This is a genomic window from Arthrobacter sp. 4R501 (assembly GCF_002929755.1).
GTDB lineage: Bacteria > Actinomycetota > Actinomycetes > Actinomycetales > Micrococcaceae > Arthrobacter.
The window spans coordinates 1-162319 of sequence record NZ_PJIW01000013.1; the positions used below are offsets into that span (position 1 = coordinate 1).

Genomic DNA, 162319 nt, shown 5'->3' on the forward strand with positions numbered 1-162319 from the left:
TTGACCGGTGGCTGATATCAGGAGGCGTGTCCAGATGCAGGACGGGTGATGATGGTGGGACAAGGCAACCGCATCAGCACTTTTTCGGCGATGGATCCGATGGGTTTCCGAAGTCCGCCCCGTCCCCAGCAGCCAATCACCAATAGGCTTGCCTTTTCTGCGGCACGAATGAGCACGTCGGCGGGAGCGCCGTCCGATTCCAGCGCCTCGTAAACAAGGCTAGTCCCACGCGGCAGCCCATATCTCCCCTGTCTCAATATGCCTTCACAAGCGGCAGCTTTCCCAGGTGTGTCCGTCACCATCGGTTGCACGCGTATGGCCGCATTCGCCGCCACCGGTAGCTTCGAATGCCTCCCTCAATTCAGCGACACCAGCCCAGTAAGCGGACTTGTCGAGGGCTTCCTGTGCGCTATTCGAAGGAGGAGCGCCGGGAATCGTTCAGGCGCGTGTTCCACAGGTCGGGCTTGTTCACCTTGAAGCGGCGTCCGGTCAGTGCCCGCGGCGTCAACCGGATTTAGTTGTCTTTCGCTCCGTAGTCAAGGGGACAGCCAGGGTCCTTGAGCACAGCACGGATATTGCCGCCGCCGAGGCGCTGAACCTCAAGACGTGGGTCCCGACGCTCGAAGACTTCTAAGTGGAAATCAAACCGTCGCGTGTCAGCGGGAGGCACTTCAACCTGGGCGAACAGCCGGAGCGCTTCTGACGCGGCAGGAGTTCCTGCTCCGTGTTCGAGGGTTCTGACCGGCTGTCTGAGGGTGCTGTTCAGCTTCACCCCGACCTCTGTCCCGATGTGGCCACCTTCAGAGTTGAGCGCACGGACGAACGTGACGTCAAGCCTTCACTGCCAGGCCAGTACGTGACCATCAAGATGAAGATGCCCGACGGCGTCCACCAGCCCCGCCAGTACAGCCTCACGAAAGCCGACGACGGCCGCCACCGGCAGTTCGCCGTCAAGCGGGTCCGGACGCCCGGCCCGACGGAGAGATGTCCAAACCTCCTCCACGACTCCGTGAATGTCGGAGACGAGGTGGTTCTCTCCGCACCGTTTGGCGACGTGGTCATGGAGTACACCGACCGTCCCGTGGTGCTCGCCAGCGCCGGAATCGGCATTACGCCGATGGCAGGCATGCTGTCCCACCTGGCGAAAGCGGGTGCGCAGCGAAAAGTCCTGTTCCTCCATGGCCGCCTGACTCCTCACCGCGCCCGGTCCGATCGAAACGGAAGCCAGCCACCGCGACGTATTCTCGCGTTTCGTGGACGTCCGTGAAGTCGACCTGAAAGGGTCCGGCCGGCGGGGCTAGGCGAGAGTCAGGCGCTGGGCTGGCGTTTACGACAGGGGGCGGCTGAGCCGCGGGCCTAATGTCCCAAGCCTGCCCCCGGCACAATCAACACGGACAGGCGGATAGAACCCAGTAGAGTTGCTCACCAGAAACGTGCTGCCGTTAACTGCGGAATGATAAGGCTTAGACGCCGAAGGGTGAGGGCCGAGCCCACCCGACCCAGGTTCACCGACCGCAAGCCCACCGTGAACGATCTATTCGAGGCGCAACTTTAGTTCGAACCGCCTAAGCTATTCAGGTTCAGCTGCCCCTGGCGCTCTCCGTATTACTCAAGTCCCGCGCGGGTGGCCTCGTCCACGGATGTGCGCCACAACATGGACGTGGTGACGCTGAAGCGCCTGCCTGTTACCGACTGGGGAACGATCCGGATCAGATGGTCTTGTCCAACCCCCTGCCAGGGGAAAAGTGCGCGGCGGATTTCGTCCATGTCCGGACCAGTGGGCGTTGTCTCCTCAGCCCGACCTTTGACCACAACGCTCCAGGCCAAACCGAATTCGGCGCTCACCGCGTCCGCCTCCAAAGCAACGACGGCATCGGCTTCAATCGCCTGCTGCTTTGTTCCGCTGCCCGTGCGGAAGACGAGTGTCCGGTTGTCGATCGTGAAGTTCACCGGGAAGACGTCGGGATGGCCATCGACGATGACCGCGAGCCGTCCCACGGGCGTTTCTCCCAGCAGCCTCCAACAATCGTCCGGATCGAGAATCTCTGGCTCAGGCACTAACTTCTTGTCGGTCATGTGGAGATCCTACGGGGGGTTGCTCTGCCCAAACAAGGCCCAAAGACCCAAGAGCCGCCCGTAAGAAAACCGTCGCAGAATGAGTCCGCTCAGGCACTGATGTGGGCCGAAAGCGACCGTGAAGCTGCTCAACGAACTTCGATGACGCCCATCATTCCCTGGTCTTCGTGGTCGAGGATGTGGCAGTGGTATACGGAACGGCCCCTGAAGTCCTCGAAAGCCACTCTGACCTTCACCTGCCCGTTCGACGGGACGTTGACAACGTCCCGTCGAACAACGGAATCCAGGAGCTGACCGTTTTCCTCGATGAGCTGCATCGGCCACACATGGAGGTGGAACGGGTGATCCATGGGACTGGTGTTGACCAGCGTCCATTCCTCTACGCTGCCGGCCGCAACGGTTGTGTCTGTTCTGGCCTCGTTGAACTCCCCTCCGTTGATGGTGAAGCGCATCATGCCCATTCCCGTGCCGAGAGTCAGCTGCCTGTGGGCTGCCGCGGGGGAGGATCTCAGGTCATCCGGTTCCGCCCGGGCGGCCACGGCATTCAAGGGTTCAATGGGTTCGCCGGCTACGTGCAGTGTCGCCAAGGCGGCTCGGTTAGGATCCTCCGGGCGCGGCCCGCCGGGTCGGCCATTACCCATCATCCCCGGCATGGTACCGCGGTCGTAGTAAGTCGCGCGCAGGACAGAGTCACCGGCGGCCGTGGTGACCAGTAGGTCTGCCCGGTTTCCCGGTGTCAGCAGCAGCTCTTCCACGTCTACCGGCTTCTGGAAGCGGCCGGAGTCGATGCCCAGGAGCTGCAACTGCTGACCATCGAGCCGCAGCCGGAGGTAGCGGGATACGCACGCATTGACGATCCGCCACCTTTCGCGCTCTCCTGGGCGGACGCTGACCTGCGGGTTGCTTTGACCGTTGACGAGGATGAATTCGCCCTGGCGGCCCATCATCCGTTCCATCTCTGAGACCGGCGGGATGTTGCCCAGTCCGTCCAAGGTGATATCGGACACCAGCAGCACCCGTTCCCGGCTTGCCGCAACGGGCTGGGGGTCCTCCACGATGATCGCTCCGAAGAGTCCGGCGAAAATCTGATCGGCGACCAAGCCGTGACGGTGCGGGTGGTACCAGTACACGCCCGGCGGGTGCTCGGCAGGAAGCCTGTGCTCGTAGTCGAAGGTGCTGCCGGGATCCACGGTCACGAAGACATTGTCGCCGTTGTCCTGCGGGGAAACATGAAGCCCGTGCATATGCAGGTTTGTTGGCCGATCCAGGTTGTTGACAAGCCGGACGTTCAGGACATCTCCCGGCCGCAAACGAAGAGTTGGGCCCGGGATCCCCCCCGTTATAGGCAAGGGCCAAGGCCTGCAGCCCTGCGAGCGGTATGCGCCCCGGCCCCGCGTCGAGACGGACGTCCAGCCGGCCGCCTTCGCTGCGCAGATCCGGTGGCTGGGTCAGTTCACCTCCCGTGACGGGAGCGGGCAGGGATGTCAGTGTCCAGAACAGGCCTGCCCCGCCCACGACGGTGCCCGCTACGCCAAGTCCGCCCAGCAGCAGAGCGTTGCGCCGGCTGATGGGCTGCACTACGGCCCCTCACCCAGCACCCGGAGCTGGGCGCGGTACTGCTCCGCGGTCAGCTCTCCCTTCGCGAAGCGTTCATCCAGGATTTGGCGCGCCCTGCTCCTTCCCGGTGGGGGCCCGCCCGGCCCCTGCCGGCCGCTCTGGCCATATCCGTTACCGCTGCCAAACATCCGGACGGCAAGCAGAACCAATACCGCGGTCCCCGCGAGCATGAGAAAACCCCAGAGCCATATCCAGCCCATGTTCCCGTAACCCCACATCATGACCGGCACCTTTCGGACTGAGCCAGTTACTATTCCGATTCTGAACCCGTTGCCGGCCCGCCGCCAGAGCCCGAAGGCCCGGACCGCCCGTTACTGGTTCCTCATCGCGGTCGCTGCCGTCGACGGCCGGACCAATAGCGCCATTACACGGAGATAGGCCAGGAGATCCAGAAGACGGAGGGCCTTGTTGGCGGATCTCTTTTTCCGTCCTCTCCTCGGAGATGTTCAGGCGGCCGAGCATACACAGTACGGATAAGGCAGTTGACCCAGGTCCTCCGCCCGCCAGGGAGGAGAACCCAGGCTCTGTGCATTGGAAGCACTTGTGCCTAGGATCGGCATATGGAGAACAAGCCGAGTGAAACTACGACCGAGCGGTTGGCTGTCCACGAGTGCTGGAGTCTACTGCGGCTGGTATCTGTGGGCCGCCTGGCGGTATGGGTCGGAGACGGCCCCGATATTTTTCCCATTAACTACACGACCGACCACGGCACGATAGTCTTCCGGACAGGCTCGGGGAAGAAGCTTGAAGGCGCCTTGGGTGATTATCCCGTAGCTATGGAAGCCGATGGGGTTAATCCGGAAACAGGAGTGGCTTGGAGCGTTGTGATCCGCGGCAAGGCAGAACTTCTGACAAAAACAACGGATGTTCTCGCCGCGTTCTCCCTGCCCCTGTTTCCCTGGCAAGCAGGGAAGAAAGACCACTTCGTACGGGTAATGCCCGATTCAATCTCCGGGCGCCGGTTTAGCGTCGCGGCCCCCAACACGTGGTGGACGCCCATTCAAGGGACCAAACCCACGGCCAGTGAATAACGAACCAGTAATCCCAGGCCCGGAAGAACGCAAACCCCGGCGGGCACGTCATGGATGAGCGGCGACAGCCCAGCGCTTCGGCCAATACTTGGCATGATGAATCGGGTCACTCATGGCGTGGTCTTTATCTTTCCGCCGGGGTTCCTTGCCGGCCACCGTCACTTACGCACAGCAACTCGCCTCTGAAGCCCAAGCCAGTGAAAACAAGGAACTCCGATTTGCCGGACGGATGCTGGATGCAGACCTGGAAGATCTCGCCGCAGTACTTCGCGGCAGATCCGGTCATCCGGGACGACGTCCTCGGCCGTGTTTGACAGCTACGCACTGCACCACCGGCACCGTCAGCCCCGCGAACCGAACACAAAATGGCCTCCGGCGTTGCCCAGACTGACGTCGCATGTGCTCGGGTCCGAAATATTGGCTAGCGCTGGGGCTCCGGCCGTTGTCGTCTACTTCTCCATGATCTTGGCCGGCACCTGCGAAGGTGTGCTGATCGAGCTTGGCCAGTGGATCGGGTTCGGCGGGTTGGTTGTTCCCCGGGCGGCTAGGGTTGGCCCGACGGCAACGGGAGCTGTCATCACCTGGTCCATCGGAATGCTGCCCCGCAGTACGGGCGGCATGGACCTTAATGACCGCTTATGCTGCCGTTGGTCATCGTCCTCGGAAGCGTTCTTTTGCTCTCAATCCCCGCGCTGCAATGGATGGTCCTGCGACGTTTCGGTCGCCAGGGATCACCCACCTATTCGAAGGCGGACCTACGCCGATCAACCTCGGAAATCTTCCAGATGTCAGGCTTTACGGTATGGAACAGGCGTCCTGTTATGGATTCGGGAACCACGCGCATGTATATGTTCTTTTCCCCTGGCTCCCACGGCTGCCGACCCAGAGTGTCTGCAGCCTTCTTTTCGAGAGGGTCAAGAACGATCCGGATTTGTCCTTGGGCCACCACGCTCCAAGCCATCTGCGTCAGCGGTTTATACCCGTCAACTTCTAACGCGGATTCAACGTCTAGACCCGCCCAAAACTTGCTGCCGACCGCTGACCTGAAGACCAAAGTCTCCCCGTCGACAACGTAATTAATCGGGAAGATGTCCGGACGGCGCTGGACGACAACTGCGAGCCGACCAACAGTGTCCGACCGCAAGAGATCCCAGCAGGCTTCTGGGCCGAGACGCTCAACCGCATTCTTGCCAGCCTTTTCCATAGCGAGATGCTACCCCTGATGGCAGACCCCGGTTAGGGGCTTACGTCCTAGTGCGGTGCGGCAAGCCCTCGTACGAACGGCGCTTTACCAAGGGCTGTCCGTTCGACGTGATCGGCCAGCTGCACGTCCACCCGGGTTTCCACCACGCCGGCCGCGTTGAGCGCGCCGATGACAGCGGCGCGGACTCCCTCGATGGATGCCCCGGGCGCGAGGCCCGCCAGGAGGACCCGCAGTCCGGGGGGCTCCTGGATGACCTGCCACCCCGCGCTGCCGGCTTCATCGAGTACGTGGTGGAACACGATCGGGTGGATGCTGACCGGTCCTTGCCTGCCTGGCAGGTTCAGAATGTCTTCGAGCCGCCCTTCGATGTCTCCCAGCAAAGTGAAAGCGCGCCCGCACGGGCAGCCTCGTCCGCCCAGTCTGACGGAGTCGGACATTTCGTACCGGATTAGCGGCAGGGTGCGGGAGAACAGGACGGTCACTAGGAGCCTCGCCCCAGTAGTGCCGGGCGGCACGGGGTTCCCGTCCTGGTCCACCGGTTCGATGATCAGCAGGTCTTCGTAGACGTGGCGGTTCCGGTAAGTGCAGGGGGAGGCCATGCCGGCCGTTTCGGTCGCAGCGTAAACGTCGAAGGGCCCGCTTCCCCACGCCGCTTCGAGTTCCGCTGCGGTGTGCGGGGTGAGCACTTCGGAGGCGGACATCACGCCCTGTGGGGAGATGTGAAGCCGCCCGGCATGCTGCTCCGCGGCGAGGGGTTTCAGGGCTGAGGCGTATCCGACCAGGATCCTGGGTTGGAACCGGTTTAGCGCGGCGACCGTGTCCTCCATGGGTGCGGTGACGTCCAGCCGGAGGGTGGGGACAAGCCGGGAGCGCAGGGACGCCCCGACGACGGCGGACTGGTGGGTAGGGACGCGGGAGCTGACCAGTGCCATTTTCAGTGGCCGGGTCGGCCCTGCGGAGATGCCGGCCCAGTCGTTCGCCCGGGCATAGGAGGCCAGGACGGTGCCCCATTCGGAGCGGTTCCAGACGAAGGTCCCGCGCCGGCCCGTGGTCCCTGACGTCGCCGCAGCCCACCACCGGCCCTGCCATGGCACTCCCGGGTCTCCCCTGCTTTCGGTCAGTGACCGCAGGTGCGCCTCCAGATCCGCCAGCCGCAGGTCCGGCGTGGTGACTGCCTCGTCGAAGTGCTCCATCAGGTCAGCCTTCGTCACAGGAGGCAACTGATCCAAGGGCGCGTCGTGCAGTCCTGTGTGGTGGCGCCTGTAGAACTCCGACCCGGCGTAGGCTGCCCGGCGCAGCTCCTGCAGGGCATGGTCCTGGTGCTCGGCGATCCGGGCGGCGTCCCACCGGTCGCGTTTGCGCCACGCCGCCCGCAGGAACACCACCCGGGAGATGAGGCGGAGGTCCACGGCCGGGACGCCTAGCGGTTACCGGCCGGGGCCAGCGGCCGGACCGGGCGGGCCGTGCTTGCCTCCGGTGTTTCGGGCCGGGGCAGCCGCAGCCTCTTGAGCAGCAGGGCGTTGACGGCGACCAGGAAACTGGAGCCTGACATCGACAGGGCCGCGATCTCCGGGCTGAGGACAATCCCGGCGAACGCGAACACCCCTGCAGCGATGGGCAGCGCTATCGCGTTGTATCCGACGGCCCAGCCAAGGTTCTGGCGCATCTTCCGCAAAGTCCCTTTGCCGATCCGCAGGGCGATCGGCACATCCAGCGGGTCCGAGCGCATCAGCACGACGTCGGCCGTTTCGATGGCCACATCGGTGCCGGCGCCGATCGCGATACCGAGGTCGGCCTGCGCCAGGGCCGGGGCGTCGTTGACGCCGTCCCCGACCATAGCGACCCTTCCGCGCTTCTGCAGCTCGGCGATCTTCGCCGATTTGTCTCCGGGGAGCACTTCGGCGATGACGGTGTCAATGCCCAGCTGGCCGGCGATCCTCCGGGCGGTCGCTTCGTTGTCTCCGGTGAGCATGACGACTTCGATCCCGGCCTCGTGCAGGGCAGCTATTGCGGCGGCGGCTGTTTCCCTCGCGGCGTCCGCCAAGGCGATCACGGCCGCGGCCCTTCCGTCCACGGCGACGAGCACGGCCGTCCGGCCGGCGGCGGCAAGTCTGTCTCGCACTGCGGCCAGCGGTCCTAGGTCGATTCCTTCGTCGGCCATGAGCTTGCGGTTGCCCACCAGCACCCGGTGTCCGTCCACCGTAGCGCCGGCACCGTGGCCGGGAACGTTCAGGAAATCCGAAGCCGCCAGGACGGGTGCGCCGTGCTCACGGGCGTGCCGGACCACCGCTGCAGCGAGGGGGTGTTCGGATTCCTGCTCCACCGCGGCGACCAACGCCAGAAGTTCGCTTTCGCTAATTCCTTCGACGACGACGTCGGTGACTTCCGGTTCGCCCTTGGTCAGGGTGCCGGTCTTGTCCATGACGACGGTGTCGATCCGGGCGGAGACCTCCAGCGCGGTGGCATTCTTGAACAGGACACCGCGCTTAGCACCGAGTCCGGTGCCCACCATGATGGCCGTCGGCGTGGCAAGCCCCAACGCGTCGGGGCAGGTGATCACAACAACGGTAATGGCGAACAGCAGGGCCGTCTGGACCCCGGCGCCGAGGGCGAGCCAGGCGCCGAACGTCACGGTTCCGCCGATCAGGGCGACCAGGACCAGCCAGAACGCGGCCCTATCGGCCAGCCGCTGGCCCGGTGCCTTGGAGTTCTGGGCTTCCTGGACGAGGGCCACGATCTGCGCCAGGGCAGTGTCTGCTCCGACCTTGGTGGCCCGGACCCGCAACGTGCCGGTGGTGTTGATGGACGCGCCGATCACCTCCGAACCGATGGTCTTGGTCACCGGAAGGCTCTCGCCCGTGACCATGGACTCATCGACCTCCGACTGGCCGTCCTCGACCTCCCCGTCAACGGGGATTTTCGACCCCGGCCGGATCAGCAGCAGGTCCCCGGTCTGGACGTCGGAGGTGGGGATCTCAACCGTGTCGCCGTCGCGGATCACCACCGCGACCGGCGGAGCAAGCTCGAGCAGCGTACGGATGGCCTCGTTCGCGCCGCCCCGTGCGCGCATCTCGAACCAGTGGCCCAGCAGCACGAAGGAGGCAAGGACGGTAGCGGCTTCATAGAACACTTCACCGCCGCCGGTGAAGGTGACCCAGACACTGTAAAGCCATCCGGTGCCCACGGCGATCGCGACCAGGACCATCATGTCCAGGGTGCGGGCCTTCAGCGCCCGGTAGGCGCCATCGAAGAAGATCCAGGCCGAGTAGAAGATGACCGGCAGCGACAGGATCAAGGCCATCACGTCGTCGCGGAGACCGAACGGCGTCGGGGCGGTGAAGCCGAGCATATCCCGGCCCATCGGGGACCACAGCGTCACGCCCACTGACAGGATCGCGGCGACCAGGAACCGGTTGCGCATGTCTTTGACCATGTCATCCATGGACATTCCGGCATTGTGTCCTCCGTGGCCCATCATGTCCTGCGGAGTCCGGGCCATCGCACCGTGTCCGGCGTGGCCAGCGTCCGGGTGAGTGTGCCCGGTGCCCTGTGCCACCGGTACCGGGGTGTGGCCGGTAGGCATGGCGTGGTGATCGTGCCCCATCGGATGCGTATGCACGGTGTGCGGCGCTGGACTGGGGGCATGTCCGGTGTGCGGGTGGGCCGTGCCCGTCTTCGTGGCGGTGTCATGCTTCATCCCGGCGGTGTGTGTTTCCTCCATGGGGTAGCAGATGTGGTCGGGGACGGACTCGCCACGGCAGTGGTATCCGCAGTCCCGGACCCACCCGGAAATCTGCTCCACCGAGGTCATTGAGGGGTCAAAGCTGACGGTTGCGGTTTGGGCAACGGGGTTCGCGTCGACGCCGGCAACGCCAGGCCGTTGCGACAGGACTCGTTCAATCACTGCTTTGGAGGTGGCCCAGTGCAGGCCGCGGACTTCCACGACAGTGCGTTGCAGAGGCGTGGCCACTGCGTCGGCGCCGGGCTTCGGGTCAGCAGACATGGTGTCGTCGTCCTTAGGTCATGAGGGATCCGGGGAGGACAGCGGGGGTGGTTGACCCCGCTGCCGGACCTTCACTGCGTGGGGCTTTCGCCCGGGACGTCGGTTTCCGGTTAGGCCGAACATATACCCCCTAGGGGTATAGGTCAAGGTTTGAGGCGGCATCGACGGGGCACCCTGGCTGCCTAGGTGCCGCGGCCGCGCCGGAGCACCGTGAGGCGGGCGGTGTACTCGCTCTCGTCGATCTCTCCGCGGGCGAACCGTTCGGCGAGCAGATGTTCAGCGACGCCGCCACCCGGGGTGCCGCCGTCGTACCGGCGGTTGCCTGCGCCCAGGGAGCGGGCAAGGAGGACGAGTCCGGTGATGATGGCTCCCCAGAACAGGACAAGGCTCACCCCCATCAGAATGTAGCCCCAGACACCCATGTTCCCGTCCCAATACATCATCGATGTTCTTCCTCCCTGTCCGCGGGCGCGCCAGGCTGCCCTTGCAGTTCACTATCGTCCGTCCCCGGTGCGGGGCGTCAGAGGCTTTGGTCCCGCTTGGCGGAGGCGGTCCGGGGGCGGGGCCGGCGGAGCACGAGCCAGAGTGAACCGAGGACCAGGACGATACCGGCTGCCGCCGGTGGTGGGGGCCGTTCCCCGGGGAGGAACAGGGAGACGCCGATGCCAATGACGGGCATGAGCAGCGTCCAGGCAGTCAGGAGGTCCAAGCGGGGTGCACGGCTTCTGTGAACCAGGCCAAAAACGCTGCCGCCGTCCCGACGAGGGAGAGGAAGAGCAGGAATGTGATGAACTGAGGGGTCCAGTTGATCGCCCGTACCGGCGGCGAGCAGGACCAGCCAGGCACCTGAACCGGCGCCGCTGCTGAGTCCGACCACTAGCAGGCCGACGAATCCGGCGATGATCCCGAGCAGCGTCCGTGCCAACAAACATTGCACGAAAGCAACCGCGGTATAGGCTGGAAGTTCTGTACGATGTTCACGGCGGCGGCAAGGCGTGGCTCCAGGCTCCTGCGCAAGTATCGCGCCTCAAACTGTCGAAGGATGTCCGATGACGGTTCTCGACCCTGCCAGGTCCGGTCAGTTCCGCACAGCGGCCCAGCACGCTTCGCGCCGGGTGCCTATCGCGCAACGCGACGAACTGGCCAGCCACGTCCTGGACGCCATGCGTGGCCAACACTACGAAAGTGCTGCAGCGGTCGCGGTCCTCGATGGTGACCAGCTGCTCGGCCTGGTCACCATCGAGCGGCTGCTCGCCGCCCAACCCACCGCTCCGATTAGCCTGCTGATGGACGCCAACCCTCCCGTTGTCGCGTCCTCAACCGTTCAGGAGCAGGCGGCTTGGAAAGCCGTCCACCACAACGAGCCCACCCTCGCCGTCATTGATGAGGGTCGGTTCGTCGGTCTCGTACCCGCCACCGCCCTTCTTGAGGTGCTGTTGACAGAACATGACGAGGACTTGGTCCGTCTTGGCGGATTCCTGCGATCTGCATCACCTGCTCAGATGACCACGGTGGAGCCGGTGCTGCGTCGCCTTTGGCATCGCCTCCCATGGCTGGGTGTTGGGCTCGTCGGCGCGTTGCTGGCGGCCGGGATCGTGGGCAACTTTGAAGCCGATCTGGCTGAGCATGTCCTCATCGCTTTCTTCGTCCCCGGCGTGGTCTATCTCGCCGACGCGATCGGAACGCAGACGGAAGCGCTTGTCATTCGCGGCCTTTCGCTTGGGATAGGCGTGCGGCGGATCGTCGGGCGCGAGATCGCCACCGGTGTGCTTCTGGGTCTGATCCTCGGAGGGGTGTCACTGCTCCTTGTGGGATCAATCTGGCGGGACTGGCATGTCGCGTTGGCCGTCGCGCTCTCACTACTGGCTGCCGCTTCGATCGCTACCGTCATTGCCCTGGTTTTGCCCTGGGGGATCAGCAAACTGGGCAAGGACCCGGCCTTCGGCTCCGGGCCCCTCGCCACGGTGACACAGGACCTTCTGACCGTGATGATCTACCTCACTACCGCCTCAGCCCTCGTGGTGTGACGTCCCGCCGCTGCCATCATCTCGTGCCATGGCGCCTCTGCCGGGCGGTCTGTCCGCACAGGACTCATGCTGTTCCCGCCCCGTTGCTCGCCTCTTTGGATGCCCGGAAGCGTGCTGTCGTCGGTTATCCGAGCAGGAAGGGTCCACCGCGCAGATCGCGGATCGGATAGCCGAAATCTTGCGGCGTTCGGGAAACGACGTGGACGTAAGCCCGGCGCAGGAGATAGATCGTCCCGTGGACTTTGAGGTGCCGTGCTGGGCAGCGCCATCCACAGCCAGGCGTGGCTGCCGGAAGCTGTCGCGTTCCTGCACGCCCATGCCCCTGTGCCCGCCGGCAAACCGTGTGGCTGTTCAGCGTGGGCATGTCGGCCGCCCTGCCCAGGCCGGTCCGCCGAATGGCCGGGTCCGGGCAGGAAAAGCGCATCGCGCAGTCGGTGACTGCCCAGGGCTCCGCCGTTAAGCGAGCTGGAAAGCGTTCAGGTGCGCGTTTCTTCGCGGTTCCCGACCAGGAAATCTTCGTCGGCATCGCCGAGGCCTCCGCGGTCTTGGCATACCTTGACGGGTGGCACATGCTTTGGTGGGAGCTTCTCCGGGTCTACGGACGTGGAACATACCGTCGGCCCCTTTTTCGGGGCAGGAGGCGAACCGGAGCAGTCGGCAGGGGGCCGGGTTCCGCCAGCGCCGGGATGGCAGGATTGCTGGGCCCGCTCCTAACCGGGGACGGGACCTCAAGAAATCACCTGGGATCTGCGACCGGGACGCTGGAGGCTGGTGGTCATGAACGCCGATGCCAGCCGCCCGGTATGGGTAGCCCTGAAGGCCGGGGCCAGGTCGCAGCTACTGGTCCCGGTCGTCCAAGGATTACGGACCGGCGATCATCGCGCTCATTCTTGGAGTTCCGCTGCTGCTGTTCGGCGCTGCCGCGGAGGAACAGGGTTCGAATTCTTGCCTCACTCAGTCGCTTCCTGGGCTCGGGCTGGCTCTGGGAGCGGGAGCCGGAATGACCAGCGGAGTGGCGATGCCGGTAAACCGGGCATCGCGATCGGCGCCGCCGTTGGCGCAGGGCTCGGTCTGGTCGTCGTCGCGATCGCCCACAGCCTCTCCAAACCTCGCTGATCGCGGACACGAAGACGCGCTTCAGCGATTACCACGAGATCGCCGACTCGCTCGTTGTAGGTGACCGGGAGTTCCCCGGTGTCCTGCAGGCTGCGATCCGCACCCACATATTCCCCTCGCGGTGCCGGTCGACGCTCTGGTGTTGCGCGGGTTCGGTCCCTCGTCGGTTCCCATCCTATTGAAGTGTTGCGGTCGGTCGAGGAAGTCCAGTAGTTCGGCGCGGGTAGGCGAGGCAGCTGCGAGGCTGGCGCCGACAACAACGGCGACCATCGCCATCGGAACCAAGCCGCTCGTGTCCCCGCTCACGACGATCAGCACCATCGCGGCGATGATGCTCGATCCCATCAGCAATGGAGAAGACCAGTGCCGGTAGGGTCAAGAACAACCCCTTCTGGTTCCCGCGCAGGGCGAGCACCCCGATGATAATCATGCCCGGCAGGACCACGGACAGGTCGATGACATGGATGGGGTTCATTGTCAGCCCAGCTACTTCCAGGCTCGCCGGTGCCTGCCCCGAAAGGGTAGCTGGAACTAGTTCACTCAACCACAACAGGGCGAAGAGCCCGCCGGTGACGATCAGGACCCACCCGGCGAAAACGCGAGCCCAGAGCTGCATCGCTCTAAGGGAGCCAGCGCGCATCCTGATCGCACTCACGGTGAGAACGACGACCGCGAGAAGGTTGCCGAGATCCTGCCCTCCCGCCTGCAAGACCCAGTTCTCGGTTCCCCTGGTACAGCCAAGAGGCGAGCAGATGGAGCAGGCTTGCGAGGACCACGGACAGCAATGCCGAAGGACGCGACGACAAACGGCGTTCCGCGTGGCTGCACGACCGCCCGGAAGCGGGACTGGACGGCGTTCTTATATCGAGCCTACCGAGCACGCCCAGCTAGTCCCTGCAGAGGGTTCCCTGTGATCGCGCGCGCGAGCGAGTGGATGCCGCGCCCGGTGCCTCTCGTTGAGGTTCGCCGGTGCTAGTCTCTTGCCATGCGCGCAAAATTCACGCTTCGGTGGATCGTCGCGGTGACGATCGGCGAGGCGACGGGGTTCGCCGTCACTGCGGGCGCGGGGATCCTCACGATCGTCATGGGGATCGGGGCCCCGTGGAGCCTGATCCTCGTGGTAGCAGCCGGTGCGATCGAGGGTGCGGCCCTGGCGACCGGACAGTATCTCGCGATGGAACAGCACCGACCGCGAAGGGGCTTGTGGATCGGCGCGACGGCAGTCGCGGCATCCGTTGCCTGGCTGCTCGGCATGCTGCCGAACACGATCGGGCTTCGCATCGATTCCTTCGGTACCATCGCGTTGCTGGTTGTCGGGGCGCTCGTGCTGCTCGGCAGCATCCCGTTCGCGCAGTGGCTGGCCATGCGACGGCCGGGCACGTTCCGCTGGGTGCCGATCAACATGGGCGCCTGGCTCGTGGCGATCCTGTGGACGGCTGCGCCGTCGCCCTTCATCGACGAGGGGAGCCCGATCCCGCTCGTCGCAGCACTCTACGTCCTCGCTGGCTTCCTCATGGCTGTCACGATCGCTGCGCTGACGGCCCCCATGGCCAGGTCGTTTTTCGGCCGATAGCCGCGCTCGTGTGCCCGCGGTCGAAGAGCCCCCATCGCGAAGCCCGCAACCGCGGTCCAGAACGCCGCCGAAGCGCGCCGGAGGAGCAGGAGAACAAAAGCGAGCAGCCGGGTTCCCCCGACCACGACGAGGAGGATGATGCCGGGGCTGAGGTAGCTGTCGAAGGGGGTGTCCTCAAGCAAGTCCCTCGACCAGCCCTGCGCGCCCCCTGGAACGAGGTAGACGAATCCAGCAATCGTCGACACGATGCAGAACGCAGTGAGGATCAGGAGGAGCACACGCCACACAGTTCATCACCCCCTCGTGGTGCAGCCCAATGTACAGCGATTCCCGTAGCGACAGAGTGCTGCGGCGTCCGGACTGTCGCTCGTGGCATGTCAGGCCGGGGATCTCACGGCTATTGTCGTAACATGCACGCCGTGACGCAAAGGCTTGCCCCGGTCGACGAAGCGAACCTGTTGCTCGATCACGTCGGCCAGGTCAACGTGTTCCTCGTCGCCGGTCTGCTCGCGCCGGGCGGTTTCCTGGCTCCGGATGGCACCACGGATATGGCCGAGCTGCGGGCGGCTCTCCGCGAGCGGATCGCGGCGCTGCCGGCGCTGTGCAGAAGAGCTGTCCTGATGGGCCGTCGACACCACTGGATCAACACCGCGCCCGACCTCGAGCACCACATCCGCCTCGTGGAGCCCGTCGATGGTCTTGCGGGTCTCGAGCACAAATGCGCCGAGCTCATGAGTCAGCCGCTCGGGTTGGATCGTCCGCTGTGGGAGATCCTGGTGGTGCCGAGTGCGACGGCGGGAGAGCTCGGAGTCGTGCTGCGCATCCATCATGCGGTCGCCGACGGGATGGCGGCGGTGGCGATCGTGCAGCAGCTCTTCGATGCGGGGGAGCCGCGTGAGGCACCGGCGATGGCACGCCGTGTGCGGGTGCTGACGGAGGCGCCGAGTCGTACGCTGTGGCAGACCGTGCGTCGGTTGCGTGTCGGTCTGCACCGCATCCGCCAGACATTGCGGGGTCGTGACATCGGCGCCACGGTGCTGCTGGGTGAGCGCAGCGCTCACCGCGGGGTCGTCTTTCTGCGTACCGACATCGAGGCGCTCGAGACAGCGGTGCGCACGCAGGGTGCCACGGTGAACGATGCCCTGCTCGCTGCAGCGGCGTCCGGCTTCCGAGCCGCCCTGACGGCAGCCGGTGAGCCGATTCCCGCGCGGCTGATGGTATCGGTGCCGGTGGCGCTGCGGCGACGCGGGACCGCGGGGAACCAAGTGGGGGTCATGCTCGTGGGGCTGCCGCTCCGCGAGCCCGACCCCGGTGAGCGCTTGCGGCTCATCGCCGCGCAGACCCGCGAGGAGAAGGCCCGGGCGAGGGACCAGGGCACGCTCGAGTTCATGCGCGGCCCGATCGGCGCGCGCATCCTGGACCGCGTCGCTCGGCGGCAGCATCTCGTCGCCGGGTTCGTCACCAACGTGCCGGGCCCCGAAGGCGCTTTCCGCCTCGCGGGGGCTCCGGTCGTCTCGCTCTGGCCGGTTGGCGTGCTCGCCGGCAACGTACGGTTCGGTGTCGCGGCTGTCTCGTACACCGGCAACCTGTTCTGCGGCATCCACTTCGACGCGACGAATGTGCCGGGCGCCGCGTTCGCGCGCGCCATGGGCGAGGAGATGGCGCGCCTCGGCGCGTGAGCCTCAGTGGTGGGATAGGAGTCTCGCGAGCTCCGCTCCCCAGCGTCGCGCGCGTTCCAGTTCGCCGTCGGCGACCGGGCCTGCATAACCGTGCACGCCGAACGTCTCGGGCTTCGCGACCGGCCGGAATCCAAGCCCGACAAGCCGTTTCATCGCCTTCTTCGCCGCCGACCCCGGGAGCCGAGGACTGACGACCCGCGTATCGAACGTCGCCACGGGAACTGCGCGACCCGGCGAGGTGTGCGCTTCGATCCACTCGCGGATGCCTCGTGCCGGGACGTGCTCGGCACCCTCTTGCTTCGCCGACTCGCGTGTCGACCCGGTCGACATGGAGAACGCGTGGGTTGGTCCGCCGACCACGAGAAGATCAACGTCGGAGTCCAGCGCGCTCGGCGCCCACGCCGCGTCCACTACGTCAGTGCGTTCGCCACCGATTCCGGCGGCGATCTCACGCGCGAGCTGCTCCGTGTTTCCCCAGAGCGATTCGAAGACTACTACTGCACGCATGATGCTCCTCCCTCTCCTTTGCCGACAGCGTAGTGCCGCCCACGCCACGGCGCACCCCGAAAGGCGCGATCCACAGAGTCCGGTATGGTCACGACCAGACAATGTCCCATCGCGAAACGGAGAGATCGGAAGAGATGCCGGGTCTGATGTCGAGATCGGGGGCAATGGTCCGGACTTCGTCGTTACGGGCCGGCATGCGGAGTCCCCGAACCTGGCCCGGGTCCGCCACTGGCTAGAGGACGCCCCCCGGAGCTGCGGGCCCTTGGCCCGCAGGCCCTGCTGTACGCGATCCTGGACGTGGTCCTGGACCAGTGCCAGCCCGTCGTCGCCGGTCTGGAAAACGACATCGACGAGATCGAGGACGAGCTGTTCGGCGCCGGCCCGGACGTGGCCCGCGCATCAGGACATCGATCTTCGAGCAGAACCGGCAACTATCACCATTCCCGGAAGTGTAGTCATGGAAAAGGGCTGCGGCGCCTACCGGCAAGACCGTCCGAAGACCAGAGCCGGCTTCCGCACCATGAAGGTGCCTCCATGTCTTCGGTAAATCCGTTGCCACTCTCATCGGCTAGGAATACAGTTCCACACAAGCTGCCGCCCAGTGGGGTCATTCCGGAACCGCAGTCACGGAGAAGCATTAGATCGCAACGGCAACCGAATCGCCGGATCTCACTGAGGCACTCCAAGAGTCTGGCAAAGAGCCACCGTCTCATCCGGAACGAAAGTCCGTGTGAACGCGGGAACTCTTCCCAAAGCGTGTGGTTGGCCCAAAAATTGGCAAGATAAAAGCCCTCCAACCCAACGTTTCCGCAGGTCAGAAGGCTTTTGCAGTGGAGCTAAGGAGATTCGAACTCCTGACCTCTTCGATGCGAACGAAGCGCTCTACCAACTGAGCTATAGCCCCGGAACAGTCCGTGTCCCCGGGAAGGAACGGCGGTACCGGTGACCTTAGGCTACAAATTTTCGTCCCGCATTGCGAATTGACACTCCGCGCCCGGACTGAAGAGCGGTTGGGTCTGCTTCGGGCGAACCCGGTGGGGTATCAGGCGCGGCGGCGCTGCAGGACGTCGTCGAGGTTGCTTAGGGCGCTCTGCGCCTTGGTGAGGGGCTTGGCGGCGGGCGCGCCGGGCGTGGTTGCGGGAACGCCCTGCTTCAGGGACGGTTTACCGACGGCTTTGGGTGCGTCGGGAAGGTCAAGCGGCTGGGGCGCCGGACGCTCGGCCTTGGCGGCCTCAACGTACACCGGCTTTGGCACGTCCACCGGTTCCCAGGTGGTGATGGCCGGCGCCAGCGAAGCGGCGGCGGCGCTGGCATCTCCGGCGGCTACCGCAACAGCCAGTGCGGCTTCCCGGAGCTCCATCGCGGTAAGGGGCTTCGGCTTCGGCTTGGCCTGGTGGGCCTCGGCATCAAAGAGACGGCTTTCCGGCCGGGCGGCGGGACGCACTGCGGTGTCTGCGGCCGCCGCTCCCTGACGCCGGGCGGGGGCGCTCATCGCTGAGCGGAAAGCTGCGTTCACTTTGGCTGTGCGGTCACGCACAGCCAGGAAACGCAGCAGGAAGACGGCTGCAATGGTGGTGGCAAGGCCCGTGACCGGCAACAGCGCGCTGCCGATTCCGAACGGCAGGAGAACACCCGAAACAAACGCGGTCAGCAACGCTAGGACACCAACGAGGGCGATCCCTGTCCTGCCATAGCGGATCCGGAACGCGCCGCGCGTCGTCGCGTTGCCGGACGTTTCCGTGGCGGTTTCGGGGCTCTTCCTGATCTCCATGGCTTTCTCCTGCTGGGCGGCGATGTTCAATACCGTCCCGGCTCTCGGGTCCGATGATTCAATGGCTGGTACTTCCGCCAGGAAGTCACCAGCAGCCTGGGCTTGGTGCCGGCGGTTCCGCAGAACGTAGGGCGCAACCCATACGATCCAGAGCACAACGGCAACCACAAGGATCACTGAGCTGCTTAGGGGGAAGTCCACAATCAAAACCGTATGAGCATTAGGGCAGCCGCCCCCGCATTAGCAACGGTGTGTCGCCGGCAACGTGGCAATTCATTGGATTTATGACCTTGGAATTGCCATGCCGGGTTCAGGTCCCGCGGGTCAGGACCGGGACGCGAGCCACGGGGCCAGCAGCCCCTCCGGGACCTCGTCAGAGGTCAGCGCGAAGGACCTGTGGTCCGCCCACTCCCCGTTGATGTGAAGGAAGCGTGGACGGTAGCCTTCGTCGCGGAATCCCAGCTTCTCAACCACGCGCAGGCTGGGGCCATTCTCGGGCCGGATGTTGATCTCCATCCGGTGCAGGCCCAGGGCTTGGAAACAATGGTCAGTGGCCATGGCCACCGCCGTGGGTGCGATGCCGTGACCCGCACGCGCCTGGTCAACCCAGTACCCCAGCGTGGCCATCATGGCCGACCCCCACACAATCGAGGACACAGTCAGCTGGCCAACAATGACCGGGGCAGCAAACCTGGGTGTGCGCTCAGTGATCAGGAACGGCAGGGCCGTCCCCTGGGCGGCCTGGATTTTCAAGGACCGCACCATCTGCCGGTAGTCAGGCAGTGCACCGCCTGGTGCCGGGTTGGATGCTTCCCAGGGCGCCAGCCACTCGCTGTTGCGCCCACGGACCTCGGTCCATTCCTTCTTGTCCCGGTACCGAATGGGGCGCAGGATCAGGTCGCCGCATTCGAGTGTCACGGGCCAGATGGATCCGGGGCGCACGGCAGTTATTTAGCGAGGCCGGCCGCGAAGCCTGGCAGCCACTCCCGCAGTCCGGGGCCAAGGTCGTCGCTGTCGATGGCGAGCTGGACGCAGGCCTTGAGGTAGCTGAGCTTGTCACCGGTGTCGTAGCGGCGGCCGCGGAAGACCACGCCGTAAACTCCGTAGCCATCACCATCGCCGGCTGCCAGCTCCTGCAGGGCATCGGTCAGCTGGATTTCCCCGCCCCGGCCCGGGCCGGTGTGCTCGAGCACGTCAAAAACTGCCGGGTGGAGCACGTAGCGGCCGATGACTGCCAGGTTTGAGGGCGCCTCATCCACGCTGGGCTTTTCGACGAGCTTGTTGATCCTGACGTAGCCTTCACCGTCGATCTCCTGCACATCGGCGCAACCGTAGGCACTGATCTGGGAGGGTTCCACCTCGATGAGGGCCACCACGGATCCGCCGGTCTTGGACTGGACTTCGATCATGGTGCTGAGGAGTTCGTCCCGGGCATCGATCAGGTCATCGCCGAGGAGGACGGCAAACGGTTCGTTGCCGACGTGCTGCTTTGCACGCAGTACCGCGTGGCCCAGGCCGTTGGGGTCACCCTGGCGGACGTAGTGGATGTCACCGAGGTTGCTGGCTGCCTGGATGGACTCAAGTTTGGCCAGGTCGCCCTTGGCTTCCAGCGTGTCCTCCAACGAAGGAACCCTGTCGAAGTGGTCCTCCAGGGCACGCTTGTTGCGTCCCGTGATCATCAGGATGTCGTTAAGGCCAACGTTGACAGCCTCTTCAACCACGTACTGGATGGCAGGCTTGTCCACCACCGGGAGCATTTCCTTGGGCATGGCTTTTGTGGCCGGCAGGAACCTGGTGCCGAGGCCGGCAGCTGGAATAACGGCCTTGCGTACTGTCTGCTGAGTGGTAGTCACTGGACTAATCTAACGGAGGGGCTGACCATTCAGTAATTGGTGGTGGCTCCTGAGCCAGCGCAGCGCAGACGCTGCAACGGCCACCCGAACGGCAACGAAGGAGCGGCATGCCCCAAGGCAGCAGTGAAGCCAAGGCGGACATCCGCGCACAGCATCGTGCGCGCCGCGCCGCGACGGACCCCACGCAACGCGACGCGGCAGGCGCCGCCCTGGCGGTCCACGGCGTTGCTTGGGCTGAACAGCTCACCGGTGGGACGCCGTCGACCTTTTGCGCCTATCTGGGCGTGGCCCCGGAGCCGCCCACGCTGCCCCTGATCATCGAACTCCACCGGCATGGCCACAGGGTCCTGCTCCCTGTCTGCGAGCCCGGCCGCCGGCTGAGCTGGACCTACTGGACTCCCGGCGTCGAGTTTGTCCGCAGCCGCTACGCCCCCGTGCTGGAACCGGCTGGACCGCGCCATGGCCTCGGCATCATGGCCTCCGTTGCTGCACTCTTCGTCCCCGCTACGGCCGTGGACAAGGACGGCAACCGCATAGGCCAGGGCGGCGGCTACTACGACGTCCTGCTGGGCTCCCTCGCCGGAGACGGCCTTGAGATCCCGTTTGCGGCCATCGTCTTCGATTCCGAACTGCTCCCGGCCGGAAGCATTCCCGCCGAAGACTTTGACCGGAGGGTTCCGGCCGCGCTCACGCCCTCAGGTTTGATCCGGCTGCCGGACCCGGCCTGACGGACCCGGCCTGACGGAAGGCTGCTTTCCGGGGGTGATAGAATTGGCACTCAGGCCCTGCGACTGCTAATGGACGGTTTCCGCTCAGCGCAGCACAGGACCTCTCGTTTGCCCCCGAGGAGGATCACCAGTGCCCACTTATGCTTACGCCTGCAAGGATTGCGGCCACGCCTTCGACGTTTTCCAGTCGTTTACCGACAGCACCCTGACTTCATGCCCGGAGTGCCAGGGCGCCTTGCGCAAGAAGTTCAACAGCGTGGGCGTGGTCTTCAAGGGCTCCGGTTTCTACCGGACCGACTCCCGGGATGCCAAGGGAAGCACCGTTTCGGCTGCCCCCTCCGCCCCCGCGGCCGCACCGGCACCTGCCACGGTTGCCGCTGCCGCCAGCTGACCTCACGCCAAAAAAGACGTACGACGTCGGCAGCACGGTTTTCCACATAGCCACCTTGGCTTCTGTCGGGCTCGGTTGCCGGAACGTAGCGTGGTTCCCATGCCCGCTACCCTCTTTCGTTCCAGCCGTGGATCCGCCCCGCCGGGGCGCCCGGCCCGCCGTCCGCTCCCGTCAGCACGACCCCGGGGCGCGGGTGGCCACAGGCTGTTGTCCTGGCTGGGCCGGAACCGGCGCCTCGTAATAGCGCTCCTGCTCTGCCTTGCTGCCGGGATCGCGGTCCATCAGCTCACTCCCCCGCCCGCCGATACGGTCTCGGTGTTGGCGGCGGCACGGGATCTCCCCGCAGGCACGGCCTTGACAGCCACGGACCTGACGGCCACGAAAATCCCGCCGGGGATGCTCACTGCCGGGTCCATGTCCGACACCGGTGACGCCGCGGGTAAGCAACTGGCAGCCCCATTGCGGAAGGGCCAACTGGTGACAGACTCCCTGCTGCTGGGTCCCGGCCTCCTGACCGGAACGCCACCGGGCTCCGCAGCCGTGCCCTTGAGGATGGCCGATCCCTCCTCCATCCAGCTCGTGTCGCCCGGGCAACTGGTCAACGTGGTGCTGACCGGGGCGAACGGCTACGACCAGCAGTCCCCCTCGGAGGTGCTCGCTTCATCCGTTCCCGTCCTGTGGACGTCAGGACAAGGAGGCAAGACGGGTCAGTGGTTGGGCACCGGCGAGACCGACGGGCTGATCGTCGTGGCAGCAGCCCCGGAGCAGGCTGCCCGGCTGGCGGGAGCCTCCACTCAGGGCAAGCTGTTTTTCGTACTGGTGGGACCCGAGGGCGGGGCCGGGTGACGCCGCTGCAGCCTGGAGGTCAGCCCCAGTGCGGCGGCTTGTTTTCCTTCAGCCATGCGTCGTGATCGTTGTCGGGGCCATCGCCCCAGCGCTTTGGGTCATCCTCCGCAGCCTTGTTGGGCAGGATGCCAGCTGTCCCAGGCAGCTGGCGCTCCGGCACAGCCGCGTTCCCGTTTCGTGCGTCGTCCGCCTGGTCGTTACCGTGTGTATCTGCCTGGTCGGCGTTCCGTGGGGTCACAACAACCGCCTCCTCACTGGCCAGGCGTCCGGCCTGGTCGTCGTTCCTGTCGTTTCCTTCGCTAGCAAGCGCGAGCGGGTCCATGTCCTCGTCAAAGAATCCGCCCGAAGCCGCGCCCCGTCCGGGCGGCAGAACATTCTCAAGGCCCAGGTAACCCGCGATCCGGTCCGCGCAGGCGGACGGGTCCGTGAAGACTTCGATGGTCCACAGCGGCATGTACCGCCAGCCCATCCGCTCCAGCAGCTGCGGACGGAGCCGGCTCCGCTCACGGACACTCATGATGCGGTATTGCTCCGTGCCATCCGATTCGATGGCCACCGGCCGCGGAATCTCGGCGTCGTCCTGCCCCATGGTGCTGAGCGGGTCTGCTGCGGCCACCACGTCAATCACGCCGTCGTACTGGTGCCAGACGCGGGCACCGCGGGCACGCAGCCGGTCACCAAGATCGGCGACGAGGGGATCGGCCCCAAGCGCCTGCTCACTGGCGGCGGCACGCGAGGCCGGAGTTCCGAGATCGGTCTTTCCCGCAATCTCACGGTTCAGGAGCTCGTAGAAGTCCACCGCGCCGTAGGACAGCCGCGTGTGATCGAGGTCTTCGGGCTGGAAACACGTCAGGACGTGGAGTGAACGCCGTGCACGTGTCATCGCCAAAGCGAATTTTTCCCGCCCGCCCTCAGCGGATAGGGGTCCGAAATTGTGCAGCGCCCGGCCGTGCGGAGTGCGGCCGAAACCGGGTGAGAAGATCACGTGGTCACGGACCAGGCCCTGCGCCCGCTCAAGGTCAACCACGCGGAACGACTCGGATCCTGCGCTGAAGAAGCTGGCCAGGCCCGGGTGGTTCGGGAGCTGAAGACGGATGGACTCACCGATCCGGGCAGCATGTCGAAGGCTGGCGGTGACCACTGCCAGCGATGTGCGCGGCCGTGTCCGGGCGTGCTCAAAGACCAGCTGCACCACCCGGTTAACTTCGGCCACTACGGATTCGACGCCTTCGTGGTCGGCACTGGGCAGTCCGGTGCCGTCGGGAAGGTACTCCACCAGCAGCGCCCTGTCCAAGCCCGTGGCGGACTGTCCCTCGGGGAGCCTGCGGAGGGCGCCGTCATAAGAGTTCTTGCTCAGCTGCAGGACCAGGTCCTCGTCAACCGCGCGGTAGACAAAATTCAGCCGCCAGACAGGCAGGATGGCAGACAGCGCCGAGAACGCGCTTTCGACGCGCTGGTGGGCCGCTTCCCCGGCGGCCAGCCGCTCAACACCCACAGTGAACGTCCGGGGGCTGGCAATCTTGGCATCACCGAAAGCAATGACCTGCCTGGCGCGGGCGATGGCGGGCAAGACGGCCTGCAGCGACGTCGCTTCGGCGTCCAGGATGACCACGGCGTCGAAGCGCTGTTCCGCCGGCAGGAGCCCGGTCATGAGGTACGGGCTGACCGACCAGACCGGCACCAGCATGGGGACCAGCTCGGCTGCCTGGGCCGTCAGCGCGGCGAGGGTAACCCGGCCGTCCTTGAGCAGGCTCCTGAGGAGTTGGGCCTGGCGCGGATGTTCCGCAAGCGCGGCACGCCACCGTTCGGACAGTTCCCAGCGCAGGCGCGCCGCGCCGCTGGCAATATGGGCGTTGTCCGCGAGCCGGTATTCGGCCTCAAGCTGCCGGAGTGCGTCCCCGTCAGACATGGCCAGGTAATCGTCCCCGCTGATCATCGCTTCCAGCGCGGACTGCCACCAGGCCAGTTCAAGCTCGGCTGCGACGGACTCTGCGGGAACCTCCCGCTCCGCAAGATCGGCGAGGAGCTCCCCCAGGCCGTGCTCGCGCATGTTTTCTACAAGCAGAGTGCGCTCGGGCAGCGTTTTCAGCGTGTGGGTGTCGGCCACGAGCCGCTCCAGCCGCTCCATGAGTTCCTCATAGCGGGCCGTGGCCAGCGAACCGCCGGCCTGCGTGTACCGGAGGGCTTCCCCCAACTGGGTCAGCTCCCGGTCCAGGGATCGGTACATCACGTTCATCTCGGCAAGGCCCGAGGGGACGGCCGGATGGCGCTGCGAGGTGGCGTAGCCTGACCAGAGGGCACGCTGGTCCTGCACCAGCACCAGCGAGCTGTGGAGATCGGTGATGTGGACGCCCGGACGGACGTACTCCTTCGCGACGCGGCGCAGGCGGGAACGTTGCATGGAGGCCATGTCGACATTCCGCTCCCGGCGCCAGGCGGAGGACGCCGTGGCGGAGATGAGATCGTTGACCGGCCTGTCGAAGATGTCCGGTGTGAACTTGTCGAGGCTTTCGCGGACAGCCATGAGGAGCTCGAGCTGCTCCCCCCACTCCGAGAAGGACGTGCCAAGCCGGATTTCGGCATGTTCGGCCACGCTGTTCATCCGGTCGCGCAGGACAGGCAGGTTCCTGGCCACTGACCGGGCGAGTTCCTGGGCCTCCTCGGTCTCCTTGCGGGTGAGCAGCCGGGCGCCGTGCCACGGGCTGGTAGTGGAGGCGCGGCTGAAGCTGCCAAGCTCGGCAGCGCGGCGAAGCCTGCCGGCCAGCTCGTTGCGGTCGCGGATGCTGTCCAGCACACTGCGCTTGAGCCGCACGGTGGTGGCGGGGGCGGGGTGGATGGAGGTCAGCTCGGCCAGTGACTGCATGGCCTGATACGGCGAGCAGCCCCAGCGCTGGCGCACGTTATGCAGGGACGCCACGTGGTCCATCAGGGCGTGCCGGTGCTCGGTGAGGGTCCGGTGGAGGTTCCCCAGCTGCGGTTCAAGTGACTTTTCGTTCCGTACGATGGCCCGCACCAGCTGGGCCTTGAGCTGCTGTGGTGTGGCTGTGCCGGAGAGCTGGAACAGGATGGATTCAAGTCCCAGCGATTCCAGTTGTGCCGATACTTCATTCAGGCTGGCCCGGCGGTCACCCACCACCAGGACCGACCGCCCAGCGTCCACCAGTGCACCGATGGTGTTGATCGCCGTCTGGGTCTGTCCCGTGCCCGGCGGGCTGCTGACCACCAGCGAGTCTCCTGCGCGGGCGGCATCAATGACGTACTGCTGGTCCGGATCGGCGTCGAGGAGGAGGAGTTCGTCGTCCGGGTGGCGCGCGTCCACGCTCGGGAAGCGGGAGGGGTCCGGCGCGGGCACATCAATGACTTCACCGCTGGCCGCCTTGGCCAGGGCGGCGACCAGCGGGTTGCCCTCGTTGATCCAGGGATCGTCCAGGTTGCCGGAGAGGTCCGCAAACGTGGACACCAGCAGATTGTGCTGGGCTTCGGCGCCATGGATGGGCCGGATGAGGGTTGCGAGCTTATCCAGGACAGGCTGGGGATCGAAGCGTGCGGTGCTGTACGCGAGGCGTGTCACGGCGTTGACGTCAAAAACAATGCCATGGATGGTCTTCAGGTGCCGGACCAGGGCCGGGTTGATGTTGGCCTGCTCGGTGAGCTGCAGTTCGTAGTCGTCCTCACCCGGGCGGACCGTGAGCGAGATTGCGGTGAGCATCACCGGCGCGGAAACCCGCTGGGGTTTGCCGCCAACAGCGGACGTCCACACAACGGTGCCTGCGGAAAGGTAACCGGCATCTATGCCACGGTCATTACCGAGTTCGAAGATTTTTGAGCGGATGTTCCGCGATGCCCGGGCCGCGACGACGTACTGCTGGTGGTCGCGGATGAGTGTGGACAACCGTGTGCGGCGGCCGGCCATGAGCTGGGCCAGACCTGACGGGTGCGCATGGGTCAGGTCAATGGAACCTTCGGGGGTCTTGGTGAAACGCAGCATGGTGTCTGCCCCGGTGACGGGTTTAAGCCCGGACAGCCATTTTCCGAGCTCCTCAGAACCCTCCGCGTGGCCTTGACCAACTGACACTACTGCCTTCTTTTCTGCGTTTGCACGTGACGCCCTGGACCATACCGGCATACTTTCGAGCGTAGCCGCAAAGGAGCCGGGATGAGAGACCGCAACACTGGATCAGGCCAAATTGCGGCGGATTTCAACGGATGACAGCAATGGCCGGCCTCCGCTGACGGAGACCGGCCACTCACACTGTTATTCCCACTCGATGGTTCCCGGCGGCTTGCTGGTCACGTCCAGCACCACCCGGTTGACGCCTTCCACCTCGTTGGTGATCCGGTTCGAAATCCGGGCCAGGAGATCGTACGGCAGGCGGGACCAGTCCGCCGTCATGGCGTCCTCGGACGAAACGGGGCGGAGCACAATCGGGTGGCCGTAGGTGCGGCCGTCACCCATGACGCCCACACTGCGGACGTCGGCCAGCAGGACCACAGGCATCTGCCACACCTCGTTGTCCAGCCCGGCCGCGGTCAGCTCGGCACGCGCGATGGCGTCCGCCTTGCGGAGCAGATCCAGCCGCTCCTGCGTGATGTCGCCGACGATGCGGATTCCCAGGCCGGGGCCGGGGAACGGCTGGCGGCCCACGATTTCCTGCGGCAGGCCCAGCTGGGCACCGACGGCGCGGACCTCGTCCTTGAACAGTGCCCGGAGCGGTTCTACCAGTTCGAACTGCAGGTCCTCAGGAAGGCCACCGACATTGTGGTGGCTCTTGATGTTCGCAGCACCTTCGCCGCCGCCGGATTCGACGACGTCCGGGTACAGCGTGCCCTGGACCAGGAACTTGATCTTCTCGCCATGGGCCGCGGCCTCGGCGATGATGGCCAGCTCGGCCTCTTCGAACGCGCGGATGAACTCGCGGCCGATGATCTTGCGCTTGGTTTCCGGATCGCTGACGCCGGCCAGGGCGGACAGGAAGCGCTCCTGCTCATTGGCTACATACAGCTTGACGCCCGTGGCAGCAACGAAGTCGCGTTCCACCTGCTCGGCTTCGCCTTCGCGCAGCAGGCCGTGGTCCACGAACACACAGGTCAGCTGGTCGCCGACGGCCCGCTGGACGAGCGCCGCTGCAACGGCGGAGTCAACGCCGCCGGAGAGCCCGCAGATAACCCGGGCGTCGCCGATCTGCTTACGGATCCGGTCCACCTGCTCCTCGAGGATGTTCCCCGTGGTCCAGTTGGGCTCCAGCTTTGCGCCCCTGAACAGGAAGTTTTCCAGCACCTGCTGGCCATAGGCCGAGTGCTTGACCTCGGGGTGCCACTGCACGCCGTAGAGGGCCTTCTCTTCGTTGGCGAAGGCAGCCACTTCCGCGCCCGCCGTCGTCGCCAGCACTTCGAAGCCTTCGGGCGCCTCGTGCACGGAGTCGCCGTGGCTCATCCAGGTGTTCTGGTGCTGCGGCATCCCCTCAAGGACAGAGCGGCCCTCTCCGAGGATGGTGGTCTGGGTGGAGCCGTACTCGCGCAGGCCGGTCTTGTCGACCTTTCCGCCCAGGGCGTTGGCCATGGCCTGGAAGCCGTAGCAGATGCCGAAGACCGGGATTCCGGCCTCAAAGAGGTCGGCGCCGACGGAGGGTGCCCCGTCCGCGTAAACACTGGAGGGGCCACCGGAAAGGATGATGGCGGCGGGGTCCTTGGCCAGGAGCTGCTCGGTGGTGAAGGTATGCGGAACCACTTCCGAATACACATTCGCTTCCCGGACGCGGCGGGCAATCAGCTGCGCGTACTGGGCACCGTAGTCAACAACCAGCACCGGCTTCTGGGAAGTCTGGGATGCAGTGGGAGTAGTCACCGTACTAGCCTACTTTGCGCGGTTGCCCCGCCGCACGTTCAGGACCGTGGGTGTGACGCAGTGAACGTCCGACGGCGGGACTCCCCCACCGCTGCAACGTTCAGTACCGCTGTGCGGCCTGCGGGTTCGCGGCCAGTTCGGCGTCCACCTCGGCGTGCAACTTCTTCTCCACCACGAAGGACAGGAACGGCACCACGCCGCCCAGGGCCAGGAGGATGAGCTTCATGAACGGCCACCGCATCAGCGTCCAGAGGCGGAAGTTGGAGATCAGGTACACCACGTACATCCAGCCGTGGACGATCAGCACGGCGACGGAGATGTTCGCGCCGCCCACCACGCCCTTGGGTTCGGCGTCGGCGAATCCCAGGCCGAACGGTTGGCCCGTGACGGCGTTGGTGCCGCCGGCAAACAGGTACTGGCCAAAGGCGTAACGTGCGATGAGTTCGGCGCAGAGCAGCAGCAGCATGGCGCCTGTGAGGTACGCCAGCACCTTGTAGAACTTCAGGGCGGAACGGATCTGCCGCTCTGTACCGCCGAAGCGGCGCTTCTTGCCCTTGCCCTGCGCAGAATCCTGCTGGACGGCCGGTTTCGGTTCGATCATGGCTTTGCCTTTTGTTGGAGCTGTGCAGAAGTTGCCGGGGTGGGCAGTGCGGGCGGAGCATCCTGGTCGTCGTCGTGTTCCTCTTCGACGTCCCGCCGGTAGTCGTCCTTGACCAGGCGCCACCAGATAAACAGGGCGAAGCCGGCGAACACCACCCATTCGAGCGAGTAGAAGAGATTGAGCCAGTTGACCTGCTGCGCGGGCGGCTGGGGGCCGATTTCCAGGGGTTTCAGGGCACCGTCAACTGCCGCGGCGGACAGGTCGGACCCGGCCGTCAGTTCGGAGGCTGCGGCCACGAATCCCGGGTACATGCTGACGTCCCAGTAGTTGATGAGTTCGGCAACCGACACGGCGGAAGCGCGTCCGCGTTCCGGTGCGGTGGACGGCAGCGGCGATTCTGACGGCAGCAGCCGTCCGGTCAGGTTCACAACGCCCGACGGCGGTGCGCCGGCGTCGTCGGGCTCCGCCACCCAGCCGCGGGCTACTGGAATCCAGGTCTGGGGTGAAGTTGCGGCGCCGGTGAGCGCGGGCGCTCCGGTCACGGCGAAGGCGGAAACCACCCAGTAGCCGTTCGCACCATTCTTCAGGCGGCCTGGCACCAGGACCTGTTTTGCGGGGTCGTAGGTTCCCTCGGCGGAGACCATCTGGTCTGACACTGAACCGGGGAAGAAGGCTCCGGGCTCAAGCGTCTCCGTCAGCATCCTGACGTCCTCGGTGGCGGGACTGACCACAACTTCGGGCTGCGTGGACCGACCGAACTGCCACTGACTGAGCAGGACAAACACCCCGGAGACGGCGATCGCGAAGACCAGGCCTGCGATCCATCGGGGCTTAAGGGCTGTTTTCCACACGTGTTAACCGTACTTCGTTCCTCTGTAGAACAACTAAACGACCAGGTGCGCGGAGGCTCCTAATGGTCGAAGAACACCAGGCTGGAGTTGATGAGCTCGGCGATGACTTCGGCATCATAGGCCCGCCGCAGCGACTCCCGGAAGGACTCCTTGGACAGGGACCGAGCCAGGGTGGCCAGAACTTCCAGGTGATCGGAAAACGAGCTTGCCGGGGTGGCGATCAGCAGAATAACCGTGGCCGGACCGTCGGCGGCACCGAAGTCCAGGGCATGGCCGTACTTGGTGATGCCCACGGCGATGGACGTCCGCGAGACGAACTCGCTGCGGGCGTGCGGGAGCCCGATCCCGCCGGGCAGGCCGGTGGCGAGCTGGTGTTCGCGGGCGTTGACGTGCTCCAGGAACCGCGGGAGGTCTGTGACCCGCCCGGCGGCGAAGAGGCGTTCTGCCAGTTGCGCCGCGGCGTCCGACTTGCCCGTTGCCTCCAACTCCAGAATCACCAAATCGGAGGTGGTGAGATCGGCATCGTACCGGTCAAGTGGTTCCGCCAAGGCGTGTCCCTTCAGTCAGGAGAATTGCTGGTGTGCGGTGCCGCCTCAGCGCAAAGGGACGATGTCCTCCACGCCCAGCCGTGCGGCGTCGGCGGATTCGTCGTCCGGCTGCTGCTGGCTCAGCCGTTCAGCTTCAACGCGTGCTATGTAGTGCTTTATTTCGCTTTCACGCTGTACATCGCTCCAGCCAAGGACTTCGCCCATCAGTTTAGCGACAACCGGCACCGCCGACACGCCACGGTCCCAGGCCTCGATGGAGATGCGGGTCCGCCGGGTCAGGACGTCGTGGACATGCCGGGCGCCCTCGTGGGTTGCGGCGTAGACGGCCTCGGCCTGCAGGTAGTCGTCAGCACCGGGCAACGGCTCCGCCAATTCAGGATTCCGGGCGATGATGTCCAGCACCTCCGGAGTCATCGACCCGTAACGGTTGAGCAGGTGCTCTACCCGGGCCACGTGCACGCCGGACTCTTCAGCGGTCCGGCTTCGGCGGTTCCAGGCCGCCTTGAAGCCGCTGGCGCCCAGCAGCGGAATGGTTTCGGTGCAGCTCGCCGGGACCCGCTCATCCATGGTGCGGGTGGCCTCGTCCACGGCGTCCTTGGCCATAACCCGGTAGGTGGTCCATTTGCCGCCGGCCACCACCACCAGGCCCGGTACGGGGTGGGCCACGATGTGTTCACGGGACAGTTTCGCCGTGGAATCGTTCTCCCCTGCCAGGAGCGGGCGCAGTCCGGCGTAGACGCCTTCAACATCCTCCCTGGTCAGCGGGCGTTTCAGGACCCGATTGACGTGCTCGAGGATGTAGTCGATGTCCTTGCTGGAGGCCGCCGGATGGGCCTTGTCGAGGTTCCAGTCGGTGTCTGTGGTGCCGATGATCCAGTGCCGGCCCCACGGAATGACGAAGAGCACGGACTTTTCCGTACGCAGGATCAGACCCACCGTGGACTGGAACCGGTCGCGGGGCACCACCAAGTGGATCCCTTTGGACGCCCGGACCTTCAGCTGCCCGCGGTCGGTGACCATGGCCTGGGTTTCATCGGTCCACACGCCGGTGGCGTTGATGACCTGCTTGGCTTTGATGTTGAATTTCGAACCGTCTTCGTGGTTGACCACTTTGGCCCCCACCACGCGCTCACCTTCACGCAGGAAGTCCACCACCGCCATCTGGTTCACCGCATGGGCGCCGTAGTGCACCGCCGTCCGGACGAGGTTTGCCACGTACTTGGCGTCATCCACCTGGCCGTCGTAGTAGCGGATGGAGCCCACAAAGGCGTCTTTTTTCAGGCTGGGGGCGGCCCTGAGGGTGCCCCGCCTGGTGAGGTGTTTGTGGAACGGCACACCGCGGCTGTGCCCGCCCGTAATGGACATGGCGTCATACAGGGCGATCCCGGCCCCCACATAGGGCCGTTCGAAGAACGGTTTGGTCAGCGGATACAGGAACGGCACCGGCCGGGCCAGGTGCGGGGCCAGGACCGAAAGAATCAGGCCACGTTCGTGCAGCGCTTCCTTAACCAGCCCAAAATCCAGCATCTCCAGATAGCGCAGGCCTCCATGGATCAGCTTGGATGACCGTGACGACGTGCCGGCCGCCCAGTCGCTGGCCTCCACGATCCCCACGGTGAGGCCGCGGGTCACGGCATCCAGCGCCGCACCGGCGCCCACGATGCCGCCGCCGACGATCAGGATGTCCAGTTCGTTGCCGGGTTCCGAGGTGGCCCTGAGCCTGGCGATCGATGCTTCCCTGGCCGCAGGCCCCAGGACCCCGCCTTCGTTTGGAACTGTGTTCACGGAACGCCTCCCTTGCCGCTGCTGCCGGTGGTAAAACCACAGTACTTCCTTGCCGCACAGTTGGGCAGGGCGGGTTCCGCGGGGAGGGATCCCGTCAGGGGTCGTCGGCCGCCCGTTAGTAAGAGGCTGTCAGTTGCCCGTGTACGGAGAAACTACGACGTCGACGCGCTGGAATTCCTTCAGGTCCGAATAGCCCGTGGTCGCCATCGAACGGCGGAGTGCGCCGATCAGGTTGGATGTGCCGTTGGTGTGGTGGCCGGGCCCGAAGAGCACCTCTTCGAGCGGTCCGACGGTGCCGACGTTGGCGCGGTCTCCGCGGGGCAGTTCGAGGTGGTGGGCCTCCTGGCCCCAGTGCCAGCCCTTGCCGGGTGCCTCTTCGGCGCGGGCGAGGGCGCTGCCCAGCATCACGGCGTCGGCGCCCATGGCAATTGCCTTGACGATGTCACCCGAGGTGCCCATGCCGCCGTCGGCAATTACATGGACGTACCGTCCGCCGGATTCATCCATGTAGTCACGGCGGGCGGCCGCGACGTCGGAGATGGCGGAGGCCATGGGCGAGTGGATCCCCAGGGCGCGCCGCGTGGTGGCGGTGGCTCCGCCGCCGAAGCCGACCAGGACGCCGGCGGCTCCGGTGCGCATCAGGTGCAGGGCGGGCGTGTAGCCGGCCGCGCCGCCCACAATCACGGGGACGTCCAGTTCGTAGATGAACTGCTTGAGGTTCAGGGGTTCGTGGTCTTTCGAGACGTGCTCGGCTGACACTGTGGTCCCGCGGATCACAAAAATGTCGACGCCGGCAGCCACCACGGTCTTGTAGTGTTCCTGGGTGCGCTGCGGGGTCAGCGAGCCGGCCACCGTCACGCCGGCGGCGCGGATCTCCGCCAGGCGGGACGTGATCAGTTCCGGCTGGATGGGGGCGCGGTAGAGCTCCTGCATCCGGCCGGTCACCGCGGGGCTGTTGACCTCGTCTTCGAGTGCGCCGATTTCGTCGAGGATGGGCTGCGGGTCCTCGTAGCGGGTCCAGAGGCCCTCAAGGTCCAGCACGCCGAGCCCGCCCAGCCGGCCCAAGGCGATGGCCGTCTCCGGGGACATGGCCGAATCCATCGGGGCTGCAATCACGGGCATGTCGAACTTGTAGGCATCGATCTGCCAGGAGACCGACACGTCCTTGGGGTCGCGGGTACGACGGTTAGGGACAATCGCAATGTCATCCAGGGAGTAGGCACGACGCCCACGCTTGCCACGGCCAATCTCGATCTCGTAAGTCACGTGACCACTTTACTTGACCACGCGGGATGGGTGGGGCGCCTCCTCTTGGGTTCATCCTGAAACTGATAGTCCACACTTTATTGACATGTTTTGTCAACCATTTACAAGTTTTGAAAATACCTTTATGTTTACTCTCGGTTACCACCTGATCCACCACGTGACCACCCATCGCTCCCCTTCATACGGGCCACACCTGTGCCCGTTCCGAGAAAGAAGCCCCCTATGGGACGTTCATCAATCAGGCGCCACCGCATCCTGGCCCTGTCGCTCGCCGCAGCAGTCGGCACCCTGGCCTTCGCCGGTTCGCCGGTCTTCGCCACCCCCGAAGACGGTGACGGCACTGCAGCACCGGCCGCTGTCCAAGGCACTGCGGTGCACGACGTTGCCGCCGGAGAGGCCTACACGAAGTTCATCGTCGAATTCAAGGAGACCACCGCGAACGCCACCCCGAACGGCCGCGCCAATGCCTGGGGCAAAGCAGCCAAGTCACAGGGCGTGAAGGTGCATGAACTCCGCACCCTGGCCACCGGCGGAACGCTGATCGAGGCGGACAGGGCCCTGTCCGGGCAGGCTGCCGAAGACTTCATGGCCGAGATTGCGGCGTCCGGATCGGTCGACTACGTGGAACCTGACGCCCGCATGACGGTGGCTCTCACGCCCAACGACCCACGCTATGGCGAGCAGTGGGATTTCACTGGCACCAACGGCATGCGGGTCCCCGGGGCTTGGGACGTTGCCACCGGCACCGGCGTGACAGTGGCCGTGATCGACACCGGAATCACGGCCCATCCGGACCTCGACGCGAATGTGCTGCCGGGCTACGACTTCGTCTCCGACGCCACGGCAGCGCGTGACGGCAACGGACGGGACGCGAATGCGCAGGACCAGGGCGACTGGTACGCCGCCGGCGAGTGCGGCCAGGCGACAGCCGGCAACAGCTCGTGGCACGGCACGCACGTTGCCGGCACCGTTGCAGCCGTGACCGGCAATGCCACCGGCGTGGCGGGCGTCGCACCCAACGCCAAAGTGGTTCCGGTACGCGTCCTGGCCAAATGCGGCGGGTCACTTTCCGACATTGCAGATGCGATTATCTGGTCGGCCGGCGGCACCGTCTCGGGCATCCCGGCCAACGCCAATCCAGCCACTGTCATCAACATGAGCCTGGGCGGGTCCGGTGCCTGCGGCAGCACGTACCAGGCAGCCATCAACTCCGCAGTTTCGCGGGGGGCCACCGTGGTGGTGGCGGCCGGCAACAGCAACCAGGATGCTTCCGGATTCCGCCCGGCCAACTGCAGCAGCGTTGTGAGCGTGGCTGCCAGCAACCCGAGCGGCAGCCTCTCCTACTACTCCAACTACGGCTCCACGGTTGACCTGACCGCACCCGGCGGCGACGTCCGCGTAGCGGGCGGCGGAATCCTCTCCACTATCAACACCGGTACCTCCACACCGGGATCCGCTGGCTACGCCAGCTACCAGGGAACGTCCATGGCAGCTCCGCACGTGGCCGGGCTGGCCGCACTCATGAAGTCCAAATCGTCCACGCTTACGCCGGCCCAGGTGGAGTCCACGCTCAAGCAGGGAACCCGGGCAATGCCGGGCGGCTGCACCACGGGCTGCGGCACAGGGCTCTCGGACGCCACCAAGACCATGGGCCTGCTGGGCGGGGCCACTCCCCCGCCGTCCGGCAACCTGCTGCTGAACCCGGGCTTCGAATCGGGCGCAGCCTCCTGGACCTCTGACCACGCCGACACGTTCGAGACCGGAACGAACGCCAGGACCGGTTCCGGCTTCGCCGGCCTCAACGGCTGGGGCCAGGCAACGTCCTACATACTCGACCAGGCGTTTGCAGTCCCGTCCACGGTGGCCACCGCGTCGCTGTCCTTCTACCTGAAAGTGCAGTCGGACGAGACCACATCCAGCGCGGCCTATGACACCCTGAGGGTTCAGGCGGTCAGCAACGGTGTGACCACCACGCTGGCCACTTACTCCAATCTCAACGAGTCCGCCGGCTATCTGCAGAAGGAGCTGGACCTCTCCGCCTACAAGGGCAAGAGCGTGACCCTGCGCTTCCTGGGTGTTGAGGACTCGTCGCTGGGGACGTACTTCTACCTCGACGACACAGCGGTGACCACCTCTTAGGCTCGGGGCCGCACGAATCCGGGACCGCCGGCCACGCCTTGCAGGCGGCCGGCGGTTCCTGCGTGGAGTGCGTGACACTAGGCCCTGCCGCCGTCAGACGCCCTCGGCCTCCTCCACCGTCAGCTGGGATTCGAACATCCTGAAGTAGCGGCCCCGCAGCGCCACCAGTTCCTTGTGGGTGCCCTGTTCCACAATCCGCCCGTCCTCGAGCATGTAGACAATGTCGGCCTTCTCAATGGTGGCAAGCCGGTGGCTGATGGCAATGATGGTGCTGCTGCGGTCCGCGAAAAGCCGGGTGAAGATCCGGTGCTCGGCCAGTGCGTCGATAGCGGACGTCGGCTCGTCCATGACCATGAAGGTGGCGTTGCGGTAGAAATTCCGGGCCATCGCGAGCCGCTGCCACTGGCCGCCGGAGAGCCCGCTCCCCTTCCGGCCGCGCGGATCCTCCATCCAGTTGCTGACGTAGTTGTCCAGGCCGTTGGGCAGCTTGTTGATGAACTCCAGCGCTTCGGCGTCGCTGGCTGCCTGGCGGATCCGTTCGTCGTCACGGGGCGGGTCCACGTCGCCAAAGCGGATGTTGTCGGCAGCTGTGGCGAATTCGTACTTGAGGAATTCCTGGCTCAGGACGGCCAGGTGGCGGTGCCAGGACTTAACGTCGACGGCGGCGAGGTCGACGCCGTCGAGCATTACCTGCCCCGAATCCGGGCGGTAGAGGCCTGCGAGGATCCGGATCAGCGTGGATTTCCCCGCCCCGTTCTCACCTACGACGGCGATGTGCTGGCCTTCGCGGATGGTCATGCTGATGCCGCGGATCACCTCGGTGTCGCCGCCCGTGTAGGTGAAGCGGATGTCCCGCAGTTCCACGGTTTTGGGAGCCTGGAGCAGCGGCGGTGAATGGTCTGCATGCACCGGCATTGCCATGAACAGCTCGTAGTCCTTGAGGTTGGCGAGATCCTCGTCGATCGAGCTGAGGGAGGACACCAGGCTGTTGGCTGTGGAAAGTGCGCGGCTGACGATCTGCTGGACATAGAGGAACTGGCCAACGGGCTGGGCGCGGGCGATGATCTGGCCCACCACCCAGATCAGGGAGATCACCTCGGCGCCGTACTGCAGGGCGTCGGCGGCGAGCTGCTTGGGGATGTAGCGCTTCTGGAAGTCCAGGCGGCGCCGCTCATCAGCATCCCGCAGCCGGGAGCGGAGGTCCATCAGGTAGCCCACGATCCCGTAGAGCCGCATTTCGGCGATGTGCTGGGGGCGGAGCAGGTTGGTTTCGATCATCCGCCGTTGCCGGCGGGAGTCCACCTGGGTGTTCCAGTGGGCGATCTGTTCGCGCGAGAGCTTGAACTGGAGGTAGACGCTGGGCACAATCGCCACCAGGACAATCACGGCGATCCACCAGCTGACCAGCAGCAGGGCCCCCACGGCCAGGATCACGGAGACCAACTGGGTGAAGATGGCCGCGATCCTGTCCAGCACGCGGGCATAGGAATCGGAAAACCGTTTGGCCCGGTCGTAGAGGTCCACGGTTTGCTTATCGTCATAGCGCCAGAACTCCAGCGCCAGGAAGCGCTCGTACATCTGGTCGCCCACGATGGCACCCACCTTGAAGCTCATGAGCTGCTGGATGTAGCGGTCCACGCTGCTGAAGCCGCCCCAGAATAGCCCGAGGGCAGCCGTGATGATGACGTACACAATGGCCTGTTGGCCTGCTGCTGAATCACCGGCGTAGGCGGCCGCCAGCGCCGTGGTGGTCAGCGCTGCGAAGTACGTGGTCACCAAAGGCAGCGTCGCGGAAATGAGCGAACCGACAACTTTCATGACGACGGCGGCCGGCGAAGCCCGGAAGCTGACCCGCAGCACCTGCGCCACGGCCCGGGCGTAGGGCCGCAGCGCCAACCGCCGCTGAGGGTCCCTTTTTGGGTTCAGTTCGGCGGGATGGCGTGGTTGGGACATTGCTCCAACCACCGAGGTTTTAGCGCGAACCGTAGTTCGGGGCCTCCACGGTCATCTGGATGTCGTGCGGGTGTGATTCCTTGAGGCCGGCCGGGGTGATGCGAACGAACTTGCCGCGGACCTTGAGCTCCGGAATGGTGGGTGCACCGGTGTAGAACATGGTCTGGCGGAGGCCGCCCACCAGCTGGTACGCCACCGAGGCGAGAGGGCCGCGGTAGGCGACGCGGCCTTCGATGCCCTCGGGGATGAGCTTGTCATCACCGGAAACATCCGCCTGGAAGTAACGGTCTTTGGAGTAGGACGTGTTCTTGCCGCGGGACTGCATGGCGCCCAGCGAGCCCATGCCGCGGTAGCTCTTGAACTGCTTGCCGTTGACGAAGATCAGCTCGCCCGGGGACTCATCGCAACCGGCCAGGAGGGAACCCAGCATGACGGTGTCGGCGCCCGCGACCAGCGCCTTGCCGATGTCGCCCGAGTACTGCAGGCCGCCGTCGGCGATCAACGGCACTCCGGCCGGGATGGCTGCCTTGGCGGACTCGTAAATGGCGGTGATCTGCGGGACGCCCACGCCGGCCACCACGCGGGTGGTGCAGATGGAGCCGGGGCCGACGCCCACCTTGATGCCGTCGGCACCGGCGTCGATCAGTGCCTGGGCGCCTTCGCGGGTGGCGGCCTGGCCGCCGATGATGTCCACGTGCGCTGCTACGGGATCGGACTTCAGGCGGCGGATCATGTCCAGCACACCCTGGGAGTGGCCGTTGGCCGTGTCAACGAACAGTGCGTCGACGCCGGCGTCCACCAGTGCCATGGCGCGCTCCCAGCCGTCACCGAAGAAGCCGATGGCGGCGCCGACGCGGAGCCGGCCCTCATCGTCCTTGGTGGCCAGTGGGTACTGTTCGGCCTTGGTGAAGTCCTTGGTGGTGATGAGGCCCTTGAGCCGGCCCTGCTCGTCAACGAGCGGAAGCTTTTCGATCTTGTTCGTGGCCAGCTTGTGGGAGGCTTCCTCACGGCTGATGCCAACATGCCCGGTGATCAGCGGCATCTTGGTCATTACGTCGCTGACCAGCCGCAGCGGGAAGTCGGCTTCGGGCACAAAGCGGGTGTCGCGGTTGGTGACAATACCGAGGAGCCGCATGCCCTCGTCCACAACGGGGAGCCCGGAGACCCGGTACTGCGAGCAGATCTCATCGAGTTCCGCGAGCGTGGCCTCAGGGCCGATGGTCAGCGGGTTGGTGATCATCCCGGATTCGCTGCGCTTTACGCGGTCCACCTGGTCCGCCTGGTCCTGGATGGACAGGTTTCGGTGGATGACACCCAGGCCGCCCTGGCGTGCCATGGCAATCGCCATCCGGGATTCGGTGACCGTGTCCATGGCGGCGGACAGCAGCGGTGTGTGAACGGTGATCCGCTTGGAAATCCGCGAAGACGTGTCAGCCTCGGACGGGATGACGTCCGTGTGGCCCGGAAGGAGCAGGACGTCGTCGTAGGTCAGGCCGATGAAGCCGAAAGGATTGTGCTCGGGCTGGGTCATGAGTGCGCCTCTTACCTTGGTTACGGGTTCACGGGTAGGGGTTGCAGCTAATGACCAGCCCGTCATTACGGGACTGGTCCGTGCAGGGCCTTAGTACATTCGCGTGCCTCATGCGCGGTCACCGCGCAGAAAGCTTTGAGTAAATATTAGAACCTCCGCGCCGATCCCCCTATTCCGCGAGCACATTGTGAGCAACGGCACCCAATAACCGAAAGCCGCATGTCAGTTCCAGTCGGTCGCCGACAGCAGCCGCTCCTCAAACATGGGAATCATGCTTTCCACATACGTCCGGCTCAGGTGGTTGTCGTCCTTGTACACGTAGACGTTGCCTACCACGGCCGGGCAGATGCCGCCGGCGCAGATGAAGTCGCTCAGGTCCATCAGGTGCAGCCCGTCCACCTTCCCGCGGTAACTCTCCAGCGGTGACGGCTCCACCAGGGATTCGTTCAGCGGCGGGTTGCAAGCCCGGGCGTCCGCCCTGTGGCGCTGGACGCACTCGGGCATGTTGATGGTGAAGCGCGGGTTGTCCCGGATGCCGACGATCTCGATGCCGGCATCCGCGATGGGCTGGATGCCTTCGAGGTACGCCGGCACCTCGGTCTCGAACGGGGCTTCCTCATGGGTAAGGGTGGCCACAGTGAAGACGGCATCCGGCCGGTGCTCCAGCACGTACGCTGCGCTGGCCCCGTTGTATGCGTTGCATTCGGCAGTCCGGGTCTCGGATTCGGCCCCGAACCGGCAGGCCGGCATCAGCAGGGTGACCAGCTCCCAGCCGCGGGCTTCCGCGATGGGTGCCAAGGCGGCCAGATACTGCTGGGCATGGGAATCGCCCAGCACAACGATCCGTTTGGTGGGTTCGCCTTCGGGGAGCGCCTGCCGGCAGCCTTCAAGGACAGGGTCCCCGGTGGCATTCGCTCCCGTACAGGCCTGGTGGATTCCGGCCCAGTCGTTGTCCAGGGCGGTGGGACCAGGAATGATCCTGCCCTGCGGTGCCGGTGCTCCGGCGTTACCCGGGGTCAGCAGGGCTGCTCCCGGCGCCAGCTCGCGGGGCTGGGCGGCGGTGGCGGCTTCCTCCGCGGTGAGGCTCGTCTGCAAGACCGCCACGGGTCCGGCCAGCAGGGCGCAGCAGGCAACCACGACGACGGCGGTGCGCCAGGTGCGCACCTGCGGCCAGCGCCATTCCCGGAGGGGCTTTTCCACAAAGCGGGTGGTAAGGACGGCCAGGACCACCGAGGCGGCGATGATCGCGGCGCCCTGGATGAGGGTGGGGGCCTCAACGCCGGTAGCGGCCAGCGCCAGCACCAGGACGGGCCAGTGCCACAAATAGAGGGCGTAGGAGTTGTCCCCTAGGGAAACCAGCGGCTTCCAGCCCAGGAGGCGGTCCACACCAAACCGGCTCCCGCTCTGCCCGGCCACAATGATCGCGGCGGCAGCCAGCGTGGGCCACAGTGCCACGAATCCGGGGAACGCCCGGTCCACGGTCAGCAGCAGACCACAGGAGACCATGGCCACCAGGCCGGCCCAGCCGAGCACCACACGCAGGAGTTTTCCGGGTTTCAGGTACGGCAGGGCAAGGGCCACCAGCGAGCCCAGCGCAAATTCCCAGAGCCGCGTCCGGGTGTCGAAGTAGGCGTAGGCCTGGTTTGTGGCCGTCTGGTCAATCGAGAACGCGAGCGAGGCAACGAGGACGCAGACGAACGCGGCTGCCACCACGGCGCGGTAGCTGGCGTTGTAACGGTGCCGGAGGAGCCGCCACACAACAGCGGAAGCGGCGAAGACGAGAGGCCACAGGATAAAGACCTGTCCTTGGATGGACAAGGACCAGAAGTGCTGCAGGGGGCTCGCCGCGGCATGCTGCTGCGCGTAGTAATCCACGGCGGTATCCGCCAGCAGCCAGTTCTGCCGGTACAGCAATGCCGCCCAGGCCTGGTCCAGGATGACGGGCCAGCGGCCTTGCGGGAGGACCAGCCAGGTGCCTGCCAGGACCCCGAGGATGACAACGACGGCGGCTGGCAACAGCCGCTTGAAGAGGTGCAGCCAGTGGCGGAGGAGATTCAGGGACGCGCCGGCCTCCACCTTCCGGACGAAGGACAGCGTCAGCAGGAAGGCCGAGATCAGGAGAAAGATGTCCACCCCGCCGGACACCCGGCCAAGCCACACATGGTAGGTCACCACCATCAGGACGGCGAGCGCGCGGAGGCCTTGGACTTCGGGACGGAAGGTCGGTTTCCGGGCAGGCTTCCGCTCGCCGGTCTTTGCGTCCAGCGCAGTGCGCGGAGCAGCCTCGGCTGGTGCACTGGACACAGAGGACCTCTCCAAGCGGGTAAGCAAAGCATCAACCCTACTGAGCCGCACGGCCGATGGCCAATCAACGGCGGCCTTCGAGCCCCGTCGGAGCGTGCCACAAACTATGCTGGCCACAGGCCACCGAAGGGAGAGCATGTGATTGTCCAGCTGCGGATCTGTGTGCCCAGTGAACTATCGGCAGTGACGCTGGACGCTTGCAAGGAGCACAGGGGAACCGCCGAGGTGGCGCTCTTTCCAGGAGCATCCGTGTCGCCGCGGGGCGATGTCATTGACGTCCAGGTTGCCAGGGAAGCGGTGGAGGAACTGCTGGAGAAACTCCACGTCCTGAAGGCGCAGGAGGTGGGATCCATTGCCATCTCCATGCCGGAACTCGTCCTGTCCCGGCGCGCGGACAAAGCGGAGGCGTCTGCCCCCGGAGACGGCGCAGACGCCTTGATCTGGGACGAGGTCACCCGCCAGATGGGCGAGGACTCCCGGCTCACGTGGAGCTACCTTGCCTTCCTGATACTGGCCACGCAGCTCGCCGCCATCGGCATCGTGACGAACTCCACCATTGCCATCGTGGGGGCGATGGCCGTGGGGCCGGAATTCGGCCCCCTGGCGGCGCTGGCAGTGGCCTTGGCCCGGCGCCAGTGGGCAATCGGGCGGCGTGCTGCCCTGGCGCTTGGTGTGGGATTCCCGCTGGCCATGCTGCTGGCGGCCTTGACCACGTGGGTCTCCGCGGCACTGGGCCTCTTCGCGGACAACACCCTGGACACAGGGTCTGCGGTGGAGTTCATTTACCACCCGGGACCCTATTCCCTGATCGTGGCCGTTCTGGCCGGCACGGCGGGCATGCTGTCCGTCATCAGCCGGCGGTCGGCGGCACTCATTGGTGTTTTCATCTCCGTGACCACAGTTCCTGCTGCCGGGTTTGTGGCCGTGGCCCTCGTGCTGGGCGAGTTTGAGAAAGCAGCGGGGTCGGCCCTGCAGCTGGCGCTCAACCTGATGGGCATCGTGGCGTCGGCAGTTCTGGTGCTGGTCTTCTACCGGCTGATCACGAGGCGGCTCCCGCCGGAGACTGCCTTAAGGCTCCGGCGGAAGGCGTTGCGCGCACGCTAGCAGCACCCCCACGGCTGCCGCCCGAAGTAGCGGGCTACCCGGCGGGAGTAATCAGCCCACTCAGCCGGGAACAATCCTTCCAGCGTTCGTTCCTCGGACGTGACGCCGGGATGCTCGGCGAGGACGGCGGCAGGCACCGTCAGCAGAACCCAGGCCGACCCCCGTGCCACGCCGCTCCCCAAGTGGATGAGCCACCAGCCAACGTACATCGGATTGCGGCTCACGGCGTACGGGCCGGTTGTCACCAGGGTTGTTGGCCGTTCCAGTTCAAAGGCTCCGGCCTCGCTGCGGCGGCGCTCGGCCAGCGCCCAAATATTGACTGCACTGCCAACGGCCATCAATCCGAAACCCGTCACACGCTGGAGGCGTCGCGGCCCCGGCAGCGGCACCTCCAACCAACGGCTGGCGAGAATGCCGGCTATGGCTCCTGCCAGCTGACCGGGCGGCAGCGGCAAGTTTTCCAGCGGACCTTGATTTTCAGTCATCGTCTTCCTTCCCCGACATGTGCGGTTTCGGTAGCGTGGGCCGAGGCCACCGGGATCCGGCCCGCCAGATAGCGGGCATCACGGCATGCCCCGGGCAGCGTTGCCGACGCCGCCGCGTACATGAATTCCTGGCCCAGGAAGAACAGCCCAGGGGTATCAAGTGCCACACCGCGCCGCTGCCTGGGCAACGCGCCGCCGTCGAGCATTACCGGATCCATCCAGCCGAAGTCATCCCGGAACCCGGTGCACCAGATCACGTTTGAAACTTCCAGCCGGGTCCCGTCCGCGAGCACCGGCAGCCCGTTCTTCACCCCGGCAATCCGCGGCACGCGCCTGACGCCAGCGGCGGCCAGGTCTTTGGACTTTGTCCTGATCAGGGGCGCCGCGTGGGCTGTGAAGGCCGGTGCAGCTTTGCGGCCGATCGGGTTGCTGAGGGTAAGGACGTGGAGTCCGACGAACCGCACCACGGGCAGGAAGTACCGTGCCGCCGTCGGGCCGTGCTTGACGGGAATCTCACCGCCGGGCTTGCCGGCCACGATGGTGGGATGGGTCCGGGACACGTCAAGGCCAATCTCCGCTCCCGAGTTCCCCAGCCCTACTACCAGGACTGGGCCCTCCTTCAGCTGCCCGAGGTTGCGGTATTCACTGGAATGGAACTGGACGACGGCGGGGTCCAGTTCCGCAGCGAAGTCCGGTATCTTCGGCGCTTGGCTGGAGCCGGTGGCCACCACCACGTTGTGCGCCTCCCAGCGCCGGCCATTGGAAGCGGCGACGAAGCGGTCCCCCTCCAGCCACAGGCGATCTACCCGCACACCATTAAGGACGGGCAGGTGGAGCCGTGCGGCGTAGCCCTCAAGGTATCCGGCAACGTCATCCTTGGTGGGGAAGGACAGCGGGTCCGCCGGGAACGGCATTCCCGGCAGTCCGTCGTATTTTGCGGGCGTAAAGACGCGGAGCGAATCCCAACGCCGGCGCCAGGCGTCGCCGGTTCTTGGATGTGCGTCCAGGATGAGGAACGTCCGGTTCTGCTCTTTCAGGTAGTGGCCCAGGGCCAGGCCTGCTTGCCCGCCACCGATGATCAGCGTGTCCAGCGTTCCGGTCACACCATTGTTGTTCATGGCTGTTCTCCTTTGATATCCGAGGGGATGGTGATGGCTGAGCCTTCCGGGGGCTGGTCCGCCCGGCTGTCCTGTCCGTCGTCCCGGTACCGGAGCCACCATGCCAGCATCAGCGCGGATGCCAGGAGGTAGGCCAGGTGCAGGGCCCAGATGGGTCCGGCGGGGAGGTTGAAAACGTACACGGAGTGGACCGCGTTGGCCACGTTGGTCAGCATCAGGTTGCTGAGGCTGTAGGAAGCCAGGTCCTTGGTCCGTGCCGCTTTGACCAGCATCGGCAGCATTCCCACAGCGAACAGCACGGTGGAAAGTGTGCCGGCAAGTACTGGAAGGTTCATGCTTTGAGGCTATGGCCGTGCCCTTGCCGGCCGCGTCGGCCAAAATATGCAACTTTCATGCACGATGGGGCTGGGTATTTCTATGTAGTCAGTCCGTGTTCATAGGCATAGCTGGTGGCGGCTGCCCGTGAAGACAGGCCCAGTTTCAGGAAGATGTTGCTGACATGCCGGGCCACGGTCTTTTCGCTCAGGTACAGCTCGCCGGCGATGGCCCGGTTACCCTTTCCGGTTGCCACCAGCTGAAGGACTTCAAGCTCTCGGCGAGTGAGGAGACCCACCGTGCCTGGCGTGGCCCCGCTATTCAACATGCCTTCGTGCAGCAGCGATGCCGCCCACGTTGCCGCCGGCGCCGCGCCCAGGTCCAGGAGCGAAGCGTGGGCCGCCTCCAGGTGCATCAGCGCCGAGGACTCATCGCCCAGTGCGCGGCAGGCACTGCCGGCCAACGCCTGGCAGCGCGCCGCTTCGTACGGAACACCGAGCTCCTGCCAAAGCCTCCACGCCTCCCGGAGCGGTTTCAGGGCAGCAGAGGGGTCGCCGCCGGCCAGCCGGACCGCGCCGTCCGCCTGGCCGGCAACGGCCCGGATCATGGGCATAGGGCATTCACTGGCCAGGGCTTGCAGCTCCTGAACACCTCGCCGCGCGGCTTCCAGGTCGGAGGCGGCCAGCTCGATCTCCACCAGTGCCGGCAACATGTTCCGGCGGGTAGCGGCGTCTGCCGCGCCAGCTGCCCTCCGGATCATCGCTTGTGCCTGCTGCGCATCACCGCGGGCCAGCCAGACCAGAGCGAGGCCAGGCTGTGGCTCATAGCCGGACCGGGCAGCCTGCCGATAGGAAGCTTCGGCGTCGTCCAGTTTGCCACTCAGCCGTTTCACCTCCCCCTGCTGGTAGTAGCCTCCGTAAAGCGCCTTGGGATCACCCCTTACGGCAAGTCCTTGGGCAGCTGCAGCCGCCATCTGCGCCTCGGCCCAGGCCCCATGGAGCATGAAGAGTTCGGCGCGGTGCGACTGGCACTGGCCGCTGAACGACACCATGTCAGGGCGCGCACTGCACCAGCGGTCCAGGGCAGCCGTCCATTCCAGGGCCCTCTCCAGATCGAAGACCAGGTGGCAGTTGCCGATGACTGCGCAGTAGATAATCCCTGACGGGATCGGGGAGAGTTCACCCGCCGTGACGGCCACCATGACCTCGTCGAACATCTTGAGTCCCTTGTCAGGGTGACCAAGCATCAGCGTGGCCTGGCCTGTGCCGAGGAGGCCAAGCGCGGACAGGTCTTTGTCGTGGAACCGCTGGCCGAATTCGGCAACGCGGGAGAAAACCTGCAAGGCGCCCGCCGGATCACCGCCGTAAAGTTTGCCCAGGCCCATCGGCACAAGCAGCAGGCCCTGGACTGCGCTGGGCTCGGCCAGTTCATCCACGAGCCGCTGGCCGCGGGCAAACCACCCTCCGGCCCGGGCAGGCTCCCCCAGGAACATCAGTTGCATGCCCATCCAGCCCGCGCACCGCGCGGCACTCTCGGCGTCGCCAATCACAAGGTACTCCTCGTGAGAACGGGTGAGGGTCTCCAGTCCTGTGGTGCTTTCCCCGGTCAGGATCTCGGCCGTAGCCAGCCGTTCGAGGTCGGCAGCTGGCAACCCGCCGCGCTTATCGGCTTCACGGAAGGTCTGGTAGGCCTCGGTCCAGCGATGTTCCTGGAAGGCTGACCTGCCCTGGTCAATGCCTGTTTCAGCTGACATCTGGCCCCTTTCAGACACCAACCGCCCAACCTGCTGGCCCGCGCACGCTGGGCGCGGCGGTACTTAAGCGCCACGGTACGCCCGGTGGAGAAGCGGCACAAGCTACGGATGCAGCAGCGCGCGCAGCGTCTGAATGGTGTCGGACTCCGCCGCCGTCTTGTCGTCGCGGTAGCGCTTGACGCGTGCGAACCGCAGCGCGATTCCGCCCGGATAGCGCGGGGAACGCTGTACGCCGTCGATCGCGATCTCCACCACGGTGACGGGCTCGACCCAGACGGTGCCCGCCGTTCTCCGCACCTCCAGCTCCTGGAACCTCTCGGTCTGCCAGCGCAGCAGCACATCGGTAATGCCTTTGAAAGTCTTGCCCACCATCACGTAGCCGCCGGGTTCGCCGAACTCGCCGGCCGGGTCGAGGGCTCCCAGGTGCAGGTTCGACAGGAACCCGGTCCGCCGTCCTGACCCCCACTCGCACGCGAGCACCACCAGGTCGTAGGTGAGCACCGGCTTTACCTTGATCCAGTTGGAACCACGCCGGCCGGCCGCGTAGGCCGATCCGACCGCCTTCACCACCACACCCTCATGGCCCGCGGCCAGCGCATCGCGCGAGACCCGCTCAGCAACGGCCGCATCCGCCGTGATCTCCCCCGGTATCCGGTACTCGGGGGCGATCCGCTCGAGCACGCCGATGCGCGTCGCCAGCGGTTCGTCGAGCAGGTCGCGCCCGTCGATGTGCAGCACGTCGAAGAACCAGGGATGCAGCACGGTAGCGCGCGCCGCATCCGCCCCGAACCGCGACATGGTCTCCTGGAACGGTCTCGGCCCGCCGTCCTCGTCGAGGGCGAGGGTCTCGCCGTCGAGGATCACATCGCGCACCGGCAGCCCTCGCACAACTTCCACCACCTTGGGCAACCGGTGGGTCACCTCGGCCAGGGTGCGGGTGTAGATGCGCACATCGTTGCCGACGCGGTGCACCTGGATGCGCGCGCCGTCGAGCTTGTATTCCACGGATGCCTCCCCCGTGGCCTCCAGCGCCGCGCTGGCACTGGCCGCGGTCGCGGCGAGCATGGGCTGCACGGGACGGCCGACGACGAGGCCGACAGCGTCAAGCTCGGCCGCCGTTCCCGTGATCGCAAGCAGGGCGGTCCCGCCGAGATCGCCGGAGAGCATCGCCGCGCGGCGTACGGCGTCGACGGGCCGATCTGCGGCGCGGGCAACGGCATCCGTCAGCACCCCCTCAAGCGCACCGGTACGCAGTTCACCGAGCAGCACGCCGGCGATGAAAGCCTGCTCGCGCTCGGTGGCTGCCGCCGTGAGCAACCGGAGGGTCGCGGCGCGCTCCGCGGCTGATCCTGCGCCTGCGGTGACGAGCAGCCGATCCAGCGCAGCGTCGAGGTCGGCGACAGTCAGGCTCGGTTCGGCGGCCGGCTCCCCGATGGCTGCTGTCATACCGCGCCAGCCGATCCCAACACGGCCCTGTCGCGGCCTGGCGATGAGCAAGCCGACGGCGGCCGCGATGTCCACGGGCTCGAGCCGGCGCAGCAGATCGGCCAGTGCGTCGATCTTCGCGAGTCGGGAGCGGGTCGACGCGACGGCATCCGTGGTCTTCACGAGCTCGTCTAGCAGCATGGCATCAGTCTGCCACGCCGCCGACGCCGGACGCGTAGGCGGGAAAACCTGGCCACGAATGGTTTGTGGCACAAAAAACCGGCCCAGCCGAAGCTGGACCGGTTCCTTGCGGCTGGGCCCACGCCGGCGAGGGACCCAAGTCGAGCGAAGCGAGACTTGGGAGCCGGTGGGGACTAGTGGCTGTGGCCTGCGTGCTCGTCGTCGTGTGCGGGCTTCTCCACTACGAGGGTCTCGGTGGTGAGAACCAGCGCAGCGATGGATGCCGCGTTGCGCAGGGCTGCACGGGTGACCTTGACCGGGTCGATGACACCGGCGGCGATCAGGTCCTCGTACTCGCCCGTCTTGGCGTTGAAGCCGTTGTTGGTTTCGAGCTCGGCAACCTTGGCGGTGACAACGTAGCCGTCGAATCCGGCGTTCTGGGCGATCCAGCGAAGCGGCTGGACCAGCGCGCGGCGGACGATGCCCACAGCAGCGGCGGCGTCGCCTTCGAGTGCCTTGACTGCAGGGTCCTCGTCGAGGGCCTTCAGTGCGTGGATCAGCGCGGAACCGCCACCGGCCACGATGCCCTCTTCGAGGGCGGCGCGGGTGGAGGACACCGCATCTTCGATGCGGTGCTTCTTTTCCTTCAGCTCAACTTCGGTGGCTGCGCCAACCTTGATGACACCGATGCCGCCGGCCAGCTTGGCCAGGCGCTCCTGGAGCTTTTCGCGGTCCCAGTCGGAGTCGGTGCGGGTCAGCTCGGCGCGCAGCTGGGAAACCCGGGCTGCGACGTCTTCTGCGGAACCGGCGCCGTCAACGATGGTGGTGTTGTCCTTGGTGACCGTGATGCGGCGGGCGGTACCCAGCACCTCAAGGCCAACCGAATCCAGGCTGAGGCCCAGTTCCGCGGAGATGACCTGCGCACCGGTGAGGGTGGCGATGTCCTGCAGCATGGCTTTGCGGCGGTCGCCGAAGCCCGGAGCCTTGACGGCAACAACGTTCAGCGTGCCGCGGATGCGGTTGACGATCAGCGTGGACAGGGCCTCGCCCTCAACGTCTTCGGCAATGATGAAGAGCGGCTTGGAGCTCTGCAGCGCCTTCTCCAGCAGCGGCAGGAAGTCCTGTACGGAGGAGATCTTGCCCTGGTTGATCAGGATAAGGGCGTCTTCGAGGACGGCTTCCTGGCGTTCGGAGTCGGTCACGAAGTACGGGGACAGGTAGCCCTTGTCGAACTGCATGCCTTCGGTGAGGACCAGCTCGGTCTGCGTGGTGGAGGACTCCTCGATGGTGATCACACCATCCTTGCCGACCTTGCCGAATGCCTCGGCGAGGAGCTCGCCGATTTCGTCGCTCTGGGCCGAGATTGCTGCCACGCTGGCAACCTGCGTGCCTTCAACCGGGCGTGCGTTCTCGAGCAGGCGGGCTGCAATGGCTTCTACGGAAACCTCGATGCCGCGCTTGATCTGGCCCGGAGCGGCGCCAGCCGCAACGTTGCGCAGGCCTTCCTTGACCAGGGCCTGGGCGAGCACCGTGGCCGTGGTGGTGCCGTCGCCGGCAACATCGTTGGTCTTCGTGGCGACTTCCTTGGCCAGCTGCGCGCCAAGGTTCTCGTAGGGGTCATCAAGCTCAATTTCGCGGGCGATGGTGACGCCGTCATTGGTGATGGTGGGTGCCCCCCACTTTTTGTCGAGGACGACGTTGCGGCCGCGGGGGCCGAGCGTCACCTTGACAGTGTTGGCGAGCTTATCGATGCCGGCTTCAAGCGACCGGCGTGCAGCGTCGTTAAACGCAAGCTGCTTTGCCATGGTTGTGTCCTTTCAAAGACAGAACCCCGCACTGTTGTTCAGTCAGGGACGGAACAGCAGCACGGGGATCCAAAGAGTTACTTTACGACGATCGCCAGAACGTCGCGGGCGGAGAGCACGAGGTACTCGGTGCCACCGGTCTTGACTTCAGTTCCGCCGTACTTGGAGTAGATAACAACGTCGCCAACGGCAACATCGATCGGAACGCGGTTGCCGTTGTCGTCAAAGCGGCCGGGGCCTACTGCAACAACTTCGCCTTCCTGCGGCTTCTCCTGTGCGGAGTCCGGGATAACCAGGCCGGAAGCCGTGGTCTGCTCGGCTTCGAGCGGGCGGACAACAATACGATCCTCAAGAGGCTTAATAGAGACCGACACTCGGACCTCTCCTTCTACGTCAGCAAATTCATGGACAGTTGAGCTGCTTCGCCGTGGCTGGCAAACCGTCGTCGCGGTGCCGGCAGCAGCCTGGCTGGCAGCTCTTCATGTGTTAGCACCCTCCTAGGGAGAGTGCTAATGATGACTCTATGTATTGGTTAGCACTCGGTCAAGGCGAGTGCCAGAATTATGTCGCCGGCGAACAGCTGTCACCGGCCGGTGAGGTCCTCGAGATCGACGTCCTCGTCGCCGTCGTCCCCTTCCTCAACGGTGCCCCGCCGCAGGTACAGCACCACGGCGCCGCCCACGGCAGCCAGCAGCGAGACCACCAGCAGGATGATGCCGCCTATGCGCGCCCCGGCGTAGAGGCTGCGGATCTCTTGGGCCTCGTCCGTGGCGTCCTGGATGTTCTTGCCGCCCACGGAGTAGACGGTGGCGTTGAACGTGTCCAGGAAGAGGATGATTACCAGCAGCGCGATGCAGACCACGGCCACTGCGGATCCTGCAATCAGCGCGGGGCGGGCAAACTTCACCAGGTCCGGCTTTCTTGCTTGGGGTAGTCCGGACGGCTGGGTGCCTGCGCTGTCTTCCATGCCTTCAACCCTAGCGGGAACTGGCCGCCGGGCTACCTCCACTAGGCTTGAACCCATGGCTCAAGCACCGCAGGACCAGATCGCCCCACTGCTCACGAGTGAAGGCTGGGAGCTCCTGGCGTCCCTGGGCCCGTACCGCGAGGACAAGTCCTTCGAGCTCAACGCGGCTCTCCGCAAGGCCGGGCACTCCCCCGCACTGGTCTCCGCCGTCCTCACCCAGTCCCGGCTGCGCACTAAAGCCGAGCTGAAGTTCGGCGAGTTCGCCCGGAGCATGCTCTTCACGCAGGCCGGGCTGGAACAGGCCACGCGTCTCATGGTTGCCGCCAGGCATGCCGAGCGCTTTGCGCAGGCCGGTATCCGCCACGTGGCCGACCTCGGCTGCGGCCTTGCCGCGGACTCCCTGGCCCTGGCTTCGATGGACATCACGGTCACGGCCGTGGAAATGGACGAAACCACGGCCGCCTGCGCTACGGTCAACCTGATCCCCTTCCCCAACGCCACCGTAGTGCACTCGGACGCCACCACCGTCCCGTTGGACGGGGTCGACGGCGTCTGGCTGGATCCCGCACGCCGTGTCACTTCCACCTCGGGTACCAAACGGATCTGGGATCCTGAGGCGTTTTCGCCGCCGCTGTCCTTTGTGGAATCGCTCGCCGCCACCGGGCGCGCCGTTGGCGTCAAAATGGGCCCCGGCATGCCGCACGAGTCAGTTCCCGCCGGCTGCGAGGCGCAGTGGGTATCGGTGGGCGGCGACGTCACCGAGGTGGCCCTGTGGTTCAACTCCGTGCGCCGGCCCGGAATCCGCCGCGCGGCGCTGCTGCTCGGCCCGCAGGGTGCCGCCGAGCTGACCAGCGCTGAAGATTTCGACGGCGGTCCCGCCGCGCCGGTGGGTCCGGCAGCGGGCTACCTGTATGAGCCCGATGGCGCGGTGATCCGCGCCGGCCTGGTGGCCGACGTCGCGCTTCAACTGGGCGGGCACCTGCTGGACGAGCACATCGCCTACATCTGCGCCCCGGAGCTGGTGGACACGCCGTTCGCCCGCGCCTACAAGGTCCTGGAAGTGATGCCGTACAACGTCAAGGCGCTCAAGGCCTGGGTTAAGGAAAACGGCATCACGGTGCTGGACATCAAGAAGCGCGGCACCTCGGTAACCCCGGAGGAACTGCGCAAGCAGCTGTTCGCCGGAAGCAAGGTGGCCGGGAAGAAGGCAGGACAAAAAACAGCCACCCTGGTCCTGACCCGCATTGGGGAGGACCGGGTGGCCATCTCGGTGGAGCCTGCCTAAGGCAGCGAACCGTCCTGAGACCCGGCCTTACTGGGCGCGCATGAAGTCCTCGGCGGCCCGGACCTGCTCGTCGGTGGGCCGGACACCGGTGTAGAGCACAAACTGCTCGAGCGCCTGGATGGTGGCCACCTCGGCGCCCGTGATCACCTGTTTCCCGGCGGCGCGGGCCGCCTTGATCAGCGGCGTCTCCGCGGGCAGCGCCACGACGTCGAACACAACTTTGGCTGCCGCGATGGCATCTTCAGGGAAAGACAGCGAGGCCACTTCCGGGCCGCCTGCCATACCGATGGGGGTGACGTTGATGATCAGGTCCGCCGTGCCGCCGTCGAGCGTTGCCCGCCACTGGAACCCGTAATGCTCTGCGAGCGCCCGGCCGGTGTCTTCGTTCCGGGCGATGACGGTGACGTCCGTGAAGCCGGCGTCCCGCAGGGCCGCGACGGTGGCCTTGGCCATGCCGCCGGCGCCCTGGACCAGCACCGAGTAGTCCGTGGGCACGGCGTTGCTTTTGAGCAGCTGTTCGATCGCGGTGTAGTCCGTGTTGTAGGCCTTGAGATGCCCGTCGGTGTTCACGATCGTGTTGACCGAATCGATGGCCTTGGCGGAAGGATCCAGCTCATCCACGAGGGCCATCACGTCCTCCTTGTACGGCATGGACACAGCGCAGCCGCGGATTCCAAGGCCCCTGACGCCGGCGATCGCCTGGGCCAGGTCGGTGGGGGCGAAGGCCTTGTAGATCCAGTTCAGGTCCAGCTGGTCGTAGAGGTGGTTGTGGAACCGCGTCCCGTTGTTGCTGGGCCGGGCCGACAGCGAAATACACAGGGTCATGTCTTTATTCAGAATGGGCACCTGTCCATTAAACGCGTTCACCCCAACTGGGTCGCAGTAGATGTCGTTATGGGCGCTCAAAACGACATCTACTGCGACCCAGTTGGGGTGGGTGCGTTCGGTTACGGGCAGCCCGTCCCGGCTGGATAGCTTCCGACGGCGGCGGGTAGCTTCCCCGGGGCTGTCGCCTTGCCTGCCAGCACGGCAACGAGGGCGTCAAAAGCGCCAGGCGTGCGGCCGTAGAGCGCAATCTTCACCGGGGCAGTGGAATCCTGCAGCGGCCACGGCGCATCCAGTGCCACGGCGATGTCGCCCCCAACCGGCCGACCGGCGTAACCGATGAGGCTGACTAGGGGGCCCGTCCCGGTGCCGAGCCCTGCCTTCGCTGCGGCAGCCTCAAACCGCGCCCGGTCCTGCGCTGATCCGCCCGCAATCCGGATGCTTCCCTCAACGATTGGCGCGCCGCAGTGTCCGGACAGCACCGTGACGGCGGCCGCGGAGACCCGCGCCGAGATGTCGGCGCCGCTGCCGGGGGCTGCGCTGGCGGGGGCCGACCCGGCAGGCGGCGACGTGACGCGGCCGCGCCAGGTCATCATGGTGGCCACGCGGACAGCTGCTTCGTCCAGGCGGGCCGCCGGCAGTGTTCCGGCCGCGACAGCGCTAACGATGGCTGCGTGGGCCTGCCCCACGTCCGTGGGCATCAGGAGCAGGTCCGCGCCCGCGGCGAGCGCCGCCGTTGCTGCGGAGCCGCCCGGGTATTGCTGCTGGACTGCGCCCATGTTGAGGGCATCGGTCACCGCCACACCCTTGAAGCCCATGCCGCGCAGCGCAGCATAGGTGGGGCCGGACAACGACGCCGGGACGCCGGGTTCCAGGGCCGGTACGGCGATGTGCCCGGTCATGACCATGGGCATACCCGTGGCGATGGCCGCCCGGAACGGCTTCCAGTCCCGGGCTTCGAGTTCCGCGATGCCCGCGGGCTGCACCGGGAGGTCCTGGTGCGAATCAACGGTGACGGAGCCGTGGCCGGGGAAATGCTTGACGGCGGGCAGGACGCCGGCCTCCTGCATGCCCTGGGAAAACGCCACCGCCAGTGCTCCCGCTGCGTCCGGGTTGCCGGACATTGACCGGGCACCGATGGTGGGATCTGCTGGGCCGATGGTCACGTCCGCATCGGGGGCGAAGTCCACGGTGAAGCCCAGCGACGCGATCTCCGCGGCCAGGGCGCGGCCGGCGTCCTTGGCGAGTGGCGCATTGCCGGCGGCCCCGTAGCTCAGGGCCGTTGGCCATTCGGTCAGGGGCGCACCCAGCCGCGCCACGATCCCGCCCTCCTGGTCCACGCCGATGAGCCCGGGCCAGGGCCTGCCGTCGGCCTTGGCGGCCTGGGCCAGCCGGGCGTTGACAGCAGTCATGGCAGCCGGATCCGCCTGACCACGCGCGTCGAGCGGAATGTTGTCGCCCATAATGATGGACCCGGCCAGATGGAGGCGCTCAATGGTGGAGGCCTGGGCTTCGGCGTCCGTGCCGGCATACACGGGCATCAGCACCTGGCCGGCCTTCTCCTCGACCGACATCGCGGCCACGGCGGCCGCGGCGACATCCTGGTCGCGCTGCTCGGGGCCCCAGCCCAGCGGCAGCAGCCCGGGGTCAGGTGAGGGAGAAGCGGACGGAGGTGCCGTCGTCGGCCGCTCTGATTCCGGGGTTGAGGCGGGCGCAGGGCCGGGGGTCGCCGGGGCGGTGGCGGGAACCGCCGTGCAGGCAGTCAGGGCGGCCACGGCAGCGGCCGCAATAAGGAGGGTGGTTTTGTGAATACTGTCACGGGTCCAAAGGAACAAGGCCATCAAGACGATGCTACCCCTGCATTAGACTTGAACGCGGCGCGTGCCCAGGGATATCTGAACAGTTAGGGGAACGCATGAAGATTGATTTCGCTTCATCGAAGCAATCAACTCTTGGTGTGGAATGGGAGCTGGCCCTGGTGGACGGCCAGACCGGCGAACTGGCATCAGTGGCCAACGAAGTACTCAGCGGCGTGGTCGCCAAGCACCCCGAACTCAACGAAGACGACGAACACCCGCACATCAAGCAGGAACTCCTGCTCAACACCGTGGAGCTGGTCACCGGCATCTGCGAGACCGCAGCCGAAGCCAAGGAAGACCTCAGCCGGTCCCTGGCCGCGGTGCGCGAAATCACCGACCCCATGGGCGTGGAGGTTTTCTGCGCCGGCAGCCACCCGTTCAGCCCGCCGCAGCTGCAACCCGTGACGGACAAGGCCCGGTATGCCAAGCTGATCGACCGCACCCAGTGGTGGGGCCGGCAGATGGTCATCTACGGCGTGCACGTCCACGTGGGCCTGGACCGGCGCGAAAAGGCACTCCCCGTGCTGGACGGCCTGGTCAACTACTTCCCGCACTTCCAGGCGCTCTCCGCGTCGAGCCCGTTCTGGGGCGGCGAGGACACCGGCTACGCATCGCACCGGGCCCTGATGTTCCAGCAGCTGCCGACGGCAGGCCTGCCCTTCCAGTTCCGGTCCTGGGACGAATACGAGTCCTACGTCCAGGACATGTTCACCACCGGTGTGATCGACACCCTCTCCGAGATCCGCTGGGACATCCGGCCCGTTCCCAACCTCGGCACCATCGAAATGCGCATCTGCGACGGCCTGGCCACCCTGGAGGAAGTGGGCGCGATTGCCGCGCTCACCCAGTGCCTGGTGGATGAATTCTCCACCACCCTGGACAACGGCGGCACCATCCCCACCATGCCGCCGTGGCACATCCAGGAGAACAAGTGGCGTGCCGCCCGCTACGGCATGGAGGCCATCATCATCCTCGACGCGGCCGGCAACGAACGGCTGGTCACCGACCACCTCCTGGAGACCCTGAACCGGCTTGAGCCGGTGGCCGCGAAGCTCGGCTGCCCCGACGAACTGGCCGACGTCGAGAAGATCATCCGCCGCGGCGCCGGGTACCAGCGGCAGCGCCGCGTCGCTGCCGAACACGGCGGCGACCTGCAGGCCGTGGTGCTGGACCTGGTCAAGCAGATGCGGAACGGGCCGACGGGGTAAATCCCACCCGTTGCTCTATCAGTTGTGGTCCCTAAACCGGCGGTTTGGGGACCACAACTGATAGAGCAAGTTGGGTTTTCGGCAGGCTTCAACCACCGGCGGGGAGTGAAACCGCTGTGACCGGCATCGAGGAATCCGGGGCGAAGCGGATGCCGCTGGGCCCGATCCCGGCCATCACCAGCTGCGCACCGAGGGCTGCCACCATGGCGCCGTTGTCCGTGCACAGGTCCAGCGGTGGCACGTGGAGTTTGATTCCGGCGGACGCGCAGCGCTGGCCGGTGAGTTCCCGCAGCCGGGAGTTGGCCGCCACGCCCCCGCCCAGCAACACGTCCTTGATGCCATGCTCCCGGCAGGCCAGGACGGCCTTGGACGTGATCACATCCACCACTGCTTCCTGGAAAGCTGCGGCGATGTCGGCCACCGGCACGTCATCGCCGCGGGCATCGAACTGCTCGACGCACCGCGCCACTGCCGTCTTCAGGCCGCTGAAGGACCAGTCGTAGCGGTGCTTTCCAGGCTCCTCGGCGGTACCCATGTACTTGGGCTGGCTGAGGCCGCGCGGGAAGCGGATGGCTTTGGCGTTGCCGGTGCGGGCCAGCCTGTCGATGGCCGGGCCGCCCGGGTAGCCAAGGCCCAGGATGCGGGCCACCTTGTCGTAGGCCTCGCCCGCAGCGTCGTCGATGGTGGAGCCGAGGAGCTGGACGTCGCTGGTGATGCTGTTGATCTTCAGGATTTCGGTATGCCCACCAGAGACCAGCAGGGCGCCCAGGTTCTCCGGGAGACGACTGCCGTGGCCGAGCCCACCCGCGAGGCTGGCGGAACGGCCGGCGGTGCCGCTGGCACCAGGGCCGGCGGCAGCTCCGCCGTCGGACTTCCCATCCAGCAGCCCGACGCCGACGTGCGCCACCAGGTGGTTGATGGCATATAGCGGTTTTCCGGTGGCCACGGCGAGGGCCTTCGCGGCGCAGACCCCCACCATCAGTGCTCCTGCGAGCCCCGGCCCGGACGTGACGGCGATGGCGTCCACGTCCTCCAGCGTCACATCGGCGTCGGCCAAGGCCTGGCGCAGGGTGGGCACAAAAGCGTCTAGGTGCGCCCGCGAGGCGATCTCGGGGATCACGCCGCCGAAGCGGACGTGCTCGTCCATCGAGGAGGACACCGTGTTGGTGAGCAGCGTGGTGCCGCGGACGATGCCGACGCCGGTTTCGTCGCAGGAGGATTCGATGCCCAGCACCAGGGGCTGCGAGCGGTTCATGGCTGGCCTGCTTCTGTTGTGGGATCGGGGGCTGGTGCGTGAGCTAGTGCGGGGTCGGCTGGTGCGCCTTCGGGGGCCAGCTGCAGCCGCATGATGAGGGCGTCAACACCGTCGCGGTAATACCCGCGGCGGACGTGGATCTGTTCGAAACCGAACCGCACGTACAGCTGCTGCGCCCTGGGATTGTCCGCACGGACCTCCAGGAGGACGTCCGCGGCACCGTGGTGCCGGGCTTCCTCGATCAGCAGGGTCAGGAGCGTTGAGCCGATGCCCCGGCCTTCGAATTCAGGCACGACGGCGATGGTCTGGACATCCGCGATCGGCTCGATGCACATCAGGCCGGCGTAGCCCACAATGTCCCCGCCGCTTTCCGCCACCAGATACCGGCGCGTTTCGTGCTGGGAAAGTTCGGACAGGAACATGTGCAACGGCCAAGCGTCGGCCGGGAACAGCCGCTGTTCGAGGGCGTCCACGGCAGGCACGTCCTCCAGGGTCATGTCCCGGAAGACCACTCCGTCAGCGCTGGTGGGCATGCTCACAGGGCCCGCTTCCGTGGGCCAGGGACCTGGGCGTCTGATTCCCGGAGGTACAGGGGCGTGGAGTCGAGCAGCTGCCCGCCGGCTGCGAGCCGGGCCAAGGCGAACTGTCCGAGGTAGAGGGCGTCGGGCTGCTCGTTGCTGAAGTCAGGGTCTGCGCGCAGCACATCGCTGTAGAGTCCGGCGCCGGCGCCGTAGGCCGGGAGGTCCGGCAAGTCGGCCGCGAAGCTGACGTGCGGGCCGTCCTCGAGCTGCGGCAACTGGCCGTCGGCGAGGCTGTACCGCGCCCAGTAGACCTCTTTGCGCCGGGCGTCCGTGACCACCAGGAATTCGGCCGCGGCATCGGTGGACTCAGCCACTTCCAGTGCCACGGCGTCCAGGCTCATCAGCCCGTACAGCGGTTTGTCCCAGACGAACGCGAGCGTCCGGGCGGTTGCGATCCCCGAGCGCAGGCCGGTGAACGGGCCGGGGCCCACACCTGTCACGATCGCGTCGATGTCCTGGCCGGTGACGCCCGCGGAGGCCAGCAGGTCCTCGATGCCGGGTGCAAGCACTTCGGCGTGGCTGCGCGTGTCCTCCGTGGAGAAACTGGCCACCACGCCTTCGAGGGCGTCATCCGAGACGAGTGCCGCACTAGCCACGGCGGAGGTGTCGATGGCGAGAATAAGCATCAGGGTGTTCCTTCGAAGGCGCCGCCGAGGACAGGCTGGGTGCTCCAACGGGGACCAAACCCGCGCAGCACGATGGTACGGGGTTCGTCGAGGTCCTCAGTGTCGAAGTCGAGGATTTCGGTGTGGCCGGGCATTGGTTCCGCGGCGCCTATGGCGTCCAGCCCGATCGCCCGGTGCAGGTCCACTTCCAGCCGGCTCTCGCTCAGGTGCTCCACCCGGCCGCGCCCCCACTCGACCACGGTCACGGACGAGTCCAGCGTGTTTTCCAGGTCAATATCGTCAATTTCCGACGCCGATCCCAGCCGGTACGCGTCCACGTGCACCAGGTCCGGGCCACCGGGCCGCGGGCCGTCGGGCAGGTTGGGATGGATGCGGACCAGAACAAACGTGGGCGAGATGATTCCCGCGCGCACGCCCAGGCCTTCGCCGAGCCCCTGCGTGAAGGTGGTTTTGCCGGCACCCAGCTCGCCGGTCAGCACCAACAGATCCCCGGCCTGCAGCGCCGCCCCTAAAGCGGCACCGAGCGCGTGCGTCTCATCCGCCGTCGTGACTCTCAGCGTCTGTTCCCACGTGGGCATCTCTGCCGGGAGCACGCTCACGGCGCTGCCTGCCCGGCGTCGGGATTGCCGGCGCCGGGAGCGGCGCCGGCGGGACTGTCGTTAATGAACCGGCGCGGCACCCGCGGGCTGATCCGGGTCACGATCTCGTAGTTGTTGGTGCCGGCGGCGACCGCCCAGTCGTCCGCCGTGGGCCCGCCGTCGTCCCCGTTGCCGAACAGCACCGCCTCGGCGCCGACGAGGTCTGCGCCGGCGGGGCCGATGTTGCCGAGGTCGATGACCATCTGGTCCATGGCGATCCGGCCCACCACGGGGTAGGTCCGGCCGGCCACCCGGACGGGACCGCCGGTGGCAATGCGCGGCACACCGTCGGCGTATCCCAGCGGGATCAGCGCCAGGGTGCTGGGGCCGCTGGTCCGGTAGCGCAGGCCGTACGAGACGCCCTGCCCGTCGGGGACCTGCTTGCACTGGGACACCAGAGTCCGCAGTGTCATTGCGGGCCGGAGGCCCAGTTCGGCGGACGTCTGGCCTTCAAAGGGCGAGAGGCCGTAGATGCCCAGGCCCACGCGGACCAGGTCAAAGTGAGTATCGGGGCGGGACAGCGTGGCCGGGGTGTTGGCCAGGTGGCGGACCTCGGGGTCCACACCGGCGTCCTCGGCCACAGCCAGCACCTCGCGGAAGGCCGCCAGCTGTTCATCGGTTTCCGGCCGTTCGGGTTCATCCGCCACGGACAGATGGGAGAAGATGCCCACCACCCGCAGGAGACCCTGGTCCTGGTACTCCATGGCTTCGCCCAGCAGCTGGTCCCAGGCATCGAGCGCTACGCCGTTCCGGCCCAGGCCCGTGTCCACTTTCAGGTGGATCCGTGCGGGACGTTCCTGGTCACGCGCGGCGGCCACAATCCGGTCCAGTTCCCAGCCGGAGCAGCCGATGTCGACGCCGGCAGCCACCGCTGCGGCGAAGTTGCTTTCCGCCGTGTGCAGCCAGGCCAGCAGGGGGGCGTCGATGCCCGCGGCCCGCAGTGCCAGCGCCTCGGAGATATGTGCGACCCCCAGCCACGATGCGCCGGCTTCGAGGGCGGCCCGGGCCACCGGAACCGCGCCGTGTCCGTACGCGTCGGCCTTGACCACGGCCATGACCTTCGCGGGTGAGGCCGCGTCCGCCAGCCGCCGCACGTTGTGGCGGATGGCGTCCAGGTCAATGACGGCGGACCGCTCGTACCGAGGATCAGGTCCTGAGGCCGCACGGAAGTCACCGGTTGTTACGGGATAAGTCACCTTAGTGATTCTAGTGCGGGCGCTCGGGGCGGGATAATCGCGCCGCCCGGGCACACTGTCCGGGCGCTCCGGCATCAGGCGTCGGACAGGTGCGCGATGGTAGCGGAGGCCCGGCGCTGCGCTGCCAGCGGGACGTCGCTGACAATGTCCGCCAGGAAACCGAATCGGCGAAGCCACTGGCTGCTCTGGCGTTCCGGCCGGGAGTTGGCCCGCTTCCACCAGTCGGCGATGTCTCCCCAGCCGGGCGCCGCCAGCGATCCGCCCACCTCCTGCACGGCCAGGGAGGCGCAGAGGTTGGCAAAGCGGAGCCGGTTGCCCAGCGGCCAGCCGGCCAGGCTGCCCACGATGAAGGCCGCGTCAAAGCAATCGCCGGCCCCGGTGGGATCGTAGGCGGCCACCGGCAACGACGGCACCCACTCTTCCTCCCCGGTTTCCGAGTCCACGGCCATGGCACCTTGCGCACCGAGCGTCACCACGGCCACGGGCACGCGGTCCGCCAGCGCATACAGCGCGGACCACGGATTGTCCTTCCCCGTGAACGCCATGGCCTCACGCTGGTTGGGCAGGAAAGCATGGAAATACTGCAGGTTCTCCAGCCGCACCGGAGCCCACTCCCCGCTGGGATCCCAGCCCACATCCCCGAACAGCTTCACCCCCGCCTGGTGCGCGGCCACCGCCCACGGCTCGATCTCAGCGTCCAACGCGGCAATGCCGGCGAGCGCCTGCGGCGGCGAACCGATCAGTTCCGACGACGTCACGGGGGCCGGGTGGCCATGCGTCACCAGGGAACGGTCGTTGTGGACGCTGAGCGAGACGGTGACCGGGGAATGCCACCCAGGAATGCGGCGCGACAGGCTCAGGTCCACGTGTTCCTGCCCGGCCAGGATTTTCCAGTTGTAGTCGCCGTAGCCGTCGTCGCCGAAGGCGGCTGCGAGTCCCGTGCGCAGTCCCAGCCTCGCCGCCGCAATGGCCTGGTTCGCGACGCCGCCGGGGCAGCTGCCCATGCCTTCGCTCCAGATTTCCGTGCCGGGCTCGGGCGCGTGCGGCAGGCCCGTGAAGATGATGTCCTGGAAAACCGTGCCGGCCAGCAGCAGGTCGAACCCGCCGTCGGACGGTGTGCGGACGGTTGAGAGCGGATCGAAGCGGCGGTCCGGGATGGCGTCCATGTCCGGCAGACTACGCCCTGCCGCGGCCCCACGGTAGGGGCGTGCCCGGCGGCGCCCTAGACTGCTGCCTATGCGGCTTATGATTGCCGGCGGCGGCGGATTCCGCGTGCCGCTTGTGTACCGGGCTCTGGCGTCCGGCGCGTTTGCGGGGCTGGTCAGCGAACTCGTGCTGTTCGACGTCGACCCCGCCCGCCTCAGCGCCATCCGCGCGGTGCTGCGCGCCATGCCCGAGTCCGACGTCGGCGCTGCCGGCGGCCCCACCTCCGGCCCGTACGCACGTGCCGAGGCCCCCGCCGTGCGCACCACCACGTCCCTGCCGGAGGCCCTGGCGGGTACGGACCTGGTGTTCGCGGCCATCCGTCCCGGCGGCACGGCCGGCCGGATCAAGGACGAACGCGTGGCCCAGGACCTTGGCCTGCTCGGCCAGGAAACCACCGGCGCGGGCGGCATCTCCTACGCGCTGCGCACCATCCCCGAGATGCTGCATCTGGCGCGGAAGATGAAGGAGTTCTGCCCGGACGCCTGGCTGATCAACTTCACCAACCCGGCCGGCATGGTCACCGAAGCCCTGCTGCCGGTCCTTGGCCGGCGGGTCATCGGGATCTGCGATTCCGCGGGCGGGCTGGTGCACCGGGCGGCCCGCGCGGCCGGGCTGCCGCTGCCGGACGGAACGCTCGACGGCGTGGGCTACTACGGGCTGAACCACCTGGGCTGGCTCTACCGGCTGGAGGCCGGCGGCCAGGATCTGCTGCCCGCACTGCTGTCGGACGCCGCTGCCCTCAGTACCTTCGAGGAAGGCCGGCTCTTCCCGCAGCCGTTCCTCAAGGACCTTGGCGCCCTGCCCAACGAATACCTCTATTACTACTACCAGCGGGACGGCGCCGCCGCGGCCATGCGCGCCATGGCCGTCACCCGCGGGGAATCAATCCACCACCAGCAGGCGGAGCTGTACCCGCGGCTCGCCTCAGCCGGAGCGGACGCCTACGCACTGTGGGACGCGGCCCGGCGCTCACGGGAGGAGGGCTACCTCGCCGAGGCCCGGACCCACGGCGAGCAGCGCGACGAGGACGACCTCGCCGGCGGCGGCTATGAACGCGTCGCCCTGGCCGTGATGCGCGCGTTGGCGGGTGTAGGAGACTCCCAGCTCATCCTCAACACGCCCAACACGCTTCCGTCCGGTCCTGTCGGGGCGACCGCCCCCGGAAGCACCACCCCGGAACCGGCCATTCCGGGACTGCCGGCGGACGCCGTCGTCGAGGTCCCCTGCACGGTAACGCCCGACGGCGCGGCGCCGCTTCCGCAGTCAGCCCCGGGACCGGAGCAACTCACCCTCCTCCAGCGCGTCAAGGAGGTGGAGCGGCTCACCGTCCGGGCAGCCACGCACGGAGACCGGGCCGCGGCCCTCGACGCTTTCGGCCGGCATCCCCTGGTGGACTCTCCTGCCCTGGGGGCACAGCTCATGGCCGGCTACGAGCACGCCTTCCCTAGGCTGCGCGGGCTTTGGCGCGGCTAGAGCTTCAGGTACATCACGTGCAGACCCACGTATCCGAGGGTCGGGTGATTGAACGCTTCGGGGATGGTTGCGAGGATTTCGAAGCCCATGCCCTGCCAGGCGGCCACCGCACGGACATTGCTTTCCACCACGGCGTTGAACTGCATGGCCCGGAAGCCCGCGTCCCTCGCCGCATCCAGGGAGTAGGCGCACAAAGCCCGTGCCACGCCTTTGCCGCCCTGGCCGCTGTGGACCATGTAGCCGGCGTTGGCCACGTGGCTCCCGGCGCCGCCCTGGTTGGGGTGCAGCTCGCCGGTGCCGACCACGCTGCCGTCGGCCGTCACGGCCACAAACGCCTGGCCGGGGGCATCCTTGAACCAGCGGGCCCGGGCGTCGGCCTCTGTGGTGTCCCGGTCCCAGGTGAACGTCTCGCCGGACCGGATGACGGGCTCCAGTACGGCCCACATGCCGGGCCAGTCGGCGTCCGTGGCGGGGCGGATCGAGTATTCAGCGGAACTGGGCGGAGTAGTGGCTGCATTCACACGCGCCACGTTAGCAGCCGGGCAGGGGCCGGGAGGCCGCCCGGGAGCGGGCAGGAGTAGTGTTTTACCGAGTGGGCAACAGCGGGCCCACGCCGCGTGGGCGGTGGGAAGGGGAAGCCATGACATTGATCCGCAGGGTCGCGTTACTCTCCCTCCACACCTCCCCGATGGAGCAGCCAGGCTCCGGCGACGCCGGCGGGATGAACGTCTACATCCGGGAACTGGCCTCCGCGCTGGCCGAGACCGGCGTGGAGGTGGAGATCTTCACGCGCTCCACGTCAGCCAAGCAGGCCGCCGTCGAACATCCGGACCCCGGCGTGTGCGTCCACAACGTGCTGGCCGGGCCGCCGCGGAAGATCCCCAAGGAAGAACTGCCGGGGCTGCTGCACCACATGGTGGCCGAGATCGAGCAGATCCGCCAGCGCCAGCCGCACGGCCGCTACGATGTCATCCATTCTCACTACTGGGTGTCCGGGATCGCCGGCCTGGAGCTCTCGGAGCTCTGGGGCGTGCCGCTCGTCCACACCATGCACACCATGGCCAAGGTCAAGAACCTCCTGCTGGAGTCCGGCGAACAGCCCGAGCCGCGGCGGCGCGAAGAGGGCGAGCACCGGATCGTCGACGGCGCCGCCCGCCTGATCGCCAACACCACCGCCGAAGCCGAAGAACTGGTGTCCCACTATGGTGCCGAATTCGACCGGATCGACGTCGCACCGCCGGGCGTGGACCTCAGCACCTTCACTCCCGCCTTCCGCGCGCGTTCCCGGGCCGAACGGGGTGTTTCGCCGGAGACGTTCCACCTGGTCTTCGCCGGCCGCATCCAGCGGCTGAAGGGCCCGCAGGTCCTGCTCAAGGCTGCGGCCCTGCTGCGCTCCCGGCGGCCCGAGATCGATCTCCGGCTCACCATCCTTGGTGCCCTCAGCGGCAACAAGGACTTCAACCTCCGGCACCTGATCGCTGAGTCTGGAATGGACGACGTCGTCACGCACCTTCCCCCGGTCAGCGCGGCTGACCTGGCGTCCTGGTTCCGGGCGGCCGACGTTGTGGTGATGCCTTCCTACAGCGAATCGTTCGGGCTGGTGGCCATCGAAGCGCAGGCCTGCGGGACGCCCGTGGTGGGCACCCGGGTGGGCGGGCTGTCCCGCGCCATCTGCCATGGCCGGACCGGGCTGCTGGTGGACGGGCACCACGCTTCAGACTGGGCGGACGCGCTCGAAGCCATGTACGACGATCCGGACACCCGCGCCGACATGGGGCGGGCCGCGGCCATCCGCGCGGAGAACCTGGGGTGGAACCGCACTGCCGCCATCACGCTTGAGACCTACCACGCCGCCGTTGAACAGCAGCTGGCCAGCCGGCTGATCCCGACTTCCCCAACCCTCTCTCACCTTTGAGCCGTTTTCCCCCAACCCTCTCTCTCACCTTGGAATCGTCGGCTGATAGATTGTCGCGCACAGTGTTCCGCACAGAGCCAAAGGACATCGATGTCTGAAAACAAGGTCCTGACCGATCTTGAGATCGCGCAAAAGGCCGTCATCCTGCCCATCGGGGAGATCGCGGAGCGGGCCGGTATCAATGCCGATGCCGTGGAGCCGTATGGGCGGTACAAGGCGAAAATCGACCCCGCCCGGCTGCGGCTCCCCGCGGATAAGACCGCAGGGAAAGTGGTCCTCGTCTCGGCCATGTCCCCCACCCCGGCCGGCGAGGGAAAGTCCACCACCACGGTGGGTCTCGCCGATTCGCTGGCACGGGCGGGCCACAAGGTCATGATCGCGCTGCGCGAACCGTCCTTGGGCCCCATCCTGGGCATGAAGGGCGGGGCGGCGGGCGGCGGCTATTCCCAGGTCCTGCCCATGGACGAGATCAACCTGCATTTCACCGGTGACTTCCACGCGATCACTTCGGCCAACAACGCGCTCATGGCCCTTGTGGACAACCACATTTTTCAGGGGAATGAGCTGAACATCGATCCGCGGCGCATGACGTTCAAGCGCGTCCTGGACATGAACGACCGCTCGCTGCGCGAGGTGATCATCGGCCTCGGCGGACCGGCGCAGGGCGTGCCCCGCCAGGACAGTTTCGACATCACAGCGGCCTCCGAGATCATGGCCGTCTTCTGCCTGGCCACGGACCTGGACGATCTGCGCGACCGCGTGGGCCGCATCACTGTGGGCTACAGCTACGACCGCCGGCCGGTCACGGTGGCGGATCTGGGTGTCCAGGGCGCGCTGACCATGCTGCTCAAGGATGCCCTCAAGCCCAACCTTGTCCAGTCCATCGCCGGCACGCCCGCCGTGGTCCACGGCGGCCCGTTCGCGAACATCGCGCACGGCTGCAACTCCCTCATCGCCACCCGGACAGCGCAGCAGCTGGCCGACATCGTGGTCACGGAAGCCGGCTTCGGCGCGGACCTCGGCGCTGAGAAGTACATGGACATCAAGGCGCGCATCGCAGACGTGGCACCGTCCGCCGTCGTGGTGGTGGCGACGGTCCGGGCGCTCAAGATGCACGGCGGCGTCCCGAAGGACCAGCTCAAGGAGCCGAACGTCGAGGCGCTGGCCGCCGGCGTCGGGAACCTGAAACGGCATGTGCACAACGTCGAGAAGTTCGGTATCGCGCCGGTGGTGGCCATCAACAAGTTCGCCACAGATACGCCCGAAGAGCTGGAGTGGCTGCTCGCCTGGTGCGTCCGGGAAGGCGTACAGGCCGCGGTCGCCGACGTCTGGGGCCGGGGCGGAGGGGGCGACGGCGGCGATGAACTCGCGGCGAAGGTCGCCGCCGCGGTGGCGGCGCCGTCGGACTTCCGGCACCTGTATCCGCTGACCCTGTCTGTGGAGGACAAGATCCGGACGATCGTGCAGGAGATCTACGGGGCCGACGGCGTGGAGTTCTCGGTGCCGGCACTCAAAAGGCTGGCCGACATTGAGAAGAACGGCTGGGGCGGAATGCCCGTGTGCATGGCGAAGACGCAGTATTCGTTCACCGACGACGCCTCGCAACTGGGCGCACCCAAGGGCTTCACCATCCACGTACGCGACCTCATTCCCAAGACCGGCGCCGGCTTCATCGTGGCCCTGACCGGTGCCGTCATGACCATGCCCGGCCTACCCAAGGAGCCCGCCGCGATGCGCATGGACGTCGACGCGCACGGCAACCCGGTCGGCCTCTTCTGACCCACATTGCTCTATCACTTTGAGCTCTTATTCCGGGGGCAAAGCGACCAAAAGAGATAGAGCAACGGGAACTGTGGATAACTTCTGCGGGAGAGATTGGCTTCGGGCGACAATGGTGTGCATGCGACCCTCCGCACCTCTGCCGTTCAGCTTTTCGTCCGTTCCGTTCACTGTCCATGAGGCGCGGGCTGCCAGCCTGAGCAACGGAAGACTTCGTTCCTCCGACCTCACGTCCGCCGGACGGTTGCTGTATCTGCCCACGGGCTGGGACTTTGAAATCCGGGGCCTTGCCAGGGCGCTCTGCGCTGCCACTCCGGGCGCCTGGATCTCGCATCTAACGGCCGCCGTCGTGCTTGGGCTCTGGCTTCCTACCTGGTTCCGCGACTGCCGGGAACTCCATCTGAGCAAGCCCAGGAACCTGCCCCCGGTGCGGCGCGAAGGCGTGGTCGGCCATACCGTCCTGGCCTTTGATGGGGAGATCATGATGCGGGACGGGATGCGGATCTCCACGCCGGCCCGCACTTGGCTTGACCTTGCCAGCCTCGTGCCGCTGGAGGACCTCGTGGCTGTGGGTGACCAGCTGATCCGGCTGCCTCGGCCCGGCCTTGAAGACCGCGCGGAGCCGTGGTCAACGCTTCCGGAGCTGCAAGAAATGCTGAGGAGGCACCCGAAGCTCAAGGGCATCGTGAAAGCAAGGGCAGCGGTCGAGCTCATCCGTCCCGGTGCGGATTCCGCCCCTGAGACTTTCCTGCGCCTCGCCCTGACTGCCGCGGGCCTGCCGGAGCCAGAACTGCAACTGCGGATTGTGAAGGACGACCCGTACTCGCCGGCGGCAGACCTGGGCTACCGCGCCCATCGGATCGCCATCCAGTACGACGGCGGCCATCACCTGACCCGCGAGCAGCAGTCGCGCGACAATCGCCGCGACGAAACGTTCAATGCCGCTGGCTGGAGGTACTTCAAATTCAACGCGGACGATCTGGCTCACGACTTCCGCTGCGCGGTCAATCAGGTCCGGCTTGCACTCAAGTCCCCTTAAACGCCAGTTGCTCTATCAGTTGTGGTCCCCAAACCATACGTTTGGGGACCACAACTGATAGAGCAACGAGGGGGGTGGAGCGGGTTTAGCGCTCGAGGTCGCCGCGGATGAAGGCCTCGACCTTTTCACGGGCGAGGTCGTCGTTGAACTGCTCCGGCGGGGACTTCATGAAGTAGCTCGAGGCCGAGAGCAGCGGGCCGCCGATGCCGCGGTCCAGGCCGATCTTGGCGGCGCGGATGGCGTCGATGATCACGCCGGCGGAGTTGGGTGAGTCCCAGACTTCCAGCTTGTATTCGAGCGATACGGGGGCGTCACCGAAGTTGCGGCCTTCGAGGCGGACGAAGGCCCATTTGCGGTCGTCGAGCCACTGGACGTAGTCGGACGGGCCGATGTGGACGTTGCGCGGTGCAATGTCGGCTTCAACGTTGGAAGTCACGGCCTGGGTCTTGGAGATCTTCTTGGACTCGAGGCGGTCGCGCTCCAGCATGTTCTTGAAGTCCATGTTGCCGCCGACGTTCAGCTGGTACGTGCGGTCCAGGGTGACGCCGCGGTCTTCGAAGAGCTTGGCCATAACGCGGTGCGTGATGGTGGCACCGATCTGGCTCTTGATGTCGTCGCCCACGATCGGCACGCCGGCAGCGGTGAACTTGTCGGCCCATTCCTTGGTGCCGGCGATGAACACGGGGAGGGCGTTGACGAACGCCACGCCGGCGTCGATGGCAGCCTGCGCGTAGAAGTGCGCTGCATCCTCGGAACCAACCGGGAGGTAGCAGACCATAACGTCGGCCTTGGATTCGCGGAGCGCGGCGACGATGTCCACGGGCTCTTCGGCGGACTGTTCGATGGTCTCGAGGTAGTACTTGCCGAGCCCGTCGAGGGTGTGGCCGCGCTGGACGGTCACACCTGTCGGGGGCACTTCGGCGATCTTGATGGTGTTGTTCTCGCTGGCCAGGATGGCGTCGGCGAGGTCCACGCCCACCTTCTTGCCGTCAACATCAAAAGCGGCAACGAACTGGACATCGTTGACGTGGTACTTGCCGAACTCCACGTGCATCAGACCCGGGATCGTGGCCTGGGGATCGGCGTCACGGTAATACTGCACGCCCTGGACGAGCGAGGCGGCGCAGTTACCCACACCAACGATGGCAACACGAATCGGATTTGCAGACACGGAGCTCCTTTGAAGACAACTTCAGCCGCCAGAACGGTCGGTACCGGAAAGTACGACGGCGGCACGCTGGCAGTGCGCCATTCGGCGCCTTTTCATCTTACCCAACCAAGCGGGGGCCGGGATTGTTCCCGGCCCCCGTCAGTTGAAGCGTTACGTTGTTACTTCTGCTTCCATAGGTTGATGTCCGACTCGACGGCGAACTCGTCGATGGCATTGACCTCGTCTGCGGTGAAGTCCAGGTTGTTGATGGCGGACAGGGTGTCTTCCAGTTGCCGGACGCTGGAAGCGCCGACGAGTGCAGATGTCACGGAGGAGCCCTTGCCCTGCTCGCGGAGGATCCAGGCGATCGCCATTTGCGCGAGGGTCTGGCCCCGGCCCTCGGCGATCCGGTGGAGCCCGCGGACGCGGTCCAGGTTCTCGGGAGTGATCATGGCTTCGTCGAGTGACTTGTGCTGCGCTGCCCGGGAATCGGCGGGCACGCCGTTGAGGTAGCGGCCTGTGAGCATTCCCTGGGCCAGCGGCGAGAAGGCGATGCAGCCGGCGCCCACCTGCTCCAGGGCCTCGTACAGGTTGGGGCTGCCGTTCTCGGTCCATCGGTTCAGCATGGAGTAGCTCGGCTGGTGGATCAGCAGCGGCGTACCGAGTTCCTTCAGGATCCGCGCGGCCTCGAGGGTCTGCTCCGGGGTGTAGGACGAGATGCCCGCGTACAGCGCCTTGCCCGAGCGGACGGCCTGGTCCAGCGCGCCCATGGTCTCTTCCATCGGCGTTTCCGGGTCCGGGCGGTGGCTGTAGAAGATGTCCACGTAATCTAGGCCCATGCGCTCCAGGGACTGGTCCAGGCTGGCCAGCAGGTACTTGCGGGAGCCGAAGTTGCCGTACGGGCCCGGCCACATGTCGTAGCCGGCCTTGCTGGAGATGATGAGTTCGTCGCGGTACGGCTTGAAGTCGTCCTTGAAGTGGCGGCCGAAGTTGGTCTCGGCGGCGCCGTAAGGGGGACCGTAGTTGTTCGCGAGGTCGAAGTGGGTGACGCCCAGATCGAAGGCGCGGCGCAGGATGGCGCGCTGCACCTCGAAGGGCTTGTCGTCGCCGAAGTTGTGCCACAGGCCCAGGGAAATGGCCGGCAGTTTCAGTCCGCTGCGTCCGACGCGGCGGTAGGGCATGGATTCATAGCGGTCTTCCGCGGCTGAATAAGTCATACATACCATCCTGCCATCTGTGACGCGCGCAACAGACCGCAAGGCCCCGGGTTACGTCTCCGGAGCCGGCAGGGAATTGACGACGGCGGCAATCGCCTCGTCGTATTGGGGCGCCTGCAGGTAGTCGCTGTGGCTTACGACGAGGAACTGGTACGTGAAGGGATCCATCTCCTGCGCGTAGGGGTCTGTCCCGACGTTCTCGGCACCTCCCGGACCTTTATAGAGAACCGGGAAGCCGAGGTAATCGGTCTTGCGGTACAGATTCACCCATCGATTCGGACCGGCCCCGAGGACGTGGCTGAGGTTCACGTCGAACTGAACGGTCGGTTCGCCGGTCACCATGCGCTCATCGTCCGGGCTTCCGGCCGCGGTGAGCTTTGTCCGGCCCACCGGGGCGGTGGCGAGCACGGCCGGCCCCAGGAGTTCCGGGAAGAACCGGCCAAAATAGGACCTCAGCTGCGTGCCGTAGGTCAGCAGGCCGATCCGGTTGAAAGGCAAATCCGGCCGCGTTGACTTCAGATGGAACAGGGCGCTGACGGCGATCACCGCGCCAAGGCTGTGCGCCGAGATCGCCACCATGCCGGTTTTGGCAGGGGGCGCGCCGTCCGTGCCATCCAGCCACGCCGCAATCCTGGCGGCAAATTCGGGGACCGCCCGCTCGCCGTAGCTGGGGGGACCGAACGGGTGGGCGGTCTTGGGCATAAAGCACATCAGATCCCAGAGCAGTGCCAGTGGCCGGGAGTTCGGTTTGGCCGACATCACGGCAAGCGCAACAATGGTGGCGCCAGCCGCAGCGAGACCCAGGACGCCCATGCTTTCGATCAGCCTGTAAAGCCCTGCCACCGGGCCGGAATTCCACCAGTCCTTGAAGGTGCCCAGAATCAAGGCTGACAGCAACCCCAGGAAAATGAGGACGGCCAGCAGCGACACCACGGCCTCCGCCCGGTGGGCGAGGGACGCGGTCCGCCGGGCGGCCACCAGTTTGCGGCCGGCCGCTTCCTGCTGCGGCAGGGGCGGATCGGCAGAGTAGGCCGAGAGCAGCTCCGAGACGGCGGCTTCCTGCGTGTTCCAGGTCATCGATCGCACGGCCCGCCACGTGCACCATCCCCAGGCGACGGCGCCCGCGACGATCACTCCCAGCAGCAGCCCGCTGAAGAGCGAAAAGACCGACGGCGGCATCAGGACGTCACCGGCCATGGACCCGTACCGCCACATCCCGTCAGCCGTGGCAGCCCGCCGCTCGAGGTTGCGCTGGAGTACGGTGGCGGCAGCCCCCACGATTGCGCAGCTCAGAATGGTTGCCGCTCCCAGGGAAAGGGTGGAGAAGACCGCCGAGCCCTTGCCCCGCCAGCCGAGAGTCCGTTTGTCGTAGCCCTCCCTTCGGAGCCGGCTCATGGTGAGGATCAGCACCAGCATCACGAACATGAGCCCGGCCGGAGCGGTGCCCAGGCCCAGCATTCGCGTTGCGCCCGGGACGCCGCCGACAGGAGCACCTGAGAAAACGGCTGCCAGACCGGCCGCGACGACGCTGATGATGGCTCCGCCGGAAATCCAGCCCATCAATGATGATCCGTCCCGGGACGGCATGTCCGGATTATCCGGGGACTTCCGGACCGTCTCAATCCCCGCAAGCACCACCGCGCCGGCCGCGACCAGCCACGCCAAGACCATCGCCATGCCAGTCAGGCCGATTCGCCCGGGCGCCATACGAAGGGCGCACTCCGTGAAGAATGTGCCCAGGCTTCCGCAGGCAATGCCGTCGATCCGTGTCCAGAGCCCGTCCCAGGCGATGATGGCGCCAACCGCGGCAAGCGCCGCCCACACGTGCAGCCACCCGTTGTAGCGGATCTCCTTACGCGCTTCCCACAGATTCCGGATCATCAGCGTAGGGAGCGCTGCTATTTCCTCGACACTGCTGCCGGCCACTACCTGGGTGCCATTGCCGAGGTCCGGCCGGGGATGGAACCGGGTCCGCGCCAGGTAGGCGATGGCTGCCAGGGCGGCCACCGACACGATGGGTATCAGGGCAAACATGACGACGCGTTGTCCGCGGGTCCAGCCGGCCAGGCCGTCCAGGAAGGCCGGCAGCGCGGAGCAGACGCGGCGTTCCTGGTCCGGGACGTCGGCGGGAAAACACTGGACCGCGATCAGGTCCATCGAAACCACGGCCGCCGTCACCACAAAGTACAGGGTCAGACCCAGCGCGAAGAGCCTGATCCGTCCCGCTCCGTCGTGCCCGCGAGGCTTGTTGTCCGCGTAGTCGATGCGCGGTTCCGCCTGCCTGGTCACTGGATCGGTAACCGCCTGCTGCTGAACGGCGGGCAACGGCCGGCTCCAGTAGGCGGCGTTGGTCAGCCCGAAGGGCATCAGCAGGAACCAGGCCGTCCGGACCGCGGCGTCGGCGACCTTCCCGGCCATTCCTACCCCGGTGAAGCGTGCCAGCCGTCCCCACGAATACGCCTCCACCACCCGGGGGCTGTCACCGTTTGCCGCGGCACCGGCTCCTGCGCTTGCACCAACACCTGCACTTGCACCGGCGTCCACAACGGTGCCTTCGGCTCCGGCGCCCGCCCCGACTTTGGCCCGGTAAAAGCCCGCGAGCTCGTCACCCCAGGAGAGCTCCACGTCGTCGGGCTTGAGTGACCGCTTCCCCGATCGGAGGAGCTCGTGGGGCGGGGTGTTGCGGATGCCATGGATCCGCAATTCAAGCATGGGCGGAACCTTGGATGCGTTGTTCACTGGGTCACCCATGACGGCCTCCATCGCCCGCACACCACCGAGCCGCCCATCACGGCTGGTCAGTACGCGAATAGTACGCCTGGGTCACTCCAGTGTCTACGTTAACTCGAGGTTACTTCTGCCCCAGTAGTCAGAACCGCCCCACTGTGTGCCGAAAGCAGGAACGCATTCCCGTCCAGCGAAGAGTCCTGGTCCGTTGAAAGCAGCACCGCCCCCCGCACACCGTCCAGGCGCACCGGCGAGGCTGAGAAGTTCAGCAGCACCTCCGTGGACCCACGCCGGAAGCGCAGCCAGCCGGCGTCGTCGTCGAACGTCACGTCCGTTTCCGCGAACCCCAGGCCGGCCAGTTCGGGGTAAGCGCGCCGCAGCGCGGTCAACGAGCGGTAGAGCGAGAGGAGGCGCGCATGGTCACCGTCAGCAGCCTCCGCCCAGTTGAGCTTGGAGCGCCGGAACGTTTCGGGATCCTGCGGATCGGGGACGACGGCGGGATCCCACCCCATGCGCTCGAACTCGCGGATCCTGCCCTCCGCCGTCGCCTTTCCCAGCTCCGGCTCGGGGTGCGACGTGAAAAACTGCCAGGGCGTGGAGGCACCGAATTCCTCGCCCATAAACAGCATGGGCGTAAAGGGCGAGGTCAGCGTCAGCACTGCGGCCACGGCCAGCGGGCCGTACGGCAGGGACTGGGACAGTCTGTCCCCGATGGCCCGGTTGCCGATCTGGTCGTGGTTCTGGCTGCACACCACCAGGGCAGCGGGGTGGACCAGCGAGGTGTTGATGGGCCGGCCGTGATGGCGTCCGCGGAAGCTGGAGTAGCTGCCGTCGTGTAGGAAGCCGTCCTTCAGGACCTTGGCCAGCACGCCGAGCGACGCGAAATCGCCGTAATACCCCGCGGTCTCGCCGCTGACATTGACGTGCACCGCATGGTGGAAGTCGTCGCTCCACTGCCCGGCGAGGCCGTAGCCGTTGGCGTCGCGGGGGTAGATAAGCCGCGGATTGTTGAGGTCCGATTCGGCGATCAGGGTCTTGGGAAGCCCCGTCTCCGCGGAGACGGCATCGCCCAGCGCGCCGAGCTCCTCCAGGAGGTGCACGGCCCGCTCGTCGCGCAGCGCGTGGACGGCATCCAGGCGCAGCCCGTCCACGTGGTAGTCGCGCAGCCACAGGGCGGCGTTGTCCAGGATGTATTCACGCACGACGTCGGACCCCGGGCCGTCGAGGTTGACTGCATCGCCCCACGTGTTGGCGTCGCCCTGCTTGAGGTAGGGGCCGAAACGCGCCAGGTAGTTGCCGCTGGGTCCCAGGTGGTTGTAAACCACATCCTGGATAACCCCCAGCCCTGCAGCGTGGGCGGCGTCAACAAAACGCTGGTAGGCCGCAGGACCGCCGTAGCCTTCGTGGACCGCGAACCACTGCACACCGTCGTAGCCCCAGTTGTGGGTGCCGTTGAACCCGTTGACCGGGAGCATCTCCACAAAATCGATGCCGAGGTCCGCGAGGTAGCCGAGCTTGTCCGCCGCGGCGTCCAGGGTTCCGTCGGGGGTGAAGGTTCCCACGTGGAGTTCGTAGATGACCGAGCCGCGCAGTCCCTTCCCCTGCCAGCCGGCGTCCTGCCAGGCGTACGAGCCGGGATCGTACGTGCGGGACAGGGCATGGACGCCGTCCGGGAGGCGGCGGGACCGGGGGTCGGGCAACGGGTTCGTATCGCCGTCGAGCAGGTAGCCGTAATCCACGTCGGCGTCCGCCGGCGCGTCCGGCGCGGACCACCAGCCATCCGCGCCGGGGGCTCCCGCCACCTGCTTCATGGGGTATTGGTGCCCGTTGGCGAGCAGCGAGACGGCTAAGGCGTCCGGGGCCCAGACATCGAACCGGCCGGAACCGTGGTGCGTCAGGCTCATGTGTTGTCTCCGATCACGGGCGCGAGAAGCGCCACAGGGTATTGCTGGAGGATGCTGGCCACCGGAACCGGGCCGGGGCCGTGCGTCCGTCCCGTGAGTTCGTCCCGCATGGCGGTGGAAAGTTCGACGGCGGTATCCCGCCACCCGCCGGCGCGTTCCAGTCCGACGGGAAGCCGGGTCGCAAGAGTCAACGCACCGGGCGCGCCGCCAGTGCCGCTGCTGTCCGCCCCGCGGTCGAAGGCCACCAGGTGGTCCGCCGCAGCGTGGGAAGCAGGAACGGGCCGGTAGCCCTGGAAGAGGTCCGGCCGGTCCCGGCGGAGCCGGAGCGCCCGGCAGGTCACCAGCAGTTTGGTGGCCTCATCTTGGTAGTCCGCCGGAATCGTGCCGGCATCCAGTGCGGCAAGGGCGCTTTCGCGGCGCTTGAAGTCAACTGCCCGCCTATTGTCCGGATCCGCCAGCGAGCGGTCCCAGAATTCGGTGCCCTGATAGACGTCCGGTACCCCCGGCATGGTCAGCTGGAGCAGTTTCAGGGACAGCGAGTTGGTTGCGGCAAAGGAATCCGTCCGGGCGACGAAGTCCTCGATCACGCTGGTGACCCGGGCGTCGTCGAACACTGCATCCACCGCTGCCTTAACCCGTGCTTCGAACTTTTCGTCCGGATCCGTCCAGGTGGTGGAATTGGCTGCCTCCCGGGCCGCCTTCTCCGCATAGGCCTGCAGCCGCTCCCGCGACGCCGGCCACGCACCGATGACCGCCTGCCACAGCAGGTTCTCGAACGGGCCGTCGGGCACCGGGGCGAGCCCGCGAAGCGTGTCCAGGGTTGCGGCCCACTCGTCCGGCAGCTCGGCGATCACGGAAATCCGTGCCCGGGTGTCCTCGCTGCGCTTGGTGTCGTGCGTGGTCAACGTGGTCATGGACAGCGGCAGGGACTCCTGGCGCTCGGCCATCCGCCGGTGGAATTCTTCCGGGGCAAGGGAGAAGTGGGACGGGTCCGCTCCCACTTCGGTCAGTGTCCCCAGCCGGGTGTAGCGGTAGAAGGCCGTGTCTTCCACGCCCTTGGCCATCACCATGCCGGACGTCTGCTGGAACCGCCGGCCCAGTTCAGTCTCGGGCTTCAGCAGCAGGGGCAGCAGCACGTCCAGCACGTCGGCCAGGTCAGGGCGCTGGCGAGCGGCGGCCGCGCAGGCCTCGCGCAGCACGTCCTCACCCGTGGGAAGGTAAGTGCGGTACACGGGGAACGCCGCGATGACCTGCGCCAGGGCATCGGCCGCGACGTCCTCGGACAGACTCGCGGAAGCGGGAACAAGGCGTGCCAGCCGCAGGATCTCGGACCGCAGCATGCCATCCGCCACGGCACGCTTGGTCCCCAGGATCATGGCCGCATAGTCCGCAGGCTCGCCAGAGCGCAGCTGTGCATCCAACGCGTTCAGTGCAGCCTCGCCGGCCGGGTCCACCAGCAGGCGGTCCAGGTCGGCCAGGGCGTCGTAGCCGGTGGTCCCCTCGCAGGCGAATTCCGCCGGCAGCTCCTCGCCCGGCTCCAGGATCTTCTCCACCAGGACGAAGGCTCCGCCGCTGAGGTCCTTGAGCCAGCGAAGATACCCGGCAGGATCCGCCAAGCCGTCCGGGTGGTCCACACGCAGCCCGTCAACCAGGCCGTCGTCGAACCAGCGCTTCACCTCGGCATGGGCCTGGCCGAAGACCCAGGGGTCCTCCACCCGGATGCCCGCCAGGGTGTTGACCGCGAAGAACCGCCGGTAGTTCAGCTCGCTGTCCGCCCGGCGCCAGGAGACGAGCTCGTAGTGCTGCCGGTCATGCACAGCCCGCGGAGAGTCGCCGTCGGAGTATGAACCTGCGGCCAATGGAAAGCGGTGGCCGTAATAGTGGAGCTCGCCATCTGCAACCTCCAGAAGTCCGAGGTCGTCATCGCTGCCCAGGACGGGGATCCGGATCCGGCCTGCACCAAAGTCCCAGTCGACGTCGAACGCTTCCGCGTAAGGCGAGCCACGCCCTTCCTGCAGCAGCGACCACCACCACGGGTTCTGTGCCGGCGAGGCCACGCCCACATGGTTGGGGACGATGTCCACCAGCACGCCCATGCCGTGCTCCCGCGCGGCCCTCGAAAGGGAAAGCAGCCCTTCCGGACCGCCCCGCTCCGGGTCCACCGACGACGGGTCCGTCACGTCATAGCCGTGATCGGAACCGTGTTCCGCCGTCAGAATCGGCGAGAGGTAGACCCAATCAACGCCGAGTGATTTCAGGTAAGGAACGGTCGCGGCAGCATCAAAGAGCGTGAAGCCGCTGCGGATCTGGAGCCGGTAGGTGGACGCCGGAACCTTCACTTTTCCTGGTCTTTCGGCTTGCTGACCTTTTTCGTTTTCTTGGGCTCGGGCACGGTGGGCGTACTGAGGGCCTCAGTTTCGCTGGTGCTGGTCTGCGTCAGGGCAGCCAGCGATGCAGCTACTGAGTGGTCCGGCTCCGATTCCTCCACCATGTGCGCTCTTAGGACCACCAGTGACTTGGCGTCCACAGGAAGGGTCTGGCCAGCTTTCACCGGAGCAGTGTCCGCGTTATGCCCGGCGGTGTCGATGATGATGTCCCACGCCGGTGCGTACTCGTCGTTTGGAAGGGTGAAGTCCACCATGTCGTCGTGCGCGTTGAAGTACAGCACGAAGTTCACGTCGGTAATCCGGCGGCCTCGGGCGTCCTTGCCCTGGATGCCGTCACCGTTGAGGAATACACCGACCGAACGGCCGAAACCGCTGTCCCAGTCCTCCGGCTTCATGGTGTCGCCGTCGAGGTCCAGCCATACGATGTCCGGCAGCCGCTCGCCTTCGCCTCTGCGGACAGGGCGGCCGTCGAAGAACCTGCTCCGGCGGAAGGTGGGGTGCTTGGCGCGGAGGGCGTTGACCGCGGCGGTGAATTCGACGAGGGGCTGGTCGATGTTCTCCCAGTTGATCCAGGTCAGTTCCGAGTCCTGGCAGTAGCCGTTGTTGTTGCCCTGCTGCGTGCGGCCCAGTTCGTCACCGTGCAGCAGCATGGGCACACCCTGGGACAGCAGCAGCGAGGCGATGAAGTTCCGCTGCTGGCGGGCGCGCAGCCCCAGGACGGCGGGATCGTCCGTGGGACCTTCGGCGCCGCAGTTCCAGGAACGGTTGTGGGATTCGCCGTCGTTGTTGTCCTCGCCGTTGGCGTCGTTGTGCTTCTCGTTGTAGGACACCAGGTCAGCCAGCGTGAAGCCGTCATGGGCTGTGACAAAGTTGATTGATGCCACTGGCCGGCGGCCCGAGTGCTCGTACAGGTCAGCGGACCCGGTGATGCGGGAGGCGAATTCGCCTAGTGTGGCCGGTTCGCCGCGCCAGAAGTCGCGGACGGTGTCGCGGTACTGGCCGTTCCACTCCGTCCACTGCGGCGGGAAGTTGCCCACCTGGTAGCCGCCGGGACCCACGTCCCAGGGCTCGGCGATGAGCTTGACCTGGGAAACCACGGGGTCCTGCTGAATGAGTTCGAAGAAGGTGGAGAGTTTGTCCACGTCGTAGAACTCGCGGGCCAGGGTGGACGCTAGGTCGAAGCGGAAGCCGTCGACATGCATTTCGGTGACCCAGTACCGCAGGGAATCCATGAGTAGTTGCAGCGAGTGCGGCTGGCGGACATTGAGCGAGTTGCCCGTGCCCGTGTAGTCCATGTAGTGCTTCTCGTCGCCCTCCATAAGCCGGTAATAGGAGGCGTTGTCGATGCCCTTGAAGGAGAGCGTGGGGCCCAGGTGGTTGCCCTCGGCGGTGTGGTTGTAGACCACGTCCAGAATTACCTCGATGCCCGCCCGGTGCAGGGTGCGGACCATCGCCTTGAAGTCCTGGACCTGCTGGCCGGTGTCGCCGGTGGAACTGTAGGTGTTCTGCGGCGCGAAGAAGCCGATGGTGTTGTAGCCCCAATAGTTGCTCAGGCCCTGGTCCCGGAGGGTTCCCTCGTTGACGAACTGGTGCACCGGCATCAGTTCGATGGCAGTGATGCCCAGCTTCTGCAGGTGCGAGATAACCGACGGGTGCGCAACGCCGGCATAGGTGCCCCGCTGCTCCTCGGGGATCTCGGGGTGGAGCTGGGTCAGACCCTTGACGTGGGCCTCGTAAATGACCGACTTGTGGTACGGAATGCGCAGGTTATGGTCGCCGTCCCAGTCGAAGAACGGGTTAATCACCACGCCCATCATCATGTGCGGTGCGGAGTCCTCGTTGTTGACGGAGTCCGGGTCGCCCAGGTTGTAGGAGAAGAGGGCCGGTTCCCAGTCCATCTGCCCGTGTACGGCTTTGGCGTAGGGGTCCAGGAGCAATTTGTTGGCGTTGAAGCGGTTGCCGGAGTCAGGGTCGTAGGGCCCGTGGACGCGGTAGCCGTATTTCTGGCCGGGCTGGACCTGCGGGATGTAGCCGTGCCACACGTAGCCGTCCACTTCATCGAGCGTGAACCGCGTTTCGACACCGTCGTCGTCGAAGAGGCACAGCTCGATTTTTTCGGCGTGTTCGCTGAACAAGGCGAAGTTCGTGCCGGTCCCGTCAAAAGTGGCGCCAAGCGGATATGCCGATCCAGGCCAGATTTCCATGCGTGCTCCTCATCGTTGTTCGACAGTGGGTACGTGGACACAAAAACCGCCCCTGCCGGTACAAAACCTATGCCTACGGTAGCGGGTGGGTGTGACTATTACGTTTCCGGTCCGCCTGTTTACTAAGCAGGCTGACTTTATACCAAGCGTCTGGTACGGCGTCCGCAATCCGGCCCGCAGTCAGCGGTCCGCCGCCGGAGGCGGCCGCTCCCGCGAGGCCGTGGAGGCTGGCCCCGAGGGCGGCAATAGCTGCCCAGCGCTCGTCGGGATCGATGCCCGCATCACGGAAGCGCCCGACGTCGGGCCCCAGTTGGGCGAGCAGCGCACCGATGATCCCGGCCAGGACGTCGCCGCTTCCGGCGGTGGCGAGCCACGCCGTGCCGTCCGCCTGGCTGTAGAAATCCTGGAAGGGCGACGCGACCAGGGTGGTGGCACCCTTCAGCAGCACGGTGGCCTCGGTCAGCACGGCGGCATGCCGGGCCGCGTCAAGGGTGGAGGACTCGACGGCGGTACGGTCCGGGGCAGGATCAAAGTCCGGGCTTTCCGGGGACGAGGCGAGCCGTTGGAGGAGGGCCGCCAGCTCGCCGGCGTGCGGCGTGAGAATCACCTGCGGCGCCAGGACTGCAGGCAGGGCAGGCAGCGCCCCGGCGTCGGCGATCACGGGCAGGCCGGATTCCACGGCGTCACGGGCGTGCCGGAGCTGTTCAGTATCGCCCGGCCCCATGCCCGAACCCACCAGCCACGCCTGGACGTGCGTCTCACCGACAGAGCCCGTGCTGCACACAACCTCCGGGCACGACTGCCGCACCAGGTCGGCCACCTCGGGCGGGCCCAGGTAGCGGACCATCCCCGCGCCGGCAGCCAGCGCACCCCGGCAGGCCAGCACGGCGGCGCCCGGATAGTCGGCGGATCCGGCCACGACGCCCAGCACGCCGCGGGAATACTTATGTGAGCGCCTCCCGGGCTGGGGCAGGAGCCGGGCCAGGTCCACCGGCTCAAACCTGCGCAGCGCCGGCCAGGGCAGTTCGTCTTCGATGCCGATAGCCACCATGTGGATGCGGCCGGCGTGATCGGCGCCCGGGTCCGCCAGCAGCCCCACCTTGGCTGCGCCGAAAGTTACGGTCACATCCGCGGACAGCACCGGCGCATGGGCTTCCCCGGTGTCGGCATCAACGCCGCTGGGGATATCGCAGGCAACCACAATCCCCGGATCCCCGACCGACAGCCGCAGATCCGAAAGGCCGCTCACCAGGCCGGCTGCAGCTCCGCGAAGGCCGCCGCGGGCGCCCGTCCCCAGGATTGCGTCAATCACGACGTCGGCACCCGCCACGTGTGCGGCCAGCTGGCTGGCGTTGGATTCGGTGAGGAGGTGTATGCGCCCCCCGGCGCGCTCAAAGGCAGCCACCGCCTCGGCATGGGCCGTTCCGGCGGTGAGCACCGCCGTCGTACGCATCCCCCTGGCGGCCAGGAACGAGGCGGCGAAGAGGCCGTCTCCCCCGTTGTTGCCCTTGCCTGCGAGGACGGCCACGCTGGCGCCGTAAAGCCGCCGGCTGCGTGCCTGAAGCTCCTGGACCACGGCGTTGGCGAGCCCGTGGGAGGCCCGCTGCATCAGTACATCGCCCATCCCGGCAGCCAGGAACGGCTGTTCTGCCGCCCTGATCTGGGTTCCGGTATAGGCGCTGATCATAGTGTCAGGTCCGTCGTTGGGCGGAGCAGTAAGTGACTCAGCCTTCGGCCAGGACCGTGGCGGTGGCGATGCCGCCGTCGTGGCTCATGGAGACGTGCCAGCGTTTGACGCCCTTGGACTCGGCCACGGCCAGCACAGTTCCTTTGACCTGGATGGTGGGGCCGTGCTGGTCCAGGCCGATCCAGCAGTCCTGCCAGTTCATGCCTGCCGGCGCGCCGAGGACCTTGGCCACGGCTTCCTTGGCGGCGAACCGCGCGGCCAGGGAGCGGGTGTTCAGCTCGCGTTCCGCGGGCACGAACAGCCGGTCCCGGAGCCCCGGGGTCCGCTCAAGCTGGCGGCCGAACCGCTCGATGTCTACAACGTCTACGCCAATGCCAACGATCATGGCGCTATTCTACGGGGACGCTCACCGCCTGCCGTGCACACAGGGCCCCGCCATTACGTTTTCGTAATCACGCTGGTATGATTACGAAAACGTAATCACCACGAACCTACTACGAGTAACTCATCAAGGAGGCCGCGTGCACGGCGTCATGAAGTCAGTGGCCGACCTGGGCCTGATGGTCTACGGCGTCCGCCAGCGCAGCGGGCTCTCCCAGCGCGAGCTGGCCAGCCGGCTCGGAGTCAGCCAGCGGTACCTCTCCGAACTGGAGACAGGTAAGCCCAAGGTGCTCAACGACCAGTTCTTCGCCGTTATGGAAAAACTCGGAATCGAACTGACGTTCCGGGAAGGCGCCGACCGTGGCTGAAGTGCAGGATGTCCACCTTTACGGCACCGTCATCGGCCATATGGTCCGCAACGGCGCGACAACAGTGACGTTCGAATCCTCCGACGACGGGATGGCCCGGTTCGGGATCGGCTCACGGATCCTGTCCGCCAATCTGCCTCTCGGGCCCCGCCCTTCGACGCCGGAGGCGGCCACCGCATTCTTTGGTGGACTACTGCCGGAAGGCTCCGGCAGGTCGAACCTCGCCAAACAGGCGCAGGCCAGCCGCGATGATGCCTTCGCCCTGGTGTCGTATGCCGGCCGCGATGTCGCCGGCGCGATCCGCGTCGGTGGGGATCCCGGGGAACCGGCCGAATCCTATGAGGCACTGACCGATGAGCAGGTTGCGGAACGGTTAACACTTATCAACGACTACGCGCTTGGCGCCGTGGGCGGCGGCGGCTCCCTGGCCGGATACCAGCCCAAGACCACGCTTGCCCTGCTGGACGGGGTGTGGCACGCGGGGGTCGACGGCGCCGCCTCCACCCACATCCTCAAGCCGGTGGCGGGCGGAAACGAAGGCGCCCTGCACGCCGAGGCGTTCTGCCTGGAGCTTTCGCAGCGGATCGGGCTGACCACGTTCGGCAGTGACGTTCGCTCCTTCGCCGGCCGGACCGTCCTCGTTCTGGAACGCTACGATCGCCGCGTCGCTGGCCGGAGCGTGGAGCGTATCCACCAAGAGGACGGCGCACAGGCTCTCGGTCTGCCTTGGGACACGGACAGCAAGTTCGAAGGCGTCACTGCCGCCGCAAACCTGAGGAACCTTGCCGGATTGCTGCGACGGCGCCGGGACATCCTCGGGGCCGGGCCCGACGACCGCGAGACGCTGCTCGCGCACACGGCCTTCAACACCGCCATCGGCAACACCGACGCCCACGCCAAGAACTTTTCCACCCTCCGACGCCCCGACGGTGCCGTCAGGCTGGCGCCGCTCTACGACGTGTCAACGCACGCCCTGGCGCCCAACGGCCAGCTGAAGATGTCCCTCCGGATCAACTCCCGCGCCTATCAGCCGTCGTTGACAGTAGAAGACCTGGTCACCGAGGGCGTCTCCTGGGGACTCCATGAACGGCATGCATGGCGCGCAGTCACCGGAACGCTCGAAGAGCTCGCGCAGGCCCTCGAAAAGGCCGACGCATCCGCCGTCGGGGAAAAAGTGGCACGGTACATCGGCCACGGGACGAGGAATCTCCTGGACGGCAAGGCCGTCGGGATCGGTAGCGCGCACCCGTCCCTAGCCGCACTGGGTCCAGTTCCGGGCGCGCCCCCGCGCAGCTGAAACTCGAGCCTGCGCACCAAGAACAAAAGCCCCGAGCCTAAGGCTCGGGGCTTCCGTTTCGCAGGGCACCAACCGACTCTTGGCCGGTGAGTCTGCGGTTACTCTACGGTGACGCTCTTGGCAAGGTTGCGCGGCTGGTCCACGTCGTAGCCCTTGGCCGAAGCGAGGGCCAGGGCGAAGATCTGCAGCGGGACGGTGCTGAGCAGCGGGGCCAGCAGGGTGGGGGTTTCCGGGATGTAGAAGACGTGCTCGGCGTACGCCTTGACTGCTTCGTCGCCCTCTTCGGCGATCACAATGGTCTTGGCGCCGCGCGCCCGGACTTCCTGGATGTTGGAGACCACCTTGGCGTGCAGCGAGTCGCGGCCGCGCGGGGACGGGACCACCACAAAAACGGGCTGGCCCTCCTCGATCAGCGCGATCGGACCATGCTTAAGTTCACCGGCGGCGAAGCCCTCGGCGTGGATGTAGGCGAGCTCCTTGAGCTTCAGCGCACCTTCCATGGCAACCGGGAAGCCGACGTGGCGGCCCAGGAACAGCACAGACTTCGCATCCGCCATGGACACGCCGAGTTCCTTGATCTGCGCCTCGTTGTCCAGGATCCGCTGGATCTTGGCCGGGATCTTGTTCAGGTCCGCCAGGATGTCCTTGATCTCGCCCTGGAACTTGTTCCCGCGCAGCTGCGCCAGGTACAGGCCCAGCAGGTACGCGGCCGTGATCTGGGCCAGGAACGCCTTCGTGGAAGCCACGGCGATTTCCGGGCCGGCGTGCGTGTACAGCACGGCGTCGGATTCGCGCGGGATGGTGGAGCCGTTGGTGTTACAGATCGAGACCGTCTTGGCGCCCTGTTCCTTGGCGTAACGGACAGCCATCAGGGTATCCATGGTCTCCCCGGACTGGGAGATGGAGACGATCAGGGTGTTCTCGTCCACGATCGGGTCCCGGTAGCGGAACTCGTGGGAGAGCTCCACCTCGGTGGCGATCCGGCACCAGTGCTCGATGGCGTACTTGGCCACCTGCCCGGCATACGCCGACGTCCCGCAGGCCAGCACAATGATCTTGTCGACATTCTTGAGCAGCTGCGGGTCGATGCGGAGCTCATCCAGGGTCAGCCTGCCGTTGACGTCCGAGCGGCCCAGCAGGGTCTGCAGCACGGCGTCGGGCTGGTCGTGGATTTCCTTCTCCATGAAGGACGGGAACCCGCCCTTTTCCGCCGATTCCGGGTCCCAGTCAACGTGGTATTCCTTGCCCTCGGCCGGGGCGCCATAGAAGTCGGTGATCTCCACCGTGTCAGCGGTGATGGTGACAATCTGGTCCTGGCCCAGCTCCACCGCACGTCGGGTGTAATCGATGAACCCGGAAACATCAGAGCCCAGGAAGTTCTCGCCCTCGCCCAAGCCAACCACCAACGGTGAGTTACGGCGGGCGGCAACCACGACATCGGGCTGGTCCGCGTGGACCGCCAGCAGCGTGAAAGCACCCTCAAGGCGCTGGCAGGCGTACTGCATCGCCAGCGTCAGACCGCCGTCGGACGCCACACCACCGAGCTTGTTGCGGAAAATATCGCCCAGCAGCACCGCGGCGACCTCGGTGTCCGTCTCGGACTCGAACGCGTAGCCCTTGGCCACCAGCTCACGTTTGAGCTCGGCGAAGTTCTCGATGATGCCATTGTGAATCAGGGCCAGCTTGCCGCCGTCGGACAGGTGCGGGTGCGCGTTCCGGTCCGTGGGGCCGCCGTGCGTGGCCCAGCGGGTATGCCCGATACCGGTGAACGTCTCCGGCAGCGGGTGAGCTTCCAGCTCGGCAAGGAGGTTGCTCAGCTTGCCGGACTTCTTCCGGGACTCGATGGCACCTTGCGAGACCACCGCCACCCCCGCCGAGTCATAACCCCGGTACTCCAGACGGCGCAAACCCTCAAGGACTACATCCAACGCACTGTGACCGGCATTCACACGGCCAGCAGAATGGCCCACATATCCAACGATTCCACACATGGGCTCCAGCTTATCGGCAGCCGGGTTGAGATCTAAACCGGATGACGAGGCTCACCTCCATGCCTGCTGATGTAATCCGCCATCCCGGGAACGGTAAAGGCGAGGTAGCCGCGGCGTGGGGCGTAGACACAATTATTGCGAAATCACGATAATGATGGATTATTTGGCATAGGACCGCACCGTCCGCGCGTGCACAAATACCTGAGGCCAGCACAACACTTTTGCGAGCATCCTGACTGTAAGTCGTTACAACCTGGTGCTCCATTTCGCTCTCAGCCGCGCGAGGGGCAGAATCTCTATGGTGACTTTGCAACGCAATGAAGCGAACGGTGAGGGTGTCTCCCCGTTCGTTGAGCTGGACCGCCAGACCTGGTCCCGGCTCGCCGCCCAGATGGAGCAGCCCCTTAACGAAGAGGACATTGTCCGTCTGCGTGGCCTCGGCGATCCCCTGGACATGAAGGAGATCCGCGAGGTCTACCTGCCCCTGTCGCGGCTCCTGCACCTTTATGTGGAGGCCGCGGGCCAGCTTCACGCCGCCACCACCACCTTCCTGGGTGAGCAGACCCAGCGCACTCCGTTTGTCATTGGCGTGGCCGGCTCGGTGGCCGTGGGCAAGTCCACCATCGCCCGCGTGCTCCGGGAGATGCTGCGGCGCTGGCCCGGCACCCCCAACGTTGAGCTGATCACCACGGACGGCTTCCTCTATCCGCTGGCCGAGCTCAAGCGGCGCCAGCTGCTGGAGCGCAAGGGCTTTCCCGAGTCCTACGACCGCCGCGCGCTGCTGCGCTTTGTGAGCGAGATCAAGGGCGGCGCGGAGGAGGTCCGGGCACCCTGGTACTCCCACGTCACCTATGACATCGTGCCGGACAAGGAAGTGGTGGTCCGCCGCCCGGACGTGCTGATTGTGGAGGGCCTGAACGTGCTGGCCCCGGCCCGTCCGCGCCACGACGGCAAGCAGGGGCTGGCGCTGAGCGACTTCTTCGACTTTTCCATCTATGTGGACGCCAAGACCTCCTACATCGAGGAGTGGTACGTGGAACGGTTCCGCAGGCTCCAGAGCACCGCGTTCGCGCAGCCGGAGTCCTACTTCCACCGCTACGCAACGCTCTCCCCCACCGAGGCCGAGAGCACGGCCCGGGACATCTGGAAGCGCATCAACGAGCCCAACCTGGAGGAAAACGTCCTCCCCACCCGTGGCCGCGCCCAGCTGGTGCTGACCAAGGACGCGGACCACACCATCCGCCGCATGCTTTTGCGGAAGGTTTAGCACACGTGTGCCACGACTGCGCGGCAGGCGGCCCCGCGGGGGCCAGCCGCCGCTCCTTCGCCCGCTTCCTCGCCGCCGGAGCCGGGCTGACGGTCCTGGCAGCGTGCACGCCGGAGGCACCCGCCGCGGTGACGCCGTCGTCCTCCTCCCCTGCACCTGGAGTGACTTCCACATCCCCGTCCGCCGTCGCGGTCCCTTCAGAGGAAGGCACGACGGCGGCAGCTGAGCCGCCGCCGCAGGCTCCCGTACCGCCGTCGGCAGCGCTGCCCCACCAGTTCTCGCTGACGGATCCGGCGAGCCCGTGGCTGGTGGTCAACAAACGCCGTCCGCTGGCGCCGGCGGACTACGTTCCGGCGGATCTGGTCCAGCCCAACGTCACGCTGGCCGTTTCGGGCGAGGCGGCCCTGCTGAACAGCACGACGGCGGCTGCCGCGGAAGCGATGTTCGCCGCGGCCGCGCTGGACGGCGTTGTCATGACGCTGGCGAGCGGTTACCGCTCCTACGGCACACAGGTTGCCACGTACAACGGCTATGTGGCGGCCCGCGGCCAGGCCGATGCCGACACCGCAAGCGCCCGCCCCGGCTACTCGGAACACCAGACCGGCTGGTCGTTCGACATCGGCGACGGCGGCGGCGCATGCGGCTTCCAGCCGTGCTTCGCCGACCAGCCCGCGGCGGTGTGGGCGAAGGCGAACGGCCACCGCTTCGGATTTGTGGTGCGGTATCCGTGGATGCTCCACCCGATCACCGGCTACTACTACGAGCCGTGGCACCTGCGGTACATCGGCGTGGAAGCTGCCACCGACATGGCGACCAGGGGCATCAGCACCGTGGAGGAGTACTTCGGGTTGGACGCCGCTCCCGGTTACCCCTGAACACCGTGCTGATGTGTTGCACGGGCGTCATCCCCTATTAACGGCGATGCGCTAGCTTGGTACTCATGCTGACAGGATTCAAGAATTTCATTATGAAGGGCAATGTCGTTGACCTTGCCGTAGCCGTTGTGATGGGTGCCGCATTCAGCTCCGTCGTGACCTCTATCGTCCAGGGCCTGCTGACGCCCCTGATCGGACGTCTGTTCAGTGCCAAGGGCGTTGAAGAGATGCAGTGGGAGGGATTCATGTATGGGTCCGTCATCTCCTCCATCATTTCTTTCGTGCTGGTGGCCGCCTCCATCTACTTCGTGGTGGTCCTTCCCATGAACCACATGATCGAGCTCCGTAACCGCAAGTTGGGAATCAACAAGGACGTCAAGGAAGAGGCTGCGGAAGACCCGCAGATCGCCCTGCTGACCGAAATCCGGGATGCGCTGAAGGTCAGCGACCGCTGACAAAGGAGAATGGCCAGTCTCCCTGCGGAGGCCGGCCATTCTTTTTGGTGCTTTCCGGGTCAGTCCGCCACGAGCTCGAGGGCAAGTTCGGTCCTGACCACCTGGGCAAGGCGCTCGGCGACGGACTGGGCCGTGGCTTCGTCGCCGGCCTCCACCATGACCCGGACAACGGGCTCGGTGCCTGAGGGGCGGAGCAGGACACGTCCGTTATCGCCCAGCTCGGCTTCGGCCAGGACCACGGCCTGCGCCAGCGCGTCGGAACTACCCACGCGGGTGCGGTCAACGCCCTTGACGTTGATGAGTACCTGCGGGAGCTTGGTCATCACAGTGGCGAGCTGCTTGAGCGTCCGGCCCGTCAGGGCGACCTGCGCGGCCAGCTGGAGCCCGGTGAGGACGCCGTCGCCTGTGGTGGCGTAGTCGGCGAAGATCACGTGGCCGGACTGCTCGCCGCCGAGGTTGTATCCGCCGTCGCGCATCTCCTCAAGGACGTAGCGGTCCCCGACACCTGTTTCGCGGATACTGATGCCGGCCTCGCGGAGAGCGATCTTGAGACCGAGGTTGCTCATGACGGTAGCCACCAGGACGTCGTCGATGAGCTTGCCTGAGGCTTTGAGGGCGACGGCCAGGATCGCCATGATCTGGTCACCGTCCACCACTGTGCCTTCGTGGTCCACGGCGAGGCAGCGGTCGGCGTCGCCGTCATGGGCGATGCCGAGGTCGGCTCCGTGTTTCAGCACGGCTGCTTTGAGCGGACCGAGATGGGTGGAGCCCACGCCGTCGTTGATGTTGTGGCCGTCCGGCTCCGCGCCAATGACGATGACGTCGGCGCCGGCGTCCTTGAAGACCTGGGGTGAGCAGCCGCTGGCGGCCCCGTGCGCGCAGTCCAGCACAACCTTCAGGCCGTCGAGTCGGTGCGGGAGCGTCTGCAGGAGGTGGACGATGTAGCGGTCCTCAGCATCGGAGAAGCGCTGGATCCGTCCAACATCGCTGCCGACGGGCCGCTGCGGCTCCTTACCCATCTGCTCCTCGATGGCGTTCTCCACGTCATCAGGAAGCTTCTGGCCACCGCGGGCGAAGAACTTGATCCCGTTATCAGGGGCAGGATTGTGGGAGGCCGAGATCATGACGCCGAAGTCGGCGTCGAGGTCTGCCACGAGGTAGGCCGCGGCCGGCGTCGGGAGGACACCGGCGTCATAGACGTCAATACCGGAGCTGGAGAGCCCTGCCTCAACGGCGGCGGCAATGAATTCCCCGCTGGCGCGGGGGTCACGTGCCACCACGGCGCGCGGCCGGGTGCCGCTGGTACTGCGGTCATGACCAAGCACGACGGCGGCCGCCTGGGCCAGGTTCATCGCCAGCTCGGCAGTCAACAGGCCGTTAGCCAGGCCCCGGACACCATCTGTTCCAAATAATCTAGACATCGGGTCAAGTCTAGAGGATGACGCGAAACGCACCGCTTTGCCGGGGGTCGCCCTCAAAATTTCTCAGGCATCCGTCTGCCCGTGATCCCTCGGGGTTCCGCACTATGCAGGTTATGCTCACAGCAGCAATCTGGACCGACGGCAGGGGACGTAGGCGTGCCAGCACCTCGCACTCAACTGAATAGCCTCACGGGCCTTCGTTTCTTCGCAGCAATGGCTGTTGTTTTATACCACGTCCATCTCTATTTCCCCGCGGTATCCGACAGCCTTGCCATATTTGGTTACGGCTACACGGGTGTCAGCTTCTTCTTCATCCTGTCCGGATTCGTCCTGGCTTGGTCGCACCGTCCGAACTTCCGGCCCGGGCGGTTCTATTGGAATCGGGTCGCCCGGATCTGGCCCCTTCATTTGTTGACCATGCTCGTTGCTATCTGGATTCCCGCGTTGAGTGTCGCATCCAACCCCGGTGGGTCGCCGCGCCGTTTGTCTTCACGCTCACCCAGACCTGGATCCCGGGGAGTCCTTTCCTAACGTCGTTCAACGGAGTTTCGTGGTCGTTATCATGCGAGGCTTTCTTTCTACTTACTCTTTCCGTCCCTTTTCAGAAAATTGGGGAGCCTAGAGGGAGTCGCCCGGATATCGGGACTTGTTTTTGCCGGTGTGGTCACAGCGGGCATCTGCCTGTCCACCGTCGCTTCAAGTCCGACAGCCGATTACCTATTGGGAACCATGCCGCTGTACCGATTAGGAGAATTCGTACTTCGGTCTCGGGTTACTCGCAAGAAAGCGTCCGCTGGAGTCCTCCAAGACCAGCCGCCCTCCGGAGAATAGGCAGTCCGGCGATTCCCTGAGACCAACCGGCGCAATACCAGCCCTGGCTGGCGCCACTTACACGCCGTTGGCCGGGGGTGTTTCTGGTGGCTGAGGCTCTTCCGGCTCAAGAGGGAGACCTGCCTGGATACGCCTACGGTCTTGCCTCCCAGATTCCAGCAGTCTGAACAATCGTCTTCCTCCGCCTCCGATGATGAAGACAGCTGCCGTGATCATGAGCAAAACCACTAGGCCAATGGCCCCATAGGTTCCGGGATCGTCTGCGTTGGGCCTGAAGATCACAAGGACAAGGATCGATAGGAGCATGAGGATATTGCCGAAGTGAAACGGCCCGAACATAGCGAAGAATGCATCCCACGTGGCACGGCTTGACCGGCGTCTCATATAGCCTCCCTCCTGTTCCTGAGCCTCCTTGCGCACCTGGCAACGTAGAACTACGGATGTTCCTTGGCGAGCCATTCCCCGAAGTTCTTTGACACCACCGAGACCTCCTGCTCCCCTGCGAAATCATCGCGTCCACAGCGTGAGTCTACATTTCACCGACACGGCCTGGATGGAAGTGCCCGCCCGGGAACACATCAACGTCTGTTCGAAAAACAACCGGGCCGTTCCCGAAGTCCCATACATTGAACCCCAAACTCGTTTTCATCAGCTCGCAGCTGGTCCCGGGGAATCCCGTTTGAGGAACTGTAAACGGGAAACTCCCTCGCTTTCGCTGGCATCGAACCTACAAGTCCATGACCTTGGACTCACGACGGCGCTCTCCCTAGATTCAGGCAGGTCACTTACACAAGATCCAATCCACGGGGTAGTCGAGATGCTCGAGATGAGCTACCTGTCGAGCATCTCGAGTCCGTCACGATTTTCGATCTGTTCCTCAGAGACGGAGGCCGGTCTGAGAACGTCGTGGACACTTTCCACATCTGATGCGGCACGCCATCAGGGCGCGGACGGAGACGGACTAAAGATATTGGTCGAGTCGGGCCACAGCGGCACAGCGGCACAGCGGCACAGCGGCACAGCGGCACAGCGGCACAGCGGCACAGCGGCACAGCGGCACAGGCAAGTTTTGGTATCGCTCCGACGGTTGGCCGTGACTTTGATCCATTTAATTCGCATGGATGAATAAGACCTGTATTGGCGAAACTCCCGGCTGCCCTACGTGTTCGCACTCCGTCACTACCTGCCCTCCGGCCAGAGCGTTCACGTCGACTACTTGGAATAGCTGGGCAGTACCTGTCTTTGCCGAAAAGCCTCGCCCCCGGCCTTTCGGCACGCCTACGATTCCATGCATGACACCTAGCTATGGGGGCTTGGCGCTCGAAATTGTAGTACCGGTTTTCAACGAGGAAGCGGTACTCGAAAACAGCATCTCAAGGCTCGCCGAATATCTGACGCACGAAATGCCTTCGACGTGGAAAATAACCATCGCCGACAACGCAAGCACCGATCGGACTCCCGTGATTGCGGCTCGACTCAGCGAGCAATTGCCGAATGTCGAATATCGCCGTCTGGAAGTTAAGGGACGCGGGTTTGCGCTCCGGGATGCATGGGGCGCCTCCGAGGCAAGAGTCCTGGCCTACCTTGACGTAGACCTCTCCACCGACTTGGCCGCGCTCCCGCCGTTGGTCTCCCCCCTTTTGTCAGGGCATTCCGATATTTCCATCGGCACGCGTCTTGGCCAGAGTTCACGGGTGAGCCGAGGACCGAAGCGGGAATTCATTTCTCGTTCCTACAATTTCCTGCTTCGGCGGACAATGCAGGTACGTTTTTCCGATGCCCAATGTGGATTCAAAGCAATACGGGCAGATGTCGCTCAGCTTTTGCTTCCGCATGTGGAAGACAACGGATGGTTCTTCGACACTGAATTGCTGATCATCGCCGAACGTTCCGGGCTGCGTATTCACGAGATCCCTGTTGATTGGGTGGATGATCCCGACAGCCGCGTTGACATCAAGCAGACCGCGTACGATGACCTCCGCGGGATGGTCCGCGTAGCCAGTTCGCTGGTCAAGGGGTCAATTCCTGTCCAGGCGATTTATGCTGAGCTCGGCCGGCGGCCAATCGTGCCGCCTGGCCGTCCCAGCTTCTTCGGCCAGGTGGTCCGGTTTGGCCTCGTGGGCGTTGTGTCAACGCTCGCATTCGCTCTGCTCTATCTTGTGCTAGTAGGTCCCTTCGGCGCCCAACAAGCCAACTTCCTGGCCCTGCTCATGACCGCTATAGGCAACACTGCGGCCAACCGACGGTTCACGTTTGGCATCAGCGGACCGACAAAACTGTTTACACAGCAGTTCCAGGGGTTGATCGTGTTCTTGTTGGCTTGGGGAATCACGTCGTCGTCGCTCCTAGTACTTCATTCGGTCAGCCTGGACGCTTCGCCTAGCTCGGAGCTGCTCACCCTGACGGCGGCCAACGTTTTTGCAACTCTGATGCGGTTCGTGCTTCTCCGTATCTGGGTCTTCAGGGTCCGTCGCGGTGACCAACGCTCCGCGGTACTCACGCTGCGACCAATCAGCGACTCAGCGCTGTGAGGAGTCCCGCCATTCAGGCCTCTACTGGGACGACAGCTCAGAAAAAGACACGCCTCTCCCGCCAACAATCCTCTGTTTGGCGCCGGCTGCTGCTATCCCCCAGGCCGTTCCTGTGGTGGGAGCGGCCTGCGGTCCTCGGCCTACTCCTAGCGACCGCGGTCCTGTATACGTGGGGATTGGACATCAACGGCTGGGGGAATTCTTACTATTCGGCAGCCGCAATGGCCGGCGCCCAAGATTGGACTGCTTTCTTTTACGGGTCCTCTGATCCCGGAAACGCCATCACGGTGGATAAGCCGCCTCTAAGTCTCTGGGTCATGTCCATTTCGGTCCGGCTCTTCGGCCTCAACAGCTGGAGTTTGTTGGTCCCTCAAGCGTTCATGGGCATACTGACCGTGTTGATTTTCTACAAGACTGTCCGTAACCGATTCGGCGCCCCGACCGGGCTGCTCGCCGCCACGTTTATGGCGGTGACCCCGGTCAGCACTGTCATGTTTCGTTACAACAATCCGGATGCCCTACTGATCCTGCTCATGGTGGCCATTGCATTCTCCGCGCTTCGAGCCATTGACCACCATCAGCCGAAGTGGCTGGTTCTCGCCGGGGCCTTGGTCGGTGCGGGATTCCTGACCAAGCAACTTCAGATCGGCCTGATCCTACCGGCGCTGGTCCTGACCTACCTCGTTTTTGCCCCCTCGGCCTGGCCTAAACGGCTTCTTCACTTGACGGCGGCTGGCATCGCGGCGGTTGTCGTCAGCGGCTCGTGGCTCCTTGCTGTCCAATTGGTGAACCCGTCCGAACGTCCCTTCATCGGGGGGTCACGAAATAACAGCACAATTGAACTGGCGTTGGGTTACAACGGCTTGGGTCGACTAACGGGAGAAGACGCTTCTCGGACTCTTTCGGGTCCGACCGCCACGTTAGCCCAAAACCCTGACCCTGGCTTCCTCCGCTTCCTACAACCCCAATTCTCCGGACAGATGGGTTGGTTCATTCCGTTTGCTGTGGTGGGCATCGCCCTCACGCTGTGGTATCTAAGGAGACGCCCCCGTTTGGCGGCCAAGAACGCACTCCTCCTCTTCACGTCAGTTTGGTTTGTGTCTGCCACCACGGTTGTTGCCCACATGTCAGGCATTCTGCATCCGTACTATTCCTTGACCTCGGTGCCGCCAATGTGTTGTTTGGCGTCGATCGGCCTCGTGTATCTCGTGCGGCGCAGGGGGCGCATATCGATTCGGGCCGCCTTGTCTGGGACGCTGGCTGTGTCCCTGGTTGTCGCCTTTGTAACAACTGTCCGCTCCACATCAGAATTTCCTTTTCTCCCGTTCGTGATTGCAGGAGTTGGAGGGATCACGCTCGCTGCTCAGTTACTGCCTCCCCCTTCTCTCCTCGTGTCCCGGGCCGCCTCTTGGTCGTTGGTGGGAACCCTCCTTCTGGGGCCAACGCTGTGGTCGATCACCACTGCGGCAACGCCGCATGTAGGGGCCGGTGTAATCGCTGGCCCAAGCATTCTTGGCGTCCGGACCGACCACCCCGATAGGTACCAGCTATCCCCAGACCTCCCAGCGAGCGTAGCCGTGGTCATGTTTGGCGACAGTCCGTCGCCCAGCGTTGTGGAGCGAGTCAAGGAGGCTCACGAACCCGTCACCTGGGTCGCTGCGACAGTGGGGGCAGAAACCGCGGCCAACCTCCAACTAGCCAGCGGACGCGCTGTACTCCCTATCGGAGGCTTCGACGGCACCGATCCATACCCCACTCTGGATGACTTTCAGGGATGGGTCGAAGATGGTCGCGTAGGCGCATTGGTATTTAGGACCCTGCCTCCGCTCACGCTCGAAGGCCGAGGTGAGTCGGCCCGGATAGTCGCGTGGGTCAAGAGCCACTTTGTGGTCGAGACGGTCGAAGGTCATGAATACTATGACTTGACGCAGTGAAGTCATAGAAAAGCCTCGGAACCGAAGCAACTGCTGCCATGTAGGTGCTGGTCCGGCGGACATTGGGTGGAGTGTGCAGCGAGGAAGCGCGACTTCGGACAACGTCCGCGGGAGTTGCTGCAAGCGTTCTCGCTGGTAGGCCTGCCGCGTCGAATGCGAGCATGGGGTTGAGCGCTGGCCAGAGCGACGCCGACATTATGGCTGTGCCCGAAAACACAAAGGAGCCCGCCCCGCCAATGGCGGGACGGGCTTCTGTGTAAGCGGGTTTAGCGCTTGGAGTACTGCTGAGCCTTACGGGCCTTCTTGAGACCGGCCTTCTTACGCTCGATGACGCGTGCGTCACGGCGCAGGTAACCGGCCTTCTTCAGGGTGGCGCGGTTGTTCTCGGTGTCGATCTCATTCAGTGAACGGGCGATGCCGAGGCGCAGGGCACCGGCCTGGCCGGAGATGCCGCCGCCGTGGATGCGGGCGATGACATCGTAGGCGCCGTCAAGATCAAGAATCTTGAAGGGCTCGTTGACGTCCTGCTGGTGCAGCTTGTTCGGGAAGTAGTTGTCCAGCGCACGGCCGTTGATGGTCCACTTGCCGGTGCCGGGGACGATGCGCACGCGGGCAACAGCTTCCTTGCGGCGGCCAACTGCTGCGCCGGCAACGGTCAGTGCCGGGCGTTCCTTCTTCGGCGCTTCTGCTTCCGCAGGACCGCTCTCCGAGGTGTAGCTGGTCGGGTTTTCCTCAGCCACAACGGCCTCGGTGGTCTCTTCGTTCTGAGCCACGATTCTCCTTGTATAGATAAGTTGTTTGGTGGCCAGGACTACTGGGCGACCTGGGAAATTTCGAACGTCTTGGGCTGCTGGGCGGCGTGCGGGTGCTCTGCACCGCGGTACACCTTCAGCTTGCCCAGCTGCTGTGCAGCGAGGGAGTTCTTGGGGAGCATGCCCTTGATGGCCTTCTCAACGGCGCGGACCGGGTTGGACTCCAGGAGTTCCGCGTAGTTGACGGAGGTCAGGCCGCCCGGGTAACCGGAGTGGCGGTATGCGCGCTTCTGCTCCAGCTTGGCGCCGGTCAGGGCTACCTTCTCGGCGTTGATGATGATGACGAAATCGCCCATGTCCATGTGGGACGCAAAGGTGGCCTTGTGCTTGCCGCGCAGCAGGATTGCGGTCTGGCTCGCGAGACGACCAAGGACAACGTCTGTGGCGTCAATGACGTGCCACTGGCGGTTGATATCGCCGGGCTTCGGGGTGTACGTACGCACGGTTTTTGCCTCGTTCTTGTTCTGGCGTTCTTGTTTAGGCGTCACTCAAGCGTGTGCACCTACTATCTATGCGCTACCGGAACAGAGGTGAGGGCTCCATGTAACCAGTCATCCTGAAGTCCCGAATGTGCTCGTTGAGTAGTTATCCTGCAACCGGATTCTCAAGCGGGCACGCATCATCGAGAAAGGACACGCACAACGACTACCAATGTTAGCTTGAATCGGGCCTCAGGGTCAAAATGGGGTAGCCGGCCGCTCATCCATCAATCTGCCGGCCCGACGTAAGCAGGGGATGCAGTGACTTCTTGGGGTGAGGCTGGCTCGGCAGGACCGCTGTTCGTGGCCGTCATCGGTCTCCTAGGACTCATTCTGTCACCTCTGGCCGAGCTGGTCGTTGCCAGGCTCCTCCCCCGTCTTGGCGGATTGCCTAGTACGCGCTCCAGAATCGCGACGGCGATCCTCTCCTGTGTGGTGTGCGCCGCCTTTGCGTTTCGCTTTGGGCCGGATACCGCACTGGCGGCCTTTGTTCTTCTTGCCGTTTTAGGTGTGCAGCTGGCAAGAATTGATTTCTCGCTTCATTTGCTGCCGAACCCCGTGGTCGTCTTCTTGTTCTTGGGTGGCCTTTCCTTGTTCCTCGTATCGGTTCTTGCAGAATCGCAATGGGCTAGCCTCTTCCGAGCCTTGGCCGGAGCAGCAATCATGTTTGTCATCTACCTAATTTTGGGGTTAATTTCCCCCGGAGCGATCGGAATGGGCGACGTCAAGCTCGCGGGACCGGTCGGTCTCTACTTGGGGTACCTAGGTTGGACCCAACTGCTGTACGGCGGCCTGTTGGGGTTCGTACTGAACGGCGTTGTCACCTTGTTTGTAGTGCGCAGGAACCGTACTGAACGGGCCTCGGAAGTCGCCCACGGGCCCTCCATGCTGGCTGCAGCCGCGGGTGTGGCGCTCTTCATGCTCTAGCCCAAAAGCCCGTGCCATGAGTCAACCCTCCATGTTGCACCTGAGGGCAATCCAAGTAGTGGTCTCCTAAGGACACCTGTCGTGTGAGTACTCGTCCACGGTGGTTCGAGTACGCCTGCAAAACGTGCCTCAGAAAGTCGAGTACCACTACGCATTGTTGCCCCGGAACGCCGGTGCCAATCTCTTCTTAGCGAAGTCCAGCCGCTAAGAAATTATGGGGGCAGCTGGAAATTCGTTGAAAAAATATCCCAATCAATTTCATCGAATTAAGGAACTCAAAATGACTTCTCTCATGGTCTCAATGACTGCTTTCATCGCCGGCGTCAAGGATCGCTTCACTCGTGAGGAAAAGGGCGCCACCATGGTTGAGTACGGCATCATGGTCGCTTTTATCGCAGTCGTCGTGATGGCTGCAGTGATCGTGCTCGGCCCGCAGATCGCAGCCCTGTTCACTCGGGTATCCACGGCCCTCTAGGTGCCTTCGCCGGCGGTGGGCGACTCTCAATTGACGAACCGTCCGCCAGCCGGCCTAGGACCCTCCAGCGGTCCATATCCGATTCCTGTCTTAGTTACATGAAAGGAACACGACATGAACGCGTTCATCGCCACTATTAGCTCCATTTTTCACACCGCCAAAGCCCGGCTCACGTCCGACGAAAAGGGCGCAACCATGGTTGAGTACGGCATCATGGTTGCCTTCATTGCCGTCCTGGTCATGGCTGCAGTCCTTATTCTGGGCCCTCAGATCGCCGGTCTTTTCACTTCTGTTTCCAACGCCATATAGCACTTCGTCGGCTCTGGCGGTAGCCCACTACCGCCAGAGCCCCTCAAATTTAGCAATCGAAATCAACTGGACACCCTGGGGAGACCGTAATGAAGTCACGTAGGAAGGAAAGAGGCGCTGTAGCGGTTGAGATGGCGATTGTCCTCCCACTACTGCTGCTGATCCTCTTAGGAATCATAGAGTTCGGCCGCGTCTACAACGTCCAGGTCTCCCTCACCCAAGCGGCCCGTGAAGGAGCAAGGCATGCAGCCATTCACTACAACGACGCAAGCCTGGATGTAGAGGGAACGGCACTCGGAGCAGCGCCCACCCTCGCAGGCTTGGGCGTAACGGTCGCGGACAACGCAAGCGGCTGCCCCTCAAGTTCCGACGTGCAGGTATCTACCAACGTGACCTTGCCGTCACTCACCGGCTTTCTTGATGCCGGCTTCTTTGGTGCCCCTGGCATCTTCCCATTGACATTGACTGGAGTAGGGGTGATGAGATGCGGCGGCTGACCTGGCGATCTCACAGGAGTTCTTCAAGCAAGCTTCAAGACCCCCAGAAGGGCGCGGCAACCGTGATGGTCGCCGTGCTCATGGTGGCGCTCTTGGGCATGGCGGCCCTTGCTGTGGACGTGGGGGCAATGTACTCAGAAAGAGCGCAGCTGCAAAACGGTGCCGACTTTTCTGCCCTGGCGGTCGCCGAAGACTGTGCGAACGGGGACTGCGGCGATTTCATGGCAACAGGCAACGACTTGGCCAACGGTAACGCCAACGACAGTTCCAGCGGAATCGCAGCCATAACCTTCCCGGACGCCAACACGGTCCGCGTCGAAACGAACGCCCGTGAGGCAGGCTCCGGAGATGATCACTTTTCACTCTTCTTTGCCCGTGTCATGGGCATCGACACTGCGGATATCACCGCCGCCGCTGAAGCTTCCTGGGGCCCACCGAACGCTGGTTCCACGTTGCCATGGACAGTCAGTGAGTGCGTCTTTAGAAAGCAGCTCTCAGCGAGCCAGCTCGCAGAATTGGACTCCACGGGGGATTTCACTGGAGATCCCTCCGCAACTCACATTCTGCTGCGGTACGACGAAAACGCGCCAGTGGTCCCCGGGTGTGCCGCAGAAAACGGATACCGACCTGGCGGCTTCGGATGGTTGGAGGTTTCCCAAGGCTGTTCGGCGGACATTGACCTTGATTCCGATGTTAACGGTCAACCCGGAAATCACTTTCCCACGGAGCACGAGTGCGACGCCATCCTGGCCAACATCATGGAGCAGCCTGCGTTGATTCCACTCTTCGATTCCAATTCTGGCAACGGCAACAACACCGTCTATTCGCTGATAGGCTTCGCCGCTTTTCAAGTAACGGGTTACAAGTTTGGCGGCCCGTCAGTCACTCACGTCGACCCGGCCGCACCGAGCTGCACAGGTAACTGCCGAGGACTTCAGGGCTTTTTTGCCCGCTTCGTTTCGCTTGGGGAGTACTCCCTTTCGACCGGTGGCGGTCCCAACTATGGAGGCACCGTGGTGGCTCTCACGGAATAGCGGAATGTAGTTTCTCTCATCCATCACATCTATGAAGGAGTTACTGAAGTGAAATCACGCCTACTGGGAGGCTTAGCTGCATTGCTGTTGGCAGTCGTTGGAGCCATTCTCCTCTTTGTTTACGTACAAGGCGCGGCCGCCCGCGCCCAAGAAGGTCTTGAACCTGTAAACGTCCTCGTCGTTACGGAACGCGTTCCTCTTGGAACGAAAATCTCGGACCTCGCTGGCAAGGTCAAGACCGAGGCCCTGCCGAAATCGGCCGTGCCGGAAGGCGCTCTCGTAACGTTGGACGGCCAGGACGGGAAGGTCACCTCCGCTGGCCTTGAGCCAGGTGAGCAATTGCTGGCCGCGCGCCTCGTCGATCCCCGCGACCTGGTGCCGGGTACAGTGCCGGTGCCGGAAGGAATGGAAGAAGTTACTTTCCTGCTCGCTCCGGAACGTATCCTTGGCGGCAGAGTGGATGCTGGCGACACGGTCACTGTCTATTCATCGTTCGATAGCGGAGACCAGCCGTCCACAGGACTTCTTTTCCACGACGTCCTTGTCACAGCTGTACAAAAAGCGGCAACCGAGACGAAGAACAGCACCGGTTCAAGCTCCACGGAGAAGACCGTAGAGATGCCTAACGGTTCGGCCTTCATCACCGTCGCCAGGAGTGACGCAGATGCAGCAAAACTGGTCTTCGGAGCTGAATTCGGAACCCTCTGGCTCGCCAAGCAGACCGACACGACGGCGAAAACCGATCCTCCAGTCACCACCTTCGGAGGGCTGTACTGATGAGCCGCTTTGTGGCCATCACGGCTGTCCGCGATTTCGAGGGACGTGTCCGCCAGGCCATTACGGGGGCGCTCCACGGGGAGTTGCAGACCCTCTCTCCTGAAGTGTTGGCAGGCGGCCCTGACGATGTCTTCAAGCAACTCAACGGGGCACCCCCGGAGGTACTCATTCTGGGCCCGGGTGTAAGCCCTGACGATGCCCTGAAGCTGGCAACCGTCTTCGACCTCCAGTATCCCGAGATCAGCCTGCTACTCGTCGCAGAACCCAACCCCGAGCTCGTACTTAAGGCGATGCACTCGGGAATCCGAGACGTTGTCACCTCGGAGATCGGCGTAAACGAGCTTCGAGTCCTCCTGGAACGGGCCTGTCTTGCATCTGCCAGTCGGCGCCGTGGAATGGGTCCGGCGGCTGAAGGAGGCCATGATCGAGGAAGGGTCATCGCAGTGATGTCGCCAAAAGGAGGCGTCGGCAAGACCACCATCGCGACGAATCTGGCGATCGGTCTGGGCAAAGTTGCTCCCATGAGCGTGGTCATAGTCGATTTGGACCTGCAGTTCGGTGATGTAGCGTCGGGCCTGCTCCTTGAGCCCGAACACTCGATCACGGAGGCGGTTCACGGGGCAGCGTCACAGGACTCCATGGTCTTGAAGGCGTTCCTGACCGTCCATCCTGCCGGGATCTATGCATTGTGCGGACCGAGGACGCCAGCGGAATCGGACTACATTACGGCAGACCACGTCAGCCGGCTCTTAAATCAGCTTGCCAGCGAGTTCAAGTACGTAGTGGTTGACACGGCCCCGGGACTTGGCGAGCACTGCCTGGCCACTCTTGAACTGGCGACGGACGGGGTCTGGGTCTGCGGGATGGACGTGCCCAGTATCCGCGGCCTCCATAAGTGCTTTGCAGTCCTGAGAGAACTTCAGCTACTCCCCCAGGGCCGGCACACCGTCCTGAATTTTGCCGACCGCAAGAGTGGAATAACTGTGCAGGATGTTGAAGCAACAATTGGCGTGCCAATTGATGCAGTGATTCCCCGCTCCCGGTCGCTTCCGTTCTCAACCAATCGCGGCGTACCAATACTCCAGAGCTACTCCAGGGATTCAGCCTCCAAGGGCCTCAGGAAACTGGTAGATCGGTTTGATCCGGCCTGGGTTTCTTCCACGCATAACAAACTTCACCGACGGGTGGTTGTCTCGTGAAACTGTCAGATCGCCTTTCCAAGATAAGCAACAACAACGTTGAGGTGTCCACGCCGTCCGGACTCGAAACTGAGCCACCCGTAGCAGCTCCAGTCCCGTACTCGCCCCCGGCACCATCCTCGCCATCCCCGGTACTCGGAATGTTGTCGACGCCGACATCCTCCGGTGGGGGGAACCCAGCACCTGTTGTAGATGCCCTCGCTGGCCTCAAGCAACGGGCCGCACAGGCCCTGTTTGAGCGCATGGGCACCCGCTTCGGTGATGCGACGTCATCCGAGGATGGACTCCGAGCCAAGGCGGTGGAGGAACTTTCAACAGTCATCGACCAGGAACAAGTTCCGCTGTCTCCTGAAGAGCGGCGGCGGCTGATCCGTGAGATTGCGGACGAGGTGATGGGCTACGGCCCCCTGCAGCGGATGCTGGAAGATCCGTCCATCACCGAAATCATGGTCAACCGATTCGACCAGATCTATGTCGAACGTCAAGGGCACCTCACATTGACTGGCTCGCGGTTCAGTTCCGATGACCACCTCAGGACCGTCATCGAACGGATAGTGTCGCGGGTCGGGCGTCGAATCGACGAAAGTTCGCCCCTGGTTGATGCCCGGCTTGAGGATGGGTCCCGCGTCAACGCAATAATCCCGCCACTCGCAGTCAACGGGCCGTCCCTCACCATCCGGAAGTTCAGTCACGTGCCGTTGACGGTCCAGAACCTGATCGATTGGGGATCCATTACACCGGATATGGCAGAGTTGCTCAGCGCGTGCGTACGGGCGCGTCTGAATATCATCGTCTCGGGCGGAACAGGCACGGGAAAAACTACGCTGCTCAATGTGCTGTCCTCGTTCATCCCTGAGGATGACCGCATCGTGACCATAGAAGATGCTGTCGAGTTGCAGCTGCAGCAGGAGCACGTGGTCCGTCTGGAAAGCCGTCCGCCGAACATTGAGGGCAAGGGCGCAGTCGGCATCCGCGATCTAGTGCGTAACTCTCTTCGTATGCGCCCGGACCGCATTATCGTCGGTGAAGTTCGTGGCGGTGAATCGCTGGACATGCTTCAGGCTATGAACACCGGTCACGACGGCTCATTGTCGACCGTCCATGCTAACTCTCCCCGGGATGCGATCGCCCGCTTGGAGACCCTGGTGCTGATGGCGGGGATGGACCTGCCCCTGCGAGCCATTCGGGAACAAGTGTCATCGGCTGTGGACCTGATTGTTCAAGTCACCCGCCTGCGGGATGGGTCCAGGCGCGTCACTCATGTGACCGAGGTCCAGGGGATGGAAGGCGAGATCGTCACCTTGCAGGATGCCTTCCTCTTCGACTATTCCGCTGGAATGGACGCACAAGGGCGCTTCCTCGGGAAACCAGTTCCCACCGGCATACGCCCGCGATTCCTGGACCGATTCTCTGAGCTTGGGATTGGGGTTTCTCCTGCGGTATTTGGAGCTGCAGTGGCACCTATAGGGAGGCGATAGGCGTGGATAGGCCCATCGTTTTCGTCGTAGCTGTTGCGCTTTGCCTCATCGCCCTGGTTCTGGTGATCTTCGTCGTATTCAAGCCCCGGTACGGATCAATCCCCGCGGACCGCAGGCGCCCGAGTAAGCAGCCAGACCAGTCCACCGTGTCAAGGATGTCCCAGTCTGCTGTTACGGCAGTGGAAGGTGTGATCGGTGATTCAGGAGGTCCGTACAACCGGGAAGTACTCTACAACGCGGGCGTGAAGATGGCGCCCGCTGACTTCACCGTGGTCGTGGCCGTGGCCTCGATCCTGGTGGCAGCCTTCGGAGCGTTGGTAACACATCCCATTCTCGGCGTCTTGCTGGGCGTCGCGACGCCATTCCTGGCAAAGGTCGGACTCACGGTCCTCAGGGACAAACGACGGGCCAAGTTTGAAACTCAGCTCACCGACACGATCCAAATGCTCATTGGTGGTTTGCGTGTTGGACATAGCGTCCTGCGCTCCGTCGAGGCCGCTGCCCAAGAAGCTGACGCACCCACTTCGGAGGAATTCCTACGTATTGTCAACGAAACCCGGATCGGCAAGGACGCCCGTCAGGCGTTCGACGATGTGGCTGATCGCATGGATAGCGAGGATTTCCGGTGGATCGCACAGGCGATTCAGATCAACCGCGAAGTCGGCGGCGATCTGGCAGAAGTACTCGAGCAGGTTGCCGGAACCATACGGGAACGCACTGAGATCAAGGGCCAGATTCGCTCCTTGAGCGCAGAAGGAAAGATGTCCGCTTATGTCCTGATGGCCATGCCAGTTGGAGTGGCCGTCATACTCGCCTTCATCAACCCCGGATACCTGAATGTATTCGTTGAGCATCCTATCGGCCTGGTGATGCTTGTGGGGGGCCTGCTGATGTTCGCGGTTGGCGGCTTCTGGATGAGCCGCGTCGTCAAGATCAAGTTCTAGGGGGACCAAATGACACCGATAGCCTGGCTTCTTATTTCACTCGTCGTATTGCCTTCGTCTTATCTCATATGGGCGCTCGTCAGTTCGGACCGGAAAGCAATGCTTGCCGTTCAAGGCAACCTGTCACAGGGTTTTAGCCAGGAAGGCAGCGTGTCCGCGCAGCGCGCCCCGGTTCTGTTGGATCTTTCCAAAAGACTGACGCCGGCGGGCTACGAGGCCAAGCTCGACCGCTGGCTGTCGCTGGCAGGGCGACCTACCTCCATGCCGCTGGACAGGTTAGTGATTGCAAAACCTTTGCTAGCGCTGACGGGAGCAGCCTTCGGACTGCTGCTGTACTCAAAGGCCCCCACGCCGCAGAACATCGGTTTGGGGCTCTTCCTGACGGCGTTCTTCTACTTCGTGCCGGACTTGTTAATCTACAACAAAGGCATAAAGCGCCAAAGGGATATTGAACAGGAACTTCCTAACACCCTCGACCAGATGCTCATTTCGGTAGAGGCCGGGCTGGGCTTCGAAGCTGCCATGGCAAGGGCAGGCGGCTACGGGGGTGGGGCTCTGGCGCAGGAACTCATGCGCACGCTGCAGGACATTCAGGTAGGACGCCCACGCCAGGAGTCTTACGAGGCGATGGCGGCTCGTTCTTCCGTTCAGGATCTCCGAAGCTTCGTGAGAGCAGTGGTACAGGCGGACAAGTACGGGATCGGCATAGCCAGAGTTCTGCGGACTCAGGCCAAGCAGGCGAGGGTTAAGCGCCGTCAGCGAGCTGAAGAGAAGGCGATGAAATTGCCAGTCAAGGTACTCTTTCCACTCCTCCTCTGCATCTTCCCGGTCCTGTTCATCGTTCTCTTGGGACCGGCAGCGATAAAGATCATCGAAGCCTTCAGCTAAGACGCTCCGCGCCATCCGGCGCCCAAATACCGGACCCTCTCGGAACCCAGAACCGAGGGGGTCCGTTTTGTGTGCCTGGGCAATCACTGTTTCGCAGCGCCAACACAGGATTTCCGAAGGCAAAGCGCAGGAAGCGCGCAGCGAAGGAAGTCTTGGCACAGGATGTTGCAAGTTCTCATCAACGTCGCATCAAGAGTTGCTAGTTTCGTGCTTGAGCTGGTGCAGGACCAGCCACCCAAAACTCGCTCAGGAGTCCTCATGCTTTCTCTCTACACGAACCTTGCAGTCCGCCTCCAGCGCAACGAAAAGGGCGCCACCGCCGTCGAATACGGCATCATGGTCGGCCTCATCGCTGTTGTCATCATCGTCGCCGTGACCCTTCTCGGAACCACGCTGCAAGACATGTTTGTCCAGGTCCAGTGCTCGATCAGCAGCGGCACATACACCGCCGGTGCAGCCGGCGCCGCGGGCACCTGCGCACCGTAAGGCAAGCGCCTTAACTTCCTCCTTGATGTGCCCGACACATCAACCAGCAGCAGAGTGGCGGCGGCGATCAGGCCGCCGCCACTCTGCGGTCACGCACCATTGGCCTGAGCGAAAGGCAGCACATGTCCAGGGCCTCCGAGCGCGGCGCCGTTGCCGTCGAGTTCGCCATCCTGGCACCCGTCCTTGTCATGATCCTGCTGGGCACCATGGAATTTGGCCGTGCCTACAACGCTCAAATCTCCCTGACCAATGCCGCCCGAGAGGGCGTGCGGGTCATGGCAGTCTCCAACAACCAGACCTCAGCCCGCACAGCGGCCAAGAACGCTGCCGTTTCTCTCAGCCCAGGCCTTGCTGACTCAAACATCATATTCAGCACAGCCAGCTGCACCCCCACCGCGCAGATGACTGTGACCGTCAATTACACGCTCAGCACATTGACCGGAATCGCCGGTCCGTTCACCATGAAGGGCAAGGGGGTCATGCTGTGCGGCGGCTGAACGTGGAGCAGGAAAAGGAACGCGGCGGCATCAGCGTTATTGTGGCGCTTCTCATGGTGGTGCTCTTGGGATTCACGGCCATTGCCGTGGACGTCGGGATGCTCTATTCCGAGAAGGCACAGCTCCAGAATGGCGCCGACGCCGCGGCCCTGCTCGTGGCCCAGAAATGCGCTACTAGCAATGCCGACCCAAACTGCGCCGCTACTTCCACCCTCGCTGCCGCAGTTCTGAGTAGCAACGCCCTGGATGGCCGAAGTAATGTGAAGTCCCTCGCCCTGGACTTACCGAACCGCAAGGTGACTGTGACGGCTGGAGCCCAGGAACAGGGCGGGGAATTAAACAAGGTAACGCTGCTCTTCGCAAACGCCTTGGGCATTTCCAGTGCGGAAGTCAACGCGAGCGCCAGCGTCCGCTGGGGCAGTCCGCTGGAAGGAACCACCCCGTTCCCCTTGGCTTTTTCGGTGTGCCAGGTTGCGGGGATGGTCGGCGGCGCAAGCCAACTGCTCCAAAACCACAGCTCAAACGAAAACACGGATTGTGGTCCGCTAGGGACCTCAGGCAGCATCGTGCCCGGCGGCTTCGGGTGGATAGTTCAAGATCCGGGCAGCTGCGGCGGCAGCGTCAACCTGGCGCTCCTTGAAAGCGGGAGCGACACAGGAAATGACGGTCCCTCGAACTGCGACACCATCCTCAACACATGGGCCGCTGAACTCACTGCAGGACGCGACATCACAGTTCTCCTTCCGGTGTACGCAGCGGTGACGGGCACCGGCTCCGGCGCCTCGTACGTCCTCGCTTCGTTCGCGGCCTTCAATGTCAAGGGCTGGAAGTTCAGTGGCGGATCTAGCCTCCCCCTTGTCTTCCACAACGAGGCAGCCCACGTAGGAAGCACCAAGGCCTGCACAGGAAACTGCCGAGGAATTATCGGAAGCTTCGTCAAATACGTGTCACTGTCTGACGGTTACGTGCTCGGTCCCGTGAGTCCCTACGGCGCCACCGTCGTCGAATTCACCAGTTAGCCACATGAATAACCTTGATCCGGAATACCACAGGAGCAGTCAGTGAAGTCACGCTTGTTGGCAGGAGTCGCGGCAGTGGTGCTGGCCATCATCGGCGCTGTGCTGATGTTCACCTACGCCCAAGGGGCCGACCAGCGCGCGGTGCAGAAGTTGGAGCCCGTAAGCGTGCTGGTGGTAAAAAAGGCAATCCCTGCCGGCACTCCGGTGGAAACCATTAAGGCGTCAGTCGCCACCGAGCAGCTTCCCGGAGCATCGGTTGCAAAGACTTCCCTTACTTCGCTCGATAGTGAAGCCGGAAAAGTGGCTGCCGTGGACCTTGTGCCCGGTGAACAGTTGGTCGCCGAGCGCCTTGTCGCACAGGAAGACCTTAAAACGTCCGGATCGGTCAAAGTGCCCGCCGGCCTCCAAGAGGTGTCCTTTCAGCTGGAACCCCAACGCGTCGTCGGCGGGCGGCTCGCTCCGGGGGACCACGTGGGTGTTTTTATCTCCATGAAGCAAGGTGGCCTGGACGCGAAGACCGATAAGGAAACTACCCAGCTTTCCGTCCACAAGGCACTCGTCACGGCTGTCCAGCGGGCACCCGAGGCAGCAGCTGCCGCAGAACCTGCACCCGCTGAGAGTGCGGCTCCAGCAACAGATCCCCGTGAAACAACTCTCCCCTCAGGATCGCTGATGCTCACGGTGGCAGTGAACGATGTCGACGCTGCCAAGATCATTTTCGCCTCAGAGTTTGCCACCATCTGGCTAACCCGTGAGCCGCTCGATGCCCAGGACAACGGTCCGCGGGTCATGCAGCGGCCGGAGGTATACAAGTGAGCCGCTTCGTCCTGGTGACTCCCGACGTCAATTTTGATGGCCGCCTTCGCCAAGCTGTGGCTGGGGGCCTCCAGGGAGGCGTCCAGACCTTCTTCACCAGTGTCCTGCCTGCGGATCCGCACGAACTGTTTGCCCAATTGGACCAGGAATTTCCGCAAGTGCTGATTCTAGGTCCGGGGGTTCCCGTTGAAGATGCGCTCCGCCTGTCGACGGTATTGGCCGTCGGATTTCCCGAACTGAGCATCGTCCTCGTCAGTGAACCCGATCCGGCGTTCATCCTGCAGGCCATGCGCGCCGGTATCCGGGACATTCTTAGCCCCGCTTCGGACCCGGCCCAGATCCGTGTGCTCCTGGAGCGCGCCTGCCAGTCCTTCGCCAGCCGCCACAGGTCCCAGGAGCCACAACAGCCCGGTTCCCCCGGCACTCCCAAGGGCCTGGTAATCGGCGTCTTTTCGCCCAAAGGCGGGGTCGGCAAAACGACCATCGCTACCAACATCGCCATTGGCCTGGGCAAGATCGCGCCCATGAGCGTGGTGATTGTGGACCTTGACCTGCAGTTTGGCGACGTCGCCTCAGGGCTCTATCTCAATCCTCAGCACACCGTGACAGATGCCGTCTCTCCGGCCGCAGCCCAGGATTCCCTTGTCCTCAAAGCGTTCCTGACTGTCCATCCCGGGAGCATCTATGCCCTATGTGCTCCCGGTGGCCCTGTCGAAGCTGACGAAATCGCCCCGGAACAGATCAGCCGCCTGCTTGAACAGTTGGCTGAGGAGTTCCAATACGTCGTGGTGGACACAGCGCCGGGCCTCCCGGAGATCGGGCTGGCCGCCATGGAACGGTGCACCGACGTGGTGTGGGTCAGTGGCATGGACATCCCGAGTGTCCGTGGACTGCGATCCGGACTTGACGTCCTGCGCCAGCTCAATATTCTTCCCGAGACCCGCCATGTGGTCCTCAATATGGCGGACGCGAAAGCAGGACTGACAGTGCAGGACGTGGAGTCCACCATAGGGGCGCCTGTGGACGTGAATATCCCCCGTTCACGAGCTATCGCGCTTTCCACCAATCGGGGCATCCCTGTCCTTCAGGAGCCGGTGAAAGATCCGGCCACCAAAGGGCTGCGGCAACTGGTGGACAGATTCAATCCGATCTGGCGGGCCCAGGCCCAACGGAAGCTGCACCGAAGGGTGGTCGTCCAATGAAACTTTCAGAGCGTATCCAAGCCGCGCAGCTCAAGGGTCAGCCCCAGCAGTCCGCCGTCGTCCTGGCCCCTGCCCGGCAGCCCAAGGCCGGTCCGGAGGCTGCCTCGGCGCGCATCCGAGCTGGCGAATCAAAGCGGGCGGAAGTCAAGCGGCCTGAAGCCAAAACAGTGCCTGCCGGCGTGCCCACCATCCGTCCGACGCCCGCGAGCGACACTGGCAGCTTCTCGGACCAACTTGAGCCGCCCAAAGCGAAAACCCAGCAACCCGTTGACGTCTTTGCCGCGCTCAAGGAACGCGCCGCCACGGCCCTGTTCGAGCGCATGGGAACCCGGTTCAATGATTCGGCAGTCACCGAACATGAGCTCAGGACCACTGCCCGCGAAGAGCTGACGCGGATCATCGACACGGAACAGGTCCCGTTGTCAGCCGACGAGCGAACACGGCTCGTTCGCGACGTCGCCGACGACGTCCTGGGGTACGGTCCGCTTCAACGGCTGCTTGACGATCCCGAAGTCACCGAGATCATGGTGAACCGCATGGACCAGATCTATGTGGAACGTAAGGGCCAATTGACGCTGACCGAATCCCGTTTCAGCTCAGAAGCCCATCTCAGGAAAGTAATTGAACGCATCGTTTCCAAAGTCGGGCGGCGCATCGACGAGTCTTCTCCTCTGGTTGATGCCCGCCTCGAAGACGGCTCACGCGTCAACGCGGTGATCCCGCCGCTGGCCGTCGGCGGGTCCTCCCTCACCATCCGTAAGTTCAGCAAAGTGCCCCTGACGGTCCGGAATCTTATCGACTATGGAACGCTCACTCCGGAAATGGCGGAGCTGCTCAACGCCTGTGTGAAGGCGAAGCTGAACATCATCGTCTCTGGCGGAACGGGCACGGGAAAGACCACCCTGCTGAATGTGCTGTCATCCTTCCTGCCGGCGAACGAACGGATCGTCACTATCGAGGACGCCGTCGAACTCCAGATCCAGCAGGACCACGTGGTGCGCCTGGAAAGCCGCCCACCTAACACCGAGGGCAAGGGCGAAGTGACTATCCGCGAGCTGCTCCGAAACTCGCTCCGTATGCGCCCCGACCGCATTGTTGTGGGTGAGGTCCGTGGCGGCGAATCGCTGGACATGCTCCAGGCCATGAACACAGGCCACGACGGCTCCCTGTCCACCGTGCACTCCAACTCCCCCCGCGACGCCGTGGCCCGTCTGGAGACGCTTGTCCTGATGGCCGGCATGGACCTGCCACTGCGCGCCATCAGGGAGCAAATTGCATCAGCCGTGAACCTGATCGTCCAAATCTCGCGGCTCCGCGACGGCACCCGGCGAATTACCCATGTCACAGAAGTGCAGGGCATGGAGGGCGACATCGTCACGCTTCAGGACGCTTTTGTTTTTGACTACTCAGCGGGCATGGACGCACACGGCCGCTTCCTTGGCAGGCCGGTGGCCACTGGTATCCGCCCGCGTTTCATCGACAGGTTTGAGGACCTTGGAATCCACGTGTCGCCGGGAGTCTTCGCCACCCCGGCGGCTCCTGCAGTTCCCGCTGTGAACCGGCCATGATGCTGACAGCCGGAGCGGTCCTCTTCCTGGCTGCTGCAGTCCTGCTGGGTGTTGCGTTCATCCTCCGGCCCGCTCCTGAGGTCCCCCTCGACAGACGGCGTCCCTATGAATCCGAGCCGGCTTCCCAGCTGACCCGCATCACTGGTTCGACAGTACGGATTTTTGACAAAGCCCTTGACGGCGGAAGCCTGCGCCTCTTCAGCCGGGACGCGTTGGAGAATGCCGGAGTCCGCATGACGCAGGCTGAGTTCCTCGTTCTGGTGGCAGCCGGGGCCGTGGTGGGAGCCCTGGTGGGGCTGATCGTGCTCGGCCCCATCCTCGCGATCCTCCTGTTCGCCGCGGCACCCTTCGTGGGGCAAGTTGTCCTGAATTTCCTGGCAGGCAAGAGACGCACCAGGTTCGATCAGCAGCTTGGTGACACGCTTCAACTGCTGGCCGGCGGCCTCCGTGCAGGCCACAGCATCCTCCGTGCCGTGGATGCTGCTGCCGCAGAATCGCTGGCGCCAACGTCGGAAGAAATGCGCCGGGTCATCACGGAGACCAGCTTGGGCCGCGATCTCCTCTCTTCCCTGACAGATACAGCCGAGCGGATGAAGAATGAAGACTTCGTCTGGGTGGCACAGGCCATCCAGATCAACCGGGAGGTGGGCGGCAACCTCGCGGAGGTCCTCGACCAGGTGAATGAAACCATCCGGGAGCGGTCTGAAATCAAGGGCCATATCAAGGCCTTGGCCGCCGAGGGAAAATTCTCAGCCTACATTCTCATCGCGATGCCGATAGGAATCGTGGTCATGCTCATGGGCGTAAACCCCGGATATATGAATTCAATGTTCACGCATCCCCTGGGCTGGGGAATGATCGGGCTCTCAGTCGTCCTCATGACGATCGGCAGCTTGTGGATGCGCAAAATCATCGACCTGAAGTTCTAAGCTGAATCATGAACCCATTGGTACTTTCCTCGCTCCTCCTGGTGTCCATGCCAATTGGCTACCTCACGTGGTCCCTGCTCGCTGTGGACCGCAAGGGGCGCACCGCCACGGTGGAGATCCTCACGCGAGGCCGGCAAGATGCCGAAGCCCCGGAAAAAAACAGCAGCGGGTTCCTTTCCGCCATCGGCCACCGTCTGACGCCGGCAGCCTATGTCCGCAAACTTGACCACCTGCTATCACTCGCAGGCAGGCCCGTCGCCTGGCCGCTGGGCCGCATCCTTGCAGCGAAACCCGTCCTCGGGCTGGTTGGTGCCGGACTGGGTCTGTTGATCAGTACCAGCAGCCCGGCACCGCTCATCAAGCTGACAGGTCTGTTTGTACTGTTCCTGGGGTACTTCATCCCCGATCTGATGCTCTACAGCAAGGGCCTGGAACGCCAGAAGGTCATGCAGCTGGAACTGGCGAACACCCTGGACCAGATGCTCATCTCTGTGGAAGCCGGGCTTGGATTCGAGGGAGCAATGGCACGCGCGGGGGCAAACGGCAAGGGACCGCTGGCAGAGGAATTAGTCCGGACTCTGCAGGACATGCAAGTGGGGCGTAGCCGCCGGGAATCCTATCTGGCCCTCGCCGAACGGACCAGCCTCCCGGAGCTCCGCAGCTTCGTTCAGGCCATTGTCCAGGCCGACACCTACGGCATTGCCATCAGCCGGGTCCTGCGGATCCAGGCCAAAGTGATGCGCGTAAAACGCCGCCAACGTGCCGAGGAAAAGGCCATGAAACTCCCCGTGATGATCCTTTTTCCCCTTCTGTTCTTTATTTTTCCCGTGCTCTTTATTGCCATTCTGGGGCCAGCGGTTATCAACACGGTGATTACGTTTAGCGGCCAATGACGGCGGATACCCAAAGTCAAGGATCACTCAAGGTTTCCACAGGATAGACCGAAAACGGACTGCGAAGTAACTACAGGAAGTAGCCTTGAAGCATGGATAGTCCACCACTCACCTCCAGCAGCGGGGGTGTCCCTGCCGAAGCGTCAGCTGCAGGGGCTGCTGCGGGCGTGGGCGCTGGCGTGCACCAGGCGGGCAATGACGCCATGCGCTGGGTCGAACCGGACATCCTGGCGGAGCTGGAAGAAGAACTGGACGGCCCGGAACTTGCCCTTGGATTCGCGCGCGACTACGCGTCTTTGTGGGACCAGCGCTTCAGCCGCTTGGCTGCCGCGGTCCAGACCGAGGACCGCCCGGAGGCCCTGGACGCAGTCATCAGCCTGCGGATCGCGTCCGCCATGGTGGGCGGGATCCGGTTGTCTGATCTGGCCCAAGGTCTGGAGGACGCCATCCGCCGCAGCGACTTCGTCCAGGGCCAGGCCCTGCTGGCAATCGTGGCCGAGCACGGCGTGCGTACAGTCTCAGAGCTCCAGGCGAGCTACATCCTCGTCAAGAACGACTAGTGATCAGCCCCAGGCCAGCCCTGCAGGTCGGTCCTCTTCGGTGCGAGCCGGTAGCCCACTCCGCGCACCGTCTGAAGCCAGCGCGGTGACATCGGATCCTCCCGAAGCTTGCGGCGCAGGTTCCCGACGTGGACTTCCACGGCCCGCTCGTCAGCCTCACTGATATACGCATCCGGCTCATAAAGGTCACCCCGGACAGCTCGCACCAGGTCCGTCCGCGTGCATACTGCCCCTTCGCCGCGGAGCAAAGTGTGCAAGAGGTCGAACTCACTGCGTGTGAGACCGAGGTTGACGTCACCAATCACCACCGTGCGGGTCCGGTAGTTCAGAATGAGCCCGTTGTGCTGGAGAACTCCCGTGTGGGTGAAGGTCGCCGGCGCGGCCGGAGGTTCGGCCCATGTAGCCGCCTGGGGTGGACTGGCGACCTCATGGCGCGGCCTGCGCATCATGGCCGCCACCCTGGCCCGAAGTTCACGCGGTCTGAAGGGCTTCGCAATGTAGTCGTCCGCACCGGCGTTCAGGGCCGAGAGCAGATCGGGTTCCTCGGTCCGGCCGGTCAGCATTACTACATAGGCATCACTGAAATTCCGGATGCGCCGCAGGACCTCAAACCCGTCAATGTCCGGAAGGCCGATGTCCAGCGTGACCACCTGGGCCTTGTTATGTCGCACCACCTCAACGCCCTCCCGCCCCTCGGCGGCGGTATGGACCTCAAACCCGGCCTGACGGAGGATTCCCTCAAGGAGGTTCCGCACATCGGCGTCGTCCTCGATTACTACTGCTACCCCAAGATCTTCCATGTCTATCCCCGATGCCAGGTGGAAGAGGCCCCCATCAGCCCAGCGCCAATCCCCTCAACCACTCCAACTCTCTATACGGTACAAGTATGAACGGCAGATAACACGCCTTCTAGAGATTAGTTTTGGAAAGTCAATTACCATGACAACACATGCATATCCGGATTCTGAAGATAGACCGCGTCAGCCTTCAGATATTCGGCTGCATCAATTCATTGGGACGGAATGGGGGCCGTCACGAAAGTTGGAGATCCCCTATGCCCATACGTCCCTCGCCCCGGGCGGTGGCGCTCTATTTCAAAAAACTTGGCCCCCGGACGCAGGTTGCGTTGTGCCAGCTTCCGCTGTCGCTGATTGTCACAGTCCTCGGCGTGATGACACCCATTACCTGGCCATCCTTACTGGTCAGTCCCCTCTACATGGCAGCAATCGCCCTTCATCTCATTCTTTTTGTGGCCTGTTTCCTCACTCCTTGGGAACGACTGCCCCATAGCTCGTACTTGGTAATTCCGGTTCTGGACCTGCTCGCGATCGCACTGCTGCGAAATGGTGCCGCGCCCCTTCTCCCGGGCCTGGCAATTCTGGTCGTATTTCCGGTCATTTGGCTGGCCGCTTCCGGGATCATGGTCCGCACAAGCCTCGTACTGAGCGCTCTGGGACCGTTCCTGATCATTCTCCCCACAACGGCCGGAAAATTCCCCAACCTCACGGCGTCGGACATTACCGCACTCTTTCTTTTCCCGCTTGTCATGCTGGCCGTTTCGCTCGCAATCCGATTCGCCAGCGTCAATATGCGGGTTCAGCAGCGGCAGCTGCAGGCCATGGGCGAGGAACTGCGGGAACTGCTGGCCGCGAGCCGGGAACGCGAGGAACTCCTGATGACCATCTTGGACGCCACCGACGTCGGCATTGTTGCCGTCGATTCGAACGGTGACCAGCTGCTGGCCAACAACATGATGCGGCGTTGGCAGCAGCCCGCCGCACCGGCCGGCGTCGCGCCAGCCGACCACGGCGAACAGCGGGTCTTCGCCCAGGACAAGGTGACTCCCCTCCCGCCGGACAAACATCCCCTCCGGCGCGCCGTCGAGGGTGAATCGTTCGCGGACTATCTCGTCTGGATTGGCGATGTCCCACAGCAGCGCGCGGTGTCCACCGCCGCCAGGCCGTTAACGGACGACGACGGCCGCCTCACCGGAGCAGTGGTCGTCTACAGCGACGTGACGGGGCTGGTTGAAGCCATTGCCGCGAACGAGGAACTGGTCTCGAACGTGTCCCATGAATTCCGTTCGCCGCTGAATTCCATCCTGGGCAACATTGACCTGGTGCTTGAGGACAGCGACGGGCTCTCCGCCCTCACGGTCCAACGCCTGGACGTGGTGCAGCGCAACTCCGAACGGCTGCTTGCCTTGGTCTCCGACCTGACACTCGAGGCCTCCGCCGCCCTGAACGTCCACCCGAAACGGACCGATATCTCCGGCCTGGTGGAGACCAGCATCGGCTCAGCCCAGGCACACGCGGAGCGGTCAGCCGTGTCGCTGGTGGCCGACGTGCCCTCACCGCTCTGGGCCTTCGCCGACCCGCTGCGGATCGGGCAGGCACTGGACAATCTGGTCTCGAACGCCATCAAGTACTCCCCCGACGGCGGCACCGTGACCATCAGCGCAGCCGGCACCGAGGACTGGGTCAAGCTTGTTGTCCGCGACACCGGCATGGGCATGGCACCGGAGGATGCGGCCAAGGTTTTCAGCCGCTTCTTCCGCGCCGAGTCGGCCCGGGATGCAGCCATCCCCGGCGCCGGGCTGGGCCTGTCCATCACCAAGACCATCCTGGAACGCCACGGCGGTGCCATCGCCTGCGCCAGTGCCCTGGGCGGCGGCAGCACATTCACCATGACCCTGCCCACCGAATCCGTTGGTTGAGCCCGTCGGAATCCCGGAACCCTCATCGATTGCTCCATAGGAGCCCTTTTCAAGGCCCAAAAGGGCGCTGACGGAGCAATCGATGGGGTCAGGGGTCAGTGCTTCCGGACTGCCCGGGTCAGTTCGGCGCGGGCCAGCATCTCGTCGTCGGACGGGTAGGCCACTTCTTCAAGGACCAGCGGGTGTGGGGCGGCCAGAACGGATTTGGCGTCGCGCTTCTTCGCCAGCAGGCGATCATGCAGCCACCCCGGCTCCTCGATGCCTTCCCCTACGAACAGGGCCGAACCAACCAGTGAGCGCACCATGTTGTGGCAGAAGGCGTCGGCCTGGACGGTGGCCACAATAACGCCGTCCTCTCCGCGGTGGAACTCGAAGCGCTGCAGCTCGCGGACGGTGGTGGCACCCTCCCGCGGCTTGCAGTAGGACAGGAAGTTCTGCAGCCCCAGCAGCTGCACGGCACCGGCGTTCAGCAGGTCCACGTCCAGCGGGCTCTGGTGCCAGAGCGTGAAGTACCGTTCGAGCGGATCCCAAAGGGCAGGACCGTCAGCGATGCGGTAGCTGTAGCGCCGCCAGAGAGCCGAGAACCTGGCATCGAACCCCACGGGTGCCAAGGACACCAGGTGAACTTCGATGGACCCGGTCAGGTCGCCCAGTCCCCGGCTGAGGGCGCCACGAATCCGCCGCAAGAGCGCGACGGCGGGATCCAGTTCGTGCCCGCGCGGCAGTTTCAGCCACTCGGCCTCGGTCAGGTCCAGGTGGACCACCTGGCCGCGGGCGTGCACGCCGGCGTCGGTACGTCCCGCCACGGTGACCCGGATGGGCCGGCGGATCAACAGCGCCAGCGCCTCTTCCAGGATGCCCTGGACGGTCCGCAATCCCGGCTGCACTGCCCACCCGTTGAAGGGGCCGCCGTCGTACGATAAATCAAGCCGGACACGCAAAAACCCGCCGCCCCCCAAAACGGGGGCAGCGGGTTTTTGGTCGTTCATAGACATAAGTCTACTGGAGCGTCAGAGCCTGATTACTCAGCTTCGACGGCCTGTGCAGCGTCGCCACCGGCAGGCACGAAGCCTGCGGCTGCGGCGGACTCGGCAGAGTCGAACCAGACTTCAGCAACCGTGGCGTCGTACCAGCGTGAGCCGGGAACGTGGTACTTCATGGAGTCCTCGTTGCCCTTGACCTCGAAGCCCTCAGGGGCAACGTTGTCAGCCGTAGCAGGCTTGGAGCCGGCGTACTTGGCTTCAGCAGCTTCGGTCTCGGCGGCTTCGGTTTCAACAACCGGAGCCTCTTCAGCGACCGGAGCAGCCTTGGCGGCAGCCTTGGTAGCCTCGGCCACGACGGCCTGCTTGGCGGAAACTGGCTCGAGAACCAGTTCGATGACAGCCATGGGAGCGTTGTCGCCCTTGCGGTTGCCGATCTTGGTGATGCGGGTGTAGCCGCCGTCGCGGTTCTCCACTGCCTGTGCAATGTCGGTGAACAGCTCGTGGACGATGCCCTTGTTGCTGATCAGGCCGAGTACACGGCGGCGGGAAGCCAGGTCGCCACGCTTGGCGAAAGTCACCAGACGCTCGGCGTACGGCTTCAGTCGCTTGGCCTTGGTCACCGTGGTGGTGATCCGCTTGTGCTCGAACAGTGCGGCGGACAGGTTCGCGAGCATAAGACGCTCGTGAGCCGCTCCGCCTCCGAGGCGCGGACCCTTAGCGGGGGTAGGCATAATAGTTTCTCCTCATATGGAAGCCAGTGGGCTGCGCACACCGTGGTGCATCCAGCCAGCCGGCCAAGATCTGTTTGTTAGAGTTCGTCGTCGCCGAAAGCGGCGTCGTCCTCTTCAATTGCTGCGGCGCGTGCTGCGAGGTCAAAACCGGGAGGCGAGTCCTTGAGGGACAGGCCCAGTTCAACCAGCTTTGCCTTGACCTCGTCAATGGACTTCGCACCGAAGTTACGGATGTCCATGAGGTCAGCCTCGGAGCGTGCAACGAGTTCACCCACGGTGTGGATGCCCTCACGCTTGAGGCAGTTGTAGGAACGGACGGTGAGGTCCAGATCCTCGATCGGCAGTGCCATGTCCGCTGCCAGGGCAGCATCCGTCGGCGACGGGCCAATCTCGATACCTTCAGCTGCGGTGTTCAGCTCGCGGGCCAGACCGAAGAGTTCCACCAGGGTGGTACCTGCGGAAGCAACAGCATCGCGCGGGGCGATGGCCTGTTTGGTCTCGACGTCGACAATGAGCTTGTCGAAGTCGGTGCGCTGCTCAACACGGGTTGCTTCCACGCGGAAAGTAACCTTCAGTACCGGCGAGTAGATCGAGTCGACCGGGATACGGCCGATCTCGGAGTCGCCGGACTTGTTCTGAGCTGCCGAAACGTAGCCGCGGCCGCGCTCGATGGTCAGTTCGAGTTCGAACTTGCCCTTCGAGTTCAGCGTGGCAATGTGCAGATCCGGGTTGTGGAATTCGACGCCGGCCGGCGGAGCGATGTCCGCGGCGGTGACGACTCCGGGGCCCTGCTTGCGCAGGTAAGCCACAACCGGCTCGTCGTGCTCGGAGGAAACCGACAGGCTCTTGATGTTCAGGATGATCTCAGTGACATCTTCCTTGACACCCGGAACCGTGGTGAACTCGTGCAGCACGCCATCGATCCGGATGCTGGTTACAGCGGCACCGGGGATGGAGGAAAGCAGGGTACGACGGAGGGAGTTTCCGAGGGTGTAGCCGAAGCCCGGTTCCAGCGGTTCAATGATGAAACGCGAGCGGTTATCGGAGACTACCTCTTCGGAGAGGGTGGGGCGCTGTGCAATGAGCACTTAGGTTTCCTTTCGGCGAGCATCCGCTATATGACGCAACACAGGTGGTGGAAATTCGGTCTGAAGACTTAACGCGGCTGGGCTTGCCCGGACCATTGACGGTCCGGGCAAGCTCAAGCTGCTGGAAAAGCCTTAGACGCGGCGGCGCTTCGGCGGACGGCAGCCGTTGTGCGCTGCGGGGGTGACGTCCTGGATGGAGCCAACCTCCAGGCCAGCGGCCTGCAGCGAGCGGATTGCGGTTTCGCGTCCTGAACCCGGTCCCTTGACGAAAACGTCAACCTTGCGCATGCCGTGCTCCTGCGCACGCTTGGCAGCAGCTTCGGCAGCCATCTGGGCTGCGAACGGGGTGGACTTGCGTGAGCCCTTGAAGCCAACCTCACCTGAGGAAGCCCAAGAGATAACAGCGCCGTTCGGGTCCGTGATGGACACGATCGTGTTGTTAAAAGTGCTCTTGATGTGCGCCTGGCCCAGCGCGATATTTTTTTTGTCCTTCTTACGCGGCTTGCGAACCGCGCCACGAGTCTTCGGGGGCATTTTTTCTCCTACAGAAAGTTATTGGGGGAAGACGAGTCAATCCCGAGGGATTTAACGAGCCTTCTTCTTGCCTGCAACGGTGCGCTTCGGACCCTTACGGGTACGTGCGTTCGTCTTCGTACGCTGTCCGCGCACTGGCAGGCCCTTGCGGTGGCGAATACCTTCGTAGCTGCCGATTTCAACCTTGCGGCGGATATCAGCTGCTACTTCGCGGCGAAGGTCACCCTCAACCTTGTAGTTGCCTTCAATGTAGTCACGAAGTTCTACCAGCTGGGAATCGGTGAGGTCCTTAACGCGGACGTCAGCGCTGATGCCAGTGGCAGCCAGGGTTTCGTGTGCACGGGTCTTGCCCACGCCGTAGATGTAAGTAAGCGCAATTTCCAACCGCTTTTCGCGGGGAATGTCTACGCCAGCGAGACGAGCCATAGTGGCAGTGCTCCTTGAATAAACCGGAGGTCGTAGGCAGTACACCCGCACGTTCTGTGCGGCCCCAGCCTCCGACCGGGGGTTAGCTGTCCGGGCTCATACGTCCCAGTTCAGCTTGTGCTGCCTTTTATTTACTTGCGTGGGTTAGCAACCCAGGATTTCCCTCGGGAGGGAAATTAGCCCTGGCGCTGCTTGTGGCGCGGGTTCTCGCAGATCACCATGACCCGGCCATTACGGCGGATCACTTTGCACTTTTCGCAGATCTGCTTGACGCTCGGCTTGACCTTCATGGCGTTCCTTTGCGTGTGGCAGTTGGTCAACTGGTGCAGCCGTCAGCTCACGCTGATGCCGCCCAGAATTTACTTGTAGCGGTAGACGATACGACCCCGAGTGAGGTCATAAGGGCTCAGTTCCACCACTACCCGGTCCTCAGGGAGAATCCTGATGTAGTGCTGGCGCATCTTGCCTGAGATGTGCGCGAGTACGATGTGCTTGTTGGTCAGCTCAACGCGAAACATCGCGTTAGGCAGCGCCTCAGTCACAACGCCTTCGATCTCAATGACCCCGTCCTTCTTGGCCATACCCTCCGCTAACTGTTGTTGCCGCAGCCCTGCCGGATTGCACCGGACATGACCACGAACGTTTTTGTTGGATCGGTCATCACCTCCGGCCCCAAACAGGGCACAGCTGGGCAGACAACCAACAAACCACTTTACTGTAAGTGGGTAGAAAGTCCAAACTAAATATGAAAGTAGACACCCTACCCGGAAATTGAGCTTGCCGAAATCCCGTCGAGGATCGCCAAGCGTACGACGTCGGCTGCCGCACTCTGCAGGGTAATGAGACTCACCTGCCGGGCAGTTTCAGTACTCCGGTCCAAAGCCACCTCACCAGTGGCAAGGCAAAAGACTGTATCCCCGTCCGCCAACGTGTGCGACGGATTGAGCGCCCGGGCCAGCCCAGCATGCGCAGCAGAAGCAGTCCGATAGCACTCGGCGGGGTCCAAGACAGCATTCGTAGCAACAACAACGAGAGTCGTATTGAGCGGCGGTGGGCCGCCATCACGGTCGGCAGGTTCCGGAGCCCGGAAGCGCGCGTCTAAGGGAGGAACGACCGAGCGCGCGGAGGGCTGCGGCTCCTGCCGCCCGTCGACGATCGGAAACCCAAGAGCGTTCACCACGGCCAGCGCCCCCACAACCACGCCATTCTCGAGCGTGACCGAAGCCGTCCCCACCCCACCTTTGAACTGTCCGCGTCCGATCATCGCTCCGGTGCCGGCGCCCACGCTGCCACGTCCGACGTCGTGCCCGTCCGTTTCGGCAGCGGCGGCAACGGTGGCCGCATAGCCCATGTCCGCCGTCGGGCGCGCTGAGAAGTCGCCTCCCCGGCCCAGGTCGAAGATCGCGGCAGCGGGAACGATGGGAACCACTCCCCCGGTGACGGCGAATCCCCGGCCGTTCTCTTCGCACCAGCGCTGTGCACCGTGCGCCGAGACGAGTCCGTAGGCGCTGCCGCCGGTGAGGACCACGGCATCCACCGTGGACACCAGCGTGGTGGGATCCAGCGCGTCAGTCTCATGCGTGCCCGGGCCACCGCCACGGACGTCCGCCGACCCGACAGTGCCCCGCGGCGGCAGCACCACGGTGACTCCCGTCAGCCAGCCGTCGCCGGTTTTCTGCTCATGGCCAACCCTGATTCCAGGCACATCCGTGATTGCTCCCATGGCTTCATTCTGCCCTGCGCCCGGTGGTTGAGCTTGTCGAAACCCGGGCTGTGGGCTCGCTCACCGGGGAAACCAAACCTTCCGTGAACGGGTTCCGAAGCCTGGGACAACAATTCGCTGGGCGGCCGCATCTGGTCCGGTCCGGCTTCCACGATGTGATGGAGTGATCTCAAATCCGTTCCACAGCCCTGCTGCGGCAGGCTTTCCGATTGAGATCCATGACACCACAGCTCACCGCCAAGCCGGGCAGTTCCCTGGCGCAGACGGCCACCGGCAGGGCAAAGGACCAGGCCGGCGCCCTGCCCCGGAAGCGCAATCGCTGGTCGCGCCGGAAACGCCAGGACTTCTTCGTCTTCCTCGCGCTGGCCCTGCCGAACCTGCTGCTCATCGCGGTCTTCACCTACGTCCCGCTGTTCAACAACCTCTACTACTCCACGCTGAACTGGACGCTCGGCTCCGCGTCGGCCACCGTCGTCGGGCTGGAAAACTACGTCACCTTCTTCACCAGCGCGGACGCCGGCCGGGTCCTTGGCACCACCGCCGTATTCACTGCCGCAACCGTGGGCGGCTCCATGGCGCTGGGCATGCTAGTGGCGCTGGCCCTGAACTCGAAGGTCCGCGGCACCACCTTTGCCCGGTCGGCCGTCTTCGCACCGTATGTGCTGTCCGGGGTTGGTGTTGGCCTGGTGTGGCTGTTCATCTTTGATCCCGGCTACGGCGTGCTGGCCTGGATCCTGCGGGGCCTCGGGCAGCAGAGCCCGCAATGGATCAACGATCCGGAGCTCTCACTGGTGATGGTCATCATCGTGTACGTCTGGAAGAACCTGGGCTACTGCGCCGTGGTGTTCCTCGCCGGGCTGCAGTCCCTGCCGCAGGACGTGATGGAGGCGGCGTCGCTGGACGGTGCCAGCAGTTTCCGGCGCTTCGTCAGCATGTCGCTGCCGCTGCTCTCCCCCACCACATTCTTTCTGCTGATCACCACCATGCTCAGCTCGCTCCAGGCCTTCGACCTCATCCGGATCATGACGCCCCTGGGCAGCGGCACCAGCACCCTCATCTACGAGGCGTACCTCCAAGCCTTCGGCGCCTACAACCGCGCCGGCTATTCCGCCGCCATCTCGGTGGTCCTGTTTGTCATCCTGCTGGTCATCACAGTGCTGCAGCTGCGGTTCGTCGAAAAGAAGGTGCACTACTCGTGAGCGCTCCCGCCGCCGTCCTTCCGGACCCTTCAACGCCCGACGCCGTCCCGCCCCTTGAGCGGCCGTTCTCCCGCGCCAACCTGGCCAGGACAGTCGCTGCCGGGTATGCGCCGCTGGCCGTCGCCGTCCTGGTGGTGTTCCTGCCGCTGCTGTGGATGGTGCTGAGCTCGTTCAAGCAGCCCGGCGAAATCGTCACCCTGGATCTGCAGGTGCTCCCGGCAGCCCTTGACCCGGAGAACTATCGGGTGGCCATGACCACGGTTCCGTTCGGTCAGTTCTTCCTGAACAGCACCATCGTCACCGTGGTGGGCGGCGGCATCAAAGTGATCCTTGCCCTGCTGACCGCCTATGCCCTGGTGTTTGTGCGCTTTCCGTTCAAGAACCTGATCTTCGTCCTGATCCTCGTGGCCCTGATGGTTCCCGCGCAGGTGTCCATCCTGCCGAACTACATCCTGATCGCCGGAATGGGTGGGAAGAACACCCTGTGGGGCATCATCCTGCCCGGCCTGGGCACTGCCTTCGGCACGTTCCTGCTGCGCCAGCACTTCCTCACCCTGCCCGGTTCCATCCTGGAATCCGCAGAGATCGACGGCGCCGGCCACTGGCGGCGGCTCTGGCAGATCGTGGTTCCGGTGTCCGTCCCGTCCATCGCAACCGTTGCCCTGGTCACCGTAGTGAGCGAGTGGAATGAGTACATCTGGCCGCTCATCATCACGGACAAACCGGAAAGCATGACGCTTCCGGTGGGCCTGACCCTCTTGCAGAACTCCGAGAGCAACGGCGCAGGCTGGGGAATCATGATGGCCGGCGCCGTCCTCGTGATCGTCCCCATCCTGGTCATCTTCGCCATGCTTCAGCGCTACATCGTCGCGGGCCTGACCCAGGGCAGCGTGACGGGCTAGCCTCCGGCGAGCACCGCCGATGGGCCTTGGCGTAGGGCCTTGCCGTAGGGCATCAAAACCATCCACCCACCGCATCCAGCACCACCGAGGCACACAACGAAAGGCAGCACCATGTCCTTTACCCTTGATCGACGGTTCTTCCTCACCCTGGCCGGCGCCGGGGCCGGCGCGGCAGCTCTCTCCGCCTGCGGCGGCCCGTCAACAACACCCGGAGCCGCGGCGACACCCGCTGCCGACATCGACTTCAGTGGCGTCAAGCCGGCCGCCTCCATCGACTTCTGGTCCAACCACCCGGGCAAGTCCCAGGACGTGGAAAAGAGCATCATCGAGAAGTTCCACGCCAAGTACCCGGACATCAAGGTGAACCTGGTGACGGCCGGCGCCAACTACGAGGAAATCGCCCAGAAGTTCCAGACCGCCCAGGCCGCCAAGTCAGGCCTGCCGTCCCTGGTGGTCCTCTCCGACGTCTGGTGGTTCCGCTACTACCTGAACGAGAGCATCATCCCGCTCGACTCCCTGGTCAAGCAGCTGGACGTCAAGCTGGACGACTTCCGCACCTCGCTGGTGGACGACTACAAGTACGACGGCAAGCAGTGGGCACTCCCCTACGGCCGGTCCACACCCCTGTTCTACTACAACAAGGACCACTTCGCCGCAGCCGGTTTGCCGGACCGGGCACCCACCACCTGGCAGGAATTCGCCGGCTGGGCCCCCAAGCTCAAGGCGGCTTCCGGCGCCCAGTACGCCTTTATGCACCCCGCCCTGGCCGGCTACGCGGGCTGGACGCTGCAGAACAACCTGTGGGGCGAAGGCGGCGGCTGGTCCAAGGAATGGGACATCACATGTGACTCAGCCGAGTCCGTGGCGGCACTGCAGGCGGCCCAGGATTCCGTCTACAAGGACGCCTGGGCCGGCGTTTCCTCCAAGGAATCCGCCGACGACTTTGCCGCCGGCCTTGCTTCGGCCACGTTGTCTTCGACGGGGTCGCTGATCGGCATCCTGAAGTCCGCCAAGTTCAACGTGGGCGTCGGCTTCATGCCGGGCGGCTCAAAGGTCACCACGGGCGTGTGCCCCACCGGCGGCGCCGGCCTGGGCATCCCCAGCGGTGTCACCAAGGAAGAGCAGCTGTCAGCAGCAATGTTCCTGCAGTTCATGACCGAGCCGGAGAACACTGCCGCGTTCTCGGCCGCGACCGGCTACATGCCCACGCGCACGTCCGCCGACATGACCGCTGTGCTCGCCAAGACCCCGCAGATCAAAATCGCCATGGACCAGCTGGCCGTGACCAAGGTCCAGGACAACGCCCGGGCGTTCCTGCCGGGAGCGGACCAGGAGATGGCCAAGGCCGCCGCCAAGATCCTGACGCAGCAGGGCGACGTGAAGGCCACCATGACCGAGCTGAAGGCGACCCTCGAGGGAATCTACAGCAAGGACGTCAAGCCGAAGCTCAAGGCCTGACCCTCCCCCGGTGGTTGAGCTTGTCGAAACCGACAGGCTCAATCACCGGTCCGCCCGGTGGTTGAGCTTGTCGAAACCCCGGCGTTTTTGCGCGGCGGACCTACGGGATCGGGACGGGTACGACGCCGAGCGGCACCAGGTGCTCCGCGCCGCCGTCGGGCGCTGAGAGTACCCAGATCCCCTTCTCGTGGACGGCAACCGAGTGCTCCCATTGGCACGAGCGCTTGCCGTCGGTGGTCACCACTGTCCAGTCGTCCTCCAGCACGGCGGTGTCGATGCTGCCGCGGACCAGCATGGGCTCGATGGCCAAGCACAGTCCGGGCTTGATCTTGGGGCCGCGGTGGCTGGTGCGGTAGTTCAGGACATCTGGGGCCATGTGCATTTCGGAGCCAATGCCGTGGCCCACGTAGTCCTCCAGGATGCCCAGCGGCTTGCCCGGCACGGACGACACGTAGTCGTCGATGGCTGCGCCGACGTCGCCCACGTGGCTTCCTGTGGCCAGTGCGGCGATGCCGCGCCACATGGCTGCCTGGGTGACGTCGGAAAGCCGCTGGTCCTCGGGGTCGGCCTGGCCCACGATGACGGTGCGTGCAGAGTCGGAATGCCAGCCGTCAACAATCGCGCCCCCGTCGATCGAGATGATGTCGCCGTCGTTGAGGACCTTGCCGCCGGGGATGCCGTGCACCACTTCCTCGTTCACGGAGGTGCAGATGGTGGCGGGGAAGCCGTGGTAGCCGAGGAAGTTCGATTTGGCGCCGGCCTCGTTCAGCACTGCGGCGAAGACGTCGTCCAGCTGCTTGGTGGTAACGCCTGGAGCGGCTGCTGCCACCGCTGCGTCCAGCGCACGGTTCAGCACCAGCCCGGCGTCGCGCATGATGCGCATCTGGGCGTTGGTCTTGTATTCGATACGGGGCTGGCCGAAGGCCATGGTGTGTCCTCTCAATGGCTGAGGCTCCTCCCGGATGCCGGGAGGAGCCTCGAAAAGCTGGTGTGCCTGGCTTAGGCGGCCTGGGCTGCCTTGATAGCCTGCATCACGCGGTCGGTGACCTCGTCGATGCCGCCGATGCCGTCAACCTGTGTCAGGATGCCGCGTTCGGCGTACTTGGCCACAACGGCTTCGGTCTGCTCGTGGTACAGGTCCAGACGGTGGCGGATAACGGCTTCGTTGTCGTCGCTCCGGCCGGTTTCCTTGGCACGGCCCAGCAGGCGGGAGACGAGTTCCTCGTCGTCGGCCGTGAGCTGCAGGACGACGTCGAGCTTTTCTTCGCTGTTCGCGAGGATACCGTCCAGGTAGTCCACCTGCGCCGTGGTGCGCGGGTAGCCGTCCAGGAGGAAGCCGTTTTCGACGTCGGACTCGCTGAGGCGGTCGCGGACCATCTTGTTGGTGACGCTGTCCGGAACGAAGTCCCCGGCGTCCATGTACTTCTTGGCTTCGATGCCAAGAGGAGTTTCGCCCTTCACGTTGGCGCGGAAGATATCACCGGTCGAAATCGCCACGACGCCGAGGCGCTCGGAAATGCGTTCCGCTTGCGTTCCTTTTCCGGAACCGGGGGGTCCAATAATCAACATTTTCGTCATCGCAAAAGCCCTTCGTAGTGACGTTGCTGTAGCTGCGCATCTATTTGCTTGACGGTTTCAAGGCCAACGCCCACCATGATCAGGATCGAGGTGCCACCGAACGGGAAGTTCTGGTTCGCGTTGATCAGTACCAGTGCCACCAGCGGAATCAGCGCCACGAAGCCCAGGTAAAGGGCGCCGGGCAGCGTGATCCGGGAGAGCACGTACTGCAGGTAATCCGCGGTCGGTTTTCCGGCACGGATACCCGGGATGAAACCGCCGTACTTCTTCATGTTGTCGGAGACCTCTTCAGGGTTGAAGGTGATCGCGACGTAGAAGTATGTGAAGAACACGATCATGGCGAAGTACAGCGCCATGTAGATCGGGTGATCTCCTCGGGTCAGGTTGTTGTTGATCCACTCAACCCACGGCGCGAGTGCCTCGCCGGCTTTGGGCTGGTTGAACTGTGAGATCAGTCCCGGCAGGTAAAGCATGGACGATGCGAAGATCACGGGGATCACGCCTGCCATGTTCACCTTGATGGGGATGTAGGTGCTGGTACCGCCGACGGTCCGGCGGCCGATCATCCGCTTGGCGTACTGCACCGGGACACGGCGCTGGGACTGCTCCACGAAGACCACCAGGGCGACCGTCACCAGGCCGATCACCAGGACCATAAAGAACGTACCGGGGCCTTGTGAGCTCCAGATGGCGCCCAGGGATGTGGGGAACGTTGCCGCGATGGAGGTGAAGATGAGCAGCGACATGCCGTTGCCCACACCCTTTTCGGTGACGAGTTCGCCCATCCACATGATGAGCCCGGTACCCGCGGTCAGCGTGATGATCAGCAGGATGGTGGTGATTATGCTGTCGTCAGGAATGATCGGCAGGGCACAGCCCGGAAGCAACTGGCCTGAACGTGCCAGCGACACCAGCGTCGTGGCGTTCAGCAGGCCCAGGGCAATGGTGAGGTACCGCGTGTACTGGGTGAGTTTGGACTGCCCGGAGGCGCCCTCCTCGTACAGCTCCTGGAACCGGGGAATGACCACCCGGAGCAGCTGGACAATGATACTGGCCGTGATGTACGGCATGATGCCCAGCGCGAAGATGGACACCTGAAGCAAGGCACCGCCGCTGAACAGGTTGACGAGCTGATAGAGCCCGCCAGCGGTCTGACCGTTCTGCAAGCATTGCTGGACATTCTGGTAGTTCACACCAGGCGAGGGGATGAATGCACCCAAGCGGAAGATTGTGATGATTGCCAGCGTGAACAACAACTTGCGTCGCAGATCAGGCGTGCGAAAGGCCCGGCCAAATGCGCTAAGCAAGCGTCCTCCTGTGTTGTTTATGAGCATGGTGTGATGGGGGACAATAATCCCAACAACCGAGTCTAACGGGTGGATCGGCCATGCGAATAATCCGCGAACCCGCGATTGCGGCGAACGTGCGGAAATAGTCGGCGGGCGGATGCGAAAAAACTCCCGGCGTGCAGGGCCCTTGGGCCTTGCACACCGGGAGTTCACAACGGGCGTTCGCCCACCGTCTACTAGAGAGCGGTGGTGCTTCCGCCTGCTGCTGCAATCTTTTCTGCGGCGCTGGCCGAGAATGCGTGGACGGTGACGTCAACCTTGACGGTGATGTCGCCGGTGCCAAGCACCTTGACGGGCTGGTTCTTGCGAACGGCACCCTTTTCGACCAGGTTCTCCACGGTGACTGTGCCACCTTCCGGGAACAGCTCGTTGAGCTTGTCCAGGTTTACAACCTGGAACTCAACCCGGAACGGGTTCTTGAAGCCGCGCAGCTTCGGCAGGCGCATATGCAGCGGCAACTGGCCGCCGGCAAAGCCAGCCTTGATCTGGTAGCGGGCCTTCGTACCCTTGGTACCGCGACCAGCGGTCTTACCCTTGGAACCTTCACCACGACCAACGCGGGTCTTGGCGGTCTTGGCACCCGGGGCGGGACGCAGGTGGTGAACCTTCAGTGTGTTCTGCTTCTCAGCAGTCTCTGCGGCGATCTTTTTCTCTGCCATTTACTTCGCCTCCTCTACCTTTACCAGGTGCGGAACCGTGTTGAGCATTCCAACAGTCACGGCGTCGGCGGTGCGGACAACGGTGTGTCCGATCCGCTTCAGGCCGAGTGACCGAAGGGTGTCGCGCTGGTTCTGCTTGCCGCCAATGGCGGACTTGATCTGAGTGATCTCCAACTGAAGGTCGGAGGGAATCAGGTTCTTAGCCATGGCTTAGACACCCGCCTTCTGGTTCAGGATTGCCTTCACCATTGCCGGCGGAGCAACCTCGTCCAGCGGCAGGCCGCGGCGTGCTGCCACTGCTGCCGGCTCTTCGAGCTGCTTCAGCGCAGCAACAGTCGCGTGAACGATGTTGATGGCGTTGGAGGAACCCAGCGACTTGGAGAGGATGTCGTGGATGCCCACGCACTCCAAGATGGCGCGGACCGGACCACCGGCAATAACACCGGTACCGGCGGAAGCCGGACGCAGCATTACGACGCCGGCAGCGGCCTCACCCTGAACGCGGTGCGGGATGGTGTTGCCAATGCGGGGAACGCGGAAGAAGGACTTCTTGGCCTCTTCAACGCCCTTCGCGATTGCGGCAGGAACTTCCTTAGCCTTGCCGTAGCCCACGCCGACCATGCCGTTACCGTCACCAACGACGACCAGAGCGGTGAAGCTGAAGCGACGACCACCCTTGACCACCTTGGAAACGCGGTTGATGGTGACAACGCGTTCAATGAACTGGCTCTTCTCGGCTTCGCGGCCGCCGTCACGGCCACCGCGGCCACCGCGGCCGCCATCGCGACCGCCCTGGCCCTTGTCGCCACGCTCGCCACGACGAGCGCCACCACGGCGGTCATCGGCAGCAGCTGCGGGCGCAGTGGTCTCAGTGGCCGGAGCAGCTACGGCTTCAGTAGCCTTCTGATCTGCAGACACAGTGTCCTTTTCCTTGTTTGCTTCCGTCACAGTGACAGCCCACCTTCACGTGCGCCGTCAGCGACAGCAGCAATTCGGCCGTGGTACTTGTTACCACCGCGGTCGAAGACAACTGCTTCGACACCGGCAGCCTTGGCACGAGCGGCAACGAGCTCGCCAACGCGCTTGGCCTTGGCGGTCTTGTCGCCTTCGAATGCACGAAGGTCGGCTTCCAGTGTGGAGGCGCTTGCAACGGTCAGGCCCTTGGTGTCATCGACAACCTGGACGAATACGTGGCGTGCGGAGCGGTTGACGACCAGACGAGGACGTACAGCCGTGCCGGAGATGCGCTTGCGGATACGAAGCTGGCGGCGGCTGCGCGAAGCAGACTTGCTCTTGTTCGTACGCTTCTTGTTAATTGAGATGGCCATGGTTACTTACCAGCCTTTCCGACCTTGCGGCGGATGACTTCGCCTGCGTAGCGGATGCCCTTGCCCTTGTAGGGGTCCGGCTTCCGCAGCTTGCGAATGTTGGCAGCAACCTCGCCGACCTGCTGCTTGTTGATACCTGAAACAGAGAGCTTGGTCGGGGTCTCAACTGCAAAGGTGATGCCGTCCGGTGCGGTGACATTTACCGGGTGGCTGTAGCCGAGAGCGAACTCAAGGTCAGATCCCTTAGCCTGAACGCGGTAACCAGTACCAACGATTTCAAGCTTCTTCTCGTAGCCCTTGGTAACGCCCTCGATCATGTTAGAGATCAGGGTGCGGGTCAGGCCGTGGAGTGAACGGGAGGCGCGCTCGTCGTTCGGGCGGGCGACAGTCAGGGTCTCTGCTTCCAGGGAAACCTCGATCGGGCTGGCCACAGTGTGGTTCAGCTCGCCTTTGGCACCCTTGACGCTGACGACAGAGCCGTCAACCTTGACCTCAACGCCGGCAGGAACGGTGATGGGGAGACGTCCAATACGTGACATTATTCTCTTCCTTTCCCGTTACCAGACGTAGGCGAGGACTTCGCCGCCCACGCCCTTCTTGCCGGCTTGCTTATCAGTCAAGAGGCCGGAAGAGGTGGACAGGATTGCGACACCCAGGCCACCGAGCACGTGCGGGAGGTTGGTGGACTTTGCGTAAACACGCAGGCCCGGCTTGGAAATACGGCGAACGCCAGCGATTGAACGCTCGCGGTTCGGTCCGAACTTAAGGTCGAGGGTCAGCTTCTTGCCAACCTCTGCGTCTTCTTCTTTCCAGGAGGCGATGTAACCTTCAGCCTTCAGGATGTCGGCAACGCGTGCCTTGAGCTTGCTGTACGGCATGGACACGGAATCGTGGTACGCCGAGTTTGCATTGCGCAGACGCGTAAGCATGTCTGCGACCGGATCAGTCATTGTCATTTGGGCTCTTGCCCTTCCTCATAACGGTTTCCTCGCTGCTGCATGAAGCATCAGCGAAGGACCTGTTACGTAGTTAGATTAGTCTTCGGCCTTGAACGGGAAACCAAGCGCCTTGAGCAGCGCGCGGCCTTCGTCATCGGTCTTGGCGGTGGTTACAACCGTGATGTCCATACCGCGTACGCGGTCAATGGAATCCTGGTCGATTTCGTGGAACATAACCTGTTCGGTCAGACCGAAGGTGTAGTTGCCGTTGCCGTCGAACTGCTTGCCACTGAGGCCGCGGAAGTCGCGGATACGGGGCAGAGCCAGCGTGACCAGACGATCCAGGAATTCCCACATGCGGTCTCCACGCAGAGTTGCGTGTGCGCCGATGGGCATGCCTTCGCGCAGCTTGAACTGTGCGATCGACTTGCGGGCCTTGGTTACCTGCGGCTTCTGGCCGGTGATCAGGGTCAGATCGCGGACAGCGCCGTCGATCAGCTTGGAGTCCTTAGCGGCATCTCCAACACCCATGTTCACAACGACCTTCACCAGGCGGGGAACCTGGTTAACGTTGCTGTACTTGAATTCCTCAACGAGCGTGCTCTTGATGGAATCGGCGTACTTGGTCTTCAGACGAGGAACGATCTTCGCTGCCGGAGTCTCGAGAGTCTCAGTCATTAGATGTCCTTCCCGGAGCTCTTGGCCACGCGGACACGCACGTCGCGCTTCACGCCATTGCGCTCCACGGTCTCGGTGCGGAAACCAACGCGGGTGGGCTTCTTGGTGGACGGGTCAACCAGAGCCACGTTGGAGATGTGGACCGAAGCTTCTACGACCTCGATGCCACCAGTCTTGGTGCCGCGCTGCGACTGACCGGCCTTCGTGTGCTTGGTTACGCGGTTAATGCCTTCGACCAACACGCGGTTGGTCTCCGGGAATACGCGCAGAACCTTGCCCTGCTTGCCTTTGTCGCCGCCGCGCTCAGCCTTGGCGCCAGTGATGACCTGAACGAGGTCACCCTTTTTGATCTTAGCCATGGACTAGAGCACCTCCGGAGCCAGAGAAACGATCTTCATGAACTTCTTGTCACGAAGTTCACGACCAACCGGTCCGAAGATACGGGTACCGCGGGGGTCACCGTCAGCCTTCAGGATCACAGCTGCGTTCTCGTCAAACTTGATGTAGGAACCATCCGCACGGCGGCGTTCCTTCTTGGTACGGACGATGACTGCCTTAACAACATCGCCCTTCTTTACGTTGCCGCCCGGAATTGCATCCTTGACGGTAGCGACGATGACGTCGCCAATGCCTGCGTAGCGACGGCCAGATCCACCGAGAACGCGAATGGTAAGGATTTCCTTAGCACCCGTGTTGTCGGCGACCTTGAGTCGCGACTCCTGCTGAATCACTATTTACTCCTTGCGTCGCGCCGGTTCTCAGACCGAAAATCTTCCTACGGAATGAGCCTTGCGGAACGGTTGATCGGGGTGTCTCTTGACCTGCCTGGATTTTGCCAGACCAGGCCTAAACGCCCGTGCCAAAAACATTTGCTTCCCAGGCGGATCCGGACAGGTCCGAAGCACGAGGGGGCACTATGCCGTGGCACGATTGTTTACGAGGTTGATGACGGCGCACAGAGGGCGCCATACAAACTCAATATCCTAGCACAATAAAGGCAATCTCCCATATCACACGGCGGCAGCCGCAGCACAACCGCCGCCCTCCAGAACCGGCAACGCACGACGGCGTCACGCACGGCTCGCTTTCGGCCCACCGGCGGTGCCGTTCCCCGGAAACCCGGCCCCCCGCCGTCGGCCGTCCCCCAAAGACCTGCTCCGCGTGCCACTGCCCGCAAACCGAACCACCACCAAATGCGGAAAACCCCCGCTCCCAAATGGGAACGGGGGTTTCCGGTGCAGTACCTGCAAGCAGGCTGCGGGGTGTTACTTGGCCTTTTCGAGGATCTCGACCAGACGCCACCGCTTGGTAGCGGACAGCGGGCGGGTCTCGGCGAGGAGAACGAGGTCGCCGATGCCGGCGCTGTTCTCTTCGTCGTGAGCCTTGATCTTCGTGTTGCGGCGGATGACTTTGCCGTACAAAGCGTGCTTTACGCGGTCTTCTACCTGGACAACGATGGTCTTTTCCATCTTGTCCGAGACTACGTAGCCACGCTTCGTCTTACGGTCACCGCGTTCGCCAGCCGTAGCTGCTGCGGAAACAGTTTCCGTCACGTTCTCGTCCTTTTCACTCACTTGGCATCCTCCTCGGCCTCAACCGTTTCAGCCGTTTCGGCCTTCTTGGTTGCAGCCTTCTTGGACTTCTTCTCTTCCTTGGCTTCCACAACCGGTGCGGCAACCTCGGCACGAATGCCCAGCTCGCGCTCACGGAGAACGGTGTAGATGCGTGCGATGTCCTTCTTTACCGCGCGCAGACGACCGTGGTTCTCCAGCTGACCGGTGGCGGACTGGAAACGCAGGTTGAACAGCTCTTCCTTAGCCTTCCGGAGTTCTTCAACGAGGCGCTCGTTGTCGAACGTGTCCAGCTGTGCAGATGCAAGTTCCTTGGATCCTACTGCCATTTCTATTCACCACCTTCGCGACGCAAAATGCGTGCCTTCAACGGGAGCTTGTGGATTGCCAGGCGCAGGGCCTCGCGAGCTACCGATTCCTCGACGCCGGAGATCTCAAAGAGAACCCGGCCCGGCTTGACGTTTGAGACCCACCATTCCGGCGAACCCTTACCGGAACCCATGCGGGTTTCGGCCGGCTTCTTGGTGATCGGACGGTCCGGGTAAATGTTGATCCAGACCTTACCGCCACGCTTGATGTGGCGGGTCATCGCGATACGGGCAGACTCGATCTGACGGTTGGTGACGTATGCCGGGCTCAGAGCCTGGATACCCCACTCACCGAAGGAGACCTTGGTGCCGCCCGTAGCAGCGCCGGAACGACCCGGGTGGTGCTGCTTACGGTGCTTGACTCGACGTGGGATAAGCATTTAAGCCTGTCCTCCTTCTACTGCAGCAGGTGCAGCCTCAACTGCCGGAGCCTCGGCAGCCGGAGCTGCCTCTGCTGCCGGACGGTCGGTACGACGGCGGCGGTCACCACGGTCAGCGCCGCCGGCGCCACCCGGGCGGCCCGGACGGTCGCTGGGACCGCGGCCGCGGGACGGAGCAGCAGCTGCCTGCTGAGCCAGTTCCTTCGCGGTGACGTCACCCTTGTAGATCCAGACCTTCACGCCGATGCGGCCGAAGGTGGTCTTGGCCTCGTAGAAGCCATAGTCGATGTTCGCACGGAGGGTGTGCAGGGGCACGCGGCCTTCGCGGTAGAACTCCGAGCGGGACATTTCTGCGCCACCCAGTCGACCGGAGCAGGCGATACGGATGCCCTTGGCACCTGCACGCTGAGCGGACTGCATGGCCTTCTTCATCGCACGGCGGAAAGCCACGCGGGAAGTCAGCTGCTCAGCAACGCCCTGGGCAACAAGCTGTGCTTCCATCTCGGGGTTCTTGACCTCGAGGATGTTCAGCTGGACCTGCTTGCCCGTCAGCTTCTCAAGCTCACCGCGGATGCGGTCTGCTTCAGCGCCGCGGCGGCCGATAACGATACCGGGACGTGCCGTGTGGATATCCACGCGGACACGGTCACGGGTGCGCTCGATCTCAACCTTGGCGATACCGGCGCGCTCCATGCCAACTGACATGAGCTGGCGGATACGGATGTCTTCGCGAACGAAGTCCTTGTACCGCTGTCCGGGCTTGGTGCTGTCAGCGAACCAGTGCGATACGTGATCGGTGGTGATGCCGAGTCGGAACCCGTGCGGGTTAACTTTCTGTCCCACTTAGCGAGCCTCCTCTTTCTCAGGTGTAGCGACTACCACAGTGATGTGGCTGGTGCGCTTCTTGATCTGAAATGCACGACCCTGAGCACGCGGCTGGAACCGCTTCATGGTCGGGCCTTCATCAACGAACATTTCGCTGATGATGAGGTCGCTTTCGTCAAACGAAACACCGTCGCGGTCCGCGAGGGACCGGGCGTTTGCGATTGCCGACTGTACTACCTTGAATACCGGCTCCGAAGCTGCCTGGGGGGCAAACTTCAGAATTGCCAGAGCCTCATTCGCTTGCTTACCACGAACAAGGTTGACGACGCGCCGGGCCTTCATAGGCGTTACGCGGATGTGACGCGCAATTGCCTTGGCTTCCATTGCTTTCCTTCTCTCGTCTTTGACGTAAGTGCAGGCGCCTAGCGGCGCTTGCCCTTACGGTCGTCCTTGACATGGCCGCGGAATGTCCGCGTGGGAGCGAATTCGCCGAGCTTGTGCCCGACCATCGACTCAGTGACAAACACCGGAATGTGCTTGCGTCCGTCGTGTACGGCGATCGTGTGCCCAAGCATGTTGGGGATGATCATCGAACGGCGGGACCAGGTCTTGATGACGTTCTTGGTGCCCTTTTCGTTTTCCCTGTCCACCTTTACAAAGAGGTGCTGGTCAACGAAAGGACCTTTTTTCAGGCTGCGTGGCATGTGTCCAGGCTCCTATCGCTTGTTCTTGCCAGTACGACGGCGACGAACAATAAGCTTGTCGCTCTCTTTGTTGGGACGCCGGGTGCGGCCTTCCCGCTTACCGTTCGGGTTGACGGGGTGACGTCCACCGGACGTCTTACCCTCGCCACCACCGTGCGGGTGGTCAACCGGGTTCATCGCGACACCACGGACGGTCGGGCGAACGCCCTTCCAGCGCATGCGGCCGGCCTTACCCCAGTTGATGTTCGACTGCTCGGCGTTGCCGACCTCGCCGACCGTTGCGCGGCAGCGCACGTCAACGTTGCGGATTTCGCCGGAAGGCAGACGCAGCTGGGCGAAGCGGCCTTCCTTTGCTACAAGCTGGATCGATGCGCCGGCGGAGCGGCCCATCTTGGCGCCGCCACCCGGACGCAGTTCAACTGCGTGGATTACGGTACCAACCGGGATGTTGAGCAGCGGCAGGTTGTTACCGGGCTTGATGTCAGCACCGGAACCTGCCTCAACGACGTCACCCTGGGAGAGCTTGTTCGGGGCGATGATGTAACGCTTGGTGCCATCAACGTAGTGCAGGAGGGCGATGCGAGCCGTGCGGTTCGGATCGTACTCGATTTCGGCAACGCGGGCGTTGACGCCGTCTTTGTCGTGGCGACGGAAGTCGATCAGACGGTACTGGCGCTTGTGGCCACCACCCTTGTGACGGGTCGTGATCTTACCGGAGTTGTTACGGCCGCCCTTTTTGGGCAGCGGACGTACCAACGACTTTTCCGGCGTCGACCGCGTGATTTCGGTGAAGTCCGCTACGCTCGAGCCACGACGGCCCGGGGTAGTCGGCTTGTATTTACGGATTCCCATAATTTATTTCCTCGTTAAAGTGGTCTCCGCTACGAGAGCGGACCGCCGAAGATGTCGATGGTGCCTTCTTTGAGGCTCACAATTGCACGCTTGGTGTTCTTGCGGGTACCCCATCCGAATTTGGTGCGCTTGCGCTTACCGGCACGGTTGATGGTGTTGATCGATTCGACCTTGACGGAGAAAATCTTCTCCACGGCCAGCTTGATCTCGGTCTTGTTCGAGCGGGGGTCCACCAGGAAGGTGTACTTGCCCTCATCGATCAGGCCGTAGCTTTTTTCCGATACGACGGGTGCAAGCACGACGTCGCGCGGGTCTTTGATGGTGGCTGCACTCACTTGGCATCCTCCTCGTTCTTTGCTACTGCCCGGTCAGCAACGAATGCTTCGTAGGCAGCCTTGGTGAAGACAACGTCGTCAGAGACGAGTACGTCGTAGGTGTTCAGCTGGTCTGCGTACAGAACGTGAACACCCGCGAGGTTGCGCACGGAAAGTGCTGCAACATCGTTGGCGCGCTCGATGACAACCAGCAGGTTCTTGCGCTCGGAAACTCCGCGCAGCGTTGCCAGTGCGTTCTTGACGGACGGCTTGGTGCCCTCCACCAGTTCAGCAACAACGTGGATGCGTCCGTTGCGTGCCCGGTCAGAGAGTGCGCCGCGCAGTGCAGCAGCAATCATCTTCTTGGGGGTGCGCTGGCTGTAGTCACGCGGTGTGGGACCGTGGACTACGCCACCACCGGTCATGTGAGGAGCACGGATTGAACCCTGACGGGCGCGGCCGGTGCCCTTCTGCTTGAACGGCTTGCGACCTGCACCGGAAACTTCGGCGCGGGTCTTGGTTTTGTGGGTACCCTGGCGAGCAGCAGCGAGCTGGGCTACGACGACCTGGTGCAGCAGCGGCACGTTGGTCTGAACGTCGAAGATCTCTGCAGGCAGGTCAACCTTGACAGTGCTAGTCATTGAACTAGGCTCCCTTCACGGCGGTGCGTACGAGTACGACCTGGCCGCGGGCGCCGGGGACGGCACCCTTGATCAGGAGCAGCGACTTCTCGACGTCAACTGCGTGAACCGTAAGGTTCAGCGTGGTGTGACGAACGGCGCCCATGCGGCCGGCCATTTTCATGCCCTTGAAGACGCGGCTCGGGGTGGATGCGCCACCGATTGAACCGGGCTTACGGTGGTTCTTGTGAGCACCGTGTGAGGCGGGAGCGCCGTGGAAGCCGTGACGCTTCATAACACCGGCGAAGCCCTTACCCTTGGTGGTGCCGATAACGTCGATCTTCTGGCCGGCTTCGAAGAGCTCAACAGAAAGCTCCTGGCCCAGCTCGTAAGTGTCAGCATCTGCAGTGCGCAGTTCGACGACGTGGCGGCGAGGCGTGACGCCTGCCTTTTCAAAGTGACCAGCCAGCGGCTTGGTGACCTTGCGGGGATCGATCTGGCCGTAGCCGATCTGAACAGCTACGTAGCCATCAGTGTCTGCGTTGCGCAGCTGCGTGATGACGTTCGAATCTGCCTGGACCACAGTGACGGGGATGAGCTTGTTGTTCTCGTCCCAGACCTGGGTCATGCCGAGCTTCGTGCCCAGCAGGCCCTTTACGTTACGGGTTGCGGTCATAGTCTCTCAGCACCTCCCTACAGCTTGATTTCGATGTTCACGTCGGCCGGCAGGTCGAGACGCATAAGCGAATCAACAGCCTTCGGCGTGGGATCGATGATGTCGATAAGACGCTTGTGCGTGCGCATTTCAAAGTGCTCGCGGCTGTCCTTGTACTTGTGCGGAGAGCGGATAACACAGTAAATGTTCTTCTCCGTCGGCAGCGGCACGGGGCCAACTACCGTTGCGCCTGCGCGCGTGACCGTCTCAACGATCTTCCGTGCTGAAACGTCAATGACCTCGTGGTCATATGACTTCAGCCGGATGCGGATTTTTTGTCCCGCCATGTCGCCTGACTCTCTTTCAGTTAGTGCTGCTCCCGGTGAGGGCTGCTCTGTTCACTTTCTTGTTGCATGTGGCTGCCGAAGCATTTGAAGTCTGAACTACCACCCGCCGCACAAGCTGAATCCGGATGAATCCGGGTTCCTCAACCTGCCGACGTAACCGACCCCCGCGGTCGGGCGTGTCGCGCTTAGCACGCATACAAATCCGCAGTTCCATGGGGAGTGGGTTATGTTTGGGCTTCCACTTGGACCCTGACACCCGGCATTATCCGGATCGGGACACGAAGAAGCGCTTGAACAACTCATCTAGTATGCCGGATATTATGCCCAGAAGCGAATCTGCAGGCTGACGCCTCCCCTTGCAGCAGATGTGCCAGCACACTGCGCATTCGGGCCCTGCGCGACCTGGGGTCATTGCCTTCGGCAACATCCGAATGGATGATGGGGGAATGACCGTCGAAAATGACGTTTCCGTCCACGATCTGGCCGACCGACTGCCCAGCTCGTTCACCCTCGGTGTTGCCGCGGCCGCCTTCCAGATCGAAGGTTCCCTCTCCGCTGACGGACGGGGTCCCTCCGGCTGGGACGCCTTCGCGGAGAAACCCGGCGCCATCATCGATGGACACTCCCCAGCAGTGGCCTGCGACCACTACAACCGCTCGCCCGAAGATGTGGCTCTGATGCGGGACCTCGGCGTGGATTCCTACCGCTTTTCCATCTCCTGGCCGCGGATCCAGCCGGACGGCCGCGGCGCGTTCAACAAACAGGGCCTGGACTTCTACGACCGCCTGATCGACCAGCTGCTCGAAGCCGGCATCTCCCCCATGGCCACCCTCTACCACTGGGATACGCCACTGCCCTTGGAGCACCGTGGCGGCTGGATGAACAGGGCCACCGCCGAACGCTTCGCTGAGTACGCAGGCGAGGCCGGCCGGCGATTTGGTGATCGCGTAGACCAGTGGGTAACCCTCAACGAACCAGCCTCGGTAGTCCTCAACGGCTATGCGCTGGGCGTCCATGCCCCCGGACGGGATCTCCTCTTTGATGCCTTTCCTGCTGTCCACAACCAGCTGCTGGCCCATGGCATGGCCGTCCAGGCGCTTCGCGCAGCAGGGGTCCGCGGCGGAATCGGCGTGACCAACCTCCACTCCCCCGTCCGGCCGGCCACGCGAAAAATCACGGACAAATACATCGCGCTGGTTTTCGACCTGATGCTCAACCGCATCTATGCCGATCCGGTCCTCCTGGGCCGATACCCCCGCCCGCCGCTCATCGCCAAGCCCTGGTTCCGGTCGTTCGGAAGAATCCCCGACGCCGACCTCCGCACAATCCACCAGCCTCTGGACTTCTACGGCGTGAACTATTACTACCCCACGAAGGTGGCAGCCGGACGGGGTCCGGCCGAAAGCCCCACGGGTCCTGCCGAGGCGATGGTGCGGGTGCCGTTCCATCAGGAGCCGTTCCCCGAATACGGCACCACGGGTTTCGGCTGGCCGGTAGCGCCGGAGCACCTTGGCATCCTGCTGCGCGAACTAAAGGACCGCTATAAAGGGGAGCTGCCCCCGCTGTACATCACCGAAAGCGGCGCCAGCTTCCCGGAGCCCGACCACGTCAGCGGTCCCATTCAGGACCTGGGGCGGATCAATTACATCGCGGACCACCTGCGGCACGCGCTGGAGGCGACGGCACCGGGCGGAATCGCCCACGACGTGGACCTCCGCGGCTACTACGTCTGGACGCTGATGGACAACTTCGAATGGGCCGCGGGGTACTCCCAGCGCTTCGGCCTGGTGCACGTGGATTTCGACACCCTGGAGCGCACACCCAAGGAATCGTTCTACTGGTACCGGGCGCTCAGCCAGGCCCGGAAATCACTCGCCGGCGAAGGCCAGCCCGGCTGAACACCGGCGAACACCCCGGCTGGCTGAGGCCCGGCGGCCTTGCTACTTGTCCTTGTTTGCCCGGTTGATGCGCTTGGCGCGGTCAATCTCGGTGCGGAAATGCTTCTTGGCCCAGAAAACTCCGGCGACCACGGCGACCACGATGATCAGAAAAATCAGCCATTCCATGATGTACTCCTCTCGCTGTCAGCAACAGTATCAGTGCCGGCGGGACGGTTCCCTGCCCTCGCGGGACGGTGAGCTGGACTCAGGACCCGGGGTCACCGCTGGTCCCGCCTCCGGCGCCTGACCGGCTGTTCCGCGGTTCAGCCGCCAGACGGCAAAGACGATCAGCCCCACAGCGATGGATGCCAACAGCAGGAACGTGTATTGCCGCATGGCCCACAGAATGCAGGCGGCCACCCCTGCCGCACCCCACCAGACGAAGAGCCGTTCCCCTAGGCCAAGGCCTGCCATGAGCAGCAGGGCGAGGAGCACCAGGACCCACAGCTGCTGCCCAGCGTTCCCGCCGAACACTATGCCCAGGCCGCTCAGCGAGAGCAACGCAGAGGCCGCGCCCACCAGTAACCGGCCGGCAGCTTGGTTGCCGGCGAAGTAGCGCAAGCCACCGAGGACAGCGGCCAGGACCACGTACCACTGGACCACCCAGAAGGGGCTGGGAAGGTCGGTCAATAGCCGGCCTGTGCGATCTTCAGTCGCGTCCAGTTCGAAGATGGCAGCGCGCTGGATGGCTACTGTGAGGACCAACGCACCCACTTCGAGGGCGATCCGTCGCGCCCTTGCGGGCGCCTCCCTGTGGGACACCCCGACGGCGGCGGCCAGCACGGCGGCCGCCGTCCAGGACGTTGCATCGTTCCGGATTCCGACGAAGACCACCAGCACGAGGCCGAGGAACGCCGCACCGGCAAGCGACCAACGACGCACCGGCTCGGCCTGCAAGGGGCCGCTGCGCATGAGCCGCACGGCATAGAGGGCGGCCGAAGCCACACCCGCGCCGGTCAGCCATGGCAGGAATCCGTCCCAGACGCCGGGGACATCCTGATACGCCTCCGCCGCCAGGGCGACGGACCCGCCGAGCGCGGCCACGGCTGCCGGCGGATACAGCACCGGCAGATCCTCGACGTGCGATGCGGTAAAGCACACGGCTGACAGTGCCAGGACAGCCGCACCCGTTACCCAGCCGGCCGCCAACGGCGAGATCAGCAGCCCCACACCGGCAAACGAGCTGGCGGTAACCAGCCAGAGCCAGTGCTCGACGTCAGTGTCGCCAGCGGTCTGTTGGTGACCATTCTGCTCGTGCCCTCTCTGAGTGAGCCCGTTCTGCCGGCCCGCGTTCTGCCGGTGCCGCAGGATGCCGGCAGCGGTCGCAAGCAGCGCACCACCCAGCAGAGTCACGGCAGTGCCGGTGTGGCTCAGGACCGCGGTCACAAGGAACGTCCCGCCGAACGTGAACAGCGGGCCCAGTGCGAGCACGCCGAACAGCGCAGCATACACAGCGAAGTAGCGGGCTCCGTAGGCACTGAAGAGTCTCCTGGCTACCACAGCAGAGACCAGCAGCAACAGCAGTTCCAACAACACCACCCAGCGGCCGCCGTCGTCGTGCTGCGCCAGCAGCCCGACGTCGCCCGGCCTGGTCACGTAGACCAGCGGCAGCAATGCCTGCCCGACCAGGGTGATCCAGACTGCAGCCTGCTGGAAGGGGATGTCAGCCAGCCGTGAGCGCATCACCCAGCGGATGGCATGCTGGGCCGCGAGCACCAGGGCAAACGTCACCGAAACCACAGTGGGCGAGGCGGTGATGTCGTAACTGAGAACCACTGCGAGGGCTGCCGTCAGCACGCGGGCCGCCACAAAGTACCAGCCCTTCCTGGCCCGCCGTTGCTCGGCCACCACCATCAGCGTGGAGTAGACCGCGAAGATACCCAGGATCAGTTCCACCCGAAGTAGATCGCCATCGCTGACGACCAGCAGCACAACAAATGCAAACGGGGCCAACCAGGCTGCACCCGCCACTCTGCGAAGGAAGTACCCCGAGGCCGCCCCGCCTAGGGCCACGAGTCCTGCAGCGTACGTTTCCTGCCAGTCTGCGGAACCTGACTGCAAGAGGCTGGCAATGCCGGCCAACTGGAGAAGGAGCACTGCGCCCGCGTCGGCAAGAATCCCGCGGGGAGCACGACGGCGCCCCGCAGCAACCAGCGGAAAGCACAGCTGGAGTGCCAGCACGGTCACCAGGACCGTTGCCGGGTGGACCACTTCGTCCGCGATGACCACCGGGCCGCCGTCCCGCTGCAGCTGGTGAAAAGCTGTCAGGGCAAGTACGGTGGCTGCCGCCCTGGCGAACCACCAGTAGGCCCAGCGGTGTTGGCGCAGGGGCAGACGAGCCGCAGTGATGAGCAGATATGCAACCACCAACAACAACGCCGCATTCCCGGCGCCTTGTGAAACGGCTTGGAACGCGACCGTCGCGGCGACCACGGACATACCCAGCGGCAAGGCCTCCCACACCGTTGCAACCCAGTCCGGTTCCGTAGCCGGCCGTGGAACCTCCAGGGCTCCGATGACAAAAGCGGCAGCAAGCTGGATGATCACGCAGACGGCTGTCAGGCCGTGGTCCGGCGAGGTCTCAATGAACGGCATCCCGACCAGAACCAGTGCACCCCCGGTACCGAAGACGCCCAAGGTTGCCTCCGGCGCCAACGTCCGCACGCCCGCGCGTTCCAGGAGTGCCGTCAGGAGTTGCTGGCACACGAGTGCCAGCAACAGCGCGAACATGGACGCCTCGGCCCGCCCAGGGCCGTCATCCATCACTGCCGCGACAGTCACAGGGACCGCACAGGTAAGGGCCAACCGGGACCCCAGAACCAGCCGGCCGCGGAAATCACCTGCCGCGAAAACCCCACGGATCGCCCAGAAGCCGGCCGCAGCGAGCAGCATTCCGGCTAGCGGCCACGCGCCCATCGAAGGCGAAACTATGCCGGCCAACACCAGTGCGGCCACGGGCGCCCATTCGGCCCGGCCGGCCCACTTGGCTGCCAGCACCATGCCCGTGGCCAAAGATAATGCCACCGGCACCCACAGCGGCACCGCAGTACCCGTTGCGACTGAACCGTAGCCATCCATAGCGCGGAAAAAGCCGACAGCGGTCTCCTGAACGCTGAACGCCGTGGTGGCAGCGAGTTGCAGAGCAAACGTCGCCCGGGCATCAACCTGCCAGCGTTCTCCAGCGGCGTTTGGGCTGTTGCCGGCGCCGGACGAGCCTGCCTGCTGCTGGGGAAACCAGCCCGTCAGCCTGGCCGACAGGAACGCCAGCCCCACTGCCTGGGCGGCGAACAGTACGCCGGCGGCGAGCAGGGCATCGGTCCCCCGGCCGGTCAGGTGCCAGATCTCGACGACGGCAGCTACAGTCAGGGCGGCCCGTGCCGCATAGAAGTTGATCAGCCTGAACCGCCCCGGAACAGCGGCCATGAGGGCAAAATAGACTCCGCACATCCCGATGACCAGCGCGTACTCAGCTTTGTCCAAGTGCAACGGCACGCAGGTCGCGGCGACGGCAACGGCCGGAACCACCAACGGGTGCAGGACCATCAGCGGCCTGACATACACCGGCGGCAGCCAACGCGGCCGGGCCAGGGCAATGCCCGTTAGCAGCACGGCGACGGCTATGAGCGCAGCGAAATACCAGACGAGCGCGCCACCCAGGATTGAAACGCCGGAGAACGCTGTGGAAGCCACAAACGTGAAGGAAAGATACACGAGAACCCTGCTCTCCAGCCGGACCGCCGCCGCAACATAAGCCGCGGTACCAATCAGCGACGTGATCAGCCAGGCAGACGGGCCGTGATGCAATGCGAAGTTGTACAGTGCCAGCCCGGTCACAGGAACCAGGGCAAGCCCGGTGCCGGTGAACGCCACGGCAGCAGGCTTCAGCCGCGGGACCCGGGCGTGCAGAACAAATCCCGCGCCATAGAAAAGCGCCGTGACTGCGCAGACGCCGGCAAAGCGCAACATGGGCGGAAGGCTGGTGCCGATGAAGAGTGCTGCGGCAGCCACCAGCAGCAGGCTGGCCACGTACAGCGTGATGTTGATGTTCTGCCGGTCCCGCTTTTCACGGCGGGCCTGGCGCTCGGCCGGTGTCTCCGGATATGTCTGGAACGAGGCGGCCGGAGACTGCGGCGGAATCCTCGGTGGCACCGACGCGGTGGGCGACGGCGACGATAAGGGCGCCGAAGGCGACGCCGGCACCGGCACCGGCACCGTCACCAGGGAGATGCTGACGTCGGCGGGCACTGGCGTGGCCGGCGTGGGCACACTGGTGACCGCCGCCGTCGTGCGCTGCCCCAGGGGCGGGCCCTCCCCCCGCCGTGAGTCGGCGTCGGCAGAACTTGGCGATTGCGTGGCCCCCGGACTGGGCTGGCCGGACGCCTGAAGCTTGACCACGGCGTCACGCCACCCCTGAAGGTGACCGGCGCGGTACCCCGCTTCATATGATTCGTCCCTCACGGCGATCCCTTTCCAGAGGGCAGGCCTTCCTGCACGATTAATCCATTGATTGGATTAATCGTAGCAAAGAACAGCCCCGCTGCACTAGCAGCGGGGCTGTTCCAAACTTCGCGTCAGGCCGTCAGACGGCGATCAGCTCCGTAATCAACAAGTAAATTACTTGATGATCTTGGTAACGCGTCCTGAACCAACGGTGCGGCCGCCTTCGCGGATAGCGAAGCCGAGGCCCTCTTCCATGGCGATGGGCTGGATGAGCGCAACGGTCATCTCAGTGTTGTCGCCAGGCATAACCATTTCCGTGCCTTCCGGCAGGGTGATAACGCCGGTTACGTCCGTGGTGCGGAAGTAGAACTGCGGGCGGTAGTTCGAGTAGAACGGGTTGTGACGTCCGCCTTCGTCCTTGGAGAGGATGTAGACGTTGGCCTCGAAGTCGGTGTGCGGGGTGATGGAACCCGGCTTGACGACAACCTGGCCACGCTCTACGTCATCGCGCTTCAGACCGCGGAGCAGGAGGCCACAGTTCTCGCCGGCCCATGCTTCGTCGAGCTGCTTGTGGAACATCTCGATACCGGTCACCGTGGTCTTCTGGACCGGGCGGATGCCGACGATCTCGACCTCGGAGTTGATGGCGAGGGTTCCACGCTCGGCGCGGCCCGTTACAACGGTGCCACGGCCGGTGATCGTGAAGACATCTTCGATCGGCATCAGGAACGGCTTGTCACGGTCGCGTACGGGGTCCGGAACGGACTCGTCAACGGCGGCCATGAGGTCCTCAACGGACTTGACCCAGATGGGGTCGCCTTCGAGAGCCTTCAGACCGGAAACGCGAACAACCGGAGCTTCATCGCCATCGAAGCCCTGAGCCGAAAGCAGCTCACGAACTTCCATTTCAACGAGGTCCAGCAGTTCTTCGTCATCAACCATGTCCGACTTGTTCAGCGCAACCAGCAGGTAGGGAACGCCAACCTGGCGGGCAAGCAGAACGTGCTCGCGGGTCTGAGCCATCGGGCCGTCAGTGGCGGCAACCACGAGGATTGCACCGTCCATCTGTGCAGCACCGGTGATCATGTTCTTGATGTAGTCAGCGTGACCCGGAGCGTCTACGTGTGCGTAGTGGCGCTTCTCGGTCTGGTACTCAACGTGGGAAATGTTGATCGTAATGCCACGCTGGCGCTCTTCCGGAGCAGAGTCAATCGACGCGAAGTCGCGCTGCTCGTTGAGAGTCGGGTACTTGTCGTACAGCACCTTGGAAATGGCGGCAGTCAGCGTCGTCTTACCGTGGTCAACGTGACCAATGGTGCCGATGTTGACGTGCGGCTTAGTCCGCTCGAACTTTGCCTTTGCCACAGGTTCCTCCTAGAACGTTTTCAAATGACTTACCCTTCGACCGCGCTTATCGCGGCAGAAACTCAGGCAAGTCTACTTGGGGGGCTTTGGATTGGTGAAATTGCAGATTCAGGAACTAATACTAGTCCCTCGAGCCTGTTCGTGCAGATGGCCGGGGCCCGGCTAGACCGGACCCGGCCACCTGCACCAGGTGAGCTTCCGTGAACCGGAAACGCACCCGAGTTTTTGCTGCGAAAGTCGGAAGACTACTCGCCGCGGTTCTTCTGGATGATCTCGTCGGCAAATGCCTTCGGGACCTCCGCGTAGCTGTGGAACGTCATGGAGTACACAGCGCGGCCCTGGGTCTTCGAACGCAGGTCACCGATGTAGCCGAACATGCCGGACAGCGGGACGTGCGCACGGATGACCTTGACGCCCTGTGCATCTTCCATGGACTGCATCTGGCCACGGCGGGAGTTGAGGTCACCGATTACTTCACCCATGTATTCCTCAGGGGTGCGGACCTCTACATCCATCAGCGGTTCGAGCAGGATGGGGTTTGCCTTGCGTGCGGCTTCCTTGAAAGCCATACGGCCGGCGATCTTGAACGCCATTTCCGAAGAGTCAACATCGTGGTAAGCGCCGTCAATCAGCGTCGCCTTGATGCCAACAACCGGGTAACCGGCCAGGACGCCGTCATTCAGTGCATCCTGGATACCGGCGTCAACCGACGGGATGTATTCGCGCGGAATACGCCCACCGGTGACCTTGTTCTCGAACTCGTAGAGTTCGCCTTCGGAAGTGTCCAGCGGCCCAATGGCAATCTGGATCTTTGCGAACTGACCCGAACCACCGGTCTGCTTCTTGTGCGTGTAGTCGTGACGCGCAACAACATTCTTGATGGTTTCGCGGTAAGCGACCTGCGGCTTGCCGACGTTGGCCTCGACCTTGAATTCGCGGCGCATGCGGTCCACCAGGATATCCAGGTGGAGCTCGCCCATACCGGCGATGATGGTCTGACCGGTGTCCTCGTTGAGGGAGACCTGGAAGGTCGGGTCCTCAGCGGAGAGCTTCTGGATAGCCAGTGAGAGCTTCTCCTGGTCACCCTTGGTGTTCGGTTCGATGGCAACCGAGATCACGGGCTCCGGGAAGCTCATGGACTCGAGGACGATCTGGTTGCTGGAGTCACACAGGGTGTCGCCCGTGGTGGTGTCCTTCAGCCCGATCGCTGCGTAGATGTGGCCGGCGGTAGCGCCCTCAACAGGCATTTCCTTGTTGGCGTGCATCTGGAACAGCTTGCCGATGCGCTCCTTCTTGCCCTTGGTGGAGTTGACCACCTGAGCACCCGCTTCGACGTGACCGGAGTACACGCGGATGAAGGTGAGCTGGCCGAAGAAGGGGTGCGCAGCAATCTTGAACGCCAGAGCCGAGAACGGCTCCTCAGAGGAAGGCGCGCGCGTGAGTTCCTTCTCTTCGTCGCGAGGATCGTGACCGATCATCGGCGGAACGTCGAGCGGGTTGGGCAGGTAGTCAACCACGGCGTCAAGCATCGGCTGAACGCCGCGGTTCTTGAACGCGGAGCCACAGAAGACCGGGTAGAGCTCGGAGTTGATCGTCATCTTGCGGATGCCGGCCTTGAGCTCCTCGACGGAGAGTTCTTCACCCTCGAGGTACTTCTCCATGAGCTCTTCGGTAGCGTCAGCCACCGTCTCAACGAGGGCAGCCCGGTATTCCTTGGCCTTCTCCAGCAGATCCGCGGGGATCTCCTGGACCTCGTACTTGGCACCCATGGTGACGTCACCCTTGGAGTCGCCCGGCCAGACCAGCGCGCGCATTTCCAGGATGTCGACAACGCCGACGAAGTCGTTCTCGGCACCGATCGGCAGCTGCATAACGAGCGGCTTGGCACCGAGGCGGCTGATGATGGTGTCTACCGTGTAGTAGAAATCAGCACCGAGCTTGTCCATCTTGTTGACGAAGCAGATACGCGGAACGTTGTACTTGTCAGCCTGGCGCCAAACGGTCTCAGACTGGGGCTCGACGCCTTCTTTACCGTCGAACACGGCAACGGCGCCGTCGAGGACGCGCAGTGAGCGCTCAACCTCGACGGTGAAGTCAACGTGGCCGGGGGTGTCAATGATGTTGATCTGGTTGTTGTCCCAGAAGCAGGTCACGGCGGCAGACGTGATGGTGATGCCGCGTTCCTTCTCCTGTTCCATCCAGTCAGTCGTCGAAGCGCCGTCGTGCGTTTCGCCGATCTTGTGGTTCACACCTGTGTAGAACAGAATGCGCTCGGTGGTGGTGGTCTTGCCAGCATCGATGTGAGCCATGATGCCGATGTTGCGGACCTTACTAAGGTCTGTAAGCACGTCCTGTGCCACGGTGTCTCCCTTTCGGATGGACTACGCGTTCGCCGCCGGCTCAGTCGAGCCGGCGGCGTCCGGGAAGTATTACCAGCGGTAGTGTGCGAAGGCCTTGTTGGACTCGGCCATCTTGTGGGTGTCTTCGCGACGCTTCACAGCGGCACCGAGACCGTTGGAGGCATCCAGGATTTCGTTCTGGAGGCGCTCGGTCATGGTCTTTTCACGGCGGGCCTTGGAGTAGCCAACCAGCCAACGCAGGGCGAGGGCGGTGGAGCGGCCCGGCTTGACCTCAACCGGAACCTGGTAGGTAGCGCCACCAACGCGGCGTGAGCGGACCTCGAGGGAAGGCTTGACGTTCTCCATGGCCTTCTTGAGGGCTGCTACGGGGTCGCCGCCGGACTTGGCGCGGGCGCCTTCGAGGGCACCGTAAACAATGCGCTCTGCGGTGGACTTCTTACCGTCAACCAGCACCTTGTTGATCAGCTGGGTAACCAGCGGGGAGCCGTAAACGGGATCTAGTACGAGCGGCCGCTTGGGGGCCGGACCCTTGCGAGGCATATTACTTCTTCTCCATCTTTGCGCCGTAACGGCTGCGTGCCTGCTTACGGTTCTTCACACCCTGGGTATCGAGGGCGCCACGGACGATCTTGTAGCGAACGCCGGGGAGGTCCTTCACGCGACCGCCGCGAACGAGCACAATGGAGTGCTCCTGCAGGTTGTGGCCTACACCGGGGATGTAAGCGGTAACTTCAACGCCACCGTTGAGGCGCACACGTGCAACCTTACGAAGAGCCGAGTTCGGCTTCTTGGGGGTGGTGGTGTAAACGCGGGTGCAAACACCGCGGCGCATCGGGCTGCCGTTAAGCGCGGGAGCCTTGGTCTTTTTGACCTTAGGCGTGCGGCCCTTGCGGACCAGCTGGTTAATCGTAGGCACTCTCGTGTTCTCCGTTGGTTTGATCTCTAACCTTCACGCTCAGGCGCCAGCCTGAACACGATGGTTTTGGCGTTGCTCCTTGCAGCCGCGGCCTCTGGAAACTTGCGTAGGCGTGCAAAAGTGTGGCATTCGTTGCGCACCTTACCCGCAACCCGGAAACAAGCTCCACCCAGCATCATGAGAACAAAACCAAAATGATGCTGCGGCGGCCTTCATCCACTGCCACACAGAACAATTACAGAAAGTTTAGCACGGCTGGATCCCGCGCCTTAATCGGGTGTATAGCGAACGACGGCGGACCCCGGGTGCCGCCGTCGTCCTCCACTCAAAGTCGTTCAGCACTTAAACAGCAACGCGGGGTCACTTTGAGCCCAATCCGAGGTGCGGATTGGGCGGTAAGTGACCCCGCCTTGCTTTAGGCGTTAGCGGAAATCGTTGCCGAGATCGTAGTCATCCAGCGGGATGGCGTGGAACTCAGGAGCTCCGTCGCCGCCCAGGGAGTCGTACGAGAAGTCACTGAATGCGCTGGGGCCGGTGAACAGGTTGGCCTTCGCTTCCTCAGTGGGCTCCACGGTGACCTCGGTGTAGCGCGGGAGACCCGTGCCGGCCGGGATCAGCTTACCGATGATGACGTTCTCCTTGAGGCCGAGCAGCGGGTCGCTCTTGCCTTCCATGGCCGCCTGCGTCAGGACGCGGGTGGTCTCCTGGAAGGAAGCTGCCGACAGCCAGGACTCGGTGGCCAGGGACGCCTTCGTGATGCCCATGAGCTCAGGACGTCCGGAAGCCGGAGTCTTGCCCTCGGACACAACGCGGCGGTTGGCCTCCTCGAAGCGGCTGCGCTCGGCGAGCTCGCCGGGGAGCAGATCCGATTCGCCGGACTCGATGACCGTGACCCGGCGCAGCATCTGGCGAACGATAACCTCGACGTGCTTGTCGTGGATACCGATGCCCTGGCTGCGGTACACGCCCTGGACCTCGTCCACCAGGAACTTCTGCGCGGCACGGGGACCCATGATGCGCAGAACCTGCTTGGGATCCACCGGACCGTTGATGAGCTTCTGGCCCACCGTGACGTGCTCGCCGTCCTCAATGAGGAGGCGTGAACGGCGCAGTACCGGGTAGGCGATCTCTTCAGAGCCGTCATCCGGAGTGATGACCAGGCGCATCTGACGCTCGGACTCTTCGATGGCGATGCGGCCGGCTGCTTCAGCAATCGGTGCGACACCCTTCGGAGTACGGGCTTCGAAGAGCTCCTGGATACGGGGCAGACCCTGGGTGATGTCGTCGCCACCGCTGGCGGAAACAGCACCACCGGTGTGGAACGTACGCATGGTCAGCTGGGTACCGGGCTCACCGATCGACTGTGCGGCGATGATGCCGACAGCCTCGCCGATGTCCACGGTCTTGCCGGTGGCCAGTGAACGGCCGTAGCACAGGGCGCAGGTGCCGACGCTGGACTCACAGGTGAGTACGGAGCGGACCTTGACCTCGGTGATGCCGGCTGCGAACAGCTCAGCGATAACGACGTCGCCGCAGTCGGTGCCGCCGGCCGCAAGGACATTGCCCTTGGAGTCCACAACATCAACAGCGAGCGTACGGGCGTAGGCGCTGTTCTCGACGTTCTCGTCCAGGACCAGCTCGCCGTTGGCGTCCGGCACGGCGATTGCCGTGACCAGGCCGCGCTCGGTGCCGCAGTCCTCTTCGCGGACGATGACGTCCTGCGACACGTCCACCAGACGACGGGTCAGGTAACCCGAGTTGGCGGTACGCAGCGCGGTGTCAGCCAGACCCTTACGGGCACCGTGCGTAGCGATGAAGTATTCCAGCACCGACAGGCCCTCGCGGTAGGAGGACTTGATGGGACGCGGGATGATTTCACCCTTAGGGTTGGCCACCAGGCCACGGATACCCGCGATCTGTCGGACCTGCATCCAGTTACCACGTGCACCGGAGGACACCATGCGGTTGATGGTGTTCATCGGCGACAGGTTGTCACGCATGACCTGGGCGATCTCGTTGGTTGCCTTGTTCCAGATCTCGATCAGTTCCTGGCGACGCTCGTCGTCGTCGATCAGGCCCTTGTCGTACTGGCCCTGAATCTTGGCAGCCATGGTTTCGTAGCCGGCGAGGATCCGCGGCTTGTCCTTGGGTACCTCGATGTCCGAGATGGCGACTGTAACGCCTGAGCGGGTGGCCCAGTAGAAACCGGCGTCCTTCAGGTTGTCCAGCGTTGCCGCCGTGACCACCTTCGGGTAGCGCTCGGCGAGATCGTTGACGATCGTGGATAGTTCGCCCTTGTCCGCAACGTTCTCAACCCACGGGTAATCCGCCGGCAGCGTCTGGTTGAAGATGACCTGTCCCAGGGAGGTCTGGACGATCACCGGCTGGCCGGCTTCCCAGCCTTCCGGAGCTTCCCAGCCCGCGTACGGAACGAAGCCTTCGAGACGGATCCTGACCTGCGAGTTCAGGTGCAGCTCGCGGAGGTCGTAGGCCATGATGGCTTCGGCAACCGAAGAGAAGACGCGTCCTTCGCCAGCTGAACCGACACGCTTGGTGGTCAGGTGGTAAAGACCGATGATCATATCCTGCGAAGGCAGGGTGACCGGACGGCCGTCGGACGGCTTCAGGATGTTGTTCGAGGACAGCATCAGGATGCGTGCCTCAGCCTGGGCCTCAGGGCTCAGCGGCAGGTGGACTGCCATCTGGTCGCCGTCGAAGTCAGCGTTGAAGGCGCCACAAACCAGCGGGTGGAGCTGGATTGCCTTACCTTCAACAAGCTGCGGTTCGAACGCCTGGATGCCGAGGCGGTGCAGGGTGGGTGCACGGTTGAGCAGCACCGGGTGTTCGGTGATGATCTCTTCCAGCACGTCCCAAACCTGCGGACGGTAACGCTCAACCATGCGCTTGGCCGACTTGATGTTCTGGGCGTGGTTGAGGTCAACCAGGCGCTTCATCACGAACGGCTTGAAGAGCTCCAGTGCCATCTGCTTGGGCAGACCACACTGGTGCAGCTTCAGCTGCGGGCCGACGACGATGACCGAACGGCCGGAGTAGTCAACGCGCTTGCCGAGGAGGTTCTGGCGGAAACGGCCCTGCTTGCCCTTGAGCATGTCGCTCAGGGACTTCAGCGGACGGTTGCCCGGACCGGTGACCGGACGGCCGCGACGGCCGTTGTCGAAGAGGCTGTCAACAGCTTCCTGAAGCATGCGCTTCTCGTTGTTGACGATGATCTCCGGGGCACCGAGGTCAAGCAGGCGCTTGAGGCGGTTGTTGCGGTTGATCACACGACGGTAGAGGTCGTTGAGGTCGGAGGTCGCGAAGCGGCCACCGTCCAGCTGGACCATCGGGCGCAGTTCCGGCGGGATCACCGGGACGGCGTCGAGAACCATGCCGAGCGGGCTGTTGTTGGTGGTCAGGAACGCGTTGACCACCTTCAGGCGCTTCAGGGCGCGGGTCTTGCGCTGGCCCTTGCCGTTGGCGATGATGTCGCGCAGCAGGTCAGACTCGGCCTGCATGTCGAAGTTCTCAAGACGCTTCTTGATGGCTTCGGCACCCATGGAGCCTTCGAAGTACATGCCGTAGCGGTCGCGCAGCTCGCGGTAGAGGCCTTCGTCGCCTTCGAGGTCTGCGACCTTCAGGTTCTTGAAACGGTCCCAGACCTGCTCGAGGCGCTCGATCTCGGCGTCGGCACGCTTACGCACGTTGGCCATCTGACGGTCCGCGGAGTCGCGGGCCTTCTTCTTGTCGGCAGCCTTGGCACCTTCACCTTCGAGGCGCGCGATCTCGTTTTCGAGGTCACGGGCGATCGTGGCGATGTCGGAGTCGCGGTTGTCGATCAGCTGCTTCTTCTCGATGTCGTGCTCAACCTGCAGGTTGGGCAGTTCCTCGTGGCGGCTGTCGGCGTCGACGCTGGTGATCATGTAGGCAGCGAAGTAGATGACCTTTTCGAGGTCCTTCGGTGCCAGGTCAAGGAGGTAGCCCAGGCGGGACGGAACACCCTTGAAGTACCAGATGTGCGTGACCGGGGCGGCCAACTCGATGTGGCCCATGCGCTCACGGCGGACCTTCGCACGGGTGACTTCAACGCCACAACGCTCGCAGATGATGCCCTTGAAGCGCACGCGCTTGTACTTACCGCAGTAGCATTCCCAGTCGCGGGAAGGGCCGAAGATCTTCTCGCAGAAGAGGCCGTCCTTCTCGGGCTTGAGCGTGCGGTAGTTGATGGTTTCCGGCTTCTTAACCTCGCCGTAAGACCAGCCACGGATGTCATCCGCGGTGGCGAGGCCGATCTGCATGAGGCCGAAGGAGGATTCGCTGGACATATGGTCCCTGTTCTCTCTTGTTCTCTAAATTCTGAAGTCTTGAGGGCACGTGGGTCTCGACAAGCTCGACCACCGGTTGCCCCGGTTACGGGAAGAGGGAGGTGATGCCGGGGAAAAGGCAGCGCGGCGGGGCCGCTTGCTTTTCCCCGGACATCAACCTGCTAAACCTCTTCTACGGAACTGGGCTCTGCACGAGACAGATCGATGCCCAGTTCTTCCGCAGCCGTGAAGACTGCGTCATCAGAGTCACGCATTTCAATTGTGGTTCCGTCCGTGGAGAGTACTTCCACGTTCAGGCACAGCGACTGCATTTCCTTGATCAAGACCTTGAAGGACTCAGGAACGCCCGGCTCGGGGATGTTCTCGCCCTTGACGATTGCTTCGTAGACCTTGACACGACCGTGGATATCATCCGACTTGATGGTGAGGAGTTCCTGGAGCGTGTACGCGGCGCCATAAGCTTCCAGCGCCCACACTTCCATCTCACCGAAGCGCTGGCCACCGAACTGTGCCTTACCACCCAGCGGCTGCTGCGTGATCATGGAGTACGGGCCAGTGGAACGGGCGTGGATCTTGTCGTCCACCAGGTGGTGGAGCTTCAGGATGTACATGTAGCCGACCGAGATCGGATCCGGGAACGGCTCGCCGGAGCGGCCGTCGAAGAGGCGGGTCTTGCCTGAGGAGTTGATCAGGCGGTCGCCGTCGCGGGTGACATTGGTGGAGTCCAGCAGACCCGTGATTTCCTCTTCACGGGCGCCATCGAACACCGGCGTTGCAACAGTGGTTGAGCCACTCTCGCGCGGCAGGTTCGGCAGCTGCTTCATCCACTCGGGCTCGCCTTCGATCTTCCAACCGGTCTTGGCAACCCAGCCGAGGTGCGTTTCCAGCACCTGGCCGACGTTCATACGGCCCGGGACACCCAGCGGGTTCAGGACAATATCAACGGGGGTACCGTCGGCAAGGAAGGGCATGTCCTCGATCGGGAGGATCTTGGAGATAACGCCCTTGTTGCCGTGACGGCCGGCGAGCTTGTCGCCGTCGGTGATCTTGCGCTTGGCGGCCACGTAGACGCGCACCAGCTGGTTCACGCCCGGGGGCAGTTCGTCGTCGTTGTCGCGGTCGAAGACGCGGACGCCGATGACGGTGCCGGACTCGCCGTGCGGAACCTTCAGGGAGGTGTCGCGTACTTCGCGGGACTTCTCACCGAAGATGGCGCGCAGCAGGCGCTCTTCCGGGGTCAGTTCGGTTTCACCCTTCGGGGTGACCTTTCCGACCAGGATGTCGCCGGCTTCAACTTCGGCACCGATGTGGATGATGCCGCGCTCGTCCAGGCCTGCCAGGACTTCCTCGGACACGTTGGGGATGTCACGGGTGATTTCCTCGGCACCAAGCTTGGTGTCGCGGGCATCGATCTCGTGCTCCTCGATGTGGATGGAGGAAAGAACGTCCTCGGCAACGATGCGCTGCGAGAGGATGATGGCGTCCTCGAAGTTGTGGCCTTCCCATGACATGAATGCCACGAGCAGGTTCTTCCCAAGGGCGAGTTCGCCCTGGTCCGTTGCCGGACCGTCGGCGATGATGCCGCCGACCTCGAGGCGCTGGCCTTCGTTCACCAGGACACGGTTGTTGTAGCAGTTGCCCTGGTTGGAGCGTGCGAACTTGTTGATGCGGTAGTTGGTTTCCGTACCGTCGTCGTTGAGCATGATGACGAGCTCAGCGGAGACCTCGGTAACCACACCGGCCTTCTTCGCAATGGTGACATCACCGGCGTCGACGGCTGCGGCGCGCTCCATGCCGGTACCCACGAACGGGGCCTCGGAACGGACCAGCGGCACGGCCTGGCGCTGCATGTTGGCACCCATGAGTGCGCGGTTAGCATCGTCATGCTCGAGGAACGGGATCAGGGCCGTAGCCACGGACACCATCTGGCGCGGGGAAACGTCCATGAACTCGACCTCGCCGGCGGGAACGAGCACAGGCTCGCCTCCACCACCACGGGCGCGGACCAGGACGGTCTCTTCGGCGAACTTCTTGTTCTCATCCAGCGGAGCGTTGGCCTGTGCAATCAGGACCTCTGCTTCGTCGTCGGCCGTGAGGTACTGGACCTCATCGGAGACAACGCCTTCAGCGACGAGACGGTAAGGAGTCTCGATGAAGCCGAACGGGTTGATACGGCCGTAGGATGCCAGCGAACCGATCAGACCAATGTTCGGGCCTTCAGGGGTTTCGATGGGGCACATACGTCCGTAGTGGGACGGGTGAACGTCTCGAACTTCCATGCCTGCGCGGTCACGGGACAGACCACCCGGGCCAAGCGCGGACAGACGGCGCTTGTGGGTCAGACCCGACAGCGGGTTGTTCTGGTCCATAAACTGCGACAGCTGGGAAGTTCCGAAGAACTCCTTGATGGCTGCAACAACAGGGCGGATGTTGATCAGTGTCTGCGGCGTGATGGCCTCGACGTCCTGGGTGGTCATCCGCTCGCGGACAACACGCTCCATACGGGACAGGCCGGTGCGGACCTGGTTCTCGATGAGCTCGCCGACGGCGCGGATACGACGGTTGCCGAAGTGGTCGATGTCATCGATCTCAACGCGCAGCTCGTGGTCCTGGCCGTCGCGCTTGCCCGTGAGGGTCTTCTCGCCGGCGTGCAGGGCAACAAGGAACTTGATCATGGCCACGATGTCTTCAACGTGCAGGACCGAAGCTTCCTTGTCGCCAAGGGAGCGGTCAATGCCAAGCTTGCGGTTGATCTTGTAACGGCCAACCTTGGCCAGATCATAGCGCTTGGAGTTGAAGTACAGGTTGTCCAGGAGGGACTGGGCAGCCTCGACTGTGGGCGGCTCGCCCGGTCGCAGCTTCCGGTAGATGTCCAGCAACGCGTCTTCGCGGGTCTCGGTGGCGTCCTTCTCCAGCGTTGCGCGCATGGAGTCGTACTGGCCGAACTCTTCGAGGATCTGGCCTTCGGTCCAGCCGAGGGCCTTCAGCAGAACGGTGACGGACTGCTTGCGCTTGCGGTCGAGGCGAACGCCGACCTGGTCGCGCTTGTCGATTTCGAGTTCAAACCATGCACCGCGGGACGGGATGATCTTGGCAGTGAAGATGTCCTTGTCACTGGTCTTGTCGGCGGTGCGCTCAAAGTAGGCGCCCGGTGAACGGACCAGCTGGGAGACGACCACACGCTCGGTGCCGTTGACGACGAAGGTGCCCTTCTCCGTCATGAGGGGGAAGTCGCCCATGAACACGGTCTGCTGCTTGATTTCGCCCGTGTTGTTGTTCATGAACTCGGCCTTGACGTACAGCGGTGCCGAGTACGTTGCGTCCCGGTCCTTGCACTCGGCCATGGTGTACTTCGGGTCAGCGAACTCCGGATCGGAGAAGCTCAGGGACATGGTGCCCTGGAAGTCCTCGATCGGGGAGATCTCTTCAAAGATGTCCGACAGTCCGGACGAGGTGGCGACGCTGAGATCGTTTTCTTCGACGGCCTTCGCTACGCGCGCCTGCCAGCGTTCGTTTCCGACCAGCCAGTCGAAGCTGTCCGTCTGCAGGGCAAGGAGATTCGGAACGTCCAGCGGTTCGTGAATCTTTGCGAATGAGAGCCGGCGAGTGGCACCATCAGTGCTGTCGGCGGTGTTAGCGGTTTCGTTATTAGAGGTGCTCGAGGCGACCAAGAGGGATCCTTCCACAGACCTTCAGGCGTTTTCAGATCTCCCCCGCTGTGCACCCTGCGGAATGACTCCGCAGTGCTACCATCCGGTTCCGCTATATGACCCGGGCCGGGGCTTTCCATACAATGACGTTGTTGACGGCACGTTGATGGTCAGCTGCCAGGCAAAGCCCACCGCTATATGAAGGCTGAAGGTAAACAGGGAAGACGCAAATATCTACGATACGGCAAAACCAATTACGTGTCTACCCCACAACCGGACTTATTGCAAGCACTGATTTTTTGATACCGGAAGCGGCATCAGAGCCGGAGCGTAACGTCCTCAGCCGTGCAGGCCTGGGCGTTTGCGAAGACAGCATCCCGCACACCATCCTTGGAAGCCTGCTCGGGATCGCCGCCGCTTTTCGCGGCCGTGGAGTGGTCAAGCGCGAGGACGCTGAGCGAAGTAAACAGTCCCACCAGGTTCCCCGACACCGTGTCCTTGGCGTCCTGCGCGGCAAAGTAGATGTCCTCGTAGGCGCTGGAATCGTCCTGGATGGCCTTGTAGTCGGCGTAGAGCGAGTTGAACGTCTCGCATGCTCCCTTAACACCACCGGCCTGGGGCGCTGCTGACGGACTGGAAGAGCGCGACGGCGATGCGGTGGAAGGTGCGGACGTGGACGCAGTGGGGGCTGCTGTGGATGAAGTGCTGTCCGGCGTAGGAGTGGCCACGCTGCAGGCGGTGAGTCCGGCGAGGCTGGCCATGGCTGCCGCGGCGAGGATTTTCTTCAAGATGCTGCTGCTCCCTGTTTTGCGTTGCTCTGATGCTTTCGTCTTCGCCGTCCACCCTACGCACCACCGCGACCTCGCGCACAACCGGCGGATGGGTAGTTCTCCCCTGCTGGCCACGGCCGGCACGATTGGAATCATCGGCACCCCTGCGGCGTTTGGATAAATAGGTGACATGCCTCACGGTAGCCTTGGAAGTACATCGATTCAGAGCGGAAGAGATCACAATGGGCAACTCCAACGACAACACTGACGTGGTCATCCTGGCCGGTGCTCGCACCCCGCAGGGCCGGCTCAACGGGCAGCTGGCGAGCTTCACCGCCGTCGAACTGGGAGCGCACGCGATCAGGTCCGCGATTGCAGCGAGCGGCGTGGACGCCGGCCAGGTGGACGCCGTCATCATGGGCCAGGTACTGCAGGCCGGCGCCGGGCAGAACCCCGCACGCCAGAGCGCCATCGGAGCGGGAATCGGCTGGAACGTTCCGACCGTCACCATCAACAAGGTGTGCCTGTCCGGGCTGACCGCGGTGATCGACGCGGCCAGGATGATCCGCAGCGGCGACGCCACCGTCGTGGTGGCCGGCGGCCAGGAATCCATGACCCGTGCGCCTCACCTGCTGCCGGGTTCCCGCCAGGGCTGGACCTATGGCGCCATCCAGGCGCTGGATGTTGCGGCGCACGACGGCCTCACGGATGCGTTCGACGGCCAGTCCATGGGCCTGTCCACCGAAACCAAGAACCTGACCCTGGGCATTGACCGGACCTCGCAGGACAACGTGGCCGCCCACTCGCACCAGCGTGCGGCGCTGGCGGCGAAGAACGGCGTCTTCGACGACGAGATCGCACCCATCAGCGTCAAGCAGCGCAAGGGAGATCCCGTCGTTGTCTCCACGGATGAAGGGGTACGGCCCAACACGTCCATCGAGTCCTTGGCCGGGCTCCGGGCAGCCTTTGTCAGCGACGGAACCATCACCGCCGGCAACTCCTCTCCCCTGTCCGACGGCGCCTCCGCACTGGTGCTGGCATCGCGCCGTTTCGCGGAGGAGAACGGCCTGGAATACCTGGCTGTGGTGGGGAAGCCCGGACAGGTTGCCGGTCCGGACAATTCCCTGCATTCGCAGCCGTCCCACGCCATCATGAACGCACTGCAGCGGGCGGAATGGAGCACCGCCGACCTGGACTTCATCGAAATTAACGAAGCGTTCGGTTCAGTCGCGGTGCAGTCTCTGAAAGACCTGGACTACCCGCTGGAGAAGTGCAACATCCACGGCGGCGCCATTGCCCTGGGCCACCCGATCGGGGCTTCCGGTGCGCGGTTGGCGCTGCACGCGGCCCATGAACTCAAACGGCGGGGCAGCGGCAAGGCCGCGGTCTCCCTGTGCGGCGGCGGCGGTCAGGGCGAAGCGCTCCTGCTGTACCGGGACTGATGGCGGGCACGGACTGATGGCGGGGCAGGCGGACAACGGGAGCGCCGCCGTCGGACGTCAGCGCTTCCTTGCTGACGCCGCCGCGCGCGGCTTGGACGTGCAGCTGGTGGAGCGGTTGGCCGCGCGGAGCCTCGAGGAGGCTGCCGGGATTCTGGGCATCACGCCCGCAGACATCGTGAAGTCCCTGGTGGTCAAGCACAAGGACGGGACGTTCCTGTTCGCGCTGATTCCGGGCGACCGGCAGATCTCCTGGCCAAAACTGCGGACCCTGGTGGGCGTCAACAAACTCTCGTTGCCGCCCGCGGACGTGGCGCTTGGTGCGACCGGCTACGAACGCGGAACCATCACCCCGCTCGGCAGCACCACCGCCTGGCCGGTGTACGCGGACGCCACCATTGCCGGCCGCCGGATCTCCATGGGCGCCGGGGAACACGGCTACAGCGCGTTTGTGGACGCCGATGCGCTCACCGCAGCGCTGGGCGCCGTCGTCGCCGATATCTCCGAACCGAGCTAGCAACGCGGGGTCACTTACGGCTCAATAGTGGGCACTTCAGGGGCATTATGTGACCCCGCGTTGGGTTAAATGCAGGAAAACCCCGCCCACCGAAGTGGACGGGGTTTCCGTGAAGCGGCGTGAGTTACTTGAGGGTAACGGTTGCGCCGGCAGCCTGGAGCTGCTCCACTGCCTTCTCGGCAGCTTCCTTCGTGACGCCTTCGAGAACAGCCTTCGGAGCGCTGTCAACAACGTCCTTAGCTTCCTTCAGACCCAGGGAAGTGATTGCGCGAACTTCCTTGATCACTGCGATCTTCTTTTCGCCAGCTGATTCGAGGATAACGTCGAATTCAGTCTGCTCTTCAGCTTCTTCAGCTGCGCCGCCACCGGCGGGGCCGGCAACAGCAACTGCAGCTGCAGTAACTTCGAAGGTCTCTTCGAAGAGCTTGACGAACTCGGAGAGCTCGATGATGGTCAGTTCCTTGAAAGCTTCAATGAGCTCTTCGTTGGTGAGCTTCGCCATGGTGTGGCGTCCTTCCTATAGTTGGTGCTTGGCGGCCTAGGCCATTGCCTTCACACCGGAGTCTGGTGGGTGAAGAGAAACTAGTTCTCTTCGGCAGCGGGTGCTTCAGCCGAGGCTTCTGCAACCGCTTCGGGGGCTTCTTCTGCGGCCGGAGCTTCTTCAGCGGCGGGAGCCTCGGCAGCTGCCGGTGCACCGTTCTCTTCTTCAAGCTTGAGGCGCAGTGCGTCAATCGTGCGTGCAGCGGCGGCAGCAGGAGCCTTGAGGATGCCTGCAACCATGGCGAGCTGCCGCTCGCGGGACTCGAGCGCTGCCAGTGCAGAAACTTCGCTGGCGGTCAGTGCCTTGCCCTCGAAGTAACCGGTCTTGATGACCAGCTGCTTGTTGGCCTTGGCAAAATCCGTCAGGCTCTTGGCAGCTGCAACTGCGTCACCCTTGATGAACGCGATTGCAGTAGGGCCGGAGAGCTGGTCGTTGAATGCTTCGACACCAGCTTCCTTGGCTGCAATTGCGGTCAGGGTGTTCTTGACGACCGAGAACTTGGTGTCCTGGCCGAGAGAAACACGCAGCTGCTTGAGCTGTGCAACGGTGAGCCCACGGTATTCGGTCAGGACAGCGGCGTTCGATTCCTTGAAATCGTTAGTGATCTCAGCTACTGCTGAAACCTTTGTAGGCGTTGCCATAACCCTCCTTCCGGGGATAGTGCCGGTATGCGACGGTCCCCGCTCAGATGAGCTAAAACAAAAAAACGCCCCGCGCAGATGCACGGGGCTTGGCTCAACACGGCTTTCACTGTGGAGCGTTGCTTCGTTCACCTGCGCCGGCCGCCCTATGTTCAGGGTCCTTCGTCCAGAAATACATTTGGCCTCCCGCACACAACTGCAGAGTTGAGCTGCGTTCAGGAGAATGGATTTCCAACAACCGACGGTCTTTGGTAGTTCAAGCTTACGGGACCGGCCGCCGGACCACCAAATCGACCTCAGCTCTTACTGGTCCCCAGGTATGGGAGCTCTTTCTGCCAGATGCCGGTCACGCCGGCCGTGGTGAAGCCAAGCTGCTGGTTGACCGTCAGCAGATACCTGTTCTCCGGCGCGTTCCAGGTGTAGATCACCCGGGCATCGGGGAACTGCTCGGTGAGCCGCTCCATGTTGGCCACCTTGATCAGCAGCCCCAGCTTGTTCCCGCGGTGCTCCTGCAGGACCAGGGTGTCGTCCTGGAACACCACATCGGGCCGGTGCGCAAGGACGCTGATGGTGGTCAGGCCCACCAGTGCCCCGGTGGCCAGATGCTCGACGGCGGTGACCACCGTCCGCCTCCCCTGCGCGATGGTGACCTCTTCCGCCTCGCGGAGGATGCCGCCGTCGAACACCATGTCCTGCTCAACGGGAGTCTCCAGGGAAGGGTCGACGTCGGCGCCCGCCTGGTTTTCGAGCACGGCCACGGCTTCCAGCCACTCATCCGGGCAGCGGTCCGTCCAGTGATGAAGCCGGTACCGCCCGTTGTTGGCTTCATCGGCCTCGGCCTGGAGATCGGCCACGAGTTTGGTGTCCAGGGGCAGTGCACAGGCGCTGAACTGTTCGATGTGCTGCAGTGTGTAGCCCGTCCGGCGCGCGAATTCGACTTCCCGGCTGTCCAGCGGCACAAAGCCCTGCCCGGAACCCGGCACCAGCTGGGCCGCCTCGAACTCGTGCAGGGACGCGCCGGGATGGTTGGTGTCAACGAGGATCAGGGTGCGGCCCTCGCTGCGTGCCAGGTGTTCTGCCGCGAGCAGCAGCTTGCGGCCCACCCCCTGGCGCTGGAATTCCGGCAGGATGTCCAGCGTGAACTCCGCCATGTCCAGGTTGTCAGTCAGTGGCAGTGCAATGTCCACCGTGCCGATGATCTGGTCCCCGGCCTTGGCCACCAGGATGATCTGGCGCTCATAGGGATCGGCCAGCTCCAGGAGCTTCTCCAGCGGCGTGTACGCGAGGTCATCACTGCCCCAGGTCTGCATCCGGACTTTGCGGCCTACCTCCACGGCAGCCAGAAAATCCACTGCGTCGGGCGCGTCCAAGGTATCCGGGATCCACAACTGCTCGATCCGTACGTCTTCTGCCATCAGGTGCGTCATCCCAGCCGTTTCTGCCATTCGCCCTCATAACCAGCAGGTTTGAATCCAAGCAAATTATTTATCGCCAGCATATGCCGGTTTTCCACGGCGTTCCATGTCAGCACCGATCGCGCCGCGGGCCACCGATGCTGGGCCGCCCGGAGGTTCGCCGTCTTGATCAGCAATCCCAGCCTCTTGCCGCGGTGCTCGGACGAGACCAGCGTGTCCTGCTGGGTAATGCTCGCAGGAATGCCCGGCCGCCAGTTCAGGACCGTGTAGGCCACAAGCTTGCCGGTAGGCCTGTGCAGCGCCGCTGCGACCTGGCTCTGCACGCCGCCGCGGCTGCTCGACTGCTCTTCCTGCCGGACCCTGTCTGGGTCCCAGTCCTCGGCTTCCCAGTCCAGGCCGGCAATAGGGACATCTGTGCTCATCCGGTTCTTGAGGACTGCGTATTCAGCCACGAGTTCGTCAGGACACCGATCAGACCAGCCCACCAGAGCGTAGCCGGTTGCCCGTGAAGAGGCCTCAATCTCCAGGGCGTCGAGTTGACTCGCCGGTACCGGCAGGGCGAGCCGGCTGGCCCTCTCCACCTGCTCAAGTTCGTAGCCCGCACAGGCTGCAAAGGCCACGGCAGGGTCATCTGCGGGGAGCCCGCCCGCGCCGGATTTGGCGGGGACCAGCCGGGCCGCGTTCTCCACCGGCCCGGCCGGCAGCTCACAGTAGGCGTCCAGGGAAGTGCGTCCGCTGTCCGCGGCCACAGCCTCGGCGTGCTCCAGCAGCCGGCGGCCCCAACCCCGCCGCCGGAAGGCTGCCGCCACGTCCACCAGGATCCCTGCCGTGGACGTGTTCTCACGCAGGGGCAGGGTTACGGAGCAGGTACCTACGGTTTCCTGGCCCAGCCGTGCTATGAAGAGCCGGCGCGACTCATACTCATTGCCGCGCCAGTATTCCAGGCTCTCCATGGCCGTGGGGCAGCGGTCCAGGTCGCCCCATTTCTCCAGTTCATGCTTCCCGCGCAGGGCGTGGCACTCGAAGAAGTCCATCACGTTGCCGGGGCCGCCGGCACTGTGGTCTGTCCCGGCGTCGGGCGCTGAAGGAATGGCGACTGCGGTGATCATCAGCTGCTGGCCGGTCATGCCCCCTCCTAACCATCCGCAACTATCCGCATGGTTTGGTCGAGGGCGGGACGGAGACCGTTTGCTCCAGGGTCCTTGGGTATGCAAAAGGACCGTCCGGCGCAGGGCGGGTTCTAGCGGTCGTTGCAACACCCAGAATTTTTGGGAGTTGCAACGACCGTGTCGTCTTTAACGAAAGAAGCTGCCAGCAGGAGGAAATACACGCCGGAGCAGAAGGTTCAGTTCTTTTCGGTGTTGGACCGGTGTGGGAGT

General features: G+C 64.2%; 148 protein-coding genes, 1 tRNA gene and 3 pseudogenes. 53 read left to right on the forward strand and 99 right to left on the reverse strand.

From position 1 onward, the window contains the following. Positions 1 to 17: 17 nt before the first annotated feature. Both CXR02_RS23280 and CXR02_RS22990 read right to left on the reverse strand, forming a co-directional pair. On the reverse strand, positions 18 to 302 hold the full coding sequence (locus CXR02_RS23280; protein WP_146072552.1) for a universal stress protein: 285 nt from the start codon (positions 300 to 302) through the stop codon (positions 18 to 20). A 107-nt stretch (positions 303 to 409) separates the two neighbouring features. Further along, positions 410 to 532, reverse strand: a pseudogene (locus tag CXR02_RS22990) (pyridoxamine 5'-phosphate oxidase family protein); the annotation flags it as partial. Here CXR02_RS22990 and CXR02_RS22995 point away from each other — a divergent pair. Next, positions 533 to 703: pseudogene (locus CXR02_RS22995) on the forward strand (pyridoxamine 5'-phosphate oxidase family protein); the annotation flags it as partial. It lies immediately after the preceding pseudogene. 21 nt (positions 704 to 724) lie between these two features. Beyond that, positions 725 to 1267 (forward strand): FAD-binding oxidoreductase, encoded by a 543-nt coding sequence (locus CXR02_RS13845; protein ID WP_104062540.1) that lies wholly within the window; start codon positions 725 to 727, stop codon positions 1265 to 1267. Positions 1268 to 1605: 338 nt separating this feature from the next. Here the strand turns inward: CXR02_RS13845 and CXR02_RS13850 are convergent, their stop codons facing one another. From CXR02_RS13850 to CXR02_RS13860, 3 genes are all read right to left on the reverse strand, one after another. Continuing rightward, positions 1606 to 2076: a pyridoxamine 5'-phosphate oxidase family protein gene (locus CXR02_RS13850; protein WP_104062541.1), complete on the reverse strand. Its 471-nt coding sequence runs from the start codon at positions 2074 to 2076 to the stop codon at positions 1606 to 1608. 128 nt (positions 2077 to 2204) lie between these two features. Further along, positions 2205 to 3425 carry a multicopper oxidase family protein gene (locus CXR02_RS13855; RefSeq protein WP_308470689.1) on the reverse strand — a complete coding sequence of 407 codons (1221 nt, stop codon included), beginning with the start codon at positions 3423 to 3425 and terminating at the stop codon, positions 2205 to 2207. 228 nt (positions 3426 to 3653) lie between these two features. Next, positions 3654 to 3914, reverse strand: coding sequence for an SHOCT domain-containing protein (locus tag CXR02_RS13860; RefSeq protein WP_104062542.1), 261 nt, complete (start codon positions 3912 to 3914; stop codon positions 3654 to 3656). A gap of 339 nt (positions 3915 to 4253) precedes the next feature. Between CXR02_RS13860 and CXR02_RS13865 the strand changes: the two genes are divergently transcribed. Beyond that, on the forward strand, positions 4254 to 4724 hold the full coding sequence (locus CXR02_RS13865; protein ID WP_104062543.1) for a pyridoxamine 5'-phosphate oxidase family protein: 471 nt from the start codon (positions 4254 to 4256) through the stop codon (positions 4722 to 4724). Positions 4725 to 5463: 739 nt separating this feature from the next. On the opposite strand, the gene CXR02_RS13875 is transcribed toward CXR02_RS13865, so the two are convergent. The 5 genes from CXR02_RS13875 to CXR02_RS13895 form a co-directional block, all read right to left on the reverse strand. Further along, on the reverse strand, positions 5464 to 5928 hold the full coding sequence (locus CXR02_RS13875; RefSeq protein ID WP_104062544.1) for a pyridoxamine 5'-phosphate oxidase family protein: 465 nt from the start codon (positions 5926 to 5928) through the stop codon (positions 5464 to 5466). Positions 5929 to 5975: 47 nt separating this feature from the next. Beyond that, positions 5976 to 7337, reverse strand: a complete 1362-nt coding sequence (locus CXR02_RS13880) for a phenylacetate--CoA ligase family protein (protein WP_104062545.1) — start codon at positions 7335 to 7337, stop codon at positions 5976 to 5978. 11 nt (positions 7338 to 7348) lie between these two features. Then, on the reverse strand, positions 7349 to 9931 hold the full coding sequence (locus CXR02_RS13885) for a heavy metal translocating P-type ATPase (protein ID WP_181037236.1): 2583 nt from the start codon (positions 9929 to 9931) through the stop codon (positions 7349 to 7351). Between the two features lie 182 nt (positions 9932 to 10113). Beyond that, positions 10114 to 10374, reverse strand: coding sequence for an SHOCT domain-containing protein (locus tag CXR02_RS13890; protein WP_181037237.1), 261 nt, complete (start codon positions 10372 to 10374; stop codon positions 10114 to 10116). A gap of 77 nt (positions 10375 to 10451) precedes the next feature. Next, complete coding sequence (locus CXR02_RS13895; RefSeq protein ID WP_146072553.1) at positions 10452 to 10856, reverse strand: hypothetical protein; 405 nt, start codon at positions 10854 to 10856, stop codon at positions 10452 to 10454. A 124-nt stretch (positions 10857 to 10980) separates the two neighbouring features. On the opposite strand from CXR02_RS13895, the gene CXR02_RS13900 reads away from it, so the two are divergent. The 3 genes from CXR02_RS13900 (at position 10981) to CXR02_RS13915 (ending at position 16326) form a co-directional block, all read left to right on the forward strand. Then, positions 10981 to 11958: a magnesium transporter gene (locus CXR02_RS13900; protein WP_104062547.1), complete on the forward strand. Its 978-nt coding sequence runs from the start codon at positions 10981 to 10983 to the stop codon at positions 11956 to 11958. A 2101-nt stretch (positions 11959 to 14059) separates the two neighbouring features. Then, positions 14060 to 14647 (forward strand): hypothetical protein, encoded by a 588-nt coding sequence (locus CXR02_RS13910; RefSeq protein WP_104062549.1) that lies wholly within the window; start codon positions 14060 to 14062, stop codon positions 14645 to 14647. A 410-nt stretch (positions 14648 to 15057) separates the two neighbouring features. Further along, entirely contained in the window at positions 15058 to 16326 is a 1269-nt protein-coding gene (locus tag CXR02_RS13915) for a wax ester/triacylglycerol synthase domain-containing protein (RefSeq protein WP_258060969.1), read from the forward strand. A gap of 3 nt (positions 16327 to 16329) precedes the next feature. Here CXR02_RS13915 and CXR02_RS13920 read toward each other — a convergent pair whose 3' ends face one another. Next, positions 16330 to 16833 (reverse strand): flavodoxin family protein, encoded by a 504-nt coding sequence (locus tag CXR02_RS13920; protein ID WP_104062550.1) that lies wholly within the window; start codon positions 16831 to 16833, stop codon positions 16330 to 16332. A gap of 166 nt (positions 16834 to 16999) precedes the next feature. On the opposite strand from CXR02_RS13920, the pseudogene CXR02_RS23000 reads away from it, so the two are divergent. Continuing rightward, positions 17000 to 17229 (forward strand): annotated as a pseudogene (locus CXR02_RS23000) (CorA family divalent cation transporter); the annotation flags it as partial. A gap of 435 nt (positions 17230 to 17664) precedes the next feature. On the opposite strand, the gene CXR02_RS13930 reads toward CXR02_RS23000, so the two are convergent. The 4 genes from CXR02_RS13930 to galU form a co-directional block, all read right to left on the reverse strand. After that, positions 17665 to 17737 (reverse strand) — tRNA-Ala (locus CXR02_RS13930). Positions 17738 to 17875: 138 nt separating this feature from the next. Further along, on the reverse strand, positions 17876 to 18781 hold the full coding sequence (locus tag CXR02_RS13935) for a hypothetical protein (RefSeq protein ID WP_181037243.1): 906 nt from the start codon (positions 18779 to 18781) through the stop codon (positions 17876 to 17878). 147 nt (positions 18782 to 18928) lie between these two features. Further along, on the reverse strand, positions 18929 to 19546 hold the full coding sequence (locus CXR02_RS13940) for a GNAT family N-acetyltransferase (RefSeq protein ID WP_104062551.1): 618 nt from the start codon (positions 19544 to 19546) through the stop codon (positions 18929 to 18931). Between the two features lie 5 nt (positions 19547 to 19551). Further along, positions 19552 to 20457, reverse strand: a complete 906-nt coding sequence (gene galU / locus CXR02_RS13945; protein ID WP_104062552.1) for a UTP--glucose-1-phosphate uridylyltransferase GalU — start codon at positions 20455 to 20457, stop codon at positions 19552 to 19554. Between the two features lie 107 nt (positions 20458 to 20564). Here galU and CXR02_RS13950 point away from each other — a divergent pair, with 107 nt between their 5' ends. From CXR02_RS13950 to cpaB (CXR02_RS13960), 3 genes are all read left to right on the forward strand, one after another. Further along, positions 20565 to 21185, forward strand: a complete 621-nt coding sequence (locus CXR02_RS13950) for a 5-formyltetrahydrofolate cyclo-ligase (protein WP_104062553.1) — start codon at positions 20565 to 20567, stop codon at positions 21183 to 21185. Between the two features lie 130 nt (positions 21186 to 21315). After that, a complete protein-coding gene (locus CXR02_RS13955; protein WP_104062554.1) occupies positions 21316 to 21576 on the forward strand; it encodes an FmdB family zinc ribbon protein in 261 nt (86 codons plus the stop codon). Between the two features lie 99 nt (positions 21577 to 21675). Next, positions 21676 to 22422: a Flp pilus assembly protein CpaB gene (cpaB, locus tag CXR02_RS13960; protein ID WP_104062555.1), complete on the forward strand. Its 747-nt coding sequence runs from the start codon at positions 21676 to 21678 to the stop codon at positions 22420 to 22422. A gap of 19 nt (positions 22423 to 22441) precedes the next feature. Here the strand turns inward: cpaB (CXR02_RS13960) and CXR02_RS13965 are convergent, their stop codons facing one another. From CXR02_RS13965 to CXR02_RS13995, 7 genes are all read right to left on the reverse strand, one after another. Continuing rightward, complete coding sequence (locus CXR02_RS13965; RefSeq protein ID WP_104062556.1) at positions 22442 to 26548, reverse strand: AAA family ATPase; 4107 nt, start codon at positions 26546 to 26548, stop codon at positions 22442 to 22444. 129 nt (positions 26549 to 26677) lie between these two features. Beyond that, positions 26678 to 28267 carry a glutamine-hydrolyzing GMP synthase gene (gene guaA / locus CXR02_RS13970; protein WP_104062557.1) on the reverse strand — a complete coding sequence of 530 codons (1590 nt, stop codon included), beginning with the start codon at positions 28265 to 28267 and terminating at the stop codon, positions 26678 to 26680. A 100-nt stretch (positions 28268 to 28367) separates the two neighbouring features. Next, positions 28368 to 28868 carry a DUF3817 domain-containing protein gene (locus CXR02_RS13975; RefSeq protein ID WP_104062558.1) on the reverse strand — a complete coding sequence of 167 codons (501 nt, stop codon included), beginning with the start codon at positions 28866 to 28868 and terminating at the stop codon, positions 28368 to 28370. Next, the gene (locus tag CXR02_RS13980) at positions 28865 to 29719 is read right to left on the reverse strand and encodes an SURF1 family protein (protein ID WP_104062559.1); all 855 of its coding nucleotides are present in this window, start codon (positions 29717 to 29719) and stop codon (positions 28865 to 28867) included. Before CXR02_RS13980 ends, CXR02_RS13975 begins: the two co-directional genes overlap by 4 nt. 59 nt (positions 29720 to 29778) lie before the next feature. Further along, on the reverse strand, positions 29779 to 30267 hold the full coding sequence (locus CXR02_RS13985; protein WP_104062560.1) for a PTS sugar transporter subunit IIA: 489 nt from the start codon (positions 30265 to 30267) through the stop codon (positions 29779 to 29781). Between the two features lie 45 nt (positions 30268 to 30312). Beyond that, a complete protein-coding gene (locus tag CXR02_RS13990; RefSeq protein WP_104062561.1) occupies positions 30313 to 32052 on the reverse strand; it encodes a glycerol-3-phosphate dehydrogenase/oxidase in 1740 nt (579 codons plus the stop codon). Positions 32053 to 32181: 129 nt separating this feature from the next. Beyond that, positions 32182 to 33318, reverse strand: a complete 1137-nt coding sequence (locus tag CXR02_RS13995; protein ID WP_104062562.1) for a GuaB3 family IMP dehydrogenase-related protein — start codon at positions 33316 to 33318, stop codon at positions 32182 to 32184. A 222-nt stretch (positions 33319 to 33540) separates the two neighbouring features. Between CXR02_RS13995 and CXR02_RS14000 the strand changes: the two genes are divergently transcribed. Then, positions 33541 to 35457, forward strand: a complete 1917-nt coding sequence (locus CXR02_RS14000) for a S8 family peptidase (RefSeq protein WP_104062563.1) — start codon at positions 33541 to 33543, stop codon at positions 35455 to 35457. A gap of 93 nt (positions 35458 to 35550) precedes the next feature. Here CXR02_RS14000 and CXR02_RS14005 read toward each other — a convergent pair whose 3' ends face one another. The 3 genes from CXR02_RS14005 to CXR02_RS14015 form a co-directional block, all read right to left on the reverse strand. After that, the gene (locus CXR02_RS14005; protein WP_104062564.1) at positions 35551 to 37410 is read right to left on the reverse strand and encodes an ABC transporter ATP-binding protein; all 1860 of its coding nucleotides are present in this window, start codon (positions 37408 to 37410) and stop codon (positions 35551 to 35553) included. Positions 37411 to 37429: 19 nt separating this feature from the next. Beyond that, positions 37430 to 38941, reverse strand: coding sequence for an IMP dehydrogenase (gene guaB / locus CXR02_RS14010; RefSeq protein ID WP_104062565.1), 1512 nt, complete (start codon positions 38939 to 38941; stop codon positions 37430 to 37432). Between the two features lie 222 nt (positions 38942 to 39163). Next, positions 39164 to 41206, reverse strand: coding sequence for an acyltransferase family protein (locus tag CXR02_RS14015; protein ID WP_258060981.1), 2043 nt, complete (start codon positions 41204 to 41206; stop codon positions 39164 to 39166). 177 nt (positions 41207 to 41383) lie between these two features. Here CXR02_RS14015 and CXR02_RS14020 point away from each other — a divergent pair, with 177 nt between their 5' ends. Next, positions 41384 to 42349: a DUF389 domain-containing protein gene (locus CXR02_RS14020; RefSeq protein WP_104062567.1), complete on the forward strand. Its 966-nt coding sequence runs from the start codon at positions 41384 to 41386 to the stop codon at positions 42347 to 42349. Here CXR02_RS14020 and CXR02_RS14025 read toward each other — a convergent pair. The 8 genes from CXR02_RS14025 to CXR02_RS14060 all read right to left on the reverse strand — a co-directional run bounded on the left by CXR02_RS14025 (position 42346) and on the right by CXR02_RS14060 (position 50397). Beyond that, on the reverse strand, positions 42346 to 42834 hold the full coding sequence (locus CXR02_RS14025) for an isoprenylcysteine carboxylmethyltransferase family protein (RefSeq protein WP_104062568.1): 489 nt from the start codon (positions 42832 to 42834) through the stop codon (positions 42346 to 42348). The two genes, CXR02_RS14020 and CXR02_RS14025, sit on opposite strands and share 4 nt — an antisense overlap. Next, the gene (locus CXR02_RS14030; RefSeq protein ID WP_104062569.1) at positions 42831 to 43952 is read right to left on the reverse strand and encodes an NAD(P)/FAD-dependent oxidoreductase; all 1122 of its coding nucleotides are present in this window, start codon (positions 43950 to 43952) and stop codon (positions 42831 to 42833) included. The genes CXR02_RS14025 and CXR02_RS14030 overlap by 4 nt, the downstream gene beginning before the upstream one ends. Next, positions 43949 to 44287 carry a hypothetical protein gene (locus CXR02_RS14035; protein WP_104062570.1) on the reverse strand — a complete coding sequence of 113 codons (339 nt, stop codon included), beginning with the start codon at positions 44285 to 44287 and terminating at the stop codon, positions 43949 to 43951. Before CXR02_RS14035 ends, CXR02_RS14030 begins: the two co-directional genes overlap by 4 nt. Before the next feature lie 80 nt (positions 44288 to 44367). Continuing rightward, complete coding sequence (locus tag CXR02_RS14040; protein ID WP_104062571.1) at positions 44368 to 46020, reverse strand: response regulator transcription factor; 1653 nt, start codon at positions 46018 to 46020, stop codon at positions 44368 to 44370. A gap of 102 nt (positions 46021 to 46122) precedes the next feature. Further along, on the reverse strand, positions 46123 to 47646 hold the full coding sequence (locus CXR02_RS14045) for an ATP-dependent DNA ligase (RefSeq protein ID WP_104062572.1): 1524 nt from the start codon (positions 47644 to 47646) through the stop codon (positions 46123 to 46125). 173 nt (positions 47647 to 47819) lie between these two features. After that, positions 47820 to 49430, reverse strand: coding sequence for a chaperonin GroEL (gene groL / locus CXR02_RS14050; protein WP_104062573.1), 1611 nt, complete (start codon positions 49428 to 49430; stop codon positions 47820 to 47822). A 77-nt stretch (positions 49431 to 49507) separates the two neighbouring features. Further along, a complete protein-coding gene (gene groES / locus CXR02_RS14055; protein WP_018773735.1) occupies positions 49508 to 49804 on the reverse strand; it encodes a co-chaperone GroES in 297 nt (98 codons plus the stop codon). 209 nt (positions 49805 to 50013) lie between these two features. After that, complete coding sequence (locus CXR02_RS14060; RefSeq protein ID WP_104062574.1) at positions 50014 to 50397, reverse strand: hypothetical protein; 384 nt, start codon at positions 50395 to 50397, stop codon at positions 50014 to 50016. A gap of 55 nt (positions 50398 to 50452) precedes the next feature. Between CXR02_RS14060 and CXR02_RS14065 the strand changes: the two genes are divergently transcribed. Next, a complete protein-coding gene (locus CXR02_RS14065) occupies positions 50453 to 51682 on the forward strand; it encodes a class I SAM-dependent methyltransferase (protein ID WP_104062575.1) in 1230 nt (409 codons plus the stop codon). 27 nt (positions 51683 to 51709) lie between these two features. Here CXR02_RS14065 and CXR02_RS14070 read toward each other — a convergent pair whose 3' ends face one another. Next, complete coding sequence (locus CXR02_RS14070; protein WP_258060970.1) at positions 51710 to 52528, reverse strand: shikimate 5-dehydrogenase; 819 nt, start codon at positions 52526 to 52528, stop codon at positions 51710 to 51712. A gap of 101 nt (positions 52529 to 52629) precedes the next feature. Further along, the gene (locus tag CXR02_RS14075) at positions 52630 to 54348 is read right to left on the reverse strand and encodes a glycoside hydrolase family 3 N-terminal domain-containing protein (protein WP_308470690.1); all 1719 of its coding nucleotides are present in this window, start codon (positions 54346 to 54348) and stop codon (positions 52630 to 52632) included. A gap of 74 nt (positions 54349 to 54422) precedes the next feature. Between CXR02_RS14075 and CXR02_RS14080 the strand changes: the two genes are divergently transcribed. Further along, positions 54423 to 55574 (forward strand): glutamate--cysteine ligase, encoded by a 1152-nt coding sequence (locus tag CXR02_RS14080; protein ID WP_104062577.1) that lies wholly within the window; start codon positions 54423 to 54425, stop codon positions 55572 to 55574. Between the two features lie 88 nt (positions 55575 to 55662). On the opposite strand, the gene CXR02_RS14085 is transcribed toward CXR02_RS14080, so the two are convergent. The 6 genes from CXR02_RS14085 to CXR02_RS14110 form a co-directional block, all read right to left on the reverse strand. Continuing rightward, positions 55663 to 56829: a tRNA (adenosine(37)-N6)-threonylcarbamoyltransferase complex transferase subunit TsaD gene (locus CXR02_RS14085; RefSeq protein ID WP_104062578.1), complete on the reverse strand. Its 1167-nt coding sequence runs from the start codon at positions 56827 to 56829 to the stop codon at positions 55663 to 55665. After that, on the reverse strand, positions 56826 to 57362 hold the full coding sequence (gene rimI, locus CXR02_RS14090) for a ribosomal protein S18-alanine N-acetyltransferase (RefSeq protein ID WP_104062579.1): 537 nt from the start codon (positions 57360 to 57362) through the stop codon (positions 56826 to 56828). The genes CXR02_RS14085 and rimI overlap by 4 nt, the downstream gene beginning before the upstream one ends. A 2-nt stretch (positions 57363 to 57364) precedes the next feature. Beyond that, entirely contained in the window at positions 57365 to 58036 is a 672-nt protein-coding gene (tsaB, locus tag CXR02_RS14095; RefSeq protein WP_104062580.1) for a tRNA (adenosine(37)-N6)-threonylcarbamoyltransferase complex dimerization subunit type 1 TsaB, read from the reverse strand. Then, on the reverse strand, positions 58036 to 58614 hold the full coding sequence (tsaE, locus tag CXR02_RS14100; protein ID WP_104062644.1) for a tRNA (adenosine(37)-N6)-threonylcarbamoyltransferase complex ATPase subunit type 1 TsaE: 579 nt from the start codon (positions 58612 to 58614) through the stop codon (positions 58036 to 58038). The genes tsaB and tsaE overlap by 1 nt, the downstream gene beginning before the upstream one ends. A gap of 17 nt (positions 58615 to 58631) precedes the next feature. Next, positions 58632 to 59870, reverse strand: a complete 1239-nt coding sequence (gene alr / locus CXR02_RS14105; protein ID WP_258060971.1) for an alanine racemase — start codon at positions 59868 to 59870, stop codon at positions 58632 to 58634. 74 nt (positions 59871 to 59944) lie between these two features. Continuing rightward, complete coding sequence (locus tag CXR02_RS14110) at positions 59945 to 61036, reverse strand: carbohydrate kinase family protein (RefSeq protein ID WP_104062582.1); 1092 nt, start codon at positions 61034 to 61036, stop codon at positions 59945 to 59947. Between the two features lie 70 nt (positions 61037 to 61106). Between CXR02_RS14110 and CXR02_RS14115 the strand changes: the two genes are divergently transcribed. Then, positions 61107 to 62549: a 6-phospho-beta-glucosidase gene (locus CXR02_RS14115; protein WP_104062583.1), complete on the forward strand. Its 1443-nt coding sequence runs from the start codon at positions 61107 to 61109 to the stop codon at positions 62547 to 62549. On the opposite strand, the gene CXR02_RS14120 is transcribed toward CXR02_RS14115, so the two are convergent. Continuing rightward, positions 62546 to 63070: a GNAT family N-acetyltransferase gene (locus CXR02_RS14120; RefSeq protein WP_258060972.1), complete on the reverse strand. Its 525-nt coding sequence runs from the start codon at positions 63068 to 63070 to the stop codon at positions 62546 to 62548. The two genes, CXR02_RS14115 and CXR02_RS14120, sit on opposite strands and share 4 nt — an antisense overlap. Before the next feature lie 119 nt (positions 63071 to 63189). On the opposite strand from CXR02_RS14120, the gene mshA reads away from it, so the two are divergent. From mshA to CXR02_RS14135, 3 genes are all read left to right on the forward strand, one after another. Next, positions 63190 to 64464 (forward strand): D-inositol-3-phosphate glycosyltransferase, encoded by a 1275-nt coding sequence (gene mshA / locus CXR02_RS14125; RefSeq protein ID WP_104062585.1) that lies wholly within the window; start codon positions 63190 to 63192, stop codon positions 64462 to 64464. Positions 64465 to 64554: 90 nt separating this feature from the next. Then, a complete protein-coding gene (locus tag CXR02_RS14130; protein WP_104062586.1) occupies positions 64555 to 66243 on the forward strand; it encodes a formate--tetrahydrofolate ligase in 1689 nt (562 codons plus the stop codon). Between the two features lie 121 nt (positions 66244 to 66364). After that, positions 66365 to 67282 carry a DUF559 domain-containing protein gene (locus CXR02_RS14135; protein WP_104062645.1) on the forward strand — a complete coding sequence of 306 codons (918 nt, stop codon included), beginning with the start codon at positions 66365 to 66367 and terminating at the stop codon, positions 67280 to 67282. Positions 67283 to 67367: 85 nt separating this feature from the next. Here CXR02_RS14135 and CXR02_RS14140 read toward each other — a convergent pair whose 3' ends face one another. The 8 genes from CXR02_RS14140 to CXR02_RS14175 form a co-directional block, all read right to left on the reverse strand. Further along, a complete protein-coding gene (locus CXR02_RS14140; RefSeq protein ID WP_104062587.1) occupies positions 67368 to 68453 on the reverse strand; it encodes an inositol-3-phosphate synthase in 1086 nt (361 codons plus the stop codon). Positions 68454 to 68611: 158 nt separating this feature from the next. Further along, positions 68612 to 69649, reverse strand: coding sequence for an L-glyceraldehyde 3-phosphate reductase (gene mgrA / locus CXR02_RS14145; protein WP_104062588.1), 1038 nt, complete (start codon positions 69647 to 69649; stop codon positions 68612 to 68614). A gap of 51 nt (positions 69650 to 69700) precedes the next feature. Continuing rightward, on the reverse strand, positions 69701 to 72400 hold the full coding sequence (locus CXR02_RS14150) for a hypothetical protein (RefSeq protein ID WP_104062589.1): 2700 nt from the start codon (positions 72398 to 72400) through the stop codon (positions 69701 to 69703). 89 nt (positions 72401 to 72489) lie between these two features. Further along, positions 72490 to 74280, reverse strand: a complete 1791-nt coding sequence (treZ, locus tag CXR02_RS14155) for a malto-oligosyltrehalose trehalohydrolase (protein WP_181037238.1) — start codon at positions 74278 to 74280, stop codon at positions 72490 to 72492. After that, positions 74277 to 76619 (reverse strand): malto-oligosyltrehalose synthase, encoded by a 2343-nt coding sequence (treY, locus tag CXR02_RS14160; protein ID WP_104062590.1) that lies wholly within the window; start codon positions 76617 to 76619, stop codon positions 74277 to 74279. Before treY ends, treZ begins: the two co-directional genes overlap by 4 nt. After that, on the reverse strand, positions 76616 to 78871 hold the full coding sequence (gene glgX, locus CXR02_RS14165; protein WP_104062591.1) for a glycogen debranching protein GlgX: 2256 nt from the start codon (positions 78869 to 78871) through the stop codon (positions 76616 to 76618). The genes treY and glgX overlap by 4 nt, the downstream gene beginning before the upstream one ends. Positions 78872 to 78944: 73 nt before the next feature. After that, positions 78945 to 80558, reverse strand: coding sequence for an NAD(P)H-hydrate epimerase (locus CXR02_RS14170; protein ID WP_104062592.1), 1614 nt, complete (start codon positions 80556 to 80558; stop codon positions 78945 to 78947). 37 nt (positions 80559 to 80595) lie between these two features. Continuing rightward, positions 80596 to 80943, reverse strand: a complete 348-nt coding sequence (locus CXR02_RS14175; RefSeq protein WP_056344245.1) for a holo-ACP synthase — start codon at positions 80941 to 80943, stop codon at positions 80596 to 80598. Positions 80944 to 81079: 136 nt separating this feature from the next. Here CXR02_RS14175 and CXR02_RS14180 point away from each other — a divergent pair, with 136 nt between their 5' ends. Both CXR02_RS14180 and CXR02_RS14185 read left to right on the forward strand, forming a co-directional pair. Continuing rightward, positions 81080 to 81307, forward strand: coding sequence for a helix-turn-helix domain-containing protein (locus CXR02_RS14180; RefSeq protein WP_200950725.1), 228 nt, complete (start codon positions 81080 to 81082; stop codon positions 81305 to 81307). Continuing rightward, positions 81300 to 82604 carry a type II toxin-antitoxin system HipA family toxin gene (locus tag CXR02_RS14185; RefSeq protein WP_104062593.1) on the forward strand — a complete coding sequence of 435 codons (1305 nt, stop codon included), beginning with the start codon at positions 81300 to 81302 and terminating at the stop codon, positions 82602 to 82604. Before CXR02_RS14180 ends, CXR02_RS14185 begins: the two co-directional genes overlap by 8 nt. 98 nt (positions 82605 to 82702) lie before the next feature. Here the strand turns inward: CXR02_RS14185 and glmS are convergent, their stop codons facing one another. Further along, positions 82703 to 84595, reverse strand: a complete 1893-nt coding sequence (gene glmS / locus CXR02_RS14190) for a glutamine--fructose-6-phosphate transaminase (isomerizing) (RefSeq protein WP_104062594.1) — start codon at positions 84593 to 84595, stop codon at positions 82703 to 82705. 298 nt (positions 84596 to 84893) lie between these two features. Here glmS and coaA point away from each other — a divergent pair, with 298 nt between their 5' ends. The 3 genes from coaA (at position 84894) to mscL (ending at position 87192) form a co-directional block, all read left to right on the forward strand. Then, positions 84894 to 85862 (forward strand): type I pantothenate kinase, encoded by a 969-nt coding sequence (gene coaA, locus CXR02_RS14195; RefSeq protein ID WP_104062595.1) that lies wholly within the window; start codon positions 84894 to 84896, stop codon positions 85860 to 85862. 5 nt (positions 85863 to 85867) lie between these two features. Continuing rightward, positions 85868 to 86737, forward strand: a complete 870-nt coding sequence (locus CXR02_RS14200) for a D-alanyl-D-alanine carboxypeptidase family protein (RefSeq protein ID WP_104062596.1) — start codon at positions 85868 to 85870, stop codon at positions 86735 to 86737. A 65-nt stretch (positions 86738 to 86802) separates the two neighbouring features. Continuing rightward, on the forward strand, positions 86803 to 87192 hold the full coding sequence (gene mscL / locus CXR02_RS14205) for a large conductance mechanosensitive channel protein MscL (RefSeq protein ID WP_104062597.1): 390 nt from the start codon (positions 86803 to 86805) through the stop codon (positions 87190 to 87192). 59 nt (positions 87193 to 87251) lie between these two features. Here mscL and glmM read toward each other — a convergent pair whose 3' ends face one another. Further along, the gene (glmM, locus tag CXR02_RS14210; protein WP_104062598.1) at positions 87252 to 88613 is read right to left on the reverse strand and encodes a phosphoglucosamine mutase; all 1362 of its coding nucleotides are present in this window, start codon (positions 88611 to 88613) and stop codon (positions 87252 to 87254) included. 156 nt (positions 88614 to 88769) lie between these two features. On the opposite strand from glmM, the gene CXR02_RS23285 reads away from it, so the two are divergent. From CXR02_RS23285 to CXR02_RS14230, 3 genes are all read left to right on the forward strand, one after another. Continuing rightward, the gene (locus tag CXR02_RS23285; RefSeq protein ID WP_368784602.1) at positions 88770 to 89144 is read left to right on the forward strand and encodes an acyltransferase family protein; all 375 of its coding nucleotides are present in this window, start codon (positions 88770 to 88772) and stop codon (positions 89142 to 89144) included. A 1592-nt stretch (positions 89145 to 90736) separates the two neighbouring features. Then, positions 90737 to 91975, forward strand: coding sequence for a bifunctional glycosyltransferase family 2/GtrA family protein (locus tag CXR02_RS14225; RefSeq protein ID WP_104062601.1), 1239 nt, complete (start codon positions 90737 to 90739; stop codon positions 91973 to 91975). 176 nt (positions 91976 to 92151) lie between these two features. Next, on the forward strand, positions 92152 to 93909 hold the full coding sequence (locus CXR02_RS14230; protein ID WP_146072555.1) for a glycosyltransferase family 39 protein: 1758 nt from the start codon (positions 92152 to 92154) through the stop codon (positions 93907 to 93909). Between the two features lie 266 nt (positions 93910 to 94175). Here the strand turns inward: CXR02_RS14230 and rpsI are convergent, their stop codons facing one another. Both rpsI and rplM read right to left on the reverse strand, forming a co-directional pair. Further along, entirely contained in the window at positions 94176 to 94682 is a 507-nt protein-coding gene (gene rpsI / locus CXR02_RS14235; protein ID WP_056344277.1) for a 30S ribosomal protein S9, read from the reverse strand. A gap of 38 nt (positions 94683 to 94720) precedes the next feature. Continuing rightward, positions 94721 to 95164 carry a 50S ribosomal protein L13 gene (gene rplM, locus CXR02_RS14240; protein ID WP_058931751.1) on the reverse strand — a complete coding sequence of 148 codons (444 nt, stop codon included), beginning with the start codon at positions 95162 to 95164 and terminating at the stop codon, positions 94721 to 94723. A gap of 339 nt (positions 95165 to 95503) precedes the next feature. Here rplM and CXR02_RS14245 point away from each other — a divergent pair, with 339 nt between their 5' ends. The 19 genes from CXR02_RS14245 (at position 95504) to CXR02_RS14335 (ending at position 111698) form a co-directional block, all read left to right on the forward strand. After that, a complete protein-coding gene (locus CXR02_RS14245) occupies positions 95504 to 96127 on the forward strand; it encodes a prepilin peptidase (RefSeq protein WP_258060973.1) in 624 nt (207 codons plus the stop codon). Between the two features lie 280 nt (positions 96128 to 96407). Next, positions 96408 to 96602 (forward strand): Flp family type IVb pilin, encoded by a 195-nt coding sequence (locus tag CXR02_RS14250; protein ID WP_258060974.1) that lies wholly within the window; start codon positions 96408 to 96410, stop codon positions 96600 to 96602. Between the two features lie 114 nt (positions 96603 to 96716). Next, positions 96717 to 96911: a Flp family type IVb pilin gene (locus CXR02_RS14255; RefSeq protein ID WP_104062605.1), complete on the forward strand. Its 195-nt coding sequence runs from the start codon at positions 96717 to 96719 to the stop codon at positions 96909 to 96911. Positions 96912 to 97000: 89 nt separating this feature from the next. Then, positions 97001 to 97408: a TadE/TadG family type IV pilus assembly protein gene (locus CXR02_RS14260; protein WP_104062606.1), complete on the forward strand. Its 408-nt coding sequence runs from the start codon at positions 97001 to 97003 to the stop codon at positions 97406 to 97408. Positions 97409 to 97470: 62 nt separating this feature from the next. Beyond that, the gene (locus tag CXR02_RS14265) at positions 97471 to 98442 is read left to right on the forward strand and encodes a Tad domain-containing protein (RefSeq protein WP_258060975.1); all 972 of its coding nucleotides are present in this window, start codon (positions 97471 to 97473) and stop codon (positions 98440 to 98442) included. Between the two features lie 48 nt (positions 98443 to 98490). Then, positions 98491 to 99219, forward strand: coding sequence for a Flp pilus assembly protein CpaB (locus tag CXR02_RS14270; RefSeq protein WP_104062608.1), 729 nt, complete (start codon positions 98491 to 98493; stop codon positions 99217 to 99219). After that, on the forward strand, positions 99219 to 100418 hold the full coding sequence (locus CXR02_RS14275; protein ID WP_104062609.1) for an AAA family ATPase: 1200 nt from the start codon (positions 99219 to 99221) through the stop codon (positions 100416 to 100418). Before CXR02_RS14270 ends, CXR02_RS14275 begins: the two co-directional genes overlap by 1 nt. Before the next feature lie 140 nt (positions 100419 to 100558). Further along, positions 100559 to 101896, forward strand: a complete 1338-nt coding sequence (locus CXR02_RS14280) for a CpaF family protein (protein WP_258060976.1) — start codon at positions 100559 to 100561, stop codon at positions 101894 to 101896. A gap of 155 nt (positions 101897 to 102051) precedes the next feature. After that, positions 102052 to 102840, forward strand: a complete 789-nt coding sequence (locus tag CXR02_RS14285; RefSeq protein WP_258060977.1) for a type II secretion system F family protein — start codon at positions 102052 to 102054, stop codon at positions 102838 to 102840. A gap of 9 nt (positions 102841 to 102849) precedes the next feature. Continuing rightward, entirely contained in the window at positions 102850 to 103728 is an 879-nt protein-coding gene (locus tag CXR02_RS14290; RefSeq protein ID WP_104062612.1) for a type II secretion system F family protein, read from the forward strand. 258 nt (positions 103729 to 103986) lie between these two features. Beyond that, complete coding sequence (locus CXR02_RS14295; RefSeq protein WP_104062613.1) at positions 103987 to 104214, forward strand: Flp family type IVb pilin; 228 nt, start codon at positions 103987 to 103989, stop codon at positions 104212 to 104214. A gap of 122 nt (positions 104215 to 104336) precedes the next feature. Continuing rightward, positions 104337 to 104711: a TadE/TadG family type IV pilus assembly protein gene (locus CXR02_RS14300; protein ID WP_104062614.1), complete on the forward strand. Its 375-nt coding sequence runs from the start codon at positions 104337 to 104339 to the stop codon at positions 104709 to 104711. Next, complete coding sequence (locus tag CXR02_RS14305) at positions 104699 to 105730, forward strand: pilus assembly protein TadG-related protein (protein ID WP_104062615.1); 1032 nt, start codon at positions 104699 to 104701, stop codon at positions 105728 to 105730. The genes CXR02_RS14300 and CXR02_RS14305 overlap by 13 nt, the downstream gene beginning before the upstream one ends. 42 nt (positions 105731 to 105772) lie before the next feature. Beyond that, complete coding sequence (cpaB, locus tag CXR02_RS14310; protein WP_104062616.1) at positions 105773 to 106546, forward strand: Flp pilus assembly protein CpaB; 774 nt, start codon at positions 105773 to 105775, stop codon at positions 106544 to 106546. Continuing rightward, entirely contained in the window at positions 106543 to 107748 is a 1206-nt protein-coding gene (locus CXR02_RS14315; protein WP_104062617.1) for an AAA family ATPase, read from the forward strand. Before cpaB (CXR02_RS14310) ends, CXR02_RS14315 begins: the two co-directional genes overlap by 4 nt. Then, positions 107745 to 109316, forward strand: coding sequence for a CpaF family protein (locus CXR02_RS14320; protein ID WP_104062618.1), 1572 nt, complete (start codon positions 107745 to 107747; stop codon positions 109314 to 109316). The genes CXR02_RS14315 and CXR02_RS14320 overlap by 4 nt, the downstream gene beginning before the upstream one ends. After that, positions 109313 to 110245: a type II secretion system F family protein gene (locus CXR02_RS14325; protein WP_104062619.1), complete on the forward strand. Its 933-nt coding sequence runs from the start codon at positions 109313 to 109315 to the stop codon at positions 110243 to 110245. Before CXR02_RS14320 ends, CXR02_RS14325 begins: the two co-directional genes overlap by 4 nt. A gap of 8 nt (positions 110246 to 110253) precedes the next feature. Then, a complete protein-coding gene (locus CXR02_RS14330; RefSeq protein ID WP_104062620.1) occupies positions 110254 to 111138 on the forward strand; it encodes a type II secretion system F family protein in 885 nt (294 codons plus the stop codon). Between the two features lie 92 nt (positions 111139 to 111230). Next, complete coding sequence (locus CXR02_RS14335) at positions 111231 to 111698, forward strand: Hpt domain-containing protein (protein ID WP_258060978.1); 468 nt, start codon at positions 111231 to 111233, stop codon at positions 111696 to 111698. On the opposite strand, the gene CXR02_RS14340 is transcribed toward CXR02_RS14335, so the two are convergent. Further along, entirely contained in the window at positions 111695 to 112498 is an 804-nt protein-coding gene (locus tag CXR02_RS14340; protein WP_104062621.1) for a response regulator transcription factor, read from the reverse strand. The genes CXR02_RS14335 and CXR02_RS14340 overlap by 4 nt on opposite strands. A 254-nt stretch (positions 112499 to 112752) precedes the next feature. On the opposite strand from CXR02_RS14340, the gene CXR02_RS14345 reads away from it, so the two are divergent. Continuing rightward, entirely contained in the window at positions 112753 to 114414 is a 1662-nt protein-coding gene (locus CXR02_RS14345) for a cell wall metabolism sensor histidine kinase WalK (protein ID WP_104062622.1), read from the forward strand. 95 nt (positions 114415 to 114509) lie between these two features. On the opposite strand, the gene CXR02_RS14350 is transcribed toward CXR02_RS14345, so the two are convergent. From CXR02_RS14350 to CXR02_RS14385, 8 genes are all read right to left on the reverse strand, one after another. Then, positions 114510 to 115403 carry a tRNA pseudouridine(38-40) synthase TruA gene (locus CXR02_RS14350; RefSeq protein ID WP_181037239.1) on the reverse strand — a complete coding sequence of 298 codons (894 nt, stop codon included), beginning with the start codon at positions 115401 to 115403 and terminating at the stop codon, positions 114510 to 114512. A 32-nt stretch (positions 115404 to 115435) separates the two neighbouring features. Further along, a complete protein-coding gene (rplQ, locus tag CXR02_RS14355) occupies positions 115436 to 116128 on the reverse strand; it encodes a 50S ribosomal protein L17 (protein WP_104062623.1) in 693 nt (230 codons plus the stop codon). 77 nt (positions 116129 to 116205) lie between these two features. Then, positions 116206 to 117216 carry a DNA-directed RNA polymerase subunit alpha gene (locus CXR02_RS14360; RefSeq protein ID WP_056344331.1) on the reverse strand — a complete coding sequence of 337 codons (1011 nt, stop codon included), beginning with the start codon at positions 117214 to 117216 and terminating at the stop codon, positions 116206 to 116208. 132 nt (positions 117217 to 117348) lie between these two features. Then, positions 117349 to 117750 carry a 30S ribosomal protein S11 gene (gene rpsK / locus CXR02_RS14365; RefSeq protein WP_018769149.1) on the reverse strand — a complete coding sequence of 134 codons (402 nt, stop codon included), beginning with the start codon at positions 117748 to 117750 and terminating at the stop codon, positions 117349 to 117351. A gap of 51 nt (positions 117751 to 117801) precedes the next feature. Then, positions 117802 to 118176 carry a 30S ribosomal protein S13 gene (rpsM, locus tag CXR02_RS14370; RefSeq protein ID WP_104062624.1) on the reverse strand — a complete coding sequence of 125 codons (375 nt, stop codon included), beginning with the start codon at positions 118174 to 118176 and terminating at the stop codon, positions 117802 to 117804. Between the two features lie 176 nt (positions 118177 to 118352). After that, positions 118353 to 118466 carry a 50S ribosomal protein L36 gene (gene rpmJ, locus CXR02_RS14375; RefSeq protein WP_009358722.1) on the reverse strand — a complete coding sequence of 38 codons (114 nt, stop codon included), beginning with the start codon at positions 118464 to 118466 and terminating at the stop codon, positions 118353 to 118355. Between the two features lie 69 nt (positions 118467 to 118535). Further along, entirely contained in the window at positions 118536 to 118757 is a 222-nt protein-coding gene (gene infA / locus CXR02_RS14380; RefSeq protein WP_009358723.1) for a translation initiation factor IF-1, read from the reverse strand. 179 nt (positions 118758 to 118936) lie between these two features. After that, positions 118937 to 119899 carry a P1 family peptidase gene (locus CXR02_RS14385; protein WP_104062625.1) on the reverse strand — a complete coding sequence of 321 codons (963 nt, stop codon included), beginning with the start codon at positions 119897 to 119899 and terminating at the stop codon, positions 118937 to 118939. Positions 119900 to 120117: 218 nt separating this feature from the next. On the opposite strand from CXR02_RS14385, the gene CXR02_RS14390 reads away from it, so the two are divergent. From CXR02_RS14390 to CXR02_RS14400, 3 genes are all read left to right on the forward strand, one after another. After that, on the forward strand, positions 120118 to 121098 hold the full coding sequence (locus CXR02_RS14390) for a carbohydrate ABC transporter permease (protein ID WP_181037240.1): 981 nt from the start codon (positions 120118 to 120120) through the stop codon (positions 121096 to 121098). Beyond that, positions 121095 to 122000: a carbohydrate ABC transporter permease gene (locus CXR02_RS14395; RefSeq protein ID WP_104062626.1), complete on the forward strand. Its 906-nt coding sequence runs from the start codon at positions 121095 to 121097 to the stop codon at positions 121998 to 122000. The genes CXR02_RS14390 and CXR02_RS14395 overlap by 4 nt, the downstream gene beginning before the upstream one ends. A 111-nt stretch (positions 122001 to 122111) precedes the next feature. Further along, a complete protein-coding gene (locus tag CXR02_RS14400) occupies positions 122112 to 123458 on the forward strand; it encodes an ABC transporter substrate-binding protein (RefSeq protein WP_104062627.1) in 1347 nt (448 codons plus the stop codon). Positions 123459 to 123558: 100 nt separating this feature from the next. Here the strand turns inward: CXR02_RS14400 and map are convergent, their stop codons facing one another. The 23 genes from map to rpsJ form a co-directional block, all read right to left on the reverse strand. Then, on the reverse strand, positions 123559 to 124386 hold the full coding sequence (gene map, locus CXR02_RS14405) for a type I methionyl aminopeptidase (protein ID WP_104062628.1): 828 nt from the start codon (positions 124384 to 124386) through the stop codon (positions 123559 to 123561). A gap of 71 nt (positions 124387 to 124457) precedes the next feature. After that, positions 124458 to 125027 (reverse strand): adenylate kinase, encoded by a 570-nt coding sequence (locus CXR02_RS14410; protein ID WP_181037244.1) that lies wholly within the window; start codon positions 125025 to 125027, stop codon positions 124458 to 124460. A gap of 5 nt (positions 125028 to 125032) precedes the next feature. After that, entirely contained in the window at positions 125033 to 126343 is a 1311-nt protein-coding gene (secY, locus tag CXR02_RS14415; protein WP_058931723.1) for a preprotein translocase subunit SecY, read from the reverse strand. 218 nt (positions 126344 to 126561) lie between these two features. Then, positions 126562 to 127044, reverse strand: coding sequence for a 50S ribosomal protein L15 (gene rplO / locus CXR02_RS14420; protein ID WP_104062629.1), 483 nt, complete (start codon positions 127042 to 127044; stop codon positions 126562 to 126564). Then, positions 127045 to 127251 (reverse strand): 50S ribosomal protein L30, encoded by a 207-nt coding sequence (rpmD, locus tag CXR02_RS14425; RefSeq protein WP_056344352.1) that lies wholly within the window; start codon positions 127249 to 127251, stop codon positions 127045 to 127047. 3 nt (positions 127252 to 127254) lie between these two features. After that, positions 127255 to 127992 carry a 30S ribosomal protein S5 gene (rpsE, locus tag CXR02_RS14430; RefSeq protein WP_058931721.1) on the reverse strand — a complete coding sequence of 246 codons (738 nt, stop codon included), beginning with the start codon at positions 127990 to 127992 and terminating at the stop codon, positions 127255 to 127257. Further along, complete coding sequence (gene rplR, locus CXR02_RS14435) at positions 127989 to 128372, reverse strand: 50S ribosomal protein L18 (RefSeq protein ID WP_104062630.1); 384 nt, start codon at positions 128370 to 128372, stop codon at positions 127989 to 127991. The genes rpsE and rplR overlap by 4 nt, the downstream gene beginning before the upstream one ends. 2 nt (positions 128373 to 128374) lie before the next feature. Next, positions 128375 to 128911, reverse strand: a complete 537-nt coding sequence (gene rplF / locus CXR02_RS14440) for a 50S ribosomal protein L6 (protein ID WP_056344361.1) — start codon at positions 128909 to 128911, stop codon at positions 128375 to 128377. Between the two features lie 18 nt (positions 128912 to 128929). Continuing rightward, a complete protein-coding gene (gene rpsH / locus CXR02_RS14445) occupies positions 128930 to 129328 on the reverse strand; it encodes a 30S ribosomal protein S8 (RefSeq protein ID WP_056344363.1) in 399 nt (132 codons plus the stop codon). A 78-nt stretch (positions 129329 to 129406) separates the two neighbouring features. Continuing rightward, the gene (rplE, locus tag CXR02_RS14450; protein WP_056344366.1) at positions 129407 to 129988 is read right to left on the reverse strand and encodes a 50S ribosomal protein L5; all 582 of its coding nucleotides are present in this window, start codon (positions 129986 to 129988) and stop codon (positions 129407 to 129409) included. Beyond that, positions 129988 to 130347 carry a 50S ribosomal protein L24 gene (gene rplX, locus CXR02_RS14455; protein ID WP_056344369.1) on the reverse strand — a complete coding sequence of 120 codons (360 nt, stop codon included), beginning with the start codon at positions 130345 to 130347 and terminating at the stop codon, positions 129988 to 129990. The genes rplE and rplX overlap by 1 nt, the downstream gene beginning before the upstream one ends. A gap of 3 nt (positions 130348 to 130350) precedes the next feature. Continuing rightward, a complete protein-coding gene (gene rplN / locus CXR02_RS14460; RefSeq protein WP_024366126.1) occupies positions 130351 to 130719 on the reverse strand; it encodes a 50S ribosomal protein L14 in 369 nt (122 codons plus the stop codon). Between the two features lie 534 nt (positions 130720 to 131253). Beyond that, positions 131254 to 131562 carry a 30S ribosomal protein S17 gene (gene rpsQ / locus CXR02_RS14465; protein ID WP_056344371.1) on the reverse strand — a complete coding sequence of 103 codons (309 nt, stop codon included), beginning with the start codon at positions 131560 to 131562 and terminating at the stop codon, positions 131254 to 131256. After that, positions 131559 to 131888 (reverse strand): 50S ribosomal protein L29, encoded by a 330-nt coding sequence (gene rpmC / locus CXR02_RS14470; protein WP_058931719.1) that lies wholly within the window; start codon positions 131886 to 131888, stop codon positions 131559 to 131561. The genes rpsQ and rpmC overlap by 4 nt, the downstream gene beginning before the upstream one ends. 2 nt (positions 131889 to 131890) lie before the next feature. Next, on the reverse strand, positions 131891 to 132307 hold the full coding sequence (rplP, locus tag CXR02_RS14475; protein WP_056344375.1) for a 50S ribosomal protein L16: 417 nt from the start codon (positions 132305 to 132307) through the stop codon (positions 131891 to 131893). Further along, positions 132308 to 133150, reverse strand: coding sequence for a 30S ribosomal protein S3 (rpsC, locus tag CXR02_RS14480; protein WP_056344378.1), 843 nt, complete (start codon positions 133148 to 133150; stop codon positions 132308 to 132310). It lies immediately after the preceding gene. Beyond that, positions 133151 to 133516, reverse strand: a complete 366-nt coding sequence (rplV, locus tag CXR02_RS14485) for a 50S ribosomal protein L22 (protein ID WP_056344381.1) — start codon at positions 133514 to 133516, stop codon at positions 133151 to 133153. It abuts the gene before it with no gap. Between the two features lie 38 nt (positions 133517 to 133554). Further along, complete coding sequence (gene rpsS / locus CXR02_RS14490; protein WP_056344384.1) at positions 133555 to 133836, reverse strand: 30S ribosomal protein S19; 282 nt, start codon at positions 133834 to 133836, stop codon at positions 133555 to 133557. 12 nt (positions 133837 to 133848) lie between these two features. Continuing rightward, entirely contained in the window at positions 133849 to 134688 is an 840-nt protein-coding gene (gene rplB / locus CXR02_RS14495; protein WP_056344386.1) for a 50S ribosomal protein L2, read from the reverse strand. A 29-nt stretch (positions 134689 to 134717) separates the two neighbouring features. Continuing rightward, positions 134718 to 135023, reverse strand: a complete 306-nt coding sequence (gene rplW, locus CXR02_RS14500; protein ID WP_018773664.1) for a 50S ribosomal protein L23 — start codon at positions 135021 to 135023, stop codon at positions 134718 to 134720. Then, complete coding sequence (rplD, locus tag CXR02_RS14505; protein WP_056344389.1) at positions 135020 to 135643, reverse strand: 50S ribosomal protein L4; 624 nt, start codon at positions 135641 to 135643, stop codon at positions 135020 to 135022. Before rplD ends, rplW begins: the two co-directional genes overlap by 4 nt. A gap of 4 nt (positions 135644 to 135647) precedes the next feature. Then, the gene (gene rplC, locus CXR02_RS14510) at positions 135648 to 136298 is read right to left on the reverse strand and encodes a 50S ribosomal protein L3 (protein ID WP_056344391.1); all 651 of its coding nucleotides are present in this window, start codon (positions 136296 to 136298) and stop codon (positions 135648 to 135650) included. 17 nt (positions 136299 to 136315) lie between these two features. After that, positions 136316 to 136624, reverse strand: coding sequence for a 30S ribosomal protein S10 (gene rpsJ / locus CXR02_RS14515; RefSeq protein WP_038464699.1), 309 nt, complete (start codon positions 136622 to 136624; stop codon positions 136316 to 136318). A 446-nt stretch (positions 136625 to 137070) separates the two neighbouring features. On the opposite strand from rpsJ, the gene CXR02_RS14520 reads away from it, so the two are divergent. Continuing rightward, entirely contained in the window at positions 137071 to 138522 is a 1452-nt protein-coding gene (locus CXR02_RS14520) for a GH1 family beta-glucosidase (RefSeq protein ID WP_104062631.1), read from the forward strand. 42 nt (positions 138523 to 138564) lie between these two features. On the opposite strand, the gene CXR02_RS23005 is transcribed toward CXR02_RS14520, so the two are convergent. Together CXR02_RS23005 and CXR02_RS14525 are read right to left on the reverse strand one after the other, a co-directional pair. Continuing rightward, positions 138565 to 138690, reverse strand: a complete 126-nt coding sequence (locus CXR02_RS23005) for a hypothetical protein (RefSeq protein ID WP_256468624.1) — start codon at positions 138688 to 138690, stop codon at positions 138565 to 138567. A 30-nt stretch (positions 138691 to 138720) separates the two neighbouring features. Beyond that, entirely contained in the window at positions 138721 to 142530 is a 3810-nt protein-coding gene (locus CXR02_RS14525) for a hypothetical protein (protein ID WP_181037241.1), read from the reverse strand. Here CXR02_RS14525 and CXR02_RS22425 point away from each other — a divergent pair. Further along, positions 142499 to 142948 (forward strand): hypothetical protein, encoded by a 450-nt coding sequence (locus CXR02_RS22425; protein WP_181037242.1) that lies wholly within the window; start codon positions 142499 to 142501, stop codon positions 142946 to 142948. The two genes, CXR02_RS14525 and CXR02_RS22425, sit on opposite strands and share 32 nt — an antisense overlap. A 230-nt stretch (positions 142949 to 143178) precedes the next feature. Here CXR02_RS22425 and tuf read toward each other — a convergent pair whose 3' ends face one another. The 7 genes from tuf to CXR02_RS14560 form a co-directional block, all read right to left on the reverse strand. Next, a complete protein-coding gene (gene tuf, locus CXR02_RS14530; RefSeq protein ID WP_056344396.1) occupies positions 143179 to 144369 on the reverse strand; it encodes an elongation factor Tu in 1191 nt (396 codons plus the stop codon). A 245-nt stretch (positions 144370 to 144614) separates the two neighbouring features. Then, a complete protein-coding gene (fusA, locus tag CXR02_RS14535) occupies positions 144615 to 146729 on the reverse strand; it encodes an elongation factor G (RefSeq protein WP_104062632.1) in 2115 nt (704 codons plus the stop codon). Between the two features lie 69 nt (positions 146730 to 146798). Beyond that, positions 146799 to 147269, reverse strand: a complete 471-nt coding sequence (gene rpsG, locus CXR02_RS14540; RefSeq protein WP_011692813.1) for a 30S ribosomal protein S7 — start codon at positions 147267 to 147269, stop codon at positions 146799 to 146801. A 1-nt stretch (position 147270) separates the two neighbouring features. Further along, positions 147271 to 147645 carry a 30S ribosomal protein S12 gene (rpsL, locus tag CXR02_RS14545; RefSeq protein ID WP_011692814.1) on the reverse strand — a complete coding sequence of 125 codons (375 nt, stop codon included), beginning with the start codon at positions 147643 to 147645 and terminating at the stop codon, positions 147271 to 147273. A 422-nt stretch (positions 147646 to 148067) separates the two neighbouring features. Further along, the gene (locus tag CXR02_RS14550; protein WP_104062633.1) at positions 148068 to 151967 is read right to left on the reverse strand and encodes a DNA-directed RNA polymerase subunit beta'; all 3900 of its coding nucleotides are present in this window, start codon (positions 151965 to 151967) and stop codon (positions 148068 to 148070) included. Positions 151968 to 152128: 161 nt separating this feature from the next. After that, on the reverse strand, positions 152129 to 155638 hold the full coding sequence (gene rpoB / locus CXR02_RS14555; protein ID WP_104062650.1) for a DNA-directed RNA polymerase subunit beta: 3510 nt from the start codon (positions 155636 to 155638) through the stop codon (positions 152129 to 152131). A 296-nt stretch (positions 155639 to 155934) separates the two neighbouring features. Then, complete coding sequence (locus CXR02_RS14560; protein ID WP_104062634.1) at positions 155935 to 156405, reverse strand: hypothetical protein; 471 nt, start codon at positions 156403 to 156405, stop codon at positions 155935 to 155937. Positions 156406 to 156629: 224 nt separating this feature from the next. Here CXR02_RS14560 and CXR02_RS14565 point away from each other — a divergent pair, with 224 nt between their 5' ends. Next, positions 156630 to 157829, forward strand: coding sequence for an acetyl-CoA C-acetyltransferase (locus CXR02_RS14565; RefSeq protein WP_104062635.1), 1200 nt, complete (start codon positions 156630 to 156632; stop codon positions 157827 to 157829). Between the two features lie 16 nt (positions 157830 to 157845). Further along, a complete protein-coding gene (locus CXR02_RS14570; protein ID WP_104062636.1) occupies positions 157846 to 158343 on the forward strand; it encodes an aminoacyl-tRNA deacylase in 498 nt (165 codons plus the stop codon). 124 nt (positions 158344 to 158467) lie between these two features. Here CXR02_RS14570 and rplL read toward each other — a convergent pair whose 3' ends face one another. The 4 genes from rplL to CXR02_RS14590 all read right to left on the reverse strand — a co-directional run bounded on the left by rplL (position 158468) and on the right by CXR02_RS14590 (position 162067). Next, complete coding sequence (rplL, locus tag CXR02_RS14575) at positions 158468 to 158845, reverse strand: 50S ribosomal protein L7/L12 (protein WP_056344416.1); 378 nt, start codon at positions 158843 to 158845, stop codon at positions 158468 to 158470. Positions 158846 to 158925: 80 nt separating this feature from the next. Further along, a complete protein-coding gene (gene rplJ, locus CXR02_RS14580; protein ID WP_104062637.1) occupies positions 158926 to 159525 on the reverse strand; it encodes a 50S ribosomal protein L10 in 600 nt (199 codons plus the stop codon). 296 nt (positions 159526 to 159821) lie between these two features. Next, positions 159822 to 160940, reverse strand: coding sequence for a GNAT family N-acetyltransferase (locus CXR02_RS14585; protein WP_104062651.1), 1119 nt, complete (start codon positions 160938 to 160940; stop codon positions 159822 to 159824). An 8-nt stretch (positions 160941 to 160948) separates the two neighbouring features. Continuing rightward, entirely contained in the window at positions 160949 to 162067 is a 1119-nt protein-coding gene (locus tag CXR02_RS14590; RefSeq protein ID WP_104062638.1) for a GNAT family N-acetyltransferase, read from the reverse strand. Between the last annotated feature and the right edge of the window lie 252 nt (positions 162068 to 162319).

Bases quoted from the DNA above. Each gene is read 5' to 3' on its own strand.
- CXR02_RS14170 (WP_104062592.1), bottom strand. From the start codon at position 80,558: ATGATCAGCGCCTATACCGGAACCCAGATCAGGGCGGCAGAACAGCCG.
- rplQ (WP_104062623.1), bottom strand. From the start codon at position 116,128: ATGCCTACCCCCGCTAAGGGTCCGCGCCTCGGAGGCGGAGCGGCTCAC.
- rplD (WP_056344389.1), bottom strand. From the start codon at position 135,643: ATGACTAGCACTGTCAAGGTTGACCTGCCTGCAGAGATCTTCGACGTT.
- CXR02_RS13890 (WP_181037237.1), bottom strand. From the start codon at position 10,374: ATGATGTATTGGGACGGGAACATGGGTGTCTGGGGCTACATTCTGATG.
- rpsM (WP_104062624.1), bottom strand. From the start codon at position 118,176: ATGGCTCGTCTCGCTGGCGTAGACATTCCCCGCGAAAAGCGGTTGGAA.
- CXR02_RS14300 (WP_104062614.1), top strand. From the start codon at position 104,337: ATGTCCAGGGCCTCCGAGCGCGGCGCCGTTGCCGTCGAGTTCGCCATC.
- CXR02_RS13850 (WP_104062541.1), bottom strand. From the start codon at position 2,076: ATGACCGACAAGAAGTTAGTGCCTGAGCCAGAGATTCTCGATCCGGAC.
- CXR02_RS14350 (WP_181037239.1), bottom strand. From the start codon at position 115,403: ATGAACGACCAAAAACCCGCTGCCCCCGTTTTGGGGGGCGGCGGGTTT.
- rplP (WP_056344375.1), bottom strand. From the start codon at position 132,307: ATGCTTATCCCACGTCGAGTCAAGCACCGTAAGCAGCACCACCCGGGT.
- CXR02_RS14135 (WP_104062645.1), top strand. From the start codon at position 66,365: ATGCGACCCTCCGCACCTCTGCCGTTCAGCTTTTCGTCCGTTCCGTTC.
- CXR02_RS13885 (WP_181037236.1), bottom strand. From the start codon at position 9,931: ATGTCTGCTGACCCGAAGCCCGGCGCCGACGCAGTGGCCACGCCTCTG.
- CXR02_RS14000 (WP_104062563.1), top strand. From the start codon at position 33,541: ATGGGACGTTCATCAATCAGGCGCCACCGCATCCTGGCCCTGTCGCTC.
- CXR02_RS13865 (WP_104062543.1), top strand. From the start codon at position 4,254: ATGGAGAACAAGCCGAGTGAAACTACGACCGAGCGGTTGGCTGTCCAC.
- CXR02_RS14335 (WP_258060978.1), top strand. From the start codon at position 111,231: ATGGATAGTCCACCACTCACCTCCAGCAGCGGGGGTGTCCCTGCCGAA.
- CXR02_RS14085 (WP_104062578.1), bottom strand. From the start codon at position 56,829: ATGAACCGCTCGCAGCCCCTGGTGCTGGGCATCGAATCCTCCTGCGAC.
- rimI (WP_104062579.1), bottom strand. From the start codon at position 57,362: ATGCCCACCAGCGCTGACGGAGTGGTCTTCCGGGACATGACCCTGGAG.
- coaA (WP_104062595.1), top strand. From the start codon at position 84,894: ATGGTGACTTTGCAACGCAATGAAGCGAACGGTGAGGGTGTCTCCCCG.
- CXR02_RS14280 (WP_258060976.1), top strand. From the start codon at position 100,559: ATGTTGTCGACGCCGACATCCTCCGGTGGGGGGAACCCAGCACCTGTT.
- CXR02_RS14115 (WP_104062583.1), top strand. From the start codon at position 61,107: ATGCGGCTTATGATTGCCGGCGGCGGCGGATTCCGCGTGCCGCTTGTG.
- rplO (WP_104062629.1), bottom strand. From the start codon at position 127,044: ATGGCAGAGAAAAAGATCGCCGCAGAGACTGCTGAGAAGCAGAACACA.
- rplV (WP_056344381.1), bottom strand. From the start codon at position 133,516: ATGGAAGCCAAGGCAATTGCGCGTCACATCCGCGTAACGCCTATGAAG.
- glgX (WP_104062591.1), bottom strand. From the start codon at position 78,871: ATGGAAATCTGGCCTGGATCGGCATATCCGCTTGGCGCCACTTTTGAC.
- CXR02_RS14030 (WP_104062569.1), bottom strand. From the start codon at position 43,952: ATGAACAACAATGGTGTGACCGGAACGCTGGACACGCTGATCATCGGT.
- CXR02_RS14525 (WP_181037241.1), bottom strand. From the start codon at position 142,530: ATGTTGCGCTTTGCCGGCGTCTGCGCAGTCACGGCGCTTTTCTATGGC.
- CXR02_RS14295 (WP_104062613.1), top strand. From the start codon at position 103,987: ATGCTTTCTCTCTACACGAACCTTGCAGTCCGCCTCCAGCGCAACGAA.
- tsaB (WP_104062580.1), bottom strand. From the start codon at position 58,036: ATGCTTATTCTCGCCATCGACACCTCCGCCGTGGCTAGTGCGGCACTC.
- CXR02_RS14340 (WP_104062621.1), bottom strand. From the start codon at position 112,498: ATGGAAGATCTTGGGGTAGCAGTAGTAATCGAGGACGACGCCGATGTG.
- CXR02_RS14130 (WP_104062586.1), top strand. From the start codon at position 64,555: ATGTCTGAAAACAAGGTCCTGACCGATCTTGAGATCGCGCAAAAGGCC.
- CXR02_RS13875 (WP_104062544.1), bottom strand. From the start codon at position 5,928: ATGGAAAAGGCTGGCAAGAATGCGGTTGAGCGTCTCGGCCCAGAAGCC.
- rplF (WP_056344361.1), bottom strand. From the start codon at position 128,911: ATGTCACGTATTGGACGTCTCCCCATCACCGTTCCTGCCGGCGTTGAG.
- CXR02_RS13920 (WP_104062550.1), bottom strand. From the start codon at position 16,833: ATGCGTGCAGTAGTAGTCTTCGAATCGCTCTGGGGAAACACGGAGCAG.
- rplC (WP_056344391.1), bottom strand. From the start codon at position 136,298: ATGACCGCAACCCGTAACGTAAAGGGCCTGCTGGGCACGAAGCTCGGC.
- CXR02_RS14590 (WP_104062638.1), bottom strand. From the start codon at position 162,067: ATGACCGGCCAGCAGCTGATGATCACCGCAGTCGCCATTCCTTCAGCG.
- CXR02_RS14225 (WP_104062601.1), top strand. From the start codon at position 90,737: ATGACACCTAGCTATGGGGGCTTGGCGCTCGAAATTGTAGTACCGGTT.
- rplB (WP_056344386.1), bottom strand. From the start codon at position 134,688: ATGGGAATCCGTAAATACAAGCCGACTACCCCGGGCCGTCGTGGCTCG.
- CXR02_RS14385 (WP_104062625.1), bottom strand. From the start codon at position 119,899: ATGGGAGCAATCACGGATGTGCCTGGAATCAGGGTTGGCCATGAGCAG.
- CXR02_RS13900 (WP_104062547.1), top strand. From the start codon at position 10,981: ATGACGGTTCTCGACCCTGCCAGGTCCGGTCAGTTCCGCACAGCGGCC.
- CXR02_RS14075 (WP_308470690.1), bottom strand. From the start codon at position 54,348: ATGGCCTTGTTCCTTTGGACCCGTGACAGTATTCACAAAACCACCCTC.
- CXR02_RS13950 (WP_104062553.1), top strand. From the start codon at position 20,565: ATGCCCCAAGGCAGCAGTGAAGCCAAGGCGGACATCCGCGCACAGCAT.
- rpsG (WP_011692813.1), bottom strand. From the start codon at position 147,269: ATGCCTCGCAAGGGTCCGGCCCCCAAGCGGCCGCTCGTACTAGATCCC.
- CXR02_RS14065 (WP_104062575.1), top strand. From the start codon at position 50,453: ATGGCTCAAGCACCGCAGGACCAGATCGCCCCACTGCTCACGAGTGAA.
- treZ (WP_181037238.1), bottom strand. From the start codon at position 74,280: ATGAGCCTGACGCACCACGGTTCCGGCCGGTTCGATGTCTGGGCCCCG.
- CXR02_RS14260 (WP_104062606.1), top strand. From the start codon at position 97,001: ATGAAGTCACGTAGGAAGGAAAGAGGCGCTGTAGCGGTTGAGATGGCG.
- tsaE (WP_104062644.1), bottom strand. From the start codon at position 58,614: ATGCCCACGTGGGAACAGACGCTGAGAGTCACGACGGCGGATGAGACG.
- CXR02_RS14345 (WP_104062622.1), top strand. From the start codon at position 112,753: ATGCCCATACGTCCCTCGCCCCGGGCGGTGGCGCTCTATTTCAAAAAA.
- CXR02_RS14250 (WP_258060974.1), top strand. From the start codon at position 96,408: ATGACTTCTCTCATGGTCTCAATGACTGCTTTCATCGCCGGCGTCAAG.
- rpsS (WP_056344384.1), bottom strand. From the start codon at position 133,836: ATGCCACGCAGCCTGAAAAAAGGTCCTTTCGTTGACCAGCACCTCTTT.
- CXR02_RS13910 (WP_104062549.1), top strand. From the start codon at position 14,060: ATGCGCGCAAAATTCACGCTTCGGTGGATCGTCGCGGTGACGATCGGC.
- cpaB (WP_104062555.1), top strand. From the start codon at position 21,676: ATGCCCGCTACCCTCTTTCGTTCCAGCCGTGGATCCGCCCCGCCGGGG.
- CXR02_RS13975 (WP_104062558.1), bottom strand. From the start codon at position 28,868: ATGATCGAACCGAAACCGGCCGTCCAGCAGGATTCTGCGCAGGGCAAG.
- CXR02_RS14175 (WP_056344245.1), bottom strand. From the start codon at position 80,943: ATGATCGTTGGCATTGGCGTAGACGTTGTAGACATCGAGCGGTTCGGC.
- CXR02_RS14110 (WP_104062582.1), bottom strand. From the start codon at position 61,036: ATGGACGCCATCCCGGACCGCCGCTTCGATCCGCTCTCAACCGTCCGC.
- mscL (WP_104062597.1), top strand. From the start codon at position 86,803: ATGCTGACAGGATTCAAGAATTTCATTATGAAGGGCAATGTCGTTGAC.
- infA (WP_009358723.1), bottom strand. From the start codon at position 118,757: ATGGCCAAGAAGGACGGGGTCATTGAGATCGAAGGCGTTGTGACTGAG.
- CXR02_RS14330 (WP_104062620.1), top strand. From the start codon at position 110,254: ATGAACCCATTGGTACTTTCCTCGCTCCTCCTGGTGTCCATGCCAATT.
- CXR02_RS14005 (WP_104062564.1), bottom strand. From the start codon at position 37,410: ATGTCCCAACCACGCCATCCCGCCGAACTGAACCCAAAAAGGGACCCT.
- rpsH (WP_056344363.1), bottom strand. From the start codon at position 129,328: ATGACAATGACTGATCCGGTCGCAGACATGCTTACGCGTCTGCGCAAT.
- CXR02_RS13860 (WP_104062542.1), bottom strand. From the start codon at position 3,914: ATGATGTGGGGTTACGGGAACATGGGCTGGATATGGCTCTGGGGTTTT.
- CXR02_RS14520 (WP_104062631.1), top strand. From the start codon at position 137,071: ATGACCGTCGAAAATGACGTTTCCGTCCACGATCTGGCCGACCGACTG.
- CXR02_RS14585 (WP_104062651.1), bottom strand. From the start codon at position 160,940: ATGGCAGAAGACGTACGGATCGAGCAGTTGTGGATCCCGGATACCTTG.
- CXR02_RS14060 (WP_104062574.1), bottom strand. From the start codon at position 50,397: ATGGAAGACAGCGCAGGCACCCAGCCGTCCGGACTACCCCAAGCAAGA.
- CXR02_RS14325 (WP_104062619.1), top strand. From the start codon at position 109,313: ATGATGCTGACAGCCGGAGCGGTCCTCTTCCTGGCTGCTGCAGTCCTG.
- rplJ (WP_104062637.1), bottom strand. From the start codon at position 159,525: ATGGCAACGCCTACAAAGGTTTCAGCAGTAGCTGAGATCACTAACGAT.
- CXR02_RS14080 (WP_104062577.1), top strand. From the start codon at position 54,423: ATGAAGATTGATTTCGCTTCATCGAAGCAATCAACTCTTGGTGTGGAA.
- CXR02_RS23280 (WP_146072552.1), bottom strand. From the start codon at position 302: ATGGTGACGGACACACCTGGGAAAGCTGCCGCTTGTGAAGGCATATTG.
- rplX (WP_056344369.1), bottom strand. From the start codon at position 130,347: ATGGCTAAGATCAAAAAGGGTGACCTCGTTCAGGTCATCACTGGCGCC.
- rpsJ (WP_038464699.1), bottom strand. From the start codon at position 136,624: ATGGCGGGACAAAAAATCCGCATCCGGCTGAAGTCATATGACCACGAG.
- CXR02_RS13915 (WP_258060969.1), top strand. From the start codon at position 15,058: ATGCACGCCGTGACGCAAAGGCTTGCCCCGGTCGACGAAGCGAACCTG.
- CXR02_RS14040 (WP_104062571.1), bottom strand. From the start codon at position 46,020: ATGTCAGCTGAAACAGGCATTGACCAGGGCAGGTCAGCCTTCCAGGAA.
- CXR02_RS14570 (WP_104062636.1), top strand. From the start codon at position 157,846: ATGGCGGGGCAGGCGGACAACGGGAGCGCCGCCGTCGGACGTCAGCGC.
- CXR02_RS23005 (WP_256468624.1), bottom strand. From the start codon at position 138,690: ATGGAATGGCTGATTTTTCTGATCATCGTGGTCGCCGTGGTCGCCGGA.
- rplE (WP_056344366.1), bottom strand. From the start codon at position 129,988: ATGACTGAGACTCTCGAGACTCCGGCAGCGAAGATCGTTCCTCGTCTG.
- rpmC (WP_058931719.1), bottom strand. From the start codon at position 131,888: ATGGCAGTAGGATCCAAGGAACTTGCATCTGCACAGCTGGACACGTTC.
- CXR02_RS14320 (WP_104062618.1), top strand. From the start codon at position 107,745: ATGAAACTTTCAGAGCGTATCCAAGCCGCGCAGCTCAAGGGTCAGCCC.
- rplR (WP_104062630.1), bottom strand. From the start codon at position 128,372: ATGGCCATCTCAATTAACAAGAAGCGTACGAACAAGAGCAAGTCTGCT.
- rpmJ (WP_009358722.1), bottom strand. From the start codon at position 118,466: ATGAAGGTCAAGCCGAGCGTCAAGCAGATCTGCGAAAAGTGCAAAGTG.
- CXR02_RS14400 (WP_104062627.1), top strand. From the start codon at position 122,112: ATGTCCTTTACCCTTGATCGACGGTTCTTCCTCACCCTGGCCGGCGCC.
- CXR02_RS14410 (WP_181037244.1), bottom strand. From the start codon at position 125,027: ATGTTGATTATTGGACCCCCCGGTTCCGGAAAAGGAACGCAAGCGGAA.
- CXR02_RS14025 (WP_104062568.1), bottom strand. From the start codon at position 42,834: ATGACTGAAAATCAAGGTCCGCTGGAAAACTTGCCGCTGCCGCCCGGT.
- CXR02_RS14045 (WP_104062572.1), bottom strand. From the start codon at position 47,646: ATGCTGCTAGACGAGCTCGTGAAGACCACGGATGCCGTCGCGTCGACC.
- groL (WP_104062573.1), bottom strand. From the start codon at position 49,430: ATGGCAAAGCAGCTTGCGTTTAACGACGCTGCACGCCGGTCGCTTGAA.
- mshA (WP_104062585.1), top strand. From the start codon at position 63,190: ATGACATTGATCCGCAGGGTCGCGTTACTCTCCCTCCACACCTCCCCG.
- CXR02_RS14255 (WP_104062605.1), top strand. From the start codon at position 96,717: ATGAACGCGTTCATCGCCACTATTAGCTCCATTTTTCACACCGCCAAA.
- CXR02_RS14275 (WP_104062609.1), top strand. From the start codon at position 99,219: ATGAGCCGCTTTGTGGCCATCACGGCTGTCCGCGATTTCGAGGGACGT.
- CXR02_RS14290 (WP_104062612.1), top strand. From the start codon at position 102,850: ATGACACCGATAGCCTGGCTTCTTATTTCACTCGTCGTATTGCCTTCG.
- map (WP_104062628.1), bottom strand. From the start codon at position 124,386: ATGGCCTTCGGCCAGCCCCGTATCGAATACAAGACCAACGCCCAGATG.
- rpmD (WP_056344352.1), bottom strand. From the start codon at position 127,251: ATGGCTAAGAACCTGATTCCCTCCGACCTTCAGTTGGAGATCACTCAG.
- CXR02_RS14565 (WP_104062635.1), top strand. From the start codon at position 156,630: ATGGGCAACTCCAACGACAACACTGACGTGGTCATCCTGGCCGGTGCT.
- CXR02_RS14150 (WP_104062589.1), bottom strand. From the start codon at position 72,400: ATGGGTGACCCAGTGAACAACGCATCCAAGGTTCCGCCCATGCTTGAA.
- glmM (WP_104062598.1), bottom strand. From the start codon at position 88,613: ATGTCTAGATTATTTGGAACAGATGGTGTCCGGGGCCTGGCTAACGGC.
- CXR02_RS13965 (WP_104062556.1), bottom strand. From the start codon at position 26,548: ATGCCGGTATGGTCCAGGGCGTCACGTGCAAACGCAGAAAAGAAGGCA.
- CXR02_RS14390 (WP_181037240.1), top strand. From the start codon at position 120,118: ATGACACCACAGCTCACCGCCAAGCCGGGCAGTTCCCTGGCGCAGACG.
- rplL (WP_056344416.1), bottom strand. From the start codon at position 158,845: ATGGCGAAGCTCACCAACGAAGAGCTCATTGAAGCTTTCAAGGAACTG.
- CXR02_RS14035 (WP_104062570.1), bottom strand. From the start codon at position 44,287: ATGAACCTTCCAGTACTTGCCGGCACACTTTCCACCGTGCTGTTCGCT.
- CXR02_RS14550 (WP_104062633.1), bottom strand. From the start codon at position 151,967: ATGTCCAGCGAATCCTCCTTCGGCCTCATGCAGATCGGCCTCGCCACC.
- mgrA (WP_104062588.1), bottom strand. From the start codon at position 69,649: ATGACTTATTCAGCCGCGGAAGACCGCTATGAATCCATGCCCTACCGC.
- glmS (WP_104062594.1), bottom strand. From the start codon at position 84,595: ATGTGTGGAATCGTTGGATATGTGGGCCATTCTGCTGGCCGTGTGAAT.
- CXR02_RS14285 (WP_258060977.1), top strand. From the start codon at position 102,052: ATGTCCCAGTCTGCTGTTACGGCAGTGGAAGGTGTGATCGGTGATTCA.
- guaB (WP_104062565.1), bottom strand. From the start codon at position 38,941: ATGACCCAGCCCGAGCACAATCCTTTCGGCTTCATCGGCCTGACCTAC.
- rpsK (WP_018769149.1), bottom strand. From the start codon at position 117,750: ATGCCCCCGAAGACTCGTGGCGCGGTTCGCAAGCCGCGTAAGAAGGAC.